Origin of the sequence: Colwellia sp. M166 (assembly GCF_024585285.1) — a bacterium.
GTDB lineage: Bacteria > Pseudomonadota > Gammaproteobacteria > Enterobacterales > Alteromonadaceae > Cognaticolwellia.
Genome location: NZ_CP040755.1, coordinates 865,071 through 1,095,756, shown reverse-complemented (window position 1 = coordinate 1,095,756; position 230,686 = coordinate 865,071). Strand labels below are relative to the sequence as shown.

196 protein-coding genes, 14 tRNA genes, 3 rRNA genes, 8 pseudogenes and 1 riboswitch (2 of these 222 only partly in view) are annotated in these 230,686 nt (G+C 38.5%); of the genes and pseudogenes, 122 read left to right on the top strand and 99 right to left on the bottom strand.

The genetic code is table 11. The annotated features are described in order from the left end of the window. From FGD67_RS05010 to FGD67_RS04970, 9 genes are all read left to right on the top strand, one after another. Positions 1-101: the final stretch of an MFS transporter gene (locus FGD67_RS05010; protein ID WP_257173962.1), read on the top strand. 1,198 nt of this gene lie to the left of the window's left edge; only the last 101 of its 1,299 coding nucleotides appear in the window; the start codon falls outside the window, past its left edge; it ends in the stop codon at positions 99-101. 61 nt (positions 102-162) lie between these two features. Next, positions 163-1,131, top strand: coding sequence for a sugar kinase (locus FGD67_RS05005; RefSeq protein WP_257173961.1), 969 nt, complete (start codon positions 163-165; stop codon positions 1,129-1,131). Positions 1,132-1,133: 2 nt separating this feature from the next. Continuing rightward, positions 1,134-1,757 carry a bifunctional 4-hydroxy-2-oxoglutarate aldolase/2-dehydro-3-deoxy-phosphogluconate aldolase gene (eda, locus tag FGD67_RS05000; protein WP_257173960.1) on the top strand — a complete coding sequence of 208 codons (624 nt, stop codon included), beginning with the start codon at positions 1,134-1,136 and terminating at the stop codon, positions 1,755-1,757. Between the two features lie 734 nt (positions 1,758-2,491). Further along, on the top strand, positions 2,492-2,977 hold the full coding sequence (napF, locus tag FGD67_RS04995; RefSeq protein WP_257173959.1) for a ferredoxin-type protein NapF: 486 nt from the start codon (positions 2,492-2,494) through the stop codon (positions 2,975-2,977). A gap of 25 nt (positions 2,978-3,002) precedes the next feature. Beyond that, entirely contained in the window at positions 3,003-3,140 is a 138-nt protein-coding gene (locus FGD67_RS04990) for a TIGR02808 family protein (protein ID WP_257173958.1), read from the top strand. A gap of 30 nt (positions 3,141-3,170) precedes the next feature. After that, entirely contained in the window at positions 3,171-3,473 is a 303-nt protein-coding gene (locus FGD67_RS04985; RefSeq protein WP_257173957.1) for a chaperone NapD, read from the top strand. After that, entirely contained in the window at positions 3,470-5,959 is a 2,490-nt protein-coding gene (napA, locus tag FGD67_RS04980) for a nitrate reductase catalytic subunit NapA (protein WP_257173956.1), read from the top strand. The genes FGD67_RS04985 and napA overlap by 4 nt, the downstream gene beginning before the upstream one ends. Before the next feature lie 55 nt (positions 5,960-6,014). Then, on the top strand, positions 6,015-6,473 hold the full coding sequence (locus FGD67_RS04975; protein ID WP_257173955.1) for a nitrate reductase cytochrome c-type subunit: 459 nt from the start codon (positions 6,015-6,017) through the stop codon (positions 6,471-6,473). Positions 6,474-6,499: 26 nt separating this feature from the next. Beyond that, on the top strand, positions 6,500-7,075 hold the full coding sequence (locus tag FGD67_RS04970) for a NapC/NirT family cytochrome c (protein ID WP_257173954.1): 576 nt from the start codon (positions 6,500-6,502) through the stop codon (positions 7,073-7,075). Between the two features lie 185 nt (positions 7,076-7,260). Here FGD67_RS04970 and rimI read toward each other — a convergent pair whose 3' ends face one another. The 4 genes from rimI to aceK form a co-directional block, all read right to left on the bottom strand. Further along, on the bottom strand, positions 7,261-7,722 hold the full coding sequence (rimI, locus tag FGD67_RS04965) for a ribosomal protein S18-alanine N-acetyltransferase (protein WP_257173953.1): 462 nt from the start codon (positions 7,720-7,722) through the stop codon (positions 7,261-7,263). After that, complete coding sequence (locus tag FGD67_RS04960) at positions 7,719-8,186, bottom strand: hypothetical protein (protein ID WP_257173952.1); 468 nt, start codon at positions 8,184-8,186, stop codon at positions 7,719-7,721. The genes rimI and FGD67_RS04960 overlap by 4 nt, the downstream gene beginning before the upstream one ends. A gap of 114 nt (positions 8,187-8,300) precedes the next feature. Beyond that, positions 8,301-8,377, bottom strand: a tRNA-Trp gene (locus tag FGD67_RS04955). A 167-nt stretch (positions 8,378-8,544) separates the two neighbouring features. Beyond that, complete coding sequence (gene aceK, locus FGD67_RS04950; RefSeq protein WP_257173951.1) at positions 8,545-10,275, bottom strand: bifunctional isocitrate dehydrogenase kinase/phosphatase; 1,731 nt, start codon at positions 10,273-10,275, stop codon at positions 8,545-8,547. A 382-nt stretch (positions 10,276-10,657) separates the two neighbouring features. Between aceK and queA the strand changes: the two genes are divergently transcribed. The 8 genes from queA to FGD67_RS04910 all read left to right on the top strand — a co-directional run bounded on the left by queA (position 10,658) and on the right by FGD67_RS04910 (position 23,804). After that, the gene (gene queA / locus FGD67_RS04945) at positions 10,658-11,713 is read left to right on the top strand and encodes a tRNA preQ1(34) S-adenosylmethionine ribosyltransferase-isomerase QueA (protein WP_257173950.1); all 1,056 of its coding nucleotides are present in this window, start codon (positions 10,658-10,660) and stop codon (positions 11,711-11,713) included. Positions 11,714-11,837: 124 nt separating this feature from the next. Further along, complete coding sequence (tgt, locus tag FGD67_RS04940; protein ID WP_257175070.1) at positions 11,838-12,968, top strand: tRNA guanosine(34) transglycosylase Tgt; 1,131 nt, start codon at positions 11,838-11,840, stop codon at positions 12,966-12,968. A 58-nt stretch (positions 12,969-13,026) separates the two neighbouring features. Next, a complete protein-coding gene (gene yajC, locus FGD67_RS04935) occupies positions 13,027-13,362 on the top strand; it encodes a preprotein translocase subunit YajC (RefSeq protein WP_257173949.1) in 336 nt (111 codons plus the stop codon). 159 nt (positions 13,363-13,521) lie between these two features. Further along, complete coding sequence (gene secD / locus FGD67_RS04930) at positions 13,522-15,369, top strand: protein translocase subunit SecD (RefSeq protein WP_257173948.1); 1,848 nt, start codon at positions 13,522-13,524, stop codon at positions 15,367-15,369. Positions 15,370-15,385: 16 nt separating this feature from the next. Next, on the top strand, positions 15,386-16,333 hold the full coding sequence (gene secF / locus FGD67_RS04925; RefSeq protein WP_257173947.1) for a protein translocase subunit SecF: 948 nt from the start codon (positions 15,386-15,388) through the stop codon (positions 16,331-16,333). 363 nt (positions 16,334-16,696) lie between these two features. Continuing rightward, positions 16,697-18,367 (top strand): hypothetical protein, encoded by a 1,671-nt coding sequence (locus FGD67_RS04920; protein WP_257173946.1) that lies wholly within the window; start codon positions 16,697-16,699, stop codon positions 18,365-18,367. A gap of 76 nt (positions 18,368-18,443) precedes the next feature. Then, the gene (locus tag FGD67_RS04915; protein ID WP_257173945.1) at positions 18,444-21,137 is read left to right on the top strand and encodes a TonB-dependent receptor plug domain-containing protein; all 2,694 of its coding nucleotides are present in this window, start codon (positions 18,444-18,446) and stop codon (positions 21,135-21,137) included. Positions 21,138-21,803: 666 nt separating this feature from the next. Then, complete coding sequence (locus FGD67_RS04910; protein ID WP_257173944.1) at positions 21,804-23,804, top strand: S8 family serine peptidase; 2,001 nt, start codon at positions 21,804-21,806, stop codon at positions 23,802-23,804. A gap of 241 nt (positions 23,805-24,045) precedes the next feature. On the opposite strand, the gene FGD67_RS04905 is transcribed toward FGD67_RS04910, so the two are convergent. The 6 genes from FGD67_RS04905 to FGD67_RS04880 form a co-directional block, all read right to left on the bottom strand. Further along, a complete protein-coding gene (locus FGD67_RS04905; protein WP_257173943.1) occupies positions 24,046-25,806 on the bottom strand; it encodes a TIGR03545 family protein in 1,761 nt (586 codons plus the stop codon). A 1-nt stretch (position 25,807) separates the two neighbouring features. After that, entirely contained in the window at positions 25,808-26,311 is a 504-nt protein-coding gene (locus tag FGD67_RS04900) for a TIGR03546 family protein (RefSeq protein WP_257173942.1), read from the bottom strand. Between the two features lie 532 nt (positions 26,312-26,843). Next, positions 26,844-27,311, bottom strand: coding sequence for a bacterioferritin (gene bfr / locus FGD67_RS04895; RefSeq protein WP_257173941.1), 468 nt, complete (start codon positions 27,309-27,311; stop codon positions 26,844-26,846). Between the two features lie 38 nt (positions 27,312-27,349). Next, the gene (gene bfr / locus FGD67_RS04890) at positions 27,350-27,814 is read right to left on the bottom strand and encodes a bacterioferritin (RefSeq protein WP_257173940.1); all 465 of its coding nucleotides are present in this window, start codon (positions 27,812-27,814) and stop codon (positions 27,350-27,352) included. 152 nt (positions 27,815-27,966) lie between these two features. Beyond that, positions 27,967-28,161, bottom strand: a complete 195-nt coding sequence (locus FGD67_RS04885; protein WP_257173939.1) for a bacterioferritin-associated ferredoxin — start codon at positions 28,159-28,161, stop codon at positions 27,967-27,969. A 349-nt stretch (positions 28,162-28,510) separates the two neighbouring features. Further along, on the bottom strand, positions 28,511-28,924 hold the full coding sequence (locus tag FGD67_RS04880) for a hypothetical protein (RefSeq protein ID WP_257173938.1): 414 nt from the start codon (positions 28,922-28,924) through the stop codon (positions 28,511-28,513). Positions 28,925-29,074: 150 nt separating this feature from the next. Between FGD67_RS04880 and FGD67_RS04875 the strand changes: the two genes are divergently transcribed. The 3 genes from FGD67_RS04875 (at position 29,075) to arsJ (ending at position 31,836) form a co-directional block, all read left to right on the top strand. Then, positions 29,075-29,425, top strand: coding sequence for a metalloregulator ArsR/SmtB family transcription factor (locus FGD67_RS04875; RefSeq protein ID WP_257173937.1), 351 nt, complete (start codon positions 29,075-29,077; stop codon positions 29,423-29,425). Positions 29,426-29,547: 122 nt separating this feature from the next. Next, a complete protein-coding gene (locus FGD67_RS04870; protein ID WP_257173936.1) occupies positions 29,548-30,573 on the top strand; it encodes an ArsJ-associated glyceraldehyde-3-phosphate dehydrogenase in 1,026 nt (341 codons plus the stop codon). 30 nt (positions 30,574-30,603) lie between these two features. Continuing rightward, entirely contained in the window at positions 30,604-31,836 is a 1,233-nt protein-coding gene (gene arsJ / locus FGD67_RS04865; RefSeq protein ID WP_257173935.1) for an organoarsenical effux MFS transporter ArsJ, read from the top strand. An 18-nt stretch (positions 31,837-31,854) separates the two neighbouring features. On the opposite strand, the gene FGD67_RS04860 is transcribed toward arsJ, so the two are convergent. The 3 genes and pseudogenes from FGD67_RS04860 to FGD67_RS04850 form a co-directional block, all read right to left on the bottom strand. After that, positions 31,855-32,496: a sulfotransferase gene (locus tag FGD67_RS04860; protein ID WP_257173934.1), complete on the bottom strand. Its 642-nt coding sequence runs from the start codon at positions 32,494-32,496 to the stop codon at positions 31,855-31,857. 794 nt (positions 32,497-33,290) lie between these two features. Next, positions 33,291-34,317, bottom strand: a pseudogene (locus tag FGD67_RS04855) (IS110 family transposase). A gap of 291 nt (positions 34,318-34,608) precedes the next feature. Next, positions 34,609-35,583 carry a transposase gene (locus FGD67_RS04850; protein ID WP_257173933.1) on the bottom strand — a complete coding sequence of 325 codons (975 nt, stop codon included), beginning with the start codon at positions 35,581-35,583 and terminating at the stop codon, positions 34,609-34,611. Positions 35,584-35,737: 154 nt separating this feature from the next. On the opposite strand from FGD67_RS04850, the gene FGD67_RS04845 reads away from it, so the two are divergent. Continuing rightward, positions 35,738-36,763 carry an IS110 family transposase gene (locus FGD67_RS04845; protein WP_257173932.1) on the top strand — a complete coding sequence of 342 codons (1,026 nt, stop codon included), beginning with the start codon at positions 35,738-35,740 and terminating at the stop codon, positions 36,761-36,763. Between the two features lie 480 nt (positions 36,764-37,243). Here the strand turns inward: FGD67_RS04845 and FGD67_RS04840 are convergent, their stop codons facing one another. Continuing rightward, on the bottom strand, positions 37,244-37,687 hold the full coding sequence (locus FGD67_RS04840; RefSeq protein WP_257173931.1) for a hypothetical protein: 444 nt from the start codon (positions 37,685-37,687) through the stop codon (positions 37,244-37,246). Between the two features lie 591 nt (positions 37,688-38,278). Between FGD67_RS04840 and FGD67_RS04835 the strand changes: the two genes are divergently transcribed. The 6 genes from FGD67_RS04835 (at position 38,279) to FGD67_RS04810 (ending at position 43,682) form a co-directional block, all read left to right on the top strand. Further along, positions 38,279-39,055, top strand: a complete 777-nt coding sequence (locus FGD67_RS04835) for a DUF3450 domain-containing protein (protein ID WP_257173930.1) — start codon at positions 38,279-38,281, stop codon at positions 39,053-39,055. Between the two features lie 15 nt (positions 39,056-39,070). After that, positions 39,071-40,522 carry a MotA/TolQ/ExbB proton channel family protein gene (locus FGD67_RS04830; protein WP_257175069.1) on the top strand — a complete coding sequence of 484 codons (1,452 nt, stop codon included), beginning with the start codon at positions 39,071-39,073 and terminating at the stop codon, positions 40,520-40,522. A 3-nt stretch (positions 40,523-40,525) separates the two neighbouring features. Next, on the top strand, positions 40,526-41,053 hold the full coding sequence (locus FGD67_RS04825) for a MotA/TolQ/ExbB proton channel family protein (RefSeq protein WP_257173929.1): 528 nt from the start codon (positions 40,526-40,528) through the stop codon (positions 41,051-41,053). 113 nt (positions 41,054-41,166) lie between these two features. Beyond that, positions 41,167-41,580 carry a biopolymer transporter ExbD gene (locus tag FGD67_RS04820; protein WP_126669479.1) on the top strand — a complete coding sequence of 138 codons (414 nt, stop codon included), beginning with the start codon at positions 41,167-41,169 and terminating at the stop codon, positions 41,578-41,580. Between the two features lie 146 nt (positions 41,581-41,726). Beyond that, positions 41,727-42,272: an energy transducer TonB gene (locus FGD67_RS04815; RefSeq protein WP_257175068.1), complete on the top strand. Its 546-nt coding sequence runs from the start codon at positions 41,727-41,729 to the stop codon at positions 42,270-42,272. A 54-nt stretch (positions 42,273-42,326) separates the two neighbouring features. Continuing rightward, positions 42,327-43,682 (top strand): lipopolysaccharide assembly protein LapB, encoded by a 1,356-nt coding sequence (locus FGD67_RS04810; RefSeq protein ID WP_257173928.1) that lies wholly within the window; start codon positions 42,327-42,329, stop codon positions 43,680-43,682. A 205-nt stretch (positions 43,683-43,887) separates the two neighbouring features. Here FGD67_RS04810 and can read toward each other — a convergent pair whose 3' ends face one another. Further along, positions 43,888-44,490: a carbonate dehydratase gene (gene can / locus FGD67_RS04805; protein WP_126669477.1), complete on the bottom strand. Its 603-nt coding sequence runs from the start codon at positions 44,488-44,490 to the stop codon at positions 43,888-43,890. Between the two features lie 303 nt (positions 44,491-44,793). On the opposite strand from can, the gene ppiC reads away from it, so the two are divergent. Next, positions 44,794-45,072, top strand: a complete 279-nt coding sequence (gene ppiC / locus FGD67_RS04800; RefSeq protein ID WP_257173927.1) for a peptidylprolyl isomerase PpiC — start codon at positions 44,794-44,796, stop codon at positions 45,070-45,072. Positions 45,073-45,090: 18 nt separating this feature from the next. Here the strand turns inward: ppiC and FGD67_RS04795 are convergent, their stop codons facing one another. After that, positions 45,091-45,258 carry a DUF2897 family protein gene (locus tag FGD67_RS04795; RefSeq protein WP_257173926.1) on the bottom strand — a complete coding sequence of 56 codons (168 nt, stop codon included), beginning with the start codon at positions 45,256-45,258 and terminating at the stop codon, positions 45,091-45,093. A 257-nt stretch (positions 45,259-45,515) separates the two neighbouring features. On the opposite strand from FGD67_RS04795, the gene FGD67_RS04790 reads away from it, so the two are divergent. Continuing rightward, entirely contained in the window at positions 45,516-46,682 is a 1,167-nt protein-coding gene (locus tag FGD67_RS04790; protein ID WP_257173925.1) for a methyl-accepting chemotaxis protein, read from the top strand. Between the two features lie 48 nt (positions 46,683-46,730). Here the strand turns inward: FGD67_RS04790 and FGD67_RS04785 are convergent, their stop codons facing one another. The 5 genes from FGD67_RS04785 to FGD67_RS04765 form a co-directional block, all read right to left on the bottom strand. Further along, a complete protein-coding gene (locus FGD67_RS04785; RefSeq protein WP_257173924.1) occupies positions 46,731-47,513 on the bottom strand; it encodes an ABC transporter substrate-binding protein in 783 nt (260 codons plus the stop codon). A gap of 273 nt (positions 47,514-47,786) precedes the next feature. Continuing rightward, a complete protein-coding gene (locus FGD67_RS04780; RefSeq protein WP_257173923.1) occupies positions 47,787-48,653 on the bottom strand; it encodes a cobalamin-binding protein in 867 nt (288 codons plus the stop codon). Positions 48,654-48,682: 29 nt separating this feature from the next. Then, on the bottom strand, positions 48,683-49,288 hold the full coding sequence (gene cobO / locus FGD67_RS04775; protein ID WP_257173922.1) for a cob(I)yrinic acid a,c-diamide adenosyltransferase: 606 nt from the start codon (positions 49,286-49,288) through the stop codon (positions 48,683-48,685). 5 nt (positions 49,289-49,293) lie between these two features. Further along, a complete protein-coding gene (locus FGD67_RS04770) occupies positions 49,294-50,301 on the bottom strand; it encodes a FecCD family ABC transporter permease (RefSeq protein WP_373567841.1) in 1,008 nt (335 codons plus the stop codon). Then, positions 50,298-51,128 (bottom strand): ABC transporter ATP-binding protein, encoded by an 831-nt coding sequence (locus FGD67_RS04765; RefSeq protein WP_257173921.1) that lies wholly within the window; start codon positions 51,126-51,128, stop codon positions 50,298-50,300. The genes FGD67_RS04770 and FGD67_RS04765 overlap by 4 nt, the downstream gene beginning before the upstream one ends. Before the next feature lie 192 nt (positions 51,129-51,320). Further along, positions 51,321-51,467, bottom strand: a riboswitch (cobalamin riboswitch). Positions 51,468-51,670: 203 nt separating this feature from the next. Here FGD67_RS04765 and FGD67_RS04760 point away from each other — a divergent pair. Continuing rightward, entirely contained in the window at positions 51,671-52,999 is a 1,329-nt protein-coding gene (locus FGD67_RS04760; protein ID WP_373567839.1) for an IS4 family transposase, read from the top strand. A 102-nt stretch (positions 53,000-53,101) separates the two neighbouring features. Here the strand turns inward: FGD67_RS04760 and FGD67_RS04755 are convergent, their stop codons facing one another. Next, positions 53,102-55,168 carry a M13 family metallopeptidase gene (locus FGD67_RS04755; RefSeq protein WP_257173920.1) on the bottom strand — a complete coding sequence of 689 codons (2,067 nt, stop codon included), beginning with the start codon at positions 55,166-55,168 and terminating at the stop codon, positions 53,102-53,104. Between the two features lie 416 nt (positions 55,169-55,584). On the opposite strand from FGD67_RS04755, the gene FGD67_RS04750 reads away from it, so the two are divergent. The 3 genes from FGD67_RS04750 (at position 55,585) to lolE (ending at position 58,906) form a co-directional block, all read left to right on the top strand. Continuing rightward, positions 55,585-56,805, top strand: coding sequence for a lipoprotein-releasing ABC transporter permease subunit (locus FGD67_RS04750; protein ID WP_257173919.1), 1,221 nt, complete (start codon positions 55,585-55,587; stop codon positions 56,803-56,805). Positions 56,806-56,866: 61 nt separating this feature from the next. Continuing rightward, on the top strand, positions 56,867-57,640 hold the full coding sequence (gene lolD, locus FGD67_RS04745; RefSeq protein ID WP_257175065.1) for a lipoprotein-releasing ABC transporter ATP-binding protein LolD: 774 nt from the start codon (positions 56,867-56,869) through the stop codon (positions 57,638-57,640). After that, positions 57,641-58,906: a lipoprotein-releasing ABC transporter permease subunit LolE gene (lolE, locus tag FGD67_RS04740; RefSeq protein ID WP_257173918.1), complete on the top strand. Its 1,266-nt coding sequence runs from the start codon at positions 57,641-57,643 to the stop codon at positions 58,904-58,906. A gap of 144 nt (positions 58,907-59,050) precedes the next feature. On the opposite strand, the gene FGD67_RS04735 is transcribed toward lolE, so the two are convergent. Then, positions 59,051-59,566, bottom strand: a complete 516-nt coding sequence (locus FGD67_RS04735) for a DUF2062 domain-containing protein (protein WP_257173917.1) — start codon at positions 59,564-59,566, stop codon at positions 59,051-59,053. Between the two features lie 18 nt (positions 59,567-59,584). Here FGD67_RS04735 and FGD67_RS04730 point away from each other — a divergent pair, with 18 nt between their 5' ends. The 8 genes from FGD67_RS04730 to FGD67_RS04695 all read left to right on the top strand — a co-directional run bounded on the left by FGD67_RS04730 (position 59,585) and on the right by FGD67_RS04695 (position 69,528). Beyond that, positions 59,585-62,164, top strand: coding sequence for a DNA internalization-related competence protein ComEC/Rec2 (locus FGD67_RS04730; RefSeq protein ID WP_257173916.1), 2,580 nt, complete (start codon positions 59,585-59,587; stop codon positions 62,162-62,164). Between the two features lie 175 nt (positions 62,165-62,339). Next, complete coding sequence (gene msbA / locus FGD67_RS04725; protein WP_257173915.1) at positions 62,340-64,103, top strand: lipid A export permease/ATP-binding protein MsbA; 1,764 nt, start codon at positions 62,340-62,342, stop codon at positions 64,101-64,103. Positions 64,104-64,126: 23 nt separating this feature from the next. Then, positions 64,127-65,182: a tetraacyldisaccharide 4'-kinase gene (gene lpxK, locus FGD67_RS04720; protein WP_257173914.1), complete on the top strand. Its 1,056-nt coding sequence runs from the start codon at positions 64,127-64,129 to the stop codon at positions 65,180-65,182. A gap of 115 nt (positions 65,183-65,297) precedes the next feature. Next, positions 65,298-65,477: a Trm112 family protein gene (locus FGD67_RS04715; RefSeq protein WP_257173913.1), complete on the top strand. Its 180-nt coding sequence runs from the start codon at positions 65,298-65,300 to the stop codon at positions 65,475-65,477. A gap of 43 nt (positions 65,478-65,520) precedes the next feature. Then, a complete protein-coding gene (kdsB, locus tag FGD67_RS04710; RefSeq protein WP_257173912.1) occupies positions 65,521-66,285 on the top strand; it encodes a 3-deoxy-manno-octulosonate cytidylyltransferase in 765 nt (254 codons plus the stop codon). 544 nt (positions 66,286-66,829) lie between these two features. After that, positions 66,830-67,591 (top strand): AzlC family ABC transporter permease, encoded by a 762-nt coding sequence (locus FGD67_RS04705; RefSeq protein WP_257173911.1) that lies wholly within the window; start codon positions 66,830-66,832, stop codon positions 67,589-67,591. A 5-nt stretch (positions 67,592-67,596) separates the two neighbouring features. After that, positions 67,597-67,908, top strand: a complete 312-nt coding sequence (locus tag FGD67_RS04700) for an AzlD domain-containing protein (protein WP_257175064.1) — start codon at positions 67,597-67,599, stop codon at positions 67,906-67,908. Positions 67,909-68,091: 183 nt separating this feature from the next. Beyond that, positions 68,092-69,528 carry a hypothetical protein gene (locus tag FGD67_RS04695; RefSeq protein WP_257173910.1) on the top strand — a complete coding sequence of 479 codons (1,437 nt, stop codon included), beginning with the start codon at positions 68,092-68,094 and terminating at the stop codon, positions 69,526-69,528. A gap of 105 nt (positions 69,529-69,633) precedes the next feature. Here the strand turns inward: FGD67_RS04695 and FGD67_RS04690 are convergent, their stop codons facing one another. Further along, the gene (locus tag FGD67_RS04690) at positions 69,634-70,731 is read right to left on the bottom strand and encodes a 1-acyl-sn-glycerol-3-phosphate acyltransferase (RefSeq protein WP_257173909.1); all 1,098 of its coding nucleotides are present in this window, start codon (positions 70,729-70,731) and stop codon (positions 69,634-69,636) included. Between the two features lie 472 nt (positions 70,732-71,203). Here FGD67_RS04690 and hpf point away from each other — a divergent pair, with 472 nt between their 5' ends. The 4 genes from hpf (at position 71,204) to nudC (ending at position 73,649) form a co-directional block, all read left to right on the top strand. Next, positions 71,204-71,560, top strand: a complete 357-nt coding sequence (gene hpf, locus FGD67_RS04685; protein ID WP_257173908.1) for a ribosome hibernation-promoting factor, HPF/YfiA family — start codon at positions 71,204-71,206, stop codon at positions 71,558-71,560. A 209-nt stretch (positions 71,561-71,769) separates the two neighbouring features. After that, complete coding sequence (gene arfB / locus FGD67_RS04680; RefSeq protein ID WP_257173907.1) at positions 71,770-72,183, top strand: alternative ribosome rescue aminoacyl-tRNA hydrolase ArfB; 414 nt, start codon at positions 71,770-71,772, stop codon at positions 72,181-72,183. Between the two features lie 91 nt (positions 72,184-72,274). After that, entirely contained in the window at positions 72,275-72,634 is a 360-nt protein-coding gene (locus FGD67_RS04675; RefSeq protein WP_257173906.1) for a helix-turn-helix domain-containing protein, read from the top strand. Next, complete coding sequence (gene nudC / locus FGD67_RS04670) at positions 72,627-73,649, top strand: NAD(+) diphosphatase (RefSeq protein ID WP_257173905.1); 1,023 nt, start codon at positions 72,627-72,629, stop codon at positions 73,647-73,649. Before FGD67_RS04675 ends, nudC begins: the two co-directional genes overlap by 8 nt. 93 nt (positions 73,650-73,742) lie before the next feature. Here the strand turns inward: nudC and FGD67_RS04665 are convergent, their stop codons facing one another. After that, a complete protein-coding gene (locus tag FGD67_RS04665) occupies positions 73,743-74,546 on the bottom strand; it encodes a peptidylprolyl isomerase (protein WP_257173904.1) in 804 nt (267 codons plus the stop codon). 250 nt (positions 74,547-74,796) lie between these two features. Between FGD67_RS04665 and FGD67_RS04660 the strand changes: the two genes are divergently transcribed. Further along, the gene (locus tag FGD67_RS04660; RefSeq protein WP_257173903.1) at positions 74,797-76,575 is read left to right on the top strand and encodes a thiamine pyrophosphate-dependent enzyme; all 1,779 of its coding nucleotides are present in this window, start codon (positions 74,797-74,799) and stop codon (positions 76,573-76,575) included. Between the two features lie 104 nt (positions 76,576-76,679). Here the strand turns inward: FGD67_RS04660 and lepB are convergent, their stop codons facing one another. Continuing rightward, entirely contained in the window at positions 76,680-77,345 is a 666-nt protein-coding gene (gene lepB, locus FGD67_RS04655; protein ID WP_257173902.1) for a signal peptidase I, read from the bottom strand. A 154-nt stretch (positions 77,346-77,499) separates the two neighbouring features. Continuing rightward, positions 77,500-78,114 (bottom strand): hypothetical protein, encoded by a 615-nt coding sequence (locus FGD67_RS04650; RefSeq protein WP_257173901.1) that lies wholly within the window; start codon positions 78,112-78,114, stop codon positions 77,500-77,502. A 202-nt stretch (positions 78,115-78,316) separates the two neighbouring features. Between FGD67_RS04650 and FGD67_RS04645 the strand changes: the two genes are divergently transcribed. From FGD67_RS04645 to FGD67_RS04620, 6 genes are all read left to right on the top strand, one after another. After that, positions 78,317-78,829, top strand: coding sequence for an RNA methyltransferase (locus FGD67_RS04645; protein ID WP_373567873.1), 513 nt, complete (start codon positions 78,317-78,319; stop codon positions 78,827-78,829). 291 nt (positions 78,830-79,120) lie between these two features. After that, entirely contained in the window at positions 79,121-79,330 is a 210-nt protein-coding gene (locus tag FGD67_RS04640; protein WP_077287100.1) for a cold-shock protein, read from the top strand. 103 nt (positions 79,331-79,433) lie between these two features. After that, positions 79,434-80,591 (top strand): cell division protein ZapE, encoded by a 1,158-nt coding sequence (gene zapE / locus FGD67_RS04635; protein ID WP_257173899.1) that lies wholly within the window; start codon positions 79,434-79,436, stop codon positions 80,589-80,591. Between the two features lie 333 nt (positions 80,592-80,924). Continuing rightward, complete coding sequence (locus FGD67_RS04630; protein WP_257173898.1) at positions 80,925-81,728, top strand: YggN family protein; 804 nt, start codon at positions 80,925-80,927, stop codon at positions 81,726-81,728. 227 nt (positions 81,729-81,955) lie between these two features. Further along, positions 81,956-82,726: a tRNA-uridine aminocarboxypropyltransferase gene (locus FGD67_RS04625; RefSeq protein ID WP_257173897.1), complete on the top strand. Its 771-nt coding sequence runs from the start codon at positions 81,956-81,958 to the stop codon at positions 82,724-82,726. Positions 82,727-82,843: 117 nt separating this feature from the next. After that, entirely contained in the window at positions 82,844-83,281 is a 438-nt protein-coding gene (locus FGD67_RS04620) for a DUF3010 family protein (RefSeq protein ID WP_257173896.1), read from the top strand. 79 nt (positions 83,282-83,360) lie between these two features. Here FGD67_RS04620 and FGD67_RS04615 read toward each other — a convergent pair whose 3' ends face one another. The 7 genes and pseudogenes from FGD67_RS04615 to rpsT all read right to left on the bottom strand — a co-directional run bounded on the left by FGD67_RS04615 (position 83,361) and on the right by rpsT (position 93,545). Continuing rightward, a complete protein-coding gene (locus FGD67_RS04615) occupies positions 83,361-85,508 on the bottom strand; it encodes a M3 family metallopeptidase (RefSeq protein ID WP_257173895.1) in 2,148 nt (715 codons plus the stop codon). Positions 85,509-85,775: 267 nt separating this feature from the next. Next, positions 85,776-86,297 (bottom strand): peroxiredoxin, encoded by a 522-nt coding sequence (locus FGD67_RS04610; protein WP_257173894.1) that lies wholly within the window; start codon positions 86,295-86,297, stop codon positions 85,776-85,778. Between the two features lie 369 nt (positions 86,298-86,666). Then, positions 86,667-88,268 (bottom strand): GMC family oxidoreductase, encoded by a 1,602-nt coding sequence (locus tag FGD67_RS04605; RefSeq protein WP_257173893.1) that lies wholly within the window; start codon positions 88,266-88,268, stop codon positions 86,667-86,669. A gap of 93 nt (positions 88,269-88,361) precedes the next feature. Further along, entirely contained in the window at positions 88,362-89,750 is a 1,389-nt protein-coding gene (locus tag FGD67_RS04600) for a pitrilysin family protein (RefSeq protein WP_257173892.1), read from the bottom strand. Continuing rightward, positions 89,737-91,092, bottom strand: coding sequence for a pitrilysin family protein (locus tag FGD67_RS04595; RefSeq protein ID WP_257173891.1), 1,356 nt, complete (start codon positions 91,090-91,092; stop codon positions 89,737-89,739). The genes FGD67_RS04600 and FGD67_RS04595 overlap by 14 nt, the downstream gene beginning before the upstream one ends. A gap of 394 nt (positions 91,093-91,486) precedes the next feature. Continuing rightward, positions 91,487-93,141: pseudogene (locus FGD67_RS04590) on the bottom strand (Zn-dependent hydrolase). 143 nt (positions 93,142-93,284) lie between these two features. Continuing rightward, complete coding sequence (gene rpsT / locus FGD67_RS04585; RefSeq protein ID WP_077287120.1) at positions 93,285-93,545, bottom strand: 30S ribosomal protein S20; 261 nt, start codon at positions 93,543-93,545, stop codon at positions 93,285-93,287. A 450-nt stretch (positions 93,546-93,995) separates the two neighbouring features. Between rpsT and murJ the strand changes: the two genes are divergently transcribed. The 12 genes from murJ (at position 93,996) to FGD67_RS04520 (ending at position 108,235) form a co-directional block, all read left to right on the top strand. Then, a complete protein-coding gene (gene murJ / locus FGD67_RS04580) occupies positions 93,996-95,576 on the top strand; it encodes a murein biosynthesis integral membrane protein MurJ (RefSeq protein WP_257173890.1) in 1,581 nt (526 codons plus the stop codon). Between the two features lie 135 nt (positions 95,577-95,711). Next, complete coding sequence (gene ribF / locus FGD67_RS04575) at positions 95,712-96,653, top strand: bifunctional riboflavin kinase/FAD synthetase (RefSeq protein ID WP_257173889.1); 942 nt, start codon at positions 95,712-95,714, stop codon at positions 96,651-96,653. Positions 96,654-96,727: 74 nt separating this feature from the next. Beyond that, positions 96,728-99,565 (top strand): isoleucine--tRNA ligase, encoded by a 2,838-nt coding sequence (ileS, locus tag FGD67_RS04570; protein ID WP_257173888.1) that lies wholly within the window; start codon positions 96,728-96,730, stop codon positions 99,563-99,565. A gap of 124 nt (positions 99,566-99,689) precedes the next feature. Then, complete coding sequence (lspA, locus tag FGD67_RS04565) at positions 99,690-100,202, top strand: signal peptidase II (protein WP_257173887.1); 513 nt, start codon at positions 99,690-99,692, stop codon at positions 100,200-100,202. 12 nt (positions 100,203-100,214) lie between these two features. Next, a complete protein-coding gene (fkpB, locus tag FGD67_RS04560; protein ID WP_257173886.1) occupies positions 100,215-100,646 on the top strand; it encodes an FKBP-type peptidyl-prolyl cis-trans isomerase in 432 nt (143 codons plus the stop codon). A gap of 21 nt (positions 100,647-100,667) precedes the next feature. Further along, complete coding sequence (gene ispH, locus FGD67_RS04555; protein ID WP_257173885.1) at positions 100,668-101,597, top strand: 4-hydroxy-3-methylbut-2-enyl diphosphate reductase; 930 nt, start codon at positions 100,668-100,670, stop codon at positions 101,595-101,597. A 310-nt stretch (positions 101,598-101,907) separates the two neighbouring features. Continuing rightward, complete coding sequence (gene pilV / locus FGD67_RS04550; RefSeq protein WP_257173884.1) at positions 101,908-102,471, top strand: type IV pilus modification protein PilV; 564 nt, start codon at positions 101,908-101,910, stop codon at positions 102,469-102,471. Between the two features lies 1 nt (position 102,472). Further along, positions 102,473-103,432, top strand: coding sequence for a PilW family protein (locus FGD67_RS04545; RefSeq protein ID WP_257173883.1), 960 nt, complete (start codon positions 102,473-102,475; stop codon positions 103,430-103,432). Continuing rightward, positions 103,426-103,929 carry a pilus assembly PilX N-terminal domain-containing protein gene (locus tag FGD67_RS04540; protein ID WP_257173882.1) on the top strand — a complete coding sequence of 168 codons (504 nt, stop codon included), beginning with the start codon at positions 103,426-103,428 and terminating at the stop codon, positions 103,927-103,929. Before FGD67_RS04545 ends, FGD67_RS04540 begins: the two co-directional genes overlap by 7 nt. A gap of 37 nt (positions 103,930-103,966) precedes the next feature. After that, a complete protein-coding gene (locus tag FGD67_RS04535) occupies positions 103,967-107,506 on the top strand; it encodes a pilus assembly protein (RefSeq protein WP_257173881.1) in 3,540 nt (1,179 codons plus the stop codon). Beyond that, positions 107,506-107,913 carry a type IV pilin protein gene (locus FGD67_RS04525; RefSeq protein WP_306556785.1) on the top strand — a complete coding sequence of 136 codons (408 nt, stop codon included), beginning with the start codon at positions 107,506-107,508 and terminating at the stop codon, positions 107,911-107,913. Before FGD67_RS04535 ends, FGD67_RS04525 begins: the two co-directional genes overlap by 1 nt. A gap of 1 nt (position 107,914) precedes the next feature. Beyond that, positions 107,915-108,235 (top strand): TapY2 family type IVa secretion system protein, encoded by a 321-nt coding sequence (locus tag FGD67_RS04520; RefSeq protein ID WP_257173880.1) that lies wholly within the window; start codon positions 107,915-107,917, stop codon positions 108,233-108,235. 116 nt (positions 108,236-108,351) lie between these two features. Here the strand turns inward: FGD67_RS04520 and FGD67_RS04515 are convergent, their stop codons facing one another. The 3 genes from FGD67_RS04515 to nadE form a co-directional block, all read right to left on the bottom strand. Then, a complete protein-coding gene (locus FGD67_RS04515) occupies positions 108,352-108,945 on the bottom strand; it encodes a GspH/FimT family protein (protein ID WP_257173879.1) in 594 nt (197 codons plus the stop codon). 330 nt (positions 108,946-109,275) lie between these two features. Then, entirely contained in the window at positions 109,276-109,839 is a 564-nt protein-coding gene (locus FGD67_RS04510; RefSeq protein WP_257173878.1) for a GspH/FimT family pseudopilin, read from the bottom strand. A 78-nt stretch (positions 109,840-109,917) separates the two neighbouring features. Further along, entirely contained in the window at positions 109,918-110,760 is an 843-nt protein-coding gene (gene nadE, locus FGD67_RS04505; protein ID WP_257173877.1) for an ammonia-dependent NAD(+) synthetase, read from the bottom strand. A gap of 214 nt (positions 110,761-110,974) precedes the next feature. On the opposite strand from nadE, the gene glnB reads away from it, so the two are divergent. Next, on the top strand, positions 110,975-111,313 hold the full coding sequence (gene glnB, locus FGD67_RS04500; protein ID WP_077287161.1) for a nitrogen regulatory protein P-II: 339 nt from the start codon (positions 110,975-110,977) through the stop codon (positions 111,311-111,313). Positions 111,314-111,447: 134 nt separating this feature from the next. On the opposite strand, the gene FGD67_RS04495 is transcribed toward glnB, so the two are convergent. Further along, positions 111,448-112,200, bottom strand: a complete 753-nt coding sequence (locus tag FGD67_RS04495) for an outer membrane protein assembly factor BamD (protein ID WP_373567838.1) — start codon at positions 112,198-112,200, stop codon at positions 111,448-111,450. Positions 112,201-112,361: 161 nt separating this feature from the next. Between FGD67_RS04495 and rluD the strand changes: the two genes are divergently transcribed. From rluD to clpB, 3 genes are all read left to right on the top strand, one after another. Further along, a complete protein-coding gene (gene rluD, locus FGD67_RS04490; protein WP_257173876.1) occupies positions 112,362-113,339 on the top strand; it encodes a 23S rRNA pseudouridine(1911/1915/1917) synthase RluD in 978 nt (325 codons plus the stop codon). Continuing rightward, a complete protein-coding gene (gene pgeF / locus FGD67_RS04485) occupies positions 113,329-114,162 on the top strand; it encodes a peptidoglycan editing factor PgeF (RefSeq protein ID WP_257173875.1) in 834 nt (277 codons plus the stop codon). Before rluD ends, pgeF begins: the two co-directional genes overlap by 11 nt. Before the next feature lie 136 nt (positions 114,163-114,298). Beyond that, positions 114,299-116,887: an ATP-dependent chaperone ClpB gene (clpB, locus tag FGD67_RS04480; RefSeq protein WP_257173874.1), complete on the top strand. Its 2,589-nt coding sequence runs from the start codon at positions 114,299-114,301 to the stop codon at positions 116,885-116,887. Positions 116,888-116,939: 52 nt separating this feature from the next. Here clpB and FGD67_RS04475 read toward each other — a convergent pair whose 3' ends face one another. Next, positions 116,940-117,371: a DUF4124 domain-containing protein gene (locus FGD67_RS04475; protein WP_257173873.1), complete on the bottom strand. Its 432-nt coding sequence runs from the start codon at positions 117,369-117,371 to the stop codon at positions 116,940-116,942. A gap of 777 nt (positions 117,372-118,148) precedes the next feature. Between FGD67_RS04475 and pssA the strand changes: the two genes are divergently transcribed. From pssA to folD, 7 genes are all read left to right on the top strand, one after another. Further along, positions 118,149-118,991, top strand: coding sequence for a CDP-diacylglycerol--serine O-phosphatidyltransferase (gene pssA / locus FGD67_RS04470; RefSeq protein WP_257173872.1), 843 nt, complete (start codon positions 118,149-118,151; stop codon positions 118,989-118,991). Between the two features lie 777 nt (positions 118,992-119,768). Continuing rightward, positions 119,769-121,312 (top strand): 16S ribosomal RNA (locus FGD67_RS04465). 230 nt (positions 121,313-121,542) lie between these two features. Continuing rightward, positions 121,543-121,619: transfer RNA gene (locus tag FGD67_RS04460), tRNA-Ile, on the top strand. 119 nt (positions 121,620-121,738) lie between these two features. Then, positions 121,739-121,814: transfer RNA gene (locus FGD67_RS04455), tRNA-Ala, on the top strand. Between the two features lie 414 nt (positions 121,815-122,228). Further along, positions 122,229-125,123 (top strand): 23S ribosomal RNA (locus FGD67_RS04450). Between the two features lie 310 nt (positions 125,124-125,433). Further along, positions 125,434-125,548, top strand: a 5S ribosomal RNA gene (rrf, locus tag FGD67_RS04445). The 16S, 23S and 5S rRNA genes sit together here with 2 tRNA genes alongside, the layout of an rRNA operon. 689 nt (positions 125,549-126,237) lie before the next feature. Further along, a complete protein-coding gene (gene folD, locus FGD67_RS04440; RefSeq protein WP_257173871.1) occupies positions 126,238-127,104 on the top strand; it encodes a bifunctional methylenetetrahydrofolate dehydrogenase/methenyltetrahydrofolate cyclohydrolase FolD in 867 nt (288 codons plus the stop codon). On the opposite strand, the gene FGD67_RS04435 is transcribed toward folD, so the two are convergent. Then, on the bottom strand, positions 127,082-127,612 hold the full coding sequence (locus FGD67_RS04435; RefSeq protein WP_257173870.1) for a GNAT family N-acetyltransferase: 531 nt from the start codon (positions 127,610-127,612) through the stop codon (positions 127,082-127,084). The two genes, folD and FGD67_RS04435, sit on opposite strands and share 23 nt — an antisense overlap. Before the next feature lie 117 nt (positions 127,613-127,729). Next, on the bottom strand, positions 127,730-127,996 hold the full coding sequence (locus tag FGD67_RS04430; protein WP_257173869.1) for a hypothetical protein: 267 nt from the start codon (positions 127,994-127,996) through the stop codon (positions 127,730-127,732). A 311-nt stretch (positions 127,997-128,307) separates the two neighbouring features. On the opposite strand from FGD67_RS04430, the gene FGD67_RS04425 reads away from it, so the two are divergent. The 3 genes from FGD67_RS04425 (at position 128,308) to FGD67_RS04415 (ending at position 132,931) form a co-directional block, all read left to right on the top strand. After that, positions 128,308-129,657: a DEAD/DEAH box helicase gene (locus tag FGD67_RS04425; RefSeq protein WP_257173868.1), complete on the top strand. Its 1,350-nt coding sequence runs from the start codon at positions 128,308-128,310 to the stop codon at positions 129,655-129,657. Between the two features lie 353 nt (positions 129,658-130,010). Further along, on the top strand, positions 130,011-132,476 hold the full coding sequence (locus tag FGD67_RS04420; RefSeq protein WP_257173867.1) for a winged helix-turn-helix domain-containing protein: 2,466 nt from the start codon (positions 130,011-130,013) through the stop codon (positions 132,474-132,476). After that, positions 132,473-132,931, top strand: coding sequence for a hypothetical protein (locus FGD67_RS04415; protein WP_257173866.1), 459 nt, complete (start codon positions 132,473-132,475; stop codon positions 132,929-132,931). The genes FGD67_RS04420 and FGD67_RS04415 overlap by 4 nt, the downstream gene beginning before the upstream one ends. A gap of 23 nt (positions 132,932-132,954) precedes the next feature. Here the strand turns inward: FGD67_RS04415 and FGD67_RS04410 are convergent, their stop codons facing one another. From FGD67_RS04410 to FGD67_RS04400, 3 genes are all read right to left on the bottom strand, one after another. Next, positions 132,955-133,809 (bottom strand): 23S rRNA (adenine(2030)-N(6))-methyltransferase RlmJ, encoded by an 855-nt coding sequence (locus tag FGD67_RS04410; RefSeq protein WP_257173865.1) that lies wholly within the window; start codon positions 133,807-133,809, stop codon positions 132,955-132,957. 137 nt (positions 133,810-133,946) lie between these two features. Further along, on the bottom strand, positions 133,947-135,539 hold the full coding sequence (locus FGD67_RS04405; protein ID WP_257173864.1) for an ABC-F family ATPase: 1,593 nt from the start codon (positions 135,537-135,539) through the stop codon (positions 133,947-133,949). A 275-nt stretch (positions 135,540-135,814) separates the two neighbouring features. Continuing rightward, positions 135,815-136,171 (bottom strand): helix-turn-helix domain-containing protein, encoded by a 357-nt coding sequence (locus tag FGD67_RS04400; RefSeq protein ID WP_257173863.1) that lies wholly within the window; start codon positions 136,169-136,171, stop codon positions 135,815-135,817. 149 nt (positions 136,172-136,320) lie between these two features. Between FGD67_RS04400 and FGD67_RS04395 the strand changes: the two genes are divergently transcribed. The 3 genes and pseudogenes from FGD67_RS04395 to FGD67_RS04385 all read left to right on the top strand — a co-directional run bounded on the left by FGD67_RS04395 (position 136,321) and on the right by FGD67_RS04385 (position 140,214). Then, complete coding sequence (locus tag FGD67_RS04395) at positions 136,321-137,652, top strand: aldehyde dehydrogenase (RefSeq protein ID WP_257173862.1); 1,332 nt, start codon at positions 136,321-136,323, stop codon at positions 137,650-137,652. A gap of 95 nt (positions 137,653-137,747) precedes the next feature. Continuing rightward, complete coding sequence (locus FGD67_RS04390; RefSeq protein WP_257173861.1) at positions 137,748-138,533, top strand: oxidoreductase; 786 nt, start codon at positions 137,748-137,750, stop codon at positions 138,531-138,533. Positions 138,534-138,973: 440 nt separating this feature from the next. Beyond that, a pseudogene (locus FGD67_RS04385) lies at positions 138,974-140,214 on the top strand (transposase). A gap of 479 nt (positions 140,215-140,693) precedes the next feature. Here FGD67_RS04385 and FGD67_RS04380 read toward each other — a convergent pair. From FGD67_RS04380 to FGD67_RS04360, 5 genes are all read right to left on the bottom strand, one after another. Continuing rightward, a complete protein-coding gene (locus tag FGD67_RS04380) occupies positions 140,694-141,089 on the bottom strand; it encodes a metalloregulator ArsR/SmtB family transcription factor (RefSeq protein WP_257173860.1) in 396 nt (131 codons plus the stop codon). Between the two features lie 124 nt (positions 141,090-141,213). After that, complete coding sequence (locus tag FGD67_RS04375; RefSeq protein WP_257173859.1) at positions 141,214-141,501, bottom strand: hypothetical protein; 288 nt, start codon at positions 141,499-141,501, stop codon at positions 141,214-141,216. Positions 141,502-141,683: 182 nt separating this feature from the next. Further along, entirely contained in the window at positions 141,684-142,214 is a 531-nt protein-coding gene (locus tag FGD67_RS04370; RefSeq protein WP_257173858.1) for a c-type cytochrome, read from the bottom strand. 16 nt (positions 142,215-142,230) lie between these two features. Then, a complete protein-coding gene (gene soxC / locus FGD67_RS04365; RefSeq protein ID WP_257173857.1) occupies positions 142,231-143,505 on the bottom strand; it encodes a sulfite dehydrogenase in 1,275 nt (424 codons plus the stop codon). A gap of 1,104 nt (positions 143,506-144,609) precedes the next feature. Beyond that, a complete protein-coding gene (locus FGD67_RS04360; protein ID WP_257173856.1) occupies positions 144,610-145,161 on the bottom strand; it encodes a GNAT family N-acetyltransferase in 552 nt (183 codons plus the stop codon). A 192-nt stretch (positions 145,162-145,353) separates the two neighbouring features. Between FGD67_RS04360 and FGD67_RS04355 the strand changes: the two genes are divergently transcribed. The 4 genes from FGD67_RS04355 (at position 145,354) to FGD67_RS04340 (ending at position 147,668) form a co-directional block, all read left to right on the top strand. After that, positions 145,354-145,650: an IS66 family insertion sequence element accessory protein TnpB gene (locus FGD67_RS04355; protein ID WP_257173538.1), complete on the top strand. Its 297-nt coding sequence runs from the start codon at positions 145,354-145,356 to the stop codon at positions 145,648-145,650. After that, entirely contained in the window at positions 145,650-145,793 is a 144-nt protein-coding gene (gene tnpB, locus FGD67_RS04350; RefSeq protein WP_257173855.1) for an IS66 family insertion sequence element accessory protein TnpB, read from the top strand. Before FGD67_RS04355 ends, tnpB (FGD67_RS04350) begins: the two co-directional genes overlap by 1 nt. After that, positions 145,756-145,998: an IS66 family insertion sequence element accessory protein TnpB gene (gene tnpB / locus FGD67_RS04345; RefSeq protein WP_257173854.1), complete on the top strand. Its 243-nt coding sequence runs from the start codon at positions 145,756-145,758 to the stop codon at positions 145,996-145,998. The genes tnpB (FGD67_RS04350) and tnpB (FGD67_RS04345) overlap by 38 nt, the downstream gene beginning before the upstream one ends. A 107-nt stretch (positions 145,999-146,105) precedes the next feature. Then, a complete protein-coding gene (locus FGD67_RS04340; RefSeq protein ID WP_257173853.1) occupies positions 146,106-147,668 on the top strand; it encodes an IS66 family transposase in 1,563 nt (520 codons plus the stop codon). Positions 147,669-147,686: 18 nt separating this feature from the next. On the opposite strand, the gene FGD67_RS04335 is transcribed toward FGD67_RS04340, so the two are convergent. Both FGD67_RS04335 and FGD67_RS04330 read right to left on the bottom strand, forming a co-directional pair. Continuing rightward, entirely contained in the window at positions 147,687-148,169 is a 483-nt protein-coding gene (locus FGD67_RS04335; RefSeq protein WP_257173852.1) for a tyrosine-type recombinase/integrase, read from the bottom strand. Between the two features lie 125 nt (positions 148,170-148,294). Next, on the bottom strand, positions 148,295-149,482 hold the full coding sequence (locus tag FGD67_RS04330) for a benzoate/H(+) symporter BenE family transporter (protein WP_257173851.1): 1,188 nt from the start codon (positions 149,480-149,482) through the stop codon (positions 148,295-148,297). An 80-nt stretch (positions 149,483-149,562) separates the two neighbouring features. Between FGD67_RS04330 and FGD67_RS04325 the strand changes: the two genes are divergently transcribed. Further along, positions 149,563-150,120: a helix-turn-helix domain-containing protein gene (locus tag FGD67_RS04325; RefSeq protein WP_257173850.1), complete on the top strand. Its 558-nt coding sequence runs from the start codon at positions 149,563-149,565 to the stop codon at positions 150,118-150,120. Between the two features lie 302 nt (positions 150,121-150,422). Here FGD67_RS04325 and FGD67_RS04320 read toward each other — a convergent pair whose 3' ends face one another. Continuing rightward, a complete protein-coding gene (locus tag FGD67_RS04320; RefSeq protein WP_257173849.1) occupies positions 150,423-151,376 on the bottom strand; it encodes a hypothetical protein in 954 nt (317 codons plus the stop codon). A 386-nt stretch (positions 151,377-151,762) separates the two neighbouring features. Here FGD67_RS04320 and FGD67_RS04315 point away from each other — a divergent pair, with 386 nt between their 5' ends. Next, positions 151,763-152,095 carry a site-specific integrase gene (locus FGD67_RS04315; RefSeq protein WP_257173848.1) on the top strand — a complete coding sequence of 111 codons (333 nt, stop codon included), beginning with the start codon at positions 151,763-151,765 and terminating at the stop codon, positions 152,093-152,095. A gap of 72 nt (positions 152,096-152,167) precedes the next feature. Here the strand turns inward: FGD67_RS04315 and istB (FGD67_RS04310) are convergent, their stop codons facing one another. Beyond that, positions 152,168-152,932: an IS21-like element ISShfr5 family helper ATPase IstB gene (istB, locus tag FGD67_RS04310; RefSeq protein ID WP_257172029.1), complete on the bottom strand. Its 765-nt coding sequence runs from the start codon at positions 152,930-152,932 to the stop codon at positions 152,168-152,170. Positions 152,933-152,960: 28 nt separating this feature from the next. After that, positions 152,961-154,506, bottom strand: a pseudogene (gene istA / locus FGD67_RS04305) (IS21 family transposase). A 218-nt stretch (positions 154,507-154,724) separates the two neighbouring features. Between istA (FGD67_RS04305) and FGD67_RS04300 the strand changes: the two are divergent. From FGD67_RS04300 to FGD67_RS04285, 4 genes and pseudogenes are all read left to right on the top strand, one after another. Next, on the top strand, positions 154,725-154,949 hold the full coding sequence (locus tag FGD67_RS04300) for a tyrosine-type recombinase/integrase (protein WP_257173847.1): 225 nt from the start codon (positions 154,725-154,727) through the stop codon (positions 154,947-154,949). Positions 154,950-154,982: 33 nt separating this feature from the next. Further along, entirely contained in the window at positions 154,983-155,195 is a 213-nt protein-coding gene (locus FGD67_RS04295; RefSeq protein WP_257173846.1) for a tyrosine-type recombinase/integrase, read from the top strand. A gap of 100 nt (positions 155,196-155,295) precedes the next feature. Continuing rightward, positions 155,296-156,495 (top strand): annotated as a pseudogene (locus FGD67_RS04290) (IS91 family transposase). A gap of 574 nt (positions 156,496-157,069) precedes the next feature. Further along, on the top strand, positions 157,070-157,891 hold the full coding sequence (locus FGD67_RS04285; protein ID WP_257173845.1) for a hypothetical protein: 822 nt from the start codon (positions 157,070-157,072) through the stop codon (positions 157,889-157,891). A gap of 77 nt (positions 157,892-157,968) precedes the next feature. On the opposite strand, the gene FGD67_RS04280 is transcribed toward FGD67_RS04285, so the two are convergent. Further along, positions 157,969-160,323: a YgiQ family radical SAM protein gene (locus FGD67_RS04280; protein ID WP_257173844.1), complete on the bottom strand. Its 2,355-nt coding sequence runs from the start codon at positions 160,321-160,323 to the stop codon at positions 157,969-157,971. A gap of 453 nt (positions 160,324-160,776) precedes the next feature. On the opposite strand from FGD67_RS04280, the gene FGD67_RS04275 reads away from it, so the two are divergent. Next, complete coding sequence (locus FGD67_RS04275) at positions 160,777-163,242, top strand: prolyl oligopeptidase family serine peptidase (protein ID WP_257173843.1); 2,466 nt, start codon at positions 160,777-160,779, stop codon at positions 163,240-163,242. A gap of 95 nt (positions 163,243-163,337) precedes the next feature. On the opposite strand, the gene FGD67_RS04270 is transcribed toward FGD67_RS04275, so the two are convergent. Further along, on the bottom strand, positions 163,338-164,174 hold the full coding sequence (locus FGD67_RS04270) for an ABC transporter substrate-binding protein (protein WP_257173842.1): 837 nt from the start codon (positions 164,172-164,174) through the stop codon (positions 163,338-163,340). A gap of 887 nt (positions 164,175-165,061) precedes the next feature. On the opposite strand from FGD67_RS04270, the gene FGD67_RS04265 reads away from it, so the two are divergent. Continuing rightward, complete coding sequence (locus tag FGD67_RS04265; protein ID WP_257173841.1) at positions 165,062-166,558, top strand: FMN-binding glutamate synthase family protein; 1,497 nt, start codon at positions 165,062-165,064, stop codon at positions 166,556-166,558. A 5-nt stretch (positions 166,559-166,563) separates the two neighbouring features. On the opposite strand, the gene rrtA is transcribed toward FGD67_RS04265, so the two are convergent. Both rrtA and FGD67_RS04255 read right to left on the bottom strand, forming a co-directional pair. Continuing rightward, the gene (gene rrtA / locus FGD67_RS04260) at positions 166,564-167,172 is read right to left on the bottom strand and encodes a rhombosortase (RefSeq protein WP_257173840.1); all 609 of its coding nucleotides are present in this window, start codon (positions 167,170-167,172) and stop codon (positions 166,564-166,566) included. Between the two features lie 646 nt (positions 167,173-167,818). Next, the gene (locus FGD67_RS04255) at positions 167,819-168,838 is read right to left on the bottom strand and encodes a sensor domain-containing diguanylate cyclase (protein ID WP_257173839.1); all 1,020 of its coding nucleotides are present in this window, start codon (positions 168,836-168,838) and stop codon (positions 167,819-167,821) included. Positions 168,839-169,140: 302 nt separating this feature from the next. Between FGD67_RS04255 and FGD67_RS04250 the strand changes: the two genes are divergently transcribed. Next, positions 169,141-169,740 carry a tRNA-uridine aminocarboxypropyltransferase gene (locus tag FGD67_RS04250; RefSeq protein ID WP_257173838.1) on the top strand — a complete coding sequence of 200 codons (600 nt, stop codon included), beginning with the start codon at positions 169,141-169,143 and terminating at the stop codon, positions 169,738-169,740. A gap of 97 nt (positions 169,741-169,837) precedes the next feature. Continuing rightward, a complete protein-coding gene (gene ggt / locus FGD67_RS04245) occupies positions 169,838-171,595 on the top strand; it encodes a gamma-glutamyltransferase (RefSeq protein WP_257173837.1) in 1,758 nt (585 codons plus the stop codon). Between the two features lie 211 nt (positions 171,596-171,806). On the opposite strand, the gene FGD67_RS04240 is transcribed toward ggt, so the two are convergent. Both FGD67_RS04240 and cysK read right to left on the bottom strand, forming a co-directional pair. Continuing rightward, the gene (locus tag FGD67_RS04240; RefSeq protein ID WP_257173836.1) at positions 171,807-172,241 is read right to left on the bottom strand and encodes a hypothetical protein; all 435 of its coding nucleotides are present in this window, start codon (positions 172,239-172,241) and stop codon (positions 171,807-171,809) included. 305 nt (positions 172,242-172,546) lie between these two features. Then, positions 172,547-173,527 (bottom strand): cysteine synthase A, encoded by a 981-nt coding sequence (gene cysK, locus FGD67_RS04235; RefSeq protein WP_257173835.1) that lies wholly within the window; start codon positions 173,525-173,527, stop codon positions 172,547-172,549. Between the two features lie 394 nt (positions 173,528-173,921). Between cysK and FGD67_RS04230 the strand changes: the two genes are divergently transcribed. Then, complete coding sequence (locus FGD67_RS04230) at positions 173,922-175,169, top strand: RDD family protein (RefSeq protein WP_257173834.1); 1,248 nt, start codon at positions 173,922-173,924, stop codon at positions 175,167-175,169. A 110-nt stretch (positions 175,170-175,279) separates the two neighbouring features. On the opposite strand, the gene FGD67_RS04225 is transcribed toward FGD67_RS04230, so the two are convergent. Both FGD67_RS04225 and FGD67_RS04220 read right to left on the bottom strand, forming a co-directional pair. Then, positions 175,280-176,479: a hypothetical protein gene (locus FGD67_RS04225; RefSeq protein ID WP_257173833.1), complete on the bottom strand. Its 1,200-nt coding sequence runs from the start codon at positions 176,477-176,479 to the stop codon at positions 175,280-175,282. Beyond that, entirely contained in the window at positions 176,469-177,587 is a 1,119-nt protein-coding gene (locus FGD67_RS04220; protein WP_257173832.1) for a carbohydrate binding family 9 domain-containing protein, read from the bottom strand. Before FGD67_RS04220 ends, FGD67_RS04225 begins: the two co-directional genes overlap by 11 nt. A 301-nt stretch (positions 177,588-177,888) precedes the next feature. On the opposite strand from FGD67_RS04220, the gene FGD67_RS04215 reads away from it, so the two are divergent. Both FGD67_RS04215 and FGD67_RS04210 read left to right on the top strand, forming a co-directional pair. Next, positions 177,889-178,653 carry a DUF599 domain-containing protein gene (locus tag FGD67_RS04215; RefSeq protein WP_257173831.1) on the top strand — a complete coding sequence of 255 codons (765 nt, stop codon included), beginning with the start codon at positions 177,889-177,891 and terminating at the stop codon, positions 178,651-178,653. A 6-nt stretch (positions 178,654-178,659) separates the two neighbouring features. Further along, positions 178,660-179,151, top strand: coding sequence for a DUF2919 domain-containing protein (locus FGD67_RS04210; protein ID WP_257173830.1), 492 nt, complete (start codon positions 178,660-178,662; stop codon positions 179,149-179,151). Positions 179,152-179,569: 418 nt separating this feature from the next. Here the strand turns inward: FGD67_RS04210 and FGD67_RS04205 are convergent, their stop codons facing one another. Then, positions 179,570-179,866, bottom strand: a complete 297-nt coding sequence (locus tag FGD67_RS04205) for a hypothetical protein (RefSeq protein ID WP_257173829.1) — start codon at positions 179,864-179,866, stop codon at positions 179,570-179,572. 124 nt (positions 179,867-179,990) lie between these two features. On the opposite strand from FGD67_RS04205, the gene FGD67_RS04200 reads away from it, so the two are divergent. Continuing rightward, complete coding sequence (locus tag FGD67_RS04200) at positions 179,991-180,233, top strand: helix-turn-helix domain-containing protein (protein WP_257173828.1); 243 nt, start codon at positions 179,991-179,993, stop codon at positions 180,231-180,233. A gap of 16 nt (positions 180,234-180,249) precedes the next feature. On the opposite strand, the gene FGD67_RS04195 is transcribed toward FGD67_RS04200, so the two are convergent. From FGD67_RS04195 to FGD67_RS04155, 9 genes are read right to left on the bottom strand one after another with little or no spacing between them, the layout of a single operon-like run. Next, on the bottom strand, positions 180,250-182,022 hold the full coding sequence (locus FGD67_RS04195) for an AAA family ATPase (RefSeq protein ID WP_257173827.1): 1,773 nt from the start codon (positions 182,020-182,022) through the stop codon (positions 180,250-180,252). Beyond that, complete coding sequence (locus FGD67_RS04190; protein ID WP_257173826.1) at positions 182,019-182,498, bottom strand: hypothetical protein; 480 nt, start codon at positions 182,496-182,498, stop codon at positions 182,019-182,021. The genes FGD67_RS04195 and FGD67_RS04190 overlap by 4 nt, the downstream gene beginning before the upstream one ends. Further along, positions 182,495-182,887, bottom strand: a complete 393-nt coding sequence (locus FGD67_RS04185) for a hypothetical protein (RefSeq protein WP_257173825.1) — start codon at positions 182,885-182,887, stop codon at positions 182,495-182,497. The genes FGD67_RS04190 and FGD67_RS04185 overlap by 4 nt, the downstream gene beginning before the upstream one ends. A gap of 49 nt (positions 182,888-182,936) precedes the next feature. Further along, positions 182,937-183,668 carry a DUF4297 domain-containing protein gene (locus tag FGD67_RS04180; RefSeq protein ID WP_257173824.1) on the bottom strand — a complete coding sequence of 244 codons (732 nt, stop codon included), beginning with the start codon at positions 183,666-183,668 and terminating at the stop codon, positions 182,937-182,939. A 12-nt stretch (positions 183,669-183,680) separates the two neighbouring features. Then, a complete protein-coding gene (locus FGD67_RS04175; RefSeq protein ID WP_257175062.1) occupies positions 183,681-186,956 on the bottom strand; it encodes a type I restriction endonuclease subunit R in 3,276 nt (1,091 codons plus the stop codon). Between the two features lie 2 nt (positions 186,957-186,958). Next, complete coding sequence (locus FGD67_RS04170; protein WP_257173823.1) at positions 186,959-188,002, bottom strand: DUF4917 family protein; 1,044 nt, start codon at positions 188,000-188,002, stop codon at positions 186,959-186,961. Further along, positions 188,002-189,423 (bottom strand): restriction endonuclease subunit S, encoded by a 1,422-nt coding sequence (locus FGD67_RS04165; protein ID WP_257173822.1) that lies wholly within the window; start codon positions 189,421-189,423, stop codon positions 188,002-188,004. The genes FGD67_RS04170 and FGD67_RS04165 overlap by 1 nt, the downstream gene beginning before the upstream one ends. After that, a complete protein-coding gene (locus tag FGD67_RS04160) occupies positions 189,413-191,002 on the bottom strand; it encodes a class I SAM-dependent DNA methyltransferase (RefSeq protein WP_257173821.1) in 1,590 nt (529 codons plus the stop codon). Before FGD67_RS04160 ends, FGD67_RS04165 begins: the two co-directional genes overlap by 11 nt. A 22-nt stretch (positions 191,003-191,024) precedes the next feature. Then, positions 191,025-191,897 (bottom strand): WYL domain-containing protein, encoded by an 873-nt coding sequence (locus FGD67_RS04155; protein ID WP_257173820.1) that lies wholly within the window; start codon positions 191,895-191,897, stop codon positions 191,025-191,027. Positions 191,898-192,026: 129 nt separating this feature from the next. On the opposite strand from FGD67_RS04155, the gene FGD67_RS04150 reads away from it, so the two are divergent. After that, positions 192,027-192,281 (top strand): MbcA/ParS/Xre antitoxin family protein, encoded by a 255-nt coding sequence (locus FGD67_RS04150; protein ID WP_257173819.1) that lies wholly within the window; start codon positions 192,027-192,029, stop codon positions 192,279-192,281. 13 nt (positions 192,282-192,294) lie between these two features. Further along, complete coding sequence (locus FGD67_RS04145; RefSeq protein WP_257173818.1) at positions 192,295-192,501, top strand: hypothetical protein; 207 nt, start codon at positions 192,295-192,297, stop codon at positions 192,499-192,501. Positions 192,502-192,643: 142 nt separating this feature from the next. Here FGD67_RS04145 and FGD67_RS04140 read toward each other — a convergent pair whose 3' ends face one another. Genes FGD67_RS04140 through FGD67_RS04125 form a run of 4 tightly spaced genes read right to left on the bottom strand, consistent with a single transcriptional unit; the run spans position 192,644 to position 197,969 of the window. Continuing rightward, positions 192,644-193,054: a hypothetical protein gene (locus FGD67_RS04140; protein ID WP_257173817.1), complete on the bottom strand. Its 411-nt coding sequence runs from the start codon at positions 193,052-193,054 to the stop codon at positions 192,644-192,646. Next, entirely contained in the window at positions 193,047-195,122 is a 2,076-nt protein-coding gene (locus FGD67_RS04135; RefSeq protein ID WP_257173816.1) for a hypothetical protein, read from the bottom strand. Before FGD67_RS04135 ends, FGD67_RS04140 begins: the two co-directional genes overlap by 8 nt. Next, complete coding sequence (locus FGD67_RS04130; RefSeq protein ID WP_257173815.1) at positions 195,115-196,740, bottom strand: hypothetical protein; 1,626 nt, start codon at positions 196,738-196,740, stop codon at positions 195,115-195,117. Before FGD67_RS04130 ends, FGD67_RS04135 begins: the two co-directional genes overlap by 8 nt. Beyond that, positions 196,737-197,969, bottom strand: coding sequence for a tyrosine-type recombinase/integrase (locus tag FGD67_RS04125; RefSeq protein ID WP_257173814.1), 1,233 nt, complete (start codon positions 197,967-197,969; stop codon positions 196,737-196,739). The genes FGD67_RS04130 and FGD67_RS04125 overlap by 4 nt, the downstream gene beginning before the upstream one ends. 119 nt (positions 197,970-198,088) lie before the next feature. Between FGD67_RS04125 and dnaQ the strand changes: the two genes are divergently transcribed. The 7 genes from dnaQ to FGD67_RS04090 all read left to right on the top strand — a co-directional run bounded on the left by dnaQ (position 198,089) and on the right by FGD67_RS04090 (position 200,924). Then, positions 198,089-198,823: a DNA polymerase III subunit epsilon gene (gene dnaQ, locus FGD67_RS04120; protein WP_257173813.1), complete on the top strand. Its 735-nt coding sequence runs from the start codon at positions 198,089-198,091 to the stop codon at positions 198,821-198,823. Further along, positions 198,811-200,166: a TIGR03503 family protein gene (locus FGD67_RS04115; RefSeq protein ID WP_257173812.1), complete on the top strand. Its 1,356-nt coding sequence runs from the start codon at positions 198,811-198,813 to the stop codon at positions 200,164-200,166. Before dnaQ ends, FGD67_RS04115 begins: the two co-directional genes overlap by 13 nt. Before the next feature lie 174 nt (positions 200,167-200,340). Next, positions 200,341-200,417 (top strand) — tRNA-Asp (locus FGD67_RS04110). 52 nt (positions 200,418-200,469) lie between these two features. After that, a tRNA-Asp gene (locus FGD67_RS04105) sits at positions 200,470-200,546 on the top strand. A 52-nt stretch (positions 200,547-200,598) separates the two neighbouring features. Beyond that, positions 200,599-200,675 (top strand) — tRNA-Asp (locus FGD67_RS04100). Positions 200,676-200,727: 52 nt separating this feature from the next. Further along, a tRNA-Asp gene (locus FGD67_RS04095) sits at positions 200,728-200,804 on the top strand. Positions 200,805-200,847: 43 nt separating this feature from the next. Beyond that, positions 200,848-200,924: transfer RNA gene (locus FGD67_RS04090), tRNA-Asp, on the top strand. A 240-nt stretch (positions 200,925-201,164) separates the two neighbouring features. Here the strand turns inward: FGD67_RS04090 and FGD67_RS04085 are convergent. From FGD67_RS04085 to istA (FGD67_RS04075), 3 genes are read right to left on the bottom strand one after another with little or no spacing between them, the layout of a single operon-like run. Next, positions 201,165-202,118, bottom strand: coding sequence for an integron integrase (locus tag FGD67_RS04085; protein ID WP_257173811.1), 954 nt, complete (start codon positions 202,116-202,118; stop codon positions 201,165-201,167). A 50-nt stretch (positions 202,119-202,168) separates the two neighbouring features. Then, positions 202,169-202,933 (bottom strand): IS21-like element ISShfr5 family helper ATPase IstB, encoded by a 765-nt coding sequence (istB, locus tag FGD67_RS04080; protein WP_257172029.1) that lies wholly within the window; start codon positions 202,931-202,933, stop codon positions 202,169-202,171. Positions 202,934-202,961: 28 nt separating this feature from the next. Further along, positions 202,962-204,506, bottom strand: coding sequence for an IS21 family transposase (istA, locus tag FGD67_RS04075; protein ID WP_257173761.1), 1,545 nt, complete (start codon positions 204,504-204,506; stop codon positions 202,962-202,964). A 512-nt stretch (positions 204,507-205,018) separates the two neighbouring features. Here istA (FGD67_RS04075) and FGD67_RS04070 point away from each other — a divergent pair. Beyond that, complete coding sequence (locus tag FGD67_RS04070; protein ID WP_257173810.1) at positions 205,019-205,297, top strand: hypothetical protein; 279 nt, start codon at positions 205,019-205,021, stop codon at positions 205,295-205,297. 634 nt (positions 205,298-205,931) lie between these two features. Here FGD67_RS04070 and FGD67_RS04065 read toward each other — a convergent pair. After that, positions 205,932-206,958, bottom strand: a pseudogene (locus tag FGD67_RS04065) (IS110 family transposase). A gap of 154 nt (positions 206,959-207,112) precedes the next feature. On the opposite strand from FGD67_RS04065, the gene FGD67_RS04060 reads away from it, so the two are divergent. The 5 genes from FGD67_RS04060 (at position 207,113) to FGD67_RS04040 (ending at position 211,211) form a co-directional block, all read left to right on the top strand. Then, positions 207,113-208,087: a transposase gene (locus FGD67_RS04060; protein ID WP_257173809.1), complete on the top strand. Its 975-nt coding sequence runs from the start codon at positions 207,113-207,115 to the stop codon at positions 208,085-208,087. Positions 208,088-208,592: 505 nt separating this feature from the next. Then, entirely contained in the window at positions 208,593-208,904 is a 312-nt protein-coding gene (locus tag FGD67_RS04055; protein ID WP_257173808.1) for a hypothetical protein, read from the top strand. A 477-nt stretch (positions 208,905-209,381) separates the two neighbouring features. After that, positions 209,382-209,552 carry a hypothetical protein gene (locus tag FGD67_RS04050; protein ID WP_257173807.1) on the top strand — a complete coding sequence of 57 codons (171 nt, stop codon included), beginning with the start codon at positions 209,382-209,384 and terminating at the stop codon, positions 209,550-209,552. A 129-nt stretch (positions 209,553-209,681) separates the two neighbouring features. Beyond that, positions 209,682-209,882: a transposase gene (locus FGD67_RS04045; RefSeq protein WP_306556797.1), complete on the top strand. Its 201-nt coding sequence runs from the start codon at positions 209,682-209,684 to the stop codon at positions 209,880-209,882. A gap of 160 nt (positions 209,883-210,042) precedes the next feature. After that, a protein-coding gene (locus tag FGD67_RS04040; RefSeq protein ID WP_257172841.1) for an IS3 family transposase occupies positions 210,043-211,211 on the top strand; the annotation gives its coding sequence in 2 pieces (ribosomal slippage) (positions 210,043-210,292 and positions 210,292-211,211; 1,170 coding nt in all). A gap of 287 nt (positions 211,212-211,498) precedes the next feature. On the opposite strand, the gene FGD67_RS04035 is transcribed toward FGD67_RS04040, so the two are convergent. Together FGD67_RS04035 and FGD67_RS04030 are read right to left on the bottom strand one after the other, a co-directional pair. Further along, entirely contained in the window at positions 211,499-211,813 is a 315-nt protein-coding gene (locus FGD67_RS04035; protein ID WP_257173806.1) for a type II toxin-antitoxin system RelE/ParE family toxin, read from the bottom strand. Further along, the gene (locus tag FGD67_RS04030; protein ID WP_257173805.1) at positions 211,813-212,052 is read right to left on the bottom strand and encodes a type II toxin-antitoxin system ParD family antitoxin; all 240 of its coding nucleotides are present in this window, start codon (positions 212,050-212,052) and stop codon (positions 211,813-211,815) included. Before FGD67_RS04030 ends, FGD67_RS04035 begins: the two co-directional genes overlap by 1 nt. Before the next feature lie 167 nt (positions 212,053-212,219). Here FGD67_RS04030 and FGD67_RS04025 point away from each other — a divergent pair, with 167 nt between their 5' ends. Together FGD67_RS04025 and FGD67_RS04020 are read left to right on the top strand one after the other, a co-directional pair. After that, positions 212,220-212,816, top strand: coding sequence for a DUF6624 domain-containing protein (locus tag FGD67_RS04025; protein WP_257173804.1), 597 nt, complete (start codon positions 212,220-212,222; stop codon positions 212,814-212,816). Between the two features lie 311 nt (positions 212,817-213,127). Beyond that, positions 213,128-213,384, top strand: a pseudogene (locus FGD67_RS04020) (type II toxin-antitoxin system RelE/ParE family toxin). Between the two features lie 28 nt (positions 213,385-213,412). Here the strand turns inward: FGD67_RS04020 and FGD67_RS04015 are convergent. The 3 genes from FGD67_RS04015 to FGD67_RS04005 all read right to left on the bottom strand — a co-directional run bounded on the left by FGD67_RS04015 (position 213,413) and on the right by FGD67_RS04005 (position 215,062). Next, positions 213,413-214,582, bottom strand: coding sequence for an IS3 family transposase (locus tag FGD67_RS04015; RefSeq protein WP_257172610.1), 1,170 nt, complete (start codon positions 214,580-214,582; stop codon positions 213,413-213,415). A 230-nt stretch (positions 214,583-214,812) separates the two neighbouring features. Further along, a complete protein-coding gene (locus FGD67_RS04010; RefSeq protein ID WP_257175204.1) occupies positions 214,813-215,007 on the bottom strand; it encodes a hypothetical protein in 195 nt (64 codons plus the stop codon). Then, the gene (locus tag FGD67_RS04005) at positions 214,961-215,062 is read right to left on the bottom strand and encodes a type II toxin-antitoxin system Phd/YefM family antitoxin (protein ID WP_257173803.1); all 102 of its coding nucleotides are present in this window, start codon (positions 215,060-215,062) and stop codon (positions 214,961-214,963) included. The genes FGD67_RS04010 and FGD67_RS04005 overlap by 47 nt, the downstream gene beginning before the upstream one ends. Before the next feature lie 165 nt (positions 215,063-215,227). Here FGD67_RS04005 and FGD67_RS04000 point away from each other — a divergent pair, with 165 nt between their 5' ends. Beyond that, complete coding sequence (locus FGD67_RS04000) at positions 215,228-215,647, top strand: GNAT family N-acetyltransferase (RefSeq protein WP_257173802.1); 420 nt, start codon at positions 215,228-215,230, stop codon at positions 215,645-215,647. A 129-nt stretch (positions 215,648-215,776) separates the two neighbouring features. Next, positions 215,777-216,235 carry an N-acetyltransferase gene (locus tag FGD67_RS03995; protein WP_257173801.1) on the top strand — a complete coding sequence of 153 codons (459 nt, stop codon included), beginning with the start codon at positions 215,777-215,779 and terminating at the stop codon, positions 216,233-216,235. Between the two features lie 736 nt (positions 216,236-216,971). On the opposite strand, the gene FGD67_RS03985 is transcribed toward FGD67_RS03995, so the two are convergent. Continuing rightward, positions 216,972-217,205, bottom strand: coding sequence for a DUF2789 domain-containing protein (locus tag FGD67_RS03985; protein WP_257173800.1), 234 nt, complete (start codon positions 217,203-217,205; stop codon positions 216,972-216,974). A 120-nt stretch (positions 217,206-217,325) separates the two neighbouring features. After that, positions 217,326-217,892, bottom strand: coding sequence for a paraquat-inducible protein A (locus tag FGD67_RS03980; protein ID WP_257173799.1), 567 nt, complete (start codon positions 217,890-217,892; stop codon positions 217,326-217,328). Between the two features lie 247 nt (positions 217,893-218,139). Here FGD67_RS03980 and FGD67_RS03975 point away from each other — a divergent pair, with 247 nt between their 5' ends. Then, entirely contained in the window at positions 218,140-218,895 is a 756-nt protein-coding gene (locus tag FGD67_RS03975; RefSeq protein WP_257173798.1) for a DUF1835 domain-containing protein, read from the top strand. 66 nt (positions 218,896-218,961) lie between these two features. Here FGD67_RS03975 and yfbR read toward each other — a convergent pair whose 3' ends face one another. Beyond that, positions 218,962-219,567, bottom strand: coding sequence for a 5'-deoxynucleotidase (yfbR, locus tag FGD67_RS03970; protein ID WP_257173797.1), 606 nt, complete (start codon positions 219,565-219,567; stop codon positions 218,962-218,964). Between the two features lie 30 nt (positions 219,568-219,597). Further along, positions 219,598-220,815 (bottom strand): pyridoxal phosphate-dependent aminotransferase, encoded by a 1,218-nt coding sequence (locus tag FGD67_RS03965; RefSeq protein ID WP_257173796.1) that lies wholly within the window; start codon positions 220,813-220,815, stop codon positions 219,598-219,600. A gap of 587 nt (positions 220,816-221,402) precedes the next feature. Here FGD67_RS03965 and FGD67_RS03955 point away from each other — a divergent pair. Further along, positions 221,403-222,005 (top strand): hypothetical protein, encoded by a 603-nt coding sequence (locus FGD67_RS03955; RefSeq protein ID WP_257173795.1) that lies wholly within the window; start codon positions 221,403-221,405, stop codon positions 222,003-222,005. 134 nt (positions 222,006-222,139) lie between these two features. Here the strand turns inward: FGD67_RS03955 and FGD67_RS03950 are convergent, their stop codons facing one another. Both FGD67_RS03950 and FGD67_RS03945 read right to left on the bottom strand, forming a co-directional pair. Then, positions 222,140-223,852, bottom strand: coding sequence for a proline--tRNA ligase (locus tag FGD67_RS03950; protein WP_257173794.1), 1,713 nt, complete (start codon positions 223,850-223,852; stop codon positions 222,140-222,142). 164 nt (positions 223,853-224,016) lie between these two features. After that, the gene (locus FGD67_RS03945) at positions 224,017-224,187 is read right to left on the bottom strand and encodes a kelch repeat-containing protein (protein ID WP_257175060.1); all 171 of its coding nucleotides are present in this window, start codon (positions 224,185-224,187) and stop codon (positions 224,017-224,019) included. Between the two features lie 383 nt (positions 224,188-224,570). Here FGD67_RS03945 and FGD67_RS03940 point away from each other — a divergent pair, with 383 nt between their 5' ends. Further along, the gene (locus tag FGD67_RS03940; protein ID WP_257173793.1) at positions 224,571-227,465 is read left to right on the top strand and encodes a TonB-dependent receptor domain-containing protein; all 2,895 of its coding nucleotides are present in this window, start codon (positions 224,571-224,573) and stop codon (positions 227,463-227,465) included. Between the two features lie 447 nt (positions 227,466-227,912). Here the strand turns inward: FGD67_RS03940 and FGD67_RS21880 are convergent. The 8 genes and pseudogenes from FGD67_RS21880 to FGD67_RS03905 all read right to left on the bottom strand — a co-directional run bounded on the left by FGD67_RS21880 (position 227,913) and on the right by FGD67_RS03905 (position 230,256). Next, positions 227,913-228,244, bottom strand: a pseudogene (locus FGD67_RS21880) (transposase). A 678-nt stretch (positions 228,245-228,922) separates the two neighbouring features. Beyond that, entirely contained in the window at positions 228,923-229,270 is a 348-nt protein-coding gene (locus tag FGD67_RS03935) for an RNA-binding S4 domain-containing protein (protein ID WP_257173792.1), read from the bottom strand. 214 nt (positions 229,271-229,484) lie between these two features. Next, positions 229,485-229,560: transfer RNA gene (locus FGD67_RS03930), tRNA-Val, on the bottom strand. A 38-nt stretch (positions 229,561-229,598) separates the two neighbouring features. Continuing rightward, a tRNA-Val gene (locus FGD67_RS03925) sits at positions 229,599-229,674 on the bottom strand. A 38-nt stretch (positions 229,675-229,712) separates the two neighbouring features. Then, positions 229,713-229,788: transfer RNA gene (locus FGD67_RS03920), tRNA-Val, on the bottom strand. Positions 229,789-229,826: 38 nt separating this feature from the next. Next, positions 229,827-229,902: transfer RNA gene (locus tag FGD67_RS03915), tRNA-Val, on the bottom strand. Between the two features lie 55 nt (positions 229,903-229,957). Further along, positions 229,958-230,033 (bottom strand) — tRNA-Val (locus FGD67_RS03910). Positions 230,034-230,180: 147 nt separating this feature from the next. Continuing rightward, a tRNA-Val gene (locus FGD67_RS03905) sits at positions 230,181-230,256 on the bottom strand. Positions 230,257-230,530: 274 nt separating this feature from the next. On the opposite strand from FGD67_RS03905, the gene gltX reads away from it, so the two are divergent. Further along, positions 230,531-230,686 carry the start of a glutamate--tRNA ligase gene (gene gltX / locus FGD67_RS03900; RefSeq protein WP_257173791.1) on the top strand. 1,257 nt of this gene lie beyond the right edge of the window, so only the first 156 of its 1,413 coding nucleotides appear in the window; its start codon is at positions 230,531-230,533; the stop codon falls past the right edge of the window.

Sequence of the window (230,686 nt, the reverse complement as noted above, 5' to 3'; positions counted from 1 at the left end):
ATACACCAGCATTTGTTATTGGCGCATCATTAGCAATTATTGCCATGGCTGCTGTTTGGCTACTTATTCCGAAAGTTGAACCATTAAAAGCTAAGCAATAAATACTCAGTAGTCGATAGCTTATTATCGAAAAAATTTAATTAAAGTTAATAAGGTTTGTACATGAAAAACATTTTTTTATTCGGTGAATGCATGATTGAATTGATGTCCGCTTCACAAGGACAGTCATCCAATACCATGCAGCAATCATTTGCTGGAGATGTTTTTAACACTGCTGTGTATTTAAAACGTACTTTTGCCGACGTGCAGGTAAATTTAGTCACAGCGGTAGGTAAAGACCAGTTTAGCCTTGCTATGATCCAGTACTTTGAAAGTGAAAATATAGCTGCTGATCTAGTTTTTAAATCAGCAACGAGAATTCCAGGTTTATATTCTATTCAGCTGGATGCACAAGGAGAGCGCAGTTTTACTTACTGGCGCGAAAACTCAGCGGCTCGTCAAGTCATGCAACATATTGATGATGTTGCTACTGAGCAGTTATCAAAAGGCGACATGTTCTTCTTTTCTGGCATTTCTTTAGCCGTTATTGAGCCAGCAGCGAGAGCTGAATTTTGGCTTTTAATTGACAAGCTTAAAGCGGCAGGCGTACAGATTGTCTTTGATCCTAACTATCGACCACGTTTGTGGAGCGGTCCTGAAGAGGCGCAAGCACAATTTGCCTTAGCATTAGATAAATCAGACTTATCGTTACCTGGTGTTGATGATTTTGAGCAGTTATTTGGCATGACCAGTGTTGCTGAAGTTTACGATTACTGTAAACCCTTCCAAGTTAGTGAATTAGTGATTAAAAACGGTGAGCAAAGTATTTTAGTTGTGGTTGATGGCGTCAGCACTGAATTTGCGATAACACCTGTCGCAAACGTAGTTGATACCACGTCTGCTGGCGACTCTTTTAATGGTGTTTATCTTGGTGCACGTATTGAAGGCTATGGAGTAAACGATGCGATCACCTTGGCATCAAAAGCGGCTGGTTTTGTTATACAGCATCGAGGTGCGATTACACCAGCTGAGGAATTTAGTGTATTTATCAAAGCTCAGCTTGCCGCTGTGGCAAAATTTAATAAGGATTGACTATGACTTCATTTTCCACCCTGATGGGAAAGCAAACATTATTACCCATTATTCAAGCAAGTTCAGTGTCACAAGGACTAGCCATCGGGGAAGCTATGGCCGCAGCAGGTATACACTTAGTTGAAGTGGTACTAAGAACTGAAGCATCATTTGATATTATTAAGGCGCTTAAGCAAGAGTTACCGGCTTTAAAGGTAGGGGCAGGTACGGTCATTGACGCGGATATTTTAAAGCAGGCACTTGATGTTGGTAGCGATTTTATTATTACGCCGACAATTTCAAATAACCTGTTAAGCCATTTATCCGGCTGCACAGTGCCTGTATTACCCGGCGTGTCTACTGCTTCAGATATTCTGTTGGCGAAAGAGTATGGTTATAGAGAACTGAAACTGTTTCCTGCCTCGCTATCTGGCGGCGTACCATTTTTAAAAGCCATGGCTGCTGTTTTTAACAATATTATTTTTTGTCCTACTGGTGGCATAAATGAAAGTAATCAACAAGCGTATTTGGCATTAAAAAATGTTTTTGCTGTAGGCGGCACTTGGATTGCTTCACCTGATTGGGTTGCGAACCAAGAGTGGACGAAGATCACGCAAGCCTGTAAAGCGGCACAAACCACTCTATAACAGGCAGCTCTAGAAGCTGTAGATGTAAATGAGCAGTAACCTCGGTTATGAGAACACACTTAGGCACTACTGCTAAATACCAATACCATCCCACTACTCTGCTAGACTGCAAAGATACTCTCTCTAGCTTGCTGAGCTTGCTATGTAATTGTTTCGACTTGCGTGCTTTACTCTTTTCAATGAAGTTTAACTTATTGATATGAGTTGATTTATGGCGTATGAACATGGATATTCGCGACATATTAACTCTCCGCATGCGACATGCTTTGACGACATCAGTTAAAGTTATAATGCTGGTGATTTCATCATTTTCGCCAGCTATAAAAAGTCCTCGTTGCAAATTAATAATGTTTTCAGGTAATAAATCCTCTTAATTGTGCTTATTTCTTAAATCATAAAGCTTAAATGTTGCATTTTTGCCGAAATTTCGAATTGAAATAGTTGTCTTTTATTTAGATCTGGTTATATAAAGTAAGTGCTATTTTTTTTGAAAAACAAATAAAAAACAAATAAAAAACAACAAGAAACTAGCCGTTTACACGCATGCTATAGCCTATGCCTCTAGCGTATCAATACTAACCCTTACATTCGTTATGGTTTTATTGCGAAAGTGCTAGAGAAACTTGATTTGCATCAACAAAGCTAGTGGTGATGTGTAGTATTGTTAATATATGACAATCGTTGTGACAAATGTCACTTTAATGTCGAACTTTATGTTTATGCTGTAGGAATTTATGGTTGATTTAAGTCGTCGCAACTTTATGCGAGCCAAAAATGTCTCATCGCCACCTGCTATTCGACTGCCATGGACAGCTGATGAAAAACTGTTTACGCGAGGCTGTACACAATGTGGTGACTGCATAAATGCCTGTGAAGAAAATATCATTATTAAGGGCGATGGCGGCTTCCCTGAAATAAATTTTTCTGCCGGTGAATGTAGCTTTTGCCAAGCATGTGTCAAGTCCTGTAATGAGCCACTATTTAATCCATTAGATACTTTACCCTGGCAACTAAATATTGAAATTCAAACCAGTTGTTTAGCTAAAAAACAGATACATTGTCAAATATGTCAAGACAGCTGTGAGTCTGAGGCTATTGTTTTTAAATACCTACACGGTAGCGTACCTCAACCTGAAATTACATTAGAAGATTGTACTAGCTGTGGGGCTTGTGTAGCTGTTTGCCCTGAATCAGCAATTAACTTGTCAGTATCGAGATAGTCCACATCCTTTGTAGGAGCAAATAATGAGTGATTTAGAGCAATTAATATGGAATGTTTTGGGCTACACCTCAATGCCCTTCATATTTATATTCGGTTTTATTGCAACAGCTTTAGTTGCTGTTGTTATTTTAAAAATATTTGGTGCAAAACCAAAAAACTAATACATAAGCTAATCAGTAAGAGGGCAGGAAATGATCAATCTTTTAGAAGAAAGCCCGGTAAATATAGCTGGGGTTATGTTTATGGCTTATCCCGAAAAAGCGGATAAAGTTGCCGATAAACTAAAAGCATTCCCCGGTGCAGAGATACATGCAAAAGGCGAAAATGGCAGTTTAGTATTTACTGTAGAAGGGCTTGAAGGTGAAACCAATCAAGCAAAGCGTATTATTGATACCATTACCGATATGAGTAATGTGTCCGGTGTTATTTCATCATCGCTCATATTTCATCATAACGATGCAGGTTTAGTGCAACATCAGGGGAAAAAACTATGACTTTAACTCGACGTGACTTTATTAAAGCTAACGCGGTTGCAGCAACGGCGGTTGCCGCGGGTGTTGCCGTACCTGCGTCAGCAGCTAACTTAATTACCAAGTCATCAGAAAGCGCAATTAAGTGGGATAAGGCTCCGTGTCGTTTTTGTGGCACTGGCTGTAGTGTTTTAGTTGGCACTCAGCACGGCAAAGTAGTGGCAACACAAGGCGATCCAGAAGCTGAAGTTAACAAAGGCCTAAACTGTATTAAAGGTTATTTTTTATCGAAAATTATGTACGGCAAAGATCGTTTAACTCAACCATTATTGCGAATGACTGATGGTAAATTCGATAAAGAAGGTGAGTTTACACCAATTAGTTGGGACAAAGCATTTGATGTTATGGCTGATAAATTTAAAGCCGCGATTAAGAAAAAAGGTCCAACCTCAGTTGGGATGTTTGGCTCTGGCCAATGGACGGTATGGGAAGGTTATGCGGCGTCTAAGCTAATGAAAGCAGGCTTTTTAAGTAATAACATTGACCCGAATGCACGTCACTGCATGGCATCCGCAGTTGGCGGTTTTATGCGTACGTTTGGCATTGACGAGCCAATGGGTTGTTATGACGATTTAGAACATGCCGATGCCTTTGTCCTATGGGGCTCAAATATGGCTGAGATGCATCCAATTTTGTGGTCACGTTTAACCGATCGTCGCTTGAGTGCACCACACGTTAAGGTAAATGTTTTATCAACTTATAAGCATCGCAGTTTTGAACTTGCCGATAATGGCATGATTTTTACCCCGCAAACTGATTTAGCCATTTTGAACTTCATCGCTAACTACATTATTCAAAACAATGCCGTTAATGAAGACTTCATGAAAAAGCATGTCAATGTTCGTGAAGGTGTTACGGATATTGGCTATGGTTTACGTCCAACGCATCCGTTAGAAAAAGCCGCTAAAAATGCTGGCTCAGGTGCTTCTAAGCCAATGAGCTTTGAAGATTATGCTAAGTTTGTCAGTACTTATACTGTAGAGTATGCTTCCAAACTTTCCGGTGTGCCTGAGGCTAACTTAATTGAAATGGCCAAGTTGTATGCCGATCCAAAAGTAAAAGTAACCTCTTTTTGGACTATGGGCTTTAACCAACATACCCGAGGCGTTTGGGCGAATAACCTAATGTATAACGTACATTTGTTAACCGGTAAAATTTCTGAACCTGGTAATAGTCCATTTTCATTAACCGGTCAACCTTCAGCGTGTGGCACGGCGCGTGAAGTGGGGACATTCTCTCACCGTTTACCTGCTGACTTAGTGGTGAATAACCCTGAGCATAGAGCTATTGCTGAAAAAATATGGAAATTGCCAGCAGGCACCATTCCACCAAAACCTGGTTATCATGCCGTATTGCAAAACAGAATGCTCAAAGACGGCAAGCTTAATGCCTATTGGGTGATGTGTAATAACAATATGCAAGCGGCTGCGAACATTAACGAGGAAGCTATTCCTGGTTACCGTAACCCTGAAAATTTTATTGTAGTTTCTGACCCATATCCAACAGTTACTGCACAAGCCGCCGATTTGATTTTGCCTACGGCTATGTGGGTTGAAAAAGAAGGCGCTTACGGTAATGCTGAGCGTCGAACACAATTTTGGCATCAACAAGTTAATGCGCCAGGTGACGCTCGGTCTGATTTATGGCAATTGGTTGAATTCTCAAAACGTTTTAAAGTTGAAGAGGTATGGCCTGAAGAACTTATTGCTAAGCAACCCGAGCTTAGGGGCAAGACTTTATTTGATGTGCTTTATGCTAACGGCAAGGTAAATAAGTTCCCGATGTCAGAATCAAAAGGTGATAGCAACTTTGAAGGCGATGCCTTTGGTTTTTATATCCAAAAGGGTTTATTCGAAGAGTACGCTGAATTTGGTCGCGGCCATGGCCATGATTTAGCACCTTTTGATCGTTACCATGCAGAGCGCGGCTTAAGATGGCCAGTGGTTAATGGTAAAGAAACCAAATGGCGCTTTAGAGAAGGTCATGACCCTTACGTTGAAAAAGGCAGTGAAGTGCAGTTCTACGGTAAAAAAGATAATAAAGCGATTATTTTTGCCCTACCTTATGAGCCGGCAGCAGAATCGCCTGACGAAGAATATAACTTATGGTTAAGTACCGGGCGAGTGCTTGAGCATTGGCATTCAGGGTCGATGACAGCACGTGTCCCTGAACTTCATAAAGCGTTTCCTGATGCCGTGATCTTTATGCACCCGGATGATGCTAGAGAGCGAGATTTGCGTCGTGGTGATAAAGTCTTGATGGCGTCTCGTCGAGGTGAAGTTGAATCACGTATTGAAACCAGAGGTCGTAACCGTCCGCCGAAAGGCTTGGTATTTATGCCTTGGTTTGATGCCAAGCAATTAGTAAATAAACTGACACTCGATGCCACTGATCCGTTGTCAAAAGAAACTGATTACAAAAAATGTGCCGTGAAAGTAACGAAGGCTTAATGTTGATAAATTTACGCATCGATAACAGCAATTGTCGATGCGGGGGAGAGTTAAAATGAAATTATTATCTTTATTCGTTGCCGTTGTCACCTTTGCTGTTACGGTTAATGTAATAGCACAAGAAACGGTAAACCCCGGTGGTTTAACCACTATTCGTGGTGCCTCAACCATTGATGAAACTCGTCCAGCTGACAGGCTCAAACGTGTCATTAAGGATAAAAACCCAATAGCTCGTAATTATGTTCATCAACCACCGGTTATACCACATCAAACACGTGGCTATCGCGTTGATTTAAATAGTAACAAGTGCTTAAGTTGCCATAGTTGGAAACACGCAGCAGAAACAGGGGCAACTAAAATCAGCTTAACACATTTTGAAACTCGCGACGGTAAAACCTTGTCAGATGTTTCACCTCGGCGTTACTTTTGCTCGCAATGTCACGTAACACAAGCTGATGCCGCACCATTAGTTGAAAATACCTTTGAACCGGTTGAATCATTGGGTAATGAGTAAACCGTAGCAATACTAAGGGGTATAAAATGTTAAAAAATTTATGGACGTTCTTAACGTCGCCAAGTAGTGCAGCAATGTGGTTTATCTTAGCCATAGGGTTTGCGGGAGGGATTATTTTCTGGGGTGGTTTTAATACCGCGCTAGAAGTAACCAACACCGAAGAGTTTTGTATTAGTTGTCATGAAATGCAAGACAATGTTTACGAAGAGTACCGTGAGACTATTCACTATGCCAACCGCTCTGGCGTGCGTGCTACTTGTCCTGATTGTCATGTACCAAAAAAATGGACCGATAAAATTGTCCGTAAAATTGCTGCCAGTAAAGAAGTTTGGGGCATGTTAACGGGCGTTATCGACACACGAGAAGAGTTTGTTGATCATCGCCGCTCCATGGCAGAACGTGAATGGAAACGCATGAAAGAAAATGACTCTCTGGAATGCCGTAACTGTCATAACTTTGAATATATGGATTTCTCTGAACAAGGTAATCGCAGCGTTAAAATGCACGCTGACGCGTTAGCCTCTGGTGAGAAAACCTGTATTGATTGTCATAAAGGTATCGCTCATGAATTACCTGATATGAAAGGTGTGGAAAATTGGTAATTGCTTACAGATAACTGATAACTATTCTCTAGATGTAAAATGTAAAAAAGCAAACCATTAGGTTTGCTTTTTTTATCATTAAGATAAGTACTTCGCGCCATGATTTTGTGCTATGACTTTGCCCAAAACTACTTAATGTAATATCTTGGGCTTTTATGCCAGCATAACTTACTAACTAAGCTTAATTAAAGCTTTTTTGACATCACAATAGCGTCTTCATATCCAAAGCTGGTATTGCTTGGATAATAACCTGTTCTACGCGATATCTCGCTAAAACCATGATTAATATAAAGCATTTGCGCACTAATATTTTTCGCCCGCACTTCTAGAAAGATAGTTTTGCTAGCTAGTTTTTTACAATCCTCAAAAAATTGTAATAATAAGGTTTTACCGTAACCTTTGCCTTGCTGTGCTGGTGCGACACAAATGTCCATTAAGGTTGATTCACCGGCGACATGCTCACCGACATAGAAACCAACAATGGCCTTGTCAACCGTTAGGTAATCACCAAAATATCGGCCATCAATACAGCTGCGAAAGGTTTTCTCACTCCACGGATGTGGATGACAGGCCAATTCAATAGCCATAAGTTGTTCAACGATATCTTGATTTATTGGGCTAAACTGAGTGCTGTTGGTTTTTGTCATAGTGAACTTAATGGTCCTATCGATTGCCATAAGGCCTTTTTTAGTGCTGGCGAGTTGGCGAGAGTGGTTAAATCTGGCGTTTGTAAACAGTTATGCTTAAATTCAATACTATTACTATCGGTAAATTGCCAGTTAATAATCCCCAAGTCTAATTGATCTTTCTCAATGGCTAAGTCGGCATGGCTGACACCTAAACAACGTATGACATCATTAAATAATGACTGCTTAAATAACGTTTCGAGATCAAGGGTAATTGGCTTAACATTAGGTGCTTGTTGTACTGCCGATCGGCTTGATTGGGAACTGGATTTATTAGCTAGATTATTAACTGGAGTATTATCTTGTTTGGGGCTATTAGCATTAGCCATAGCTGAACCTGAAGTAAGACTTGATAAATCACGCCTTTGCCAAACCGTAATGCCCATGGCTTGTAATAAATCAAACTGTCGTTTGCTAATAGTCATATTATTTTAGCTATGTTTAAAACTGGCTATTATCATGACAGAGTTTTTAGTTAGGAAAAACCAGAATTTATTCATATTTTTGAAATAACAGTAAATTGTTATTAAAGAAGAAAATGGCAGGGGTGGAGAGATTCGAACTCCCAACCGTCGGTTTTGGAGACCGCTGTTCTACCAATTGGAACTACACCCCTGCAACAGATTCGAATTATACTGATGCCAAGCTAAAGGTAAAGGACAAATTACAAATAAATGACTGTTCGGCTAAATAAACAGCACACTTGTCCATTTTAAGTATTTAAAGCCAGTTTTTTGCTTGTTTATTCGCCATAACTAACCTTAAAACAAAATTATAAGGTTGTTAATTATTTTTCCAGTGACAAAAACGTGATTTTTCAGGGTAAGGATAAACATCCGCAAAAACGCCTTTGGCGACATTAGCTTGGCAATTTTGCCAATATTTAGCTTCTAGTAAATTAGCATGGTAACGTAAAAATGCTTGGCGATAGCGTGTATTTGCCAAGGCAAAGGTGGCAATTTCTTCTGGAAATACATCACCAGGGTCAACAGAATACCAAGGCTCTGAGGCATAAATTTGCTCTTCAGTTATTGGCTCAGGTTTGACGCGGAAATTGACTTCATTCATATAGGTGATTTCATCATAATCATAAAAAATGACGCGACCGTGACGAGTGACACCAAAATTTTTCAGTAACATATCACCAGGAAATATATCTGCGGCAATCAATTGCTTAATCGCTTTGCCGTAGCCGTACATGGCATTGTCAACTTCTTCATCACTTGCTGTCGCTAAATACAAATTCAAAGGCGTCATTTTACGTTCGATGTACATGTGTTTAATGATCACTAAGTCATTTTCAAAGCGCAATAATGATGGCGCAACCGTATTAAGCTCTTCCAATAACTCTACTGAGAAGCGTTGCTTAGGAAAAGCAACCTCAGAATATTCCATGGTATCAGCCATTCGGCCAACACGGTCATGTAATTTTACTAAGCGATATTTGCCCTTTACATCTGCTCGGGTCATATTTTTACTGGGTGAAAATTTGTCTTTAATAATTTTAAAAACATAAGGGTAAGATGGCAGAGTAAAGACTGACATCACCATACCTTTTATGCCAGGAGCGAGTTCCAGTTTGTCATCGCTGTTATCAAGATGGTTTAAAAAGTCACGATAAAACTGTGTTTTACCTTGCTTATGAAAGCCAATGGCGGAATACAAATCAGCACGGGTTTTATGCGGGATTAAACGGTTGAGAAAGTCGACAAGGGCATGTGGGTGCTGACAATCGACGAAGAAATAGGCACGAGCAAAGCCGAATACCACTGCCATATCCTCACCTTTTGTAATTAAGGCATCAATAAATAAGCCATCTTTTTCAGTATTTAACAACGAGATAATAAATGGCGTTTCGCCGGCGGGGGAGATCACTCGCCCTATAATATAGGCGCCCTTATTACGGTAAAAAACAGAATCGAGGATATCAAATTGCAAGTCAGATAATTGGTAGCGAGTTTTATGTGCTTGTTGGCGAAACTTGGCAATTAAAGTATTGATATCTTTTTTTAAGTGCGCAAAGGGCAGTGAAAAGTTTTGACTCTTAATGATCAGCGTAATGGTTTTATACAACCCATGTTCATCAGGGTGATAGCTGGTGAATATTTTGGGTGTTGGTAGTTTATCTAAACGAGTGGCGGTTGATTGCACGAAAATATAGGCATTGTGATAATACTTTCGCTCAAAAAGGTGACAAAAAACCGAATTATAGAAGCTTTCCGCTAATTCAGGTTGTGGATGTAAACTCAGTAATTCAATATAGCTGTTTTTTACATGTTGCCAAAGCTCATCATCGAGTGTGGTGATAAAAAAATCTTGTTTGATGGTGTCTAAGGTTTCACCAACACGCTGATCATAGAAATCGGTACGTGCCTTTGCTGCTGTTTGAATGTCATGCCAACGATATTGTTCAAAGCGCTGTTTGGCTGCTTGGGTAATTTCACTGTAAAGATATATGTGTCGCTCAAAACCGTTAATAATCGTTTTAGCGATGGCAAAAGCAAGATTTTTCATGGGCTACCTATGGCCAATTTCAGTCAGTTATTAGCCGATTGTGCTGATTAAGATAGGGCAAGTCAATGCTAGCTGTCATGACAAGTGCTTGCTATTGATCAAGCGCACGTATTGTCCTGACATATCTGCTCTATACACAATAAGAAAACAAAGGTCAGAGAATTGGTATCACAATAAAGTTTGATTTCAGCATACGTTAAAACATTGCTTTTGAGTGATTATTTTTAGCTTATAGTCGTTATTAATGATAGTGATGCCGCCTTAGCAATCTGAGCTTAATCGCGCTATTCGCTTAGCCTTGTTTTATAAGTTAATGCTTGCTATTCGTGCCGTGCAGCACTAAAATTACGCGTTTTTTCATCTTTAAACTAGTTTATTTATCATGCGCGTAGCCGATTTCTCATTTGACTTACCTGAAGAGCTTATTGCTCGATACCCGAAAGCTAACCGTTCAGCCAGTCGTTTATTAACCCTTAGTGGTAATAGCGGTGAATGTCGCGATGAAACTTTTACTGATATTATTAATCACGTTGAAGCTGGTGATCTCTTAGTTTTTAACAATACTCGCGTGATCCCAGCGCGCATGTTTGGTCAAAAAGCGAGTGGCGGTAAGTTAGAAGTGCTGGTTGAGCGTTTATTAGATGAACGCAGAGTGTTAGCACATATACGCTGTAGTAAATCCCCTAAAGCCGGTAGTGAAATACTGCTTGAAGGCAAAGTTACAGCTACCATGGTGGCAAGACATGATGCTTTATTCGAACTTGAGTTTCATGGCGAACAGCCGGTGTTATCAATATTAGATGACATTGGTCATATGCCATTGCCGCCTTATATCGATCGCCCTGACGAAGACAGCGACCGTGAGCGTTATCAAACAGTATATAATGAAAAACCAGGTGCGGTAGCAGCACCTACGGCAGGGTTGCATTTTGATGATACATTAATGGCAAAGTTAAAAGCCAAAGGTGTTGATTTTGCTTTTGTGACTTTGCATGTTGGTGCCGGAACATTTCAACCGGTTAAGGTTGATGAAATTGCCGATCATATTATGCATGCTGAATATGTTGAAGTACCGCCAAGTGTTGTTGAGCAAATAAAGCAAACCAAAGCGCAGGGTGGTAAAGTGATTGCTGTGGGTACTACTTCTGTACGCTCATTAGAAAGTGCTGCGAAAGTTGCTAAAGAACAAGATAAACCGTTTAGTGCTTTTTATGGTGATACCGATATTTTTATAACCCCCGGTTATGAGTTTGAAATTGTTGATGCCCTCATTACTAATTTTCATCTTTCTGAATCCACCTTATTGATGTTAGTGAGTGCATTTTCTGGCTACGAAAATATTATGAATACCTATCAACATGCGGTTGAGCAGCAATATCGATTTTTTAGTTATGGTGATGCGATGTTTTTAACCAAACGAGATCAACATACAGCATAGGTAGTAAATTATAGTGAACTAGGCCTTAGCTTAGCCACTAAAACAGAAAAGCTACTAGCCTGTTTCGCTAGTGGGCAAAGGATAAGATATGACAAAAGATACTCAGAGTAGAGAAAAAAAAATTATGCAATACCAATTGCTAAGCACTGACGGTAAAGCAAGGCGTGGTCGTTTAACGTTTGATCGCGGCACTGTAGAAACCCCAGCATTTATGCCGGTAGGAACCTACGGCACAGTAAAAGGCATGAAAACTGAAGAAGTTGCTGATACCGGCGCTGAAATATTGTTAGGCAATACCTTTCATCTCATGTTACGCCCAGGCACTGAAATCATTGAACAACACGGTGGTTTACATGGTTTTATGAATTGGGATAAGCCAATTTTAACTGACTCTGGCGGTTTTCAGGTCTTTAGTTTAGGCAAAATGCGTAAAATTACTGAAGAAGGGGTTAAATTTAGCTCGCCAGTCAATGGTGAAAAAATTATGTTAACCCCTGAGCGTTCAATGGAAGTACAGAATAGCTTAGGCTCAGATATTGTGATGATATTTGATGAATGTACGCCATATCCAGCCAGCCATGAAGAGTCAAAAGTTTCTATGGAGCTATCATTACGTTGGGCGCAGCGTTCTAAAGATGCACATCAAGGTAATAAAAACGCGTTGTTTGGTATTATACAAGGCGGCATGTATGAAGATTTACGTGAAGTCTCGGTAAATGGCTTAACCAGTATCGACTTTGATGGCTATGCTATCGGTGGCTTATCAGTAGGGGAGCCTAAAGAAGATATGATTCGAATATTAGATCATACCGCGCCCTTGATACCCGAAAATAAACCCCGATATCTTATGGGAGTAGGCAAACCTGAAGATTTAGTTGAAGGCGTTCGTCGCGGTATTGATATGTTCGATTGTGTTATGCCAACACGTAATGCGCGTAACGGACATTTATTTGTCACCAATGGCGTGATAAAAATTAGAAATGCCCGTCACAAAACAGACACAGGCCCATTAGATCCAGAGTGTGATTGCTACACTTGTAAAAATTATTCACGTGCTTATTTACATCATTTAGATAAGTGTAATGAAATTTTAGGCTCGCAATTAAATACCCTACATAACCTACGTTTTTATCAACGTGTTATGAAAGGATTGCGTGATGCGATAGAGCAAGGCAAACTAGACGAGTTTGTTGCACAATTCTATGCGTTACGCGATTTACCTGTTCCGCCATTAGCTGGCGCAGAAGCAGGTTAAAACAGTTTCAACTTCACCATTTTATAAAATTAATTAGAAAAAATAATAAGAGGAATTTATGAGTTTATTTATTAGCCAAGCCCACGCTGCTGCAGGACCTGCTCAAGGTGCTGACGGTACATCAATGTTAATTATGTTAGCCGTATTTGGCTTAGTGTTTTATTTTATGATCTATCGTCCACAAGCTAAACGTGTAAAAGAGCACAAAAGCTTAATGTCTGAATTATCAAAAGGTGATGAAGTATTAACACAAGGCGGCATTGTTGGTAAAATTGTTAAAGTTTCTGACGAAAAAGACTTTATCGTAGTAAGCATTGCTGAAGGTACTGAAGTTACTGTACAAAAAGGCGCAATTAACGCCGTATTGCCAAAAGGCACAATGAAGTCTCTATAACGAGATCTTATTGGTTTAGCTATAGCTATATTAAAAGTGCTGGTTGGTATTATTATCAATTGGCACTTTTGAGTAACTATAACAATGAAAAATTTATAAACATCACTCTACTATTAAGTCGTTATATTCGAGTGATTCAAAAGAAAATAGGATGATATTGTGTTAAACAAATATCCATTATGGAAGACATTGATGGTGCTATTTATAGTTGCTATTGGTGCAATCTATGCGTTGCCAAACCTATATCCTGAAGATCCAGCGGTACAGATTTCTGGTTTACGTGGCATAGAAACAACTGCCGCAACTTTAGATACAGTAAAGTCTCATCTAGATGAAAATAAGATTTCTTTCGCAAGTATCGCAATGGAAAACGGCCAGATTTTGGCGCGTTTTAAAGATACAGAGCAACAGTTACGCGCGCGTGATTTACTTGAAGATAGCATGGGTGACCAACATTCCGTCGCCTTGAACCTGACCCCCGCAACTCCACAGTGGTTAGCAAGCATTGGCGGTACACCAATGAAGTTAGGCTTAGATTTAAGTGGCGGTGTTAGCTTCTTGATGGAAGTTAACATGCAGGAAGCTATTGTTAAGGTACAAAAAAGTTTAGTAGATGATTTTCGTACTGGCTTACGCACTGAAAATATTCGTTACCGTTCAGTTAAACAAGTTAATGATGCCATTAATATTCACTTTCGTAATGCTGATGACTTAGTTAACGCAGAATCTTTTTTAGAAAAGCAAAATCGTGATTTATTATTTGCTAGTGATGAAAGTAACTTAACATTATCCGTTAAGATGAGTGAGCAAAAGTTAAAAGAAACTCGCGAGTATGCATTACAACAAAACATTACTATTATTCGTAACCGTGTCAATGAACTCGGTGTTGCTGAACCGTTAGTGCAACGTCAAGGCAAAAAGCACATTGTTATCGAGTTACCGGGTGTGCAAGATACTGCAAAAGCAAAAGAAATTTTAAGTGCAACAGCAACGATAGAGTTTCGTTTAGTTGATACTGAAGGTGACTTAGGGGCAGCGCTTAATGGCCGTGTTCCGGGTAGTTCGCAATTATTAAAAGAACGTAGCGGTCAACCGGTTTTATTGAAAAAACGTGTCATGCTTACCGGTGATCATATTGTTGATGCCGGTTCAAGTTTTGATGAATATAGTCGTCCACAAGTTAATATTACCTTAGATTCTGCTGGTGGCAACAAAATGTCAAACAGTACTAAGAGCAATATCGGTAAGCCAATGGCGACGGTATTCATTGAATTCAAACCGACTAATCGTGTTGATGCTGAAGGTAATACTATCTTCGAGAAAGTTGAAGAAGTGATCAGTGTTGCGACTATTCAAGCACGTTTAGGTAAAACCTTCAGAATTACCGGTGCCGGTAGCCAAGCTGAAGCACATAATCTAGCGTTATTACTACGAGCGGGTGCTTTAGTTGCGCCAATTCAAATTGTAGAAGAGCGTACGGTTGGACCAACATTAGGCGCTGAAAACGTTCAATTAGGTTTTCAAGCTATTATGCTAGGTTTTGGCTTAGTGTTCTTATTTATGTTGATTTATTATCGTGCCTTTGGTGTAGTAGCTAACTTAGGACTAGGTGCCAACTTAGTGTTGATTATTGGTATTATGTCAATGATCCCTGGTGCGGCTTTAACCTTACCAGGCATGGCCGGTATCGTATTAACCGTGGGTATGGCGGTTGATGCTAACGTACTTATTTTTGAGCGTATACGTGAAGAAATACGTGAAGGTAAGTCTATTCAACAGTCAATTCACCAAGGTTATGATGCCGCATTTTCCACTATCATTGATGCTAACATCACCACGTTAATTGCTGCTTTGATTTTATTTGCTGTTGGTACCGGACCGATCAAAGGTTTCGCAATAACGTTATCAATCGGTATTATTACTTCAATGTTTACTGCGGTTGTCGGTACACGTACGGTTGTTAACGCTGTTTGGGGTGGTAAACGCCTCGATAAACTGTCTATATAAGTAAGGCTTCAATATTATGCAAATTTTACAATTAAAAAATACTGTTGCCTTCATGAGTTACCGTAAGGCTGCGCTACTGTTAAGTCTTGTACTGATGCTTGCCTCGGTTTTTACCTTGGCAACGAATAAACTTAACTTTGGCTTAGATTTTACTGGCGGCACGTTAATCGAGATTGGTTTTGATAAAACCGCTGATTTAAATAAAATCCGCGAAATCATGGATACTAATGGCTTTGATGATGCTGTGGTTAAGTTTTATGGTTCAAGCCGTGATGTTGTCATTCGTTTAGCGACACGTGAAGATGTTAAGGCTGAAATGCTAGGTAACCAAGTGCTTGATATTCTTCAATCCGGTACTGGTGAAACCATTGATATGCGTCGTATTGAGTTTGTTGGCGCCAGTGTTGGTGATGAGTTAGCAGAGCAGGGCGGTTTAGCCATGCTAACCGCATTGATCTGTATCTTGGTTTATGTCGCTTTTCGTTTTGAATGGCGTTTCGCTTTAGGCTCTGTTTTTGCCTTGTTTCATGATGTATTGCTAACACTTGGTTTATTCTCTGTTTTACAGTTAGAGTTTGACTTAACCGTACTTGCGGCAATATTGGCAGTAATAGGTTACTCGCTCAACGATACTATTGTGGTCTCGGATCGTATTCGAGAAAACTTTAGAAAAGTGCGTGTTGGTGGTGCAGAAGAAATAATTAATATCTCTTTAACACAAACGCTTTCACGTACTATTATCACCTCAATTACTACCTTATTAGTATTGGCTGCTTTATTCTTTAAAGGTGGCGCATTAATACATGGTTTTGCAACCGCATTACTATTAGGTGTATTTGTTGGTACTTACTCATCAGTTTATGTTGCTAGTTCGGTGGCTTTGGCATTAGGTATTTCAAAAGAAGACTTAATCCCAGAAGTGATTGAAAAAGAAGGCGCTGATCAAGAAGAGATGACGCCTTAAGCAATTGTCAATCGGTGCGAACCGATTAACTAAAATAAACACAAAAACCGAGCAACTATGCTCGGTTTTTTTATACCATTAAATTTTGATGTAAATAAAATTATTGCTTTATCTGGCTGCTATTTATTTAACATAGTTCTTTTTTAAACTTAGAGGTTTTCTTTAAGTTATTGTATATAAGTCCTTTATTTATCTTTTTGTTTTTTATTTCTAGCTGATGTCATGATTTTTTTAACTTAATGCTGTCATCTGTTTGTCAAACTAGTGAAATAAAAACTACACATTACTTCAACAATTCTGTCATTTATTCTCCGTACTATTATCGCAAATTTTTTAATAATAAATCTGCGGAGCAGAACTGTAATGAATATCAAAACTCTATTTAAAGTAAGTGTAATTGCAAGTGCTATGGCTTTAGTTGGTTGTGGTGGTGATATCAAAATTGAACCAACCGTGAATGATAACAGTGTCGATAATAGTACAAATAACTCAAACAATACCGATGGCGGTATTGATACCGGTACGACAAATCTTTGTGCTATTCGTGGCGAGCTACAGGGCGCTTATGATGGTCGTGACTGTAATTACCCCGCAGCATTTGCCAGTAAAAATATTGAAATTGAAACAGACTTAACTTTTGCTGAATTACCTAACGATGGTGTGCATGTTTTTACTGGCGCGTTATTAATGGGTAAAGACTGTGATAGCACAACCGGTTGTACTGTTAATACTGACGGTCCAACCTTAACGGTTGAAGCAGGTGCTAACTTAGCGTTCACTTCAGGTGAAGCGATTATTCGTATTGGCCGTGGCGCAAAAATTAATGCCGTAGGTACACTAGAAAAACCGGTCAACTTTACTTCAGCTAATGCTTACGAGCGTTTAGATGTTGTTGGAAATGGTGCTCAGTTCGCTGATTGGGGCGGTATTATCATCAATGGTTTTGGTATTACCAATCAATGTACTGACGCACAGCGTGCTGCAACAACCTGTAATGTTACCACCGAAGGTGTTACTAGCTACTTTGGTGGCAATGATAATGCAGATAACAGTGGTGCGATTGAATTTGCAAAAATTTGGTACGCTGGCTCTGGTCCACGCTCTGGCGGTGAAGGTGATGATCTTAACTCACTAACATTAAATGCTGTTGGTTCAGCGTCTAAGTTTGATTACATTCATATTCACCAAGGTTTTGATGACGGCATTGAGTTTTTCGGTGGCGCAGCATCAATTAGCCATATTGCGGTAACTGACACGCAAGATGACGCGATTGATATCGACGCCGGTTGGCAAGGTAGCGGTCAATACATATTCGTTAAACACGGTACGGTTGAAACCAAGCAAGAAGTGGTTATTCCTGCGGTAATTGAAAATGGTGTAGTGGTTGAAGCAGAAAGAATTTTCCCTATCGGTTCAGATGTATTTATGGGTAATAACGGTTTTGAAACTGACGGCGAGAAAAACGGCGGCGCTGAGTACTCAGAAGCGCCAACATCAAACCCTACTTTTGCTAACGTAACGGTTATCACCACTGACGGTAGCTCAGTACGAGATGATGACCCATCACAAGCCTTTAAGTTTGATGATGCTATTAAATCTATGTACTACAACGTATTAATTGTCAAAACAGAAGGTGCTAACGGCACTAACTGTATCGAACATAAATCAGATGGCGAAATTAATGCCGATTCAGTTTCATTCTCAAACTCTGTGATGGCCTGTGTTAATGAATTCAAAGGTGAGCAAAGCTTTATTTCAGGCAAAGAGCCTGCAGCATTAACCGGTACAGCGAAAGCGGATTGGTTTGATAATAGCGCTGCAAACGTGCGTATTGCTAGCACATCAAGCGTGCTGTCAAATGCCTTTGCTACTGATGTTGATTCAGCTGATATCACTATCACAGCGAATGATTTATCAGGTCTAGGTAGCTTTTTCCAAGCCGGTAATTACATTGGTGCTGTATCAGAAAACGATACGAGCTCTGACTGGTACAAATGGGTTGAAGCGGCTGTTACAGCCGCAGATCAAGATTAATTAACGCTTAAAAGCAAATTAAGGCGCAGCACCAGTTGCGTCTTTTTTTTACTTGATTTGAAAGCAGGATGTAAACATGAAAACTCAACACAGACTTAAAAGAGTTTCTCTCGCGGTTGGGCTAGGGTTGTTAGCGAATATGCCAAGTGTGTTCGCCCAAGAAGCAGCTGGCGAGAATAGCGTTATGGAAGAAGTTGTGGTCAAAGCAACTCGCTTACAAGGCAGTGCAGCCGCGGTAATTGAAGAGCGTCGCAACCAAGCCTTTGTCGCTGATATTTTAGGGGCAGAGCAAATATCAAAAACCGGTGATAGCGATGCCGCATCAGCCTTAAGACGTGTGACCGGTTTAACCTTAGTTGATGGTAAATATATCTATGTTCGTGGTTTAGGTGAGCGTTATTCAAGCGCGCGTTTAAATGGCGCTAATATTCCAAGCCCTGATTTAACCCGTAATGTTATACCGCTTGATATTTTCCCCGCCAGTATTATTGAAAGTTTATCGGTGCAAAAGTCTTATTCACCATCAATGCCGGCAGCATTTGGTGGCGGCGCGATTGATATTCGCACTAAGTCGGTACCGAAAGACTTTGTTGCCAGCTTTGAGCTTGGACTAGCTTACGATGAAAATTCACCAGACGGTTTTACTTATGACCGTAAAGGCAATGGGCTTTCCAGTGAGTTACAAAATGCCATCGTGCAATACAAAGGTGATTTTTCACTGCGCAATATCATTTTAACGGATAACTTGGTTGATACAGACGCAGCAACGCGCGGTGAACAAGCGACAGCAATTAACCAAAACTTATTAAAATCATTACCACGTAATATGGTGATGAAAGATGATTCGCTTGATCCTACCTATAACGTAAAAGCGAGTATGGGTAATTCATTCGACGAAAATTATTTTGGTGGTCAGTTTGGTTTTTTAGCCGCTATTTCGTATGACAATAAATGGCAATTTGCGAATAAAAAGTCAGCGGTAGTAAGTGAGAACTTTTCTGACGATTGTAGTGAAACGCTACTGACCAGTGAGCAAATCGCTAACGCTTGTTATAACACGGTAAAAACTTCGCAAGTAACCACTGAAAATGAACGTTTAAGTGCGGTATTTAACTTAGGTTATCAACTTGATAACCACAAATTATCTTGGAGCAATATCTACCTTGAAGATAATGAAGACGAAAGTGTCATCGGCATCATTGAAAGTCCGAATGGCAGTACCGTTGATACCATTTTTGGTAACGGCCAAGCGCAGCGTTCACATGAATTTAATTATGAAGAACGTTCATTAGAAATTATGCAATTTACCGGTAAACACACCTTTACTGACTACGCAGGTATAGGTTTTGACTGGCAATATACTGAATCTACAGCAGAAACAGAAATTCCAACCGATGTTAAATACAAGTTTATTGATACTTATAGCGATGGACAATACCAAAGTTCAGCTATAACGGGTGATGATAATAGAGCCGTTTATTCGTACTTATCATTAGAAGATGACGTTAAATCTTATAGTGGCAATGTTACTTTACCTTTGTACTTTTCTGATCTCGAAGTTGAGTTTAAAGCCGGCTATGATTTTTCAGACAAAGGTCGTTATTACACAACCTCTAGTTTTACGGTTAATAATGACAGCGGTGTGAAAATTCCAGTTAATAGTGGCGCAGATTCAGTACTGGGCGTAACCAGTTATCTAAGTGATGAGTTACTCGACAATAACAATATTTTAGTCGACTTTAATGAGCCCACAGCACCTGATGCAGATGACTATATTGCCGGACAAAAAATTGATGCTGGCTACGGTGCTTTTGATTTGATTTATCAAAATATCTGGCGAGTAAGTGGTGGTGTTCGTTATGAAGAGTTTAAACAAACTTCACTTGCTACCTCGAGTTTAATCTTTAAAAAAGAAGATTTAGATATTTTTTTCTCAGAAGAGAAAATAGAAAACGGCAGCATTATTGAAGATGACTTCTTCGGTGCTTTAGCCTTCACCTATATTGGTGGCGATGATTATCAAATTCGCTTTGGTTATGGCGAAACGGTTGTACGACCTGATCTGCGTGAAGTAGTGCCAGTGGCTTATTACGACCCATTAACCGATATTCGCACCATTGGCCGTGTTGGCTTAAAAAGTAGCCCGATTAAAAACTACGATGCCCGCTACGAGTATTACGCCGATAATGGTAATAACTACTCAGTCGGCTTATTTTACAAAGATATTGAAAACCCGATAGAGTCAGTGTTATCGATTGGTGACGAAGACTACACGCTTTCATTTGTTAATGGTGAAAGCGCAGAAGTTTATGGCGTTGAAGCTGAATGGCTGTATGACTTAACCTGGGCTGCTGATGGTTTCTTTACTTCAGGTAATATTACCTTGAGTGATTCAGAAGTATCGATAAACCCAGCCTTTGCCGGTAATTTAACCAATCCTAAAAAGCGTATGACCGGGCACTCAAAATATGTCATGAACTTACAGTTGAATTACGATGCCGCAAGCGGTAATCATAGCAGCTCGTTGGTCTATAACGTATTCGGTGAACGTATTGTTGCATCGGGTGTTGGTGGTAGAGAAGACGCCTTAGAGCAGCCATTTCATTCACTTGATGCAGTTTATACTTACTACCCGGACTATAATTCGAAAATAAAAGTTAAGGTGAAGAACTTACTCGGTGAAGATCAAGAAGTCACGCAATCTGATATTACCGTACGTTCGAAAGAAGTGGGCACTATCTTTAGTGTAAGCTATACATACGACTTTTAAGTAATTTTATGTAATTAATGTCGTTATGCTAAAAGCTAGTTAGGAAACTAACTGGCTTTTTTTATTTTTACCTTAACTTGTAAAATGAGAGCAACAGATTGGAAATTTCGCATCAAGAACTTCAATCATTTACCTTTTATGATCTATTTTTTTGATTTAACTTCTGAGAAATGAATAAGCCGACACAAGGTTTAGTAAATCTATCTGAGCTCTTCTTCGATAATCAAGATCCAATATGCGTTTTATTTTTCAAAATATGACGACTTTTTTTAATATAAAAACGACATTTTTATTGTTGAATTAATTCTTTGTGAATATTAATTCAATTATCCTACCTTTTAATTCGCTTTTGCTTGTTCGTTATTATGCTTGTTTTTGTCTTTGTAGTCGCTGGTTTTAGTTTTTATACGGTATTTTATATGGCTTTAGAGCATTTTTATTATAAGGTGCATTGTTTTTTATGCAAAAAAGTATTCATGAACCTTAGCTTTTATTTTGATTAAAACGCTACTTTTTGACATAAACCGTATTTTCATCCATAGCTTTAGTTCATGTGAATAGCGTATTGAAAAACGTTGTTTATAGTTAATTCACATTAAGCTATGGAGAGTTTCTCTCCTCGTTAATACACCAAAGAAAAAATAAAAAATAGAGGTTTTACTTAACATGAAAAGCAATAAGTTTTTAACAAAAACATTTCTTGCTGTATCAATAGCGAGTTCGTTAACCATAACAGCCATTACTGCTGAAGCCAATGCAGAATTGGTTTCAGCCATAGAAGTAAAAAGCAATGTAGCGAAAAAAACAGAAAAACGTTATATCGTCAAATTTAAAGCTAATCGCGGGCTAGCTAAAGAAAAAGTTTCAAGCAAAGAGAAGCGCTCAGTTAATTCAAAGCATTTGGAAAAACACGGTGCAAAAGCACTCTTTCATATGGATAGGTCAAATGCTGTCGCCGCAAAACTCAGTCGTGCACAATTTAAACTCTTACAAAGCGATCCTGATGTCGAATATATTGAAGAAGATCCAGTCCGTTATTTAATTGATAGTGTTACCCGTGCCTTTGATAAACGTAAAGTCGCCGCAGTTGCACCTGCCGCAGAGTCAGCACCTTATGGTATTGCCTTAGTACAAGCTGACCAAGTCAGTGATGCGGCAACGGCTAATATGTCGATTTGTATTACCGATACCGGTTATGAAGGTAATCATGAAGACTTACGACCTTATACTGACGCAGGTATTACCGGCGATAATGATGATGGCTTAGGCAATAATACCGGTAACTGGTGGCAACCGGGCCATTCGCATGGTACGCATGTTGCGGGCACTATTGCGGGTCTTGGTAATAACGGCAAAGGCGTGGTTGGCGTAAACCCGAGTGGCTTACTCGACGTACACAACGTAAAAATATTCAATAATAGTGGTACTTGGGGCTATGGCTCAGATATGGTACGCGCGGTTGAGCAGTGTCAAGCCGCAGGTGCTAAAGTTATCAGTATGAGTATTGGCGGCGGAGCCTCTAGTACGACAGAAGAAAATGCTTTTATTGCCGCGGCCAACGCCGGTTTACTTAATATTGCGGCTGCCGGCAATGATGGTAATACATCCTTGTCATACCCTGCATCATATGACTCAGTTATGTCAGTTGCCGCGTTAGATGCAAATAAAAATTTAGCGTCATTTTCACAGCGTAATGCGCAAGTGGAAATTGCGGCACCGGGTGTTGCGGTAACGTCAACCATTATTGGTAACAGTTATGCTACTTGGGATGGTACTTCAATGGCAACACCTCATGCCTCAGGTGTTGCCGCTTTGGTGTGGAGTCATTTTCCAAGTTGTACTGGTGAAGAAATTCGCCAAGCAATGAACCTAACCGCTCAAGATTTAGGCGCGTCAGGACGTGATAACAGTTATGGTTATGGGTTAGTACAAGCGAAAGCAATGTATGATGCATTAGCTGCTGACGGTTGTAGTGGTATTACGCCACCGCCACCGCCAACATCTGGTGTATTAGAGAATGGTGTGGCGCAGACCGGGTTATCAGGTAGTACTTCTGAACAACTTAATTTTACAATGCAAGTCCCTGCGGGAGCTACGGGTATCAGTTTTGATATGAGTGGTGGCACTGGCGATGCTGATTTATATGTACGTTTTGGTGCTGCACCAACAACAGCTACCTATGATTGTCGCCCTTATGCGAATGGCAACAACGAGAGTTGTACCGGTACCAGTGACAATGGAACGTATTATGTCATGATGAATGGTTATAGCGCCTTTAGCGGTGTTAGCTTAGTGGGCAATTATACTGATGGGTTGAATCCTCCTCCGGGCGGTGGCTCATATACTAATGATACCGATGTTAGTATTTCCGACAGAAAAACTAGCACTAGCGTCATTGATGTTACCGGTACTGGCGATTCAGGCTCTGTGACGGTCAATGTTGATATTAAGCACACTTGGGTTGGTGATTTAAAACTTACCTTAGTTTCACCAACGGGTGCCTCTTCGGTATTGCGTGAATATACCGGCGGCTCAGCCGACGACATTACCGATAGTTATGTTATCGATGCAACCGGTATTGAGCGTAATGGTAATTGGAGCTTGAAAGTATATGACAACGCTCGTGGCGATACTGGTTATATTGATACTTGGACCATTAACTTTTAAATAATTGTTAATAGTCGACGTTAGAAATAAGCTAATGCTGAGTAGCACTCATCACATTAAATGTGATGAGTGTTCTTTATTGGCACCAAGTGAACATTTCCAAACGCTAAAAAGCTGTGCTTAGGTAACCTTATTACTTGCAACAGCTATTAAACTCAGAAGAGCACAAATCAGTATATTTTATTAGTGCTACTGGCTCGTACCATTGCAGTTGCACTAATACCAACAAAGGTAATAGTGCCTAACCGCCAGAAAACTTGTTTTTAAGGAAGTTTTTTAACTTGTCTTTTTGTTTGTCGAGTTGATTACTAAACTGCGCAGTTAACATATCTTTGATTTGATTTTGGCTACCATTACTGAGTTCTTGCCAATTAGACCACTGACTTATTTGTTTATTGGAATCTGTTAACGGACTTTGTATTTTAGCCGTTAAGGTTTGTTTGATAGTTTGCAGCTGTGCTTGTTGTTCACCGGTTAAGTTCGTCAACATCGCACGAGTGAACTCTTTATCTAAATCTGAAGTAAAGCTAAGTTCAGGCGCACTAAAGTTGCCTTTTACTTGCGTTTGAATATGCATGCTATTGAGCTGACTTAAGGTATTAGCGATAGTTGTGGTTAATTTATTGCTGCCCTTAGCCGATATCGCTAACTGACTTAGGTCAATACTACCGCTACCGTTGATTAGATTTTCGTCGATGGCAACCGTACCATTACTGCTCATTAGTGCGGTCTCTATTGCGCTGGTCAGCTTCTCTTCATCAAGCAATGCTAGATCGGATAATACTAAACCTTGTAAACTCCACTTTTGTTGCGCTTTTATACCGTTATCTTTGAGCCATAAGTCGCCATCAATTTTTAACGATTGCCATAGTTTGCTGCTCGTTGAATTGATAGTAAATAAGGTTGGCTGAGCAATTTTATCGTGCTCGTTGGTGATGTTTTTCCAATGACTTTCAATGGCTTCATCTTGCCAGTTCAGTGAGATTTCGGCATTTTTAATTAAGAATTCAGGTAAAGCTTGATTGTCACTAAATTCAAGCCAACGTCCCTCAGAGCGCAAGTCTTGTTGTTGCTCTTCAGCTTGTTTATTGCCTAGCAGTGGCGCAGCAATTTGATAAGCGCTAAGTAGATACTGACTCCATAGGGTTGCTTGTTGACCAAAAACCATGCCCGTGATGTTATTAATTGCCGCCGCATCGCCTGACATTAATGCCTTAAGTTGTAGGTAATCTTGGTTTGGCGCCGCTTTTAATTCAGCCATTTTTACTGACATGGTCTCTTTTGCGGTCAATGCTGCTTGTTGAAAGTCATTGATTTTTTGTTGTTCTTGTCCTAATTCTTCGCGTAATTTATCAAAGGATTTTTTCGCCGTTAGTAGTTCTTGCGGGTCTTTATAATCGGTATCAGTCAGGGCTTTAATTCTTGTTTGGTAGCTAATAAGTTTAGTTTTATCTGGCAGTTGTTGGTATAGCTGAGTAAGCTGCTGTTCGTTCTGGCGATAAACTTGTTGAATTTCTTCAATAGCTTTAGTGGTTTTTAATGGCGACTTCGCTAACAGTTCATCAACACTGGGTAGCTCTGGTTGCTCGGGTAATAATTGCTTCAAGCCTTGTTTGGCAGCTTCATTAGGTTGGCGATAAACTTCACCAACAGCAGTGCGCGGTTGGGCAAAACGAAGTTCCGAAACAGTGAGATTTTCTATGATCACTTTACGTCGTAACAAAGGCGTTAAGTAAATCTGTGCATGAGCTTGTGCTATTTGCAGTTGATTATGGCTAGGCTGTTTTGGGTCGGTAATTTGCAAACCCTGCAAGCTAACGCCAAAAGGCGACAAGGTGTGGCTAACATTGGCAATATTAACCTCGGCACCGGTAGATTTTTCTAGTACTTCAATAACACCAAGCTTTATCCATAAATCAAGAAAAAGAAAAAATATCCCAGCAATTAAGCTGGAAAGTAGCGCAAAAGCAATTAGCCCAGGCCAACGAATAATTTGAGTCATATTAATCCCCTAAGGTTTTAAAGAGTTGATATAGCTTAGTGCCTTTGAGAAAAGCGACGATTTTTAATTTTTCTATATAAGCCATGAACCTTTCGCGATACTGAACGATGAGTATTTTACTGGTGATCAGTACAATAGGACAAAGTAAGACACTAAGCACGAAGCTGCCTAAGGTTAGGGTATGGAAAAATTGACTCAGTAGGCCAATATCACTGTTATAGAGTGCAGTCCAAAAGCTTTGTAAACTCTCATGGGTAAGTAAGCTCTCACCTATGGTGATCATGGCGGGATCTAATAGATATGCAAGACCTGAAAATAGCGATAAAGCAATTAAAAAGGTACTGAGGTTAACTCTGAAAAATAATACGATGAAAAGTACGATTAAATTATGTAGGCGCAACAATGGCGTTAGTCCCACTAACATACCGAACATAATTCCTAATGCCAATTGCCACGGACTGGCGTCAGAGCTGAGCGCTTTTAATAATTTGGCGATGAAGACCATAATTTATCCCTAAAGTGAGTCTAAAAATGCAGTTAGTGTCAATATAGCTTAACCAATATAAAGTGTGGTTAAGTTACACTCGAGCACGCTTGCTTTTAATACGTATTAAACGTTTGATAAATGACACTGAGCACTAAGTGCTAGCTGAATCTAAACCTTAACTATAAGTTTAGCTCAGTTAGCAATATTAATTAATTGCTCATCAGTGCAGCTGATGTGTTTGCTTGCTAACTTGTCGTTGTTGATAAAATCTTTTAATATCAAGGGCTATAGATGTTACCCATTTGATTTTTTATCGTTAATTTAAGGTTTACAGTGTATCGTTATTCGTTACGTTTGCAAACAACAGGCTGAAGATAAGTGGTGTGTGTAATAATATTGTCTCACATGATTATTGCTAGTGCAGATAGCAAAAAACTGTGCTATTGACGTAGGAAGTTTATTACAAATTTAAATTCTATAGCTGCTCAGTTATTTGATAAATATTAAAAGCAAAAGCCAGGACTACGCTGGCTTTTGCGGATAACTTAATCTATAGCTGCGATTGAATGTAGTTTTCTAAGCCGATGGTTTTAATCAGGCCAAGTTGTTGCTCTAACCAGAAAGCGTGATCAACTTCAGTATCGTCTAATAATTTTTCTAAAATTTCACGTGTCACGTAATCTTTTTCTTGCTCACATAACGCAATAGCGGCTCTAAGCGAATTAGCCACCGCATATTCGACGTCTAGATCACTTTGCAACATTTCAGGTACCGTTTTGCCGATATGTAAACTTGGTCGCGTTTGCATATCAGGTGAACCTTCTAAGAATAAAATACGTTGGATCAGCATCGAGGCGTGTTGCTTCTCATCATCAAATTCATGATCGATACGTTCAAATAACTTCATGATACCCCAATCTTCATACATGCGAGAATGAATGAAATATTGATCCATGGCAGCTAATTCATAGGCGAGTAGGCCATTTAATGCAGATATAACTTGAGTATTACCTTTCATTTTAATTTTCCTTCTAACTGAGTCTACTGATGTCTGCGCTATAATTGAGCCTGAATGTATTTCTCAATACCAATACTATCTATTTGATATTGTTGGGTTTCTAACCAGTCTAAATGCTCTTCTTCATCGTTTAATATAGCATCTAACATTTCGCGACTAACATAGTCTTGCTCCTGCTCGCAAACCATAATAGCGTTACGCACTACGTCAATTTGGGCGGTTTGAAAACGCGTATCGCAGCTGATCATCTCTTGAGTATGTTCACCAATAGCCAGTGGCGCTAGTTGCTGTAAGTTAGGTAAACCTTCAAGAAATAATATGCGTTCAATAACTTTATCAGCTTGTTTCATATCAAGAATAGATTTTTTATAGCACTTACTGTTCAGTGCATTGATACCCCAGTTTTTGTACATACGGGCGTGAAGAAAGTATTGATTAATGGATGTGAGTTCACTGGTCAGCACTTTATTTAGTATTGCCAGAACTGTCGGGTTACCTTTCATTAGAGCCTCATATTTAAGATGATTAAATGTTGACTGTAATTATAGGAATAAAAACTAAGAAAGCAAAAGGTATATTGTAAAAAACCTTTAAAAACAAGTGTTTGAAAATAGGAATTGTTATCAGTTGCGATTAACTATTAGCTAAGACCTTGTTAACCAACTGCTTTAAATAAACTTTCATCGATAATGGTGTTATCTATAATATTTTGTGCCGTTTTAACACATGTGCCACATTGTGAGCCAAGCGGTAAGTGCTGCTTTAACTCACGCATAGAGCCAACGCCAGCTTCACTGACTAATTGTTTAATTTGGTGATCTGTGATGCCTTTGCAAATACAAACAAACATGATAAAAACTTCGCATATGATTGATAACGCGATTGATAATAGTTCTTATTTAAGTTGATTTCAACAATTAATTTCTTAAAAAAAATAGACCATTGATATATAAAGAAATAAATAATAGCATGTTATATGGATGACGAATGTACAGATAGTAAGCAACCTATTCGATTATTGTTTAATGACATTGCTTCGATAGTATTGCCCAAGATAGCAGAGGCATTGATATTAATTGAGCTGAGCTTAAGTCACTCAAATAGCTTAACATACTCAAAAAGTTTAGGTTCATACAATAGTTAAGGAAAACCAGCCTATTGCTTAGTCATAACATAGCAAAATCAGAAAGCGCTTTGTTTTATATCGCGTCGAGTTTTTTACCCAACAGATCTAGCATACTGGCATTTAATGTCGATAACTGTAATTGCAGTTGTCGGCGCTGCTGATCTGCCGCTTCACCCTTATCATTTTTTATCCGGCTTAGCTTTTTTTGTACTTCTTCTATTTGTTCTTTAATTTCCTCTAATAGTTTGTCATTTGTACTGTCTGCCGCGCTAGTAGCCTCTTGTGTTTCGCTTGGTTCTTGGCGAAACATGGCTAATGCTTGTTCTGAAATAGTTACTTTTTCTTCTGCCAATACTTTTGGCGTTGAGGTTAATTGTTTTTCAACATATTTCATATGTTCGAGAGAGCCATCATTTTTATCTCGAACAGATAAGGTTTGGTTTGTTTGTGCCAAAGATGTTGAATTACTGGTTAATAATGTATTCATATTAAAAGCCTTATTGTCGCTATTTAGGGTATCGGCCAGTTAAAAGAAATATTAAGTTATTTTTAAATAATCCTGATTAAATATAATTATTTTAATATATATGTAATATGTTATATTTCTTTTAATAAATCACTATTTTATGAGATGACAATGACACCGACTGACTTTTTTAAATATCTTGCTGATGATATACGTCTGAAAAGTGTATTGCTGATAGCTCAAGAAGATGAGCTTTGTGTTTGTGAACTTATGGTTGCACTTACAGAGCCGAGCCAGCCCAAAATATCACGTCATTTAGCGCTACTAAAAAATGCCGGCTTGTTGGTAACACGTAAACACAAGCAATGGGTTTTTTATACGATTAACCCAAACATACCGAGTTGGACACAAGAGGTTATTAACTTAACGTTAAGTAAAAATTTAACCTTTATTGGTGAAAACTTACAGGCCCTAGAAAATATGGGCGATAGACCAACACGTATTGCCAGTTGCTGTGTGTAACTTTAAGTAGAAGCTTGTTTTTACCAAGTTGTTACAGTGCTTAACAATATATATATACGGTACTTAACTATGCCGCGCAGCAGGTTGAAGTATCATTTTGACATACAAACAGGATATTTATCATGATGATTAAAATAGGTATTAACGGCTTTGGTCGTATGGGGCGCTTATCAATGCGCGCGGCATATGATTGGGATGATGTTGAAATTATTAAAATTAACGATCCCGCCGGTAATGCCGAAACGTTAGCTCACTTACTCAATTTTGATTCAGTTCATGGTATTTGGCAGCATCAAGCTGAACATGTTGACGATACTATTATTATCAACAATAAAGCTATTGCCTGCAGTCGTAACCGTAATATTGTTGATACCGACTGGTCTGATTGTGATGTAGTTATCGAGGCCTCAGGGGTAATGAAATCTAAAGCGTTACTAAACGCATATTTAGAGCAAGGGGTTAAGCGCGTAGTGGTTACTGCACCCGTTAAAGAAGACGGTATTTTGAATATTGTGATGGGTGTTAATGAGCAAGAATATGACGCTAATCAGCATCGTATTGTTACGGCTGCGTCGTGTACCACTAATTGCCTTGCACCGGTGGTGAAGGTTATCCATGAAAAAATAGGCATTAAGCATGGTTCAATGACGACTATTCATGACATTACCAATACGCAAACCATATTAGATGCCCCCCATAAAGATTTACGTCGTGCCAGAGCGTGTGGCATGAGTTTAATTCCAACCACTACAGGCTCTGCCACGGCCATCACTCATATCTTTCCGGAATTAAAAGGTAAGCTTAATGGTCACGCTGTTCGTATACCACTAGCAAATGCCTCGCTAACAGATTGTGTTTTTGAATTGCAACGACCGACAACCGAGCAAGAGGTGAATAATTACCTAAAAGCTTCTGCAGAAGGTGAGCTTAAAGATATTTTAGGTTTTGAAGAGCGCCCGCTAGTATCGATTGATTATAAAACGGATCCACGCTCGTGCATTGTTGACGCTCCGTCAACAATGGTTGTAAATGGTACGCAAGTTAAGCTTTATGTCTGGTATGACAATGAGTGGGGTTATGCAAATCGTACGGCAGAAATTGTTCGTATGGTGGGAAAATCTGATTTGAAAAATGATAAGTCAATTTAATAATTGGCAAATGAACAGTAGAAATTATAGATGAAAGCATTAAGCGGGTTATCGACTCAGGTAAAGCAGTATTTAATTATTACTGGTAATTATTGGGCATTCACCTTAACCGATGGTGCTTTGAGAATGTTGGTTGTGCTGTACTTTCATCAACTGGGATATAGTCCGCTTAATATTGCTTTACTGTTTGTATTTTATGAAATTTTTGGTGTTGTTACTAATTTGGTTGGCGGTTGGTTAGGGGCTCGTTTAGGCTTAAATAAAACCATAAATATAGGCTTAGCGCTACAAGTTGTGGCATTAGCTATGTTATTAGTGCCAAGTAATTTACTGACCGTATTTTATGTTATGGCCGCGCAAGCTTTGTCGGGGGTTGCCAAAGACCTCAATAAAATGAGTGCAAAAAGTGCCATTAAGTTGTTAGTGTCTGCAGATGAAAGTCATAAGCTATATCATTGGGTTGCATTACTTACGGGCTCTAAAAACACCCTGAAAGGTATCGGTTTTTTTCTTGGTGGTTTAATGCTGACTTGGTTAGGGTTTACTGGCGCAATAGCGGTGATGGTTATCATGTTAATCATCGTATGGTTATTTAGCATGGTTAAATTGCAAGCGGATCTGGGCAAAGCGCAAAACAAACCAAAATTTAAGGATATATTTTCAAAAAGTAAAGCGATTAACTTGCTCTCTGCCGCCAGATTGTTTTTATTTGCAGCCCGGGATGTTTGGTTTGTTATTGCCTTACCTGTTTTCTTAGCCGCAGAGTTCTCTTGGTCGCATAGCTGGGTCAGTGGTTTTATTGCTGCTTGGATTGTGCTGTATGGTTTGATGCAAACGCTTGCACCTAAATTAACTGAAAAGCCCTCAGGTCAAGCGCCGAACAGTAAAGATGCCGCTATGTGGGGGGCAATATTAGTCATTGTTCCATTAGCTATGGCATTGTTTCTATACAATGACGTAGCTGCTCAGTGGGTTATTATTATCGGCTTAATAGCCTTTGCGCTTTTATTTGCCATTAATTCTTCATTACACAGTTTTTTGATTGTTGATATGGCAGATAAAGATGGTGTGTCGCTAGATGTCGGCTTTTATTATATGGCGAACGCCTGTGGTCGGCTACTAGGTACGGTATTGTCTGGTTGGTTTTTTCAGGCTTATGGCTTAGTGGCTTGTTTGTATATTTCAGCTATTTTTATCGCCTTTGCTGTGATCTTTGTTGCGCTGATCAATCCTATTAAAAATCATACACCAGAGCGAATTTAGACTGAGTAAGTTTAATGCTTATTCTATGGTGTAATAAGGCAACTTAGTGACTCTACCTTTATTGGTTGAATCGACTTTTAAAGTATTTTTAATATCTTTCCAGGCAGTCACTTTACCGCCAACATTAAGCTTTTCAAAACTTAGATTATCGACTTTATTGTGATCAATATTTAAAAAGTCGAGTAGCTCAAGGTAGCTGTGCTCTACGCTAATATCTATCGCTAAAAAACGATTTTTTCTACCTTTAAAATATTGCTGCACTTGTTGTTCATGCTGCTGATAGCATTGTGTTAAAAATGCAACATCATTGATGTTTTCTAAATTGTAAGGTGCGAACACTGTTTTATAGCAACGCTTAATTATTGGGTTAAACCCACCATCTTCGCGAATAAGATTAACATGCATGCGAGCGAGCAATTGCCCGATGGAAGGTAACCACTTGTCCATTGTTCGTGTTAAGTAGATAAATTTAGCATCAGGATAAGCTTTATCTAAATGTTGATAGTCACAAAATATAGGCGTGTCGGCAATCACTTGAGCTTCGTTGAATGAGCGGTCGGTATAGGCGGTATGGGCTACCCTAAAGCCTAAATCGAGCATAGCAGCACAAACACTTGTGGTGCCGGTTCTAGGTAAGCCAATAATAAAAATTTTGTTCATGGTTTGATTCATATTAAGGGTAGGGGGCAAAGCGCACTATTGTATGGCGGCATAACTATAAAAACTAACCTTATTTAATTTTTTGATATTAGTCAGAGTGAATCCGATAAATAAAGGTTAAAAAGCAGTTTAAGGCTAAGCTTGTTAATTTAGAGTGGCTGACCTGTCAATTCTTCTCTAGAAGCCTTGAAACGTAAGGGCTCTCCCTTATTGAAATATGCGGTGGAAAGTAAGTTTTAGGACTTGCGGTCCATCTCAGGGCGTGTTGTTATACGCAAACGTTACGGTACCGCACGTATTATAAGATGTGCTGTAGGTCTAAAAAATAAAAAAATAAAAAAATAAAAATAAAAGAAAAATAAAAGAAAAATAAAAGGACATATATGGACGCTTCCTTGATGTCAACCCAAGTGAATACGAAAACATAACAAAACGGGCTTATGTTTTTGATTACTGAGCATTACTCTTTTCATACTTTTGTTCATGATGACAGGCGCTTTCGCTTGCTTAAAGCAAACTGTACTGACATATATTCGAGCTATGGTTTGTTATCCATGCTCCAGATAAGTTGCGAACTAGAAATACCTTAAAACATTGTTCACCCAAACGTGATAGATACACTTGTCCTCTCACAGGCTTTGTTCTAGTTGGCTAGTGCCTTTTTTTCATCTTATCAACAACAGTCTTGAAAAGTTTTCTGGATAAATTAAGTCCCCTCTAGCAGCCTAAACACCCACACAGACTCATGGCCTTTGTCCTGCACAGGCTTACTAGAGGGTAAAACGGGTCGTCAATCATGTGATTACCTTAACCGGTTGAGGCGTGTAATGGCATTGCTTTTGTAACAATGTCCACATGATGCGTGCTAACTTGTGCGCAGTGGCAACCGCGGTACAATTGAACGGTTTTCGTGCACTTAACTGGGTTATCCACACACTCAATGCATCGTGTTTCTTTCTGGCATGAACGATGATGGCACGCGCACCATGGATAAGCTGTTTACGCAGGTATTGGTCTCCACGTTTACTGATGCCGCCCATCACGCTTTTTATTGCCTGAGGCAAATTGTTTGGGTGTAATGCCTAGCCAAACAGCAAAGTCGCGTGCACTGGTGAAGGCTTGTCCACTGCCTATTGAGGCAATAAAGGCAGAAGCATTGAGGTAACCAATGCCAGGGATACTCAATAGTATTTGCCCTAATGAATTGGCTTCAATGTCAGTTTTTAATTGTTTTTCAATCGCTTTAATACGTAGGTTTAAGGTTTTGAATTCTTGATAAACATCGTTAACTAGCCACTGAACTGATACCGATAACGTGGTATCAAGTGATAATGCTTGCATACTTTCATTAAAAGCAGGTATGCCTAACGGGAAAACAAGGCCAATGTCAGCTAATAAACCACGTAGTTGATTAGTGACCGCTGTACGTGTTTTAAGTAACCTTTCTCGCAAGCGATGTAGCATTAACGTTTCTTGCTGAGTTTGGGTTTTGATGGGGACAAACCGAATGAAAGGTCGCCTACTTGCTTCGAATATGGCCAGTGTATCGTTACTGTCATTCTTGTTTCCTCGCACAAAAGGTGTCACGTGTTGCGCAGGAATTAAGTGCACAGTGTGACCGATGGATTCAAACAACCGGCCCCAATAATGAGAAGAATAACAGGCCTCCATCACAACACGACATGGGGGTTGCATTTGCATAAAATGCTTCAGTTGAGCGCGGTTCAAGCGCTTATTAAAAACGCCTTTATTAGCCTCAGTAAACCCCATGAGTTGAAAAACGTTTTTTGCTAAATCAATTGATATTGTGCTAACTTTCATGACGGACGTTCCTTAAATTAACTGATTGTTTTTAACCAGTTTGGCGCATTGACGCCGTAATTGGGAGCGTCCATCACATCATCCACTTTAAATAAAGTATCGCCACATGAACAGGACAAATTTAATCTTGATGCAGCGATAGTGCTGTAGACAATGTTTAATGGTATTTCTCTAGAAATTCACGCAATTGTCGCCAACAACGTGTTTTTTAGACAAGTCTGCCTTCAACGTAAGCTTTAAAATTACGGTTTTTTGGGGGCGCTTATTACTTTGGTTTTTGGCTAGTCGCTTTTATGCAAATAACTTATTGCAATGACTCAAGTTCCGTCGTCGTTTTAAGTGTTGGTGTTCACAAAAGTCACTTAAAGCTGCTTCTCGCCCGACTGCACCATGAAATTGTGTTCTAAACTCCGTGGTGATAATTAACCAATGCTCTGCTGATATATTTAAGCGTTTGAGAATTTCGGGTTGGCTTTGTTCGATAAAACCATGTTTATCTTCCCGAATGCTGCGCCCAGTAATATCAATAAGTTGCAAATAGTCTGTTAGGTCAAACGGTAGGCCTTTGGACATATTTTCTCTGGGATTACCGACAAAGGGCATGAGAGTGTTTGGTTGTTTGCCTGTTTTCGCTTGTTCGCAGCGTAGTTTAACGCTGGTGTGACTAGAGGTTTCTGGAGTGTCAGCGATATTGGCGCGGATAGGATTTAAATCAACATACGCCATGCAAGCAGCAATGGCCGCTTCATCAAGAAGTGCTTGAGAGTAAAATCTAGCTTCCCAAAAACGACCTTTACAATCATCTTCTTGATTAGCCGCGCGAGCAACGCCTTCATTGATATAGCGCATAAACCAACTGATGTCGATAAGGCGCTGGCGATATATCTCAGCCGTTGCGTTAACCATAGCGAGTAGCGGCTCTGCGAGCGTATCGCCATTCAGGTATTGTTGAGTTAATAGCGTACCTTTGTGTAAACGATGCCAGCGTTCAAGCACTTCCGTCATACTCCATTGCTTAGCTTTTTCTTCATCAACAAATAACACCACATGATAGTGGTTGGCCATTATTGCATAAGCACACACATCGATAGCAAAGACTTGCGTGAGGAAATGCAATTTATCTTCTATCCAGCCTCGCCGATGTTCAAAGCTTTGGCCTGATAGCTTATCTTTACCACACAAAAACGCACGCCTTACACAACGTGTAATACAGTGATAATAAGGTGTATCCGCTAAACTGATTTGTTGCTTTCTGGGTGTTGTCATCACGCACCTGACATATAGAGAAAGGGTCATTTGAGCTTAGTACACAGGCTAAGGTTGTTCAATTTAGAATGGGTGATGAGATGGACGCTCCCAATTACGGCGTCAATGCGCCAAACTGGTTAAAAACAATCAGTTAATTTAAGGAACGTCCGTCATGAAAGTTAACACAATATCAATTGATTTAGCAAAAAACGTTTTTCAACTCATGGGGTTTACTGAGGCTAATAAAGGCGTTTTTAATAAGCGCTTGAACCGCGCTCAACTGAAGCATTTTATGCAAATGCAACCCCCATGTCGTGTTGTGATGGAGGCCTGTTATTCTTCTCATTATTGGGGCCGGTTGTTTGAATCCATCGGTCACACTGTGCACTTAATTCCTGCGCAACACGTGACACCTTTCGTGCGAGGAAACAAGAATGACAGTAACGATACGCTGGCCATATTCGAAGCAAGTAGGCGACCTTTCATTCGGTTTGTCCCCATCAAAACCCAAACTCAGCAAGAAACGTTAATGCTACATCGCTTGCGAGAAAGGTTACTTAAAACACGTACCGCGGTCACTAATCAACTACGTGGTTTATTAGCTGACATTGGCCTTGTTTTCCCGTTAGGCATACCTGCTTTTAATGAAAGTATGCAAGCATTATCACTTGATACCACGTTATCGGTATCAGTTCAGTGGCTAGTTAACGATGTTTATCAAGAATTCAAAACCTTAAACCTACGTATTAAAGCGATTGAAAAACAATTAAAAACTGACATTGAAGCCAATTCATTAGGGCAAATACTATTGAGTATCCCTGGCATTGGTTACCTCAATGCTTCTGCCTTTATTGCCTCAATAGGCAGTGGACAAGCCTTCACCAGTGCACGCGACTTTGCTGTTTGGCTAGGCATTACACCCAAACAATTTGCCTCAGGCAATAAAAGCGTGATGGGCGGCATCAGTAAACGTGGAGACCAATACCTGCGTAAACAGCTTATCCATGGTGCGCGTGCCATCATCGTTCATGCCAGAAAGAAACACGATGCATTGAGTGTGTGGATAACCCAGTTAAGTGCACGAAAACCGTTCAATTGTACCGCGGTTGCCACTGCGCACAAGTTAGCACGCATCATGTGGACATTGTTACAAAAGCAATGCCATTACACGCCTCAACCGGTTAAGGTAATCACATGATTGACGACCCGTTTTACCCTCTAGTAAGCCTGTGCAGGACAAAGGCCATGAGTCTGTGTGGGTGTTTAGGCTGCTAGAGGGGACTTAATTTATCCAGAAAACTTTTCAAGACTGTTGTTGATAAGATGAAAAAAAGGCACTAGCCAACTAGAACAAAGCCTGTGAGAGGACAAGTGTATCTATCACGTTTGGGTGAACAATGTTTTAAGGTATTTCTAGTTCGCAACTTATCTGGAGCATGGATAACAAACCATAGCTCGAATATATGTCAGTACAGTTTGCTTTAAGCAAGCGAAAGCGCCTGTCATCATGAACAAAAGTATGAAAAGAGTAATGCTCAGTAATCAAAAACATAAGCCCGTTTTGTTATGTTTTCGTATTCACTTGGGTTGACATCAAGGAAGCGTCCATATATGTCCTGTTAAATCCTGTTCAACAACAGAATTAAGTTGCGGCTGCGCGCAACCTATCCTTTATTTATTATAACTCACTATATGTGATTTTTACTTTTAAGTTTTTAGCGATATTGCTCATTTCATCTCTTATTTTAAAACACGTATTAGGTTTTGATTCGAGATCAGGGTTATTAGGCATCACATAATAGGAAATAAGATTGAGAGAACCACATGCTTTATGTAAACCTTCCGTCGAAGGCAAATAGCGTAACATAGCAAAAAACGAATAAAATGGAATAGCTTGCTTGGTAGATAGTAATGTTGATGCAAGTCTTTTTAATTCATTCTCAATATCGACAGTACAGTGAGCATTAGTAATTTTAGATTGTTCTCTTAAAAAGAATGCTGATAGCTCCCCAATCGATTTTTTAAATTCTACAATCGGTTCTAGAACAAGCTTTAAGAAAAACTGCCCCAAAACAAATACACTAACACCTGCAAGAATGGTAAAGAACATTGAATCTTTCACTAAACTCTCCGTGAGTTATAACAACTTAATAGGAGGTAACTTGCCTCTTTTACAGAGAAAAAGTTTCCACCTTATTTATTTTACATATTAATAACAAATCCTTGCAGCTAATACCACCTCTTAGCTACAGATAAATACAACGTTTTCGTTTTTAGACGAAATGAGGCAACATGCCTCATTTCTTGACTTGGGAGGAAATACTATGATGCTGTGTATAAATACAGTATCCCAAAGGAATTAAAATGAAGACAAAATCTCCTTTTCTAAATAGTGTTGTCGAGTGGATGTATAGTCGCCATTATGCAAAAAAATCTATTGAGACTTACATTGGTTGGATATATACACTTTCATACTAAATTTTTTCACTCGAACACGTGTATCTCATTATTTATGGCGAACCACACTTCGATACTACGCTTTGATTAACGGCTAATACCTTCATTTCATAAATCTGCAATATTTGTGAAACCCGATTGTCATATAGAACCATTAAAATTTTGCCAAGTGATTAAGCTGTTGACGTTTTGTTTAAGCTTTTGTTTAGACAATACCGCACTTAATAATTTTCGCTTCTATAAGGTTTTATGGACAATGAAACAAAATATTTTACCTCAATGTATGCAACTTGCTTTGATCGCAGCAGCGATGGCAATGCCTGCATTAGCACAAGAAAACCAGTTAACTGATGTGGTTGCTGCAGGACAAAAAATTAATCAGTCTGCTAATAAATCTCAACAAAAAGTTGATGTCATTAATAACAGCATTTTAACGAAACTTCAGCAGTTTAAAACGGTTAACAAAGAGCTTGATGGCTTAAATGTTTACAACAAACAAATGAATAAACAAATTGAAAATCAGCTAGCCGAATTATCTCAGCTCGATATTTCAATGGCACAAGTCAGTATTATTGAACGTCAAATATCGCCTTTGATGGCCCGCATGATCAGCACGCTTGAAGAGTTTGTTACTTTAGATATGCCATTTCTTCCCTCTGAACGCAGTCAGCGTTTAACGGGTTTAAAAACTATGCTCGAACGTGCGGATATTGCGGTATCTGAAAAATTTCGTCGTGTGCTAGAAGCCTACCAAGTCGAAGTTGATTATGGTCGTACGATTGAAGCCTATACCGGTTTATTGACTGTAGAGGGGGTCGAGCGCGATGTCGACTTTTTACGTATTGGCCGAGTGAGTTTTGTTTACCAAACACGTGATGGTGAAAAGTTAGGTATGTGGCAGCAATCATCTCAATCTTGGCAGCCATTGTCTGGTGAATACCGTTTACCGGTTAATAAAGCATTACGTATTGCACGTAAACAGCTTGCCCCTGATTTAATCATTGTGCCTGTTGCACAAAACTCAGCTGAATAAGGAAGGATAAACATGATGTCTTTCAATAATAAAACGTTTATCAAGCCGCTTTTACGCTCACCTCTACGTTCGTCTTTGCGTTCGCCTTTACGTTCGATAGGCACTTTAGTTTTTAGCTCATTATTTGTTGTTAGCTCGGTTTGCGCACAACAAGCCAGTAACTTAGATGAATTATTGTCGCGCTTAGAAACAGGGCAAATAGCCCAAACCAAGCAAAACCAAGCGAGAGAGCAAGAGTTTACTTTAAAAGTAAACGAGCAAGGGCGCTTACTTAATCAAGCAAAATCTGCTCGTGATCAAGCGATTAACACCAGTACAAGCTTAGAAGCTAACTTTCAAGATAACGAAGTTAAGCTCGGAAATAAAACTGAGGCCTTAACGCGTCGCATGGGCGAATTAAAAGAGCTATTTGGTGTATTACAGCAAGTGGCTGGTGATACTAAAAGTAAGTTTCAAACCTCGGTTATTTCCGCTCAAATAGCTGGACGAGGTGAGTTTTTAGATGAACTAGCACAAAGCATGGGTTCTTCTTCAAAGCTCGCATCAATTGAAGAAATTGAACGTTTGTGGTTTGAGCTACAACGTGAAATGACCCAAAGCGGCAAAGTACATACTTTCACCCGTGATGTGGTGATGGCCAGTGGTGAGAAGCAGTTAACGCAAGTAACACGCGTGGGTGGTTTTAACCTTATTGCTAACGGTAAGTACTTAGAGTACATCGATGAAACGGGTTCAGTCGCTGAACTTATTCGTCAACCATCAGGACGTTATCTTGACAGCGCCGCTGCATTAAGTTCAACGCCTGATCAAGCCGTACCTTTTGCTTTAGACCCAACCGGTGGTTCAATTTTGAGCTTACTTGTACAAGCACCTGATACGCAAGAGCGTATTGAACAAGGTGGCCCTGTTGGTTATGTGATTTTAGCGATAGGTTTGGTTGGTTTACTGATTGCTATTGAGCGCTTTATTACCTTGTTTTTAATTGGTGGCAGAGTCAATCGTCAGTTAAAAAGTGATAAGGCAAACAGTGACAATCCATTAGGTCGGGTGATGTTAGTGAAAGAGCAAAATCCTAAAGCTGATACGGAAACATTAGAGCTGCGATTATCGGAGTCTATTTTACGGGAAGTACCTAAGTTATCGAGTCGCTTAACGCTGATTAAAATAATTTCTGTGGTTGCTCCTTTAATAGGCTTACTCGGTACCGTTACCGGCATGATCAACACCTTCCAAGCGATTACCTTGTTTGGTACTGGTGACCCTAAATTGATGGCTGGTGGTATTTCACAAGCCTTGGTTACCACTGTTTTAGGCTTAGTTGTCGCGATACCTATGGTATTTATCTTTACGTTATTGCATACCCGCAGCCGCTCAATCATCAATCTACTTCAGCAACAAAGCGCTGGCATAATTGCTGAGAGGGCTGAGAGAACCGAGTGGACGGAGCGCAATGAGCAAGGAGCATAAACCATGATTTGGTTTATTGAATTAATGAATACCATCGGTGAATTTATGGATACCGGTGGTCAGGTGCTCACCGTTATTGCTGTTGTTATTGCTGTAATGTGGTTGTTGATATTTGAACGCTTAATTTTTGTTTTTTGGGGCTATCGTCGTATTAAAAAACAACTTAAGCACCATTGGCAAAGCCGTAGCGAACAGCATTCGTGGCATGCCGAGCAAATTCGCTTAGCTTTAGTGGCTCGTGGTAGCGCCATGCTAAGCACGAATTTACCGTTGATTCAAAGCCTGGTTGTGTTGTGTCCGCTGTTAGGCTTGCTCGGTACCGTAACGGGCATGATTGAAGTGTTTGATGTGATGGCAATTTCTGGCAGTGGTAATGCGCGCTCAATGGCTTCAGGTGTTTCGCGAGCAACGATACCGACCATGGCGGGTATGGTTGGCTCATTATCTGGGGTGTTCGCGGCGACATGGTTACAACGCCATGTTAAACGTGAAACCGAATTGCTTGAAGATGCGATGGAAGTCGACCACTAACCCTGGTCGATTAGCCTAATAAACTGTACTCGATTAATCCAGTAGATTGGGTATCGACGTTACAGTAAAGCTATCTTAATAAAAATTGATAAGAATTAATAAGAGGACAGGTTATGCGTTCGCAATTAAATAAAATGCTCCAAGAGCAAGAAGAAAGTGAAGAGATAAACATGACACCGATGTTGGATGTGGTTTTTATCTTGTTGATATTTTTTATCGTCACTGCGTCATTTGTTAAAGAGTCTGGTATTGAAGTTAATCGACCAGAAGCGGCAACGGCAGTAAAAAAAGAGCGAGCGAATATTTTAGTCGCTATTAGTGACAAAGGTGAAATTTGGATCAATAAACGCCGTATCGATGTGCGAGCGGTACAAGCTAACATCGAGCGTTTAAAGGCTGAAAACCCACAAGGTACTGTGGTTATTCAAGCGGATAAAAAAGCCACCACCGATATATTGATTAAAGTGATGGACTCTGCCCGAGCTGCGGGCGTTTACGACGTGTCTATTGCGGCGCAAGAGGCTTAGTGATGGCAGATTTAAGCATGTCTAACGCAAGTAATACAAACAATGTTAGCGATTCGCGAACACCTTCCGTGTTTTTACAAACCGCTAGCCGATATCTTTTGGGATTAGTGTTAGCGGTGGTAACAACGATTGGTTTGTTATGGGGCATGCAGGCTTTGATTGCTGGCGGTAGTGAAGTGATGTCAGAGCCGCCTCGGGGCAATGTACTCGACTTTATTCGCTTAAAGAAAGAACAGCAAACGGTGAAGAAAGAGCGAAAACCGCAAAAGCCCGCTAAACCGAAAACGCCACCACCGCCAATGGTACAGCCAAAAATGGCGCAAGCTAACCCGAATGCTCAAGCAGTCAGTAGTAGCTTCTCAGCTGATATTGCACTTGATGCTGGCTTAAGTGGCGGTCTTAGCCTTGAAAGCGGTGACGGAGATTATTTACCAATAGTAAAAGTAGCGCCTATCTACCCACGTCGAGCTCAATCTCGTGGTATTGAAGGCTTTGTTATTGTTGAATTTACCGTGACTAAAACCGGTGCGGTTCGTGATGCCGTGGTGGTAAATGCTGAGCCTGAGAGTATTTTTGATCGCGCGGCGTTAGATGCAGTACTGAAATTTAAATATAAACCTCGTGTTGTTGATGGCGTAGCGATGGAAGTTGCTGGCGTGCAAAATAAAATATCTTTTGCCATTGATGGTTAATATCTCATTGCAGCTTATGGCAATAATGAACTTGAAAAAAGAGGAGAGCAGAGCATGTTAATGAAAAAAATAGCGGTAACCTTATTAGGTGCAGGTTTTTTGTATAGCCTGGCAGGTATTAACCTAGCTTACGGACAAGTAACTGATAACTTGAAAAGTAACTCGGCAGACGTGTCTAAAGATAACTCAGCGAGCAGTAAAACGGTAAAGCTAACTAAAAAGCGCACGGCTAAAAAAGTGCCGGCGATGCGAAATCGTGTCTATAGCCAATTAGCACGAGCGCAGAAGTTAGCCGATGAAGGGGTTAAAATTGCCGGTTTTGACGTACTCGATGAAGTAAAAGACAGAATTGATAGCTTAAATAGCTATGAGCGCGCCATGTTGTGGAATTTCTATGCTTTTATGTATTATGGCAATGAAGATATCGATTCTGCTATCGAACATTTTGAATTGGTGATAAAAGAAGACGCTATTCCTGACTCTTTATATTTATCAACAGTTTACTCTTTAGCTCAGCTATCGATGCAACAACAAAATTATCCGCAAGCATTAGCATATTTACAACAATGGCAAAACAATAACACCAAGGCGTTAACAACGTCGCAGCATATGATGTTTGCCCAAATTTACTACCAAGATAAACAATTTGAAAAAGTGATCACCGAAGTTGAGCAAGCGATTAGCTTGGCGCAACAAAGTAATGCCACAGTCAAAGAAAATTGGCTGATTTTACAACGCGCTAGTTATTATGAACTTAAACAACCAGCGCAAGTGATCAAGGTCATTGAGCAACTCGTACGACTTTACGATAAACCGGAATACTGGTTGCAATTAGCGGGTATGTACGGCGAAGTTGGCCAAGAAGATAAGCAGTTAGCGGTGATGGAAGCTTCATGGCAAGCAGGGCATATAACTAAGGGGAGTGATGTGATGACATTGGCGCAATTATATCGTTTTCACCAAGTACCTTTTAAAGCCGCCATATTGTTAGAGCAAGCTATTGCCAAAGGGACTATTGTCGCGAGTGAAAAAAGTCTAGAAGCACTAGCGCAAGCTTATGTTGCCGCTAAAGAAGACGAAAAAGCATTGCCGGTACTTATTAAAGCTGCAGAAATCGCTGATACAGGTAAGTTTGATGTTCAACTTGCTCAAGCCTATTTAAATTTAGAACGTTGGCAAGATGCGATAGCATCCGCTAATAATGCCTTATTACGCGGCGGTATCAGCAGAGAAGGTGATATGTACTTAGTGATAGGTATGGCGAAATTTAATCTACAAGCTTTTGATGAGTCTTTAATTGCCTTTACGCAAGCGCAAAAAATTCCAAAATCAGCAAAAACCGCTAAACAATGGTTTCATTATGTTGAACGAGAGCAAGGTCAGCGTGAACGCTTAGCGATGTTAAATTAAAATAGATTAGCGTTTACTGCACAGTGCTCGACTTATCGCACTATTTATAGCTATTTTTATAAGCAATATTGTTGCTAATAAAACCGGTAATAAACCTGACAATAAAATAGCGAATCAAACAGGCAATAAAACAGACAATAAAAAGGCTTAGCTGATCACTCAGCTAAGCCTTATTTTTTTCGGTAGGGTATCAACAAAGTAAGCCTTACTTATTACCACCAACAGAAACTTCTAAATCTTTTAAAATACCGTCATGTATATTGTAAACAAAGGCATGTACGGTAATTTTTTGACCCGCATCCCAAGCTTTTTTCAATATCGTTGTGTTACAAATGTTGGCAACTTGTTCGATAACATTTAACTCGCACAGTAAATTTAAGCGTTCAGTATCATCTTCAACCGCATTTAAACGCGCTTTATGGAAACGATATACGTCTTTAATATGGTGTAACCAGTTATCGATTAGACCGTGGCTTTGATCATCTAACGAGGCAATAACGCCACCGCAGCCATAATGACCGCAAACAATGATATGTTTTACTTTTAAAACATCAACAGCATATTGGATAACCGAAAGGCAATTTAGATCGGTATGAACCACTAAGTTGGCAATATTCCTGTGGACGAAAACTTCACCCGGCTGCATGCCGAGTAATTCATTCGCGGGCACACGTGAATCAGAGCAGCCTATCCACAAATATTCTGGATTTTGTTGTTCAGATAAGTGCTTGAAAAAATTAGGCTCTTCTTGCTTTATTTTTTCAGCCCACAGCTGATTATTGTCAAATAAATGTTGTATTGAACTCATGAGGGGAACAACTAAGGAAAATATACCGTGATTCTAGGTTGTTATGCTAACAAGTAAAGCAAAAACTGGTCTTATATCTCAGCTCCCTGCGGGCAAGCCGATAACGAGTTATCTGTGGCGTTATTGATTTCGATAATAGAATAACTATTCTCGGCTCTGGCATCCTGCTTTGCCCTACCTTCACCATCCATGGTTTCGTCTTCAATCAATGGCTTGGTGCTAACCTGTTATCGGCTTGCTGAAATCTGCATTTTGAAGTGGATCGGGTATACTAGCGTTATCAAAAAAGAATTGGAGAATAGTATGGCTTCAGCCTGTGCTCGTCATATTTTAGTTAAAAGCGAAAAGCTGGCGCAAGAACTAAAAGCTAAAATTGCTAAAGGTGCTGATTTTGGGCAGTTAGCAAAGAAAAATTCGACTTGCCCGTCAGGGAAAAAAGGCGGTGACTTAGGAGAATTTAAACCTGGTCAAATGGTTAAAGCTTTCGATGATGTGGTGTTTAAAAAATCAATATTAACTGTCCATGGTCCGATCAAGACCAAATTTGGTTATCATTTGATTGAAACCATTTATCGTAATTAATTTTTCTCAGCTTTATCGCTATTCTTGTTCTTTATCCTTTTTAAGTTGTTCAGCTTTTCGCTGAGCAACTTTCTCTTGTTGTGCTTTTGATAGCTCAAACTTACTAGCCGATTGCTTTATTAATAAGATACCTGCGATAACTGAACCTACGGCAATAATAATGATTAAAACAGTGGTGAAAGTCATATTTTTATCCTGATAATGTTGCGTATAAATGAATAATTTTTTTAGCGTTGATTATTTTTTATTCTGAATATTAAAAACAGATAGTAAAATAACACAATAGCATGTAATTTATTTGTAAACTTAGTAGGATTATTATGCAGTTAATGATACTAACCCTATTGATTATAACAATAACTATAATTTAGTGATAATTGCTTTTTATGTGCTGCTTGTTACCTGCATGAAGTTCGACTGTTGCTTAGTATTTGGAATAAATAATGTTAAATCGACTCAGTATTAAATTATTAGCCCCCACTTTTTTCGTTGGAATATTTAGCATTATGGCAATAACGCTACTTGTCGACAGTGTGAGTAAATTCACAGTGCTGATATTAGTCTCTGTTATGGTGATTGTCCAAGCGATAATAGGTTATTTATATACTGAGAAAAAACTTACTCAGCGTCTGGTGATGTTGCAACAGTTTATTAATCAGGTTGCCAGTGTTGATGAAGCACCTAGCAAGCTGGCGAAAGATAATAATCAAGACGATTTAGCAAAAGTAACCAATGATTTATCAACATTTATTGCTAATTTAGCCGATGTTATTCGGGAGATACGTGCTGAATCGGAAACATTAAAGCAAGGCTCTGCGTCGTTAACCATACAGATGAATGATTCAGTTGCTGCAGTTGATGAATCTGCTAATCAAATTGAACAAATGGCCAACTCAATTGACCAAGTCGCTTTAACATCAGCGACACTTTCAGACAGTGCAATGCAAGTCAGTGAAACAACCAGTCAGGTTTTAGCTATTTTAGCGCAAGGAACCAGTGCTTCAAATACCAGTCAACATACGGTTGAAAGCTTTGCTGATGAAGTTACGGTCATGGCTGCAGGTTTGGCACAATTACAAGCAGAATGTTCACGAATTGGCACAGTGCTAGAGGTTATTCGTGGTATTGCCGATCAAACCAACTTATTGGCGCTAAACGCGGCGATTGAAGCTGCACGAGCCGGTGAGCAAGGCCGAGGTTTTGCGGTTGTTGCTGATGAAGTCCGGGCGTTGGCCCATCGTACACAAGAATCGACAGTTGAAATTCACTCAATGGTTGAAGGATTACAAGAAAAGTCGACTAACGCGGTTAACGCCATTAGCAGAGGGCAAAGCTTATCTCAAGAGAGCTTAACTCATTCAGAGCAAGTGGTCGATGCACTTCAACAAATTGGTAAAGTATTTTCTGAAGTTGATACATTAACCTCGCAAATTGCCCAAGGAACGAGTGAGCAACAACAATCAACAGCATCGATAAACGATAACATGTCTATAGTGGTGAAACTAAGCCGAGATCTTAACAGCAGCTTGTTGTCAGTCGCAGAGTTGGCAGAATTACAACAACAAACGGCAGTGGACGTTGATACAACATTAAATCGCGTTTGTGTTTAATGGTTTATTATTTTTAGGTGAATATCGCTGATTTTTATATCGAGGAAATCAACGATAATATTCAGGATACTGTAGCTTAAACTCATTGATAATCTTCTTAAATTCACCACTCTCATACATAGCTTTTGATAACTCGGCAAACTTAGGCTCGAGATGGGCGACTTTAGATTTTTTTGATAGACCTGTAAACAGCAAAGAAGCATGATCTAACTTCACGACTACCTCTTCAATCCTATGAACTTCATCGTTTATATTTTTAATTTTGTCTAAATAAAGAAAGTCAGTTGAAATAAACACATCGACTTTACCCGCGACTAACACCCGAATGGCAGCGTCGAGATCACTGACATAAACCTTTTCTAAATAATCATCAGGGGCATTATCAAATTGCTTAAACTGCTTAATGTCTCTGAGTACCGCTACTTTTAAACCTTTCAGATCTGAGAAAGTACTAATGTTTTTAAGCTTGCGATTATTAACGTAAAATAATTTTTCATTCAATGAACCATAAGCAAAGAGGTGGGCAAATTTTCGTCGTTCTGGCGCATCTAATAAACCAGACATGAGATCGACCTTACCCGCTTCTAACATGGCCAAACAACGCCAAAAAGTATTGTTTTCTGTAAAGCGAATAGTAAAGCCTAGTTTTTCAAAAAAATAACGGGTGACGGCAATGTTTTCGCCCATAGGATTTTGGTTGGAAGATATAACTTGATATGGGGGGTAATGAGAAACACACATAGTCAGTTGTTTATTCTCATTGTTATCTATGCTTTCTGCTTGTGCTAAGCACGAGATAATGAGCAGGCTTAAGATGAGTACTTTTAACAATAGCGCACCTGAGATAGCGATAAATAATGAGTCTATCTAGCCTAAGATAATTTACCAGGCAAGTAAACACAATAAATAATATGTTATAAAGCTGTCACTGTACAGACGGTGATGTCTGTTATAATTTTAAGGTCAGAGTTTTAAGGTCAGAGTTTTAAGGTCAGAGTTTTAAGGTCAAAATTTTAAGTTTGAATTATAGCAAGTGTATTTAGCTACATGTCAAGAATACACTTGCTATGACTTAAAGGTGATAAAATATCGTTTATTGAGTGGCTAGCCTTGTTGGTAATATTGTCGACTTCCATCCGTTTGCTGACATAAATCGCTTAAAGCATTCAAACTGCGTGTAGTCATGCGGTGCACAACATCTGCATCAAGCTTGATAATCTGTTGATGTTTTACCGCCGGTAATATTGGCCACTTCTGCCAAGTATATCCTTCTTTATCAGCTTGATTTTCAGATAAAGGCTGAATAATAATTTCGGCATGAGTTTGTAATATTTGTTCAATATTGACTTGCGGATATCTAGCATCAGATTGATAGAAGGGGTTACTAATGCTACAAATATCTAAAAATTGTTGTGGCCAGCTGCCTTTGGCAATGGTAGTTAATGGTCGAGACCATACTTCATAAAATCCGGTAAGTGGTTTTTTCTGCCCATATTGTTGTTTAATTTTTGCTAAGTCAGCTAGAAATTTACTTGCCACCTGTTCAGCTTGTTCGCTGTGGCCAGACAACTTCCCGAATAAACGTAGCTCTTTAGCAACATCATCAAAGGTATTTGGCTGAGAGTATACGACATTAAAACCAAGCTGTTTGATACGCGCTAAATCATCACTAGGGTTACCACTTTGCCAGGCAATAATAAGATCGGGCTGCAATTCAATGACCCGTTCAAGTTGAATACGTAAAGAATTACCTATTCTTGGTATCTCCTGTGCGGCGAGTGGGTAATTAGCATATTCGGTTGCAGCAATAATTTGCTCACCAGCACCGATATCAAAGAGCATTTCAACAATATGAGGCGCCAAGGCAATGATACGTGGTTTGTTTGGCGTGGTTTCTGTACTATTTTCTTGTGCGTTTACGCCAAAAGTTAAGCAGAGAAAAATCATAGCTAGAGAGTGAGTGAATTTCATTTAGATTCCATTTTTTAGAGTGTTCTTGGTTACCAATCAATACCTTTTTGCGCTTTTATACCATTATCAAAGGCATGTTTAAGTGGTTGTACTTCACTGACGGTATCGGCAAGTTCAATAATGCTACGATGACAAGCTCGGCCAGTAATAATGACATGTTGCATAGCAGGTCGATTGACGATGGCTTCAATCACTTCATCTAAATCTAGATATTTGTACGACAACATATAAGTTAACTCGTCAAGTAAAACTACGTTGATACTCTCATCTTTCAATAAGCGCTTGGCTTCTGCCCAAACTTTAGTTGCTGCTGCGATGTCTTTTGATTTATCTTGAGTATCCCAAGTAAAACCCGTTGCCATCACGTGAAATTCAACACCATTATTTTCCAGTAAATTACGCTCTCCACATTCCCAATCCCCTTTAATAAATTGCAAGGCCGCAGCAGTGTAGCCATGACCAACTGCGCGGGTTAGCGTACCAAAACCTGATGTTGATTTACCTTTACCATTGCCGGTAATTACAATAAGTAAGCCACGCTCTTCTTGAGCTGAATTAATGCGTGCATCAACTTTGTCTTTAATACGTTGCATACGTTCTTGATGTTTTTGGTTTTTGTCTGCATCTGTTGTCATAATTTTTATCCTGTTTTACGGGTGCGATACATGATCGCTAAAAAGAAAATACTGCCGATGGCTGAAGTAATAATACCAATAGGAATTTCTACGGTACTGAGTGCACTACGGGCTAAAACGTCGACCCAAACTAAAAAACAGCCACCAACCAAGGCAGAGCCGACAATTAATGGCATGGTGGTTACGCCGACAAGTTGTCGTACAATATGTGGGATCATTAAGCCAACAAAGCCAATACCGCCACAGTAAGCAACGATGGTGGCGGTGACTGCGGCACATAAAGCCAGTAAGATGATCCGTAATTTATCAACATTAACCCCGAGACTTGCCGCACTCTCGTCACCTAATAACAGTGCATCTATTTGTCGGTGAAAAGCAAAGATGGTAATTAATGTTAGTAATACCATGATACTAATCAAATAGAAGTGAAACATTTCGACACGGGTTAAACTACCCATAAGCCAAAAAATAACTCGATTGGTGGCAAAGGGATCACCTAGGTAAAGAATGAAATGGCTAATTGAACCAAGCATGAAAGATACCGCAACACCGGTTAGCAGTAAATGATTCATATTGCGAAGTAGGGTCGCGATACCAAAAACAATTATTACCGAAAATAAAGCGCCTAAAAATGCTGCTAATGGTAGCGCAAGCATTTGTTCTTCATTTAATACTAAGGTGGCGATGGTTGCCCCTAGGCCGGCGCCCGAAATAATACCAAATAAGTAAGGATCAGCAAGCGGGTTGCGGGTTACATTTTGTAAAATTGCGCCAGCACAAGCTAAGCCCATTCCTGCGACTAGACCGACTAAAACTCTGGGGATGCGTATTTGCCAAATCACCATATCATGCATGGGGGATGCACATTCATTAACCACACACTGAAATATATCGAGGCTGGTAATGGTCGCTGGACCAAAAGTAATTGACATCACTATAGAAAACAAAGTTAAGATGATCAGGCCAGAAAAAACCCAAGCATTTTTACCTTTAATAGTACGAAAAATATTCACGAAAGCTTACCGATATTGTTACGGGATAAATTGGGTTTGTGGCTGAACGTTGCGTCAGGTGCAGGGTAAAAATAGACTCGCGGGATGCCACTATGTTGAGCGTCATCTCGATGGCAAGGTAAACCAAAAACACTTGTTAAGACATCAGGCGTTAGCACCTTATCAACGCTACTGTTACTGACTAAATCACCTTTATCTAAGAGTAGTAATCTATTGCAGTACTGTGCTGCAAGATTGAGATCATGTATGGTCATGATCACGGTAATATTTAAAGCCTTAATTAATTGTAATATTTGATGTTGATAGAATATGTCTAAATGATTAGTGGGTTCATCTAATACTAATATTTTGGCTTTCTGTACCAAAGCTTTAGCAATCAATACTCGTTGTTGTTCACCGCCAGATAAAGTATTGAAGAATTTATTTTTGCTCGTTGCTAAACCTACTTTGTCTAACGCTAGCAGAATTTCTTTTTTATCAACGTCGTTGTCACGAGCAAATAGCGCTTTATAGGGCAGTAAGCCCATTCTTACTACGTCATAAACTTTTAAATCAAATATAGGAGGTGATTTTTGTACCACTAAAGCAAAGGTTTGTGCTAATTCATGTGGTTTATATTGACGGATACTTTTATTTTTTAGCTTTATACACCCTTGCCAGTTTTTATACTGATTTAATAAACACTTAAGCAACGAAGTTTTACCTGCACCATTGGGTCCTATTATGCCAATAATATCGCCACGGTTAATATCAAAAGTAATGTTGTTCAGGATCACTTGTTTGTCAACTGTCCAAGATACTGCTTTAACACTGAGTAATTTTGACATCAAAAATAGCCTAATATTAACATCTGGTGAATATTGGATAATGTTCCTAAGTATGTTTTCATTGCTACCTAAACGTTAACGCAAAAGTTTGTCGGGGATAATGTTATTTATTCGGGTGCTGAAAATAGGATACGAAGGTCTTTTAGACAGTGTAACTCACGTGTATTCCCGCACGGTGTTAACATTATTAGTGTTATTACAAATTTTGATACTAGGTGTCCTGACTTATAACTTTGAATAATAAAGCTATTTACAGTTGCGGGTACAGTCACGGCCTTTAACCATGTTCCCTATAAATTAACCTAAAGTTGATCTATGATCATCAAATACTTGGTTAAAGATATCATACAATATGAAGCTGATTTTACGGTTAAGTATGCCGCTTTACAACGAAAATCGTCAAGCAACATGAAGGGCGGGTCAGGGCGGATAATAAAAAAGGAGCTAATGCTCAATGCCGATCAGTTAAGAAAATGACCTGTTGACCGATCCAAACGATCATGCAAAATCCGTAGTTAGGAAACTAACTACGGATTTTTTTTGTGAATATAGAACAAGCACTGCAAGCAACACTTGAAGAAAGCAACCGATACCATACCTTTGAAAAATTATCAGAAATTCTTGACCCTGAAATCATTGAACAAGGCTTTCAACAAGCAGGGATTGCTACCGTTCGTAAGCGAAGGTTACCGCTTGAGGCTGTTTTGTGGTCAGTCATTGGCATGGCATTATTTCGAAAAGAATCGGTTTGGAATATCGCCAATAAGCTAGATATCATGCTACCTGGCAAAAACCAACTCGTTGCTCCAAGTGCAATGGTACAAGCGAGACAAAGGTTAGGTGATGACGCCGTTAAACAGGTTTTCAATAAATCTGCTCAATCAATGTATAAGCAACAGTCATTCGAAACATGGAATGGTTTGAATCTATTAGCGGTTGACGGTGTTGTGTGGCGAACAGCCGACACGCCTGACAATCGTAAAGCATTCTCTTCTGGTAGCAACCAATATGGTGATACAGCCTTTCCTCAAATACGCATGGTCTGTCATATGGAATTGACCAGCCATCAACTACTCAGTAGCGAGTTTGATAACTATAAAACCAATGAGATGAAATTAGCTGAGCGTTTAATTGAACGTACACCAGATAATTCACTAACTATGTTTGATAAAGGATATTATTCTTTAGGCCTGTTAAATCGTTGGCACCAAACTGGGAGTATGAGGCACTGGCTGATACCAGCAAGGCCCGACTTACAGTATGAAATCATCTCTAGCGCGGGTAAAAATGATCATATCATTGAATTGAAAACAACCAAGCATGCACAAAAAAACTTTCCCGATGTTCCTGAAACGATTAAAGCGAGATTAATCAGTAAAACAATCAAGGGCAAAAGCTACCGTATATTGACCTCGATGACGGATAGATTGCGTTTTCCAGGCAATGAAATTGTTGAATTATACTGTCATCGTTGGGAGATAGAACTTGGATTTCGAGAAATCAAAAAAACCATGCTTGATAGCGCATACCATTTGAGAAGTAAGCGTCCAGACATGGTACGTCAGGAGCTATGGGGTGTGTTACTCGCCTATAATTTAATACGAAGAATAATGACGATGGCAGCGACAGTCACAGGGATATGGCCTAACCAGCTTAGTTTTTCTAGCAGTTCGATGGCTGTCATTCAGTATTTCTCATCAATATCTATAATGAGTCCAGGGAACATTCCAATACACTGGCAGCACTTACTCAATACACTGGTCTTATTTAAGCTTCCAACTAGACGAGAAGATAGAAGATATCCCCGATGGGTGAAGCCAAAACCATCTAAGTATCCCCATAAAAAAGAAAATGCCAGTCAGCTTAACTGACTGGCATTGAGCTAATGCTCCTTTTTTATATTTTAGTATTGCTTTTACAATCGTATTTTTAACGCTTACATTATTCGCGTTAAGTTATGATTAGAGCAAAAACTACCAGATTTTAACGCGTTTTTCAGGTGCAATATACATATCGTCACCTTCTTTTACGTTAAAGGCACGATAAAATTCAGGCATATTAGACAATGACCCTAAAGCACGGAATTCACCGGGTGAATGCGGGTCAGTTGCTACACGGTTACGTAATGATTTTTCAACCATTTTGCCACGCCATACTTGCGCAAAGCCCATGAAGAAACGTTGATCGCCAGTTAAACCATCAATAACCGGAGCTTCTTTACCATTTAATGACGCTTTATAAGCTTTATAAGCGATAGTCACACCTGATAAGTCACCGATGTTCTCACCTAATGTTAAAGAACCATTGACGTTTAAGTCTTCAAATACCGCGTAGTTGTCGTATTGAGCTACTAAGTTATCAGCACGTACTTTAAAAGCGGCTAGATCTGCTTCAGTCCACCAATTACGCATGTTGCCGTCACCGTCATATTTACTACCTTGATCATCAAAACCATGACCCATTTCATGACCAATAACAGCGCCAATGCCACCGTAGTTTACTGCGTCATCGGCATTTAAGTTAAAAAATGGTGGTTGTAAAATAGCTGCTGGGAAAACAATCTCATTTTTTGTTGGGTTGTAATAAGCGTTAACCGTTTGCGGTGTCATACCCCATTCTTGTCTGTCGATTGGGCCACCAAGTTTAGCGACTTTTTTCTGGTGAGCAACTGTGCCTGAACGCATTTGGTTGCCAACTAAATCATCGTTTTTAATAACAAGGGCAGAGTAATCTTCCCATTTGTCAGGGTAACCAATTTTAGGATCAAAGCTGGCTAATTTGACATGTGCCGCTTTTTTTGTGGTATCTGACATCCATTCTAATTCGTTAATGCTTGCACCGTATGCACTGCGCAAGTTTTCAACTAATTGTGTCATACGTACTTTAGCTTCAGGTTTAAAGTGACGGCCTACATAAACTTTACCTATCACTTCACCTAGATTGCTATTAACGACTGCAACACCACGTTTCCACATTGGACGCTGTTCTTCACGGCCACTTAATTGCTTGGAATAAAAGTCAAAGTTTTCGTTGTCTAGTGCTGTCGTTAGTGAGCTAGCGAAATTACTTAGGGTGTGAAATATTAAATAAGTTTGCCAATCAGCTAATGAGGTTGCCGCGAATGTTTCACCAAAACCTTTGACAAATGATGGTTGGTTAACAATAAGATCTTTCTGGTCAGCAACGCCTTGTGCTTCAAGGTAAGCTGTCCAGTTAAAAGCATCAGTTACTGTCTTTAAATCTGCAACATCAAATTTGTTGTAGCGCTTTGTGCTGTCTCGAGATTCAACTTTCGACCAATGATAGCCCGCTAGTTTGGTTTCAAGTGCCATAATAGTTTGCGCAGCAGCTTTACCATTTTTTAGCCCGGCTAAGTTAAACATATTTTCAATGTGAGCTAGGTAACCTTGACGTAATTTTTCAAAACGTTCGGTTTCATTAAAATAGTAGTCTTTATCTGGTAAACCTAAGCCACTTTGCCATACATGGGTGGCATAACGTGTTGAGACTTTTGCATCAACATTGATATAAAAGGCGAGCGGGCTACCAACACCAATTTTTTGATTTTTACCAAAAAATGTTGCTAAATCATTTTTATTTTTTAAGTTATTAATGTCGTCAAGTATCGATTTTACCGGTGCAATACCGGCGGCATCACGGGCTTCTGTATCCATAAATGAACGGAATAAATCGGCAACTTTTTGTTCATCGCTGCCCATTTTTAGATTTTTAGTTGCCGCGAGTTCTTCGATAATGGCTTTGACGTTATTATCAGCTTCATCACGTAAGTCGTAAAATGAACCAATTGAAGTTTTGTCGCCAGGAATTTCATTTGCATTTAACCACGTACCATTAACATAGCGGTAAAAGTTATCTTGTGGACGAACAGATAAATCCATGTTCGCTTTATCAATACCTGATGCTAAGGCGGTTTTTTGCATTATTGGTGCTTCAGTGGTTGTTTTTGTACTGAGGTCATTACTACACCCAGCAATGAACAGTAAAGATGTGCAAACTGCACCTGTTATTATATTCTTCATTTTATACTCACGATTTAATTTATATTGGACTGTAAAGCTTTGATTTAAAGCAGACGATATTAAAGCCAATCTTTGATACTTACTAGGCTAACGTCCGTTTTTATAACAAATTATTAACTTTTTCTTGTATGTAAAAATTTACAAAAAACAAAATATAACGTTATTAAGGCATTAGCGTTACGATAATTTGTAACATTTTCCCCTAATAGCCGTTTTTAAGCGATTGTTATGCTGATTAATGCCGCGAGTTAATTATTGAATGTTTTTATTTTACAACAGCTTAATTTTGTTGTTCAGCATTTTTAGTTAAATGTCTAAAAGTTCATAAAGTCAGGAGCTATATGCTTATCAGCTGTGTTATTATTTTAGGCAAAATAATCTTGGTGTTATAACCATTTTCAATAAAGAAAGAGTTCATGTTTCAACCTGTTAGTGTTTACATTGGCTTAAGGTACAGCCGCAGCAGCCATGGCAAAGGCTTTGTTTCCTTTATCACCTTCTTTTCAATAATCGGCATTGTACTGGGTGTTGCTTCCTTAATTACCGTTGTTTCTGTAATGGATGGACTAGAGCAGGAGCAAAAAAGGCGTGTGCTTGGTTTAGTGCCTCATGTGTTAATGTCTTATCAAAAAACACATATCACTAATTGGCAAACGTTACAGCAAGATATGCTCTCGCTCCCCAAGGTTAATAACGTCACGCCTTTTCAAGAAAGTGAAGCGTTAATTCAATCAAAAAAATCCCTGCAAGGGGTTTTAGTGCACGGCATTATGCCCAAGTTTGAACAACATAATATTATTAATAGTTCAATGGTTTCAGGGCAATTAGATAGCTTAGATAACGTGCCCTTTAGCATAGTGTTAGGACAAGCGTTAGCACGTAACTTAAAGGTGAACTTGGGGGATGAAGTACGCTTAACCTTACCTAATAAAACCTTGTTTACCCCTATGGGGCGTGTTCCTGTGCACCGAACCTTTACTATTGTTGGTATTTTTAATGTTGGCTCTCAGGTTGATGAAGCAATGGTTTATATCAATATTAAAGATGGCGCAAAACTACATCGAAAAAAAGGTGATGGTGTTAATCAATTACGATTATATCTTGATGATGCTTTTCATGCTCAAAATGTTATCTCACAGTTGTCAGCAAAATATCCTAATTACCAGTTTGTTAGTTGGCAAGAAAGCCAAGGTGCATTGTTTGCTGCGGTTAGTATGGAAAAAAATATGATGTGGTTAATGCTAAGTTTAATTATTGCTGTGGCAGCTTTTAATATTGTTTCAGCGTTAGTGATGGTGGTTATCGATAAGCAAGGCGAAATCAGTATTTTACAAACCTTAGGTTTAGATCGTAGCGGGGTAGTAAAGATTTTTATTACTCAAGGTTTAACTAATGGGCTTTGGGGCGTTGTCTTGGGTGTCACATTTGGCGTGTTATTGACCTTAAATTTAAATAGTATACTTAGTTTACTCGGCGTTACTCTCTTGGGCGTCGGGCAGAAGTTACCGATTGCTATCGATGCTTTGAATATTGTTATTATTGTTATTTCAGCTTTGGCGATGAGCTTTATTGCCACCCTCTATCCAGCTTATCGAGCAGCACAAACTCAACCCGCTGAAGTGCTCAGAAATGAATAGTAAGGTAACGAATGCAATGGCAAATGATTGTAATATTAACTCGGTAAAAAAGAGCACAAAGATGAGCGCTAATGAAAACAGTATCACGCCTGAACTTCCCTTGAGTTTTGAGTGTCGTCAGTTAAGTAAGTCTTACCAACAAGGCCCTATTTCGACTCAAGTATTATCCAAGCTTGATTTGGCTGTTAAAGCTGGAGAGCTAGTTGCTATTGTTGGTAGTTCGGGCTGTGGTAAAAGCACATTTTTACATTTAGCAGGCGCATTAGATACACCAAGTGCTGGCGAGGTTTATATTAATGGTGTCAATATTCATCAACTTTCCGAAAAACAAAGAGCAAAATTTCGTAATCAGCATATTGGCTTTATTTATCAATTTCATCATTTGATGATGGAATTTAGCGCCGAAGAAAATGTTGCCATGCCGCTATTAATACGTGGTGATAAACCCAAAGATGCGCTTGTTCAAGCGAAAGCTATGCTTGAACAGGTTGGCCTATCGCACCGAAGCCATCATCGGCCTTCAGAATTATCAGGTGGTGAACGACAGCGAGTTGCTATTGCGCGCGCCTTAGTGACTAAACCCTCATTGATTTTAGCTGACGAGCCAACGGGAAATTTAGATTTTGATACTGCTGAACAAATTTATCAGTTACTACAAGAGTTAAACCGTACGGTTAATACCAGTTTTGTTATCGTAACTCATGATTTAACTTTAGCTGCAAAAATGGACCGCCAATTGCGTTTAGAGCATGGATACCTCAAGCCATTAGCTGACATTACCCCAAGTCAGGTTGTTCAAACTCAGAATGAACAACGCCAAGCTGAGGATGATTAAGTGCTAAAACCGTTAAGTGTATTTATCGGCTTGCGCTATGTTCGTAGTCGTCAAAGAAAGGGCTTTTCGTCATTTATATCAGCGTCATCCACCATAGGTATTGCTATTGGAGTCACGGTACTGATTGTTGTGCTTTCAGCGATGAATGGTTTTGAACGAGCGCTGGCAACGCATTTACTGTCTGTTGTGCCTCACGGCGAGGTGGTGGCGGTTAATGAGCCGATTAATCAATGGCGAGAAAATGTCGCGAAAATAGAGCAAAATCCAGGCGTTTTAGCAGCGGCTCCGTTTATAAAAACTCAGGGTATGATGCAGAAGTCAGCGGCACTTAAAGGTGTTGAAATACGTGGTGTTGACGTAATGTTAGAACAAAAAGTTTCTGCCATCTCAAGTTATATAACTGCAGGTAGCTGGCAAGATTTGACTCGTGATAACGCGGTAGTTATCGGTGCCGGAATTGCGCGTAAATTGTCATTACAGGTCGGTGATAACGTACAGTTATTATTACCGCCTGCCGATTTAACTACTCAGTCGGGTAATAAAGTACAGCAATTTCCTGTGCCCACTAGGCAGCCAGCAACGATTGTCGGCGTGTTTAAATTTGGCGGCACTATAGATGACAGCCAAGTTTTTATTAATTTAGCAAAAGCAGGGCAATTGCTAGGTTATCAAGCGGACGAAGTTCAAGGTATTCGATTAAAAGTGCGTGATGTTTTTGCAGCCCGACAAGTGGTACATGATGTCGCATACGGTTTTGATTTTTATGTATACATGCTGGACTGGACACGTAGCCACGGGCATTTATTTAATGATATTCAATTGGTGCGCTTGGTGATGTTTATTATCTTAGTGTTAGTTATTGCCGTGGCGAGTTTTAATATAGTATCGACGTTAATTATGGCGGTAAATGAAAAGAAATCTGATATTGCTATATTGAAAACCATGGGAGCAAAACCGAGTACCATTATGGCAAGTTTTATGTTTCAAGGGCTAATGAATGGTATTGTTGGCTGTATACTTGGCGCCGGTTTGGGAATTTTAATATCGTTAAATTTAACAGAGATTATTCGTGCTATGGAGTCTACACTTTCCGTGGAGTTTTTATCTGCCGATGTTTACTTTATTGATTACTTACCAACACTATTGCGTCAGCAAGATGTTATTAATACCGTGACTACTGCTTTAGTGATGAGTTTATTAGCGACTATCTACCCGGCATGGCGAGCAACAAAAGTTGAGCCGGCACAAGTGTTAGGGCAATCCTAATGAATAATCTTAAACACAAACCCAGTTCAGATTCAGATGAAACATTAACTTTGGGCTAAATAAAAGATAAGTAAAATAAAAAATCAGACTTCAAGTCTGATTTTTTTATTGAAAATTAGCTCATTAATATTTTTTGGGTGAAACTTAATCTCGTCGTGTTTGACGATTTTTCCATTCTTTTGCGACAGAAAAACGCCATAAGGTGTTTATGATCAAATAGCCTAAAATAGAAAAAATAGTAGCAAGCACGCCACAACCAAGAATAAACGCAGGGCCAATAGTTGAAATACTTTCAACTAACCATTGCCAGCTCGCTTCAAAGGCAAATTGTTTGGTGGGTACACCAACAATCCAGGTACCGACTAAATAGCAAAAATAGAAAATAGCCGGCATGGTCAAAGGGTTAGTGATCCAAACAAGAGCAACAGATAAAGGTAAGTTTGCATGTACTATAATAGCAAGACCAGCAGCTAAAACCATTTGAAATGGTACAGGGATGAAAGCAAAGAATAACCCGACAGCAAATGCTTTACTTACCGAACGGCGGTTAAGATGCCACAAATTAGCGTTATGCAGTAGCGTACCGAAAATTTGTAAATGCTTGTTGTTTTTAATCGTTTGATGATCTGGCATCAGGCGTTTAATCATTTTTTTCGGCATAAGTTTACTTAACTTTAAATGGCTAATTGGAAATTGATCACTATGGAATGGTGGCTACTCACATTTTTTTTCAGCGCTATTTTGTCATTATTCATACCTATAGTGCCAGAGTTTTCTTTGCTATCAGTGATATTGTTATTGGCATCATTTTTTATCTTGTTGAAGAAATACCGCTTAATTGCTATCGCTATATTCGCGTTCACGTGGATTTTGATTGCCGCTAGTCAATATCACAATACCCTGAATGAAAATAGCATTCCGTTGAAACAGTTGCACAAGCAAGTTTATTTAATACAAGGTAAAGTAATAAACATTGCTAATGTTACCTTGGATAATAGCCGCTTTAATTTCCTCGTAACTCATTGGCAAGGCTTGAAGGTTAGTAAAAACTTTAAAGTTCGTCTTAGTTGGAAAGCGCCGAAGCAGGCTTTGTTACAAGGCCAGGTATGGCAACTGGCAGTGAAATTAAAACCTGCTCATGGTTTAGCAAATGTTGGTGGCTTTAATTACCAATTGTGGTTGTTACAGCAGCAGATTATTGCAACCGGTTATGTTAAAGCCGATACGAGCGCTAAAACATTATTAAAGCGTGAAAAGCGTAATATATTGCTACAAGAAACGATCACCTGGCGGCAAAGTTTATATCGTAAGTTAGCGCTAATGTTAGCTGATAAGCCCATGCGAAGTTTGATTTTGGCGCTAGGATTTGGCGAGCGAGGAGAGTTAACACCTGAACATTGGCAAGTGTTGTCAGCAACTGCTACTCAGCACCTTATTGCTATTTCAGGTTTACATATTGGCATTGTTGCTTTTGGTAGTTTGATTTTTATACGCGTTATTGTGCGCTTATTGCCACTAAAGTTGATTTTGTCGACCAGTTGGCAGTTAAGGTTAATGCAAGCAAATTTACGTTACCTGCCGGTATTATGTAGTTGTTTTATGGCATGGTATTACGCTTATCTCGCCGGTTTTTCTATTCCGACATTACGCGCTTTGGTAATGTTGCTGTTACTTTGGTCACTAAAATTGATGATGATACATGTCACGCTATTACGTTGGCTGTTACTGGCAATTTTAGCTATTTTACTTTTTTGGCCATTAAGTTTACTCAGTGTTAGCTTTTGGTTGTCTATATCTGCCTTAGTTATTATTTTTTCGACACTTTCTCGTTTTAATATCGTGATGACTAGAGCGGCTAAAATGACTAAATCGGCCAAGATGACTAAGCCTCAATCGGAATTAATGCTTAAATTCAAAGATGAAAAGTGGCTAATAAAATATTTTTATAGCTTTAAAATCAAAGCTTCGCATTGGCTGAAAACACTATTGTTGGTGCAATTATCGCTAACGCTGGCGATGTTACCGATAGCGGCATGGTTAAATTATCAGCTGCCATTAGCGGCTTTCTTTGCCAATATTTTGGCTGTGCCTTTGATGAGTATAACTGTGATCCCGTTAACACTGCTTGCGGTGATCTCGCTGCCCCTTAATACTTGGTTAGCTGGCATTTTTGCTGATTTAGCGCAATTGAGTATGTCGTTCGTTTGGCAATGGCTTAGTTATTTAGCCAGTAATAAATGGGCAGTTATCGCTGTTTCTGCCCAACAAGTACAAGTATTATTAGTGTTTTTTGTTTTTATATTTTTGGTGTTGTTTTTTCGTCTCAGTAAAAGAAAAATTATGGCAACTTTATGTTTATTTATTATATCGTTAGCTATGATGCACTTTAATCGTCAAGCATTAAATGAATGGCAATTATCTGTGCTTGATGTCGGTCATGGTCTTGCTATTGTAATTGAAAAAAATCAGCATGTTTTTCTTTATGATACCGGCGCAAGCTACCCAAGCGGTTTTAATATGGCAGAGGCTGCTGTATTGCCCTATTTAAAACATTATGGCTATAAAGCAATTGATAGCGTAATGATCAGTCATAATGATAATGATCACGCAGGTAGCTTAGAGCAGTTAAAAGCAAACATTGCTATCAACAATATCATCGCAAATGAACAAAGTTTAATGCCAGATACACATTGTATTTCAGGACAACGTTTTACCTGGCAAGGGCTAGTGTTTGAAGTGTTGTCGCCAGCGGAAGTTAAAGGCGATAAAAATGATGATTCTTGTGTTATAACGATCAGTGATGGTATTCATCGAGTGCTGTTACCGGGAGATATTTCGATAAAACAGGAAAAGCGCTTATTAAATATCACCGGGATGGGTAATAAACTCAGTAGCGACCTACTTATTGCGCCGCATCATGGCTCTAAATCCTCTGCTAGTCGTCACTTTTTAGCTGCAGTTTCGCCTCGTTATGCAGTTTTTAGTACCGGATACTTAAATCGCTGGCAGATGCCATCAACAGAAATTTTAAAGCGATATCATGATTTTAATATTACTACCTTTAATACTGCTGAGCTTGGCATGGTAAGCTTTAAATTTAGTCAATCTATGACTCGTGCTATTACTGATAGACGCAATGAAGCAAACAGTGAACTGGCGATGGAAGAAGAACTTACAGTGACAGCCAATCAGCTCAAAGGCAATATTGAGGTCAGGAGCTATCGCACAGATATCCGGCCATTTTGGTTTGTAAATTAACTAAAAATACTGTTTTTTGCTACTGATGTCATGAAATCATGCTATTAAATACCGTCATAAAAGTTTATCGGTTGGTTGATTGACAAAATAACGCTAAAATAGTCAGGTAATTTACTAATACCATTAAAAATCCCCGCTAAGGGCTAAGTTTTTTGATAATGCATTGAGAGTGTTAATGTCTACAAAACCATCTTCACCAACGACAGAAAGTACCACTAGGCAAAATTTCAAGCGTTTACTGGCTTATGCAAAAGCCTATAAAGCCGCTGCCGCAGTGTCGATTTTAGGCATGTTAGGCTATGCCGCGATTGATAGTTTTGTCTTTTCTCAGCTACAGCCATTAATTGACAAAGGCCTTGGTGGCCAAGATCCCAAATTTATGCAATGGGCGCCCTTTGTTATTGTTTTGATGTTTATTTTACGCGGTATTTGCCATTTTGCCGGTAACTATACCTTGGCTTGGTTAGGTAATAATGTTGTGGCTAATATTCGTCAAGAATTATTTCAGCATGTCATGTCGATGCCTGTTGCTTATCATGATAAAGAATCTACCGGCAGTTTAATTTCAAAATTAACTTTTGATACCGAACAGGTACTCAGTGCAGTCTCCAAAGCCTTGTTGACTCTAGTGCAGCAAGGAGCATTTGTTATTGGTTTATTGATTGTGATGTTTTATAACAGTTGGCAATTAGCTTCAATTTTTTTACTGATCACACCGGTTATTGCTGGCATAGTAACGGTGATATCACGTCGTTTTCGTAATATCAGTAAAGGTATTCAAAATGCTATGGGTGAGGTAACCACTGCCGCCGAACAAACCTTTAATGGCCATAAAGTGGTATTAACTTTTGATGGCCAACAACGAGAGTTTGACCGTTTTTCCAAAATCAATAAACACAATCGTCAGCAACGGATGAAAATGGTCGCAACACAAGCTGCTAGCGTACCTATTATTCAGATTATTGCTTCATTTGCTTTAGCCTTTGTTTTGTATGTTGCTAATCTTGACTCTATGCGTTCCGAAATATCCGCGGGGGTATTTATGACTGTATTGATGTGTATGGTGACATTGCTGCGTCCATTAAAACTGTTAACAACAGTTAATAGCGAATTTCAAAAAGGTATGGCAGCCTGTGTCAGTATCTTTGCGGTGCTTGATCAAAAAACTGAACATGATACTGGTACAATAGCAATTGAACGTGCGAAAGGCACATTGGCATTTGACCATGTTAATTTCTTTTACAATGATGAAAAAGATAAACAGGCATTAACCGATTTAAGTTTTACTGCTAATGTGGGTGAAACTGTAGCACTAGTTGGCCGATCTGGCAGTGGTAAATCAACCGCGAGTGCTTTATTACTGAGGTTTTACAATGCCACTAGCGGTAAGGTTCTTGTTGATGGTAAAGATATTACCGATTACAAATTAAAAGATTTACGTAAGCAGTTTGCCTATGTTTCTCAGCAAGTCGTGCTATTTAATGACTCTATTGCAAACAATATTGCTTATGGCAAACCGCAAGCAACACGCGAAGAAATAGAAGATGCTGCACGTAAAGCGCATGTTATGGAGTTTGTTGAAGGTTTACCTGAAGGCTTAGATACTAATATTGGTGATAATGGTGCTATGTTATCGGGTGGGCAACGCCAGCGCGTTGCTATTGCACGAGCACTATTATGTGATGCGCCATTTCTTATTCTAGATGAAGCCACTAGTGCGTTAGATACTGAGTCTGAACGTCATATTCAAGATGCTTTGAGTATTTTGCAAAAAGATCGTACCTGTATTGTTATTGCTCATCGTTTATCGACCATTGAAAATGCCGATAAAATTATTGTTATGGAGCAAGGGCAAATTAAAGAGCAGGGCGATCATCAAACGCTATTGGAAAAAGACGGTGCTTATGCGCAATTACATAAATTTCAATTTGGTGCTTAGCTTTAGCTAAGTTGTAATACATTATGCGCTTAATTGAAAAAGTTTGGTTTCAAGGTCACCTAGCTAAATGGTGGTTGGTTCCTTTGTTATTGCCATTAATGGCTATATTTGCCGTGCTGAGCTTTATCCGTCGTCTAGCTTATAAACTCGGGCTATTGAAATCGGTAAAAATGTCGGTACCGATAGTTGTGGTGGGCAATATTGGTGTTGGTGGTAATGGTAAAACGCCGGTAACACTGTATCTAGTTGAAAAGTTTATTGAAAAAGGCATACAAGTTGGCGTAGTGAGTCGTGGTTATGGTTCAAAGGCGCCGCACTATCCTTATCAAGTACAGGCAGCGAGTACTGCGGAGCAAGCCGGTGATGAACCATTATTAATCTTTCAACGCAGTGGTGTTAATGTCGTTATTGGTTCAGATAGGGTTGCAGGTTGTCAGTTACTTATTGAACAAGGCTGTGAATTGATTATTGCTGATGATGGCTTACAGCATTATCGATTAGCACGAGACTTTGAATTTGTTGTGGTTGATGGTAAGCGTTTATTTGGTAATGGTTTATTATTACCTGCTGGACCATTACGGGAAACAACGCAGCGACTTAAACGTGCAGATTGTATTATTGTTAATGGCGAAAGCTCATGGCATAAACAAGTAAAAAATTTAACGCTTCCGCTTTTAACGATGCAATTAACAGCCAATAAAGTGGTGAATGTTAAAACCGGTGAAAGTGTTAAGTTAGAGCGCTTTTTAACGCAATATCTCGACGATACTCATAAGATCAATGCTTTAGCGGGCATTGGCGATCCAAAACGATTTTTTAATACCCTTGAGCAATGTGGCTTTAGCTTAGCAATGGTGCAAGGTTTTGTTGATCATCAAACATTTACTGCTGATGATTTACAGTTGTTTTCTGATGATTTACCGTTACTGATGACGGAAAAAGATGCGGTTAAATGTGTCGACTTTGCACAAGAAAATTACTGGTATTTACCGGTTGACGCAGTATTTTCAGAAAGTACGGGACGGGGATATATTACCGCAGTAATAACTAAACTCGTTGAACTAGTTAATAAAAATTGATAGAAACATGGTCAATTAGCCTTACAGAATAGATTCTGATGAGTCACAGAGATAAAAATTTAACACTTGATGCACAGGCATTAAGTTATTGGTTTTACATTTAAGAGAGATAATTATGGCGTTTGATATTAAATTAATGGAAATTCTTGCCTGCCCAGTATGTAAAGGAAAGCTAGAATATAATAAAGCACAACAAGAGTTGATTTGTAAGTTTGATCGCTTAGCTTACGCGATCGAAAAAGACATTCCAGTGTTACTTGAGAGTGAAGCTCGTCGCATTACAGAAGATGCATAACGTGTCTTTAGATTAATAGTAAAATAAGATTAATGAGGTCTATATGTCGTTTGTGGTAGTGATCCCTGCGCGTTTTGAGTCATCACGATTACCAGGGAAAGTACTGGCTGATATCGCGGGAAAGCCTATGATCCAATGGGTTGTAGAGAAGGCCTTAGCCAGCGGTGCTGAACAAGTTATTGTGGCAACTGATAATGATGATGTGGCCAAGGTAGTAAAAAGTTTTGGCGGTGAAGTATGTAAAACCCGCGCGGATCATCAGTCAGGTACCGAGCGACTAGCTGAAGTGATGCAAACGTATCAGTTTCCTGATCAACAAGTTATTGTCAATGTTCAAGGCGATGAACCTTTTATTCCGATTGAAAATATCGCCCAAGTTGCCGATAACTTATCTAGTCAAAGCCAAGCACGTATGGCAACTTTAGCGATGAAAATTGATGATGTTGCCGAAGCATTAAACCCTAATGCGGTTAAAGTGTTATGTGATAAAAATGGCTACGCGATGTATTTTAGTCGCGCAACGATTCCTTATGATCGTGAACGTTTTCTCAATAATAAACATATCGATGCGATTGGTGACTTTTACCTTCGCCATATTGGTATATATGCTTATAGAGCGGGATTTATTAAAGATTATGTACAATGGCCGACAAGTCAATTGGAGCAAGTTGAGTCATTAGAGCAATTACGCGTACTATGGCAAGGGGAAAAAATTCATGTTGCCGTAGCAAAAACAGCCTTAGAAGTGGAAGGTGTTGATACACCAGAAGATTTAGAAAAAGCGAGGCTTTACGCAAGTTCGTTATAAACCGACAATTGTAACAATAGAAAGAGGCTTAATCGCCTCTTTTTCATTATAGAGTCGTCAGTAAGCGCTTAAACTTATTGATTATTCGAATAAAATAAAAGTCGTCTCCACGCAATGCTCATCAATAAAGCTTATGTCGTTTGGTCTTTATCTGGCGTTTTATGGTATTTTAGTTTGGCATATAAGAAATATTGAAACCATTTTGATCTTGAATTGACGTTGATAAAAGTTACTTAGATGCTGAATACTTTGCTTGAAACAATCGATATATCTAATACAGCCGGTTATTAATAACAATTCCATTAATGAAGTGATAATTTTAAGGCAGCCAATTAGCTAATAGCTACGTTGCTTTCAACTCCAATGACTTGCTATTACTCGGCAATATCTCTTGCATTGCGCTATTAGCTTACCTTCATGCAAGTATCAATCAAGCGCCTTGTTATTGAACATTTATTGACGCTAAAAATAGATCACTAATTTAATGTGATTGGTATAAGATAATTTTTTAACTTTATAAATAGGTAGTTTAGGTGAATAGTTCATGGCACTGACCAAGAAACAAGCACATTTGCTTATGGCCAAAAAAGGCTTTTTAGATATGCTGCCGCTTAACTTAGCGGTGCTCCCTTGGGGGATTCTTTGTGGTTCATTGGCAACTCAACGAGATTTTTCTGCGTTTGAAGCTATTTTAATGCCACTGATTGTTTTTGCTGGCTCAGCCCAGTTGGTTGCTATTGAGTTGATCGCTAATAATGCCTCGTTGGCAACGATCCTGTTTACTACTTTTATTATTAGCTCGCGACATTTTTTATATGGTTTAGCGCTGCGTGATAAATTAAAGGTACTACCCAATAAATGGCGCTACGGATTTGGTTTTTTATTGACCGATGAGCTATTCGCTTTATCGAGTCATCGTAAGGCATTTACTGGCCAGTTACGGCTCGTTTATGCTTTATTCGCTGGTGGTAGTTTTTATTTATTTTGGTTGTTATGGAATGTGGCAGGTGTTGTGGCAGGTAGTTATTTACCTGATCTAACCAATTTAGGTTTAGATTTTGCCATTGCTGTAACTTTTATTGCCTTAGTTATTCCAACCATTATTAACTTACCTATTTTGGTTACCGTGATTGTTGCGGGGTTATTATCAGTACTCTTCAAATTAATGGCTTTTGAACTAGACTTGGTTGCAGCCGCCTTAATTGCCATGTATTGCGGTTATCTTACTGACCGTTTTCAGCAAAAAAATCGTGCAGATAGCAACGATGAACATGATGAAACTCGTCAAATATTGAAGGATAAATAGTGACATTGCTAATAATTATCTTGATGGCGTTGATCACTTTTACGACGCGATATTTATTTATTCATCCTCGATTACCTGTTCGTCTAGGGGCAAAAGTAGCGAAGTTATTAAGCTTTAGTGCTCCTGCAGTATTAACCGCAATTTGGGTGCCGATAATTTTTGTGCAGCAAGGACAGTTGAATATGTCCTTACAAAATCCTTATTTAATCGCAGCAACTTTTGCTGTGCTGACTGCCGCTAAAAGTAAAAGCATTTACTTAACTATGTTGGTTGGACTCATCAGTTTTGTACTAAGCCGTTATATTTTTATGTTGTGATCTTATTAGCAATTTTTCAGCGGTGATACTTTCTCAAGTGCTTAAAAATAGATGAAACTGCACAAGTTCATGACACTTGTAGCTTAAAGTACACCAGTTATCGAATAAAGCTTGTCAGTTGATAATGGTAGCTTTTATGATGGTGCACGCCTTTTATCTCAGATGAGCATTGTAAATATTATTATGAAGTTAACTAAATCATTAACCGCCATCGCTATTGTCAGTGCGCTGACTTTTTCCCAAAGTACTCTTGTACACGCTGCCGAAACTAAAGCTAAACAAGAGTCAGCTTCTAGCTGGTTAAGTTTAAGCGCTAAAGAACTTAAAGCGGTAGAGCGCTATGCGAGTGAATATAAAGATTACATTTATAAAACCCCGACTGAACTTACGTTTGTCACTGAAACGATTAAACGTGTCGAAAAACAAGGTTTTAAAAAATTTAGCGAAAAAAGTAAAATAACACCAGGTGCACGTTTCTACGATGTTAACCGAGACCGTGCAATTACTTTGATGGTTATTGGTGAAGAGCCATTAGAGCAAGGTACACGGATAGTGGGTGCTCATATTGATGCACCACGCCTAGAGCTTAAAGGTCGACCATTATTTGAAAAACAAGAGTTTGCCATGTTTCAAACTTATATCCATGGTGGCATTAAAACCTACCAATGGGTGAATATTCCGCTCGCCTTAGTGGGCAGAGTGGATAAAAAAGATGGTACAACGGTTAATATTTCTGTTGGTTTTGATGACAATGATCCTATCTTTTTAGTTACTGATTTAGCTCCTCATGTTGATTCACCTAATCGTAAGCGCACGAGCCGAGACGTTATTGGTAAAGAAGAGCTGGATGTTATTGTTGCTGCTAAGCCTGAATTAGATAAAAAAATCAAAGATCAGGTTAAAGATTATTTAATGTCAGAATATAATATTTCCATTGAGGATTTAGTTTCTGCTGAATTAGCGTTAGTTCCTGCAACTAAGCCGCGCGATGTTGGCTTTGACCGCAGTATGATTGCCGCATATGGTCAAGATGATAAAGCCTCATCAATAGCCGCTGTTAAGGCATTAACAGAGCAAAAAGTGCCAACATATACCGCTATCGCTTATTTAGTTGATAACGAAGAGGTCGGTAATATTAATAATACTGGAGCAAGCTCTACCTACTTAGTTGATTTGATTAGTGGTTTACTCTACAACGAAAAAGGTGATAGTTATAATGACTATCAATTGCGTAAAGTGTTACGTAACACCAAAGTTATTTCAGCGGATGTAAATCCAGGTGTTAACCCTACATGGTCGAGCGTTTGGGAGTTAGGTAATGCACCGCGCTTGGGCAATGGCGTTAACTTGAAGCTTTATGGCGGTGGTTTTAACGCTAATTCTGAATATATGGCGTGGACGCGAAACTATTTAGATAATGCTGATATTAAGTGGCAAACCTCAACGTATAAAGGTAAAGCGTCAGGTGGCACTATTGGTAGCGACTTATCAAACGATAATATGGAAGTTATTGATTTTGGTATTCCTATTTTATCAATTCACTCGCCTTATGCGGTAGGCTCAAAAGTTGATTTATATTCATTGTATAAAGCAATGTCAGCATTTTACCAAGAAAAATAATGGCTAAAAGTCATCACAACTAAAACCAAAAAGCCGTATTAATTCATACGGCTTTTTTATTGTAAAGATCTACTGTTATCAAGCTAAGAGCATGTGCTGATCTTGTTATAGTGTTTGTTTTGCAATAACCGGATTAGCATACATGGTTAATAACCAGTGTTTTTGCTCCGCGGTTAGGTTTTCCATGCGCTTGTTAAGCTGTGCTAGCATTGAGTTATCGGTATCTTGCTGATTCAAAGCTGCGTGAGCAACTAAATTACTATCGTAGAGTTTATAATTACTGATGATCTCTTTATCAATGGCTGCTGCGATGGCTTTGCTATCAGCGTAATCACCAACTATTGGTTGGCAAAACTCAATATGCACTCGACCCTTTTGCCCAACTAAACCTTGAGTAATACTTTTCAAGTCCTCACCTTCTTGTTTTTTATAGCTGCCGGTGGCTGCTTTTTCTGCAAGTTCAATGGCTTTATCACTATCACAGGGATCAAATTCATAGGAAATAGATACCGGTACAATATTCAATTCTGCTAGGTAATCGACGATAGGCGTTTGTTTATCTTTATTAAGCAATAGCATAGAGATTAAAGCTGAATTAGTTTTGTCTATACCGTCTTTAGCTCTGCCTTCACGTTGGGCAATCCAAATGTTCTGTTCGCGGTTAGCAACGGTGTCATGTATGTAAGCTGATAATTGTTTTGATGCATTGAGCATAGCGCGTTTATTTTCAGCACTGCGTTTAACAATAAAGCTCTTGTTAATGCGCATTAAGTCAGCAACCCAAGGTTGATGCAATAAATTATCACCAACGGCGGCTTCAACGGTGCTGATCCCGCTTTTATACAAGGCAAGGTTTACTAATGCGACGTCTAAAACAATGTCACGATGATTACTGATAAATAGTGCTGGTTTAGTATTATCAAAATTATCAATACCACTGAAACTGAAGCCTGCGGTACTACTTTTGATTAAATGATGTAAGTATTTCGCAACTTCCATTTGAATTTCATCAATACTGTGAAACTTTTGAGCGCGAAATTTTAATGACCACTTAACGATTGAGCAAGCAAGTGTTGGTAATACTCGATATAAGCGTGGCATTTTTAAACTAGCAATAGAGGCTTGTAAGCCTTTTTCGTTAATTAAACTTTCAATTACGTTAACTACCTCATCATCACGATAAGGGCGTATATCATCAAACATTCAAAATCTCTTCTATTGCCGAAAATAAATAATAAACGAACAGAGATTATAACTGAATCATATTGAAAAATGCGTATTTTGTTTACTCGTTTTGTGCTTTAAATTAGAAATAGTATAAACAAGCAGTTACTTAATTTTAACTTGAAATAGTGGCTGGAGATAAAAGCATAATAAAAGCTTTATTTTCAGTGAGGTGGCAATAAGCTATTAAGTTATTACTCGCCCGATTTTCTTGTTTTTCAGTTCTAGCAATGATTTGCTGTAGAACAATCTAGACTGAGGTTGTAGTAGTGTTGAAACTGCAGCGCGATATGTTAATGTTGAGTGAGGGCTTTAACGATAACTTGAAGCTTTGTTATTATTGATTTGAGTCGTTGTTTAGGATATTAATGGTAAAATTTACTGAATTAACTTGCGTTTTTAACATTTAGCCCCAAGTATTGATATGAGTAGCTAATAAAAAGGAATACCTATGAAAATAAATCTTTCAGGTCATCATGTTGACGTTACCGATTCAATCAAAGAACATATCAATGAAAAGTTTTCAAAAATAGCGACGCACTTTCCAACCCTAATTTCACTCGATGTTATTTTATCGCACGAACATAACCAGCATAGTGTAGAGCTTCGTACAACGTATGAAGGAGGGCGCATTTCTGCATCCGCAAACGATAGTGTTATGTATCCTGCTATTGCCACAGCCGCTAAAAAATTAGATGCAGCATTAAAGCACCGTAAAGGTTTATTAAAAGCTAATCTACATAGTAAACCAGAAGTTACGGCACCAGAAATTGCCCATGAAAAAGTTCAAGAGATGAATCTCAACTAATTCAGCAACTGATTGGTGTAAGATTTTGGATGAGGAGGCTTTAGCCTCCTTTTTAATATCGAGTTATTCTGTTTAGTTATAGCTATGCCATTTCACGATTCAGCTGAAATTTCAATCTTGAGCTAGCATGGATATAAATGTGGCTTTAGTTTGGCATAACAAAAAAATACACTTAACATAGGCACTTTAAAACAGTCATTAGAGGTATTATGCTAGAGATTTCCAATAATGTTGTCATTGCTGATTGGGAAATTGAGCTGACGGGTATTAGAGCCACAGGTAACGGCGGCCAACGAGTTAATAAAGTAGAAACCGCAATCCATTTACGCTTTGATATTAAGCGCTCTTCATTACCCGCCAGATATAAAGAACGATTACTAAAGCTATCAGACAGTCGTATATCTAGTGATGGCGTTGTTATTATTAAAGCACAGTCCTTTAGAACGCAATCAATGAATAAAGATGATGCCTTAAAGCGGCTAAAAGAATTGATTTTGTCTGCAATGATAGTACAAAAAGCTCGGCGAGCCACCAAGCCAACAAAAGGCTCAAACCTCAGACGCTTGGATGCAAAAAAGAAGCTTAGCTCTAACAAAGCTTTACGTGGAAAAATAAACCATTAGCCATTAATCATTATCAATTACTATTTGCTTCCTTACTACACTTTATGTAACTTACTACATAAAGTGTAGTGATTTTTGTGGAGTAAATTTTATGTCATTGCCTATCCCCGGTTCAGCTGTTCGTGGCTCCAAAACAGGTAAGCCGATTATGGCGTTACTTGATTTACTTGGCCGTACTTGGTGTTTGGGCGTTATTTGGCAGTTGCGCCAAGGAACGTTGAGCTTTAGCGAATTACAACTGCGCTGTGAAAATATCTCGCCAACATTATTAACCAAGCGGCTAAAAGAATTGCAGCAAACAAATTTAATTGAAAAAAGTTTACAAGGTTATCAATTAACCGCTATTGGTTTAGCGTTATTTCAAGTTATTGCACCATTGAGTCAATGGTCAACGTTATGGCAATTATCATTCGATGAACAACAAAAATTGCAAGAGAACGAAAATGAATAATGATTTAACCTTTTGTCAGATGCCACTTGATCGTGCTTCAACGCTGAGAAAAGATCAAACTTGGATGCAAGATAAATTAAGCTCAGAAGATAGTTGCTTCTATTTTTTTTGGCGTGGTAAGTTTCTTTATCATCAACAAAAATTGACGATTTTTACTAAAAAAAACAGTATAGACACTGAAAGTGAATATACTCATGCCGAAGTGTTTACTGATGCTTTACATACTAACGGCACTATCTTTTTAGGCACAAGTGCTGATATCGCCTATTTTGTTTGTGACTTATCTATAATGACTGACGATGAAATAGGGTTGTGGTTGGCAAAGCTTGTTATCGAAAATATCAAGTTTATTGATTTTAGGCGTTCACTGTCACTATTGAGCCCGCAGCAAGCGGCTATTTTGAGTTATGGAAAAGCATTAATACATTGGCAGCAAAGTGCTTTACATTGTGGTGGCTGCGGCGCTAAAACTAAAGCTCTAGATGGTGGTCATCGTCGAGTTTGTCTTGATGATAATTGTCAAAAAGAACATTTTCCGCGCACAGATCCTGCCGTAATTATGCTAGTGGAATATCAACCAAAATCTGGCCCCGCTGTTTGCTTATTGGCTGAGCACCATCGAACGCCAGAGCAAGCATTTTCAACCCTTGCCGGTTTTGTTGACCCTGGAGAGTCTTTGCAAGAAGCGGTGGCACGCGAGGTGCTTGAGGAGGCGGGTGTGCATGTCACGAATATTCGTTATGTCGATTCACAACCTTGGCCATTTCCTAATTCATTAATGATAGGTTTTATTGCGCAAGCTAGCGGCTTGGATTTATGCTTAGAGGAAGAAGAGTTACGAAGTGCCGCTTGGTTTACTGCTAAACAGTTGGTTGATTTCAAGGAGTGGGGAGATGATATTGAAGGCCCTAAACTACCACGAAAAGAGTCAATAGCACGATTGTTGATAGATGCTTGGTGCAAAAGCCAATTTGAAGCTAGCGCCCAAGTAATTGCAAAGGCAAATCAAGAATAAAGTACAAGCTTTATTAAACGCTAACATGCCAATTTAGGCACTATGATAAAACGATATAAAATAGTGCCTAAATCTTTAACGAACGGCTTGTTGTTAACTAAAACGTCTTCTTAAGGCAATTAAGCCGGTAAAAAACAAACCTAACCAAGCAATAGAACCGCTTCCACTGCTCGAAGGTGTAGGTGTTACAGGTGTAGTTGTTGATAATAAAGTGTTTTTAACACTGTTTAAGCTGCTAGCGGTATCTACAGTGTTGTCAATTATTGTCACCGTTTCTATAGTGACAAAGTTTTCAGTGCCAGGAACAAAAGTGCTGTCGGAGCATTGCTCAGCAGTGTAACCCGGCATTGGTATATTTTTAAAATTGCTGACTTGTTCATCAGGAGTAGTGTCACATGTTGTTATTAGTGCAATGGCATCAATGTTTTCCATCCCTGCAATTATTTCACCAAAAACAGTAAAACCACCATTTGCGGTGTCTAATTGCGGACCTCCGCCACTGTTGTCTGATAAGTTCACAAACCACTGGTTAGTTGCGCTATTCTCATTACCGCCCACTTTCGCCATCGCAATAGTGCCACGAACATTAGAATAAACCGGTTCGTTTGTTATGCTGCTATCGGTCGGAATTGCTGTTAATGGCAAGTTACCGGTAAATTCAAAGCCACCCGCTTGCATAACAAAATCTGGCACAACACGATGTACAACCGTATTGTTATAGTCATCATCGTTAATATACTTTAGGAAGTTATTGACTGTTATAGGCGTTGTTTCGTCGTGTAAGTTAACAGTGAAATTGCCGTGTGATGTTGTAAATTCCACTTTGGTTGCAGAAGCCGAGAGACTAGCAAAGGTGAATACTAGAAGTGATATTTTTGAAAATTTCGAGAAGTTCATAAATTTATTTCTTATGGCTCAATATGTTAAAAATTGCATGAATCATAAGTTGCTTTAAAGAAAACAACAAGACTAAGCGTGCTTTTAGGCTTTTTAAAGTACTTTACATTGAGTGTAAAGTACTGCTGACACAGGCTTTCTTGGTTAATACTAACGGCCAAGCATAAACATGATCTTGATCAGTTGATGAATATGTTTTTCTTAGTAAAGTCGCAGACTTATTTAAAATAACGTCAAAGGTTAACTGACGATGTCGTATGAAATGAATTTAGGTAAGGCATATAATGATAGCTTGCCAACTTTAGGAAATGTTATCACTGAGGTGATCCAATTTTTTGGCGCTGAAAGAGTTTATGGTGTAGGAGGGGATTTTGCGGCCAATTTAATTGCTGCTATCGCGCCAAAAGTAACTATATGTCCATCAAGCAATGAAATGCATGCCGGATTTTCTGCTTGTGCAAAAGCTGAAATTGATGGCATCGGCTTTTGTTTATCAACTTATATGGTCGGTAGTTTACCATGTACATCTGCTGCGGCATTGGCGGTAACTGAAGGTTTGCCTGTGATTTTTATTTCAGGCGCTCCCGCAGAATCAGAAGTCGCTAATCTAGCAATTCACCATACCTTACACCCAAATACAGCTTGGAAAACTGAGTATGATAGTGCTTTAAATGCTTTTGCTGCCTTGGGTATGAAAGTTGAACGTTTACAAGGTCAAAGAGCACCCGGGCATCCTAATATTGCTGGCGAACGGTTTTATCAGCTAGTGGCGCATGCTTACAAAACCAAACAGCCGGTTTTTATTGAAGTACCTCGGGATCAAGTTTTCCAAAAAACACAATCTATTCAGTTGCCTAAAAATACGGCTGCAATTTGCGGGTGTGAGCACATACTTACCGGCTCTGAACTTGTCGTTAATGCGATAGTTGAAAAACTTAATAATGCCCAGTTTCCGCTATTATATTTAGGTGATAGGTTAAAGCACAATCATAAATTACAGCGTCTGCTGATGACGTTTGCTGATAAATTTAGTATTCCATATGCTACTAGCTGGTTTGCAAAAGGCATTTTTAATGAGTATCACAGACTTTGTTTGGGCTCATATAACGGTGTATTCACTCAGACATCTGGTCGCCATTATATCGAGCAAAAAGTTGATTATATTATTGATGTGGCTAGCAGTATTTTGCCGCAAGACAGTAATATTGCTTTTGCAACTGGCACGCATAAAGTTGAAGCTTTTGAAAATAAAACCTTACTTAAAGGCGGAACATTATTAGAAAAAGATTTAGTAGAAATATTCCAATTGTTATTACAACGTCATAAGAAAACATTTGATTTTAAGCCGCCATCTGTTGAACCACAAGAGATAACTCCTTGCCATGAACTTGATTTTAATAATTTGGCGAGTACTTTAAATAGCATACAAGCTGAGGTTAAGACTAATTTAGTGTATTTACCTGAAGTCGGGAATTCCTATTTCGCTAGCTATAGTTTAAAAGTAAGACAATCATCGCTAGGCCGCAGTTGGCTGACAAATCCTTGGTATGGCGCTATGGGCACGGCATTACCTTATGCACGTGTGGTTGCTCAACGTTTACAAGATAATGCGCTCGATGAAAGAGCTGTGGTTATCATTGGTGATGGTGGCTTCCACTTTCAGTTGAATGATTTGATTCACTTCTTAAAAGATAATACGGATGTCACGATTATTTATATGCGTAATAATGTTTTTCATTTAGGTAAAAGCGGTGATGAGGCGATCTATCATTGTAATGATGAAAGGTTTGATGTTCATCAAGTGATTAAAGGCTATCAGGGACGTTCAACCACTATTGATACCGTCGCTGAGTTTATTGCTGAATTTAAAGCAACATTAAAGCACTCAGGTATATCTTTAATTGAAGTTTTAGCTAAGCCTATTGAGGATAAACAGTGCCATGAAATTAGGTTGTTAAATTTATATATCAAAGCAAAAAATGGTCAAGAAGAAGCGCTTAAAGAGTGGCAGTCGCTAACGTTATTGTAACTAGAAAATTTAGCAGAAATAAGATAAGTAAGCGCTATAGTTAGCAGAATAAGCTGGTTAACCACTGCGCTTTAAATCGATATCAAAAGTCAAATCATTAGCAGTTAAATAGCTTTTAAAAAACGCTCACTGCGTGGCACTAAATATTGTTCATAATTTAAAGAAAAAACGACTTTGTTAGAACGACCAATGATTTCTTCACGTGGTACTAAACCAATTGAACGAGAGTCAGCACTATTGTCACGGTTGTCACCCATCATAAGATAAAAGCCTGCAGGAATGGTTATTTCACGAAAGTTTGCTCTGCGAGGTTGATTGGCATTACCAGGTTGGACTTTAGTTCGTATTAAATGAGTATTGCCGGCAATGCTTTCTTGACTCAGGGTATAATTTTTCTTGCGAGAGACTATGGTGTAATCAGCGACTTGATGATTAATGGATAATTGATTGTTAACCATTGATACGGTATCTCCTGGAATGCCAATCACCCGTTTTACTAAGCGTTTTTTTGCCGCCTCAGATTCAAAAATTACAATGTCATTGCGCTTAGGGTCAGCAAAGTTTACAAGTGTTTTTTGACTAAAAGGCAATTTTAAGTCATAAGCCATTTTATTAATTAAAATACGATCTCCCTCTACAATCGTTGGCTTCATGGAGCCGGTGGGGACGTCATTCCAATCAGCAACTGCACTGCGAAAAACTAACATCAAGGAGATGAATACTAATAGTGAGGTATTTGTTTTGACGAAACTTAATATAGTATTTTTCATTATATTTCCTTTAAACTTTCATAAAATAACGGCTTGATTTTTGACTAAGCCGCTATTTTAAAGTTCCATCATTTAAATGAAATTAACAAGTGTAAATGTAAGTGTTTATTTCTGTATTTATGAAATCATCAGCAGGTGATTTAACCACAATGCTTTACTTATCGCTATAACCCCAAGGAGCAGCCGGTGCTTGAACTGCTTTAGTTAAATCAAAGTCAACACGAAACTCTCGCCCTTGACGAATCAACCGATAGCTAAACTTCTCAGGGTAGATAAACATTTGCCATGTGTTGCCAACCGATTGTGGTATGCCTGTTTTGACAAATAATTGTTTTGAATACTCATCAGCAGGAAAAGACTGTACTTGTGCCCAACCAGCGTCATTAGTATGTCCGCCATACATAGTAGATTCATCGTAGCTGCCATCTTGATGACGGTGATCATGTTTTAATGAAAGTCCTGAGCCGGTTTTTGTAATTATCCAAGTGCGAGAGGCGTCATCACCGACATGAAAAGGAATTTCAAGTTTTTCATCGGAGCACTTTCTAATATGCATCATAAGTTTTTTATTACTAAAACCACCGCCACTAGCGTTATCGACTGTCACTTGACCTTCAAATGCTTTATGACATAAGGCTTTTATACTATTGAAGAAACTTTCATGACTTGGCACGGAAACTAATGGAGCAGCACTAATAGTTGCCGCATTAGCAGAACAAAAGACACTGCTTGAAAGTAATAAGGTTAAAATATTGATTTTCGCTTTCATGAAATAGGCCCATAAATTGACTAAATTAGAAAAATTTTAATATCTGATGCTATCAGATATTAATTTAATAGAAAGCTGTAATAGTATTTTGGAATAAAAGCTAGGCTTACGCTGCAAAAATAATTTACTTGTAGTCTCTGCACTTGCAGCGCAAAATCAGACAAAATTAAGACCTAGCGTATTGAGAAAGTTGGAAATGAAATTGAAGAATGAAAATGTAGTTATTGGTTTAACTGATCCCAAAAGTCCGTCAAATGTTGGAGCTGTTATGCGTGCTGCAGGGTGTTACCAAGCAGATGAAATTCGCTATACGGGTGTTCGCTATGCAAGAGCGGCAAAGTTTCATACTGATACTAAAGATGTATCCAAAAAAATTCCTTTGCATGCTGTCGAGTCCTTAACTGATAACTTAATGTCAGGGCAGCAAGTTATTTGTGTTGACTTAGTTGAGGGCGCTATACCTTTACCTGAGTTTGAACATCCTGAAAATGCCATTTATATTTTTGGCCCTGAAGATGGCACGATCGCGCAAGATATTATTAACATGGCTGATGCTGTCGTTTATGTACCAACAGTAGGTTGTATGAACTTAGCAGCAAGCGTTAATGTTTTGCTTTATGATCGATTGGCGAAAGCAAAAAATATTTTGTTAGGAGACGAGTTAATTAAACGCAGTCGAGATACCAATAACAAGGTAAAAGTAAAAGCCAATTAAGCTTTGAAGCAGTTGTAGAGTAAGTTCGTGTGTATAATCATCGTATGTTGATTAACAATGCAGCGATTATATTTATTATTGCTACAATTGATTCTTTTCTTTGAAACGGCTTGACTCTTGATAAAAAGTCGGTAAAATCCGTCTCAGCTAGAAAGTAAGACCTATATTTATGTACAAAGTTTCGAAGTTATATTAGTAAGTAGCTCGTCCTGTTTAATAAGTAATAGCAACACTTCCTGCAACATCGCCTTATTTTTGAGGCATCAATTACGAATAAATAGGATAATACAAATGTCTAATACAACTACTGGTACAGTAAAATGGTTTAACGAGTCTAAAGGTTTCGGTTTCATCGAGCAAGAATCTGGTCCAGACGTTTTCGCACATTTTTCTGCAATCTCTGGCGACGGTTTCAAAACTCTTGCTGAAGGCCAAAAAGTACAGTTTACTGTTACTCAAGGTCAAAAAGGTCCTCAAGCTGAGAACATCGTAGCACTTTAATTAATATTTATTAGCTAACTTAACTGGTTTAAGTGAACTAAAATATTAAAAGTGTTGAAAAGGGGAGACATTAGTCTGCCCTTTTTGTGTCTGCAAAAAAATAATGATGTCAGTTACCGGTCAATATAAGCAACTTGTTGAGCAAAAATTACTTCAGCTTGACAGTGAACAACTTCAAGCAACCATTGCGCTGGACAAGCTTGCAGAAAAACTATCTCTTAGACAAACCCCATCTTCTATATTCATATCATTAAAAAAAATATTCAGTAAGCCTGCAGCTATTCAAGGGATCTATTTTTATGGCAGAGTAGGGCGTGGCAAAACCATGTTGATGGATTTGCTTTATCATCAGGTGAATATAACACGTAAAAAACGCATACATTTTCATCATTTTATGGAAAGCGTACATCAAAAGTTGCATGAGCTTAATACTATAGATAACCCGTTAGCACTCATTGCTGAAATATGGGCCGCTGAAGTTGACTTACTGTGTTTTGATGAGTTTTTTGTTAATGATATTGGTGATGCTATGTTATTGGCGGGCTTACTAAATGCCATGCTATCAAGCGGTATTACCTTAGTTGCAACATCGAACTGTCGGCCTGATCAGTTGTATCTAAATGGCCTTCAACGCGAAAGATTTTTACCAACCATAGATATTATCCACCAATATTGCCAAGTTATCTCTATTGATGGGTCGAAAGACCATCGCTTGATGACAAGTGATACCGTGACACATCAATATCGCGACTTTCATGTCGGTAATGAAAAAGGCGGTGATTTTTTATCTCAGCATTTTTTAGCCTTAGCTATCGGTAATGTGCAATATAACGAGAGTATCACCATTCATGGTAGAACCATTAATTTTGTCGCCCGTTGTCAGAGTGCTATTTGGTTTGACTTTATGGCAATTTGCTCAAGCCCGCGTAGCCAAAGAGACTATATTAAGTTAGCGGATCAATACGCAAGTGTGCTGATCAGCGATGTTCCTCAATTTAGTGGAAAACTCATTCCTGCGGTTTTTTCTGGTGTTGAAGATAGCTACCAACGTAGTGGTGTGGTGATGGGACAATTAAGAGGACTTGATGATGAAGCTCGGCGTTTTATTGCCCTTGTTGATGAGTTTTATGATCGAGGAATCCGTTTAATTATAGCTGCACAAGTTGATATTGCGGAGCTTTATCAAGGTACTCAACTCAGTTTTGAGTTTGCTCGCTGTCGTTCAAGACTATTTGAAATGCAGAGATTAGCTTACAGTTAATGACCTCATAATAGTTAACGCAAGAAATATATAAGCTAAATTACTACTGCTATGATTAAAATTAAAAATTTAATTATAGCGTTATTAATTCATGCAGAACTAATCCTATCTTCCTTATTTAGACTTGGTGTTATTTGTTAAATTGACTAAAAATTTAACTATACTACTAAAAATTAGTTTTTTGCACTTTACCTAATATTGTGCAATTCCCCTTAGTTATTGATATTAAGGTTATTTTTATATTGGCATCAGTTTTGTAAACAATATTAAATCATAAAAGCTTATTATCGCTTTGATGAAGTCTAATTGGATTAATTTATAAAGGAAGGTAATATGAAAACTTTGATCGCAACAGCATTAATTATGGCAAGCTCGGCAAGTTATGCGCACGAAAATTCTTTTTCTAGTGACTCATGTCAAGTTGACTTGAATGGCGGCATTAACATTAATGCTAGAGAAATTACCTTTTCTAAAAATAAATCTCCGGTGTATACCATCATTAACAATGATGTTTTATTGATCAACGGTGAAGAGGTTGCTTTAACAGCAAGTCAACGATCTTTACTTCATGAATACTCAACCAATATCCGTGGGGTTGTACCTGAGGTAAAAGTGATTGCTTTAGATGCTATTGATTTAGCTATTGATGGCGTCAACTTAGCGTTTAATGAGTTATTAGGTGATGGTAATAATGTTAGTTCAGAATTAACCATGCAATTAACCAATATTCGTACTGAAGTAGATGCAGAGTTTGATGGTAGTAAAGATTTTTATATTGACGAAGATGGCTTTGCTGGTGAAGATTTTTTTGGTGAAGACTTTGAGCAGAGAATTGAGTCGGCAGTAGAAACGACTATCCAAAATTCTTTAGGAAGCCTAATGGTTGCGGTTGGCCAGCAAATGCTATATTCGGGTGGTGATATGGATGCGTTTGGCAGCAAAATGGAACAATTTGGTGAGCAAATTGAACATGAAATGGAAGCTCGTGGTGCTGGATTAGAAAAGCGTGGTGAAGCGTTATGCCAATCTATTATCGTGATTGATAATTTGGAAGAACAATTGAAAGTAAATATTGATGAACTTGCAGATTATAATTTTATCACTGCTAGTCAGAAAAATTCGCATAGTGAAATTTAATTTTTAGAGCAACTTTCTGTTTAAGTCATCATATTATCATGTAATTTCCAAGAGAAGCGCTAGGCTTGATACCTTAGCGCTTTTTATGTACTGAATGAACGGCATATCGCGAGTGCATGAATAGATGTGGTGGTTTTGGGCTCTTTATCGTGTTTTGTCGTATTTTTATTGCTAAGGCTTAAAGTGCACGTTACAGTAGCGGCCCAAAATCAGCTGATAGATCACATATGCACGCAGTTCAACAACTTCATCAATACCGTAAAAGTTTAAGCACGACGACCTATAAGTCTAGAGGACAACGAGTGATCCGTTGTGAACTTTGTCGATTGGCTGAAAAATTTTGTATTTGTTCGCTAGCGCCGAGTGTAAAATCTAACGCTGGTTTTTTATTATTGATGTACGATACCGAAGTATTAAAACCAAGTAATACCGGTAAGCTAATTGCTGATTTGATCCCTGATAGTTATGCATTTCTTTGGTCGAGAACGGAAGTTAATCCAGATATTTTAACGTTGTTAAATGATCCTATTTGGCAGCCAATGATAGTATTTCCTAAAGCTTATGCAGGTGATGAAAGAGAGATTTTTGATAATAAAGTCGTATTAGCAACCGGTAAAAGACCTTTATTTATCATGCTTGATGGCAGTTGGCGAGAAGCAAAAAAAATGTTTCGTCGCAGTCCTTATTTACAAAATTTACCTGTGGTTTCATTCACGCCCAAAACACCTGAAGATGCGGCTGAGCTTAGCTCTCGCTACCAAATTCGCTTAGCTGCCAATAATACCGAATTAGCTACTGCTGAAGTTGCAGCACAGATATTGTCGCTAGCAGGGGAACAGATCAACGCAGATTTGCTTGATCTTTGGTTTGATGTTTTTAGCTATGAATATCAACGTGCTGTTTGCCAAGGCAATAAAGGTAATCCAGATGCGGTTGTTGATTATATAGCGTTCACGAAACAACATGGAATTGCTATTGCCAAAGACCAAGTAAAGTAGAAAATATAACGCAGTAAGCGTAATGTTATTATAAGACTCGTTTTAAATGCATGAAAACACTGCAGCTAAGGCAAAACTATTTTATAATAATGCACATTATAGAAATGAGGTTAATTTATGAAAATATGTGGTGTTGAGTTAAAAGGTAACGATGCAATTATTTGTATCATGTCGCGGGAAAATGGGTTGTACGACATACCAAAAACGCGCGTACAAAAAATTAGTCTTGTTGATGCGGGTGATGCCGAGCAAGTACAATATTTCCAATTTGCTTTTGCTAAGCTAATGGAAGATTACAAAGTTGATAAAGTGGTTATTAAAGGACGTGCGTTAAAGGGGAAATTTTCCGGCGGTCCTGTAGGTTTTAAATTGGAAGCTGCTATTCAGCTTATTAAAGATCTACCTGTGGAAATATTAGCAGGCACTTTTATCAAAAAAGCACTAACACGCAGTCAGGTTGATATTGATTTTCGTGATACGGGTTTGAAGCAATACCAAGAAAATGCTTTTGAAACTGTTTTTGCTTTTTTCGAAGGTAGTATGTATCTTCAATAATATACAATTTCTTGATTGTTAGTATTAAACTATAAAAAGGGTCGCTATATAGCGACCCTTTTTTCGTTTTTTTATCGGTTTATTTACTGGTTAAACCGCGACGCTCAAGTAAAGGTTCTACTTTAGGGTCTTGACCTCTGAAACGACGATACATGATTGTTGGATCGTCTGTGCCACCACTTTCTAATACATGCTTACGATAAAGTTCAGCGGTTTTTTGGTCGAATATGCCATTTTCTTTAAAGGCTAACCAAGTATCAGCATCATAGATATTTGACCAAATATAGCCGTAGTAACCAGCAGAGTAACCACCAGCAAAAATATGCGAGTAGTAACCTGTTTTATATCTTGGTGCGATTTGCTCAATCAGACCAATGTCTTTTAAAACATTTTTCTCAAAGCTATTAGCGTCTTGTAATTCAGCAGTTTCTAATGAATGCCAGCTCATATCAAGTAAGGCTGCGGCTAAATACTCTGTCGTACCAAAACCTTGGTTGAACTTGCCAGAAGCTTGAATTTTTTCAACTAGCGCTTGTGGAATAACTTCGCCAGTTTGGTAGTGCTTAGCAAAGTTAGCTAATACTTCCGGCTCTGTCATCCAGTTTTCCATCACTTGCGATGGATATTCTACGTAATCTCTTGGTAGTGATGTACCCGTTTGAGAGCGGTAATAACCGTCAGATAGTAAGCCTTGAATAGCATGTCCAAATTCATGGAATAAAGTCGATGCTTGATCAAAAGTTAATAATGTTGGTTTGTCACCTATTGGGCGAGGGTAGTTTAATACGTTATAAATAATTGGTGTAACATCTTCACCGTTCATGCGGTATTGTTTACGGAAACTGCTCATCCAAGCACCACCACGTTTACTTTCACGTACGTAATGATCAGTCATATAAATACCGACATAGCTGCCGTCACGATCATACACTTCAAATGTACGTACTTCTGGATGATACTTAGGTAGATCATCACGCTCTTTAAAGGTAACGCCCCAAAGTTTTTCGGCGGTAAAGAAAACGCCTTGTAGTGTTGCTTCTAATGAGAAATAAGGTTTAGTTTCTTCTGCGTCGATATCAAAACGCTGTTTGCGAATTTTTTCAGAGTAATACCACCAATCCCAAGCGGCTACTTTAAAATTGCCACCTTGTGCATCAATCATTTTTTGAATATCAGCAGTTTCTTCTTTTGCATGCTCTAATGCTGCAGGCCAAACTTTGTTTAATAATTCGAAAACATTTTCAGGGGTTTTTGCAGTCGCATTTTCAAGCACAAAATGGGCATGGGTTTTATAACCTAAAAGCTGAGCTTTTTGATAACGAAGGCTGGCCATTTCACTGGCAATTACTTGGTTGTTATTGGCATTATCGTTATTACCGCGCATGGTGTAACCTTTATAAATGGTTTCACGTAATTTACGGTTGTTTGAGTAAGTTAAAAAAGGGTTTTTGCTTGGACGGTGTGTGGTGAATACCCATTTGCCTTCGTGGCCACGCGCGGTTGCGGTTGCGGCTGCTGCTGCAATAATATCAGCAGGTAAACCATCAAGATCGGCTTTATTATCAATAACCATTTCAAAGTTATTGGTTTCAGCGAGCAGATTTTCACCAAACTTTAAGCTTAAACCACTAAGTTTTTCATTTAATTCACGTAGTTTTAACTTATCTGAATCGTTAAGGTTAGCACCACCTCTAACAAAACTTTTATAGGTTTTGTCTAATAAGCGCTTTTGATCTGTGCGTAAGCCTAATTTATCTTTGTTGTCATAAACGGCTTTAACACGCTGAAATAAAGCATCATTTAGCGCTATATCATCACCCAAAGCTGAAAGTTTTGGTGAAATTTCTTTTGCGATGGCACGCATTTCATCATCAGACATTGAACCGGTTAAACCATAGAAGGTTGTGCTGACTTTATTGAGAAAATCACCCGATTTTTCCATTGCCACAATGGTGTTTTCAAAGGTTGGGCGCAATTTAACCCTAGTAATAGCATTTATTTCAAGTTTATTCTGTGCGATACCATGATAAAAAGCCGGTAAGTAATCGCTTTTTTTAATTTTATCAAATGGCGGAATACCATGAGGTGTATCGTAATCAGAAAAAAATGGATTGCTCGCCGTACTTTCTGCTTGTGCTACTGCTACCACATTGGCTGTGGTGGTATTTTGTTGGCAACCGGCTAATGCGATAGCAATGGCCAATGGTGCAAGATAACGAATTTTCATTAAATGACCTTGTTAGTTTTTATTGGGATGAATGATGTGATTTATCCAATGCGATAAAATCACAATGAAGCTTGTTCTGATTCTATGTTGCATGCACCGTAGGTACAAGGATAGGAGACAAAAATTCGATGAGTGGCTAGTTATTGACGTTAAAATTGCTTATTGCACAGCGTTAGTGGTTGGTAGCTAAATATAAGATGATTTATCGGCTATTTTAGTCTGTCAATATAGCCGATGTTGTGTTGACGTTTTAACCTCGTTATTTACCTACTTTAGTGACTTAACAATTTCTTTAACGGCGAGTTCTAAGCGCGGGTCGCTTGTATCAGAGCTGGTTGATTTAAATATCACTTGATTGTTCTTATTAATAAAAAAGGTTGTTGGTGTGCCTCTTACACCATAAATCATGGCTACTTGATCACCATTAACGGCCGTAGGGAAATGATAACCACGTGAGGCTAACTCATCTTGTGGTAATGCGCCGTCATCCTCATTAAAACTAATGGCAACTACTTTAACCCCTTGTTGTTGATATTTTTCTTCAAGCTCAGCTAACTTAGGTTGTAGTTTTTTGCAATAAGGGCACCAGGTCGCCCAAAAATGTAAAATTATGGCTTGGCCTTCGAATTGAGCTGAAGAAATTTTTTCACCGGTTTGCGTTTTCAATTGCCAAGCTGGAGCTTGCGGTGCAGTTGACGATTCATCGGCATAAATATTTATGGAGAACAAGGTTAAGGTTAATAAAATTGCGTGAGTAAATTTTTTATTGAAAGTAGCTAGGTTAATCAAACGAGATCCTTATTTTATTACTGGCTTAATTAACTTGACCTAGCGAAGAGCCTTCTGGTTTCAAAAAAATTAATTTATTTAACCTGAGTTGAAAATAATGACTTTACAGTTGTTCATTGTTAGCTAAATATGAGCGTGTTGTTATTCTCTTTTTTGGTCATTAACATCAGTTTTAAGATTATTATTCAAGCATTTCCCAAGTTAAAGTTAGCTAGCTATTGGTAAGTCATTAGGGAAAAATTGAGAGGCGTATTAGGTAAAGGTTAAATATCTGCATCCTTGCAGATATAATCAATATCAGTAAAAGCGCATTATTGGTCAAATTATTTATCTAAGCTCGGCTTCTAACATTACTTGGTGGTTTTTAAATCAGCAATGCTCAGCTAGGATCATATCGGCGGCTTTGGCGGCAATCATCATCGTTGGTGCGTTAGTGTTACCGCTAATCAGTGTTGGCATAATTGAGGCATCAATAACGCGTAATTGCTTGATGCCATGCACTTTTAATTGCTCATTAACAACTGATAATTCGTCTTGCCCCATTTTGCAGGTACCTACAGGATGATAAATGGTATTACATTTTTCTTTTAGAAACTGGTGAATAGCTTGATCGCTATTACAGTCTTCATCTGGGAATAAATATTTTACATGTGTTTTGGATAAGGGCGGCGTTGATAAGATTTTTTTGGCGATTTTTACGCCTTTAATCATCGTATCAATATCATCTTGGTGATCTAACATATTGAGTTGAATACGTGGATGTTGGCTGATGCTATTACTATTAAGTGTCACTGTGCCACGACTTTTTGGCCTAAGTAAACAAACATGTAAGGCCAGGCCATAACTACAAAGTAGTTTATGATTTCTACCATGATTGTCCATAGCGGCCGGAACGAAATGTAACTGTAAATCAGGCTCAGTTAATGATGGTTCTGACTTAATAAAACCGCCGCTTTCAGCAATAACAGTAGTAAGTAAACCGGTACGCTTTGTGATAAATTTTACTGCTTCTTTCGCGCCCCACCACAGTGCTTTTGGTCGATAGGCTAATACTTCGGTTCTATTATGCTGAGCCACATTCAGTACGTCGACATGATCTTGTAAGTTCTTGCCAACGCCTTCTAGCGCATGTATTAGCTTAATATTATGCTTTGTTAACTCAGTTTTAGGACCAATTCCTGACAGCATTAATAGTTGTGGTGAGTTAATCGCGCCAGCACTAACAATAACTTCTTTATCAGCCATTAATTGCAGCGTTTTACCGTGCAGCTTGTAAATAACACCAATGGCAATGCCATCTTCTATTAATACTTTTTCAACTTGCGTCTGAGTAATAACAGTTAAATTTTCACGATGCAAATTAGGGGTTAAAAAAGCTTTTGCAGCGCTATGCCTCAAACCGTCTTTTTGAGTGACTTGATAATAGCCAATACCTTCTTGTGAAGCGCCATTAAAATCATTGTTTTCAGGATAGCCTGCGGCTACTGCTGACTGAATAAAGTCTTCATTTACTGCAGGTTTAGATACTGAGTCTGCAACGTTGAGCGCACCATTGATGCCATGAAAATCATCTTCACCGCGCTCTTGATGTTCAAGTGCCTTAAAGTAAGGTAATACCTCATCAAAACTCCAGCCATTGTTACCTAAGCTTTGCCAATGATCATAGTCTTGTTTTTGACCTCTAACATATAACATGGCATTAATGGAGCTACTGCCGCCGAGTGTTTTCCCTCGAGGGGTGAAAATTTCACGCTGATTAAGTGTTTTTTCAGTATTTGAATTAAATTGCCAATTTAAGCTACGACTTTGCATTAAGCCAATAATACCGATGGGCAAGTGGATCAGCCAATTTTTATCTGCTTTACCGGCCTCTAAAAGGCAAACACTATGTTTGCCACTGGCCGATAATTTATCTGCTAGCACACAGCCTGCAGAGCCGCCGCCTATTATTACAAAATCAAATGTTTCCACACCAACACCCTTAACTTAATTTTTATTATTATTTTAACAAGTCAGACCACTATGATATAAAAATGTCGTTTATTCAAGTATCGAGTTTGGGTGCTATTGGCTACTTACATCCTTGATATCTACTTGTTGTATTTCCCCATATTTGGCAACAGCATCATTTAATTGAGATGCTTTACCGATGATAACCATTTGTAAATTTTCTTTTGGAAAGTACTTGTTGATCAGTTGCTGTGTTTTGGCAACGGTTAATGAATTAACTTGTTGTTCAAACGTGTTGATATAACGCTCGTCAAAATTATAACTGTACATTTGTCCTAAGAGGTTACTTAAATCTTGTGATGTTTCAAACTTAGGCGGAAACTTACCTTTTACGTATGCTTTAGCTGAAGCCAATGTTTCATTATCAATACCCTGTAACCATAAACGACGGTAAGTTGTTAATGCCAGATCAATAGCTTCTACCGTACTGGCGGTTTTTGTAAAGCTTGAGATAGCAAAACTTCCTGCATGGCTATAGTGAGTAAATTGACTTTTAGCACCATAAGTTAATCCTGAGTTAACACGTAACTCGTCATTTAACCACGAAGTAAAGCGATCACCTAAAATGGTGTTAATTACTGATATACCGACTAAGTCTGGTGTATTTCGTGCAATACCAAGTCCGCCAATGGCAAATGTTGATTCGATAGCATCGGCTTTGTTAACTAACAATACTTTTGCTTGCGTTAAAGGTTTTGGTAGTGTTATTGCCGCTGGTGTTATTTTGTTGTGGTTCTTCCAGTCTGAAAACAATGCGTTGACTTGTTTTAACATGGCTTGACTATTAAAGTCTCCGACCACGACAATCGCCGCATTTTGCGGTTGATACCATTGTTTATGGAAAGCCTTAACATCGGAGAGTTTTATCTTTCTGATCGAATCAGCATGACCTGTTGTTATGGCATTGTAGCTAGAGTCAGCAAAAACCATATGCTTAAAATAGTTATTGAGCACTGACTTTGGGCTCTCTTTGTTTTGCTCTAATGTCAGTAAATGCTGCTTTTTCTTTTTATCAAATTCATTGCTTGAAAATTTTGGATGAGTGATAACATTTTTTAGTAACGCTAACATCTCTGTTTGATCTTTCTCGGCGAACGAGCTCTCAATATACGACGATTCACTACCCGCATAGGCGGAAATGTTGGCACCAATAAAATCTACTGTTTCATTGATTTGAGCTTTTGAGCGTTGTTCAGTACCTAGCAGTAAATTTTCAGCGGTTAAATAAGCTAAGCCCGCAATTGAGTCATTAATAGCGCCGGCTTTAACCACAATATTGACATCGATAAGTGGTACTTCATGCTGCTCCATTAAGTAAACGGTTAAGCCATTATCTAAAGTGACTTTTTGATACTCAGGTAAGGTGTAATCTGCATTAGCTTGCAATGTAAAAAAAGTGAAGCTGCAAATTGCAAAAGTCGTTAATAGCTTATAAATCCGCATCGTTGCTGTCCTTTTCAGAAGATAAAATACCGACAGTGCGGTTTGATTTAATTAAATATTGTTTTGCAACACGTTGAATATCAGCAACGGTAACTTTGTTATACGCTTGTGGTGCAGAAAATAGCTTGTTGTAGTCACCAAAGTACAGCTCGTATGAGCCTACAGTGTTAGCTTTACCATTAATGGTTGCCATAGTGCGATAAAAGTTAACCAGTTTGGTATTTTTAACTTTTTCTAACTCTTTGGCGTTAACACCATTTTTAATAATGTTATTCACCTCTTTAACTACTGCCATTTTTAACGTTTCAGCACTAATATCTTTGGCGGCTACGGCATAAATGTAGAAGAGATTTGGGTCAATACTTTCAGGTAAATAAGTAAACAAATCACTGGCAACTTGTTGCTCATCAATGAGTGATTTATACAAGCGTGAACTTTGTCCTGTGGCTAGGATATCGTTGAGAATATCTAAAGCGTAGTAATCTTCATGTTGAGTGTTTGGTACATGGTAAGCCATCATGATGTTAGGAGTGGTTACGGATGCTTTGTGGACATAAACCGTGCGTTCACCTTTTTGTTCTGGTTCAACGGTATGTACATCTCTGGGGGCCGGTTGCGCTGGAATGGGCTCAAAGTACTTTTTGGCGAGTTGTTTTACTTGCTCGGTAGTTACGTCGCCGGCGATAACTACAACGGCGTTATTTGGCGCATAATAGGTAGCATGATATTTTTTTAAATCTTCTAAGCGCCAATTTTCAATATCTGAAGCATGACCAATAACAGACCAACTATAAGGGTGGGCTCTAAAAGCGGCACCTTTTACTTCTTGCCAAATGGCTCTAAAGTTTGAGTTTTCAAGCCCAGTAGTTCGCTCTGAAGACACCACTCCGCGCTCACTATTAACACTTTTTTCCTCAATGGCTAAGTTAGCAATACGATCAGCTTCCAAGTCAAAAATAGTTTCTATTGCGTCGGTTGGAAACCAATTGGTATAAACTGTTAAGTTTTCACTGGTGTAAGCATTATTTGAACCACCAGCGGCTTCCATTGTGCGATCAAACATCTTCGGTCCATATTTTTTTGCACCGTTAAACATCATATGTTCAAAAAAGTGTGAAAGGCCAGTAATGCCAGGCACTTCATTTCGTGAGCCAACTTTCCAAAACAAGTACATATTGGCGTTGGGAATAGACTCATCTTCAAGTACGATGATTTTCATGCCATTACTGAGTGTGAACGTGTTGACGTCTTCAGCTTGGGTAATTGCGTGGCTGGTGTTGGAAAAGCATAGCAATAAAAGGGAAAGCCGAATAACTGTCGACTTTAACTTGGTAAGGTTCATAGGTTAACTCCAATTAGCCTATCGATAATTTAAGGTGTTAATATTATGTTAATTTACGACGATTTACTAGCTGTGATTAAGCGATGCAGGGACTACTTTATAAATAATGGCTAGATTGATGAATAAGCAAGCTTGAGATGATATTTTAAGTGCTTTATTTGCTGTTGCACTACTCAAGTTAGTACTGTTTTAGAGGCTTGAAGTAAGTTGCATTCTATTATTTAAAAATACTACCTAGTTACTGAGTAGCGCTAAAGATTAATGTGCAATGGTAGGTCTGCTGTATCGGTTTCATTGAGACAATATAACCTTGAAGGAATATAATCGCTCGACAATATAGTCATGTGCATATTATCGAGCGATACAGGTATAACTTGGCTATGCCTAAGCTTGCTTAATTTAATCCCAGTACTTTTTTACCTTGTTTAAAAGTAATATCAACGGGGATATTTGCTTTTTCTAAACTGGCTAAATCTTCAGCTAAACCGCTGTTAATCACACCACTTTTTGCAACAAGTTGCTCAACGCCATCGTAATCGCCATTACCTTGTAAAGTTAAAATCAACTCTGATAATGAGTCAATCGCAGCGGTCATTTTTGCTACATTAACTTTATAAAGCCCTTGCTCATTTCGCGTGAAAGCGCCTTGCTCAGCAAAGTAGTTAAAGCGCACCATGTTAGCTTTACCATGAGCAGAGCTAGCACCAAAACGTACAGAGCGGAATATACCGGCTAAGAATGTTGTGTAGTAGTCTTCTAATGCACCTTCAGTGATAACATCTTTTGCCAATAATTGACGTATCATGTACAGGCCAAGAATATCAGCTTTACCTTCTTCTAAAGCTGAAGCATGTTCTTTTAATGACTGACGTACTGTGCCTTTGCCATTAATGGTATTTTTAATACCTAAGCCATGGGCAACTTCATGGAACAAATGTTAGCGAAGAATGCCGTAAAGGTTACGTTTTTGCGTTGCTCTGCAACAATTAATGTTTCAGAAATCGGTGTCATGATGGCATCGAATTTTGCGCGCATAGCATTTTTTAACTGTAAGCGGCGGGTACCTTTTTCTAATTGTACTTGTTCGTCATTCGGTAAGTTAATGGCGATTGTTTTCCCCCCCGCATTGGCATGACCGGCGTAGTAAATAACATCGTAAGCATTTAAGTCAGCGTCAGAGCCAGGCACTTCCGCTTTGTATTTGTTACTTACCGGTAAGCCACGTTGTAATTCAGGTAAAAACTCGGCATATTTAGCAAGTTTTTCACTCCATGACATATCTTTGATCAGTACGTACGATTCAAACGCGGCACGATAACCAAAAAGTTGATCTTCATAGGTTTCAATCGGGCCGATAACAATATCAATCGGATTGTTTTTCATGTCCATCCAAGCAAAGTCAGATGCTTGGAAGTCATCGTTACGTAATGCTTTTGCACGCATGTTTAGATAATTTGCAAATTCTTTATCGTCGGCCAAGGTTGATGCTTTTTCTAAAATCACCGCGATACGGTTAATTTCATCGCTATAAGCTTCTGAAAAGGCAATAGTGCTCAATTCACCATTGTCGGTTCTCAAGACAAGAGAGTACAGGCCATTTTTATCATCAAAGGTGGCTTTTTCGAATTCTGCTTTGGTCATATCCGCAGGGTAAAACTGTGCGCCATGACTTTTTGTTGGCGTGTCTGTTAAAAACGCTTTATCGCCATTTAATCGATCCCACGGACCATAGTTAATACGAGCAAACTCTCGTACTTTTTCATCACTAATTGAGGCTAAAAAGCTCTTTTTATCTTGATCAAATGCTTGTTGCCAGAATAAACCATCGATAATATCTGAAGCTTCGATAAGTAATGACAACATTTGCTTTTGATTCGCTGATAGGTGCGATAAGTCAGCATTTAAAGTTACGGTTTTATAGATATCTAAGCGGTTTTGATATTCGGGTAATAAGCTCACGCTTGTTGATGTTGTTGCTTCGTTGTGGTCGCTACAAGCGGTTAGTGTGCCAGCAATGAGAAGTAGGGAAGCGATTTTTGTAAGTTTCATGCAAAGTCTCTATTAATTAATACCGGCTAGAGACTAACAAAATCACTGATAAGCGCAAGGTTTGAAATGAATAAAGCTAATTTTCAGTGATTTTTAGGTATAAAAAAACCGGCCTAAGCCGGTTTTTTAATTCTTTACAAAAATTAAAGCGCTTTAATAGCAGCGTTTAAACGACTCTTACTACGAGCAGCTTTATTTTTGTGAATAAGACCTTTGCTTGCATAACGATCTAAAATCGGTGCAGCAGCAGCAAATTCTGTAGATGCTTTTTCTTTGTCACCGGCTTCGATAGCAGAAATTACTTTTTTAAGTAAAGTACGCATCATTGAGCGACGGCTTGCATTGTGTTGACGGCGCTTTTCAGATTGTAATGCGCGCTTCTTAGCAGACTTTGAGTTAGCCAAGGTGAACTCCTAAAATTGAATAAATATTGCCTAAATTTAAGGCGACGAAATATGCCTGTTTTTAACTGGTTTGTCAAATAATTTACTGCTTTAATTTGACCGTTCGGATAATTACCCGTTTGTATAAATAAAACCAATGAACGCATTCTAAAGTTTTTAGTCAAAAGTTGAAAGGGTTGTTGTACTTTGATTGTACTAATTTTCGATATATTTAATATTTAATGGCATTTTTGTCAGATATTTTAGTTTAAGTCGTTATTTATCAAGTTATACGTTTACTTAATGAGCAGAGTCGTTAACGATATTAAAATACTTGTTTATCAATTTATAAAAGCCGCATAATACTCTCCTGTATTGATTCTTTGTCTAATAATTGAATTTTTCATGTTAAATGGCGTTATAAAATTAGTCAGAATTGTGTAAATAAATCACGAAATAGGATTAAATTGTTTGAGTAAAAAATTAATTAAGTCGGGCATTATTGTCAGTGTCATGACTTTAATATCACGTATTCTTGGTTTAGTACGAGATGTGGTTATTGCTAATTTTATGGGGGCCGGTGCGTCAGCGGATGTATTCTTCTTTGCTAATAAAATCCCGAACTTCTTACGCCGACTTTTTGCAGAAGGTGCCTTTGCACAGGCCTTTGTGCCGGTACTCAGTGAATACCATACCCTTGATGAACAAAATAGCACCAATGAAACGCGTAAGTTAATTGCACAAGTTTCAGGCACATTGGGTGTTGTCATCACGCTAGTTACTTTGTTTGGCATGATAGCGTCGCCAGTGTTTGTTGCATTGTTTGGTTTTGGTTGGTTTTTAGACTGGTTAAATGGTGGCCCTGCCAGTGAAAAATTTGACCTTGCAAGTACCTTATTAAAAATCACTTTTCCTTATCTATGGTTTGTCAGTATTACGGCCTTATCAGGTGCGATATTAAACACCTATGGTCGCTTCGCTGTCTCGGCATTCACACCAGTATTGTTAAATGTAGGTATTATCGCTTGTGCTATATATTTAGCGCCGATTATGGATAATCCCGCTTTCGGGCTAGCTTGGGGCGTATTTTTAGGCGGTTTTCTTCAATTTGCTTTTCAATTACCCTTTTTATATCGAGCTGGGGCGCTAGTTAAACCGACATGGGCATGGAATGCTCCTGGAGTCGTTAAAATACGTAAGTTGATTATACCGGCACTTTTTGGCGTCTCAGTGACGCAAATTAATTTACTACTGGATACCATTATTGCCAGTATGTTGATCACGGGCTCTATCAGTTGGTTATATTACGCTGACCGGTTATTGGAATTCCCACTCGGTTTATTTGGTATTGGTATTGCCACCGTAATACTGCCAAGTTTGGCAAAACTACACACCAAAAAAGATACTCAAGAGTTCAGTGACACAATAGATTGGGGGCTGAAAGTTGTTTCCTTATTTGGTTGGCCTGCGTTGGCTGGACTGATGGTATTAGCACAACCGATTATTATGGTGTTGTTTATGCGTGGTGAATTTACTCAGCACGAAGTATTGCAAGTTTCTTATGCGTTATTTGCTTACCTTTCAGGTTTGCTCAGCTTTATGTTTATCAAAGTATTAGCGCCTGGCTATTATGCCCGTCAAGATACTAAAACACCGGTCAAAATAGCGATTAAGGCGATGGTCGCTAATATGGCTTTTAATTTAATCTTAGCGCCTTTTTTTGGCTATGTCGGTTTAGCTATTGCGACGACGTTATCCGCAACGTTAAATGCCATGATGCTCTACCATGGTTTAAAGTCAGCTAATGTTTTTCAGTTATCAAATAAAACGTGGTGGTTTATTGCACGCTTGGTATTTTCAGCGACGGTAATGGCGCTCATTGTTTATTATATCTCGCCAGCATTTGATGTTTGGCTTACATTAAGTTTTTTTGAACAAGTAATACAACTTTTGATCTGTATTGTCTTTGGCATATTAAGCTATTTAGTTTGTTTATTATTGTTAGGTATTCGACTTTCAGATCTGAAAGTCGCCGGGAAATCTGCTGATTAGTGTTAGATTTATCGTAAAAATAACTACCGCTAAGGGCTGATTCTTATTGCTGACTGATATATAATTCAGCAGTTTTTATTCTTTTATGATTTAGCTAATGGTAAATATCTATTGGCAGTAAGGTTTTTTTATTAAATGCAATTAACACGTGGCATTCATAACATGCGGATTAACGTCGATGAAAATCGCCAAGGTTGCGTGTTAACCATTGGAAATTTTGATGGCGTTCATTTAGGGCATCAACAAGTTATTTTAGCTTTGGTTGAAAAAGCACGAGAGCTTAACTGTGAAGCTGCTGTATTAGTGTTTGAACCGCAACCACAAGAATTATTTTCCCCTGAAACTGCACCGGCAAGGCTATGTCGATTACGTGATAAGTATGTGTTATTAAAAAATCTTGGTGTGGATAGATTAATTTGTATCAATTTTAATAAAAAATTTGCTAGTCTAAATGCCGAGACTTTTATTAAAGAGCTATTAGTAAAGCGTTTAGCAATAAAACATTTGATTGTTGGTGATGACTTTCGTTTTGGTAAAAATCGTCAAGGCAATTTTTCCATGCTAAAAGCGGCAGGAAAGCAATTTGGCTTTTCAGTCACCGATACCGCAAGTCATAAGTTAGCAGGCTGTCGGGTTAGCAGTACGGCAATTAGGCAATTATTAGAGAAAGATGATCTGAGCGCAGCAAAAAGTATGCTCGGACGACCTTATTCTATTATTGGTAAAGTATTTCATGGTGACAAACGTGGCCGTGAAATGGGCTTTCCTACTGCTAATGTCAGATTAAAACGTCGGGTTTCTCCCGTTTCTGGGGTATACGCGGTGCAGGTAAAAAGCCAGTTTGGTCAACACTTTGGTGTTGCTAATGTTGGTTCAAGACCAACAGTTGCCGGAATTAGGCAGCAGTTAGAAGTACATATTTTTGATTTTAATAACAATTTGTACGGTGCAGTCATTGAGGTAGTTATGTTGAAAAAACTCCGCAGTGAACAAAAGTTTAGCTCGTTAGCTGACCTTATAAAGCAAATTGCTATAGATACAGAACAGGCCCGCACTTTTGTGCAGAACTTAGCTTAATATAATTCGGTTAAGAAAACACCACATAACACTAACGAGAATATTAGTGACTACGACAACGGATATTAATTTTAATGAGTGATTACAAACAAACCCTAAATTTGCCTGCAACTTCTTTTGCGATGAAAGGAAATATGGCAAATCGTGAACCGAACATGCTAAAAGAGTGGGCTGAAAAAGATTTATACGGTCAAATTCGTGCTGCAAAAAAAGGCAAGAAATCATTTATTTTGCATGATGGTCCTCCTTATGCAAATGGTAATATTCATATTGGTCATGCTGTTAATAAAATCCTTAAAGATATTATTGTTAAATCAAAAACTTTATCAGATTTCAATGCGCCGTATGTGCCTGGTTGGGATTGTCACGGTTTACCTATTGAATTAATGGTAGAAAAGAAAGTCGGTAAGCCAGGTAGTAAAGTTTCGGCTAGTGTTTTTCGCGAAAAATGTCGTGAATATGCTGCTAAACAAGTTGATGGTCAGCGTGACGATTTTAAACGTTTAGGCGTTTTTGCTGATTGGGATAAGCCTTATCGCACGATGGATTTTGGTACTGAAGCGAATATCATTCGCTCATTAGGTAAAATTGCTGAAAATGGCCATTTACATCAAGGCTTCAAACCTGTGCATTGGTGTACTGATTGTGGTTCATCTTTAGCAGAAGCAGAAGTGGAATACAAAGATAAGCAGTCTCCTGCCATTGATGTGAAATTTACGGTTGTCGAGCAAAGTGTTGCTGATAAATTTGATCACCCTGAAAATCATCAAGGTGAAGGTAGTGTTTCAGTTGTTATCTGGACAACAACACCATGGACATTGCCCGCTAACCGTGCGGTTTCAGTGCACGCTGATGTTGAATATACGTTAGTGCAATGTGAAACAGAGCAGGGCAAAGAGCGTTTCATCATTGCCTCTGATCTTGTAACGTCTTGTATGGACCGTTTTGGTATTGATAGATATCATGCTTTAGGTTTTTGTAAAGGCAGTGCATTAGAGCTTGTACAACTTAAGCATCCATTTTATGACTTTACTGTGCCGGTTATTCTTGGCGATCATGTTACGACTGACTCGGGTACAGGTTGTGTGCATACTGCACCAGGTCATGGTGTAGAAGATTTTGTTGTTGGTAAGCTGTATGACTTAGAAGTGGCGAATCCTGTCGGTGCTAATGGCGTTTATTTGGAAGATACTGAATTATTTGCAGGTCAGCATGTATTTAAAGCGAATGCCAATGTCGTTGAAACCTTGAAAGAACACGGTACTTTAGTACATCACCATGCGTTAGAGCATTCTTACCCGCATTGCTGGCGCCACAAAACACCGTTGATTTTCCGTGCTACACCACAGTGGTTTATTAGCATGGATAATAAAAGTTTACGTCAAGATTCATTGAAAGAAATTGAAAAAACCCAGTGGATCCCTGACTGGGGCCAACGTCGCATTGAATCTATGGTTGAAGGTCGTCCTGACTGGTGTATCTCACGTCAACGTACGTGGGGCGTACCTATGGCATTATTTATTCACCAAGATACTGGCGCATTACACCCTCGTAGTATTGAGCTAATTGAAACGGTAGCAAAACGTGTTGAAGAGAAAGGCATTCAAGCATGGTTTGATTTAGACGCGGCAGAGCTAATCGGTGACGACGCGAAAGAATACGTTAAAGTTCCAGATACCTTAGATGTATGGTTTGATTCTGGCACTACACATTATTCTGTTATTAATGCTCGTGAAGAGTTTGATGGTATCGCCGATTTATATCTTGAAGGTTCGGATCAGCATCGTGGTTGGTTTATGTCATCAATGATTTCTTCTGTTGCGATGAACGGTAAAGCACCTTACAAACAAGTGTTAACTCATGGCTTTGTGGTTGACTCTAAAGGTCATAAAATGTCTAAGTCATTAGGCAATGTCATCACGCCGAAAGAAATTACTAATACTTTAGGTGCTGATATTTTGCGTCTGTGGACAGCGTCGGTTAATTACACGCAAGAAATTACTGCCGGTGATGAAATATTTAAACGCCAAGCCGACGCTTACCGCCGTATTCGCAATACCTCGCGCTTTTTGTTGTCAAACTTAAATGGCTTTGACCCGAAAACAGATTCTATTGCTTTTGATGATATGGTGGCACTTGATCGCTGGGCGGTTGATAAGGCGGCACAACTGCAAGCCGAAATTATTACCGCTTACGATGAGTATGAATTTCATGTGGTTGTTCATAAGTTAATGAACTTCTGTACTACAGAGCTAGGTGGTTTCTACTTAGATATTATTAAAGACCGTCAATATACAGCGAAAGAAGACAGTGTTGCTCGTCGTTCATGTCAAACTGCAATGTATTTAATTGCAGAAGCAATGACACGTTGGATGGCTCCTATATTGTCATTTACCGCGCAAGAAATCTGGCAAGCATTACCAACACCATCAGGTGAACCTCGTGAAGAGTTTGTTTTCACTGGTGTTTGGTTTGATGGCTTACCAAAAGCTTCAACAACGAGTGCTTTAAATAATGACTACTGGAATGAGCTTTTATTAGTGCGTACAGAAGTAAACAAAGCCTTAGAAAATGCTCGTAAAGAGAAGCAAGTAGGTAAAGCACTCGAAGCAGCGGTTACTTTATTTACCACAGCTGAATTAGCTGAAAAATTACAACAATTAGGTGAAGAATTGCGCTTTGTATTGATTACCTCTAAAGCCACTGTTGAAGTTGTTGAAAGTGCTCCTACAGATGCACTAACAACTGAAGTTAACGGCTTATGGTTAACGGTTTCTCCAGCAGAGGGCGTTAAGTGTGATCGCTGTTGGCATGTTACTGAAGATATTGGTCAAAGCGAACAACACCCTGAACTTTGTGGACGCTGTATTACTAACGTTGACGGCGAAGGTGAAGTACGGAAATTCGCTTAACACTTTAAGTGGTTAAATCAGTAATGTTAAAACGTGTAGTGCTTGAATAAAGTCTGCACGTTTTCTAATTATTACCATAATAAAAATAGCGTTTTCAGCGCTACGGAATATTAGAGACCTATTTATGAAAAATTTATTTACCCAGACCGGACTACGCTGGTTATGGTTAACGATGATTTGTTTAATTGCAGATCAAGTCACTAAGCAGTTAATTGTAAATAATATGGATTTATATCAATCGATTGAAATTATGCCTTTTTTTAATTTGACCTATGTACATAATCTAGGTGCAGCATTTAGCTTTTTAGCCGATCAGGGCGGTTGGCAACGTTGGTTTTTCACGGCAATAGCTGCTATTGCCAGTGTTATTTTTATTGTTTGGTTAGCTAAAACTCCGAAACAGCAATCGTTACTCTCTGTTGCTTTTGCTTTGATGCTCAGTGGAGCAGTAGGTAACCTTATTGATCGTGTACTATTTGGCTATGTTATTGACTTTTTAGACTTTTATGGCTTTGGTTATCATTTTCCAGCCTTTAATATTGCTGATTCAATGATATTTATTGGTGCAGCATTAATGATTTTCGATTCATTTAAAAATGGTGAAGCGAACAAAAAAACACAAAGTGTTAATTCTTAAAGAGAAAATTTTATGACAAATTTAGTAACAACTGTATCTGAAATTATCGCTCATATTACCATGAAGCTAGCTGATGGCTCTGCGGCAGACAGTACAAAAGTGAATAAAAAGCCAGCTAAAATAATGATGGGTGACGCAAGTATCTCACCTGCATTTGAAGCGCAATTGCTTGGTATGAAAGCGGGGGAAAGTAAAGAGTTTACTTTAGCCGCAGTTGACGCATTTGGAGAGCCCTTACCTGAGAATATCCATTACATGGATATCAGTAAGTTTAGTGAAGAAGCGCCGGCTAAAGTAGGTAACATTATTACCTTTACGCAACCGGGCGGTGAATTACCTGGTATGATAAAAGATGTTACAGGTAACTCTGTAACCATTGATTTTAATCATCCTTTAGCAGGGCAAGAAGTGACGTTTGTTATTGACGTTGTTGAAGTTAAGTAATTTAAAAGTAACGAGAATATTATGGAAATTATTTTAGCTAACCCTCGCGGATTTTGTGCTGGTGTTGACCGAGCGATCAGTATCGTCGATAGAGCATTAGACTTATTTGAAGCGCCTATTTACGTACGCCATGAGGTAGTGCATAACAAATTTGTGGTCAATGGTTTAAAAAGTCGTGGGGCAGTATTTGTTGATGAGCTAAATGAAGTACCTGATGACAGTACAGTAATTTTTAGTGCTCATGGGGTGTCAAAAGCTGTGCGCAATGAAGCGAAAGATCGTGGCTTAAAAGTTTTTGACGCAACTTGTCCTCTGGTTACTAAAGTCCATATGGAAGTCTCTCGCACTAGTCGTAAAGGTGTTGAGTGTATTCTCATTGGTCATGCAGGACACCCAGAAGTTGAAGGAACTATGGGGCAGTATGAAAGCGAAGTAGGTGGAATTTATCTTGTTGAATCAGCCGAGGATGTTGCAACATTAGTCATTAAAGATCCGACCAAGCTTTATTACTGTAGCCAAACTACCTTATCTGTTGATGATACTAGCGATGTAATTGATGCTTTAAGGTGCAAATTTCCATTAATACAAGGGCCTCGCAAGGATGATATCTGTTATGCAACACAAAATCGTCAAGATGCCGTTCGTTCAATTGCTGAGCAAGTAGGATTATTGCTTGTTGTTGGTGCAAAGAACAGTTCTAATTCAAATCGTTTGCGTGAGTTAGCGGAAAAAATTGGTACGACATCTTATTTGATTGATACAGCTGCTGATATTGATGCATCGTGGTTAGATGGTATTGAAAAAGTTGGTGTAACCGCCGGCGCGTCAGCTCCTGCGATTTTGGTGCAACAAGTTATTGAAGCGCTTAAATGCTTAGGTGGACGAGAAGTCATTGAATATCCTGGCAGGGAAGAAAATACGGTATTTGCTGTGCCGATAGAATTACGCTAATCTAAATTGATGTTTTTTGCAGTTATACTGGTATTTGACTTTTAAATGACATGATAACTGCAAATTTAGTTTCGAGTAATAAAAATGTTTTAAAAATAAGGAAGTTTTTCTCGATATAATGATTTAAGGTCTAAGTTAATGCAGTTTATTCATGCGACTTTTAACACATATAGACTTATATTAAATAGTGACTCCTCTGTTCTCTATCTGCGTGCTAACTCGTCTAAATTTAGCTATTCTTCTTTTATCTTTTTCAGCTATAGTAATCATATAGGTTGTTTTTTATACTTATTTAAAGGGCGATTAACTATTGAATAATACACTTTTCCGTACTCCAAAAAACAAATTTTCGCTAAATAAAGGCATGACATTTATTGAAGTGTTGATTGCTGTATTTATTTTGGTTACCGGGATTTTAGGTGCTGTAGCTATGCAAGCAACCGCTAAAAAAGGCAGTTTTGATGCTATGCAACGTTCGGTGGCATCGGCCTTGGCACAAGATATTATAGAACGTATGCGTAGTAACAATCCTGCGGCACTAGCGGGATATGCGGCTACAAACTATGGTGAGGCCTTAGATGCCTTGCCTGAAAAACGTTGTAATACCCTTGCTGGAGTATGTAGTTCGGTAGAAATGGTGATTAACGATAAATATGAGTGGGAAATGTCGTTGATGGGAGCCGATGTTGTTAATGATGGTAATAATATTGCTGGCTTAACTGGTGTCAGAGGCTGCATAAGTCAAGCCGAAAATGCGGTCACTGTGGTGATCAGTTGGGAAGGGCGGACAGAGATTTTTGATGCGAAAAAAAATAGTTGTGGTACAGCAGGCAGTAAAAGGCGACAAGTGATAGTTGAGGCATTTATAAACTGATATGAACAAGCAACGTGGATTTACGCTAGTGGAGATATTTATTTCCCTTGCGGTTGGTTTAGCATTATTTGCTGGCGTACTGAGTGTTTTCGTCGGTATGAAAACCACTAGCCAAGAAACAGCCACTTATGGTGAACTGCAAGAAAATGGTCGCTTCGCTTTAAGTGTGCTTAGTGATGATTTATTAAAACAAAATTTCTGGGGAGATTATACCGGCACATTAGATAAATCAATGTTAAATGCAGTGCCAAATAGTGCTCCTAGTGATGAATGTATCGGCGAAGGTTTAAATAATGGCACTTTTCCGGCAGGGATTGGTCACTTTAGAGCGCTTTGGGGGCAAACAGTAACAAATAGTTCAATTATGGGATGTATCGAGGATGCAAAAGTTGCATCCGACGTTATTCAGTTTAAAAGGGCAATATCAGAGCCATTAACATTAAGCACAGCTCAACAATATTATATAATTTCCAACTTAAGTGAAGCGTCAATATTCACGGGGACGACTATTCCTAAAGTGTTAAATAGTCAACTTTGGGAGTATCAACATCATATTTATTATATAAGAGAAGAAGTGCAAGGCAATAATACGGTACCCGTGTTGATGCAAGGGCGATTAACAAAAAAAATGACTTTTGATCCGATCATTGATGGTATTGAAATGATCCGCTTCATGTATGGCTTAGATACAGACTCACCCGATAATGCCGGCTATGGTATTGTTGATACTTTTGTTTCGGCAGATAACATGACTATCACTCAATGGGATCATGGTAACGATAACCGGATTTTGGCGGTACGTATATATGTGTTGGCACGTAGCATTCTTCCTGATAGTAAATATACTAATAGTAATACATATAATTTAGGTGACCTACCGGTCACTTTTAATGACAATTATCGGCGATTATTATTTAATTCAACAGTAACGCTATATAACGCAGGAGTCGACTCATGGTGAGTTCGAAAGTCAAGACAAGTGCTTTTAATCGACAAAAAGGTGTGGTGTTGATTGTCTCATTGGTTTTTTTAATCGCTTTAACCGCTGTTGCTGGCGCTTTGATGCAAAATACGACGTCAGATATGAAAATGTCGGGCGCGAGTGAAGATAAAGTTGTAGCTACGCAAGAAGCAATAAGTGCCAGCGATGAGGTGATGTTTAGGCAAATTAATGGTGGCTTAGGTAATAATGCCTTTGCCTTGCCCTTAGTTAAGTTTCCTGTTGTGGTAACAGATACCTTAACTAAAACTAATATTGGTAGTGATACCACCGCTGATATTAAGATTGCTAATAATGATCTAGAGTTAGAGCCATATTGTCCGCATTCTCGATCAGCTTCTTCAACACAAGTTTTTTCTTGTAATGTATTACGTGTGCAGGTGGTTCGCGAATATGGACGAAAAAATACCAATACTGTTGTCGTTAATACCGGAGTTGTTCAACAACTTTTGCGATAACGCTAGGGTGTTTTAGCTGAATACTGGAGTTAACATAATGAAAAAATATCTGCTGATAAGCCTATTGATGTTTATCTCGACAATGTCTTTTAGTGAAGATATCGAGTTATACGTTAGTGAGGCGGTTAAACTTGCGGGTGCAAAAACCCAAGTACTGATCATTCTTGATAACTCCGGCAGTATGACGACAGAAGAAACGGTTAAAATTAGATATGACCCAACAGAAAATTATCCGGCAATTCCTAATACAACCAAGTTTTCAAGTGAGTATTTATACTATAACAAAGGTGATGAGATACCTAAACCCGACACCTCAACAGAAAATCGCCGTTTTTTGGCTTCATTAAATGGCTGTGATAGCGCTAAATCATCTTTAATAAGTAAGGGGTTTTATACTGCTCATATTCGACGCTACAAATATAAAAATAATACTGGTCAATGGCTAAATCTTTCAGACAGTAACGGTTCTAATATCTATGTATTAGATTGTGAAGACGATGTTTTAAGTAACAATCCTAACAATGCCGATGGCGTTGAACCTGGTTTTCCCGTTAACTATTTAGGGGATAAAAATAATCCGGAATACTTCACTGCTGATGAAAGTAATTCAAATGTCGTGTGGAGTGGCACATTAATCACACTTTATACCGATAACTATTTACGTTGGCATTATGGTAATAATACGCAAGAAGAGACGCGAAGCCGTATGGAGATGGCGCGAGAAAGTATTAATGATGTGATTAATTCAGCACCTTCCATCGACTTTGGCTTACAAATCTTTAACTATAACTATGGTGATAGCTCAAATCATGGCAACGGCGGTCGTATTGTGGCGGGCATAAAGGAAATGACCGATGAGAATAAAACGACACTCCTTGATCTGGTTAATAATGAAGTTAATGCCAGAGGAAATACACCTTTATGCGAAACGCTTTATGAATCATCTTTGTATTTTTCTGGGAAAAATATTGAGTATGGTGATGATGATATTAATATTTATTATAATGACGGTAGCATTTACTACACAAAAAATGTTCCACCTAGAGATACCGACCCTTCCGTTGAATTATCAAACAAATATGTTAGCCCTTTTTCAAGCTGTAGTAATAAAGTTTATGTTATTTTAATTACGGATGGTGTGCCCACTCAAGACCATCATGCCGATGGTAAAGTCGAAGGCTTATCTACTGTCGATGATGGCACTACTATTAACTTCACCGGCAGTAAATATGATGGAAACTATCTGGCCGGCCTTGCAGAATGGATGAGTAATCAAGATCTTAATACTCAGCTATCAGGTAAACAAACCGCAGATATCTATACCATTGGCTTTAGTGACGGTGCTGATGATGCTGCGCCCTTATTAAAAGAAACTGCAAGACTTGGCGGTGGGAAATACTTTCGTGCGACAGATAGTGCGCAGTTAACTGCGGCTTTGGTTGGCGCTTTGGAAGATTTAGAACCAAGCAATGATAGCTTGACATCTGCGTCAGTGGCAGCGAATAACTTTGACCGCACAGAAACCTTAAACTCAGTTTATTACGCTATGTTTCAACCTGATAATGGACCACGATGGCAAGGTAACTTGAAGAAATATAAAGTTGTTAGTAATAAACAAGTAGGAAAACATGGTAAACCAGCGCTTGATGTTAATAGTGGTCATTTTTCGGAACAGGTAACAAGTTTTTGGTCGCCAGATAACTCAGAGGATGGTGATAAGGTTAGTGAAGGTGGCGTAGCTGAAATGTTGCGTAGCAAAATAAACCGGGTTATTTACAGTGATATTGGTACTGCCGGGACTTTAGCTTTGTTAACTGAAACTCAAGCTGAAATTTCGCTTGGTGGTAGTCTTGAACTTGCGACTGAAATGGATGTTGCCGAAGATGATGTTGGCACTTATTTAAATTGGGCGATGGGTAAAAATGTTGACAGCGTTAAATTAGATGATGGCACTACACCCATTATGCGGCCAGATGTTTTTGGTGATCCTCTACATTCTAAACCTTTGGTGATTAACTACGGCACCAGTATTAGAGTTGTCATTGGTACTAATGCTGGAGCGCTTCATATGTTTGAAGATAAAGGCGCCACTGTAGATGAAGATTGGGCATTTATGCCGAAAGAATTTTTTAACAATATTAAACCATTAAGAGAAAATTACGCAACGGCTGAAAAAGTTTATGGTATTGATGGCAGTATCACATCATATATAAAAGATAATAATGGCGATGGCATTATTAATGGTACAGATAAAGTCTGGGTGTTTTTTGGCTTGCGCCGTGGAGGCTCATCTTATTATGCACTTGATATCAGTAATCCAAGTACGCCAAGTAAACTATGGCATATTGATGCAGCATCAACAGGGTTTGGCGAACTCGGCCAGTCATGGTCACAACCAAAGCTTGGTTACTCTAAATTAAATATAAATGGCACTGGTAATAGTGCTGTAGCAGCACCGGTATTATTTTTTGGCGGCGGTTATGATGTAGCAAAAGACTCTTCAACTCCAGGAATTGCCGACGTAAAAGGGCGTGCTATTTATATGGTTGATGCCGCAACGGGGACACTAAAGTGGAGCTTAGCGCCACTGGGAGCTGATAGCACTTTTATTGGCACTGATAGTATTCCATCAAGTATTGGTATATTAGACAGCGACGGTGATGGCATGATTGATCGTTTATATACCGGTGATACTGGTGGTAATGTTTGGCGTGTTGATATGCCAAGTGCGATAGCTAATGACAGCAATGATCCTTGGACGGTATTTAAATTGGCAGAGTTTGGGGGTACAACCAATAGTACTGATTTACGTTTTTTTAACGAACCATCGATCGTACGCACTTTTATCAGTGAAACGATTGAAACTGAAGTGACGGATGAAGATGGTAAAACGATTAAAATCGTTAGCCATCAAGAAAAACCTTATGATGCAGTACTTATTGGTAGTGGCGATAGATCTAATCCTATTGGTATAGATACCAATGACCGTTTTTTCATGATTAAAGATGAACATATTAAGACCCAGTCTTTTTATAGTGCAGTAGAGCCAAAAGCTCCACCAGCTTTGCTAAAAAATGATTTGTACGATTACACTGATGATCCCTTTGCTAAAACCTTAACAAGCCAAGAGCGTGAAGGACTCGAAATAGCAGTGAGTAATAAATCAGGCTGGTATATCGACCTTGTTGAAGGCACGGGAGAAAAAAGTACCGCAGATGCCATTGTTATTAATGGTGTTGTTTATTTTACGACATTCATTCCGCCGAACTTAGAGCCGAATGTTATTCATTGTGAACAACCTAATGGCACGGGATTATTATATGCTGTTGATCTTGCATTAGGCACGGCTATATATAACTGGAATGAAACTACGCCTGATGCAGAGCCGGTACGTAAAGTTGAAATTAATGAACAGTTTTTAGGTGCACCAACCTTAATTGTTGTCCCTAATGATGATGGTGATCCCGAGACAGATGATGATGCAGTAGGTAATATCATCGTTGGACGAAAAATAATACCGGTTGGTTTCACGCTACAAACGATGCGAACCTATTTGTATATTAGTGAGGAGCAGTAATGGCTAACATTAAGCGACTTAAAGGCTTTACCTTAGTTGAGTTATTAATGACAGTGGCGATAATTGCTATTTTGGCATCTATCGCTTTTCCTGCTTACATAGATTTTGTTACACGCTCAAACCGTACCGAAGCACAACGAGAATTACTGAGGATGGCTAACCTTCAGGAACAGTTTTATGTTGATAACAGAGCGTATACTAATAATATGACAGAATTGGGCTTGGATAAAGACCCGTTTATCACCGAAAATAGTTATTACAGTATTGATGCTGCATTGGCTGATGGTGGTTTTGTACTAACGGCGACCGCGCTTGAACCACAAAAATCTAATGATACTCAATGTCAGAAATTATCAGTCAGTGAAACAGGGGAAAAACTACCCGCTAGTGCTTGTTGGGAGCAATAAGATGAAAAACATAGCCTGTATTATTTACATACTGTTCATCGCTGCTAGTTTTGATGTTAGCGCTGAAGCTCAGATGAAAAATAAACACAAAGTGGATGCTAAATGCCATGTCGAGTTAACTAGTGATAAAGAGATTATTTATTTTGCTAGAGTGAAGGAAGCTGACATTAAAAAGTTGCTTGATACTTTACCTAAGCGTAAAGTGCTGACATCGTTATCAAAGGATAAGAAACAAATCCAAAAAGTATTCGAATGTGTTCTCTTAACGGCAAAATTTTCCTCATTGAAAGCGAATCGTTTGTTTGAAAATCAAGCACGGTAAATAAATGTTTTATTATCGCTAAAGTTATTTATTGTCGTTAATCAGTTGGTATTGTCCTCATTCCCGCTTAAAAGCTAGGACTTTACTAAAGCTCGTATTTTCATGAATAAAGCACACTAGCTACAGGATACATCAGTGCCGTTCCTATTCTCGTCTTTATTGTCATTATCAGTATCAGAAGTTTTATATAACCGGCCGGATAATGAAATGTTAATGCCACGTGACAAATCAGTATTACCTTTAGGGCAATAACTAAAAGTGCCATTTCCACCTGAAACTAACCGGCCTGTAGGAGAGAAAACAATAATAGTTTGACTAAATTTTAAGCTATCACCGCTAGCCACTTTAGCTTTAACTTTAATAAGTTCTTCATTGGCGCTGTCAAAGCTTTTATTATTTGCTAATGAATTGCCATTATTAGTAAAGACACTTAATTCGTTTTGCCAGTTTGTGCCACAACTTGTGCCACTTAATGGACAGACAGTTACATTTTTACCATTATTAACCGCACTATTTCTCGCTGTTAATAGTAGTCGATGTAATTCACTTATTTCGTTATCAACACGTGATTGCAATATAAAGCCACTTAAACTCGGTACGGCAACTGCGGTTAATATACCTATAATAAATATACCAATAAGAAGCTCGGTAATGGTAAAGCCAGATATGATTTTTTTGGCCGATTGATTTTTATTGTGGTTTTTAGGCATTACGACAGCCAAAGTTAGGGTGATATTTTACTTATAACATTGTTCTCTATACTCAGCCAGCAAATTTGTTTTACTCTTATTATCTTCCGTACCGAAATTTTATCGATCAAATAAGCGGTTTTTTAGCTTAAAGAACAATAATTCATGCCGACAGTCATCACTAAAATTAGGCTCAGTTGGCTGTGCATTCCAAGGCTATACGCTCGAATATTTATTATTTTTTCGCAAGATTTCCTTGAGACGTATTATTAATGACGACACAAGTAGCCCTCAGCTTTTGTTAAACGTTAAGAGCTTTATATTTCTGGCTCGATCATTCCAGCTAACGAGTTAAGTACATTTGATTAAGGCACCAGTGCGTCTGATATTTTTTTGATTGGTTTTATTTGCGGCACTTACATAAGCTCGGCCTGAAGTCGCGACAACAATGCCTCTGTTTTTGTCATTATGACCTTTAGGGCAATAGCTGAAAGTAGCATTTTGCCCCCATCCTGCTAAATGTCCTGTGGCTGCGTATGTTAGGCCAACACGCGTTTTACCGTACTGTAGTTTATCACCGACTTTTATTGCGTCTTTATGAGCAATAAGTTGTTCATCGAGTGAGGGCTCATAGATCTTATTATTGTTAATATCTATGAATACACTTAGCTCCTTATGCCATGAGTTTTTGCATTGGCCGTTGCTATCAAGTGGGCACAGAGTAACTTTAGAGTTGGCGCTTATCGCGGTATTCCTCGCAATTAAAATTAAACGGTGCAGGGTAAAAATTTCATTGTCTACACGGGTGTAAACAATGAAATTGTTGAGGCTTGGGACGCCGATGGCAATTAAACTTAGCAGTATCGCTAATGAAACCAGTGTTTCTATGATGGTAAATCCAACGAATTTTGACATAACAACCATTCCTTAGTTGAGTACGTAGTTCTACGCTATTTATAGTCAAAATCTGATGATTATTCCAAGTAAAATGAGTTAATTTTCGTATATTGTTGGAATTGCTAAACGCTTATGTTGTGTTTTCATATAGATAGCCATTATTTTATTTTCAATTGCTTTATCGGTGTTTTTACCTTCCAAAAAGTCATCCAATTGGTCGTAACTCATACCTAAAGCGTCCTCATCTTTTTTGCTTGGAGTCAGTTCTTCTAAGTCAGCGGTAGGGGCTTTTTCAATCAATTGCTCAGGCGCGTTTAACGCACGAGCAAGTTGTTTTACTTGGCGTTTAGATAAACCAAATAAAGGCGCTAAATCGCAAGCACCATCACCCCATTTGGTAAAGAAACCCGTTATATTTTCAGCGGAATGATCTGTGCCTAATACTAAACCACCTAGTATTCCAGCAATATGGTATTGCATCACCATACGAGTGCGAGCTTTAACATTGCCTTTAGAAAAATCTACCGCTGCAGCAGAGGCTGTAAAAATATCAGCCTCTTGTAAAGCATTAACTGCTTCTTGATGTATACCTTCTACACCAGCAAATATATTAGTACTTAAGCTATGGCTCGGCTTTATAAACTGCAGGGCGAGTTGTGCGTCATCTTCATCTGCTTGCACATCAAAGGGAAGTCTAACGGCAATAAACTGATATTTTGTATTACTTTCAACGTTTTCACTATTTAAAGCATCAACCGCAAGTTGAGCCAAACGTCCGCAGGTTGATGAATCAATGCCACCACTAATGCCTAGAATTAGAGATTTTAGTCCTGACTGTACTAACTTATTTTTAATAAAGTCGATTCTACGTTTAATTTCAAACGCAGTATCAATTTCAGGTAATACTTTCATTTCATCGATTATTGCCTGGGCGTTCATTATATTTCCTTTAGGTGATAAGTGAATATGCGAGTTAAACTGATTTTTATGTCAGGATTAAAGCTAGTGTAACAAAATCTATCTTTGATTAGAATTTTTGCACTATAGCTGTAAGTGAATTCTGTGTACAATCGCTTGATGTTAGGCTGTGATGTAGATAATAATAATTATCAATGAAATGCTGAGTTTAAAAATTAACCTATAGGCTGTGAAAATGAAAAAGATAGAAGCGATAATTAAACCATTTAAAATGGATGATGTACGTGAAGCGCTAGGCGAAATTGGTGTAACAGGCATGACAGTATCTGAGGTAAAAGGCTTTGGGCGACAAAAAGGTCATACTGAGCTTTATCGAGGCGCTGAGTATATGGTGGATTTTTTACCGAAAGTAAAACTAGAAATAGTAGTGAAAAAAGAAAATGTTGAACGTTGTGTAAATACTATTTTAGAAACGGCACAAACCGGAAAAATTGGTGATGGTAAAATATTTATTACTGACGTCGAGCGCGTGATTCGTATCCGTACTGGGGAAGAAGACGAAGAGGCTATATAATAACGAGCTGATTAGCTGACTATCTAACCAAAGGCTTTACTTTCATCTAGCGCCAAGACAATTAAAAATACCAGCATCTGCTGGTATTTTTAATAGTAAGTGAGTATTCAGTTATTGATATGGATTAATTAATACTACTTAACGAGCGGGTTGTTAGGATAATTTGCCGCGAGTACTTGCTTAGCGTTAGTTTGTAATTCAGTTAAGCCTAACTCTTCATAGCACATGATCATAATTTCTAATGCCGCTTCAGTTTCAGGGCTAGGAGAGAAGTATTCAACAATGTATTTTCCTCTGTTAGCTGAGGATACAAACGCCCCGCGTTTAAAATAGTAACGTGCGACAGACAATTCATATTTTGCTAATCGAGATTTAATTGCAATCATGCGTTGACGTGAGTCAGCAGCATATTTACTTTCAGGATACTTTTCTAAAACGATTTTTAAATCATTAAAAGCATCTCGTGCAGCAGTAGGATCACGATCTGAACGGTCTATGCCAGCCAAGTCCTGAAATAAATTTTCTTGCGTCGCGATGTTGATTAATGCTCGCATATAGTAAACATAATCTAAATTGGCATGTGCAGGATTCAGGCGAAGAAATCGATCAGTTAATGCTAAGCCTTGAGCCGCATCGCCACTTTTGTAATATGCGTAAATTAAGTCTAATTGAACTTGATGAGAAATAGGTCCATAAGGAAATCGCGAATCTATCGCTGATAAAATTTGAATGGCTTTTTGATATAAACCATTATCAAGTGACTCTCTTGCATCAGCAAATAATGCTTGAGCAGATTTGTCTGGTATTTTTTCAATTTCTTTCTCGTTTGTTCCTGAACAGCCTACCAATGCTAGCATTAGCGTAAGGCATATTATTTTTATTGTCATTTTTTCCATAGACTTCAATATCACTACTTTGTTTTAGTTAAAATAAATATCTTCCTCATTAGAATTACTTAATGTAATTGCTTTAGCAAAGAGGTAAAATAAGCATTGGCATTCTAACCTAGCAATCATGCCTTGCACAGTGCTAATTAATAGAGAGTTTAATGGCTGAAATAATTCAACACCGGGACACGGTTCCCGAATCATGCTTAGGTAAGCGTTTTGACCAGACTTTGGCCGAGATGTTCCCTGATTATTCACGTTCACGATTAAAAGAGTGGATTTTAGCCGGTCATGTTACGGTTGATGGTATCGTTGTCGACAAAGCACGCGAAAAAATGTTTGGTGGTGAAGAGATCGCCATTAATACTGAAGTTGAAGCTGAAGTTCGCTTTGCTGCCCAAGATTTACCTTTAAATATTGTTTATGAAGATGACGATATATTAGTGATTAACAAGCCTGCGGGCTTTGTTGTACATCCAGGAGCTGGCAACCCTGACGGTACGGTGTTAAATGCCTTGTTACATCACTGTCCGCAGTTAGATGTTGTGCCAAGAGCTGGTATTGTTCATCGCTTAGATAAAGACACTACGGGGTTGATGGTGGTAGCAAAAACAATTGCTGCACAAACTAACCTGGTTGAATCGTTACAAGCACGCGAAATTACCCGTGAATATGAGGCTATTGCCAATGGTACTATGACCGCTGGCGGCTTAGTTGATGAGCCTATTGGGCGTCATGCAACAAAACGTACGCACATGGCGGTAACTTTTTCAGGTCGTCCGTCGGTAACGCATTATCGTGTAATGGAGAAATTTAGATTACATACACGTTTACGTTTACGTTTAGAAACAGGTAGAACACATCAAATTCGTGTGCATATGGCACATATTACTCATCCATTAGTGGGAGATCCTGTTTACGGCGGTCGTCCGCGTCCACCAAAAAATGCTTCGGAAGAATTGCGTGAAATGCTACGCCAATTTAAGCGCCAAGCATTACATGCGGCAATGTTATCTTTATATCATCCTATAACCGGTGAGCAAATGACCTGGCATGCTGATATTCCTGACGATATGGTGGCACTGACTAACATTTTACGTGCAGATACTAAAAGTAATTTAAGTGATAGTGACTACTAAATTACCTGATAACATAATGTTTATTAAATGGCCAACCGATAATGTGTTGGCCTTTACTACCAATAGATTACCATCACCTAGCCCATTATCTGTTCGCAAATCACAATATTTACTATCAAGTACCGCGAATACACAAGATGAGCACTCAGCATTTTCTGCTTTTAACTTAGGCGATCATGTCGGTGATTGTGCTGAAGATGTTGCTTTTAATAGAATATCTCTACTTCAATATTTGCCTAAACAAACAAAAATTCAATGGTTTGAACAAGTTCATGGCAATCATGTCGCTGAAATTCTTGATTATGAAAATAAAACTATCATTGCTGATGCTGCTATAACACGTAACAAACATATTGCTCTGGCAATAATGACCGCTGATTGTTTGCCTATTTTATTGTCGAATCAAGAGGGCAGTGAGGTTGCTGCTATTCACGGTGGTTGGCGCCCTTTATCGACAAATATTATTGAGCAAACTATTGCACAAATGCATAGTTCGCCAAGTGATATTATTGCTTGGATGGGGCCTTGTATTGGGGCTAAGAAATTTGAAGTTGGCCAAGCGGTAAAACAGACGTTTTGTGAAATTTACACACCTTTTTCTGCTGCATTTTCTCCTTGCGAATCCGTGACTAGTGATTCTAAAATACCGAAATATTGGGCTGATTTACAGCTTATCGCCAAGTTACAATTGTTAACCTTAGGAGTTAACAATATTATACAGTTGAGCGAATGTACCTATAGTAATCAAACAAAATATTATTCTTATCGTCGAGATAAAAAAACCGGACGTATGGCTAGCGTTATATGTTTAAATCCTACTTAGCTTCCCTAGTTTTTAATACTTTTTTTTGCGCTAAATCAAAAGTTAAAGCACCATTTCCTTGAAAATGTTGATGGCTGTCCTTATAACATAGATAACTAAACTGTAAGCCCAGTAATATGGCATTAGGAGAACGTTAATGCGTTTAGAACGATTTACCCAAACTTTTCAAATAGCAATATCTGATGCGCAATCCATCGCATTAGGTAAAGATCATCAATTCATTGAACCTGTACATTTAATGCTTGCGTTGTTAAATCAAAATGCGAGCAGTATTATTCCATTATTAAAAAGTGCCGGTATTAATGTCCGAACACTAAGAACGCAAGTAGAAACGGCAATAGCTGAATTAGCGCAAGTATCAGGCACTGGAGGAGAAGTGCAGCTATCGTCTGCAATGGGCAATATTTTAAATCTTTGTGACAAGTTTGCGCAAAAGCATGGTGATAAATTTATTTCTTCTGAAATATTCGTTTTGGCAGCGTTACAGGATAAAGGTAAGTTAGGCCAAATTCTAAAAGGTTTAGGCGCAAATGAGCAACGAATTCAAGATGCAATAGTTCACATTCGAGGTGGAAAAAAAGTCGACAATGAAAATGCTGAAGAAGCCCGTCAAGCTTTAGAAAAGTATACCGTTGATTTAACCGAAAGAGCAGAGCAAGGTAAGTTAGATCCTGTTATTGGTCGTGATGATGAAATCAGGCGTACCATTCAAGTATTACAGCGTCGTACTAAAAATAACCCGGTATTGATTGGACAGCCTGGGGTGGGTAAAACTGCAATTGCAGAAGGTTTAGCACAACGTATTGTTGATCATGAAGTACCCGAAGGCATTCGCAATAAACGTGTGTTGTCACTTGATATGGGGGCGCTTGTTGCGGGCGCAAAATATCGTGGAGAATTTGAAGAGCGCCTTAAAGCGGTACTTAATGAGCTAAGTCAACTTGACGGTCAAGTGATACTCTTCATTGATGAGCTTCATACCATGGTCGGTGCCGGTAAAAGTGATGGTGCGATGGATGCTGGTAATATGTTGAAGCCAGCCTTAGCGAGAGGCGATTTACATTGTGTTGGCGCAACGACATTAGATGAATATCGCCAATATATTGAAAAAGATGCCGCTTTAGAGCGACGCTTTCAAAAAGTATTGGTAGATGAACCTAGTGTTGAAGATACTATTGCTATATTACGTGGCCTTAAAGAGCGCTACGAGCTTCATCATAATGTAGAAATTACCGATCCTGCGATTGTTGCTGCGGCAACTTTGTCGCATCGTTATGTTAGTGATCGTCAATTACCAGATAAAGCTATTGATCTTATTGATGAAGCTGCCTCTAGTATTCGTATGCAAATGGATTCAAAACCTGAAAATTTAGACCGCTTAGAGCGCCGTTTAATCCAGCTAAAACTAGAACAACGTGCGCTAGCAAAAGATTCGGATCCGGCTTCAAAAAAACGTTTGGACTTAATCTCAGACGAGATTGTTACTTGCCAAGCGAGCTATGATGAATTAGATGAGGTCTGGAAAACAGAAAAAGCGGCACTACATGGTACACAAGCGATTAAAACTGACTTGGAACATGCTCGCATAGAGCTTGAAGCTGCACGTCGCGTTGGCGATCTTAATACCATGGCTGAATTACAATATAGCCGTATTCCCGATCTTGAAAAACAGCTTGATCTTGCCAGCCAAGCAGAAATGCAAGAAATGACCTTACTACGTAATAAAGTGACTGATGTAGAAATTGCCGATGTGTTAAGTCGCGCTACCGGCATTCCGGTATCAAAAATGTTGGAAGGGGAGTCTGATAAATTATTACATATGGAAGATAATCTTCACAAACGTGTTATTGGTCAGTCTGAGGCTGTTGTTTCTGTCTCGAATGCTATTCGCCGTTCACGAGCAGGCTTGGCAGATCCTGACCAACCCATAGGATCATTTTTATTTCTTGGACCTACAGGGGTTGGTAAAACCGAATTAACTAAAGCCTTAGCGCATTTTCTATTTGATAGTGAAAATGCCTTAGTACGAGTTGATATGTCTGAATTTATGGAAAAGCATTCTGTTGCACGTCTGGTTGGTGCGCCTCCTGGTTATGTTGGTTACGAAGAAGGTGGTTATTTAACGGAGTCGGTAAGGCGTAAACCGTACTCAGTTATACTACTTGATGAAATAGAAAAAGCGCATCCAGATGTTTTTAATATTCTCTTACAGGTTTTAGATGATGGACGTTTAACTGATGGACAAGGTCGCACGGTTGATTTTAAAAACACGGTTATCATTATGACCTCAAATATTGGCTCTGATATCATCCAAGAATATGGTGATGACAGTCAATACCAACAAATGAAAGCTAGAGTCATAGCAGAGCTCAGTCAACACTTTAAACCTGAGTTTATTAATCGTGTTGATGAAACCGTAGTTTTTCACCCATTACTTGCTGAGCAGATCAAAAACATTGCGAGTATTCAGATTGCGGCTTTGACTAAGCGCTTAGAAGAACGAGATATAACCATGACGTTATCTGATGAGGCATTATCTTTTGTCGCTGCGGCAGGATTTGATCCGATTTTCGGAGCAAGGCCTTTAAAGCGTTCTATTCAGCAAGAAATAGAAAACCCATTGGCACATAAGCTATTGGCTAATGAATTCTTAGCAGGCGATCATATTGTTGTCGAACTTCGTGATGGTAAGTTGAATTTTATTGCTAAAAATCGAGACTCTTAAATAATTAATTTCGATTAGCCTTAGGAGTATTCAAGCCGACATGTTTATTGGTTTATTTCTGACAATAAACTTCGGCTTGTTTTTTATTCATTGCTAGCTGTTGTTTTTTTTCCAAGCTAGTTAGTACTTTCATATTATCTTCTGCATCCTTATATTGAATTTTATCAAAGTTTTGCAAGGTTTTAATATTCTCACGAGCAGCAATACACATACTGTTATCTACAGCTCTTTGCTTGCTGGTATCAGCGTTAAACTGATTATTTGACGCTGCGTCTTCAGGTGATTTTTTTTTATTTACTACAGTCGATAGGCTTTTGTTATTTGTCATACTCATTTCAATATAATTATCATGGTCTGGTTGATTTTGGCTAAAGTGAACAATATTATTTTTATCAACCCAACGATAAACCGTTAATTTTGCAGCAGCTGAAACATCGACATAAAGTAATATCATTAAAAGTAGAGTGAAAGCCTTAATGTTCATAGCGGTATCCATCCATAAGTTAATGCCGAACTGCTTTTATTATTTTCATCAAATACTAGGGGCTGTTGATCTTTCATTTTAGTCTCTGCTATTAACTAATTTTTGAGGTAACAAGGCGAAAAGTGTGTGATTTATCTACTTTAACAATTTTCAACGATGTTAGGTTTAAAATTAGCCATAGCCCCTTGGGTTGCCTTGAAAAAGCATCAATATTTGTTGCTTATACCAATTCTACTAAGTTTCTTCCCACTCAGTGAAATTTAAAGGCTTAGCGGCACAGGTTCACCGTTCCAGACTGAACCTAAGTACATCCATGTGAGAACCTTGTCAAAATCAATCACACCGATGGTAAGTCTTTTAAAATCACCCTTAGCGAGCTTACTTGCGATTCGATAACCGCAGATAATTTCTTTCATATATAATAACGATATTCAAAAAATGATCGTTGTTCTCAAACCGCTGGTAAGCGCCGAGAGAGAGCAAACTTAATAGGTTTGGTATTAATATGTTTTTGGATCAACCAAACATTATATAAAGCGCTTCGATTGCCAACTTTTTCAAGTGCTACATAGCCATAAAGTGAAAGATCAACAGCCCCTATTGGTTTAATAAATTTAAATTCGAGTAATACCTACTGTATTTTATAACAACACCAAGGACAGTTTACAAACTTTCGACTTATAAATAGGTAATCATTTACACGACAACTATTGTTCATAATTTTACATATGCTAGATTAGCAGTCTCTATTATTCTTAACGTATTATGGTTTCTCTTATGCCAGATAAACATGATGATGATTCATTGCCAACACGTGGCATTTATCTTTTACCTAACTTATTAACCACAGCAGGACTCTTTTCAGGTTTTTATGCTGTAGTGTCTTCAATGAATGGTCATTTTATAAGTGCCGCCGTCGCTATTTTTATTGCCATGATATTTGATGGTTTAGATGGGCGGGTAGCTCGTATGACCAATACACAAAGTGAATTTGGTGCTGAATATGACAGTATGGCAGATATGGTGTCATTTGGTATTGCTCCAGGTTTGGTTGCCTATAATTGGGCACTATCAAGTTTTGGTAAATTTGGCTGGTTAGCTGCGTTTATCTATGTTGCTTGTGCCGCGTTGCGCCTTGCTCGTTTTAATACACAAGTAGGGGTTGCAGATAAACGCTATTTTCAAGGCTTAGCCAGCCCAGCAGCAGCAGGAGTAATTGCGAGTCTTATTTGGGTTGGTAGCGAATATCAGATTAATGGTGAAGAATATGGCTTTATCATTGGGCTTGTTACCATCATTGCGGGATTATTAATGGTCAGCAACTTTAGGTATAACAGCTTTAAAGATGTTGACTGGAAAGGTAAAGTTAACTTTGTTTTCGTCTTATTAATCGTACTGGTATTTGTCGTTATTGCTTCTAGCCCAGAAAATATTTTACTACTCATTTTTGGCGTATATGCTTGCTCTGGTCCCTTTACGACTATTCGATCAGTGAAAAAATTAAAATTAGAACATGTTTTGGGAGACGACCATGATGCAGAGTTTCGTAATGAAGAGTTAAATAAGTCAACAGAAACAGTAGAAGAAAATACGGAAGCAGAAGTCAAAGATACAAAATAAGATGATGTACTCACGATTAGCTTGTTTTTTAGTGGTTAATCGTGAGTGATGTTAAGATTATTCAGCTTGATGTCATACAAAAGATGGCCCAAAAGAGTGTAATTAAAGGTTCCTTTGATTTATTAGAACAAAAAAACAACGTTGTGATTGATTAATCAGCAAACAGCCTTGTTTCTGTAATTTAATTGCATTTAGCTGTTGACGTGAGGCGAGAAATCTCTAAAATGCGCTCCAGTTCCAAGGGGTCACCCCAACGAGCTGTTTTAATAGGTTATCTCGTACAGTTCAGGCTGAATTGGTTAACTTAACGTTTTAAAGTAAAGGTTTTAAATCTTCTGAAAAGAAAGTTTAAAAAGTTTCAAAAAAGCGTTGACATTAAAACTGAGTTGCGTAGAATGCGCATCTCGCTTCAGGAGCCCTTAGCGTCAAGCAAAGAGTGGTCTGCAGCAACGAAACAACTTACGGTATAGAGCGAATGAGATTCTGTATCGGTATCATCTTTGATGATACGTTCTTTAACAATTAGTTATCATGCAATTTGTGTGGACACTCACATTAACGTTGATTTTACATAGTTATCTCTTTCTTCGGAAAGAACATAACAAAAAAACAGCTTAATATGATGTCACACAAAAAATAAGTATCATTTAGACTTTCGGGTTTAAATATACGTTTTATGTAGTTACTTTCTTCTTTAGTCGGATAGAAAGTAACACGACAGAATTCATTGAGCAGATGTTGAAACAAGTTTACTTGTCTCACATCACAAACGATTTTTAATTGAAGAGTTTGATCATGGCTCAGATTGAACGCTGGCGGCAGGCTTAACACATGCAAGTCGAGCGGAAACGAGAATAGCTTGCTATTCGGCGTCGAGCGGCGGACGGGTGAGTAATGCTTGGGAATATGCCTTTGAGTGGGGGACAACAGTTGGAAACGACTGCTAATACCGCATAACGTCTACGGACCAAAGGGGGGGACGCTTCGGCACCTCTCGCTCATTGATTAGCCCAAGTGAGATTAGCTAGTTGGTAAGGTAATGGCTTACCAAGGCGACGATCTCTAGCTGGTTTGAGAGGATGATCAGCCACACTGGGACTGAGACACGGCCCAGACTCCTACGGGAGGCAGCAGTGGGGGAATATTGCACAATGGGCGAAAGCCTGATGCAGCCATGCCGCGTGTGTGAAGAAGGCCTTCGGGTTGTAAAGCACTTTCAGCGAGGAGGAAAGGGTGTTGTTTAATACGCAACATCTGTGACGTTACTCGCAGAAGAAGCACCGGCTAACTTCGTGCCAGCAGCCGCGGTAATACGAGGGGTGCAAGCGTTAATCGGAATTACTGGGCGTAAAGCGTGCGTAGGTGGTTTGTTAAGCAAGATGTGAAAGCCCCGGGCTCAACCTGGGAACTGCATTTTGAACTGGCAAGCTAGAGTTTTGTAGAGGGTAGTGGAATTTCCAGTGTAGCGGTGAAATGCGTAGAGATTGGAAGGAACATCAGTGGCGAAGGCGGCTACCTGGACAAAGACTGACACTGAGGCACGAAAGCGTGGGGAGCAAACAGGATTAGATACCCTGGTAGTCCACGCCGTAAACGATGTCAACTAGCCGTCTGTGGTCTTGAACCGTGGGTGGCGTAGCTAACGCGCTAAGTTGACCGCCTGGGGAGTACGGCCGCAAGGTTAAAACTCAAATGAATTGACGGGGGCCCGCACAAGCGGTGGAGCATGTGGTTTAATTCGATGCAACGCGAAGAACCTTACCATCCCTTGACATCCAGAGAAGCGACTAGAGATAGACGTGTGCCTTCGGGAACTCTGTGACAGGTGCTGCATGGCTGTCGTCAGCTCGTGTTGTGAAATGTTGGGTTAAGTCCCGCAACGAGCGCAACCCCTATCCTTATTTGCCAGCGCGTAATGGCGGGAACTCTAAGGAGACTGCCGGTGATAAACCGGAGGAAGGTGGGGACGACGTCAAGTCATCATGGCCCTTACGGGATGGGCTACACACGTGCTACAATGGCAAGTACAGAGGGCAGCAATACCGCGAGGTGGAGCGAATCCCACAAAGCTTGTCGTAGTCCGGATTGGAGTCTGCAACTCGACTCCATGAAGTCGGAATCGCTAGTAATCGTAGATCAGAATGCTACGGTGAATACGTTCCCGGGCCTTGTACACACCGCCCGTCACACCATGGGAGTGGGTTGCAAAAGAAGTGGCTAGTTTAACCTTCGGGAGGACGGTCACCACTTTGTGATTCATGACTGGGGTGAAGTCGTAACAAGGTAACCCTAGGGGAACCTGGGGTTGGATCACCTCCTTATCTTGAAGTAAAACAGCTTAATGAGAACTTCGGTTCTACGAGTGTCTACACAAATTACATGATAACAAATTAGAAGAAGTCCAAACATGCTAGTGCTTCAACCCTTTTAGGCGAAGTTAATTTGCTTGAGTTCAAGGCGTGCGAGAAGTGAGCGTTGGAATTACCGACTGGTAATGACAAGCGAACGACGAGTACAACGAAGAAATCAAGTAAAGAAACGAGTATAAAATAGGTCTGTAGCTCAGCTGGTTAGAGCGCACCCCTGATAAGGGTGAGGTCGGCAGTTCAAGTCTGCCCAGACCTACCAATTTACGCTTTTTACGGCGTTGGTTCATCACTCGTGTAGAAAACCTACACTTCGCGATAAACCGCCTTGTAAAAAACGTAAATCTGAGTTTTGTTCTAGCTTAAAGATGTTTCCCATTTGGGGCTATAGCTCAGCTGGGAGAGCGCCTGCCTTGCACGCAGGAGGTCAGCAGTTCGATCCTGCTTAGCTCCACCACTTCTTCACAAAGAATTGAAAGACCAAACTTAAGTTATGCTTTATTTAAGCTACTTTAAGTTTGGTTTTTAACCAAGTCACCACCGAATGCGTGTGAATGACAAGTTCTTTAACAATCTGGAAAGCTGATATAAATACCGGTATTTATATGGCAAACACGGTGTCGCGCTGTTGTTTGTAAATTATAAATACCAAGCTGTTATTAATGGGAATATCGCCTGTTAATGATGGTGATTACGGTTCCTCCTCGGAAACGTAATCAACCCGGTAGTTTATTTACTTTTAGTTTACTAATCGTAATGAATTACCACTCTTATTCAAGACACACTTTGTGTGCGTGAAAATGTCAGACTTTACAATTGAGCAGGTTTTGTCACCTGCTTGTACCAAATAGGAAACTAGTTGGGGTTGTATGGTTAAGTGACTAAGCGTATGTGGTGGATGCCTTGGCAGTTAGAGGCGATGAAGGACGTGTTAATCTGCGAAAAGCTTTGGTGAGGTGATAAAAACCGTTATAGCCAAAGATATCCGAATGGGGAAACCCACCCGTCGTAAGGCGGGTATCATTAAGTGAATACATAGCTTAATGAGGCGAACCGGGAGAACTGAAACATCTAAGTACCCCGAGGAAAAGAAATCAACCGAGATTTCCTTAGTAGCGGCGAGCGAACGGGAATTAGCCCTTAAGTGGTTTGTAAGTTAGTGGAATCTACTGGAAAGTAGAACGATACAGGGTGATAGTCCCGTACACGAAAATAAACTTATCATGAAATCGAGTAGGTCGGCACACGTGAAACGTTGACTGAACATGGGGGGACCATCCTCCAAGGCTAAATACTCCTAACTGACCGATAGTGAACCAGTACCGTGAGGGAAAGGCGAAAAGAACCCCTGTGAGGGGAGTGAAATAGAACCTGAAACCGCATACGTACAAGCAGTGAGAGCCGGATTTAGTCCGGTGATTGCGTACCTTTTGTATAATGGGTCAGCGACTTATATTCTGTAGCAAGGTTAACCGAATAGGGGAGCCGTAGCGAAAGCGAGTGTTAACTGCGCGTTTAGTTGCAGGGTATAGACCCGAAACCCGGCGATCTACCCATGGGCAGGTTGAAGGTTGAGTAACATCAACTGGAGGACCGAACACACGTATGTTGAAAAATGCGGTGATGACTTGTGGGTCGGAGTGAAAGGCTAATCAAGCCGGGAGATAGCTGGTTCTCCCCGAAATCTATTTAGGTAGAGCCTCGCACGAACACCATTGGGGGTAGAGCACTGTTAAGGCTAGGGGGTCATCCCGACTTACCAACCCTTTGCAAACTCCGAATACCAATGAGTGATATGCGGGAGACACACTACGGGTGCTAACGTCCGTTGTGAAGAGGGAAACAACCCAGACCGCCAGCTAAGGTCCCAAAGTACTAGTTAAGTGGGAAACGATGTGGAAAGGCATAGACAGCTAGGAGGTTGGCTTAGAAGCAGCCATCCTTTAAAGAAAGCGTAATAGCTCACTAGTCGAGTCGGTCTGCGCGGAAGATGTAACGGGGCTAAACTAGTCACCGAAGCTGCGGATTTGAACTTAGGTTCAAGTGGTAGGGGAGCGTTCTGTAAGCCGTTGAAGGTGTGTTGTAAAGCATGCTGGAGGTATCAGAAGTGCGAATGCTGACATGAGTAACGATAAGGGGAGTGAAAAACTCCCCCGCCGAAAGACCAAGGTTTCCTGTCCCATGTTAATCAGGGCAGGGTAAGTCGGCCCCTAAGGCGAGGCGGAAACGCGTAGTCGATGGGAAACAGATTAATATTTCTGTACTTCTATATATTGCGAAGGAGGGACGGAGTAGGCTAGGTGAGCACGGCGTTGGTAGTCCGTGTGAAAGTATGTAGGCGGTTGACTTAGGTAAATCCGGGTCTTCATTCAACGCTGAGATACGAGACGAGACTCTACGGAGTTGAAGTCATTGATGCCATGCTTCCAGGAAAAGCTTCTAAGCTTCAGATATATAGGAACCGTACCCCAAACCGACACAGGTGGTTAGGTAGAGAATACTAAGGCGCTTGAGAGAACTCGGGTGAAGGAACTAGGCAAAATAGTACCGTAACTTCGGGAGAAGGTACGCTCTCTAATGTGAATGACTTGCTCAGTAAGCATCGGAGAGTCGAAGTAACCAGGTGGCTGGAACTGTTTATTAAAAACACAGCACTGTGCAAAATCGAAAGATGACGTATACGGTGTGACGCCTGCCCGGTGCCGGAAGGTTAATTGATTGGGTTAGTCTTCGGACGAAGCTCATGATCGAAGCCCCGGTAAACGGCGGCCGTAACTATAACGGTCCTAAGGTAGCGAAATTCCTTGTCGGGTAAGTTCCGACCTGCACGAATGGCGTAATCATGGCCACACTGTCTCCACCCGAGACTCAGTGAAATTGAAATTGCGGTTAAGATGCCGTATACCCGCGGCTAGACGGAAAGACCCCGTGAACCTTTACTATAGCTTGACAGTGAACATTGCTCCTACATGTGTAGGATAGGTGGGAGGCTTTGAAACCATGTCGCTAGATGTGGTGGAGCCAACCTTGAAATACCACCCTTGTATGCGTGATGTTCTAACCTAGGGCCCTTATCGGGCTTGGGGACACTGTCTGGTGGGTAGTTTGACTGGGGCGGTCTCCTCCTAAAGAGTAACGGAGGAGCACGAAGGTTGGCTAAGTACGGTCGGACATCGTACGGTTAGTGCAATGGCATAAGCCAGCTTAACTGCGAGACAGACACGTCGAGCAGGTACGAAAGTAGGTCATAGTGATCCGGTGGTTCTGTATGGAAGGGCCATCGCTCAACGGATAAAAGGTACTCCGGGGATAACAGGCTGATACCGCCCAAGAGTTCATATCGACGGCGGTGTTTGGCACCTCGATGTCGGCTCATCACATCCTGGGGCTGAAGTCGGTCCCAAGGGTATGGCTGTTCGCCATTTAAAGTGGTACGCGAGCTGGGTTTAGAACGTCGTGAGACAGTTCGGTCCCTATCTGCCGTGGGCGTTTGAGAATTGAAGAGGGCTGCTCCTAGTACGAGAGGACCGGAGTGGACGAACCGCTGGTGTTCGGGTTGTTATGCCAATAGCATTGCCCGGTAGCTACGTTCGGAACTGATAACCGCTGAAAGCATCTAAGCGGGAAGCAGGCTTTGAGATGAGTTCTCACTGGAGCTTTAAGCTCCCTAAAGGGTCGTTGGAGACTACAACGTTGATAGGTTGGGTGTGGAAGTGCTGCGAGGCATTGAGCTAACCAATACTAATTACCCGTGAGGCTTAACCATACAACACCCAAGTGGTTTTGTTGTATGAAGTTTGACAAAAGTGTAGGAATACACACATCACGCATGACAATGGTGTGAATAAGAGATAGATAAGCTAACAGTTAAAAGCTGTCAGCTATCAGTAAAACGAGTATTTTTAACTCTTAACAGAGTTCAGCTTTCTAAGATTATTACTTGTTAATCACTTACGAAGGTAAGTGACGAATTGACAAAGCCGCAAATGAGCGAGAAACGAAGTTGAGTTTACTCAATGAGTATCAGAGTGATTGTAGCAATGACGTCAATTTGGTAATTAACAAGAAAATTTTTGTCTAGCGACAATAGCGACATGGCCCCACCTGATCCCATTCCGAACTCAGAAGTGAAACGTGTTAGCGCCGATGGTAGTGTGGGAGTTCCCATGTGAGAGTAGGACATTGCTAGGCTTCTATTAAGAAAAACCCGTAGCTAACGCTACGGGTTTTTTGCTTTCTGACATTCAAATCTTTTTGCTATCTAACGTTTAAATAAAAAATTGCGACAATAGCACCGTGGCCCCCTTGAACCCTCGGCAACTGCTCCTGCGTTGTCCTAGTGACCTACATCCTTGTAGGAAATTCGCTATATAAAGAGACGCAGAAGTGCTCGTTCTTGTGCATTGATTCACGCGCACCATTAGTGAATCCCTTCACGTCAAACGTGTTAGCGCCGGTGGTAAAGAGCGTGTGGGTGTTCTTCTTTTTATGTGAGGTCGTTGCTGCATATTCATATGCCCACGACATTAGCGCATCTTTGCACGTCAGAAATCCGTAGCTAACGTTACGGTTTTTTTGCTTTCTGGTGCTTGATGAGTATCACTATTGTTTATTGTCGCTTTGTATTGTTCGTATAATGCCGTTCGCTCTTAGTCATCATCGTAATTCTTCCTGTGTTTGTCTTTTCTTCTAAATTAATATCAGAATTTAGTTGCCGTAATTAACTCATCTTTAAATTTAAATGCATTTAATGTCTATTTATTGCTGGTAGATCTTTGTAAAATCTTCATTTATTCAATACGATGGCAGATTAATATATGCTTTAAGTTTTAACTTAAGTCGTGACCAATGTTTCTATTTACCTGATGAGAAAAATAATAATGAATATTGATGGAAAGTTAACAGCAAAAAAATTAAGAGAGCAACTAGCTGTTGAAGTATCTGCATTAAAATTGAGTCATGGTCTTGCTCCAAGTCTAACGGTAATCGTTGTTGGGGATGATCCGGCAAGTCAGATCTATGTGAAAAATAAAGTAAAACAAACACAAGAAGTCGGTATGATTTCTAATGAAATTAAGTTGCCAGCCACTACAAGCGAATTGGAGCTACTAGAACAATTAGAGCAGTTAAATAATGACAATAGTGTGCATGGTGTTTTGGTGCAGTTACCTTTACCAAAACATATTGATGAAAGTGTTATCATTTCGGCTATAAATCCGAACAAAGATGTTGATGGTTTTCATGCGCTGAACTCCGGTCGATTATTTAATGGTGAACCAGGGGCATTAGTACCATGTACGCCACAAGGCTGTATTATATTGGCAAAGCAACACTTAGGTAATGATCTATCTGGAAAACATGCCGTGGTCATTGGTCGTTCGAACATTGTTGGTAAGCCCGTCGCTATACTGCTACTACAAGAAAACTGCACAGTAACTATTGCACACTCAAAAACAATTAACTTAGCCGAAGTTTGTCAACAAGCTGATATTTTAGTTGCTGCTGTCGGTATTGCTAAATTTGTTAAGGCTGAATGGGTTAAAGAAGGTGCCACGGTAATTGATGTCGGTATTAACAGGATCATAAATCATGAAGGCAAAGTCAGGCTTGTTGGCGATGTTGACTATGATGAGGTTGTTGATAAGTGCGGTGCAATTACACCAGTGCCAGGTGGTGTAGGTCCTATGACGATAGCATGCCTATTAAAGAATACACTCATTGCTGCTAAGCACAGTATGGAAAATTAGCATTATAAAAGTAACAGCATAAGTTTTTATGATTTTCTCTATAGCGTAAAAAGCGCTGACGAAATTCATCGGGTAATTGTGCAATATCTTTTGCTGTGTTGTGACTGACAAACTTATTCGACAAGTAAAGTGTTGCTAATGCCTGATCAGCAAAGCAAATGATATTGTCATAACGGACTTGTTTGTTCTCTTCTTTGAAAACCTGCTCGGCTATGACAGTGCGTAATAATAAACTTGCTATGCCGCTACCACGATGTTCGGAGTCAATAACTAACCCATGCAGTAACCAAAATAGCCCACTTTCTTGACCTGCTGATATGATCACGCAAGCAATAATCTCTGTATTATGCTTTATAAAATAAGCGTGGTCATGCCCAATAAAGCCAGCTGCGTAACGTTGAGTTTTATAGAAGCGTTGAATGTCTTTTTTGTCTGATTTTTTGGCTTTTATCACCAGGTAAGTGGAGATCTGAGTAGGCAAGTGTTTTTCTATCTTTGATATTGTCATTCAGAGCATAATACCTGATCACATAGGTTATTACGCAGCCTAACTTTAGCTATACATAGTTGTTGTAATCTTAAGCTGGCAACTTAAATAGTTACGTACGAGCTTGCAGATAAAATATTATTCTACTAATTCGTTACGTACTAAACCTCTGCGGATATTTTTACATAATTTAGCCAAACGACTAATATCACCGAACGTAGGCTGTTCATTATTTGCCAAGCGAACTTCCCAATCAGACAATTCAGTATCTGCTAATTCTAGCAATTTCTTTGCACAACCCACACATTTTCCCGCGCAAATTTGTGCTTCAGGCAAGGTAAATGGAAAGTCATCCCTTACTTGTTTAATTAATATGCACATTGCAGTATGTCGATCAGGCTTCATTTTATCACCCTTAAGTCTAGTTTACTTAATAGCTGATACTAGCTTTGTTAGTGTCGCTATTACTTAGTCATTCTATCGATAAACCACAAGAGTTTATTTGTTATAGCTCAAATAAGGTTGAATAAATTTATTTTTAAGTTCTTGGGCTACAATAATATTGGTAATAATTAATCAAAAGTAAGCTTTTTAATACGGGCTAGATAATTTTAACGCTTTGGCTAAATAGTTTAGCCAAATATCCTACATATCAGGTTATAATGCGGTAATAGATTTTAATTTTTACCTAGTTTTTGAGTAAGTGGAGAGTAAGTTTGCAGTTTAGTGATTTTGGATTAGATAGTAAAATAATGGCAACCGTTGAACATTTAGGTTTTAGCGAGCCTACTGAAATCCAGCAACAGGCCATTCCTGCTGCTATGACAGGTCATGATTTGATCGCATCATCCAAAACAGGATCTGGTAAAACACTAGCGTTTATTATTCCTGCAATGCAGCGCTTATTAAAAAACCGCGCTTTGAGTAAACGTGATCCGCGGGTGGTTATTTTAACTCCTACTCGTGAGCTTGCTAAGCAAGTGTTTACTCAATTAAGAATGTTCACCTCAGGCTCACAGTTTAAAGCGGTATTAATTCTTGGTGGTGAGAATTTTAATGATCAAGTTAAAACTTTAGAGAAAGACCCGCATTTTATTGTCGCGACACCAGGGCGTTTAGCTGATCACCTTTCACAAGGACACTTTTACTTAACGGGTTTAGAGTTATTGATTCTTGATGAAGCTGATCGCATGCTAGATTTAGGCTTTGCTGAGCAACTAGCACAAATCAATAAAGCTGCCGATCACAGAAAACGTCAAACATTAATGTTTTCAGCAACCTTAGATCATGCACAAGTTAATGACTTCGCATTAGCCTTACTAAAAAAACCAAAGCGTATCGCCATTGGTAGCGCTCATACTGAGCATAAAGATATTACTAAACGTTTCTATTTTTGCGATAACTTAAGCCATAAAGAGAAGCTTCTTCAGTATTTTATTAATACTGAAGATCATCAACAAATGATTATCTTTACTGCTACTCGTGCGGATACCGACAGACTCTCAACCTTGCTCACTGAACAAGGTTTAAGCACTGTTGCATTAAGTGGTGAGCTAAATCAAGGCCAACGTAATCAAATTATGGATGGCTTTAGTAAAGGCCAACAAAAAATCTTGATCACTACAGATTTAGCCTCTCGTGGTTTAGATTTAATTAATGTCTCGCACGTTATTAACTTTGATATGCCAAAGCATACAGAAGAATTTGTTCATCGTATTGGCCGGACAGGACGAGCTGGTAGTAAAGGCGACTCCATTTCTTTTGTTGGACCAAAAGACTGGTTAAGCTTTAAAAATGTTGAAGGTTTTTTACAACAAAAGCTTACTTTTGATATTGTTGATGGTTTAAAGGCTAAATTTAAGGGATTAAAGCCTAGAAAAATTAAAATCGATGTTAAAATACAAGATAATAAAAAATCGATAAGACAGCCTAAGCAGCCAAAAGCTAAGAAAATTGTTAAGAAGAGCTTTTTAGCCGATGATGCCGGTGATTTGCCGGTATTGAAACGTAAGAAAGCTGTTGCGCCGAAAGAGATTGAAAGTAGCGATATTGACGAAGTGGAGTAATTTTTTAGTTTTTGCTCTTAATCAGCATTATAAAACCCGCATGCCATGTATTGATGGCCATGCGGGTTTTTAGTTTATAGCGCTTAATTATGGTTTGTTTTAACACAGAGTTTGCAGCTGATTATTATCAACGGCTTTATTTATTAAATTTATAATTTTTAGCTATGAAATCTCTTAATTTAACTAAGAAGTCGGCTAAATTAAATACAATTATATCTGGTTTTGATGGTCACTCTAATTCGCTATTTTTTCTATTGTAAACAATACTTATAAGTGATTTTTGTCCCTTAAACTCAATAATAAAGAGTTGCCCAAAGGCATGCTGTGCTCTTTTCTTGTAAGGCTAACATTACGTGTCAGCGAGAGATGAACCACAAGCAACACCTTTATTAGATAGCATTAATAGTCGCTTTAGCGTCGATGGAGAATTACATCAAGGCTTTCAATTAGGTTCAATTGTTATTGAACCGGATCTTGGGGTGATTATTCGAAATGGTCAACGATATCATTTGGCGCCTAAGGCAATGGAAATATTGCTTTTTTTATCATCGACTAACGGTGAAATTGTATCTAGAGAACAAATTTTATCATTTGGCTGGGGTGATAATCATGCGGCAAAAAATAATGTAACTCATATCATTAGTGAAATTCGCCATGTGCTTGATGATCACAAAGAGTGTCCTACCTATATTCAAACTATACCTCGTAAAGGTTATCGTATGCTTCTGCCTACGATTACTAAGTCAAGGAACAGCATCTGGCCTTTCCCTGCCGATCAAGCAGGGCAAATTATTGATTCAGAAAAAAAGTGGAAATTATCTTTTTCATTATTAAAGAGCAGTCGTCTAATTAATGCGAGTGCGGCATATCTAGTTGTATCTTGGGTATTACTGCAGGTGTTTTCAATTATTTTACCCATTTTTGATGTTCCAACATGGGGCGGAAAAGTTGCTGCTTTATGTTTAGTGGTCGGATTTCCCATTGTTATCAGTTTTCAGTGGTTAAAAGAATTTAAAATAAGAAAAAAATTTAATCACGAAAATACAAAAAAGCATCGATTCATCTATCGCCAATTTGCTATTGATAGCTTTTTTGTCTTAATTATTTTATTGGTTATTTATTACGTTTCCACTCACCTTATTGAGAAAATTGAAAATGAAAGTAGCATACAACCAATCAACGCTGTAAATGAAGATAAGGCTCCACAGGCAAATTTTACTGAAAATGCAGTTGCTATTTTATCTTTTCATGCGACTGATACGGTTAATAATCCACAATATTTTATCTCAGGCTTACAAGAAGAACTCATTAACTTAGTTGCATTAAAGCCTGCGTTCAAAGTGTCTTCAATGAGAGCGATAGATGCTCTAGGACCGAAAGCAAGCATTACACAAATTAAAAATAGATTAGGTGTGAAATATATTGTTGAAGGAAAGTCTAAAACGATTAACGGAACATTAATCATAAATACGGTTATGACCGATGTAATAACAGGTTTTCAGGTTTGGTCTGACGAGTCCAAAGGTTCAACAAATGAATTGGTTTTACTTTATAACGAACTATCGCGCAAAATTATTAATGCATTACATTGGCTTATTGTCGGTGATAAATCGCTAAATAATAGCAATTATCTGCCGACTGAAAGTTTTTTAGCCTACGATGCTTATTTACAAGGTAAAGAAAAGTATCGAAATTCAAAAAGTATTAAAGCTTTATATCAGGCAGAGCAATTATTTCTTAAAGCATTACAATTAGATCCAGATTTTGTGCAGGCATCTTCGGCACTATGTCATATCTATTTAGATAAGTATTTACTTAACGATGATACCAATGAATATCAAAAAGGATTAAATGTTTGTCAGTTAATTGCAAGTAATGAGATGGTGTCATTTGAGTCACAGTTAGCGCTAGGCACACTTTATCGGGTGAATGGACAATACCAAAAAGCTGAACAGCATTTAAATAAGGCAAAACTGATTAAACCAGACGCGAGCGAAGTTTTTATTTCATTGGCTGAGTTGTATACAAAGCTTGGGCAAATAAGCAGAGCTGAAAACTTATATCAACAAGCGATTAATCTTGAACGGGGTAATTGGAAAAACTACTATGACTATGGCTTGTTTTTGTTTTATTCAGGCCGCTATGAACAAGCGATCAGTCAATTTAACAAAGTAACCTTAATTAATAAAAATACTGCTATGGTTTTTAATGCTTTAGGCGCTGTTTATTATATGGTGCTAGACTTTGAACAGGCTAATGTTGCTTGGTCTAAATCATTAGCAATTGAGCCTATCTCGGTAACTTATTCAAACCTAGGAACGGTACTGTTTTTTATGCAACGGTTTGAAAATGCGGCAGAAATGTATTTAAAAAGTGCAGAGTTATCGCCTTTAGATCCCACTGTTTGGGGTAATTTAGGTGATGCATACAAATACAGTAAAAATAAACGACCTAATGCTAAATTAGCTTATCAAAAAGGGCTTGAATTAGCGCAAAAAAATGCTCTTATTAACGATAAATATCCTAGTTTACAAGCACAAATTTCTCGTTATTATTCTGAATTAGAACAGTGTGAACAAGCGAAAGTTCACCAAGAAATAGTACTAACAAATAATATTCAAGACCCTTACATTTATTATGATTTAGCGATAGTTTCAATAAATTGTTTTGACGTTGATGCTATCAAACTATTTATTGAAAAAGCTATATTGTTAGGTTATCCATCAAAGCTTTTATTGGCAGATCCGCAGTTTTACGACTATAAACTATGGTTACAGAAATTAGTTAAACCTATTCACAAGAAAAAGGGAATTCAATGAATATTCAAAAAATGAAGTTATTAAAAGTTATTAGAGGCAGCATACTCTTGCTTATTACTAGCTGTTCTATGCTGGCCTTTGCTGAGAGAAATAATGCCAAAGATAGAGAATTGATCATTCATGTTGATGCTGCTTCGCATTGTGTGCTTGAAGTAACACCTTCAAAAAATGAAAATAACTGTGCAATATTATATGCAGCTAATAAAAACCCTTGTAAGAATGATCCTGAATGTGTTTGTTCAAAAAAAGAGAAATACATTACTTGGCAAACAAGTACCGGAGATAGTTTTAATATTAACTTTACCGATAAATCACCTTTTAAAAAATGCACCTATAGTGCCGATCCTAATGGTAAAGTTCGTTGTAAAATAAAAAACGAAGGCGATTACTACTATGAAGTCAATGTCGAAGGTTGTGCTACTAATCCTTATGACCCTAGAATTGTAGTACAATAATCGCTATTTCATTTTCAAGTCACTTACTCGGCAATTAATTGTTGTAAGATAAAGTTACTTTCTTGGTTGCCTAACTTTTCTATTAAATAAGGTAAAATCTCTTCTAGCTGTTTCGTTAACTGCCAAGGTGGATTAACAATAAATAAGCCGGTTCCTGTCATACCGTATTCTTGGGTATCGGTTTTTTGACAATATTCTACCTGTAGAACATTACGTACGTCACTTTTTGTAAAGGCGCTTTGCATCTGTTCAACTAACTCACGCTTAACCACGGGATACCATAAAATATAAGTGCCTGTGGCAAACTTTTTATAAGCATTTACTATGGTACGAACGGCTTTAATGTAATCTTCTTTTAATTCGTATGGGGGATCAATTAATACTACGCCACGTCGGTTAGGCGGTGGTACTAAACCTAATACACCTTGATACCCGTCAGATTGTTTAACGTGAGATTTATTCCAACGTTGGCTGTATTCTTTTAAATGTTCAATGTCAGTAGGGTGTAACTCAAATAAATGCACACTGTCTTGTCGACGCGTAAATTGGCGAGCAATACCTGGTGAGCCAGGGTAAAGCGTAATTTCACCATTGTCATCTATTGAATTTTCGTTCAAGATTTTTACTAAATCAATATATGGCTGTAAGGCTTCAGGTAAGTCGTCATTTTCAATTAATTTTGCAATACCGTCTTTATATTCACCGGTTTTTTGTGCGTATTCATCAGCTAATTGATACATGCCCGCGCCTGAATGGCTATCGATATAATAAAAACCTTTATCTTTTCGGGTCATGTATTCAAGTACTAAGGTCAGTACAGAATGTTTTAAAACATCAGCAAAATTTCCGGCGTGAAAGGCATGGCGATAACTAAGCACTTTATTTCCTTAAAGAGTAAGAGGGAAAAATAGGGAAGAACAATTTTAAATCTAAAATGGCATTATCTACAAAAGTGATAATGCCATTTTAATGGTGTATTACTAAAGTTAAGTAAAAATTAAACAGAAGCTAAAATTTAAACTTGTGACGCTAAGTACTCGTCGTAAGTACCTGCGAAGTCAGTGTAGCCACCGGTTTCTAATTCAATAATACGTGTTGCTAAACTTGAAACAAACTCACGGTCATGACTGACGAATAAAATAGTGCCTTCAAATTGTTCCATCGCCATATTCAATGATTCAATAGACTCCATATCCATATGGTTAGTCGGTTCATCCATAACCAAAATGTTTGGTTTTTGCATCATGATTTTACCGAACAACATACGACCTTGTTCACCACCAGAAAGCACTTTTACTGATTTGTTAATATCATCAGCAGAGAATAATAAACGACCTAAATAACCACGAACCGCTTGTTCATCATCAGTAGGTTGACGCCATTGGCTCATCCATTCAAATAACGTCATGTCATTTTCAAATTCATGACTATGGTCTTGTGCGTAGTAACCAATGTTGACGTTTTCAGACCAAGTGTATAAACCTGATGTGGGTTTATAGTCAGCTTCACCCATAATAGTGCGTAAGAACGTAGTTTTACCAACACCATTTTGGCCGATAATAGCGACACGTTCGCCAACCTCAATCATCAGGTTGATATCGTTTAGCACTTTGTTGTCGTCAAAGCTCTTGCTCATGCCTTCCATGACAAGGGCGTTACGGAATAATTTCTTTTCTTGTTCAAAGCGAATAAATGGATTTACACGGCTTGACGCTTTTACATCAGCTAATTGGATTTTATCGATTTGCTTAGCGCGTGATGTTGCTTGTTTTGCTTTTGAAGCATTGGCTGAGAAGCGGGCAACGAAGGCTTGTAGTTCGCCAATTTGGGCTTTCTTCTTGGCATTATCAGCCATCAATTGTGCTCTAGCTTGAGTAGAAGCAAGCATGTATTCGTCGTAGTTACCTGGGAATACGCGTAACTCACCGTAATCCAAATCGGCCATATGTGTACAAACACTGTTTAAGAAATGACGGTCATGCGAGATAATGATCATGGTTGAGTCACGCTCGTTCAAGGTTTCTTCTAACCATTGAATAGTGTGAATGTCCAAGTTGTTGGTTGGCTCATCAAGTAACAAAATATCATTGTTAGAAAACAATGCTTGTGCTAAAAGTACACGCAATTTCCAACCTGGGGCAACATCACTCATTAAACCGTAATGTTGATCAACCGGAATACCTACACCCATTAATAGTTCACCAGCACGACTTTCTGCGCTGTAACCATCCATTTCAGCATACTCAGCTTCTAAATCACCAGCACGCATACCATCAGCTTCGCTCATTTCTGGCAAAGCATAGATAGCGTCACGCTCTTCTTTTATCGCCCATAACTTGGTATGGCCCATGATCACCGTATCAACCACTGAACACTCTTCGAAGCCAAACTGGTCTTGGCGTAATTTGCCAATGCGCTCATTAGGGTCTAAATTAACGTTGCCAGACGTTTGCTCTAAATCACCACCCAAAATTTTCATAAAGGTTGATTTACCACAGCCATTAGCGCCGATTAAACCATAGCGATTTCCACCGCCAAATTTTTGTGAAATGTTTTCAAATAACGGCTTAGCACCGAACTGTTGGGTAATATTGTTTGCAGCTAACATAGAGGTTCCGTAGCGAGTGTTTAGATGAGTTAAGTTGAAGCGTTAACTCATAACTATAACAACTATAAAAAATGTAAAATAATGCGCGCGATTATACATGAACATTGGTATGAAACGATAGTGCATAAGGTCGAAGAATTAGTGATTAAGTAAATTGTCGTTGTGTAAATTTAAGCTGATGCCTCTGAATACCAGAGTTTACTTCATCAGATAAAGGCAATAAGCTAATAGCAGGCAGTACTTGATTGATTCATAACTAAAATGTTGAGCCATGGTTAGATGTTGTTATCTTCAGTCCAATCTTTTAGTTTCTCTAAAATATCTAATGCGGTGCGGCCAAAGTCTGTTATGTCATAGGCAACGGCAATAGGGCGATCGCTAATGACTTCCCGAGTAACCAACCCTTGCGCTTCTAATTCCTTCAATCGCTGATCAACCATTTTCTTACTTGCGCCAGCTAACATGCGTGATAATTCGTTAAAGCGTACAGGGCCGTCTTTTAAATGCCATAAAATAGACGCTTTCCACTTCCCGCCTAAAACTCGCATACCTCGTTCAATGAGGCAAGGTTGCTCGCAGCTTTCTAAATTTATTTTTTTCACACTACTATTTGTTTTTGTTGTGTTTTTCATTTTATTTACATTTCAACTAAGGTGGTTACTAAAAGTATACTGGTTGCTTTAATTAACTACTCTAGCATAATACAGCCATATAACCAATTTACACTTTGTGAGGTATGTAAGCTCACATAAGTATTAATACCATTTTAGGAAACTATATTATGCCAACGCTCACCTCTTATAATCCTATCGATAGAAAGCCACTGGGCGATGTGCTCATTACTGAGCCAGCCGACATGCCAGCGGTAGTTTTACGCGCAAAAAATGCACAAAAATCTTGGTCTGCTTTATCTCTTGGTGAGCGCCAACAAAAAATAGTTAAGGCTTACGAAGCGCTTAACGCAGTAGATGATGAGCTAACATTATTGATCAGTAAAGAAATGGGGAAAGATCACCGAAGAGCGAGTTATGAAGTGGGTGGCACTATCCAAAACACGGCTTATTTTGCTCAAGAAATAGCGCAAGCACTGCAGAGCGAATCAATGGGGCGTGAGGGTGAAATGCAATATCGCCCTTTAGGTGTAGTAGCTGTTATTTCTCCGTGGAATTATCCACTGGCGATGGCGAATAATTTATTATTACCGGCGCTTATTGCGGGTAACAGTGTGGTGTTAAAACCCTCAGAAGAAACCCCGTTGGTTGCTGAACTTTTTGTTAGCACGTTGAATCAGGTACTGCCTGAAAATGTATTACAAATTGCACATGGTGATGCAGAAACAGGTAAAGCCTTGGTTAATGCCGACATTAACATGGTTGCTTTCACCGGTTCACTCGCTGCAGGCAAGCATATTATGGCAAGTGCCGCGTCAGGGCTTAAGCGTTTAGTGATGGAGTTGGGTGGCAATGATCCGCTTATCGTTATGGCCAGTGCAGATATAGATAAAGCGGTTCAGTTTGCTGTCGCTAGCTCCTTTGAAAATACCGGTCAAATGTGCACATCTACTGAACGAGTTTATGTTGATGAGCGTGTTGCCGATGAGTTTGAGCAGAAAGTGGTCGCGTTAGCACGTCGCTATCAAGCAGGCCCTTGGGATCAACAACATGTCAATATTGGACCGATTGTTAATCCTAAGCAGCATGCTAATGTTTTGTCTCAATTAGAAGATGCTAACGCTAAAGGCGCGAAGTTTTTACTCGGCAAACCTCATTACGAGTTGCCTTATATACAACCGACGGTTGTCACGGGTATCACACCTAATATGACGTTAGAGCAAGATGAAACTTTTGGGCCAGTAGTGGCTATTAGTCGCTTTAATCATTTGTCTGAAGCGGTTGAGCGAGCCAACGCTAGCCCATACGGCTTAGCTGCGGTGGTATTTGGTGGTGCTGGCGCAAATGATGTTGCCGAGCAAATGGAAGCGGGCATGGTAGCAATAAATAAAGGCGCTGGAGGTCTTGGACCTTGGGTTGGCGCTAAGCAAAGTGGTTTCGGTTTTCATGGCACTGCTGCCGGTCATCGCCAGTTTTCTCAAGTGAGAGTTATCAATAAATAAGTCGCTGATATCACGTGAATACCACTTGAAAAATAATTGAAACATAAACTTAGCAGTCATTTTTAATGACTGCTAAGTAAAATATAGAGAAAGATATGAACCAAAAAACAGATACAGTAAGTGATTTTTTTGTTGCCGCTTTAGAGCCCGGAGCTGAGCATCCAGCGTTACCTGCATGGGGTAACCGCAAGGTAAACCCAGCAAACTTGAGCGAAAATGTTGATGTCAGCAATGTTGAGCGACACGACTTAGCGCAAGTGCCCGGAGCCTTTCAGTTACTGAACGTATTGACGCAAGAAGAGTGCGAAACACTAGTGAGTATTAGCGAACAGTTGGGTTTTTTACCCGATGCCGCTGTTTCTCTGCCACGCAGTGTTCGCCATAATGATAGCTTAACGTGGATAGTTGATGAACAAACTGATGGTATTATTTGGCAACGTATTGCGCACTTAATGGATGACAGACACGCTATTTTTGGTGGCAGTAAAGCGTTGGGGATCAATGCACGTTTTCGTTTTTATCGTTATAACGCCGAAGACTACTTCAAACCACACTCAGATGGCTCTTGGCCGGGCAGTCGTATTATTAATGATGATTTAATTGCTAATGCTTACCCTGATCGTTATAGCCAAATGACATTTTTAATTTTCTTAACCGAAGACTTCCACGGTGGTGAAACACGTTTCTTAGTCAATGCTGATGATTCGACTCAACCAGCAACAAGAAATGACAAGGTTAAAAATGTAGATATTAGAACCCCTGCTGGCGGCATATTATGCTTTCCGCACGGCATGCACCCTTTACATTGTATTCATAGTTCGGTACCGATTACTGACGGGATTAAATATATAATCCGTAGTGATGTTCTGTTTGAGTTATAAGTGTTTTTTTAGATAACGGTTGTAGAGCATTATCTGCAACCGTTTTCATATCGCAAGCTTGGCTATTAGGCTATAACTTCACTCGCTTTGGGGGAGAAATCATCTTAGATGTAGCGCTGTACTTCATTTTTATTATTAAAAATAACTATAACCGCTTTGGGGGCGTTGTTGTCAGTCGAAAGGGTAGATGAGGGTATGTCTCCTGTATGCTTATTATAGTCTTTCAGTCCTGAATTAAACCATACTTAACTAGTTCAGGTCATGTGCCTGCTTCATACGAATAACAAGCTCAAAACACAGTTAATGTTTCCTGCTTTGCTTTCGATGTCGCAGGTACTCCTAAGCTCATAAACGAATACTCAGGGCTTGCTCTAAACTGCTGGCTATATTGCTTTCGAAGAGCTTTTTTTTCTCCTGACATTACTATAAGGAGATCACACATGACTATTAAACAAGATCCTATATTACACATTGAAATTGATTGGGCAACTCAAAAACATGATGTTTGTATTCAATGTCCTGATGGCTCTAAAAAATTTATTGTTATTGACAGCTCACCAGAATCTATTGATGAGTGGGTTACAGATCTTAGGAACAAATATAAATGCCATATTCACGCCGCTGTTGAACTCTGTCGAGGGCCGATTGTTTATGCTCTCCAAAAATATAACTTCATCACTATTTTTCCTGTAAATCCTGCAATGCTTGCTAAGTATCGAGAAACATTTTATCCAAGCGGAGCAAAAGACGACTCTACGGATGCGGAGTTTGCATTAGATCTTATGATCAAATATCCAAATAAAGTTAAGCCTTTAAAATTAGCAAGTGAGCCAATGCGTAAGCTTTCTTTTCTTGTTGAACAAAGGCGCCGACTTGTAGATGATAGACGTCGTTTCAGTAATCGATTAATCAATACGCTAAAACAGTATTATCCTCAATTGCTTACATGGTTTTCTCATCGTGATACAAAGCTATTTATGGATTTCATTATGCGTTGGCCGAGCTTACAAAAGTTGCAAAGATCACATGAAAACACCATTAGAAAATTCTTTCATAGTCATGGTGGCAATGCAGTTACATTAGCTGAAAAACGAATTGATTTAATCAAAAAGTCAACCGTTCTCACGAACGATAATGCGGTGCTTGAGTCACATGAATTACTCAGTACCACACTTGCAAGACAGCTCCAAACGGTGATTAGTTCAATTCGAGACTTCGGTATTGAAATCGAGAAGATCTATAAAGAAATGCCTGATGCGGAACTGTTCAACTCTTTGCCAGGAACTGGAGCTTGTTTAGCACCAAAGTTACTTGTTGTTATGGGGGAAAATCGAGACAAATTCAATACAGCTTCAGAGGTTCAAATGTACGCTAGAATAGCGCCAGTGACAGAAAGAAGCGGCAAAAAATGTTGGGTACATTGGCGTTGGCAATGCTCAAAGTTCTTACGACAATCCTTCATCGAATGGTCTGAAAAATCAGTACCAAGATCGTTCTGGGCAGGCCTGTATTATAACCAACAGCGTGCCAAAGGAAGCTCTCATCAAGCCGCTGTGAAGAGTTTAGCATTTAAATGGAACGCATATTGTTTAGTTGTTGGAAGTCACTAAAGGTGTATTCTGAAGCTAAGTATTTACAAGCGTTGCATGATAGAAAGTCGCCACTGATTACAAATATTTAGTTGACTGAAAGCCTCATGGCGTGAGGCGGCTTGCGGGGATCATCTTAGAATACTAACTTTTGCCACTTCAAATATATTTAGAAACTAGATGCAATCTACATTTCGGATGCAATTTTTTATAGATTGTAGAGTAAAGCTTGTTGCTATAGCTGAACGTGTGATCATTTCTGATTTTGCGATACTCCTCTATTACGCAAACATCATCAAGATTGATATATTCAGGTACATTAGTAAATTCAGAGCCACTATTCTTAGCATTCACTTCGATTTTTTGTTGCCCCGGTTAAGGAATATATACGTCTTGAAAGTGACAATGGGCGCTTGCCATATCCTTGATGTTATTGAACCTTAACTCAAGAACGAGAAGCGATGCCTAGACTTTAATCCCTTTAACCAGTTATTTTACTACGCTTAGTCATTTATTTGGGAAATAGTAGATTGATAGTAAAACTATTACCCAAAGTATCAAAGCTAGATCTCTAATTTTCAGCCATAGCTAATTGCCATTCTTCGCTGTTAGCTCCGATAACGCATTCGTTATTTACTCGCATAGATAGACGTTTTAAACAACGTTTGGTTACATCAGAAAAGTTCTTTTCCGGTATCAATTTAATAGACTCAACTAAGGATTTCCAGTGCAGAGATTTATGTTCACTTAAAGTGTAATAGACCCACTTCCCTTGCTTTCTAGGGGTAAGCAAACTTGCTTTATATAACATTTTCAAGTTCCTTGAAACGTTATACTGAGTATCACCCGTAACATCCATCGCTTCCGCAACGCTAATTCGCTTGTCTATATGTACTAAAAGCCAAAACAATCGTAATCGATTAGGTTCCGATAATGCCTTTAGCGCATCTATATACTTTTCTTCCATCGTAATCCTTAACTGTAAGCTGTTATTAGCCAATAATAATATAATCTCGGCGAATAATATATTTGAATTGAATATTATCAGTTAATTATCCGTCCGAGTTTTAAAGTGAAAAAAAGTAAGAACTTTAGTATGTAAGGCCTATATTTCCATAGATAAATTGGTTAAGTAACTGATTAAATTTTTTATTATTAATGTTACCTTGCAGTGAAAATTGAGCTTTATTGATTAACTCCTCATCAAACTTTTCTTTTATATTTTTTAAAAAAGCCGTAAAAAATGGCATGGTAAATTCAGGATGTCCTTGCACTGTTAAAACTTGAGTTTTATAGGCAGTTAGATAATTCCAGCAGTAACAAGAACCTGCAATTACATCAAATCCATCAGCAACCTCTATCACTTGATCTTGATGCATAGTGTAGTGGCATAGTTCACTTTGTGACAAAAAGTTAAAGTATATGAAATACAGATTTCTAGAAAAATAGTAGAGGTAAACTTTATCACTGCAAATAAGGTTTACCTAAAAGACAAAGCAACTATATTTTAAAATTGCTTTTTAAGAGGATTTATCAATAAGAAAATAGAGTTATTTTACTTTTATTTTTGTGTATTAACCTCTTGCTCCCACATATTAATCGCGATAGATTCATTTGGCATTTGAATCTTTGATAGTGCAACGTTATCCAGTTTTTCATCTTTAGCTATTAACCCATTAAGGTTCAAAATATAAGCGGTTAAAGCGTAAACTTGTTCATCTGTTAAAGATTTAGGAGCATAATGAGGCATAGCCCGTCGGATATAATCAAAAATTGTTGTAGCATGAGGCCAAGCACCAACAGACATTGTCATTAACACATTTTTACTGTTATTTTGATACCCCTGCTTCCCTACTAGACGGGGACCAATTCCATTATTACCAGACTCACCATGACACGCCATGCACTGAGCATTATAAATTGCTTTTCCTTGAAGAGCAGTGCCTTCTCCTTCAGGCAAATTCCTGCCATCTGGGTATATCGTATACTGCCATTTTGATAGCTCTTTTTCGGAGATAGGCTGGCCACCATCGGTAACAATTTTAATGTTCTCAACTGCGAAGCTTTTCAGCATAAAAGTCATTGTTATCATTAGAAAAATACATATTCTAAACATAAGTATTACTCACTTTACCGTTTTTGGAAATTTCCCAAGCATTTATGGCATTGAAATGATTAATTGTGAAATCGGAAAACTTCGATTTCCATTCAGAACGCGTGGGCTGTCTATTGCCAAACTCATCAGTAGCTCTACTCATCAGAATAGATTTTTCGCCACGCCACTGCCAAGGTATACGAAAACGAGTGAAGGACTTGTCCATAGTAAAACCCTCAAGCTCTGCTACTTGCCAATTTTTTCCTCCGTCAACGGAAATTTCGACCATTTTAATTTTTCCTCGACCAGACCATGCTAATCCAGAAATTTCATACAGGCCTTTATTTGGCAATTGTTGCTGACCTGATGGCTTTGTAATAATGGATTTTACTTCCATATGAAAAGTAAATTGATGAAGTTTATTATCTCGAGTGTACTCAGCGTATAAAGATTGTTCATCCTTACTTTGAGAAGGTATATCAGAGATCTCCATTCTATGGATCCATTTAACGTTCATATTCCCCTCATAGCCAGGTAAAAAAAGACGCATCGGATAACCTTGATCAGGTCGAACTCTCTCGCCATTTTGATAAAGCGCAATAATCGCATCATCATACAATTTTTGTAGTGGTACATTCCTGACATGGCTTCCGCCATCAGCCCCTTCGCACATAACCCACTTTCCATTTGGCTTTACTCCAACCTCATCAAGTAGGTACTTTAGAGGAACTCCGGTCCACTCAGAACAGGAAACCTGCCCGTGAATTGATGTACAAGATCCATCAACTGGACTATCAGCAACCGCGTTTGCTGCCGAATTTCCGGCACACTCAAGAAATTGTATTTTACTTACCATAGGGTAGTTTAAGAGTGTATTCACGCTCCATTTAAGTGCCTTATCTACATGACCATGAACCAGTAACTCATGCTTCTCTGAACTTATTTCAGGAATGCCATTATGATGGATACTGAAATGTAAACCACTCGGTGTTATCACCCCATTTAGCTTGTCTAAAGGTGTTAACCCGCCAGTAAAAATGGCAGATTGATAAAAATTTTCCATCTTGCGCTTTACATCGACTTCATATTTTGAGGGCACCCCATACTCTGCACTTTGAGTACCAGGTGTTTGCATATGCTGCGGTATATCTAAAGATAGCGTTTCAGCTTTAGACTTAAATGATAATGCAGAAGTCACAGCAACAGATGCTAGAGTCGCACCGCCAAATAAGAATTTTCTTCGATTAATATCATAATTTTCATTTAACTTAGTTTTTTTGATATCCATTACTCTCTCTCTCTGGGATTTTAACAACTCAAAATAAAAAGGTAATTATCCCTCGCTGTAAATGGTTGAATTTAAACGTACCCTATAAAAAGCTTTTTTGAACTGCAACTTAAGAGCAGACAATTATTAATTAGCAGTCAAAATTAGACAGAGCATATATAAAAAAGTCATTTGGGTCGTAAAGTTTTCTAACACGCTGTAAGCCAACTTACAGCGGTAAAACTATCGCTTATTTTTTGAGTTGTTAGTTCCTAACTACATAGTGTGGGGAGCATGACACAGCTTTTTCTATATTTAGGGGTTAAGATGAATTATTGTAAACATGCAAATATCCTAGTACCCTCATAGAAATCATATCGAAGCGATAACCAAATCAAGTCTATAAACACTCCATGCAATTGAAATTAAAAATACTAAACTTGTATATTGATAGTCTGTTTGGAGTAAAATAATTTATTATTTTTCATTTTTTGTCTTCCTCATTGACTCTAATAGACAAATCTTTAAGTATATTTTTGTTACATCACAAAATTTTCATTCAACTAACATTTTGATGAAATCAATTAAGTAAACTCAATGTATACACGAAAGCGCAATTGTGCAAGTGTTTTTGTTGGTGACTTACAAAAAACTATTGATACCCTCCAATTAAATTGTAGAATACATTGATGTACGAATTTTAAACGATTACCTATTAGAAGTTATTATCTTATAAGTAGTAACTTATGATCATTCGCTAGAAAGCGCATTCGAATGTCTACTTTTTCGCTTGAGTTCAATCGGTGGGTGCAATGGTTAAAAAGCCGTTCTTCTAAGTCGTTTTTAGTATTTGACGTATGTCGGCAATGGTGACGCAGGAGCCAGTCACGGTGATGTTCAATTGGGCTTGTTGATGCTATAACAGCTATGACTCCTGTAAGCTCTATTCCTGCCAGTGAAATGTTGTCTCTGTACGATCACTTATGCCACAAAGTGAACGTTAATATTTCAAACGTGAATGACGGCTTTGGTGGCTTTTGCGACTGTCTGATTTGATAAAACTTATCAACCACAACTGTCAATTCAGATTTGAGCTAATGTAAGTGCCTTTAATGTTATCGAGTACTATTTGAAATCAGGCTTTAATAGGCCAAAGCATTTTAAATCGTGAAATTCGTTTTTCCAATAGCCACTAGCGCGACGAACACCTTCTTCTTTAAATCCAAGTTTTAGCAGCACTGACTCTGAAGCGTTATTACCCAGCATAGTATCGCCTTGAATTCTATAAAGTTCGCCAAAGGGTAGTTGATTTGAAAAGGCAGAATTAATCACTTTATGTAGTGCTTCTGTGGCGTAACCTTGCCCCCAAAACTGAGAAGAGAGTTCGTAACCTATACCGGCATTTTTCATTTTACGGTTCCACGAGTTAAAGCCACAAGTACCTATTAACTGATGAGTACTTTTTAAACGAATAGCCCATCTAATGCCAACACCATCATTGAAACGGGTATTGAAAAACTCAATTAATTTTAGCGACTGTTCTTCCGTGTTATAAGCTTCTATGTCGTAGAATTTAACGACTTTTGTATCAGAAAAAATGTTTAATAGTGCTTCACTATCATTACTTGATAGTTGAGTAAGCTTTAATCGTGGAGTTTCTAATGTTGGAAATTTCACTTAAATCCTCGGTGATATATCTAGTATATTTTGGTATAGGCTTAGTTGCTCTAGACTGTAACCTAATTAAAACTAATATCTCATAGATTCAATGCACTATGAATAAGTTTTTGGTAAGCGTCCGGCAAAGAGCATCTAAACAATGTGCCGAGTTCAAGTTAAGTTACTTCAAACAATTATTTGGAGTAACTTATGAAAATAACTCGAAGCCATGAACAATGGCGAGCTATCCTTACTGAACAGCAAGCTAGTGGCTTAACCATCATTGATTATTGCCGTAAACATCAATTAGCAACCTCTAGTTTTTATGTCTTTCGTAAAAAGCTGGGGATCACTACCAGCAGCTTTGTTCGTACCCAAGTCACCCAACAAGTTGAATTGATAACGCAGCAACCACCCATTGAATTGACGTTAGGGAAAGCAACATTAAAGCTTCCTTCAAATACCTGTGCCACTTACTTAGGCCAAGTATTACGAGCATTGGTTTAATGAAAATGTTTAGTGAAGTACCTGAAGTCTTTTTACACCGAGATGTTGTCGATTTTCGTAAATCGATAAATGGCTTGGTTGGTATTGTTGAAGGTGAACTTGAACATGACGCTTATACTGGCGCATTGTTCGTCTTTTTGTAACAAAGCCAGAGACAAGCTTAAAATTCTCTATTGGGATAAAACAGGTTTTGCGTTGTGGTATAAGCGCCTAGAAAAACAGAAATTCAAATGGCCAAGTAAAGTATCAAACCAAGTGTTTGAATTAACGGAGCAGCAATTGGCTTGGTTACTCTCGGGTTATGATGTTGTAGGTCATGATCCATTACACTATGAATCGGTGATTTGAGGGGATCACATTGACTATCAAAAGGTAGTCAATGATCGTGTACGCAAACCCTATATTATTTGACGTACAAAGCAGATAGCCAATGTAAATTTTGCTAAGCTGTGTGCATGAATATAGATGTTAACTCACTGCCCAACGACCCAGAACAACTCAAGAAAATGTTACTTGAGTTGCAAGTTAACACAACCCGAGCATTGGCAGAAAAAGATAAAGAGTTAGCTAAACAAAATGAAATTATTCATGGTCTGATCGAGCGCTATGAAATCGCTAGACGCAAAGCGTTCGGTAAAAGCTCAGAGAAAAATCCTGGCGAAGGTGAAACCTTCAATGAAGCCGAAGAAACCTTGGATGAAGCCGATAAAATGCTCTTAGCCGAGGTTGATGGCAAGCAAGCAGCAACCATTAAAAACACACCGAAACGAAAACCGCTTCCCAAAGACTTACCGCGTCAAGTCGTGACAATCGATTTACCTGTTGATGAGAAAATCTGTAATTGCTGTCAAAATAGCTTACATAAAATCGGGGAGTCACGCAGTGAAAAGCTCGAGTTCGTTCCTGCACATATCAAGGTAATTGAAACTATTCGTCCCAAATATGCCTGTAAGCAGTGTGAGAAAACAGGTATCACCAATCACATTAAAACACCGCCAATGCCCTCAACGCCAATCCCCAAAGGGATTGCCACGGCAAGCTTACTCAGCCAGCTCATCACAGCTAAATACCAATATGGCTTACCGCTCTATCGTCAAGAAAGGCTGTTTAACGACTATGGCATAAGTTTAAGTCGCCAAACGATGTCAGACTGGTTAATACGTTGCAGTGAGTTGTTGATGCCGCTATATGTTGCCTTAAAAAGGCAGTTACTTGCGCAAGCGGTTATCCATGCTGACGAAACCCCATTAAAGGTTATTCGAGAAGAAAAGACGACCAGCTATATGTGGGTGTACTGCTGTGGTGAGGATAAGTTGAGTAACAATAAAACAAAAAACATCGTCTTGTATGATTATCACAACAGCCGAGCAGCGCAATGCCCCATCACGTTTCTTGACGGTTATAGTAATTATTTACAGGTTGATGGTTATGCTGCTTACGGAAAAACAAAGGCGATATTAGCCGGCTGTATGGCGCATGCACGTCGCAAATTCATTGATGCGAAAACCGCGCAAGGTAAAAACAAAACAGGTAAAGCCGATGTGGTATTGAGCTTAATTGGCAAACTCTATGGCATTGAAGCAAATATCAAAACAAAAAATAGCGATGAGAAATATCAAGCAAGACAAGAAAAATCAAAACCGCTGTTTGATATCATCCATCGTTGGGTCATTGAAAATCGAGAAAAAATACCGCCCAAAAGTAAACTAGGCGAAGCCTTAACTTATTGGCATAACCAAGCACATAAACTTGGAACCTACCTCAAAGATGGTCGTATCAATATTGATAATAACCGTGCAGAGCGAGCAGTAAAGCCGTTTGTAATTGGTCGTAAAAATTGGCTGTTTTCAAATACATCGCGTGGTGCTAATGCCAGTGCAATACTCTACAGTTTTGTTGAAACTGCTAAAGCCAATGGCTTGCTGGTCGATAGTTATTTGCAAACCTGTTTAAATGAACTGGCTAAAAAGCCAGAGAGCCTAGAACATCTACTGCCTTGGAACATCAAGCAAGACTAGACGCCTTTCCCCATACGCTTACGTTCTTCTCATCGTATGAGTTCCATATTGGGTTTGATCTAAACCAATCATGGAAACCCAAGCATCAATAATTCTTCCATACTGACGTGTTGATAGGTGTTCTGACGAGTGTATTCGTGATTTAAACAAATAATCGTTTGAGCTTAGATGAGAGTTTGTAATTAAAGCTTGAACTGAATGACGTGTATTTTCGGTAAGCTCAAATTGAACGGGTAATCCTGTCTTTTTTTGAACAATAATAGCTCTCGACTGAATAGTTTTTCCGTGAGCAATATCCCTTATTTTTAGAGCAACTAAATCGCACCCTCTTAATTTACTATCTATAGCAAGGTTAAAAAGCGCAAGGTCTCTTATATTATTCACTAATTCTAGCCTGATTCGGATTGCCCAAATTTGTTGTAGTTTAAGTGGTAATTTTTGCCCAACAATTTTGTTTTTATTCCATGGCTCAGTTGGTTTATAAACGGTTAAAGAAAACATGATAGTTCTCCGTTATTAATGGAGAACTAAGTATGGTCTATTGTGAGCTTCAAGCTCATAGCTGCCGTTAATATTCGGTTGTTGAACGTTAATTATGTAAGCGATAAGAGGATAAAATGAACTCTTCATATAATATCGGTTCGCTTATAGTTAGATTTCTTTAGCAAGTTTTGAGCAATTAATGTTATAGAGCCTGCTATTAACCCCCATAATACAGAACTAATGCCCCATAGCGTCAAGTTAGAGGCTGTTACAAGAAAGGTAATTATTGCCGCCTCAGACATTTTATCTTCAGAAAGTGCTTGTTGAATACTACTATTGATAGTAGTAAATAAAGCTATACCAGCTAATGAATAGATAAGTGCATTTGGCAATGATGAAAAAGCTTCCATCAGATATCCAGCAGAAATTCCCATTAATAGATAAAATCCACCTCCCGAAATCGCTGCCCAATAACGCTTTTCAGGGTTTTTATTCACGTCTTCCGTCATACAAATTGCTGCTGTTATCGCTGCTAGGTTTATTGCGTAGCCACCAAAAGGGGCGGCAAGCATATTAACAAAACCTGTAACACTTAATATCGAAGATACAGGGGCTTTATAATTATGTGCTTTTAATACCGCAATACCTGGCAAATTTTGTGCTGCCATCGTGACAAGAAATAAGGGAATACCAATGCCTAATATTGCTGAAATACTAAATTCAGGCGAAATATAGGTAAATTCACTTAGTCGCCAAGAAAATGCCGTAAACGTCATTAACTTAAGTTGCCACGCAGTTATTACACTAATGAGCAACACTACTAACATAGTGAATTTGGGAATTAACTGTCTACAAACTAAATAGGTCACAAACATGACAATAACCAGTAGTGGTGTCTCATTCATTTGATTAAAAACACCAATGCCAAAATTAATCAAAATTCCTCCCAGCATTGCGGAAGCAAGTTGAAAGGGAAGTTTATTTATTAATTTTTCAAACCAACCAGTAATACCGCACAAGAAAATTAACAGTGCAGAGAACATGAAACCAGCGATAGCTTCGTTGAGATTAAAATTTTGAGTATTGGCAATAAGTAATGCAGCTCCTGGTGTTGACCAAGCAATCAGTATTGGCACACGGTAATAAAAGGATAAGGCAATAGAAGTTATGCCCATTGATAACCCTAAAGTTAATATCCAACTTGATGCAAGACTTGCATCACCGCCTAAATTAATAACTGTTTGATAGATCAAAGCTACGGAGCTGGCAAAACCAATAACAACGGCAACCAACCCTGCTACAGTCGAGCTTATTATACGATTGACTAACATACCTATTTACCTCACAATGACTTCGTCGTGCGCTATAGCGCACAATGTACCACTATGCGTTATAGCGCACAAGGGAAGTCATGAGTATAAATTTCAACAATGCAATAGGTCTCCAACTAAAGTTGGCAAGAACCAATAAAGATTGGAGTCTTGATGTTGCAAGTAAGCACACAGGTGTTTCAAAGGCTATGCTAGGACAAATAGAACGAGGAGAATCAAGCCCTACAGTTGCACGTTTATGGAATATAGCCACTGGCTTTCATTTGCCTTTAAGCTATTTTTTCGTAGCGATTGAGGATAATGATTTATCTCAAAGCATGTTGAATAGTGAATCTGGTATATCTATCTCTACTTTATTTCAATTCGATCTAGAAACAAAAAGTGAAGTTTTTTGCTTAACCTTAGCTCCACTGCATCAGCAAATATCTGCTCCTCATAACGATGGGGTGATAGAGCAGATTTTAGTTATAGAAGGCGAGATTGAATATTTGTTGAATGATCAATGGCACCATTTAAATAAAGGTGGAGTTGTAAAATTCAATGCAAATCAAAAGCACGGTTACCGTAATGTGTCAGAAAGTCAGGCCGTATTTCATAATATTATTTATTATACAAGTGAAAATAAATTCTCAGTATAAGTAAAAGTCATTAATACCAAGTGGTTCTTTTATTGTAGACAATGCTATTGTTTATCTTCTTCCACTTTTAGCATTTTTCAGCAAGGCCAATACAATACGTTAACGACCGCAATGGTGGCTAACTCGTCAGTCGAAGGGGTAATCTGGATAGTGGTTCGATGCCTCCTGCAAGCTCAAACCAGTCATTGATATTTAATCCTTAAACGGCAATTTTGAGTCTATTGAAATCACAAGTAAGTTGTTCTTAGGTTACACTTTTGTACGTTTTATAAAGCACTAAATTCAGGTTAAATTAAATTATCCTAATCATTTAAATACAATGTACCGTTTATTTTAATCTTTTTTAACCATTCCTCCGACATTGCCAATGCATTTTCTATTTCCTCAGGCGTTAGCTGCGGGTATAACTTTTGTTGAAACCATGAATATCTGTTATACATTTCATTATTTTGAGTAAACTCAAGAATTAATTGATTAAATGCATAAGATTTAACATAACCATTTCCACCGATGATTTGCGAGCGATTCATATTGGAAAGTTTTGCTAATGCCTTGATACTTCCATTTTGAGCCGCTTGCTCAATATATCTGACTTTCTGATCAATAAAATTATCACGCTTTCTAATGAAATCACTTCGTTCTAGTTCTTCGTATCCTTGAGACTTCATGAATAACTCAGGAGTGATGCTACCCATGATTTCCTGCGCTACTACGTATCCTCTATTTGATGCTATTTCTAAGTATTTAAAGAACTGATTACGTTGTTGTAGTTTAATGCCAAAGCAATACTTATATCTTTCCGTAATTCTATCAACTGCTATATCTGCATCGCTATATTCGTAAGCTTGTTCTAACTTCTTATCAAGTGCAATGTCATCGGCAGGAGCGTAATAACAATGCCTTAAATTCATAGCAATAATATAGTTTGCTTTACTATCTCCGTTTGCCGCGATAATAATTAGTTCTTCGAGATGATCTTTAAAATTTCCATCTAATTTCCAATCAGGTCTGTGCATGACGACCATTTGATCATTCTGTATTGGTCTTTCTCTAGAAGCATTACCATTTGGTTTCTTTGTAGGAATACCGTCTATTTCTTTAACTACTGATTTTAGTAGTGGAGTATTTTGAGTGTTAAGTTCAGCATTCAAGGAGTCTGAAACTGATTTACTATCTATATAATTGAGAAGGACAGTGGCAAAGCTAGCAATAAAAATTATAGATATAAGGTATAGGTTAATTCTACGTGGCGTCATGGGTCATCGTGTCCTTACAATCGTTCCGCAATTAAATTCTTGGAAAATTTTAATTGGTTTACTTTACAATAAATAAGCTTAAAACAATATAAAGTTACGTACAAAACTGTATGCGTATTGCATTATTTACTCCTTAGTAAAATTAGCACACTCGCGTCATATTGTCGGATTTCCTGCCATTAAGATAAAGTACCAATAACTGCTTTGGTGGCTTCAGAGCCAGTCAAACAATATTGGTGGGTTACTGACCCCTGCAAGCTCATTGAACTAAACCGCTCCCGCGGTAATGGTGCTCTTTTCTAGCTCTGTACCATATTCAAACTTCTGTATTCTTTTCTACTCTTAGCATTGAAGTATTCCGCCTCAATTTACTAGGAGTTTTCAATATGAACATTTCAACACATTTTGACCCCGCCCTTCGTCAACGTATTAACGAAGATATGAGTCTGCGCAAACTTGCCACGAAAACCCAAATATCTTACATTCGAGCCATCAACCGATTATGTGAATATTTGCAACACTCTCCTGAAAATATTACTCATGAAGAGTTACGCGAATTTCAGTTGTTTTTAGTCAATGATGGTAGTTCGGGTACAACCATTAATAGCATGATTTCTGGCTTGAAATTTTTATACCAGACCACTTTAGACAAACCACAAACGGTATCTAAATTAAGCTATATACCTGTGGCACGTAACTTACCTATTGTGCTTGCGTAATATCATGAAGCCGATCGGTCAATACTATTCAAGCCGATCACTTTTTTGTCTGCCAGTAGACCTTAGTAAAATCTAACTTGAGTGATCGCCATCAGTCAAGGAATTTAGTTTTTTTCGCATCGATTCGCCTTTTAATTCCAACTTTATTGCTCCGTGAACAAGCCGATCTAGGATCGCATCAGCATGTGTCGATTCTCCGATCATTTCATACCAATTTTCTATCGGTAATTGGCTGGCAATTAAGGTCGATTTTGTGTCATATCTCGCATCAATTAATTCCAGTAAATCACTGCGTTGTTGAGCTGTTAATGGCTCTAATCCCCAATCATCTAGGATCAGTAAATTGGCAGAGCTAAGCTTGTTGATCAGTTTTCGATAACTACCATCGGCTTGCGCTAAGAACATCTTTTCTAATAGCTCTTTAAGCCTAAAATAATAAACGCTACTCCCTTGTTGGCAGTGGTTTTGACCAAGAGCACAAGCGAGGTAAGTTTTGCCACACCCCGTTGCTCCCGTGATCAAAATGTTTTGGTGAAGGCGTAGCCATTCACCTTGTGCTAATGAACGGATCTGAGTTTTATCTAGTTGTCGTGCTGCGCCATAGTTGAGTTGAGCAAGCGTACCGCCAACTCTGAACTTTGCTTGTCGAGTTAGGCGGTCAATTTTACGCTGATCACGCTGAGTTATTTCATGGTCAAGCAATAAGCTTAGTCGCTCTTCGAAGCTTTGTTCAACGTAGAGATTGGGTTGCTCATATTGCTGCAATAGTGCATCACGTATACCGCTTAGCTTTAAGTTACTTAACTGGTTATTGACTTGTTGATTGATATTTTGCATAAGATTTCCTTTGGTTTGTTAGTTTTGATTAATGGTAATAGTTGTTGCCGCGGATATTTTTATGATCAATATCTTGTAGTAAATCACCTTGAGCTTGTGGCAAGGGTTGCTTATCCAAGCCCTTTTCTAAAATGTTTTTTACTTGTTTTACGCGAGTAACACCTGTGGCTAATGCGCGATGACAGGCTGCTTCAAGACGTTGGTCAGTAAACTTCTTACCTAGGCTTAATAACCCCATACAAGCACGGTAGCTTTGCTCTGGATGCTTTTTAGCTTGCATCAATTGCATAACAAACTGCTCCGTTGAACCACCGAACTTAGCTGCCCAACGTTCGAACCGTTGTGGTGACCATTGCTGCTGCTTTTGATGAGCTATTGGCATATGTAGATCAAGCGTGGTGTGTGCACCTTCTCGGTGTGATCTTGGGTGAACGGCTACTTGAACACCCTGATGGTAAAAGTGTCACCAGTTGACCTGTGGCATGGGCTTCAAGCTTTTGTTTGATCAAGGTATGAGGTACTGAGTAGTAGTGTTTTTCAACTTCGACATGATAATCAATATGCACGCTTACTTGTTTGACTAAGGTGTAACTGTAAGCCTGTGTGGGTAGTGGTTTGAGAGCAGGTTTATCAATGGATTCAAACTGACTGAGCCTTGAACCAGGGTGCTTCTTCATTTTCCGCTGGTTTAAGTCGACAAGCAGTTTTTGTATCTTTAGGTTTAATTGGCGCAAGCTAAAGAAGCTTTCATTGCGAAGCCGTGCCATTATCCAGCGTTCGACAATTTGCACACCCACTTCTGCTTTGGCTTTATCCTTGGGCTTATAAGGTCTAGCAGGCACAATGACCGTATCATAATGTGTCGCCAATTGTTGGTAGGTTGGATTTAAATCAGGCTCATATCGACAAGGTTTAGTTACCGCACTTTTTAAGTTGTCAGGGATTACCAGCTCTGGCACACCACCAAGAAACTCAAAACAGCGAGCATGACTCATCACCCAATCTTCTAGCTTTTGGCTATACGTTGCCTCCGCATACGTATAATTAGATGCGCCCATAACTGCGACAAACACTTGAGCTGTACGGTATTCACCTGTACTAGCATCAACAATATTCATAGTTGGGCCGCAGTAATCAACAAACAGTTTTTCACCTGCTTTATGGTTTTGTCGCATGGACGGTTTTTGACATTTAAGCCATGCCTTGTACTGTCGGCAGAAGTGGGTGTAACTGTAAAATCCTTCCTCGTGTCGCTCTTTGTATTCTTGCCAAAGCAGCAATAGCGTCATGGTTTTGGGTCGCAGCTCCTGCTGAACTAACAACCAGTCAGGAATACTAAAGCCTTTTAGTCGGGGCTTTGTTTTGAAGAATGCTCGTTGCAGAGAATGATCATCCCATTTTTCATCAAGCGGCCAGCAAGTGATACCTAACTCTGCTGATTTACAGGCATATTTAGAAACAATTGAAGGTGAAATAGATAAGCTGTTTGCTATCTTTCGATGACTGAGTTTACAGTCGTATTTTAGTCTTAAAATCTCTTTAAGTTTACGCATTGAAATAGGTGCCGTTGGCATGGTTATTCTCATCATCAAAAATGAAAAGAATAACGGTTAGAAACACCTACTGGATAGACAAAAATGAGTATAAATTGAACGATACCATTCAAGCCGATCACTCAATACCATTTTGACCAAAAAGTGATCTGCATCGATGGTATTGAGTGATCGCGATGGATAGTATTAAGTGATCGGCTTAGATGGTATTAGGTGATCGCGATGCATGAGAATATGCAGTGCTGAATCTTAAAGAAATGAAACGCTTCCTTGCCACTGCCGCACACCCAAAATATCATGCAGCATTCTCCGTAGCCTATGGCTCAGGGCTTCGCGTTAGCGAAGTCGTATCACTGAAAGTTAGTGATGTAGATAGTGAGCGTATGGTACTTCGTGTTGAACAAGGTAAAGGAAGAAAAGATAGATACGCTAAGTTATCTCCCGCCTTGCTTAAGCATTTATGACATTGGTGGTGTTTTGCCAATAAACACGGACAAATGTATCGTGAAGGTTGGTTGTTTCCAGGACTTGATCCCATTAACCATATGTCGGCTCGACAATTAAGTCGAATTTGTGTCAAAACAGCTAAACAAGCAGGTATTAGTAAAAAAGTATCAATGCATACTTTGTGTCATAGCTTTGCCACTCACTTACTTGAAGCCCATGTTGATATTCGCGTAATACTATATTACTTGGGCACGCTAAATTAGGAAATACTGCCTTATATGCTCAAGTCGCTACTAATTTATTGCAAGAAGTCATTAGCCATTAGATGCCTTAGAAAAGAAGGACAAGTCGTGAGTATTTATCATGACTCATCCTCAATTAGAGATAGCCGATATATTTCGTCATCATGGACAGCAATGGCGTGATATAAATCAAGGACATGTAGGCTTAAGCCAATTGAAAGTCATGTCAGCGATTGAAAACTGTCGAACGCAAGTGCTCGGTGGGCATATATTACGTTGTCAAGCATGTGAGCACATTCACATATATTACAATTCCTGCCGTAATCGTCATTGTCCTAAATGCCAAGCAAGCTCAGCAAAAATATGGCTTGAAGCCAGACAAGCACAACTGTTGCCTGTGGATTATTATCACTTGGTGTTCACCTTGCCCAAAGAGGTTGCTAACTTAGCGTATTACAACAAATCAGTGATGTATGGTTTATTGTTGAAAGTTGCAGCAGAAACATTACTGACGATTGGTGCTGATGTAAAACGTCTTGGGGCTAAACTTGGTGTGACATTTGTGCTGCATACATGGGGTTCTACGATGACTCATCACCCGCATGTACATGGTATTGTACCTGGAGGTGGATTATCTGCTGATGGCGAGCATTGGGTACCATGTAAATCAGGGTTCTTTCTTCCTGTTTGCGTACTATCACGATTATTTAGGCGTTTATATTTAGAAAAACTAGCTCAAGCATATCAGCAACATTCGCTGATGTTTTTCGGTAATGATGAACCGCTTGAAGATGAGGAATTGTTTGCTAAATGGCTTACGCCATTACGCAAAAAAGAATGGATTGTCTATGCTAAGCGTCCCTTTGCTGGGCCAAAAGCTGTATTTGCCTACTTGTCACGTTATACGCATAGGGTTGCCATATCTAATAGTCGTTTAGTTAAGAGTGATAGCAATAATGTAACATTTCGCTGTAAGCATTACCGTGCTAAAGCATCCAGATGATATCGTACTATGACACTAAGCAATGATGAGTTTATTCGAAGGTTTTTGCTACACACACTACCTTCAGGTTTTCATCGCATTCGTCACTATGGTTTGATCGCCAATACGGGCTGTAAAAAGAACTTGGTGAAGGCTCGACAATTGCTCAACGTGGTTGAAGTCATTCCTGAAACTAAGGGCTTACTTGAAGCTGCCCCTATTAAGCATGAGCAAGAGCCTGTTTTTGTTTGCCCTGAATGTGGCGGGCCAATGGTGATCAAAGAAATCTTAATCAGTCAGTTGAAGCCTCGCGTACCACCGATGAAACTTGTGAATTAATTGCCGTAACAAGACATTATATATTATCTAATACTTGATAAGGGATCACTCTGCCTAAAGCCCATAAATCGGCAGAAACCAGCTATACTCTAGCTATGATAAAATACGTAAAGGTGATTTATGCTCAATGAAATAGCTTATCAACCTTCGATGATCTCAGAATTATTTCACTTAACAACAAACCACGGTATAACAATCCCCATAGTAAGCATCTAGTTCCCGCGGTTTCCACAATGAAGCTTTGTTCGACACATGCCTGACAAGGATGGTGGGTGATTTTTTGGCTTGAGATTAGCGGCTGGTGACTAACAAACCTAAACAATGCGGTCGTTGACCCTTAATCATTTGAAGTGGGTATTAACACATAAGCTTGTAGTATCTTTTACATTCCAATTAAAATCATTTTCTACTCGATTCAATGAACTAACTTTCGGCAATAAACTTATCTTGGAACATGATTTTTAGCATGAACATCATGATAGTATCTACTGGTATATAAATTATAAACAGACTCTTACATATAAGCAGAGTAATATAATTTGCATAATAATTCGAATGGATAAGTTGACTCATTATGATTAAAAATTTATTTTCTTGCTGCTCAAGCATATTACTTCTAACAGCTTGCGTCTCTGTTAGCGAACCCTCTGTTGTTGCACCTGCAGATTTTGTAGAAAATGCTTTGCTGTATACTTTCAAAGAGCCAACGTGGCGTCTAACAGATGATGTTTATGAGCAGGCGCTTGGTAAGTATCATATTGTAAATGCAAATGTCAGCGGACAATCTACTGAATCTAGTGTTAAAGAGCGAGAAATATACCTAAACTATTTTCTTAACTGGGCTTTTTTAGGTGAAAGTTTACAAAAAGACGTTGAACGTTGGGATACAATGACACAACAACACTATTCTTTTCAGCTAGACGGTCAATATGACGGACAGTATTCATCTTCTTGTGAAGTTTTAATTGGTGGGGCGACTGAGCATGAAAAGAAAAGCAACGTTGAAATGAACATTACATATCAATCAAAGTTACTTTGTAAAATAGTTAATAATGATAAAACTTGGAATTTGCTAATTGAAAAGTTAGCTGATCGTAGCAGAACAGCAAAACTTTGGCAGGCTGATAACACTTACAATATTGAATTTTCGAAACAAGAACTTAATGTTTTTGATAATGATGTTAATTTGCAGCATAAGAAACCTTTATGGCTATTAAATGAACGTGTTTCGGGGGTTTTTATATATGAGTCAAACAAGCTTATAGCAATAAATTCTCTAGTCGGAAAACCAAAGATTTGGCTACTTAATAGGTTGAATGAACAAGAAAGGGCGTTGTTATTATCGATAAATTATGCAATTTCAATGTACGATTGGTTAACAGATGACTTTCAGTAACTACTCATTAATTATTCATAATATCCTGAACATGATTAATATTAAAAAAGGCTCTAATCAATTAGAGCCTTTTGTTATTAATTGCGTTTTTTCTTCACAGGACTTGTCGGTTTTCTGTCATTAAATTGATTGTCAGAAAAACGTGTTAAGCCTTGTTTTGCTTTATCGCCAGGTTTCGCTTTTTTAGCCGTTACTGGCTTTTTACCATAACGCTTTTCTTGACCAGGAGAAGTTTTATTACCCAGCGCGTTATTTTTACCTTTGCCATTATTTTTATAATGCACTTGCGCGGTTTCGTTTCTGCTCTCGTTCGGCACTAAACAACCCGGCTGGCTACCAATAAGCTTTCTCGCTAAGCCCATTTTTTTCAATGCCTCACGAATAATGCCCCAGTTAGCCGGATCATGATAACGCAATATCGCTTTATGCAAACGACGTTGAATTGTTCCTTTTGGTACTGCCACGGTCGCACTGTCTTTCTTAACATTACGCAATGAGTCAATTTCTGTGTGATACAGCGTAGTGGCATTGGCTAATGGTGACGGATAAAAGTTTTGCACTTGATCGAGCTTAAAGTCATTTTCTTTTAACCACAGTGCCAAATTAACCATGTCTAAATCGGTAGTCCCTGGATGCGCGGAGATGAAGTAGGGGATCAAATACTGCTTTTTACCAGCAAGTTTTGAGTAATGATCAAACATTTCTTTAAACTTGTTATAGCTGCCCATACCTGGCTTCATCATTTTATTTAATGGCCCTTCTTCGGTATGTTCAGGGGCAATTTTTAAATAGCCGCCCACATGATGAGTTGCTAATTCTTTAACATATTCAGGGGATTCAATCGCTAAATCATATCTGACGCCTGAAGCAATCAGTATCTTCTTAATACCTGGGATTTTTCGCGCTCTGCGGTATAGGTTAATGGTTGGCGTATGGTCAGTATCTAAATGGCCACAAATAGTTGGCCAAACACATGACGGCTTACGACAAGTTGCTTCCGCTTTTTCACTTTTACAATTCAATTTGTACATGTTGGCAGTAGGTCCGCCAAGATCGGAAATAACGCCGGTAAAACCAGGTACTTTTAATTTGATATCTTCAATCTCAGCGATAATTGAATCTTCACTACGACTTTGAATGATACGTCCTTCATGCTCAGTAATAGAGCAGAACGTACAACCACCAAAACAACCACGCATAATATTGATAGAGGTTTTGATCATGTCATAGGCAGGAATTTTAGCATTGCCATAACTTGGATGCGGCACACGTTGATACGGTAAACCAAATACACCGTCCATTTCTGCTTCAGATAGCGGCGTTGCTGGCGGATTTAACCAAATTAAGCGGCTGCCATGCTTTTGCACTAATGGCTTTGCTGATGTCGGATTTACTTCTTGATGAAAAATACGCGAAGCATGAGCATAAAGGGTTTTGTTGTCTCTAACTTGCTCAAATGTTGGCAAGTTAATATAAGTAGTTTCCCATGGCTTTTTCTTATCTGACCATGATTTATTTTTGTGCGCTGTCGCACGAAACTCACTTAATTGAATAGGTTGCGCAGTTTTCGTAATATCTTTCTCAGCGGCATTTTTTATCATGGTATCAGCAGCATTCACGGCTGCATCGGCAGATGTTGTGGCGCAATCAGGCGAGGTCATATCTTGATATGGGCTGTAAATAGGGTCAATTTTGCCCGGTTTATCAATACTGCGAGAGTCTATGCCTTTCCAGCCGGGTAATACTTGATTGGCTAAAAATGCGCTACCACGTACATCGGTAATGTTTTTAACCTCGTCGCCATTGGCGATACGATGGGCAATTTCAATTAATGGACGCTCGGCATTACCGTAAATTAATAGATCCGCTTTTGAGTCAAATAATACAGATTGACGCACTTTATCAGACCAATAATCATAATGAGCAACTCGGCGCAAACTTGCTTCGATACCACCAATAATAATAGGTACGCCTTTGTAGGCTTCTTTACATTTTTGGGTATAAGCGGTAACAGCACGATCGGGACGTTTGCCACCTTCATCATTAGGTGTGTAGGCATCATCATGGCGCATACGGCGTTCAGCGGTGTAGCGATTGATCATCGAGTCCATGTTGCCAGCAGTGACACCAAAAAATAAATTGGGTTTACCTAACTGCATGAAAGCGTCTTTCGTTTTCCAATCAGGTTGAGCAATTATGCCGACGCGAAAGCCTTGTGACTCAAGCATACGGCCAATAACCGCCATGCCAAAGCTTGGATGATCAACATAGGCATCGCCAGTAACTAGAATAATATCGCAACTATCCCAGCCTAGTACGTCCATTTCTTGACGAGACATCGGTAAAAATGGCGCCGTTCCATAGCACTCCGCCCAATACTTTGGGTAATCGAATAGTTTTGGAGTTACTTTTTGTGTTGACGCTAAATTCATACAATACCTAAAATTAATTTCTGCAATAGTGACACTTTTGAAACTGTGCACTTGTAAAGTCATAACGAACTATTTATCAAGCAGTAAATACTTCAGTGATAAATGTCACATCGATTCGGCGCGCGATTATAGCAGAATTAAAAGCTAAGCCCAAACATGCTTGATGCTATTTAAAAAATATAACTGCTGCTAGCGATACATGCGTCATGATATTCATCGTATAAAATTCGTTATTGGTCGCGTTAAATAACACGGGCATTGAAAACTTATCAATAGCTTAGTATAACTAGGCTTAAGTATCGTGCTTAATCGCATGATTATTAACATCGAATGGATCAGCTGTCGCTAAGTACTAACACATTAGTTTGCTTGCTCTAAACGCTGTTAACAATATTTATGTCATTTAGACAATTATATAAAGCCACTCATATAAGTAAAATAAGTTAATAAATTATGAAATTACAATTAATTGCCGCCGCTATTAGTTTTTCTTTAGTTGCCTGTGTATCAACAGAACAAAAGCAAGTTGCATTAGAAAGTGATGCCCATGCTGCCAATGAAGTTGCGACTACACAAGCCATCGGACAAACAAACTCTACAACCATAACCTTAGAAAAAATCATGTCTGATCCTGACTGGTTTGGACGCTCTCCAGAGTCATGGTATTGGGGTGATGACAGCGCCACTATTTTTTATCAGCAAAAACGTCAAGGTAATCCATTACGAGATTTAGTGCAAAAAAACATCAGCAGACAAGGTAATGGTGAGTTAGTGAAACTGGCACAAATGCATGTTGTTGCCGATCGGGATGCCATATTAAATAGTGCTGGTACGCATGAAGTTTATACTTTTGAAGGTAATGTCTTTGTTAAAGAGCTTGCTAGCCAAAAAGTGCAACAGCTAACGTACACATCAGCCGTTGAGTCATCAGCGATGTTTCTAACTAATGGCAATATTGCTTATCGTGTTGATAATGTTTTTTATGCACATGATATGAGTAGCCAAAAAATTATTGAGTTGGCGAACTTAAAAATGACTGACGGCGAAAAGTCGAGAGCAGAAAGCTCAAGCTATATTGCAACTGAGCAGCATGAGTTGATTGAATATATCGCCTTACAGAAGCGTAATAAAGACTTGCGTGCCGAGCAAAAACGTCAATTACGGGTAAATAATAGCACCGTTACTCAAACCAATTTTTATCTAGGTAAAGACAACCGTGTTGTACATGCCAGCTTGTCACCTACCGGTGATAAATTAGTGGTGAGTGTAGCGCCTGAAAAATCGGCGCGTAATGACAGCGACATTATGCCAAATTATATTGCTGGCGATGGTCAAATAAAAGCACAAAAGGCACGTCCTCGCGTTGCGGATAACCGTCAATATGCTGAGCAACTTTATATTTTAGATTTAAGCCAAGGTACAAAAGCTTTATTAAGTTATGACAGCCTACCTGGTTTTGACGACGATGTACTGGCTAGTGTGCGCAAAGAAAACTATGCGCGTGAAGGCAAAGAATATAAATCAAAAAAATCAGCGCGTAATATCCATGTTATACAAGCTCGGGAGCCGATCCAATGGCAAGACAATGGCGATCAAGTCGCTATTATGCTCGAAGCATGGGATAACAAAGACCGTTGGATAGCTAGCGTTGATTTTGACCAGAAAGCGCTCGTATCACAACATCGTTTACATGACGATGCATGGATAAACTACACTTTCAATGAGTTAGGTTGGTTAGATAATGCAGATAGCTTATATTATCTTTCAGAAGAAAGTGGTTACGCACATTTATATGTAAAACCATTAACGGGCAAAGCTAAAGCGTTAACATCAGGTAACTTTGAGGTTAATGATCTAACGGTATCTGCCGATGAAAAAAGTATTTACTTCAAAGCCAATAAAAAGCATCCGGGCATTTACGAAATTTATAAAGTTGATGTCGATTCAGCTCAGGTCACTGCGTTAACTAATTTAGGTGGTATGAATGATTATGCCTTGAGCCCTGATGAGTCAAAGTTACTCATTCAACATTCTGAAATTACCATGCCACCAGAGTTATATGTGAAAGACATTACTAACAATGTAGAGGCCATTCAATTAACGCATACAGTTTCAGAAGCGTTTTTAGCGATGCCTTGGTCAGCACCTAATGTAGTTGCCATCGCATCGTCACATCAAGAGCAGCCAATTTATTCAAAAGTATATTTGCCAAAAGGTTATGACCAAAATACGAATAAAAATAAAGCCGTGATGTTTAGCCACGGTGCTGGTTACTTGCAAAACTCACATCTGGGTTGGTCAGGTTACTTTCGTGAATACATGTTCCACAGCATGTTAGTACAACAAGGCTATGTGGTTATTGATATGGATTACCGTGCATCGAAAGGCTATGGACGTGATTGGCGCACAGCCATTTATCGTCATATGGGTAAACCAGAAGTACAAGATATGCGTGATGGCGTAAATTGGTTAGTTGAAAATGCCAATGTTGATGCCAAGCGTGTGGGTACTTATGGTGGCTCTTACGGTGGCTTTTTAACGTTAATGTCGATGTTTACCGCACCTGATTTATTTCAATCAGGTTCGGCATTACGCTTAGTATCTGATTGGGCTTATTATAATCATGGTTATACTGCTAATATTTTGAATATGCCGGGTGATGACCCTATTGCTTATGAGCGCAGTTCACCAATTTACTTTGCTGAAGGCTTAGAGAAACCGTTGTTAATTAATGCACCTATGGTTGACGATAATGTCTTCTTCCAAGATACCGTGCGTTTGGTTCAGCGCTTAATTGAATTGGAAAAACAAGACTTTGAAACAGCTATTTACCCAGTAGAGCCGCATGGTTTTGTGCAACCAAGCTCTTGGTTAAATGAATACCGGAGAATTTATAAGTTATTTGAAAATACCCTATAAAACTAGTGATTTAGCCCCTAGTCGTATTTAATAGACTTGGTATAAATGTCAAAGGCCTCATGGTGAGTAACTACAGAGGCCTTTTTTATGAATGATTATTCAATACTGATCATTTTGCTTTTCCATTGGTTCCATATTGCTTCGTAAGTACCGTCTTTATAAAGGCTATGCAATTTTGTGGCTAAGTGTTTAATGATTTTATCATCTGTTTGTCGACTGCAGGCGAAGAAGAAATCTAGCGGTAAGCCCTTAATCTCATGTATTTTTTGTAATTTATCTACACTTACACCGGCTAATTCTGCTCGAAAATTAACAGTGGTATCGTCGGCAACAATTAAGTCAATTTCAGGTCGAGTAATAAGGATATTAATTAAAGATTTTGCATCATCTAACACATACAGATGTTTACCTTCAATAAAACCACGCTCAACTAAGCCGGTATGAGCAATATCGTTACGGTTAACAGCTATGGTATATTTTTTTGCATCTTCGAGGTTATTAACCACTATTTTTTGGTCTTTTAGCCCCCACATCGCAGTATTGTTAACTTTTGATATTGGACCTACCCATTTAAATAGTGCTTCTCTTGACTTCAATCGTGCGATTGAAAATATACAGTGATTAGCTTTAATTTGGGCTAATTTATAGGAACGAACCCACGGATAGCTTTTTAATGAATAGGTGTAATTGCTACGAGCCATGGTTTCTTTAATGATGTCTACCGCAAAACCCGATGATTTTTTGTTTTTATTTTCAATTTGATATGGTGGTAGATGTTCTGTAACTAAATGTATGACTGGGACATTGTTAGTGTCAGCTGAAGTCGTGCCAGTGAATATTATCATCGCAAGAGATAATAGTTTTTTAAGTTGATATGTTACGTTACTCTGATGTTGCGTGGTGATGGCGAGAGTTTTTTTATCTTGTTGCAATTTGATTTCCTTATTTAAAGCTAATTCCATTTATGGCTAGTAATACCCATTTTACTAAGTTTCTTCTGACTCAGTGAAATTTAAAAAGTTTAGCGGCACAGGTTCACCGTTCCAGGCTGAACCTAAGTACATCCATGTAGGCAAGGTATTGGTTGAAGATAATGGTTATTCTCGGCAACTGCTCCTGCGTTGCTCTAATGACTCACATCCCTGTGAGAACCTTATCAAAATCAACAACACGGCCTGTAAGACTTTAAAATCACCCTTGGGAAGCTTACCAGCGTTTCGATAATTTCCTTTATATAGAATACTATATTGACAAAATGATTGTTGTTCTCAAAACGCTGATAAGCGCTGAGTGGGAACAAACTTAATAGACTTGGTATAATATACTTTTACAGTTTGTTAATTTTTTAGAGGCTGTTGATCTTGCACTTTATCACCGCTCTGTTGCACTTGAAAAAGTTGGCAATCGAGGCAGTTCATATTATGTTTGCTTGCCCCAAATGCATATTAAGCACAGCTTACCGCGTCCCGCTCACGCTAAGTACCTATGTCCTGTAGCCAATAAAGATTGACGCTTGTTCAAGGCAACTCAAGGAAGTATGGTTGATTTTCAACCTAACATCGCACACTTTTCGCCTTGTTATCTCAAAAGTTAGCTAATAGCAGAGACTAAAATGAACATCAACAGCCCCTAGTACACTAAATAATCATATACAACTGACGTGATAATGCCAAATATTAGCAATATAATGATATTAAATGTACTTTAAACGAATACAATGCAACAGCATCTGTTTTCTTGATGAAAAGGGCTCATGATGAATTTATACAAGTTACTGGCTCAAGCTTTTATAAAACTATAACAATTTACGAGGTAAATAATGGATAACATGTATGGCATGCTCAGCTATTTAGAAAAACTTTCCGCACTATTTATATTGTTGTTAGGGGTAGGTTTTTTGGCGATAATTTATATGTATATCGTTGATAAAACACAAAACAAGCATGCAATACGCCGTAATTATCCGGTGATTGGTCGCTTTAGGTATTTATTTGAAAAACAAGGTGAGTTTTTTAGACAATACTTTTTCGCTATGGATCGTGAAGAGTTGCCATTCAATAGAGCTGAGCGGAGTTGGGTTTATCGAGCGGCAAAAGATGTTGAACGTACTGTTGCTTTTGGCTCAACCAGAAACCTAGAGCCGACGGGCACTATCATGTTTATGAACTGTGCCTTTCCAACACTAGAAGAAGATGCTGTGCCTCCGAGCAGCATTACTTATGGCCCTTATTGTCGAGAGCCTTATACCAGCGAGTCATTATTTAATATTTCTGCCATGAGTTTTGGTGCTTTGTCGGCAACGGCGGTAAAAGCTTTGTCAAATGGCGCTGCTAAAGCAGGATGCTGGATGAACACGGGAGAGGGCGGTATTAGTGAATATCATTTAGCCAGCGGTGCAGATCTTGTTTTCCAAATAGGTACGGCTAAATATGGTGTTAGGGATGAGCACGGGCAGTTATGCGATAAAATGTTGGTAACATTAGCGGCTAAGTCACAAATTAAAATGTTTGAAATTAAATTGTCTCAAGGTGCTAAACCCGGCAAAGGGGGGATTTTACCGGGTAAAAAGGTCACCGCAGAAATTGCTAGAATACGAGGTATAATGCCAGGTGTAGATTCAATCAGTCCAAATGCTCACCCTGATATCAAGTCAGTGCAGGATATATTGGTTATGGTGAATCGGGTGCGTGAGGTCACAGGTAAGCCAGTTGGCTTTAAAGCGGTTATTGGAGAATCTCTTTGGTTAAGAGCATTACTTGAAGAGATCAACCTCCAAGGAGCTGAATTTGCACCAGACTTTATTACTATCGACAGCGCTGATGGTGGTACAGGAGCCGCACCACAACCGTTAATGGATTATGTCGGTTTGCCGTTAAAAGAAAGTTTACCGTTGGTGGTTAATTTACTAGCTGAATATGGTTTACGTGATCGCATCCGAGTCATTTGTGCCGGCAAATTAATCACGCCATCGAAAGTTGCTTGGGCGCTTGCTATGGGGGCCGATGCGGTAAACTCAGCAAGGGGGTTTATGTTTGCCTTGGGTTGTATTCAAGCAATGCAGTGTAATAAGGATACTTGTCCTACTGGTATTACTACCCATAACATCAAATTACAACGAGGCTTAGATCCGATAGATAAAGCAGAGCGAGTAGCTAACTATCATAAATATATTCAATATGGTGTTGGACTATTAGCGCATTCATGTGGTGTTAGGCATGCGAGAAAGTTGGATCGTCACCATATTCGTATTATTCAAGATAACGGTTTATCTATTGCTCTTGATAAATTACACCCTTATGATCAAACGGATAATTAAGCCGATTAAACTGTCTCCTTTGCTACTTGTTTATTATTAACATGTAAACTCAAGAATGCTAATAAGCCACCTATAGCACCATATAAATGGGCGTCGGTGGCAACACTTGCGCCAATAAGTAACTCGACATCTGCGCTGGCGCCATGAATTTGCTCATGCGCAATTTTTAAAACAACGCCAATAAATAATAAATAGCCCGTCTTCTCTTTATGTTTTATGTCCATAAGGGCACCCCAAACAAAAAAGCCATGTAGAACACCAGATAAACCGACATACAAGGCAATATCTAATGACATCCAATGAATACCAAGGCTGCAGATAACGGCACTGGTGATAAAAATAATGGCATAGTTTTTATAATGATAATATTGACCATGCAATGCCCATAACAGTACTACCGCTGCCGCATTAAGCATAAAATGATTAGCATTTGAATGAAAAAAATGGCCAGTAATTAAGCGCCAAACCTCACCAGCATCGACTAAGCTGCGATTATAAATGAGTGTATCAGAAATTTGAGCATCAAGGATAAACGCGATAAAAGCGATAACTAAGATGAACAAAGGACCAAGGCTATGAGTTGCCTGTATGGGTAAAGGTTTTAATTGCAGCATGTATTGGTGGGCTTATTCGCTGTTAATATAAATATTTGATGTTACTGAGCACTTTAGCAGTTGAATGCTGCTTTAGAAACCATAGTTTAGAGGGAATTTTCTAGATAACTTAACTTGGGTAATTTAACTTGGGTAATTTAAGTAAAGTCACTTAATAAAGAAGTGATAGTTTTATTAAACGCTAGCTTTAAAAGCAGTTCAATAGCACTGTAGCAACTGAGAAATACCAAATATTGATATTTAGTCGCTTGGCGAGTGATAAACTATTGCTCTTATGTGTATATGATACCAATGCTACTAAGTTCCTTCCCACTCAGTGAAGTTTAAAAGCTTTAGCGGCACAGGTTAACAGTTCCAGACTGAAGCTAAGTACCTACATCCATGCAGGCAAGGCATTGGTTGAAGATAATGGTTATTCTCGACAACTGCTCCTGCGTTGTTCTAATGACTCACATCCCTGTGAGCACCTTATTGACTCAATAACACGGCCTGTAAGCCTTTTAAAATCACCCTTGGGGAGCTTACTAGTGGTTCGATAATCGCCTTACTATAGAATAACTATATTCACAAAATAATCGTTGTTCTCAAAACGCTGGTAAGCGCTGAGTGGGAAGAAACTTAATCGACTTGGTATGAGCAATATTTTTTAGGAGTATACTTGATTGCGGCCTCGTTCTTTTGAGATATAAAGTAAGTTATCTACCCGTTGGAACAAGTCGGTTATTGAATCTCCTTGTTGATACTGTCCGACACCAAAGCTGCAGGTAACTAATATGTCCGATGTTACTTGATGTTGATTGATAATGACACGGAGCTTCTCGCTGGTTATATGGGCTTGTTGTTGAGACTGTTCAGGAAAAATAATAACAAACTCATCGCCTCCCCAACGGGCAAGTAAGTCAACATCTCTAATATTACTGTCCACTAACTGACAAATATTACATAGAATAGCATCACCGACTTTATGACCATATTTATCATTAATTTCTTTGAATTTATCAATATCGAAAATAGCTAAGGTCAGCGGGTGGTGGTAGCGATTAGCACGCATTATTTCTTTATGTAATGCGGTTTCAAAAAGTTTACGGTTAGCAACCTTAGTTAAAGGGTCTATGTTTGAGCTTGACTCTATTTCAATAATTTTTCTTTCCAACTGGGCATTTCTTTCTGTTAATTCATGGGTTTTTTGCTCAATAACTTTTGCCAATGTCAAATTACCATCTTGCAATAGCACATTTTGTTTGTTCAGTTCATGTTGAGTAATAATTTGTTGATGAATGTTATGATGTGCGCCAATCATACGTGCAACACTACCATCTGGGTTCCTGTCGATAATAGTGCCTCGATCCATAATCCATAGGTAACTCCCGTCTGATTTCTTACAGCGGTACTCGACTTCGTAAAGATTAATCTCACCTGATATGTAGCACTCAAACTGATGCATAACCCTTGGGTAATCTTCAGGGTGGATAATATTTTCCCAAGTAAAAACGTCTGCTTTAAAAGCGGCAATATCGTAACCTAACATACGGTACCACCCTGGACTACGGGTAACACTTCCTGTTTTGCCATTCCAGTCCCAGACGCCTTCTACAATGACATCTAAGATATAATTCAGCGTGTTATCTGAATCGGTGACATTATGGTGTTGATAGGTTTTATGCACAACTACTCCTCATTAAACCTTATTTTATTGCCTGATAAACTATTAATTAAGTGGCTATTGATCAAAGTCACTTAATTAACTAATAGTGTTGATTGATAGATTGAATTAGCAACAACGAAGTCCAAGATACAATATAGTAGAGCAGTCATATAACGGCCATTACACAACATTACATAAGGTTACAGGGTAAATGAAATGGGTTAAATATAAGAAAATATTATAAAAGTAATGTGACAAACAGCTTAAATTTGCTGAGAAAATTTCGTAAACTTAACGATTATAAATTCTGTTATTTGAAATCAATGTCTAGAGCCTTATGTCTACAATGCCAACGACCAGAAAAAGCCTGTATTTGTGCTTTTGCTGTTAATGTTGCTAACCACATCGATGTCCTTGTCTTGCAACACCCCAGCGAAGTAAAACAAAGCAAAGGTACGGTGACTTTGTTACAGCAATCATTGTCTAGTTGTGAAGTCATTGTTGGTGAAGACTTTTCGCAATGCCAACTATTAACCGAGCGTTTGGCATATTATGGTGACAAAATAGCATTGCTATATCCGAGTGAGCAGGCATTAGAATTAAGCACGCAATCAGCTGAACTTGTTAAAAACAAACTCAGTGATATAAAATGTCTCATCATACTTGATGGTACATGGAAGAAAGCCTACCGTATATTTATGTTAAATCCTTGTTTACATAAAATAAAACACATTATTTTACCTCAAGGTATTGCCAGCCTTTATCAGATTAGAAAAACTAAAAAAAATAATGCACTCTCATCATTAGAAGCATGTTGTCATGCTTTAATATATCTAGAAAATAAAGCAGAAAACTATCAAGCCTTGCTCGATAGTTTTGTTAAGTTTAATCAATTTCAACAATCATTTAGTAAACGTGTTTAGCGATTAACTCACCGGCCCAAAGGCATTTAATTTTTATGTACATTAGGTCATACTAATGTGGTTTTAGCTTATCTCAAATTTTCTATTAAGGAATATCATGTCAAATCCAGCCATTAAAGGGCTAATATCTTTGCTCCTGCTCTCTAGCAGTGTCTTAATTGCAGCAGAGCCAGCTCAAAAGCGAGAAGATCGCGAACCAGAAGCGGCAACGGGTGTGGTTAAAAAGCAAACCATTGTTACCCAACATGCCATGGTAGCTACAGCAAATCCTTATGCAAGTGATGTAGGATATAAAATCCTCAAACAAGGTGGCAGTGCAATCGATGCAGCAATTGCTGTGCAGTTGGTATTAACCTTAGTTGAACCACAATCATCAGGTATTGGTGGTGGTGCTTTTATGTTGCATTGGGATAAAAAAAATCAGCAATTAACCACATTTGACGGTAGAGAAACTGCACCAGCTGCAGCAACTACGGATATGTTTTTAGATGAAAATGGTAAAGTTATCTCTTGGATAGATGCGGTTGTTGGCGGGCGATCTGTGGGCGTTCCAGGTGTTTTAGCCGGGCTTAAAAAGGCCCATGATAAATATGGCAAGCTGGCATGGGGAATGTTGTTTGCAGATGCCATTAAACTAGCTGAAGATGGTTTTATTGTTTCGCCACGGCTTGAAAAACTTGTCGCGATGGAGTTTAACCCTGGAATTACTAAATTGCCGACGATTAAAGGCTACTTTTTTCCAAATGGTATGCCAATAAAGGCAGGGCAATTGTTAAAAAACAAAAAGCTAGCAGCGGTGTATCGCAGTATCGCTGCTGAGGGGCTTGAGGTTTTTTATCAAGGCTGGATAGCGAAAAAAATTGTCGCTGCAGTGCAAAATTCACCCATTGCACCGGGGCGTTTAACATTAAGCGATATGAAAAGTTATCAAGCTAAAGAACAATCTGCAATTTGTGGTTCTTATCGACAATATCAAGTGTGTGGTATGGCGCCGCCAAGCTCTGGTGGTTTGGCTATTATTCAAATACTTGGTCAACTTGAACGCTTTGATATGGCAAAATTGTCGATGGATGATGCTAAGTTCGCACACTTATTTAGTCAAAGTTCACGCTTAGCGTTCGCAGACCGTAATCGTTATGTTGCCGATAGCAGTTTTGTTAATGTGCCGACAAAAGGGTTGATTGATAAACAGTATATGGCGCAGCGCTCAGCATTAATTAAACTTGATATAGACATGGGAACAGCTGTTGCTGGTCTGCCAACCGGAGCAGTAGCGCAAGCCGATGACAATGCTTTTGAATTGCCGTCAACCAGTCATATTTCTATTGTAGATCAAGAGGGTAATGCAATATCTATGACCACAAGTGTCGAAATGGGCTTTGGCTCTGCACTGATGGTTGAAGGCTTTATTCTCAACAATCAATTAACTGATTTTTCTCTTGATCCGAAAAGAAATGGACAGTGGGTTGCTAATCGATTAGAGCCAGGTAAGCGACCACGTAGCTCTATGGCGCCGATGATGGTATTTAATCAAGACGACTCGCTAAAGCTGGTTGTTGGTTCTCCAGGAGGCAGCCGTATTATTAATTACGTAGCGCAAACCATGATTGCAATTTTAGATTGGCAACTTGATCCACAATCAGCGATTAATCTGCCGCATCTGACTAATCGTAACCTAGTTACCACCTTAGAAAAAGGTACGGAGTTAGTGCAGCTTAAACCTGCATTAGAGGCTAAAGGACACAAAGTAATAGTGCGAGACTTAAATAGTGGCATTCAAGCGATTGAAATATCTGATGGTTATTTAAGAGGTGGTGCTGATCCTCGTCGTGAAGGTAAGGCGATTGGCTATTAACTGCTGAATTATTAATGATTTAAAGCATAAATTGCTAAATGTGCAGCTAAAAAACGGCGTCAATATTGACGCCGTTTTTAGTTATTTAAATAATATCAATGGTACTAATACCAATTCTAATAACTATATTCACAAAATGATCGTTGTTCTCAAAATGCTGGTAAGCGCTGAGTGAGAACAAACTGAATAAACTTGGTATAACTATGACAGTTTAAAAAGGGTCTTTTAAGATCTTATCGATAACCCATTTATTGTCTATTTGAATTAATGATAGTCGTTTAACATCTTTTAAATGATCGTCGTGGTAGTAACCATCGAAAAAAACGGTAATAACCGCTGCATTTTTAAATTGCTCCCTAACTTTTACACCACTATCATCTGGTTTTATCTCAACCTTATCGTACGACATATTGAATAAATGCCTTGCAACCGCTTTTGTTGATTTATAGTGTAAAATAATACGTGATAACCGAGGGCTACATACGGAGGCTGCTTTTTCAATATTTTTTTCATTATACAATGCATTAAAGAATTCAATTGCGACAACTTCGGGGTTGTCGACATCGTTAATTTTGTTTTTGTCTTCTTCACCACAAGCAGTTAGTAACAGCAAGAGGCTTAAGGTGATAAATTTTAAATAATTCATATGCTAATAGTTAAGTATGTGAAGTTAATCTCATGTTACCTCAAAGGTTGTGGGCAATGCTAGAGGTTGGTTATGATTCTCGGTGATTTATGATGCTATTTTTAAATGCTAGTCAAAGTGGGATAACTTGAATGTCGCTGTTTTATATGTTTTTTTTGTTTTTCGATGTTATTGGATGGATGCAAAACATGAAGGGGAACGAAGGATACGTGATTAACAAAAAAGGCATGACCTTTTGAGTAAGTCATGCCTTTTATCATCGAGCTAACATTAGTGCTAACTCAGTATTTACTTTGCGGTGCTAATTATTGTGCAAGTTCTTCATCGGTAAATGAATCAGAAAACAATGCACTTGAAAGGTAGCGTTCAGCAGAGCTAGGGAGAATAACAACAATATTCTTACCAGCATTCTCTGGTCTTTCTGCAATACGCTTAGCGGCAACAACAGCGGCGCCGGATGAAATACCGGCAAGAATACCTTCTTCTTTCATTAAGCGGTGTGCCATAGCCATAGAATCATCATTTGATACTTGTTCAACTGCATCAACAATTGAAAGGTCTAAGTTACCAGGAATAAAGCCGGCGCCAATACCTTGAATTTTATGAGGACCAGGCTTTAATTCTTGACCGGCCATTGCTTGTGTAATAACTGGAGAATCAGTCGGCTCAACCGCTACGGATATGATCTTATGTTTGGCAACACTTTTAAGGTATCGACTTGTACCCGTAATCGTACCACCCGTACCAACACCGGCAACGAAGAAATCAACCTGACCTTTGGTGTCTTTCCAAATTTCAGGTCCAGTGGTTTTTTCGTGAATTTCAGGGTTAGCAGGATTATCAAATTGGCCAAGTAGTACTACGTTTTCTGGATCAGCATCTTTAATTTCTTGTGCTTTAGCGATAGCACCGCCCATGCCTTTAGCACCATCGGTTAATACCAATTTAGCACCTAAGGCGATCAGGAGTTTTCTACGCTCTAAGCTCATCGTGTTTGGCATGGTTAAAGTGATTTCATAACCACGAGCGGCAGCAACAAACGCCAAAGCAATACCGGTATTTCCACTGGTTGGTTCAACAATAGATTTACCCGCAGTAAGTAAACCTTTCTTCTCGGCATCCCAAATCATATTGGCACCGATGCGACACTTAACACTAAAGCTTGGGTTACGTGCTTCTATTTTTGCGTAGATATTGGCCGTATTTTCACCAGTAACAATGCGGTTAAGTTTAACGAGTGGTGTATTACCAATTGCTGTTGAGTTATCTTCGAATATAGTAGACATTTTTTAATCCTGTTTCATCGTATTAAGCGAGTGTGTCATACAGATGTATTAATTATTTACATGGGTTAACCGCTGAGTTTTTCAGTTTAATAGCTTACTGACTTATCATTTTATAGCAGAGACTACAATGAAAGAACAGCAAAGCTAAGTTAACACTTTGCCATTAGATTAACGCTTTATGGCAGAAAAAGAAGTGATATTTTGATCTCTTATATGCGAAAAAGGAATAGATATCGAATTAATGGTATTTAAATCAAATGTTTTTGTTGGTAAATGCTCAATTGAAAACTATTTCTGGGCACCATTAAAAGGTTTGAAGTGTAAGCAGATGATTGATATTGTTAAATTTATCACAATTTCGTGATAGCTAAAGATTCGTGATAAAGGAACGACAGTGACCGATAATGTAAATGCTGGCTTTAAGAAAATAAGTGCAACAGCGAGTAATGAAAATTGCTCTACAGCGGCAGAAAGTAGCGCGCAAGTGTTATCTGCTGAAGAAACTCGTGAAACATTAACGCCATTTGCTTTTAAAATTGATCAGTCATTATTTGGTATTGCTCTTGCTGTGCCTTGGCGTCGTGGGGCTGCACTGTTAATTGATCTATGTTTAGTGGCTATATTAAGCGGTGCCCCGGGTGAATTGCTGGCTGTATTAGTTGCTATTACATTATTTAAACTTGGCAGTAAGCAGCGTGCAGCCAAGTTTGGCAAAAAGCCGGGATTGAGAAAAACACTGCTTCGTCTCACGGGTGCTTTTATTGTCTTCGTTGTATTAATTGATACATTACCTAACATCTTCTCCCAAATGAATGACTTTAATAACCAAGTTGAGCGCGCTGGACAGCAACCAGACACAGTTTTAAGCCCGTCAAATAAAATAAAAAATAATCGTGATGAGCAAGGGTTTATCAAAGGTACTTTATCGGTTGCGGCAACTGTTGCTATCGCGCAGAGTGAATGTGATGAATATGCATGTTGGCAACAATTAACGGCTGATTTACTACTAGCTTATGTTGGACAATCACCAACAGCACAGCAAGCAGAGCAGTTTATCGCATTATTGATTGCTAATGTTACAGAGCAAGACAGCTTAAGTCGCTTGCATCTTGAGCAATTAAGCACAGAGCTTAGACAATTGTATATAACCACCGGTGCCCAGCAAAAAAATCAAACGACTACTGATGCCTCTGATCTTGTCCGTGAGATTAACGACAACAGTACTATAAATCAAAATACAGTCGATAAAATAGCTGAATTAAGTACTTTAGACACTGATATTGAGCACGAAAAGAGCAAAGGTAACTCAAGTAACGAGGTTGTTTATAAAGGTTTTGCTTGGCTACAAGGTTTGATTGAAGATCTCGGCATAGGTTTTGGTTGGGCTGCTTTCTATTTTACAATGTTTACGGCGATTTGGCATGGCCAAACACCGGGTAAAAAGTTATTCCATATTCGTGTCATTCAATTAGATGGCACGCCTTTATCTATCTGGGACAGTTTTGGACGTTATGGTGGCTATGGCGCGGGTATTGCCACAGGTTTACTCGGCTTTGCACAAATTTATTGGGATCCTAACCGACAAGCCATCCATGATAAAATATCCGCTACTATTGTGGTAAATGATAATGATACCAGATGAGATAATGGCCTAATAAAACATGCTAATACCACTAGCAATCCATAGTTGTTGATTACTATTGATGAGCTCGAAAGTTACTCCGTTATATATCAGTGTCATAGTGGCTTTGATTATGGCAACCAAGCATAACTGATTTTACTGTAGATAGTACGTTGGCCACGCTCTAAACTTTTTAATCGATCATCTTGATAACTATTGTCAGAGTAACCTAAGTAGAATACTGTTTGCGGGTTAATTTTATAAGCATAAATAAGTTGAGTAGATAGCGTATTATCTTTTGCTGTATAGGCTGTGGAGTTATTGTCAAGATTGAAATCAATATCAGTGTAGACAACATTAAATTTCAAATAGCTATTAATATTAAATTGATATGAAACACGTAATTCTGTTAGGTTTTCTGTAAAAACGTTTGCATTATCAGCATCTAAATCACTATAGGTATGGGAGAATTCAAATTCTAAATGTTTATTAACGTTATAACTGATATAGGCATATAGGGCGACATAATCGCCTAGACGATTATTACCGTAATCTATTTTATCACCTAAGGTTAACTCAAGTTCAGTCAATAATTGCGCTGTTGGTTGCATTGAACCGTAAATAACAGCTTGGTTTTCTTGAAAACGTTTAGTGTTACCGTCAATGCTATTATCAATAGGTAAGCGAGAGTCTAGCTCATGAGCACGTAAACCCACTTTATCCGCAGCTACAACCATAATATCAAATATTGAAAGCATAGGGCCGTCAATAGTGAAGCTACTTGAAACAGAACGCTCTAATAATTCATTGTTTTCATTATGTAAAATTTGCCATTGCCCAGCAAACTTCATTTCTTGCCAAGCACTGTCAGGCTCACCATAGAGCAAACGGTTTACTAAGACTTTACTCTTTTTATAGTCAGCACGTGGCATATAACCTAAATCAGCTCGGAATTTTTCACCAATTTCTTGATGTTCTGCATCTAGCTGCCAATATTCCGAATCATGTTCATATTGAAGTTTAAAGGCTTGATCCGTAAATTTTTCTTCAGTTCCGCTAAGTGTCATGATTGCAGCGTCTTGAGTATCAGCAAACAGTACTTGTGCTTGAAAAGTGTTTGAATCATCAAAACGATATTTAGAATCAATACCGGAAACAAAATTGTGATATTTATCAGTTTGTCGCACCGTACCAATAGCACCTACAGATAAATTGTCATTAATATCATAGCGGTATTTAACAGCACCCGATTCACTTGCTTCATTTAATGAAATTAACCCAGAGCCGGTATTGCCCGGTAGTATAATATTGGTTTGGGTGTCATTCGTCATGAAATGCACCGTAACTATGATCACCACGTGTACCGGTTAGCTTAGCGCCATATTCAGGATCGGCAATATTACGGGTATAAACTAAGTCAAAGTTACTGGAAAAGTATTCAGAATTTTCGACAAAAAATTGCCGTTTTTCATCATAGAATAAAGAAAAGGTTTTATTAACGCTCAGTTGCCCCGCATCAGATTCAACGTTCGAAAAATCAGGGTTGATGGTAACATTTAACAGTGTATTGGCATTAATACTCCAACGTAAATCTAAGCCGGCATCAAAGTCGTTTTCACTGTCCCAATCGGTTACTTTATTTTGTCCGTCATTATCAGCATAAAATGCTCTGTTTTCATTTTTATTCGCCACCAGTGTAGGGGTCAACATTAAGTTTTTACTGGCTTTAGCATTTTTAAAACCGGTTATTTCCGGGATTTGACACAACCAACAGGCATCATCACGATCAAGTTCGATATGCGAGATACGAAGGCGAGAATCGCGAGGATACAAACGAATGAGTTCCATCGCCCACGTTTTCACATCGTCATTATCGGCAAAATTCAAAATATGATATGGGATAGCAATCTCAACTTGGTAACCCGTATCTGTTATTTTTCCTACAGATTCCCATATACCGTCCCATGCTGAATCGGTGTCGCCGGTCATTTCATTCGCAATACTGTCGTGCTGTATACCGTAAGGATTGACGAAAAACTCATAATTTAAGCGACGATTGTTGTAAGTATCTAACTTAAAACCCACTAAGTCATCACCCCAACGAGTGTCTCTATCACCTAAAAAGCCTTGAATCAATTCAGGGTTGGGATCTTGTGCAATGAAAGCAACGTAGAGGAATTTACCATTTTCAACGACTTTTGCTATTGTTGAAACTGGGCTAGGTTTATTGTTCCATGGGCTATTAACAATATTGAGTGGTACATCAAGTGCTTGTTGCCATATTGCATCGTTTAACTCGCCATCAACTTTAAGGTCAAACTCGACATGCGGGATATTTAATTGGGCTAGTTTTATAGGATTATCTTGGGCAATACAGGGTTGTATAAACAGCATAAGTGCGGTGGCAACTGCAGGTAGGCCACGATTACTAAACTTCAAATTTACCACTCCAATGTTATTATTTTATTCCGTTTTCAACGTAACTTATTCTACGATAAGGATAATTATGTTGTATAAATTGTTACAAATTTGCTAATAAATGGCAACATATTGTTAATTTAGTAACAAAAAACCATCAGCCGCGGGGTTTTTATAATAGCAATATGCACTAACTACCGTGCTGTTAACAGCCGTTTTATGTCATTATTACTAAAAATCACCATTAATCACTCGAATGTTAAAATTTTCTAGAGCATAATAACTTTATCGTTGTTAATCATGATAAGACTTTATAAATACTATGCCATTTTCTGTACTTGATGTGATCGCGTTAAGCTGCTTTATTGTTTGTTGGCTTGGTTATACCGAGTTTGCGCGCAAAAAAGCGAAAACAACTAACTGTGTTGCCAGATGCTTGCATCAACACCGGATTCATTGGATGTATGAAGTTATTAGTCGTGATGTTCGGGTCGGTGAGGCCGCTTTATTGGCTAATTTAGAACGAAACATTACCTTTTTCGCCTCTTCAACCTTATTGATTTTAGCCGGTGTTTTAACCTTATTTGCTCAGGTTGAGCGTCTTGAGTCAGTCATTGCCTCAATCCCTTTTACAGAGTTTCCAAATCATGCCTTAATCCAAGTTAAATTAAGTTTACTGACGCTTATTTTTGTCATGGCGTTTTTTCAATTTACTTGGTCAATGCGACAATATGGTTTTGTTAATGTCATGATTGGTGCTTGCCCGTTTGATCGTACTGGACGTAATAAAAACCTGCTGAAGTATGCTGAGCAAATGGCGATAGTGCAAGACCGGGCGGCCCATTCTTATAACTTCGGACTACGTTCTTATTATTTCTCTATGGCCGCCTTGTGTTGGTTTTTTCATCCGCTAATTTTTATTTTAACCAGTATCTTTGTTGTTTTTACCTTGTATCGCCGTGAATTTAACTCCAAAGCGGTGCAGGCGATTACTTTAGGGCAGGAATGCTTAGAACATGAGCGGGCATTAAAATATTCGAACCCAGAGCCAGCAACAAATATTCCTTCGGATAAGAGTGATAAATAACAGCTTATGTCGGCTCAACATTACGCAAATTACTTACCGAAAGATTTTGATAACTTTGACTGCTTGAAACTAGCACCTGGCATTTATCTTATCTTATTGTTTATTTTGCGCGCTTATATTATTTGGATTATGTCAGTGACTAATATGCGTGATCATGTTGGTATTATTCAGTGGATATATCCGCAAACAGCATTATTTTATTTAAATTTAGTCTCTGGTGTTATTGGTTTATTTATAGTATTGGTTTTAAGTTTACGACGACCGACAGCTCCAGCTTGGGTACGCATTTGTTGGCAAAAATGTAAAATGCTGCTCATTGTCGCATTAGCATTTGACTTGCTTATTGGTGTTTTAGGTTATTTTATTTGGCATCTGCAAACAATATCGTGGTTGCTAGTGCATTGCTCGTTGGTTATATCTGCTGTTAGCTATATATTAAAGAGCAAAAGATTTACCATTAATATCGCAGAATTTCCCGAAGCGTTACCTGAAAAATAAACCGCATTATGCTGATATAACAAAATTGAACATTAAAGGGTCAAACATTGATTGAAGAAAACACACAAGACGAGCGACTGATCGTACTCAACTATACGTTTAGGGTCTGTGTAAACAGTTAGGTGTTAATTTTAAATCTCTGTTTTTATTTGATTAATTCTTATTGTTTTACTTTTTTTTCTTGATTTTTTATTAAAAATGTAAATTGTATCAGCAATATTAGTATTAACGGTTTACAAAACTCTACAATTTTCGCTAAGTATTTCTCTTTACTAAAGGTGAAAAATTTTATTAAGTTAAATCTTTCATACTTACTCCATGTGAATATATTTTATAGCTCAAACTTAGGGCGTTAATCTTGGTTTTACAAAGAAGTAATCACCACAAAAAGCTAGAGCTATTGAACCTATACAAACGATTAACTTTGGGTGCGAATATTATTCACCCATAAGAACCTAAAGTCATAGTTACCCTCCATAATTTGTTTGAGAATATCATTACCGCCGGTCAAGACTGCAAACTCTAAAGATTTGAGAACCTTTATTAAATTTGGCTTAGTTTTATTGCATTCTTTTTTCCTAACTTTTTTCAGATAAATTATTAATTCATTATTAGGTTCAGTTTCTTCTTTTGCGTTCAAGAGCAACCATTCTGCTCCTGCTTTTACGAGCACCGAAAACTCATTAAACATTAATTCTTCACGTTTTTTACCCATTTATCACTCCTACTGACATTTTATTTATTATTGATATAGTATGTGGCACCGTAATGGTGCCTATTGGTAAGTATATATTGGCACCGTTTTGGGGCCAAACTTTTTATGAAAGATAATTAAAATTATGATTAAGCATATAAATGACTCCCGATACAGAGCGTTGATTGATTGGCTGAAGTCTGCTCGAAAAGAGCAAGGACTGAGTGTTCGTGATCTTGGCAAACTATTGGATGAACCACACCAGTTTGTGGTTAAAATTGAAACTTGTGAAAGGAAACTGAACGTATTTGAATACGTTCAGTATTGTGATGCACTTAAGATTTCTTCTGCTATTGGCCTAGAGAAACTATATAAGACTCTTATTTAATAGAATTATTCATCATTTATTCGGTGGGAATAATGTTGCTTTTCATGAACATGAGTTGCTTTTCACCTGCAAATTTAGGGTTCCATTCAATATCATTGTCATCGCCTTCGTAATGATATTCAGTGGTAGAAAAAATCACTTGAATATTATGTTTATTACATAGTGTTTTTAATGCTTCAATATAGCGGTTTAAGTCATCGTTATGAATTTCATGTTGCTTTGGAGTATCTAATATTAAAAACCTAAAACAGAAACTATCATGTTTCGCCATTAACTCAATTAAAGCTGCATGATATGCCAGAACAGCTCTAGTACGTGTACTCCCCTTAAGTTGAGAGATAGTTTCTGTACCTAGGAAAGGCGTAAAATCATCTTTAAAAGTAATGTTTCGGCTAATATTATTAGTATTTAATTCTTCTAACCAATTTAACAGTAACTGCCTTAAGTCCGATTTCAATTTTAATAATGCAGGAATAGAATTTTTTTCTGTACCAAATGATTGATACTTTTCTAGTGCTTTATTTCGTTCAGATATGCTCTTGAAGTGTTTATTCTCTAATAGCTCAACTTTTTCAATATCACTTTTTTGACTTTGAACTTCAAAAATCTGGTTCTTTAGTTCCGATATTGCATCAACGAGAGCAGAAACTTCGCTCTTTTCCATAGAAATATTTCGCTCATCAATAATTGACTGAACAAGTTCTTCTAACCCTTTGCGTTGAAGTTCTATTTGCTCAACTTTTATTTTATCGATTTCAGCATTTCTCTCTAAATCTTTAATTTGATCTTTTAAGTACAGCAAGTTTTTACTATATGTATCTGAGCTTGAAGAAAAAAGTTGGCATTGATTGGAACCACAGATTTCATTGAAAGAGAGAAAAATCCTCCTAGCTTCTTCATTAAGATTAAGAGTCTCAATCTCAGTGTTGATTTCATGTGTAATTTGAGCGATACCATTCGTTCTTTTATTTATCTCAGATATTTCATTTGAAAGTGACCTTATAGATGTTCTGTGTTTAGCTATAAGGCGGTCTAGTACATTAATAGAATCATCATGATTAGCTCCAGAACTTTTTAATTGCTCAATTTCACTTTCAAGAGTGGTTATCTCATGAGCTAGCTCATCTGAATTTTTAGATATTAAAGCAGCTTCTTGTTTAGCTAATTCAGCACGGCGAGCATGCAGCTCTACTTGCTTATCTAAATAATCTAAGCGCTCCTTTGCTTTAAATTTTTCTTTCTTTTGATTAAATGAGTTTTTGATAGGCAAATTAAAGATCATTCTCATCATTTCTGAAAACTGATCTTTAATGAAATTACTAGGTGGGCTATAAAATTTATTGTATCCGTCATCTTGGTCCAAGTAATAAATTGGTAATATTGACGACAAATAAGGGCTGGTACTTTTATTATTAGTAGTAACTAAGTTTTCCACTTTTAACTCTAATAACTCAAACAAATAGGCTGAATATTCTTTTTCATCAAAGAAGCGCTCTTTCTTACCATTTTGCTCTATTACTTCAATATCAATACTTTTGCTATAGACCCTTTTTATTATCAAATTTCCTTTTGAAGATGACACCTTTAATATGACATGATTACAACGCTCATAAATATCTTTTCTAAAAATACTTGGGTAGCCTAAGCAATATGCTATCGATTGAACAATTGGTGTTTTACCACACCCGTTAGCGCCAAATAGTTGAGTAACATTACTGCCAAATTCCAGTAAACCTGATTGCCATCCTGATATACCATTAGGAAAAATTTCTATACTTATCAGCTTCATTCTAACTCCATGTCTAATTGCTTAGAAACACATAAGTTTCTATAAGCTTTTGCTATCTCTGCCAAATTGTATGAAAGAGTATCTTCTTGATTTAAGGCCTTGCTTATGACCTTTTTTCCTAGGTCAGTAATTTTAATTCTGCCCTTATTATTTGGTATTTCAATAAGGCATGAGTACTCTAAAAAACTAATTGCTTTAACTGTTCTCACTCTTAAATTAGCCGACCATCCAATATGTTGCGCTGATCCTTTAAAACCAGACATACTGCTTTCAAGGCTTTCACCAACAAGTTGTCCTATTTCTGAGACCCTAGGCTTTCGCTTATCTTTTGCCATTAATAGGATTATCAAACTGATTAATGGCAGCTGAAATAAAGCCTCATTGTTTAAAAAGTTAGGCTTAAACTGCTCATTATTATCGATGCGAATTTCAGTGCCAGTTGAAGCTATATTTTCAAAGAAAGTATCAAAATTCATGATTTCCCCTTAACTAACTCAGCAAATACTCCGCCTAATATTAGCTCTGCATTCAAATCATAGATTAAATCTTCAGCTTCAAACTCTTGCACTAATGCTTTGATTGGGACTCTAAGGCTAGCAAGTTGGACAGAACCATCGTTTCGAATAGAGTTATTTAATAACTGTCTAACCTTGCTAGTTATTGATTGAAGGTCGAATTCTAAGATTACATGACGGTTTGTCCTTAGCCAAACATCCCAATTAGTTTTACACCTTGAAATAAATTCAACCTCATCAATACCAGCACCTGCTGATAATAATGTTCTTTGAATAATCGAAGCGCTCTTAATAGCTTTATCATCACCGCCTTCAAGTAAGTTATTGTAAGCATCTTTTGAAATGCTCAATATTGATAATAAATCATCAATAGAAATACCGGCATACTGCTCAATACTCTCACTTGTAAGCTCTGAAATGATACCACTGGATTTTTTTCTCTACTAACTCAAGCAGCTTCATCAGAATTTCTTTTGATTCTGTATGCTCTAAATCCACTTCACTAAATTTATAAATCGCACTTTTAGCTAAAGGCTCGAAGTTATCATCACCATTTTTAAGGTATTGCACATCAGTTTCAAATTTTAGTTTCGATAATCTAGATTTAACTTCATTCTCAGATAGATCTTTAGTAATCTCATCAGGAAAGCACTGATTAAATCTATCAACTAAGACTTCTGAAAATTTATTTTGAAAAGTACCAATTTCTACATCTTTAACTATTTTTTCAACATCATCACTATTGTGAATGTTTGTTTGGAACACTACTGAGTTGCAGTACTTATCAAATACAACCGTGTGCAATAATAATTTCCCCACAAAGCTATTTTTAATTTTTTCAGTACTCTGCTTACTTTGATTTTTTACAGTAGACTTTAACCCAAATAACTCATTCAATGACCAATTATGGTTTTGCTTCCCTTTAGTTTTTACTTGATAAAAAACATAACTATATCCATCTGTATCTTTTTTCCGAATAACAAAGTCATCATGTAAATCGCAATAAACACGGTCAACTTCATCACCTTCAAGAATCGATAATGAAGCCATAGCAGCCGATCTTACCTGGGCTTTATATCGGCTAAATGAGTCTCTTCCGCTTTGTTCCCTTGGTCTTTTTGTTTCTAACATCCTGTAACCCTTTTATACAACTCTATTTTTCTTAAAATTCTCAGCCTGTGCAAAAATCTCTTTATACACTTCGTCTCTGCTTACCGGTGGGTAGCCAAACCTGGCGAGTAACATGATTAGGTCTACTTTTAGTTCAGCTTTAATATCGTCACGGTTATTCCAGTCGGTATATTTTGCTTTATCATCGACCACTTCTTTCACCGCTTGTGAAAGCTCAATCAACTTATCATCTGGATAAGTAAAATCATACTTAATTGCCAACGATTTTAAGATGTCGTAAAAGGCTTTTTCTTCAAAGCTAATACCCAAGTCATCGTTAGAGTCCATCTCTGTTTTAAGGTCGGTAAACATATTGATAATTTCATCAGAGAAATCTTCTAGTACTTCACTCACCAATACATCTTCTTCTTTACGCTCATTGTACTTATCAACTAAAGCCTTAAAGCGTTTGGTGAAGTCTACTCCCTGAGCAAGATTAACTTTTTTCATTTCATCAATGGCTTTAGCTAGCATTTTTTGAAGTAGCATGATCTTGGTATTGGGAAGTTTTATCTTGCCGATTTTGGCAAGATAGTCTTCATCGAAAATATCAATCTCACCATCATTGTTGCCAAGCTTGAATATTTCCTCGACACCATCACTTTTAAGCGCCTCTGAAATCATTTCTCGTACTTTAGCGTTCATTTGTGCGGTATCAGGTGCTTCACCTTTGGTTAACTTGTAGATGATAGAGCGCACAGCAAGATAGAAATGAATCAAGTCGCGTTCTTGTTGAGATAGCTTTTCGCTGCCACAACAAACATCATAAGCCGCTTTTAGGCGCTTAACTAACGCCATAAAGCGTTTTTCAAGTTTACCTACTGATAGTACAAATTCAGCCGCATTATTTAAGCAATTTAGCTGTGCGACAGGCTCGCCAGTGAAGTAGGGGAGGGAATCGAATTTATGAAAAATGCGGTTAAGCAAATCTAAATGATCTTTAACCGCAATAACCGACTGATTGATATCTTCAAAATTCGTTTCTTCTGACTTTGAGAACTGCGCTAACGCTTTATTCATCGCCGTTTTAATACCGATGTAATCAACCACTAAACCTTTATGCTTGCCTGAAAACTTGCGGTTAACACGAGAAATGGTTTGAATAAGATTATGTTTTTGCAGTGGTTTATCAATATAAATCGTATCAAGGAAAGGTACATCAAAACCGGTAAGCCACATATCTACAACAATGGCGATTTTAAAGTTAGATTTATCATTCTTAAACTGACGGTCTAACTCTTTACGATATTCTTTAGTTCCCAGTATGTTATATAGGGCTTCTGGATCATCTTTACCACGTGTCATAACCATTTTGACACGCTCCATAGGTTTGATTTTTTTACGCTCTTGCTCAGTTAACGTTGAGCCTTTCTCGCACTCCAGTATTTCAAACCATTGTGGACGTAACTCTACAAGTTCCAGATAAAACAGGTAAGCAATCTCACGAGAACTACTTACAAACATGGCTTTACCTTTTATGGTCGAGCCTTCATTGATGCGTCCTTCGTAGTGTTCAACAAAATCTTTAGCAAGCGTGCGTATGCGATCAGGATCGCCCAAGATCGAGTTCATACTCGAAGTAGCTTTCTTGCTTTCTTCTATTTGATGTTCATTGCTACCAGAATCTTCACATTGTTTGTAATAAGCTTCTATCTCTTCTAATTTGGCATTATTAAGCAATACTTTTGCCGCACGGCCTTCATAAACAATGCGCACCGTTATTTCATCTTTAACCGACTCTGACATGGTATAAGCATCAATTACCTTACCAAATACGTCTAACGTGGCATCAATAGGCGTACCAGTAAAACCAACAAAGGTCGCGTTAGGTAATGAGTCATGTAAATACTTTGCAAAGCCGTATGTACGTTTTACGCCTTTATCAGTAATTGAAACCTTTTGATCTAAATTAACCTGGCTACGATGTGCCTCATCAGAAATACAAATAACGTTAGTACGTTCAGTTAATACTTCTATATCTTCGGTAAATTTATGAATGGTTGTTAAAAAGACACCACCACTTTGTCGGCCTTTAAGTAGTTGTCTTAGTTGGTCGCGGCTTTCAACACTAACAATATGATCATCGCCAATATAGCTTTTAGCATTAGAGAATTGTTGAGATAACTGATCGTCTAAATCTGTTCTATCAGTTATTAATACGATGGTCGGGCTTTCAAATTCAACGCTTTTCATTAATAAGCGAGATAAAAACTGCATGGTAAAGCTTTTACCACAGCCCGTTGCACCGAAATACGTTCCGCCTTTACCACTACCACCTTCACCATTAGGTAGTTTTCGTTCCTTTTTAATATTCTCATAGAGCTTTCGAGCAGCGTAATATTGTGGATAACGACAAACTATTTTCACTTCACCTTTAGATTTATCAGGGAAGTAAATAAAGTTACGAATAACATCACACAAACGTTCTTTATCAAACAAACCCTGCAACATAGTATGCAAGCCATTAATACCATCTTGCTCTATTGATTCATCACCAGTAACCTTGCGCCATGCATAATAAAAATCATATGGTGCAAATACATTTCCCATTTTATTATTTACACCATCGCTAATAACGCACAATGCATTGAAAACAAATAACTGGGGGATATCACGGCGATAACGTGTGGTTAATTGTACATAGGCATCATGTAGTGAAGCTTGTTCTTCACGAATAGCGCTTTTAAATTCAAACACCACCACAGGCAAACCGTTGATGTACAAAATACCATCAGGAATACGCATGGAGTTATCAGCTGATGGACTGTCAATCTCTAGCTGATTAACCATTTTAAAAATGTTGTGTCCAGTTGTAGCAACATAAGACGCACTGGGCTCAGCTGCCATAGGTAACGCTTCATATGATTCTTGAGCAACAGCGACTTCTTCGCTATTTACTTGGTCATAATCAATAAGCTGAATATATAAATCTTTTTTAGAAGCTTCGCCTGGCTTACTACCTGATTCACGTTTTAATAAAAAGCCATCACTTAACCATTTACAGAAGGTTTTATTGCTTTCATACAAGTCACCTACAGGCAGAGTTTCAAGCTGTAGAATAATGCTATCAATTTCTCCTGTGGTAATGTCATCAGCCGCATAGCGATTAGCTAAATAGGCTCGTAAGTCATCTTTAATGAGTACTTGCTCAGGTTGCCTAGCCAAATCAGAGCCAGATGTGTATGGATATCCTTGTTCACCCAGTAACTCTATAATGGCTGCTTCTAATTGTGCTTCTGTAAACTTCATCATTAGCTCTTCCTTAAAGCTTTCTTAACCGCTTCGGCTATTGCTTTCTGTTCGTCTTCTTGTTCTTTTAAAAATTCTGTAGATGGCTTATTCCATGCACCTGCGCTTTCACAGTCAAAGAAAACCACCTCTTCAACACCAATGTCAGTTAGTTGTTTTTCAACTCTACCCATGAATGTTCCATCAGCTTTATATACTGATACAGCAATTTTTTTAGCTTTACTTTTACTAATCTGTTGCAGTAAATGTTCGTCTTGCTCTGCCATAGACCAACCATAAATAACAATATTTGGGCCTAGGTCAGGAAGCACTTCATAAAACAATTTTTCTAAATAGTCACAGCTAGAGATAGATTGTTGTTTTGATTCTTGTGTACCTTCACATACAAAAGCAGGAGCCAAATCATCAGTTTCCCATTTTCTTAAGATAGAACCTAGTAGATCGACTGATCCTGCTGTAATTTTCTTAACGCTAGAAAACTCATGATGATGTAATACTAAATTACCGTGAGGATAGAAAAATAAAGTACCATCTGCGTCTCGCCATTCGCCAAACTTACGTTCACCATTAAAACAATCCTTGAAATGCCATGAACCAATATTGTCATTACCTAACATGGCAGCCCAATACACGATCAAGTCATAATTTAGTGAAAGCACCTTACTAAATGGCTGCATGAACTTGTAAATATGCACTAAGTGCTCTTCTGCTTCTTGGTAAGAAACATGAACATTTCGAACCGTAGCAATTAACGCCTTTCTAACTTGTTGGTATGACTCTTCAACTTTGCCATGTTCTATATCTAAAGCAGTGTTAACTAATTTTGCTTGCCATAATCTACGCAGAACCAACTCAAAGTCATTAACCTCAAAGCTATCAAATACATCTTGAACTGGTTTAGATATATGTTTTAACTCAACTGCCGCATCATATAACGAGCCATAAGCAAAGTTCGCTGATACAGCCATGCTTGCGCCATTGCCAACTATCAAGCTAGCTTGTGCATAATCATCCTTGATATTTTCCCACAGCAAAACTTCACTCATTAAGTAGAGACCTCTGCATTAATACTTTCGGCTGGAAGCTGCAATTCACCAGAAATTAATTTGGGTAATAACGTATCTCTAAGTTTTTCAAGAGAAGCTATTTGAACACGGTTATTTACCTGTTTATCTGCATATGACTTAAATGTATCTTCTATCTTGGTTGCTATATTGACTGGTGGAAGAACCACTTTTTGCTCAGACAAGATCTTACGACTAAGTTCTGTTTGACCTGTACTTCCTTCCCCTAGAGCTTCTATACGCCGCTCATTTGCTAACATAAGCTGTCCAAAGGTATAAATCAGTACTTTTTCAACATTAGGGCGAACAACTGTAACATGTGAGTCAACGACCGTTGGTTCTGGTAAACTATGAAGTTGGGCAACCCTACCTAAGGTGCCAACACCAGTTGAATTTACCAGTACATCACCAATCAATAACTCTCTACCAGCAACCTTTCTCAATTCGGGATTATTTCTTCTACACAAAGAGAAATTAATTTCATGATTTCTTATGCATTTTTGATTGATTACTTGAATACCACCTTCTTCGGTATATTTAGGCGAAATTCCACGACGCAATTCAGTTGTTACTTCTGTTAGTTCAGAAACTTCCCAGCCTTTAGGTATCCAGCCGTTGATACCGATAGACAGTTCATCGGTTTGTTCAAATTCGCTTGGGAAGAGTTGACGAATGTCTTCAGGTAGAGGGGTAGCTTCTAGCTCACCATTAGCGATTTGTTGCTGCACTTGTCGGCGTTGCTGTTGCCTAGAAAGAGCTTTGTTCTGTAAGGTTCCTGGAAAGTCATTAATAGCCATACCGCTAGCAAGAGCATTGTCGAATACTGGATCAAAATCGACAAACCAGCTTTTAAATAACACTTGCGCCATTTGTTCAAGTGTTTGGTTGGTTTGACAATTTAGTTCTATTTTTTTGTCTAATGTACTTAGTATATCGGTTACAGCATCTTGTTCTGAAAGCTCTGGAAGAAAAATCTTTGCATCACGCACCATATCTAAAGTTAAGTTTTTCATAGTGCTATCATATGCACCGTGAAGTAATCGCTCTCTCATATATATTAAAGAGTAATACAAAAATTCACTTGAAATTCCATCCAAATCTTTAAAGACTTGCCAGCCATCGTGAATGCATGCAGTAATTCCCATAAATTTAGGTAATCCTGCCGTACCGCTATTAGATAAAATTAAATCACCTGGTTCCACAATAATGCTCTTACAGACACCTTCCTGCTTCAAATATTGTTTTGTAGAAGTAATGTATTTTGAATCACTTCCTGTTGCATCAGCAATTTTGACCCAAGGCATCCCTTCATCTGTAATAAAGTTTACAATCGGCCTAGGAGAAGAGCCCCTTCTTATGCTAGTTATATCCCCCAACCGAACTTCTTTCCATTTATTTGCCATAACCCAACACCTCCAGGTTTTGACGAATCGCTATATCTAGCGTTTCTGCCTGATCCATTTGGCTGTATAAGGCCTGAGATAACTCTTTCATTTTCGTTTCAATTGGAATACCGTCATCTTCGATTTCGGCAGCACCTACATAACGACCTGGGGTTAAAACAAAATCATTGTCTCTAATTTCATTTGATGTGGCTGATTTGCAGTAGCCAGCCTGATCTTCATAATTGTCTATATCATTGCCATCGGCATCTTTTTTCTCACCACGCCATGCATGATATGTACGTGCTATATCAGCAATATCATCAATAGATAATTCTTTTTGAGTTCTACTGACCATTGAGCCTATTTGGCGAGCATCAATAAATAAGGTTTCATTTTGTCGGTTACGATAGCCACGTTCTGTATCTTCTTTCTTATTTTTGGTGATAAACCATAAACACACAGGAATTGAGGTGGTATAGAATAATTGGCCAGGTAATATAACCATGCAATCAATTAAATCCTGCTCGATTATTTTCTTTCTTATTTGTAATTCACTACCAACATTTGAGCTCATTGAGCCATTTGCAAGTACAAAACCTGCGGTGCCGTTTTCACTTAACTTTGAGATCATGTGCATGATCCATGCGTAGTTAGCATTACCTGTTGGTGGTACGTCAAACCCTGCCCAACGGCCATCGTCTACTAATTCGCTATCGCTACGCCATTGTTTTTGGTTAAACGGCGGGTTAGCCATAATAAAGTCGGCTTTTAAATCTGGGTGTTGGTCTTTAAAAAAACTATCACCGGCCACTTCACCTAAATTGCCTGAAATACCACGTACTGCTAAATTCATTTTGGCTAGTTTGTAGGTGGTATTGGTGTATTCCTGGCCGTAAATTGAAATATCTTTACGGTTGCCTTTGTGGCTGTCGATAAATTTTAGCGACTGCACAAACATACCGCCTGAGCCACAACACGGATCGTAAATTTTACCTTTAAATGGCTCTATCATTTCAGCAATTAAGGCTACCACTGATTTTGGCGTATAGAATTCACCACCGCCTTTGCCTTCGCTTGAAGCAAACTTACCTAAGAAGTATTCGTAAACACGACCAACTAAATCTTCTTCGGTCATTTCGCACTCAGAAGCAGCAGTGTCGATGTTATTAATAGTATCGATAAGTGAGGCAAGCTTACTGGTAACCAGCCCTAAACGGCTAAAGTAGTTTTCTGGCAAAGCACCTTTTAGTGATGGGTTGTTCTTTTCAACCGTGTGCAATGCCGTATCAATTTTTACCGCAATGTCGTCTTGCTTCATGTTCTTTTTAATAAACGACCAACGAGCTTCTTCAGGCAGGTAGAACACGTTGTCTTGCATATAGAACTCAACTTGGTCTACAAAGTCGCCCATACCACCATCAATCAAGGCTTGGCGTTTGTCTTCAAACTTATCACTGATAAATTTTAAGAAGATAAGACTTAATACCACATGCTTATATTCAGACGATTCAACACTACCACGCAGCTTATTCGCGGTATCCCAGAGGGTTTCTTCAAAATTGGTACTTGTTGTTTTCTTGGTTTTAGCGGTTGCCATGTAAATTCGTCCTTTAAAATTCTTACTTTTCTAATTGATAGCCAGGTGCAATAGCGAGGTTTTCTGCACCATATAATGTTTGTATATTCTGTAAATAAAGTTGATATTCTGGGCCTGAAAGTGAAGCACTTTCAGAACAATCCACATTCCACCGTCTTAATAGATAACCTGCCATTGCTGCACGAACGTTAACTTCTAACATGCCTTTTTCCATACCAAAATCGAGCTTTATAGCGGTTGGATGTTTAACGTTGTTTGGGTGCGGAATAATTTGTAACGGCACCATACGCATCCATTGATGATCTTCTAATTTATCTTCTTCAGGAGATGGAGTCTGTGCTTGAATTGTAACTTTAGTAATGCGAGTTAAAACGAAGTCTCTGAATAACTTTGATTTGCGATCATATGCTCTTAAATGCCAACGTAAGCCGTTATCTACTATTGAGTGAGGCACTAACTCTCTTGCACCCGAACCACTGCTTAAAGACGTATATATAACGCTAATAGGCTTTTGGTTGATTATTGCTTGAGATAGCTTAGCGATTATATCAATATCAGGTACGTTCAACGGGCTTGGTGATTCAATAGGAAATGAAGTATCACCAATCGAATCAAAGCCATCGCTAATGTTATTCGCTAACTTAATAAGCGTGCGGCGAGCATCATGTTTAAATATGGGCTTGAATTGCGTTGTGATGAAGTATTTTTTTTCTACGTTGTCATACGCCATATTCTCAGGGGCATTGTCTTTGTAGAACTTTAAATCTCGGGTTGCTGCGGCAAGGCCTAATTCGAAATGGCTGACTATTTCACTGCGAGTTACCATCCCAGTAAAATAGAGCTTAAAGTCGATATAAGCTAAGCGCTGCTTCTGTGCAAAACTAAATTCGTCCATTCGATAAAACTGATTCTATTGACATTTTCCATTCGAGTTGAAATAGTATGTCTCATTATGAGTTAGACAGCAAATAGATTTTATGCTTTAGTGTTGATATGGATCATCATTATTTAAAAGCTCGAATTTATGTGTCATAAAAACGCCAATTATTCATTAAAAAAACATACTAATGTAGCCGAACTTGAACATTTAAAAGCTGAGCATTTTGATATCTATCAGGAGTTGATGGAGCAGTTTAAATTGGATGATCGGGTGTGCAAAGAGTGGCTCACTAAACCTAAACCATTTTTGCAAGGTAAGTCACCGTTTGAACAGCTAACAATTAATGCTGATGAGGTGATGGATATGCTGATTCGCATGAGAACTGGGGATTTTTCATGAGGAATAGCCGCCAGTGAATATTCTATTTTTATGCACTGCTAATATACAACGCAGCAAAACAGCCGAAGAGCTGTTTCGTGCTGCTAATAATATTCACCAGAGCCTTAAAGAAGTTTTTTCTAATCCAGAGAACGTGTATGGCTTTATGAACATGCAAAACAGTAATCCATATTTTAATGGAAAAAACTACTTTATTGACCATAGCTACGGGGAACTTTGACTCTTTGAGTAAAGTATTGAAGCAAATTAAAAGCGTGGTAACAAGTTAAAAACTGGTTGTAATGGGGAGGGAGCTCCTGAGTATTTTAGTGTCCTGATTGCAGTCTGTTTGCCATTAATTACCCTGTAATGAGAAACGTTTATTAGTCTTTGCTTTTTTGGGGAAGAGGCTTCATTAATTGCTGCTCTGATAAGCCATGTAAGCTGCCATTGTAAATTAATCTATTTATGGCTTCTGCCATTAATTCGTTTTCATTTCTAAGTTGTTTAATTTGGCTTTTATGTCTCACAATTTGCTCGACAGCATCATTAATGCTTTTAGGTTTTGAAATTGATGATAAATTCTCATTGTGTTTGCGAATTATATTCTTTCTTGTTCCGTATGCATTTTTGATTGTATTTTTTTTGTTTAGGGCCTGTCTTGTTGGTATGTAATCTAATACGCTCTCAGCTTCTTCACAGATTTTTCCCCATGTTAGGTTTACATTTATCGGCCAGTTTCTAATTAACTCTACAATTTTACGTTCCTGCGCTTTAGTTATTGGACTACTCATCAATTTCCTTCCTCAATATGTCTAAACAAGCCACCACATTTTTACTATAATTAGCTTTGAGGCCACTGTTATCGACTAGCTTATATGGATTGTCGCCAATCTTCTCAGCGATGATGCGCTGCTGATGATTGAAGTCAGTGCCTTCTAGTTTAATAATGCTGCCACTCTCTGTGTCTGGAGCATCAATAATACCTAATAGTTCGGTTAGACGTTGATGCTTATCTTTGTGAGATTCATACCAACGGCTTGCAACCATCTCTCCAGCTTCAACCTTTGCTTTTGCAGCAATAAGGTTTTCGGTCAGTTTGTTGTACTCATCTTTTATCGCATCTGTTGTTTTTTTATGGCCTTTACACACTAATAGCTCACTACAATCCAAGCACTCAGCACTTTTTTGACAAGGTGTTAATGTGTAATCGTGTGAACATACGCCATAACGAGTATTGATCACTGGTCCCTTATCCATTATTGCAAACTCTTTTTCAGTGACGGGTTGTGAATATTGAGTTTCATCGGCTGTCGTAGTTGCGAACCTTTTTGCTTTATCTAATGGGTCTTGATGCATGTAGATACGAGATTGTGCTTGAGAGGCGCGTGTTGACCAAATACTGATTTCTTCTATGCCAAAACCAGCTTCTTGCGCTAAAGTATTTAAAAAATGACGACACTGATGAGACTTAAGGTTTAAGTGGCCGTATCCATGCTTTTGAAAGATACTCATGTTAACCGTTTTATTTTTTCGCTGTACTTGCCTATTAGTTACTCGTTGAGCGAAGTAATCTCGATTGAATGGCACAAGCAATAAAGGTGAAGTCGTATTACTACTTGATAGTTGCCGATATCGAAAACACAATAAAGACTCAGACATTTTAGGTGCTTTACCCTTGCCCTGGTCACTAGGAGATATTTGGTAAGGAAAATGAGGGTTTAGCTTCTCATGTTTAGGTAATATTACTTCATTCCATAAACGATTAAGAGTCCAACCTGTAAGGGAGTAACTACCTGATTCTTTACGAATAAAGTCCTCGCATGTTTTACGGTTTTTTCCCCCTAAGGCTTGAACTAGCTGCTCTATATTTAATACATCATTATCATCAATATCAGGACAATTCTCATGTCGGTAGAAGAGGGTTGGAGAATTCTCATAATGAAGTGCTAATGCTCTACCTTTTTCTGTAATTGCCTGCAATCGTACTACTGATTCTTGAGTATGATCAGCCATTGTCTTGGGCACTTCTTTGCGAACATATCTAGCATTTTTAGATACCCAGTAAGATATATAAAACTGAGGTGTTCCAAAGCTATCTTTTTCCGTTTTCAGTAAATTTTTTCTATACCATTTACCTTCGCTGATTCGTTGTGGAGCACTTAATAACAAGCAGGTGTGGCATGAGATATAAGTGTCTTCGTCATCCTGCTTGCCCAAGTAGCCATTTGCAAAAATTTCTGCCAATGCAAGCAAAGCGTCATCATTGGGCATTTTTGATTTCCGGTTTTTAGTACTTCGATTGCTTGAATTGCTGTTACTTGCATTTTTACCGTGAAAAGGGTGATCCCAAGTTTTGGTGGCATTAACGGTGATACCGAATTCTGAAATGTCATCTGCCACTCGTTTTAGTTCTGCGCCAATGCCTGTTCTGTCTTTCATTTTCTCTGTTATTAATAGATTAGCGGCTTCTGAAAAGTGACGAGGTGCAATTTTGGTGATATCAGTATCCCCAAGATTTCTCATCGATTTTTCAAGAAAAATTAAAGCAGCCATTGTCCTTGTAAATGTTTTTGTTTGCTTATTTTGCTGTGTATAGCGAAGATACGCTTTAGCAAAATCTAGAAAAGGCTTTGGTAAGCAGCTTTCAGGAAAAATTGGTTTTGTATGGTGCAAGCCTCTGTTTTCAAAATTATGGAAACGTACCTTTTTAAAATGTGTTGGCCACGAGTTATCATCCCAATTGAAACCTTCATTACTTGACCATAACTGAATTTTGTTTTTTGCTAACTCAATGAAATTATGTAAGTTTTGATATGAGGTTAACTCTGCTTGCGACCGAAAAATAAAAATATTACTCACTATCATTCTCCAGTTCTTTCTGGCGTTCCTCGCATCGAGTAATGACATTTCTCACTGCTGTAATTTCTTTATCTAAATTTAGTGGTGAAATCAGAATGCGCCCCTGACCTACGAGCGGTATATTACTTTCCTGTCGTTGCCTTTCAAGTAAGCGATCCAATACTTCTACATGCGGTCCATATACCCATGGTCTGAATTTAGAGCATCTATAACAAGGTATTGGTACTGATGCACCACAAAACCCATAATTACCACACCCGCCAACAGATAATTCATCTTTACCATCTAATTGCAGACGGTTTTTCTCATCTCCTTGAAGGGCGTCATCAATAGTGTCGACCAATGTGCCACGGAACGCTTGAGCTAACGGTGTCAAAAGCTGTCCCATACCATCTTCTAAAATTCGAGCTCGCTCTGCGGGATCGTCATAATATGCATCTAATGACTTACCCCAGCTGTGACCAAGCCAATACTGTAAAGCAATTCGAGGAATCCCCAACCTGGCTAACTGCTTTGCTCGTGTATAACGATACCGGTATGCGTTAACGATCAAAGGTCGATTGGTGCGATGCGAGATAATAGAAGTGCATCCACTTAATGTTCTATAAAGGGTGTGTTTTATTACCAGAGATGAAACATGTAAATATTCAGATCCTATGAAATCTAGAGAAGAGGATGAATATTGTTGAGCAGTTTGAACTTTCTTTTGAACATTCTCGTTATAGGCAGTCGTAAACAAGGGCAATAGCTCGATTTCCTCTGCCGTCAATTTACGTTGTAATATCTCCTCCCAATAACTAGTACTGTCCTGTATTTGTAGTTGACATAGAGCCCATAACTCATCACTTAATGGATGAACTTCTAATTTACTATCTCTAAAGCCTGTAGTTCCTTGTTCCTTAGCTCCAGGAAACTCTATTCGAATACCTGATACGCTTAAAGTTTCTCCATTACATTTAATATCTGCGATTTTTAATTGAGCCATTTGAATTGGTCTTCGAGAATATTGGGCAGTAAGTAGTTGGATTAAAGTGTTCTGCAATGAAACCCTGTTATGCTCATAATCGTCCCAGATAATTGAAACTAAATCATCATACTCTTGCTCCGTAAACCAGCCTTCTTCAGGGTTATCGGAACGTACCCTAGAACCAGAGGGGCGGTGTGTGCTAGATAAATTAAGTTTATTTAAATAATTAACTGTTTCCTCGTTAACACCGGTATAGCCGATTTTAAACCAACGATTTAGGAAGGGGCGCAAGAGTACCATATCGTTAACATTTGTCTCATGATACAGTGACAAGGTAGCAACAGTTATAGCAGTAGCTTTAGTGCTTTCGACAAATTTTTTAAATGCCCGAATTGCCATGCTTAATGTTGTTTTAGCTAGCGAACCAGAGGTGGAAATAGATATTATCGTTTGTTTAAATCCGGTCATAACATCAGTTGATAACGAATCATACAGCGCTTTAATACAAATCGAACCTGCACCGATAACTTTTAGATAATCGTCCGACCATTCAACGGGATAACTAGGTGGTTGAGTTGAAGTGGTCTTGTCAAACTCGTCTAAAAGCTGAAGTTCCACCTTGCTTATTGGTTGTTCTACTAAGTTTTTCAAGATGCTCTGGCCTCCAATGTTCGATTAGCTACTTGCAATCCAATTTCAAAGGCTTGTTCTTGGATACGTCTGCGATTATAAATTTTAGGCATCTCAGAACCTTCAACCCATCCCATCAAAAACTCACGTTGCTCTACTTCTTCTTTTTCTGTTAGCCCTTTCTTCTCCGCCTCTAGCGAAAAACGGTAATTCCAATCATGCCTTAACAAGTGTGGGTGTAGTTCAGTCAAATCGATAAATTTTTCTTTTAATGTATCTAGGGCAGAATAAAAACCACTCCTAGTAATTGCTTTTCCTTGTCTTTCGCCATTAAGATGGACAACCAAAAGCGGGGCCTTATCTGTAAACTCTACATTGTTTGTATCAGCACGCCACATAGCTAAATAATCAGATATTTTTTGGGCCAAAAGGGGGCTTATCGGTAAAGGTCGAATTAGAGTTTTAGCAACATCCTGAATTGTCTTGTCATCATCTTTGTCATCATGATAACTATCAACCCATAAAACATCAGGCTCACCACCATATCCGGGGCAAAAGTCTTTTAATCTCAAGCCCAATAATTCACCAAGTCGGATCCCAGTGTCATAAAGGATATGTAATGCTAATACATCTCTATAAAATGTAGAGGAGCATTTTTTCTTACCTATTAATTGCATAGGCTGTTCAAACAAGTTAAAAAGTGAAATTCTAGTACCTTCACTTAATTTTTTAGCTAGCGTTTTTTGTTGCTGCCTGGTTTTACTGGCCGTTTTATGTTTACGCGATACCAACATTGTTACCATTGAATTTATTGAAGATCCCACTATTGGTTGGTTGGCATCGGTTATAACCTCTTCGGCGTACCATTTTAGGTAATTGGCTACTATATTAAGTTTTGAATTAACTTTTAGTCCTACTATCATCTCGCCTGTTTTTGAGCTTTTCTTTCTCGCTAGAAAATCAACTAAATGATCTAGTTCATATGGCTTAAAAAATTTTTTTGACAATAGTCGTTGATGAATATCAATAGGATTTAACTCTGGGTCATCCTTGGTATACTCTTCCCATTCATAAAGTCCCTTTATGGCATGAAGATAATCTATTTGGGTATTATGTTCACATTTATTTCGAAGTTTCCTTGAACAATAAGCTGTAGGGTAAAATAATGGGAAACCTGTAAAAGGCAAACGATATAATAATGAGAACCGTTCTCCACTTTTTGCAATATAATGTTTAATTTTGAAGTTCATGGTTTACATTTTTACGGAGTTACATAGTTCACTATAGCTTGTTTACACTTAAATGCCACTTTTTTGTTCGTTAAAAACACAAAAGGTAGTATAATTGATAATAAAAAAGAGGTAACGCGATGAACAATTTACACAATAACGATGACAGGATAGTTATACTTGATACAGAAACCACAGGTATTAACCCACGAGAAGGGCATCGTATTGTTGAAATTGGTTGTGTAGAAATGATCAATCGACAACTAACTGGTCGAAATTACCATGTTTATGTCAAGCCAATGGCTCATGGCATGCAAATGGTGATGGAGCAAGAAGTTATCAATATTCATGGCTTGACTGACGACTTTTTGCGTGACAAACCGGTGTTTGAACAAATAGGTCAAGAATTTGTTGATTTTATTAAAGGTGCACGTTTAGTTATTCATAATGCTAAGTTTGATGTTGGTTTTATGGACCATGAGTTTTCAATGCTACCCGGTTTGCCTAAAACGGCCGATATTTGCAGTATTACCGATACCTTAAAAGTAGCTAAAGATGAATTTGGCTCGCCAAAAACTTTGGATTATTTAGCTCGTTTCTATAAAGTCGATAAATTAATTGATCGTACCTATCATGGGGCATTAATTGATGCTCAGTTGCTGGCGTTTGTTTATATTGAAATGACCCGTAAACAGGCAACGCTGAATTTACAATCAGGTGATAGCCAAGCGGAAGATGCTAATGCCATTCGCAGAGCCGATATAAACCGTCCTAAATTAAAGGTTTTAGCAGCAACGGCCGATGAACTCATAGCACACGAAAATCGTTTAGCTATTGTTGCTGAAAAAGGGGCTGAGCCGCTATGGAAAAAATAAAAGCGTCAAAGATAACGACAACAGTTAAGGTATGTAAAAAACAAACACTATTTAGCGTACATTTATTTAGCATAATAGCTGTGTTAGTAATCAGCTTACATATTAATGCTCAACAAATACCTGCTGAAATTGATTATTACGCTGGCGATAATATTACTAACCAAATTCCTTACTTTGACAACCGCTTTCGTATTGATGAGCAACTTGAAGAAATAACACTGTTATTTTATCGTCGCAGCGGTACTCAACCCGTTATTCTTGTGCGCCCAGATGGCTCAAAACTGAAAATAAATAATTTGCCTAAAGATAAAGTGCAATGGTTTGATGATCGCACTTACGACATGATCAAAATAAAATCACCCATGATTGGCCCATGGCAAGTGATAGGTGAGGTACAGCCTAATAGCAAAATTATGGTGATTTCGGAGATCCGATTAGAAGTGACACCATTACCTGATATTGTATTACAAGGGGAAACGTTAAAAATGGAAGGGCGGTTATTCAACGGTGATATTGCTATTGATAACCCTTTATTTAATGAAGTGTTAATACTCGATGTTGACTTTTTTAGTACCAACAATGCTGATTTTTATAACTTTGGTGCTGAGCCAATCAAGCTAACATCGTTTAGAGATGACGGTAGAGACTTGGATGAACATGCGAACGATAGCTTATTTACAGGAGAGTTTGAGTTAGACTTTGCACCGGGAGAATGGGAACCTATTTATATTATCAAAATGCCGATGGCAACCAGAGAACTTCGACAAACACCTATTGTAGTTCGGAAAAACCCCATCACAATATCGGTAGAAACAACTCAAGATGAAAATAGTGCTCATATTGTTACATTTGCTATCAATGACAGCTTTGTTAACGCGGACAGCATTTTAATTCAAGGTAAAGTCACATTTCCTGATAAACAAGTCGAGTCCTTTTCTGTGATGGAAGGCAAAGGCTTAAGTCGAACTTATGATATTGCCTATACTGAGCCAGGGGTGCATAGAATAAAAATAAACGTATTTGGTGAAACAACTAATGGTAGAGAGTTTAGAGCAACCGTACCTGAGTTTAGTTTTAATGTTGAGCGAGTAGGTGGGCCTTTAGTTCCTTCGCTCAATGGCGATAATAAATTAACATCAGGGTCAAAAAGTGCTCAAGCGATTGAAAATGCCGAAATGGCAGCCGAAAAGCTGAAACAAGAGTTAATGCAAGTAAAAATAGCACAAGAAGCAAAAATTGCCGAAAAGCAACAAGAAACCTTATGGTATATTATTGCTGGAAATACCTTAGTGATCATGATTGCTGTGCTGATGTTTATCGTAATGCGTGGTAAAAAACGTTAATAAAAGTAGTGTAATGGTATTTAATTTACCATTTTTGCTGTTAAAAACGTCGGATTGTTCATCAATTAGACATATAAACAAATGAATGAAAAAAACAGGTTGACGGCATCGAATCTTAACCGTATTATTCCCGCCGCATTCAACGAGTTGTGTTGAAAGCAGCGATTAATATGTGGAGTGGTAGTTCAGTTGGTTAGAATACCGGCCTGTCACGCCGGGGGTCGCGGGTTCGAGTCCCGTCCACTCCGCCAATTAATCCAAAGGTTGTAAGTCCTTTTAAAAATTTACAGAAGCAAGATGTGTGGAGTGGTAGTTCAGTTGGTTAGAATACCGGCCTGTCACGCCGGGGGTCGCGGGTTCGAGTCCCGTCCACTCCGCCAATTGTTTCAAAGGTTGTAAGTCCTTTTAAAAATTTATAGAAGCAAGATGTGTGGAGTGGTAGTTCAGTTGGTTAGAATACCGGCCTGTCACGCCGGGGGTCGCGGGTTCGAGTCCCGTCCACTCCGCCAATTGTTTCAAAGGTTGTAAGTCCTTTTAAAAATTTACAGAAGCAAGATGTGTGGAGTGGTAGTTCAGTTGGTTAGAATACCGGCCTGTCACGCCGGGGGTCGCGGGTTCGAGTCCCGTCCACTCCGCCAATTGTTTCAAAGGAACGAGTCCTTAAACTCAAAATAAATACGCGGAGTGGTAGTTCAGTTGGTTAGAATACCGGCCTGTCACGCCGGGGGTCGCGGGTTCGAGTCCCGTCCACTCCGCCAATTTATTTAAATATCAATATATTAAAATCAATCTAATTATATCCAATAATTTCTCTAGTTACCCTGTATTGAAAAATCAAACTTTTCTCTTTTTATCAAATAAATTAATTATATTGTCACATTAAGACTCAGAATATCGTTAGTCTCAAATTTATTTAATATCAGTTTACTCAAACCTAGCTAATATCATCAATAGTACGTTATCCATAATAGGTTACATATGAATCTCCAGTAAGTTACTCATAATAAATAACTTAGCGGGCTAGTAACCCCGTTAGCACCTTGTTGCAACACATGGGTGTAAATTTGTGTTGTTCTTACGTCACTATGTCCCAGCTGTGTTTGTACCGTTCTAATATCTGCGCCACTTTGTAATAAGTGTGTGGCAAAAGAATGACGAAAAGTATGCGGTGTTACGAGCTTATTAATACCCGCTTTTAACGTAGCTGACTTAATGGCCTTTCGTATACCTGAATGATCAAAGTGATGCCTTCTTATTTCTCCTGTTTCCGGGTCTGCGCTGAGTTGATAGGATGGAAATATAAATTGCCATTGCACGGACTTATTAGCCTTAGGGTATTTCTTGCTCAGCTTATGAGGCATCCAAACACCAGCATACATCTCATTTATTAAATCTAACTGTAAATATTCATCAACTTGACAAATTTGATTTCTCAATGCCGGTATTAACTCTTGCGCTAAGGTTACGATACGATGTTTGTTGCCTTTTCCATTCCAAATACGAATGCATTTATAATCGAAATCGATATCTTGAACACGTAATTTCACCGCTTCCATGAGACGCAGCCTACTGCCATATAATAAGCTAACAACTAAAAGATTACGCTTACTTAACTGTTGTATTATCTGTGATATTTCAGATTGTGTTAGCACGATAGGTAATTTTTTCTGCCGACTACTTTTTATAAAATTCAGATCTAAAGATAATTCACTCTGTAGTATGTGTTTATATAAGAAAACTAACGAATTAAGCGCAGTTGTCTGTGTTCGTGAGGCTACATTTTTAGTGATAACTAAATGATTCAAAAAGAGTTCAACTTCATTATTACCCATAGAAGCAGGGTGACGCTTATTATGAAAGTTAATGTATGCCGCGATCCAACCAATATAAGTTTCAATAGATTTTTTTGCATAATGATGACTGTGCGTAATATCATGAAGCCGATCGGTCAATACTATTCAAGCCGATCACTTTTTTGTCTGCCAGTAGACCTTAGTAAAATCTAACTTGAGTGATCGCCATCAGTCAAGGAATTTAGTTTTTTTCGCATCGATTCGCCTTTTAATTCCAACTTTATTGCTCCGTGAACAAGCCGATCTAGGATCGCATCAGCATGTGTCGATTCTCCGATCATTTCATACCAATTTTCTATCGGTAATTGGCTGGCAATTAAGGTCGATTTTGTGTCATATCTCGCATCAATTAATTCCAGTAAATCACTGCGTTGTTGAGCTGTTAATGGCTCTAATCCCCAATCATCTAGGATCAGTAAATTGGCAGAGCTAAGCTTGTTGATCAGTTTTCGATAACTACCATCGGCTTGCGCTAAGAACATCTTTTCTAATAGCTCTTTAAGCCTAAAATAATAAACGCTACTCCCTTGTTGGCAGTGGTTTTGACCAAGAGCACAAGCGAGGTAAGTTTTGCCACACCCCGTTGCTCCCGTGATCAAAATGTTTTGGTGAAGGCGTAGCCATTCACCTTGTGCTAATGAACGGATCTGAGTTTTATCTAGTTGTCGTGCTGCGCCATAGTTGAGTTGAGCAAGCGTACCGCCAACTCTGAACTTTGCTTGTCGAGTTAGGCGGTCAATTTTACGCTGATCACGCTGAGTTATTTCATGGTCAAGCAATAAGCTTAGTCGCTCTTCGAAGCTTTGTTCAACGTAGAGATTGGGTTGCTCATATTGCTGCAATAGTGCATCACGTATACCGCTTAGCTTTAAGTTACTTAACTGGTTATTGACTTGTTGATTGATATTTTGCATAAGATTTCCTTTGGTTTGTTAGTTTTGATTAATGGTAATAGTTGTTGCCGCGGATATTTTTATGATCAATATCTTGTAGTAAATCACCTTGAGCTTGTGGCAAGGGTTGCTTATCCAAGCCCTTTTCTAAAATGTTTTTTACTTGTTTTACGCGAGTAACACCTGTGGCTAATGCGCGATGACAGGCTGCTTCAAGACGTTGGTCAGTAAACTTCTTACCTAGGCTTAATAACCCCATACAAGCACGGTAGCTTTGCTCTGGATGCTTTTTAGCTTGCATCAATTGCATAACAAACTGCTCCGTTGAACCACCGAACTTAGCTGCCCAACGTTCGAACCGTTGTGGTGACCATTGCTGCTGCTTTTGATGAGCTATTGGCATATGTAGATCAAGCGTGGTGTGTGCACCTTCTCGGTGTGATCTTGGGTGAACGGCTACTTGAACACCCTGATGGTAAAGTGTCACCAGTTGACCTGTGGCATGGGCTTCAAGCTTTTGTTTGATCAAGGTATGAGGTACTGAGTAGTAGTGTTTTTCAACTTCGACATGATAATCAATATGCACGCTTACTTGTTTGACTAAGGTGTAACTGTAAGCCTGTGTGGGTAGTGGTTTGAGAGCAGGTTTATCAATGGATTCAAACTGACTGAGCCTTGAACCAGGGTGCTTCTTCATTTTCCGCTGGTTTAAGTCGACAAGCAGTTTTTGTATCTTTAGGTTTAATTGGCGCAAGCTAAAGAAGCTTTCATTGCGAAGCCGTGCCATTATCCAGCGTTCGACAATTTGCACACCCACTTCTGCTTTGGCTTTATCCTTGGGCTTATAAGGTCTAGCAGGCACAATGACCGTATCATAATGTGTCGCCAATTGTTGGTAGGTTGGATTTAAATCAGGCTCATATCGACAAGGTTTAGTTACCGCACTTTTTAAGTTGTCAGGGATTACCAGCTCTGGCACACCACCAAGAAACTCAAAACAGCGAGCATGACTCATCACCCAATCTTCTAGCTTTTGGCTATACGTTGCCTCCGCATACGTATAATTAGATGCGCCCATAACTGCGACAAACACTTGAGCTGTACGGTATTCACCTGTACTAGCATCAACAATATTCATAGTTGGGCCGCAGTAATCAACAAACAGTTTTTCACCTGCTTTATGGTTTTGTCGCATGGACGGTTTTTGACATTTAAGCCATGCCTTGTACTGTCGGCAGAAGTGGGTGTAACTGTAAAATCCTTCCTCGTGTCGCTCTTTGTATTCTTGCCAAAGCAGCAATAGCGTCATGGTTTTGGGTCGCAGCTCCTGCTGAACTAACAACCAGTCAGGAATACTAAAGCCTTTTAGTCGGGGCTTTGTTTTGAAGAATGCTCGTTGCAGAGAATGATCATCCCATTTTTCATCAAGCGGCCAGCAAGTGATACCTAACTCTGCTGATTTACAGGCATATTTAGAAACAATTGAAGGTGAAATAGATAAGCTGTTTGCTATCTTTCGATGACTGAGTTTACAGTCGTATTTTAGTCTTAAAATCTCTTTAAGTTTACGCATTGAAATAGGTGCCGTTGGCATGGTTATTCTCATCATCAAAAATGAAAAGAATAACGGTTAGAAACACCTACTGGATAGACAAAAATGAGTATAAATTGAACGATACCATTCAAGCCGATCACTCAATACCATTTTGACCAAAAAGTGATCTGCATCGATGGTATTGAGTGATCGCGATGGATAGTATTAAGTGATCGGCTTAGATGGTATTAGGTGATCGCGATGCATGAGAATATGCAGACTGTACATATACTCGACAACACTATTAAGAAAAGGTGATTTTGTTTTCATATTATTTACCCTTGAATGCTGTTTTTATATACAGTATTGCTGGGTTTCCTCCCAAGTCAAGAAATGGGAAAGTTTCTTCATTTCATACGATGATAAATTAATAACCAGAACTACAGACAATGTGTAGTAATAGCTGCAAAGATTTGTTATTAATAGGTTAAATAAATAAGGTGGAAACTTTCTGGTAGGAAAAGAGGAAAGTGTCCTCTGATAAAGTTGTTATGTTTACAAGGAGTATTCCAATGAATATGGAAAAATTAATTGAGTTATTAATGCCATGGTTACAAGTTGATACTTGGCATACATATCATCCTTGTGATGATGAACGCTACCATTCGGCATTAAAAAATGTATTTTCTACTCTAGGTACTCAACTAGATGGTGAGCACTTCTCTGAAGCGATTACTGTTGTAGTTGATGATTTATACCCAAACTATGAAGTAAGTTACAAAGAAGATTTAATCGAAAAATTTGCAATACGCTCTGAGCATATTGCAAATTACTTACACGATACAAAGTAAACATAATAAATAAAGGATAGGTTGCGCGCAGCCGCAACTTAATCCTGTTGTTGAACAAGCCCGGTGTTGGTGCGTACTCTTTATAAGTAAATAAATAAAACTAAGATGGGTTGTCTGTTGGCGGTGCCTCTAAGCGGTGATTTTCAGGCCAAGCGCAGCTACTATCACTAAACAGAGTTTGGTAATATAGTAAATAATTAGCAAGATAATTAGCAAGACATATATGGACGCTTCCTTGATGTCAACCCAAGTGAATACGAAAACATAACAAAACGGGCTTATGTTTTTGATTACTGAGCATTACTCTTTTCATACTTTTGTTCATGATGACAGGCGCTTTCGCTTGCTTAAAGCAAACTGTACTGACATATATTCGAGCTATGGTTTGTTATCCATGCTCCAGATAAGTTGCGAACTAGAAATACCTTAAAACATTGTTCACCCAAACGTGATAGATACACTTGTCCTCTCACAGGCTTTGTTCTAGTTGGCTAGTGCCTTTTTTTCATCTTATCAACAACAGTCTTGAAAAGTTTTCTGGATAAATTAAGTCCCCTCTAGCAGCCTAAACACCCACACAGACTCATGGCCTTTGTCCTGCACAGGCTTACTAGAGGGTAAAACGGGTCGTCAATCATGTGATTACCTTAACCGGTTGAGGCGTGTAATGGCATTGCTTTTGTAACAATGTCCACATGATGCGTGCTAACTTGTGCGCAGTGGCAACCGCGGTACAATTGAACGGTTTTCGTGCACTTAACTGGGTTATCCACACACTCAATGCATCGTGTTTCTTTCTGGCATGAACGATGATGGCACGCGCACCATGGATAAGCTGTTTACGCAGGTATTGGTCTCCACGTTTACTGATGCCGCCCATCACGCTTTTATTGCCTGAGGCAAATTGTTTGGGTGTAATGCCTAGCCAAACAGCAAAGTCGCGTGCACTGGTGAAGGCTTGTCCACTGCCTATTGAGGCAATAAAGGCAGAAGCATTGAGGTAACCAATGCCAGGGATACTCAATAGTATTTGCCCTAATGAATTGGCTTCAATGTCAGTTTTTAATTGTTTTTCAATCGCTTTAATACGTAGGTTTAAGGTTTTGAATTCTTGATAAACATCGTTAACTAGCCACTGAACTGATACCGATAACGTGGTATCAAGTGATAATGCTTGCATACTTTCATTAAAAGCAGGTATGCCTAACGGGAAAACAAGGCCAATGTCAGCTAATAAACCACGTAGTTGATTAGTGACCGCTGTACGTGTTTTTAAGTAACCTTTCTCGCAAGCGATGTAGCATTAACGTTTCTTGCTGAGTTTGGGTTTTGATGGGGACAAACCGAATGAAAGGTCGCCTACTTGCTTCGAATATGGCCAGTGTATCGTTACTGTCATTCTTGTTTCCTCGCACAAAAGGTGTCACGTGTTGCGCAGGAATTAAGTGCACAGTGTGACCGATGGATTCAAACAACCGGCCCCAATAATGAGAAGAATAACAGGCCTCCATCACAACACGACATGGGGGTTGCATTTGCATAAAATGCTTCAGTTGAGCGCGGTTCAAGCGCTTATTAAAAACGCCTTTATTAGCCTCAGTAAACCCCATGAGTTGAAAAACGTTTTTTGCTAAATCAATTGATATTGTGCTAACTTTCATGACGGACGTTCCTTAAATTAACTGATTGTTTTTAACCAGTTTGGCGCATTGACGCCGTAATTGGGAGCGTCCATCACATCATCCACTCTAATAGAAAACTTTCCCCTGTTGAACTATGGTTAAATAATCACCCTTTAGTTCATTTGAGGTTCGCATGGCTGTTGCAAGAAAAAGACAAGTCAGTTTAATCGATACACCTTATTATCACTGCATTTCACGCTGTGTTCGTCGGGCTTTTTTATGCGGTGAAGATAAAGCTACGGGTCAAAGTTTTGAACACCGACGGGCTTGGGTTGAGGATAAGTTGTTATTCTTAGGCTCAGTGTTTGCCATTGATGTGTGCGCTTATGCGGTGATGAGCAATCACAGTCATTTGGTGCTTTATGTGGATGAAGATAAAGGGCAGTCTTGGTCAACGTTTGAGGTGATTAATCGTTGGCATCAATTGTTCAAAGGCACCTTGTTAACCCAGCAATATGTGCGTGGTGATGAACTTATCGAGCCATTAAAAACGATAGTTGAACAAACCGCCGAAGTGTATCGACAGCGATTAACGGATATCAGTTGGTTTATGCGCCTACTTAACGAAGGTATCGCACGAAAAGCGAATGTGGAAGATAATTGCACGGGTCGTTTTTGGGAAGGGCGCTTTAAATCACAAGCTTTACTTGATGACGCCGCTATTATTGCCTGTATGGCCTATGTAGATTTAAATCCCGTTAGAGCTAAAATAGCAGCCACCCCAGAAAAATCCGCCTATACCAGTATTCGACGACGTATTAAAGCGGCGATAAAAGGTACACAACCTTACAACCTTTTACATTTTGTAGGTAATGCACATAAAGATAAAACGAAAGGGCTTATCTTTAATCTTAATGATTATATCGAGCTGATTGAAGTCACTGGCCGATGTATTCGTGCAGATAAGTGTGGATATATAGAAGATGTTCAACCAGATATATTGACACGATTGAATATCAGTGCTGAAAACTGGTTAATATTGACCACACAATTTACCAAAAGCTTTCATGGTGCTGTGGGTCATGCTGATGTGCTGAATGATTTTTGTCAGCATCAAGCACTTAGTCGGCGAACGACACTCTCTGCTTGTAATAAATTACTCGCCTAGCTTCTATTTACTTATATTCAGACTTGATTTAAGCCTTGAGTTAAGACTTAAATTGAAGCAACTAAGCCCCCATTTTAATATTAGCTAATGGCTAACACTCCATTACGCCTTAAGTTCAATAAAAATACGTTTGTAGCGAATTTTTAAAAGCATAGATACAATATTTCTTCAATTCAGCCCTGAATTTGGATAATAAGCTCCTAGGTATATTTAATTTTACTTGGTATTATCTTTGATAATTAACAGTGGCTGTCTTAGTTGATTTGTTGATTTGTTGATTTTTAGTTGATTTTTTAGTTGATTTTGCATTTTCAGCAATCGAGAAGTCTATTATAAATTCAGATGGTAGTGTTAATGATGGTTATTTCTATAGTGAAGTACCTACAGGCGGGTATAATTATTCTATTCAATCTTCAGGTGGAAGGCGTTGTGAGGTTTGGATGTGGGCTACCAGAGTTAATGGTGAAGTATCAAGTATTACTTTCTCGTGTATATCGGGGTTATTATGAAAAAAATATTTATTTCTTTTTTTTGTGGGGTTATTTTAACTTCTTGTGTAGCGTACATATTGATGGCTAAGTTATTATTTTCTTTTACACAGGAGCAGGCTTTAATTACTTTAGGTAAACTTAGCTCGTATGAAAATGGGTATAAGGAAACATTGATTCAAAAGAGATTGTCCGCTAATTATGCTATTGAACAAGTAAAAAATCTGACTAAAGACCCTTTTATTTTTTGCGATGAGAATACGTTAAATATAATTGCAAAAGCTAAGGTTCTTAAGCTCAATCAAAATTTAATACCTAGTTGCTTATAACAAACTATTAGCCTTGGTTCTGAAGCTTTATTATCTGAAAGCATAAATAAGCAGATAACAAGTGCAATCAACGGATAAATTTACGCTGGCTTTTCGCTTCGCTCAATTATAGCCAACTCAATTTACCGTCGTTGCAAAGCGTTGAGGCTGTAGAATAACTAATTTAGCCAAAACAGCTGGTTTTTTGTGCTCCTAAATCGCACTGTAGAGAATTAACTCGATATAGGTAATGCATTTAGTAACCCTATTTTATGGGGGAATTCATAATAAACGAGTAATTCTACAGTCTCGTTATGTTTTTAGGGAGGTTGGTTGAATATTTTCCAAAAATTTATCATTGGTGAAAGCACAATAGTTATTTCTATTTTTTTGTACACTAACCAATATTTACATGCAGCACTGCATCTAGGTTTAACTATATATTTAGTGAATAAACTTAAAGGTGTTAAAACGGAATTTAGTAAGGAGCAATAACTCATGGAATTATTAGGTTTATTATTTCTAATTTCTATAATCATTACACAATTTGTAGAAGGGTTTGTAGTGGTTAATATAGTGCAATTTTTCAGAGGTAAAAAAACGCCTCTAGAGTCAATTACTGAAAAATATCAGGCATCAAAACATAATCGGTTAGCCGGAGGTCTCTAACCGATAGTGGCAGAGCCTGTCGGCAATAAAGACCGGCCTCGATTATTCACGTGCGAGAGTTTTCATTTTTACCCCACAACCAATACCTGTGTTTGTTCAGCGGGCAAAACCCTTTAGCGACAAGGTACAATTATCACCGATGGTAAAAGCTATAGCCGCTTTACTGGCTATTTAAAAGATTGTCGCGTTTGTCCCTTACAAAAACAATGTATGCGAAAGGCACCAAAAGCAACGGGCCGGCAAGTACAGTTCTTAGCAACTAAGGTGCAACATATTAGTCATAGCGAGCAAATAAAGATAAAAATAGACAGTTCAATTGGGCGACGGTAATACAGTAAAAGGTTAGGTGCAATAGAGCCGGTATTTGGTAATATCACCATTAATAAAGGCATGAATAAATTCACCTTGCTAGGACAAGATAAAGTGTGACGTGGTTTAATGGATTCGACTACCCCAGTTAAGACATAATAACCTTAACTGGAGAACATAAATGACAAAACGTAAAAAATACACCAAAGAGTTTAAACTTGATGCAATTTCTTTAGTCAGAGATCAAAATATTAGTGTATCTGAAGCGAGCAGAAATCTAGGTATTGGAAATCAAATGCTTGGCCGCTGGATCAAAGAAGCAGAACAAGAAGATGGTCAAGCTTTTCGAGGTAACGGTAAGCTAACACCTGATCAAGAAGAAATACGTAAATTAAAAGCCCAAGTAAAGCGCCTGGAGATGGAGCGTGAGATATTAAAAAAAGCGACGGTCTTCTTTGCAAAAGAAACGAAGTGAAATATTCGTTTATTACCCATCATAAGAAGATCTGGCCTGTGGTACTTATGTGCCGAATATTGGGTGTAAAAAGCAATAACTATTATAGTTATCAAAAGCGTAAATTAGATAAGCCAAGTGATTCAACACACCAAGAGATGCTTGAGTTAGTAAAGGATATTGCCAAATTTAGTGACAATACCTATGGCGAAAGACGTATTAAAGCGGTACTGAATGCGTTGAGTTTCCGTGTAAGCCGATGGACAGTAGCCAAATTAATGAAAGAGGCTAATGTTTGGGTTCGTTACAAAAAGAAATATAAAGCAACAACCAATAGCAATCACAATAAGCCGCTTTATAAAAATGAGCTTGAGCAAAATTTCATCACAGAGCAGCCAAATCAAGTGTTTGTTGGTGATATCACTTATATTTGGACTGCGGAAGGTTGGCTCTATTTAGCGGTTGTTATCGACCTATACGCTCGCAAAGTTGTTGGCTGGAGCATGGGGTCAAGAATGAAAGCTCAACTTGTCTGTGATGCACTAACGATGGCTGTTTGGCAAAGAAGCCCAGAGAAAGGACTTATTGTTCATTCCGATCAAGGTGTTCAATATGCAAGCCACCAGTACCGAAAATTACTTAATAACAATGGCTTTATTGGCAGTATGAGTAAAAAGGGCTGCTGTTGGGATAATGCCGTTGCTGAAAGCTTCTTTGGTAGCCTAAAGCAAGAGCGTGTTCATTGGAGAAATTATGAAACACGCTATGAAGCGCAACAAGATATAATGAATTACATAACCATGTGGTACAACAGTAAGCGACTACACTCTTACTTAGGGTATCAAAGCCCAAATGATTTTGAATTAAAAATTAATGAGTTAGAAAAAGTAGCTTAACTAGGGTGACTGAATTTACTTGACCAGGTCAGTGAACACCCAATGGCCAATGTATTGCCTTGTTCATAACATTGAAAAGTTAAGAGACAACCTGCATTAAAGGTAAAACCCTTGTCTATTGCCACTAAAATAACCTCAAAAGACAAAAACAAGTAAAAACCAGTCATTATTCATGCTTAGGAATGGAAAAATTAAAACCGCCAAAAACGTAAACGTTTTTGATTGTTAAAAGAAAATAATCCAGTTAGAGTATTTTCATTATTTAATTTTAATAAAAACGAGTAATTCTACAGGCTCGTTATATTTTTCTTGAGTGCGGTGTTAACGTCCATACTTTTATGTAATATACGCACTATAAAAATTTGGTTGTTTTTATACTTTTTGTAATAAATCACATGGCTAGCTTGTGAATATTTGCTGTAGCCCTCTCTAATGTAATCACAATTGAGCCCTGACTCGGGTTCATTAGCTAACAGCTGAAATGTGCTATCTAATACTTTTAGGTAATCGTTCCGTTGAGGTATTCCCCAAGTTAATTGGCTATATCTAGCTATTTTAATTAAATCTATTTTGGCTTTCGAAGACAGTAAAAATTTATTCATTAATGGTTATTTTTATCTAGCTCAATCAACAAATTTTCATAGCTGTAATCGATAACGCCGCTTTGTTCGCCTTGGATTAGCATATTGCGTAAGTTTAAAAGTTTAGCTTCTTGATCTTCTAACACTCTTAATCCAGCTCTAACAACTTCACTTGCTGAGCCATAACGACCAGTGTTAAGTTGTTGTTTTATAAACTGATCAAAATGATCACCTAATGTTACGCTTGTGTTTTTAGCCATGATATGAAACCCCATAAGTACCTATATATAATATATTATGGTATAAAAAATATATCAAGTCATTCAAAAGGACAAAAAACAGTTGGTTTTTGCTCATTCATCGCTTATTTTAACCAACTATTTTGTTGCCTCTTAATGAGGCTATATGTACAAGGAGAGTTCAGTTCATGCGTTACTTAACAATTTTATTATTTATTCCTTTTGTTACTTTAGCTGAAATTAATTCTGTTCTTCAAAAAGAGTTGATTGAAATGGAAATTAAAGACCAAAAAATTAGGAATCAAATAAATAAAATTGGTTGGCAGAATATAACAAAAAAATTAGTGGCTAAAAAAAATGCAATAGATGCAACCAATACAGTTAGGCTAAAAGCTATTATAAAGAAACACTCCTGGCTAACTAAAGATCTAGTTGGCACAGAAGGAGTTAACGCTGCCTTTTTGATTATTCAACATTCACCAGATATTACATTCAAAGAGCAAATGCTGCCTCATTTAAAAAAATCATACTTAAATGGTGAGGGAGTTACTGGACAACAAGTTGCGCTCTTAACTGATAGAGTTCTTATTGCACAAGGAAAGAAGCAAATCTATGGTACTCAAGCTGACGTGAGTGAAGGTCAAGTCTTGTTTAGCCCCATCGAAGATGAAGTTAATGTAGATAAACGACGTGAGGAAATGAAAATGCCCCCTTTAGATTTTTACCTGAAAATAATGGAAAAAATGTACGGGATTAAAGATCACCCTGAAATAGACTTGAATTAATGTGCGCTTATAACTGTTAATTTAAGGGTTCAGATTATGTAAAAGAAACTAGAGCATTTAAGTTACTACTAGTTAATTTTATTATTTCTTTTATATCACTTGGCATTACTTTTACATTAGCGTGGTTTGCTAGACAGTATAAACAAACATCTATTCATTCTCCTGCGATAGTATCAGCATTAGTTCAAACAGCATTATTTCCATTTTCGCATTAATAACAAGTTGTTATATTGGTCTGGATTGCGTGTCAATGGCATAAAACGGGCTATATTTTTATCGATATCTGATGCGCCTCACGCTAAACTTGTTGTATGATTAAACCTTTTAAACACACAGGCCTTAAGAAATAGTTTCAAACTGGTAGTGTTTCAGGTATTCAGGCAAAACATCAAAGTAAATTACGAATGCAACTTGCCGCAATAGATACCGCACAAGAAATTGATGATATCAATTTACCCGGCTTTAAGTTACACCCATTAAAAGGGAATCGTGACGGGGTTTGGTCTATTACTGTAAATGGTAATTGGCGTATTATTTCGAGTTTATAGATGGTAATGCTTATATTTGACCTGGTCAAGTAAATTCAGTCACCCTAGTTAAGCTACTTTTTCTAACTCATTAATTTTTAATTCAAAATCATTTGGGCTTTGATACCCTAAGTAAGAGTGTAGTCGCTTACTGTTGTACCACATGGTTATGTAATTCATTATATCTTGTTGCGCTTCATAGCGTGTTTCATAATTTCTCCAATGAACACGCTCTTGCTTTAGGCTACCAAAGAAGCTTTCAGCAACGGCATTATCCCAACAGCAGCCCTTTTTACTCATACTGCCAATAAAGCCATTGTTATTAAGTAATTTTCGGTACTGGTGGCTTGCATATTGAACACCTTGATCGGAATGAACAATAAGTCCTTTCTCTGGGCTTCTTTGCCAAACAGCCATCGTTAGTGCATCACAGACAAGTTGAGCTTTCATTCTTGACCCCATGCTCCAGCCAACAACTTTGCGAGCGTATAGGTCGATAACAACCGCTAAATAGAGCCAACCTTCCGCAGTCCAAATATAAGTGATATCACCAACAAACACTTGATTTGGCTGCTCTGTGATGAAATTTTGCTCAAGCTCATTTTTATAAAGCGGCTTATTGTGATTGCTATTGGTTGTTGCTTTATATTTCTTTTTGTAACGAACCCAAACATTAGCCTCTTTCATTAATTTGGCTACTGTCCATCGGCTTACGCGGAAACTCAACGCATTCAGTACCGCTTTAATACGTCTTTCGCCATAGGTATTGTCACTAAATTTGGCAATATCCTTTACTAACTCAAGCATCTCTTGGTGTGTTGAATCACTTGGCTTATCTAATTTACGCTTTTGATAACTATAATAGTTATTGCTTTTTACACCCAATATTCGGCACATAAGTACCACAGGCCAGATCTTCTTATGATGGGTAATAAACGAATATTTCACTTCGTTTCTTTTGCAAAGAAGACCGTCGCTTTTTTTTAATATCTCACGCTCCATCTCCAGGCGCTTTACTTGGGCTTTTAATTTACGTATTTCTTCTTGATCAGGTGTTAGCTTACCGTTACCTCGAAAAGCTTGACCATCTTCTTGTTCTGCTTCTTTGATCCAGCGGCCAAGCATTTGATTTCCAATACCTAGATTTCTGCTCGCTTCAGATACACTAATATTTTGATCTCTGACTAAAGAAATTGCATCAAGTTTAAACTCTTTGGTGTATTTTTTACGTTTTGTCATTTATGTTCTCCAGTTAAGGTTATTATGTCTTAACTGGGGTAGTCGAATCCATTAAACCACGTCAATTCTCACCTATGAGGACTATCACTAATGAGTATGCATTATAATCCACCGCATCGCGATTATAGCCAACCATTGTTTTCCGCTTAGCAAAGCGTTGTATCGAGTAAATTAATACGTTTAAGTATTGTTTTGTCGATGATTTGCCAGTAAAGCTTTTGTTGAAAATGTTAACTTCGTTCAATAAGCTTTCTTTTAGTTCCATTACTAGCCTCAAGCTCGGCAATAAATTCTAAAAGGTTTGCAGGAGATCTTAGTAAATATGTAGTTTCCTGCATGGCGTTATAATATTCTAACGACATCATAACAACAGGATCTTCACTTTTTACGTGTAATAATAATTGCAGTGTGATCATTGCAGACATGCGTCATTGTATTTGCTAAATTTGCACGAGCGGTTGTGTAACTAATTGCATCCATGTCTAACTCCAATGTGTTTAAGTACGTTAATTGGTACAGTATGGCGCATTGACACATATCAAGTTACTCAAAAGGAACAATAACTGTTGGTTTTTGCTCCTTCGTCGCTTATTTTTACCAACGAATTCTCGCCTCTTAATGAGGCTAGGATTAATGGAGATAGCCGTGGATTCTAATAAGTATTTTATCAAGCTAGAAAGCCCCTCAGTTGAAGAGTTTATAAATTTAAGGGCTCAAATTGGCTGGGGGCAGTTAGATTTCAATTTAGCTAAAATTAGCTTAAATAATTCTTTGTTTCACGTCACTGTCCGCGATAAAACTAAACTAATTGGTATGGGGCGCATAGTTGGTGACGGAGCAATGTATTTTTATATTCAAGATGTTATTGTTGCTCCAAGTTATCAAAATTCTGCTATTGGCTCTGCTTTAATGGAACAAATAGAAAAATATTTATCAGTTACAGCGAAAAAGGGGTCTACTGTCGGACTGTTAGCAGCAAAAGGAAAAGAAATTTTTTATACTCGTTATGGCTATGTATTGCGACCAAACAACTCTCTAGGTCATGGTATGTGTAGGTTTGTGTAAATTATCCATACAAGAACTTAAAGCGAAAAAATACAGTTGGCTATTTTCCTCATACACTTTAACCAACAATTTTAAAGCTTGTTAATGGGAGTGTTAGATAGCAATGCAAGTCTTGAGGCAAGTCGCAGTATGATAACCAAACTTGAAAGTTCAAATGAAATTGTTGCTGATCAAATTCATACTATTTTTCAAAACTCTTACAAAGTTGAAGCTCAGCTTATTGGCGTGCTTGATTTTCCACCTCTATTACGGAGTGTTAGAGACATAGTCAATTCGAAAACTGATTTTTATGGTTTTAGTGATAATAATTGTCTCGCAGCAATTATTGAAATAAAAATTAATGAAAAACATTTAGACATTCATAGTTTAACTGTAGATCCAATGTATTTTAGGAAAGGCATCGCAGACAAATTGATAAACTATGTTCTAAAAGCATTTGTTATTAAAGTTGCAATAGTAGAAACAGCTGTTGTTAATAAGCCGGCAATTAATTTGTACAAAAAACATGGTTTTCTTGAATTTAGAAGGTGGACTCCGTCACATGGAATTGAAAAACTAGCGATGTCGGTTCAGTTTGCTAGCGAATGAAACATGGAATAACGGACTGCAAGCAGTTGGCTGTCATTCGTTCCTTTCTATTCTAGCCAAAAATTATCAGTCGCTTGAAGAGGTTATATGGATTTATTTTTGTCAAGTAATAGCATTATTCGACAAAAGAATACCTGAAAGGTAGTCGCTAAAGTCTAAGCTGACAAAAGACCTTAAAAATTGAGTAACTGTCAGATAAGCTCTGAGCTACTGTAGCTTATTATTGGAGTGTATCTTGTACACTGCTTACAGCCACACTAAACAATTCTGCAGTGAGCTAGGTGTTACAAGTAGCCGAGCTCAAAATCTACCTCCTTTAATTAATAATTATACCCTTAATTTGTTCTTTTGCTTTTTTTTATGGCGATGTGTCTATGTTAGTTATACCGAGTCTATTAAGTTTGAGCCCACTCAGCGCTAACCAGCGTTTTGAAAACAACGATCATTTTTATTCTATAGGAAGGAAATTATCGGCGGTTATCGAACCGCTGGTAAGCTCCCCAAGGGCGGATTTTAAAAGGCTTACAAGCCGCGTTATTGATTTCGATAAGGTTCTCACAGGGATGTGAGTCAAGATGGATTGAAGGTCGATGGTAATGTCTATTGTTCATTACATCACCGACCTATTCGTATCTTTAGTGAATACAATTATGCTTATTTAGTTGAAAAACGTGCAGATAAGTTTTTTTATCGTCAAAACGTAATCTGTGGTGTTAATCCGAGTCTTGCAATAAGGCTATGCTCTTAATAAAGCATCTAAAGTATCGACAACTTCACTCCAATCCGAATCAAGTTGGATCGCTTCTTGAAGAAATTGCGCTTGGCCACTACTCCAAAAGTCAGCATCAGCCAACGCTTGATTCTCTGGAATTCCGCGGTTAGCGGCAATAAAAAACTCTATTTCTTCATCGCTATTTTTAAGGCCCAGTTGAGCGAATAAACTTGCCATGTCGTGGTTTGAACGATCCATAAAATACTCCATTATCAAGTGTTAATTCAATGTATAAATACTGTTTAGCAGAGAACTTACTGTATATTATCTCATGGCTTTAATCTATTACTGTCTAGATTGGCACTACTGAGGGTAGATTTAAACTTTTGTTCGCACACTGCTGCTACTTATTGCTGTGCCCAACAAAGATAACAGACAGTAACCGGTAAAATAATAAAAGCCAGGGCCTAATGCCGATAAGGTCTGGCTACTAACAATAAAGTCTAATTTAAAACCAAACAGAGCTAATTGTTGCTCTGTTGCTGTTTCCGCATGATTGGTTGAAAGTACGGCAAGAAAAATAGCGACGACAAAAACGTCAGCCATTGACCATTTTCCTATTTGACCTATAAAGTTATAGATTGTAGCTTCCAAGCGAGAATTTTTCTTGGCATAAGCCAGACTCAGTAAAATAAACTTTATTACTGGAATACACAGCGAAAAGGCGAGAATTAATATCGCGACGAGTAAGCGTTCATCCTGCCATAGTTCTTGTATTGTTTGTAATAATGACAAGCTCTTATCAACGATTGTGTTGCTTAATTTAGCACCACTGACATTAGCGGTCATAGCCATATTGAGCGAAAACATCGGTAATAGTATACCCGGTATAAATAATGCGATGGCAATCAGGTTTAAAAGAAAACCTATATGTTTTTTAATCATAATGAGCAGCAATCTTCCTAGATTCATGGTGGTTACAGTGTGGAGCGTATTGTTAACGATTTTATCTTGATGATGCAATATATTTGTAGTGCGTTGCGATAAAAATGAGCCTCGAGTAAATAAGGCGCGTGACATACGCTAGTAAAATATAGTCAACACGCTCAATATTGAGCATGCAAGGTTAGCGCATGAAATGCTAATATGAGCAATAACGATATTTTTTTTGACAATTTAATAGGTTGCTACAATGAAACAAGTACATATTCTCAATGGTGATTGTTTAAAGTATCAGCTAAAAGATATTGTTAAAGCAGAAGTTATTGTAATGAGGGAATGTTTAATTGATGGTAATGTGCAAGGTGCAACACTTAGCGAATTTTATGCCAATAGAGCTGCTTTTACGGCGCAATATCAAGGTTGTACCTTTGCAGGGTATTATGACATTGCCGCGGTTGAAATTGATAAAATTGCTCATATTGCCATAGGCAGCCAAATAATTTGTTGGTTTGAGGATGACTTATTTTGTCAGATTAATTTTTGGTTTGTTATTAACTTACTGATGAAAAATGGCCACCAGAATAATATTTATTTAGTGCGCCCCAGTGCTGGTAACGAATATAGCTTTGCTAATATGACTGAGTCAGAGCTACAACTTGCTTATCAAAATAAGCAAAAATTGTTGTCGCAGCCATTAGTATCTTTAGCCAAACTTTGGCCCTTGTATCAGCAAAATGATGTTGACACTATGCTCGCTGTTGCGAGAGAGTTAACTGATATTTATCCCTTTTTATTGCCCGCTATTAAGGCGCATTTACGTCGTACACCGGATAAAAACGGTTTAGGCTATCCTGAGCGTCAATTACTCGCGATTGCTGCTGAGTTAGATAGCACAGAATTTAGTGTGATTTTTCAGTGCTTTTCCGCAAGAGAGGGCATTTATAGTTTTGGTGATCTACAAGTGAAACAGATGTTTGAGCGGTTAATAAATAACTCAGCGTGCTAGTTTGATACTTGTTTGAGATTAGTAACTAACACGCTTGATTACTGATTACTGATTACTGATTACTGATTACTTTTTCAGGTGCACTTCGCTGAGCTTATCAACGGTTGCCGAGCATGACTTAATAAATGTTGCCATAAAATAGCCAACTTCTGGCATTTCTTGTTTTAGCGTGGCTAATTTTAATTCTAAGCGTTCTTTTACGTGGTCAAATTCATGATTTTGATGGTTCAATTCATCAAGCGCTTTAATATAGGCGACTAAAATATCGGCGGCTTTAACTATTTGCTTATATTTCGGGTCAACGTTGTCCTGCACTATGATATCAGCAAACATTGCCTGAAATTCTTCAGGTAAAGATTCTAGGCATTGCCGTTCGGCTAAATATTCAATTTTTTTAAACTCACGTGCAATTTCTGGATTGGCATATTTTGTTGGGCTGACAATGTCGCCAAAGCGTGTTTCACTGGCTTCATGATATAGCGCAACCGTTGCCACTTTATCGACATTAATGTTACCGGCAAACTTTTTATTTTTAATAACCGCAAGCAAGTGCGCGACAATAGCGACTTGATGCGAATGTTCGGCGACATTTTCAGGTTTAACGCAAAACATCAATGCCCAACGTTTTATCAACGGCATTCTAAACATCCAAGCGAGAAAAGTACTTTGCATTATCTGACCTTATTAATGGTATTAATTTGTTTATTCTTGACGGTAAGTGCTGAAAAAAGTTGCTAACTTTTCCAACGCTGGTTTTAATTCGTCGACATGGGGTAAAAATACTAAGCGAAAATAGTTTTTTTGTTTGATATTAAAAGCTCGGCCTTGAACTAAGAGAATTTTCTCTTGCTTGAGTAAGTCTAAAATCATCTTTTCATCATCATTGATATTAAATTTTTTCTGATCAACTTTTACAAAGAAATATAACGCGCCCATCGCTTGATTACATGACAGGCCATCGATGCTATTAATCATTTCATAAGCAAGGTTACGTTGTTTTATTAAACGTCCATCACCTTGAATTAACTCATTAATACTTTGATAGCCACCCAATGCTGTTTGAATTGCATGCTGAGAAGGTACATTGGCACATAAACGCATTGATGAAAGAATGTTTAAGCCTTCTAAATAATCTTCGGCATGAATTTTAGGACCTGTGATCACCATCCAACCAGCACGGAAACCGGCAATACGATAATTTTTTGATAAGCCACCCATAGTGATAATTAAAACATCGTTAGCTAATCTCGCGGTTGGGATATGCTGTGCTTGGTCGTAGAGGATTTTGTCGTATATTTCATCACTAAAAATGATCAAGTTATGTTCACGTGCTAGAGCGATAATGCCTTGTAGTACCTCTTCGCTGTACACTGCACCCGTAGGATTATTCGGGTTAATCAAAACGATAGCTTTGGTTTTTGGTGATATTTTTTTAGCCATATCATCTAGATCTGGAAACCACTGATTTTTTTCATCACAATGGTAATGCACAGGATTACCACCAGATAACGCGACAGCAGCGGTCCATAAAGGGTAGTCAGGGGCAGGAATTAATACCTCATCACCATTATTAAGTAGGCCTTGCATGGCCATAACAATAAGTTCACTAACCCCATTACCAATGAAAATATCATCAACACTTACATCTAAAATGCCTTGCTGTTGAAAATACTGCATAACCGCAACACGTGCCGGATAAATTCCTTTTGATTCGCAGTAGCCTTGAGCTGTTGGTAAATGATGAATGACATCTTTTAAAATATCATCCGGTGCTTCAAAACCAAATGGTGCGGGATTGCCAATATTAAGTTTTAAAATTTTATGACCTTCATCTTCTAAACGTTTGGCTTCGGCGGCAATTTGTCCGCGAATTTCATAGCAGACGTTTTTTAATTTTGAAGATTTAAGGATAGTTTTCATAGTGGTGTCTTTTAAAAGTTAATGAATATGGTCATTGTTTCGGTATGAAGTGTAATCATCTACCTTAACCCATTGTTACGAATATTGACTAACTTTGAAACAGTTACTTGCAACTTTTTTATAGTAAAAGGTAAAAACTTAGGTCATCTTGTTATTGTGACTAAATTTTCAACAATATATTAGGGGCCGTTGATCTTTCGTGATTGTTTTTACAGCGAATTGTTGGGTATTTATACAAGGCAGAGTTTTTGTCATGTGGTATTTCATATAAAAAGGCGATAAAGACTTTATGCTCCTGCAAAGTCACCTTACCCCACATCCATGTGGGGCAACGCAGTAAAAATGCCCAACAAACGCTGTCTAAAGGATTCGGCTAAAAGTGTTTACTCTTTGTTGCCTACAGGGATGTAGGTACTTAGCGATAGCAGGATGCGGTAGCTGTGAGCACTAATTACGCAGAATGACTAGGCTACATACTGCTCGTCTCGATTAAAACGCTTTACTCTCTTTAGGGCAGGCGAACAAAATTCAACCACGAAAGATCAACAGTCAGTACTAGATATCAGTTTTTAATAGGAGGTTTATCGATGCCGTTACCTTTATTGTGGTTAGGAGCCGCCGCAGTTTCTGCGTTAGCGGTTAAAGGTTTAGCTGAGGATCGAAAAGCTCAGCAACGTAAGCGTTTTAGCCGTTATGGTGCACAAACCTTAGCAGACTTACCCGCGTACGAATCCGCTATTGCAACTTATCCAAGCGATATGTTTTTCACTGAACAGCAGGTTAAGCCCTGTGTTGGCGCAATTGTTTGTTGTGGTATTGGTGGGGTGTTAGACCATACAGGTATTTGGATCGGCGACAATACCATTATTGAAGTTGATGGTAATGGTTTAGTAAAACCAGTATCCACACAGCGCTTTACTGATACACGCTCGGGCAGAGGCATTTTTATTGCTTGTGATTCGTTAGGTGTGCCACTAGCAAGTGAAATGGCTGCGCAACGTGCCATAGCACAAATTTTTCAAGTTAGAGACTATCATTTATTTGATAATAACTGTCATCAGTTTATTTGGCAGTGTTTTCAAATCGATGCTAAAGCGATCACTACCTTTAAAGCTTTATCGCTTAATGTTGCCGCTTTTTTCAATCGCGTCGTTTATTGGGATAGTTGTGATTGTTGTGATTGTTGGTAGCTTACCCTGAATTAATGTTGGTTAAAGTGAGTAAAAAAACGGCTTTGCAGGTTATGCAAAGCCGTTATATTTTTATAGCTAATATATGTAGGGCAAAAAAGCGATTGCCAGTTACTTAATCAATCATAGGGTAACTATTGAGCAAATAACGACATAACGTCGCTAATGGCTAACATTGATTTTTCACCCGTAATACGATTCTTCACTTCAATCTCTTGGTTATCAAGGTTACGTTCACCAATAATTAATAATAATGGCGTACCCATGAGTTCATGATCGGCAAACATGACACCAGGTCGCTCTTTGCGATCATCAAAAATAACTTCAATACCTGCAGCCTGTAACTGTTCATATAAATTTTCAGCGGTTTCTTTAACTCGTGCCGATTTTGCCATATTCATTGGTACAATAGCGACTTGATACGGCGCGATGGCTGCTGGCCACTTGATACCGTATTTATCATGGTTTTGTTCAATCGCGGCGGCAACAATACGTGAAACTCCGATACCGTAACAACCCATGGTTAGAATTTGGTTCTTACCAGCTTCGGTTAATACCCCACAGTTCATTGCTTGAGCATATTTTTCACCTAATTGGAAAATATGACCCACTTCGATGCCACGTTTGATAACAATGTTACCTTTGCCACATGGGCTAGGGTCGCCTTCAACGACGTTACGCAAATCTTCAACACGGTAGTTTTGTGCATCACGATCCCAATTTACCCCAGTAAAGTGCATATCGTTTTTATTAGCGCCACAAACAAAGTTTGCTAAGTGCGCAGCACTGCGATCAACGATAACATCGCCGGTTAAACCAACTGGACCAATTGAGCCAGCGTTACAGCCAGCTGCAGCTAGAATTTGTTCATCGGTAGCAAAAGTTAATGGCGCGGCAACTTGTGCTAAGTTTTCCGCTTTAACTTCGTTTAGTTGATGATCGCCACGTAACACTAAAGCAATAACAGGCGCTTCATTTTCTTTTGTTGCTGTACCTAATACCAATAACGTTTTCACGGTAGTTGTTGCGTCAATGTTAAGCAATGTTGCTACGTCTTCAATAGTACGTGCATTTGGCGTTGAAACTTCTGTTAATGCTTGTGTTGCTTCAGGACGTTGGCCTGTGGGCGCTAATGCTTCGGCTTTTTCAACATTGGCTGCAAATTCACTAACATCACTAAAAGCAATATCATCTTCACCTGAATCCGCTAAAACGTGGAATTCATGTGAAGCTTCACCACCAATAGAGCCGGTATCGGCAATAACTGGGCGATAATCTAAACCTAAACGATCGAAAATACGACAATAAGCATCAAACATCACTTGATAGGTTTTTTTCAGACACTCTTCACCTAAATGGAAAGAGTACGCGTCTTTCATTAAAAATTCACGGCCACGCATCACACCAAAGCGTGGGCGGATCTCATCACGAAATTTGGTTTGAACTTGAAAGACGTTAAGTGGTAACTGCTTGTAGCTGCTAATTTCATTGCTAACAAGCTTAGTGATCACTTCTTCGTGAGTTGGGCCTAAGACAAAAGCGCGGTTATGACGGTCATTTAAACGCAATAATTCAGGACCGTAATCTTCCCAGCGGCCTGATTCCTCCCACAAATCTGCCGGTTGTACCATTGGCATTAATACTTCTAAAGAGCCAGCACGTTCCATTTCTTCACGAACAATATTTTCAACTTTACGTAATACTTTTAAGCCTGTCGGCAACCAAGTATATAAGCCTGATGCTACATTACGCACTAAGCCTGCACGTAACATTAATTGGTGGCTGATAACTTCAGCGCTAGCAGGGGTTTCTTTCAAAGTTGAAAGTAAATATTGGCTTGTACGCATTGAGAAAAAATTCCATTAGTAAGCGAGTAATAAATATGTCGCGTATTCTAGCAGGGCAGTTTCAGCCACAAAAGGTTTAAATTGCCTCAAGTGTGAAATATTACCGATTAATGATTATTAATCATGACTGATCATCGTTAATAATGATTAATAACATTGAGCACCTATTGGTTTTCTGCCATGCCGCCAATGGTTAGTAGCTTGCCATCAAGAACTAATAAACCACGATGGTCCATGGTCGCTTTTTCACTATGAGATATTTGCCAAGTATTTGTTTCGAGGTTATAACGCCATATTGCATTGCTTGGGGTTGAGGGCTTGCCATTATAACCAATACCGTTGTAATTATAGGGATTATCGCTACCGCCAAGATAAGGTAAATTTTTATATGAATTGATATTTTATTCAGTGAATTTGAAAAAGAGTATACATAACAGTGCTGAAGATAATTTAATCATTGTTTTCAAAATCTGACAATAGAAAATGTAACGTTATTGTGACAAATATTTACTAAATATTGGATTTTGTGAAAAAAGTGTTAAAAAATGTTTTTATTAAATGCTGTAGTAGTAGTAGTATTGTTTAGTAGCTCGGTTACACAATTAATTAATATGAATATTTTCATTAGTAGGATTATACAGTTAATGAGCTAATAAAGCTTAGGCTGTATTTAATTAATAGTGACCGGATTTTTACACTAAATAATAAGAGATAAAACATGAGAGAATTTACTAAGATTACTAAAGCAATCTCACTAGCATTGCTCACTGGGGCAGTATCGATACCAGCGATGGCTTTTGAAGAAGATACAAAGAGTGAAGTTGAACGCATTGAAGTTACCGGTTCTCGTATTGCACGTTCTGAACTTTCACAACCGACGCCAATTATTGTGCTTGAAGCTAAAGATATAGCTAAATTTGGTACCCCTGATTTAGGTAGTATTTTAAGTGAACTTCCCGCAATAGGGTCTACCGACACCTTAATCGGTAATAACAATAGTAATGAAGCTGCCGGTACAAGTTCTGCAGATTTACGTCGTTTAGGCTCATCTAGAACATTAGTTTTAATCAATGGTAAACGCCACGTAGCAGGTACGCCTGGAGAAGCAACTGTTGATTTATCAACGATTCCCGCAGCTCTTATAGAGCGAGTTGAAATTATCACTGGTGGTGCATCAGCTATATATGGTTCTGATGCTGTATCAGGTGTAATTAACGTCATTCTAAAGAAAGATTTTGACGGTTTTACAGCAAATTTAACTGGCACAAAATCAACCGAAGGTGTAAATGAGAGAAATCACACTTTTAATATTTTAGCTGGTAGTGACTTTGCTGATGGTAAAGGTAATATTACCTTTTTTGCCGGTATTGAACGTGTTGGTGAAGTAATGTCTGCCGATATTCGTCAATTTCAGGGCTGGGGAACAGTAATAAACCCAGATGACGGCGGTGAAGATGACGGTATTCCTGATAAACTTAGAAGACCTAATGTTTCATCAGAAATGATCCATGCAAATGGTGTTATTAACCCATTTGGTGGTGCTGCTGGTCGTTATGTGTTTGATGGCACAGGTAACCCTTTAGTTCAAACTGAGCGTGAATTCGATAACAGCTTTGCATTTGGTAACTTCCCAAATGGTTGTGATTACTGTTTTAATACTGAAGATTATGAGAACTATTCACCAGGTGTAGAAAAAATTAATGTAGGTTCAACACTAACATTGAATTTAACGGATAATATTACTTTCAACAGTGACTTTAAATATGTTCGTTCAGATATAACACAACAATTTCAACCGTCATTTTTGTTCGGCGATATCACTATTAATGTTGAAGATAATGCCTTTTTAGATGCGGGTTTACGTAATACGTTACTAGATGCCGGTCAAACAAATGTTAGTATGGCTAAGTTTTTCGATGAGCTTGGTAATCGTTCTGCAGCTAATCGTCGTGACTTATTTAGATATACAGCAGGGTTTGAAGGCACATTTGCCTTAAGTGACACGAATGTTAATTGGGAGTTATACTACGTAAATGGTGAAACTACTAATAAACGTCAAACGCTTAATGATTTGATTCCAGATAACCTTTTTGCAGCGGTTGACTCGGTTATTGATCCCTCGACTGGTGAAGCAGCATGTCGCAGCCAAGTAGCAAGTGCTCAAGGCGATGATTATAGCGATCCGGCATCAGTAAATGGTAGTGACTGTGTTGCCTTTAATCCATTTGGTCAAAGTTCTTCGCAAGAAGCTCGTGATTTTGTATCAGCAGACGTAACGCGTGAAGATGTTATTAAGCAAGAGTTTATTGGTGGAGTAGTTACTTTTGATACAGCAGAGTTTGTTAAGTTACAAGGTGGTGCTATTGGTCTTGCAGCAGGTTTTGAATATCGTGAAGAATCATCAGAATCAATCACTGATGAATTTACTAAACGTGGCTTCTTAACAAGTGCTGCTACACCAGATTCATATGGCGAATACGATGTGACTGAGTTTTTTGTTGAGGTAAGTCTTCCTTTACTTGCCGGTATGGACTTTGCTCACGAATTAACTTTAGATGCGGCATTCCGCACAGCTGACTATTCACATGCCGGTAAAGCTGAAGCATGGAAAGTTGGATTAATGTATGCACCATTTGAAGACTTACGTATTCGAGGTACGATAGGTGAAGCTGTAAGAGCTCCAAATATTACAGAAGCATTTGATCCTGTTTCTCCAGGTTTTGCTAGTGTGAGTGATCCATGTGATGCTGATAATATTTCGGATGATCCAGATCGCGCAGCAAACTGTGCTGCTTTAGGTATTCCGGCTGGATTCCAAGCAAATGATAACGTTTCTATTGATCTACTATCCGGTGGTAACTCTGAATTAGAATCTGAAGAATCAGAATCTTTAACCGTTGGTTTTGTTTGGACACCATCATTTATTGAAAACTTATCTGTTACTGTTGATTACTATGATATTGAAATCACTGATGCGATTACATTTGTTGCAGCACAAAATGTTGCTGACAACTGTGTAGATGCTACGGGTGGCCCAGATGCTGGATTCTGTAGTCAAATCGATCGTGATCCAATCACGAATGATATTTCACTTGTTCGTTCTGGTTATTTAAATGCTGCGGCATTAAATACTAAGGGTGTTGAAGCACAAGTTAGATATTCTACCGATCTTAGTTCATTTGAACTTCCTGGCGAAATAACAACAAACTTATTGGTAAGTAAATTACTAGAACTAGAACAGTTTGAATTTCAAGATCGCCCGGATGAAATTAATGTTGAAGATGGTGAAGTAGGTGATCCAGCTTTACAAATCCGCTTTGGTTTAGATTATGAAATTGATGATTTAGTAGTAAGTTGGTCAACTCGTTATATTGATCGTAGTTTCACTATGGATATTTCTCCAACAGGTGATACAGCAGAGGATACTTCTCCAGCTTATATTGGCTCTGTGACTACACATGACGTATCATTTAATTACTTAGTGAATGATGTTGTATCTGTAAGTGCAGGTATTAGAAATTTAACAGACAAGCTAGCACCTGGTTATACTGCTAATGCTATATACGACTTAGTGGGTCGTAGAGCATTTGCAGGTGTTAATGTTAAGTTCTAATGAAAGCAAGTTAACTTAAATCTGTAAATCTTTAAGTGTATTTAAAGAGCGATAATACTTTTTATTATCGCTCTTTTTTTAACCTTTAAATAAACTACTTTATACTAAGTCTATTAAGTTTCTGCCCACTCAGAACTTACCAACGGTTTGAGAACAACGCTCATTTTATTCTATAGGAAGGAAATTATCGAACCATTGGTAAGCTCCCTGAGGGTGATATTAAAAGGCTTACAGGCCGTGTTATTGTTCGATAAGGGAATAACCATTATCTTCACCAATGCCTTGCCTGCATGGATGTAGGTACTTAGCTTCAGTCTGGAACTGTGAACCTGCGCCGCTAAACCTTTTAAGCTTCACAGAGTGGGAAGAAACTTAGTAGAATTGGTATTAGTTAACTTAAAATCGGTTTAAGCTTTTACCATCGAACTCATCTATAGGTCATTGATGTTAGGGGTTGGTTTGTTTCCTTTTAGACAATAAGCCACCTATTAAATTCAGCATAAAACCGTTTGGACTTCTGTGTCTTGAGTGCTCAATTTGAGATGTGTTTTTAAGTTGGTTGTATATCGTATCAATGATAAATCGCCTAGATAGCATCGTTTTACCCTCCAATAATAGCGCTTTTGCTTTCATGTTATTCCAACATTTGTCATTAAATCAACGCCTCGTTCAAGTAGAGATGGTTTAAATTTTATAACCTTTATCTGCGTATAGTTTACCGCAAAGTTCGACGTTAATTTAGGTACGGGTTTCGTATCATGTACATTACCTGTTGTCAGTTTACTTGCTACAATTTCATCTAGGCAATTACTAATAATATGCAGCTATGAAACCATAGAACCAGCTCATTGTTACTTTACCTCGATGGGCAATACAATCGTACGTTGTATGTTGGGGGAACACTATTTTTGGCATAACTTCTAAGAAGCATATATAGCTGAGTCAGTGGATTAGTCATATTGTTCAAACTAGTAGCCAGAAGCGAGCATGTGTTGTTTATGTCAACAAAATGGCAAGAATGGCTTGGGCTATTACAGTCTCTGGTGAGGAATACTCACCAGTATAAGTAAAACTCACTTCAAAGTAATGCGGGGGTATAACGAAACGATGAAATAACAAGTAAAACCTGATAACCTTAAATAACGATTATTTTGACGAGCTGATAAGGCCAATATGTGTGGAATACACCGGAGTCAGAAGCAATAAATTTAATTAAAAGGCCGTACATATGGCAGCAATCCAGTCCCTATTACCGATGAGTTAAACCTTGTGATACGGGATGAAACTATATATAAGATCAGTTGTCGATTTAATCATTATTTGTGATGAATATAAGTGCGTTAGCTGTTTTTCAGTATTGAAGTATCCTCAAGAATATTTCATCACTTTTAAATTGGAGTTTGAGCAGATATTATTATAATTTTTGCTTACTTTAGAGAAAGTAAACAACATAATTCTTAAAAGCTAATAGGTTTACGTTTAGCACGAACAATATCAGTTGACTGAGCTGCTTTTGGCTTAAGGTTGGTGTTGTTTTTAGCCTTGGCTGGCGTGAGTGATGTTTGTGTAGTTTTACTAGCTTTAGCAAGGTTAACCTGAATGGTTTCACCATTAAATTCTATAATGTCATCGTGATAAACTTTTTTTCGTTTTTGAAACTCAACTTCGTTATTTAATAAAACATAGCCCTCGCTGATCACTATTTTAGCTTCACCACCACCACTAACCATATTGGCAATTTTTAATAATTTGCAAAGTTCAATCGGTTGGGTTGAAATATCAATAAGCGCTAAATTTGAGGACATGTAAGGTTTGCTTGTAGTTAACGAAAAAATTCATTATAGCTTAGTTGTAGCGTGATGTCGTTGACGTATTAATCTCGACGACCATTGTAACCTTTAAACTGAATTTTTTAAGATGGTGGACGATACTGGGCTTAATTAGTGACACGGTGCGGGTGGTAAAGAGCAGAAGGTGATTTTGTTTTAAGGATTAACCTTTAAACTGAATTTTTTAAGATGGTGGACGATACTGGGCTTGAACCAGTGACCCCCGCCTTGTAAGGGCGGTGCTCTCCCAACTGAGCTAATCGTCCATAACTATTAAATAGTTTATGAATCAATATAATATAAATGGTGGACGATACTGGGCTTGAACCAGTGACCCCCGCCTTGTAAGGGCGGTGCTCTCCCAACTGAGCTAATCGTCCATAACTATTAAATAGTTTATGAATCAATATAATATAAATGGTGGACGATACTGGGCTTGAACCAGTGACCCCCGCCTTGTAAGGGCGGTGCTCTCCCAACTGAGCTAATCGTCCATAACTATTAGATAGTATATGAATCAATGTAATATAAATGGTGGACGATACTGGGCTTGAACCAGTGACCCCCGCCTTGTAAGGGCGGTGCTCTCCCAACTGAGCTAATCGTCCAGTTATATTACATGTACTTTTTATATTTTAATTATATTACCACTTATAAAATAAGTGGTGGACGATACTGGGCTTGAACCAGTGACCCCCGCCTTGTAAGGGCGGTGCTCTCCCAACTGAGCTAATCGTCCAATATAACTAACATATTAAAACTACAAACAGAGAAGTGGTGGACGATACTGGGCTTGAACCAGTGATTCGGCGCGGGTGATTAAGAGGTGAAGGTGTTGACCTTATTTCTTTTCCAACGCTGAATGTCTACCTCACTTCGAAAGAAGTGGTGGACGATACTGGGCTTGAACCAGTGACCCCCGCCTTGTAAGGGCGGTGCTCTCCCAACTGAGCTAATCGTCCTTCTCTGTGGGGGCGTATTATAGGGAGATCGAAAAAGCTGTCAACCAAAACTCAGCAATTTTTTATTATTTTTTTAACTATTTAGCTTAAACGTTCTATATTTCGACAGGCTGGTGGTTTTCTGAGCTTTCTTTGCTTTGCTGTTATCGCTTGTTAATAAATTTAAGCTGCTAAAAGGTGTATTTCCTGCTCTTGCCTGATAAAATGTTGCCAACTTTATTAATAACTTTTATTTGCTGATTTTGGCAAATAGATATATTTCATTGAGACTTTTATGACTTTAACAACTCGATTTGCCCCGAGCCCAACGGGCTATTTACACGTTGGTGGTGCTCGTACTGCTTTATATAGTTGGCTCTATGCACAAAAAAATGGCGGCGACTTTATTCTTCGAATAGAAGACACTGATCTTGAGCGTTCAACACAAGCG

Bases quoted from the DNA above. Each gene is read 5' to 3' on its own strand.
- FGD67_RS05005 (WP_257173961.1), top strand. From the start codon at position 163: ATGAAAAACATTTTTTTATTCGGTGAATGCATGATTGAATTGATGTCC.
- eda (WP_257173960.1), top strand. From the start codon at position 1,134: ATGACTTCATTTTCCACCCTGATGGGAAAGCAAACATTATTACCCATT.
- napF (WP_257173959.1), top strand. From the start codon at position 2,492: ATGGTTGATTTAAGTCGTCGCAACTTTATGCGAGCCAAAAATGTCTCA.
- FGD67_RS04990 (WP_257173958.1), top strand. From the start codon at position 3,003: ATGAGTGATTTAGAGCAATTAATATGGAATGTTTTGGGCTACACCTCA.
- FGD67_RS04985 (WP_257173957.1), top strand. From the start codon at position 3,171: ATGATCAATCTTTTAGAAGAAAGCCCGGTAAATATAGCTGGGGTTATG.
- napA (WP_257173956.1), top strand. From the start codon at position 3,470: ATGACTTTAACTCGACGTGACTTTATTAAAGCTAACGCGGTTGCAGCA.
- FGD67_RS04975 (WP_257173955.1), top strand. From the start codon at position 6,015: ATGAAATTATTATCTTTATTCGTTGCCGTTGTCACCTTTGCTGTTACG.
- FGD67_RS04970 (WP_257173954.1), top strand. From the start codon at position 6,500: ATGTTAAAAAATTTATGGACGTTCTTAACGTCGCCAAGTAGTGCAGCA.
- rimI (WP_257173953.1), bottom strand. From the start codon at position 7,722: ATGACAAAAACCAACAGCACTCAGTTTAGCCCAATAAATCAAGATATC.
- FGD67_RS04960 (WP_257173952.1), bottom strand. From the start codon at position 8,186: ATGACTATTAGCAAACGACAGTTTGATTTATTACAAGCCATGGGCATT.
- aceK (WP_257173951.1), bottom strand. From the start codon at position 10,275: ATGAAAAATCTTGCTTTTGCCATCGCTAAAACGATTATTAACGGTTTT.
- queA (WP_257173950.1), top strand. From the start codon at position 10,658: ATGCGCGTAGCCGATTTCTCATTTGACTTACCTGAAGAGCTTATTGCT.
- tgt (WP_257175070.1), top strand. From the start codon at position 11,838: ATGCAATACCAATTGCTAAGCACTGACGGTAAAGCAAGGCGTGGTCGT.
- yajC (WP_257173949.1), top strand. From the start codon at position 13,027: ATGAGTTTATTTATTAGCCAAGCCCACGCTGCTGCAGGACCTGCTCAA.
- secF (WP_257173947.1), top strand. From the start codon at position 15,386: ATGCAAATTTTACAATTAAAAAATACTGTTGCCTTCATGAGTTACCGT.
- FGD67_RS04920 (WP_257173946.1), top strand. From the start codon at position 16,697: ATGAATATCAAAACTCTATTTAAAGTAAGTGTAATTGCAAGTGCTATG.
- FGD67_RS04915 (WP_257173945.1), top strand. From the start codon at position 18,444: ATGAAAACTCAACACAGACTTAAAAGAGTTTCTCTCGCGGTTGGGCTA.
- FGD67_RS04910 (WP_257173944.1), top strand. From the start codon at position 21,804: ATGAAAAGCAATAAGTTTTTAACAAAAACATTTCTTGCTGTATCAATA.
- FGD67_RS04905 (WP_257173943.1), bottom strand. From the start codon at position 25,806: ATGACTCAAATTATTCGTTGGCCTGGGCTAATTGCTTTTGCGCTACTT.
- FGD67_RS04900 (WP_257173942.1), bottom strand. From the start codon at position 26,311: ATGGTCTTCATCGCCAAATTATTAAAAGCGCTCAGCTCTGACGCCAGT.
- bfr (WP_257173941.1), bottom strand. From the start codon at position 27,311: ATGAAAGGTAATACTCAAGTTATATCTGCATTAAATGGCCTACTCGCC.
- bfr (WP_257173940.1), bottom strand. From the start codon at position 27,814: ATGAAAGGTAACCCGACAGTTCTGGCAATACTAAATAAAGTGCTGACC.
- FGD67_RS04885 (WP_257173939.1), bottom strand. From the start codon at position 28,161: ATGTTTGTTTGTATTTGCAAAGGCATCACAGATCACCAAATTAAACAA.
- FGD67_RS04880 (WP_257173938.1), bottom strand. From the start codon at position 28,924: ATGAATACATTATTAACCAGTAATTCAACATCTTTGGCACAAACAAAC.
- FGD67_RS04875 (WP_257173937.1), top strand. From the start codon at position 29,075: ATGACACCGACTGACTTTTTTAAATATCTTGCTGATGATATACGTCTG.
- FGD67_RS04870 (WP_257173936.1), top strand. From the start codon at position 29,548: ATGATGATTAAAATAGGTATTAACGGCTTTGGTCGTATGGGGCGCTTA.
- arsJ (WP_257173935.1), top strand. From the start codon at position 30,604: ATGAAAGCATTAAGCGGGTTATCGACTCAGGTAAAGCAGTATTTAATT.
- FGD67_RS04860 (WP_257173934.1), bottom strand. From the start codon at position 32,496: ATGAACAAAATTTTTATTATTGGCTTACCTAGAACCGGCACCACAAGT.
- FGD67_RS04850 (WP_257173933.1), bottom strand. From the start codon at position 35,583: ATGACAACACCCAGAAAGCAACAAATCAGTTTAGCGGATACACCTTAT.
- FGD67_RS04845 (WP_257173932.1), top strand. From the start codon at position 35,738: ATGAAAGTTAACACAATATCAATTGATTTAGCAAAAAACGTTTTTCAA.
- FGD67_RS04835 (WP_257173930.1), top strand. From the start codon at position 38,279: ATGAAACAAAATATTTTACCTCAATGTATGCAACTTGCTTTGATCGCA.
- FGD67_RS04830 (WP_257175069.1), top strand. From the start codon at position 39,071: ATGTCTTTCAATAATAAAACGTTTATCAAGCCGCTTTTACGCTCACCT.
- FGD67_RS04825 (WP_257173929.1), top strand. From the start codon at position 40,526: ATGATTTGGTTTATTGAATTAATGAATACCATCGGTGAATTTATGGAT.
- FGD67_RS04820 (WP_126669479.1), top strand. From the start codon at position 41,167: ATGCGTTCGCAATTAAATAAAATGCTCCAAGAGCAAGAAGAAAGTGAA.
- FGD67_RS04815 (WP_257175068.1), top strand. From the start codon at position 41,727: ATGCAGGCTTTGATTGCTGGCGGTAGTGAAGTGATGTCAGAGCCGCCT.
- FGD67_RS04810 (WP_257173928.1), top strand. From the start codon at position 42,327: ATGTTAATGAAAAAAATAGCGGTAACCTTATTAGGTGCAGGTTTTTTG.
- can (WP_126669477.1), bottom strand. From the start codon at position 44,490: ATGAGTTCAATACAACATTTATTTGACAATAATCAGCTGTGGGCTGAA.
- ppiC (WP_257173927.1), top strand. From the start codon at position 44,794: ATGGCTTCAGCCTGTGCTCGTCATATTTTAGTTAAAAGCGAAAAGCTG.
- FGD67_RS04795 (WP_257173926.1), bottom strand. From the start codon at position 45,258: ATGACTTTCACCACTGTTTTAATCATTATTATTGCCGTAGGTTCAGTT.
- FGD67_RS04790 (WP_257173925.1), top strand. From the start codon at position 45,516: ATGTTAAATCGACTCAGTATTAAATTATTAGCCCCCACTTTTTTCGTT.
- FGD67_RS04780 (WP_257173923.1), bottom strand. From the start codon at position 48,653: ATGAAATTCACTCACTCTCTAGCTATGATTTTTCTCTGCTTAACTTTT.
- cobO (WP_257173922.1), bottom strand. From the start codon at position 49,288: ATGACAACAGATGCAGACAAAAACCAAAAACATCAAGAACGTATGCAA.
- FGD67_RS04765 (WP_257173921.1), bottom strand. From the start codon at position 51,128: ATGTCAAAATTACTCAGTGTTAAAGCAGTATCTTGGACAGTTGACAAA.
- FGD67_RS04755 (WP_257173920.1), bottom strand. From the start codon at position 55,168: ATGAAGAATATAATAACAGGTGCAGTTTGCACATCTTTACTGTTCATT.
- FGD67_RS04750 (WP_257173919.1), top strand. From the start codon at position 55,585: ATGTTTCAACCTGTTAGTGTTTACATTGGCTTAAGGTACAGCCGCAGC.
- lolD (WP_257175065.1), top strand. From the start codon at position 56,867: ATGAGCGCTAATGAAAACAGTATCACGCCTGAACTTCCCTTGAGTTTT.
- FGD67_RS04735 (WP_257173917.1), bottom strand. From the start codon at position 59,566: ATGCCGAAAAAAATGATTAAACGCCTGATGCCAGATCATCAAACGATT.
- FGD67_RS04730 (WP_257173916.1), top strand. From the start codon at position 59,585: ATGGCTAATTGGAAATTGATCACTATGGAATGGTGGCTACTCACATTT.
- msbA (WP_257173915.1), top strand. From the start codon at position 62,340: ATGTCTACAAAACCATCTTCACCAACGACAGAAAGTACCACTAGGCAA.
- lpxK (WP_257173914.1), top strand. From the start codon at position 64,127: ATGCGCTTAATTGAAAAAGTTTGGTTTCAAGGTCACCTAGCTAAATGG.
- FGD67_RS04715 (WP_257173913.1), top strand. From the start codon at position 65,298: ATGGCGTTTGATATTAAATTAATGGAAATTCTTGCCTGCCCAGTATGT.
- kdsB (WP_257173912.1), top strand. From the start codon at position 65,521: ATGTCGTTTGTGGTAGTGATCCCTGCGCGTTTTGAGTCATCACGATTA.
- FGD67_RS04705 (WP_257173911.1), top strand. From the start codon at position 66,830: ATGGCACTGACCAAGAAACAAGCACATTTGCTTATGGCCAAAAAAGGC.
- FGD67_RS04695 (WP_257173910.1), top strand. From the start codon at position 68,092: ATGAAGTTAACTAAATCATTAACCGCCATCGCTATTGTCAGTGCGCTG.
- FGD67_RS04690 (WP_257173909.1), bottom strand. From the start codon at position 70,731: ATGTTTGATGATATACGCCCTTATCGTGATGATGAGGTAGTTAACGTA.
- hpf (WP_257173908.1), top strand. From the start codon at position 71,204: ATGAAAATAAATCTTTCAGGTCATCATGTTGACGTTACCGATTCAATC.
- arfB (WP_257173907.1), top strand. From the start codon at position 71,770: ATGCTAGAGATTTCCAATAATGTTGTCATTGCTGATTGGGAAATTGAG.
- FGD67_RS04675 (WP_257173906.1), top strand. From the start codon at position 72,275: ATGTCATTGCCTATCCCCGGTTCAGCTGTTCGTGGCTCCAAAACAGGT.
- nudC (WP_257173905.1), top strand. From the start codon at position 72,627: ATGAATAATGATTTAACCTTTTGTCAGATGCCACTTGATCGTGCTTCA.
- FGD67_RS04665 (WP_257173904.1), bottom strand. From the start codon at position 74,546: ATGAACTTCTCGAAATTTTCAAAAATATCACTTCTAGTATTCACCTTT.
- FGD67_RS04660 (WP_257173903.1), top strand. From the start codon at position 74,797: ATGTCGTATGAAATGAATTTAGGTAAGGCATATAATGATAGCTTGCCA.
- lepB (WP_257173902.1), bottom strand. From the start codon at position 77,345: ATGAAAAATACTATATTAAGTTTCGTCAAAACAAATACCTCACTATTA.
- FGD67_RS04650 (WP_257173901.1), bottom strand. From the start codon at position 78,114: ATGAAAGCGAAAATCAATATTTTAACCTTATTACTTTCAAGCAGTGTC.
- FGD67_RS04640 (WP_077287100.1), top strand. From the start codon at position 79,121: ATGTCTAATACAACTACTGGTACAGTAAAATGGTTTAACGAGTCTAAA.
- zapE (WP_257173899.1), top strand. From the start codon at position 79,434: ATGATGTCAGTTACCGGTCAATATAAGCAACTTGTTGAGCAAAAATTA.
- FGD67_RS04630 (WP_257173898.1), top strand. From the start codon at position 80,925: ATGAAAACTTTGATCGCAACAGCATTAATTATGGCAAGCTCGGCAAGT.
- FGD67_RS04625 (WP_257173897.1), top strand. From the start codon at position 81,956: ATGCACGCAGTTCAACAACTTCATCAATACCGTAAAAGTTTAAGCACG.
- FGD67_RS04620 (WP_257173896.1), top strand. From the start codon at position 82,844: ATGAAAATATGTGGTGTTGAGTTAAAAGGTAACGATGCAATTATTTGT.
- FGD67_RS04615 (WP_257173895.1), bottom strand. From the start codon at position 85,508: ATGAAAATTCGTTATCTTGCACCATTGGCCATTGCTATCGCATTAGCC.
- FGD67_RS04600 (WP_257173892.1), bottom strand. From the start codon at position 89,750: ATGCGGATTTATAAGCTATTAACGACTTTTGCAATTTGCAGCTTCACT.
- FGD67_RS04595 (WP_257173891.1), bottom strand. From the start codon at position 91,092: ATGAACCTTACCAAGTTAAAGTCGACAGTTATTCGGCTTTCCCTTTTA.
- ribF (WP_257173889.1), top strand. From the start codon at position 95,712: ATGCAATTAACACGTGGCATTCATAACATGCGGATTAACGTCGATGAA.
- ileS (WP_257173888.1), top strand. From the start codon at position 96,728: ATGAGTGATTACAAACAAACCCTAAATTTGCCTGCAACTTCTTTTGCG.
- lspA (WP_257173887.1), top strand. From the start codon at position 99,690: ATGAAAAATTTATTTACCCAGACCGGACTACGCTGGTTATGGTTAACG.
- fkpB (WP_257173886.1), top strand. From the start codon at position 100,215: ATGACAAATTTAGTAACAACTGTATCTGAAATTATCGCTCATATTACC.
- ispH (WP_257173885.1), top strand. From the start codon at position 100,668: ATGGAAATTATTTTAGCTAACCCTCGCGGATTTTGTGCTGGTGTTGAC.
- FGD67_RS04545 (WP_257173883.1), top strand. From the start codon at position 102,473: ATGAACAAGCAACGTGGATTTACGCTAGTGGAGATATTTATTTCCCTT.
- FGD67_RS04540 (WP_257173882.1), top strand. From the start codon at position 103,426: ATGGTGAGTTCGAAAGTCAAGACAAGTGCTTTTAATCGACAAAAAGGT.
- FGD67_RS04535 (WP_257173881.1), top strand. From the start codon at position 103,967: ATGAAAAAATATCTGCTGATAAGCCTATTGATGTTTATCTCGACAATG.
- FGD67_RS04525 (WP_306556785.1), top strand. From the start codon at position 107,506: ATGGCTAACATTAAGCGACTTAAAGGCTTTACCTTAGTTGAGTTATTA.
- FGD67_RS04520 (WP_257173880.1), top strand. From the start codon at position 107,915: ATGAAAAACATAGCCTGTATTATTTACATACTGTTCATCGCTGCTAGT.
- FGD67_RS04515 (WP_257173879.1), bottom strand. From the start codon at position 108,945: ATGCCTAAAAACCACAATAAAAATCAATCGGCCAAAAAAATCATATCT.
- FGD67_RS04510 (WP_257173878.1), bottom strand. From the start codon at position 109,839: ATGTCAAAATTCGTTGGATTTACCATCATAGAAACACTGGTTTCATTA.
- nadE (WP_257173877.1), bottom strand. From the start codon at position 110,760: ATGAACGCCCAGGCAATAATCGATGAAATGAAAGTATTACCTGAAATT.
- glnB (WP_077287161.1), top strand. From the start codon at position 110,975: ATGAAAAAGATAGAAGCGATAATTAAACCATTTAAAATGGATGATGTA.
- FGD67_RS04495 (WP_373567838.1), bottom strand. From the start codon at position 112,200: ATGACAATAAAAATAATATGCCTTACGCTAATGCTAGCATTGGTAGGC.
- rluD (WP_257173876.1), top strand. From the start codon at position 112,362: ATGGCTGAAATAATTCAACACCGGGACACGGTTCCCGAATCATGCTTA.
- clpB (WP_257173874.1), top strand. From the start codon at position 114,299: ATGCGTTTAGAACGATTTACCCAAACTTTTCAAATAGCAATATCTGAT.
- FGD67_RS04475 (WP_257173873.1), bottom strand. From the start codon at position 117,371: ATGAACATTAAGGCTTTCACTCTACTTTTAATGATATTACTTTATGTC.
- pssA (WP_257173872.1), top strand. From the start codon at position 118,149: ATGCCAGATAAACATGATGATGATTCATTGCCAACACGTGGCATTTAT.
- folD (WP_257173871.1), top strand. From the start codon at position 126,238: ATGAATATTGATGGAAAGTTAACAGCAAAAAAATTAAGAGAGCAACTA.
- FGD67_RS04435 (WP_257173870.1), bottom strand. From the start codon at position 127,612: ATGACAATATCAAAGATAGAAAAACACTTGCCTACTCAGATCTCCACT.
- FGD67_RS04430 (WP_257173869.1), bottom strand. From the start codon at position 127,996: ATGAAGCCTGATCGACATACTGCAATGTGCATATTAATTAAACAAGTA.
- FGD67_RS04415 (WP_257173866.1), top strand. From the start codon at position 132,473: ATGAATATTCAAAAAATGAAGTTATTAAAAGTTATTAGAGGCAGCATA.
- FGD67_RS04405 (WP_257173864.1), bottom strand. From the start codon at position 135,539: ATGTTAGCTGCAAACAATATTACCCAACAGTTCGGTGCTAAGCCGTTA.
- FGD67_RS04400 (WP_257173863.1), bottom strand. From the start codon at position 136,171: ATGAAAAACACAACAAAAACAAATAGTAGTGTGAAAAAAATAAATTTA.
- FGD67_RS04395 (WP_257173862.1), top strand. From the start codon at position 136,321: ATGCCAACGCTCACCTCTTATAATCCTATCGATAGAAAGCCACTGGGC.
- FGD67_RS04390 (WP_257173861.1), top strand. From the start codon at position 137,748: ATGAACCAAAAAACAGATACAGTAAGTGATTTTTTTGTTGCCGCTTTA.
- FGD67_RS04380 (WP_257173860.1), bottom strand. From the start codon at position 141,089: ATGGAAGAAAAGTATATAGATGCGCTAAAGGCATTATCGGAACCTAAT.
- FGD67_RS04375 (WP_257173859.1), bottom strand. From the start codon at position 141,501: ATGCATCAAGATCAAGTGATAGAGGTTGCTGATGGATTTGATGTAATT.
- FGD67_RS04370 (WP_257173858.1), bottom strand. From the start codon at position 142,214: ATGATAACAATGACTTTTATGCTGAAAAGCTTCGCAGTTGAGAACATT.
- soxC (WP_257173857.1), bottom strand. From the start codon at position 143,505: ATGGATATCAAAAAAACTAAGTTAAATGAAAATTATGATATTAATCGA.
- FGD67_RS04355 (WP_257173538.1), top strand. From the start codon at position 145,354: ATGAAAATAACTCGAAGCCATGAACAATGGCGAGCTATCCTTACTGAA.
- tnpB (WP_257173855.1), top strand. From the start codon at position 145,650: ATGAAAATGTTTAGTGAAGTACCTGAAGTCTTTTTACACCGAGATGTT.
- tnpB (WP_257173854.1), top strand. From the start codon at position 145,756: ATGACGCTTATACTGGCGCATTGTTCGTCTTTTTGTAACAAAGCCAGA.
- FGD67_RS04340 (WP_257173853.1), top strand. From the start codon at position 146,106: ATGAATATAGATGTTAACTCACTGCCCAACGACCCAGAACAACTCAAG.
- FGD67_RS04335 (WP_257173852.1), bottom strand. From the start codon at position 148,169: ATGTTTTCTTTAACCGTTTATAAACCAACTGAGCCATGGAATAAAAAC.
- FGD67_RS04330 (WP_257173851.1), bottom strand. From the start codon at position 149,482: ATGTTAGTCAATCGTATAATAAGCTCGACTGTAGCAGGGTTGGTTGCC.
- FGD67_RS04325 (WP_257173850.1), top strand. From the start codon at position 149,563: ATGAGTATAAATTTCAACAATGCAATAGGTCTCCAACTAAAGTTGGCA.
- FGD67_RS04320 (WP_257173849.1), bottom strand. From the start codon at position 151,376: ATGACGCCACGTAGAATTAACCTATACCTTATATCTATAATTTTTATT.
- FGD67_RS04315 (WP_257173848.1), top strand. From the start codon at position 151,763: ATGAACATTTCAACACATTTTGACCCCGCCCTTCGTCAACGTATTAAC.
- istB (WP_257172029.1), bottom strand. From the start codon at position 152,932: ATGCAAAATATCAATCAACAAGTCAATAACCAGTTAAGTAACTTAAAG.
- FGD67_RS04295 (WP_257173846.1), top strand. From the start codon at position 154,983: ATGTATCGTGAAGGTTGGTTGTTTCCAGGACTTGATCCCATTAACCAT.
- FGD67_RS04285 (WP_257173845.1), top strand. From the start codon at position 157,070: ATGATTAAAAATTTATTTTCTTGCTGCTCAAGCATATTACTTCTAACA.
- FGD67_RS04280 (WP_257173844.1), bottom strand. From the start codon at position 160,323: ATGAATTTAGCGTCAACACAAAAAGTAACTCCAAAACTATTCGATTAC.
- FGD67_RS04275 (WP_257173843.1), top strand. From the start codon at position 160,777: ATGAAATTACAATTAATTGCCGCCGCTATTAGTTTTTCTTTAGTTGCC.
- FGD67_RS04265 (WP_257173841.1), top strand. From the start codon at position 165,062: ATGGATAACATGTATGGCATGCTCAGCTATTTAGAAAAACTTTCCGCA.
- rrtA (WP_257173840.1), bottom strand. From the start codon at position 167,172: ATGCTGCAATTAAAACCTTTACCCATACAGGCAACTCATAGCCTTGGT.
- FGD67_RS04250 (WP_257173838.1), top strand. From the start codon at position 169,141: ATGTCTAGAGCCTTATGTCTACAATGCCAACGACCAGAAAAAGCCTGT.
- ggt (WP_257173837.1), top strand. From the start codon at position 169,838: ATGTCAAATCCAGCCATTAAAGGGCTAATATCTTTGCTCCTGCTCTCT.
- FGD67_RS04240 (WP_257173836.1), bottom strand. From the start codon at position 172,241: ATGAATTATTTAAAATTTATCACCTTAAGCCTCTTGCTGTTACTAACT.
- cysK (WP_257173835.1), bottom strand. From the start codon at position 173,527: ATGTCTACTATATTCGAAGATAACTCAACAGCAATTGGTAATACACCA.
- FGD67_RS04225 (WP_257173833.1), bottom strand. From the start codon at position 176,479: ATGACGAATGACACCCAAACCAATATTATACTACCGGGCAATACCGGC.
- FGD67_RS04215 (WP_257173831.1), top strand. From the start codon at position 177,889: ATGCCATTTTCTGTACTTGATGTGATCGCGTTAAGCTGCTTTATTGTT.
- FGD67_RS04210 (WP_257173830.1), top strand. From the start codon at position 178,660: ATGTCGGCTCAACATTACGCAAATTACTTACCGAAAGATTTTGATAAC.
- FGD67_RS04205 (WP_257173829.1), bottom strand. From the start codon at position 179,866: ATGGGTAAAAAACGTGAAGAATTAATGTTTAATGAGTTTTCGGTGCTC.
- FGD67_RS04200 (WP_257173828.1), top strand. From the start codon at position 179,991: ATGATTAAGCATATAAATGACTCCCGATACAGAGCGTTGATTGATTGG.
- FGD67_RS04195 (WP_257173827.1), bottom strand. From the start codon at position 182,022: ATGAAGCTGATAAGTATAGAAATTTTTCCTAATGGTATATCAGGATGG.
- FGD67_RS04190 (WP_257173826.1), bottom strand. From the start codon at position 182,498: ATGAATTTTGATACTTTCTTTGAAAATATAGCTTCAACTGGCACTGAA.
- FGD67_RS04180 (WP_257173824.1), bottom strand. From the start codon at position 183,668: ATGTTAGAAACAAAAAGACCAAGGGAACAAAGCGGAAGAGACTCATTT.
- FGD67_RS04175 (WP_257175062.1), bottom strand. From the start codon at position 186,956: ATGAAGTTTACAGAAGCACAATTAGAAGCAGCCATTATAGAGTTACTG.
- FGD67_RS04170 (WP_257173823.1), bottom strand. From the start codon at position 188,002: ATGAGTGAAGTTTTGCTGTGGGAAAATATCAAGGATGATTATGCACAA.
- FGD67_RS04165 (WP_257173822.1), bottom strand. From the start codon at position 189,423: ATGGCAAATAAATGGAAAGAAGTTCGGTTGGGGGATATAACTAGCATA.
- FGD67_RS04160 (WP_257173821.1), bottom strand. From the start codon at position 191,002: ATGGCAACCGCTAAAACCAAGAAAACAACAAGTACCAATTTTGAAGAA.
- FGD67_RS04155 (WP_257173820.1), bottom strand. From the start codon at position 191,897: ATGGACGAATTTAGTTTTGCACAGAAGCAGCGCTTAGCTTATATCGAC.
- FGD67_RS04150 (WP_257173819.1), top strand. From the start codon at position 192,027: ATGTGTCATAAAAACGCCAATTATTCATTAAAAAAACATACTAATGTA.
- FGD67_RS04140 (WP_257173817.1), bottom strand. From the start codon at position 193,054: ATGAGTAGTCCAATAACTAAAGCGCAGGAACGTAAAATTGTAGAGTTA.
- FGD67_RS04125 (WP_257173814.1), bottom strand. From the start codon at position 197,969: ATGAACTTCAAAATTAAACATTATATTGCAAAAAGTGGAGAACGGTTC.
- dnaQ (WP_257173813.1), top strand. From the start codon at position 198,089: ATGAACAATTTACACAATAACGATGACAGGATAGTTATACTTGATACA.
- FGD67_RS04115 (WP_257173812.1), top strand. From the start codon at position 198,811: ATGGAAAAAATAAAAGCGTCAAAGATAACGACAACAGTTAAGGTATGT.
- istB (WP_257172029.1), bottom strand. From the start codon at position 202,933: ATGCAAAATATCAATCAACAAGTCAATAACCAGTTAAGTAACTTAAAG.
- istA (WP_257173761.1), bottom strand. From the start codon at position 204,506: ATGCCAACGGCACCTATTTCAATGCGTAAACTTAAAGAGATTTTAAGA.
- FGD67_RS04070 (WP_257173810.1), top strand. From the start codon at position 205,019: ATGAATATGGAAAAATTAATTGAGTTATTAATGCCATGGTTACAAGTT.
- FGD67_RS04060 (WP_257173809.1), top strand. From the start codon at position 207,113: ATGGCTGTTGCAAGAAAAAGACAAGTCAGTTTAATCGATACACCTTAT.
- FGD67_RS04055 (WP_257173808.1), top strand. From the start codon at position 208,593: ATGAAAAAAATATTTATTTCTTTTTTTTGTGGGGTTATTTTAACTTCT.
- FGD67_RS04050 (WP_257173807.1), top strand. From the start codon at position 209,382: ATGGAATTATTAGGTTTATTATTTCTAATTTCTATAATCATTACACAA.
- FGD67_RS04035 (WP_257173806.1), bottom strand. From the start codon at position 211,813: ATGAATAAATTTTTACTGTCTTCGAAAGCCAAAATAGATTTAATTAAA.
- FGD67_RS04030 (WP_257173805.1), bottom strand. From the start codon at position 212,052: ATGGCTAAAAACACAAGCGTAACATTAGGTGATCATTTTGATCAGTTT.
- FGD67_RS04025 (WP_257173804.1), top strand. From the start codon at position 212,220: ATGCGTTACTTAACAATTTTATTATTTATTCCTTTTGTTACTTTAGCT.
- FGD67_RS04015 (WP_257172610.1), bottom strand. From the start codon at position 214,582: ATGACAAAACGTAAAAAATACACCAAAGAGTTTAAACTTGATGCAATT.
- FGD67_RS04010 (WP_257175204.1), bottom strand. From the start codon at position 215,007: ATGTCTGCAATGATCACACTGCAATTATTATTACACGTAAAAAGTGAA.
- FGD67_RS04005 (WP_257173803.1), bottom strand. From the start codon at position 215,062: ATGGATGCAATTAGTTACACAACCGCTCGTGCAAATTTAGCAAATACA.
- FGD67_RS03995 (WP_257173801.1), top strand. From the start codon at position 215,777: ATGATAACCAAACTTGAAAGTTCAAATGAAATTGTTGCTGATCAAATT.
- FGD67_RS03985 (WP_257173800.1), bottom strand. From the start codon at position 217,205: ATGGATCGTTCAAACCACGACATGGCAAGTTTATTCGCTCAACTGGGC.
- FGD67_RS03980 (WP_257173799.1), bottom strand. From the start codon at position 217,892: ATGATTAAAAAACATATAGGTTTTCTTTTAAACCTGATTGCCATCGCA.
- FGD67_RS03975 (WP_257173798.1), top strand. From the start codon at position 218,140: ATGAAACAAGTACATATTCTCAATGGTGATTGTTTAAAGTATCAGCTA.
- yfbR (WP_257173797.1), bottom strand. From the start codon at position 219,567: ATGCAAAGTACTTTTCTCGCTTGGATGTTTAGAATGCCGTTGATAAAA.
- FGD67_RS03965 (WP_257173796.1), bottom strand. From the start codon at position 220,815: ATGAAAACTATCCTTAAATCTTCAAAATTAAAAAACGTCTGCTATGAA.
- FGD67_RS03955 (WP_257173795.1), top strand. From the start codon at position 221,403: ATGCCGTTACCTTTATTGTGGTTAGGAGCCGCCGCAGTTTCTGCGTTA.
- FGD67_RS03950 (WP_257173794.1), bottom strand. From the start codon at position 223,852: ATGCGTACAAGCCAATATTTACTTTCAACTTTGAAAGAAACCCCTGCT.
- FGD67_RS03940 (WP_257173793.1), top strand. From the start codon at position 224,571: ATGAGAGAATTTACTAAGATTACTAAAGCAATCTCACTAGCATTGCTC.
- FGD67_RS03935 (WP_257173792.1), bottom strand. From the start codon at position 229,270: ATGTCCTCAAATTTAGCGCTTATTGATATTTCAACCCAACCGATTGAA.